The organism is Agathobaculum sp., assembly GCF_034098985.1.
Taxonomy (GTDB): Bacteria; Bacillota; Clostridia; order Oscillospirales; family Butyricicoccaceae; genus Agathobaculum.
In genome coordinates this window covers 1-218,287 of the sequence record NZ_JAXEOA010000025.1, presented here as the reverse complement: position 1 = coordinate 218,287, position 218,287 = coordinate 1, and the positions used below count along the sequence as shown (strand labels likewise).

Annotated in this window: 225 protein-coding genes, 4 tRNA genes, 1 other RNA gene, 3 pseudogenes and 2 riboswitches; of the genes and pseudogenes, 151 read left to right on the top strand and 82 right to left on the bottom strand. The window is 57.6% G+C overall.

What is annotated here, in order from left to right:
* From SO058_RS09395 to SO058_RS09360, 8 genes are all read left to right on the top strand, one after another.
* Positions 1 to 185: hypothetical protein (locus SO058_RS09395; protein WP_320842737.1), on the top strand; the 185-nt coding region annotated here is incomplete at its 5' end.
* Positions 151 to 1,059 carry a protein translocase subunit SecF gene (gene secF, locus SO058_RS09390; RefSeq protein WP_320842736.1) on the top strand — a complete coding sequence of 303 codons (909 nt, stop codon included), beginning with the start codon at positions 151 to 153 and terminating at the stop codon, positions 1,057 to 1,059. The genes SO058_RS09395 and secF, both read left to right, overlap by 35 nt.
* 114 nt (positions 1,060 to 1,173) lie before the next feature.
* The gene (locus SO058_RS09385; RefSeq protein WP_320842735.1) at positions 1,174 to 1,965 is read left to right on the top strand and encodes a sugar phosphate isomerase/epimerase family protein; all 792 of its coding nucleotides are present in this window, start codon (positions 1,174 to 1,176) and stop codon (positions 1,963 to 1,965) included.
* Between the two features lie 83 nt (positions 1,966 to 2,048).
* The gene (gene nrdR / locus SO058_RS09380; RefSeq protein WP_320842734.1) at positions 2,049 to 2,504 is read left to right on the top strand and encodes a transcriptional regulator NrdR; all 456 of its coding nucleotides are present in this window, start codon (positions 2,049 to 2,051) and stop codon (positions 2,502 to 2,504) included.
* Between the two features lie 272 nt (positions 2,505 to 2,776).
* Complete coding sequence (locus SO058_RS09375) at positions 2,777 to 3,796, top strand: methionine ABC transporter ATP-binding protein (protein ID WP_320842733.1); 1,020 nt, start codon at positions 2,777 to 2,779, stop codon at positions 3,794 to 3,796.
* Positions 3,783 to 4,445 (top strand): methionine ABC transporter permease, encoded by a 663-nt coding sequence (locus SO058_RS09370; RefSeq protein WP_320842732.1) that lies wholly within the window; start codon positions 3,783 to 3,785, stop codon positions 4,443 to 4,445. Before SO058_RS09375 ends, SO058_RS09370 begins: the two co-directional genes overlap by 14 nt.
* Before the next feature lie 31 nt (positions 4,446 to 4,476).
* Complete coding sequence (locus SO058_RS09365; protein WP_320842731.1) at positions 4,477 to 5,304, top strand: MetQ/NlpA family ABC transporter substrate-binding protein; 828 nt, start codon at positions 4,477 to 4,479, stop codon at positions 5,302 to 5,304.
* Between the two features lie 62 nt (positions 5,305 to 5,366).
* On the top strand, positions 5,367 to 7,121 hold the full coding sequence (locus tag SO058_RS09360; protein WP_320842730.1) for a WG repeat-containing protein: 1,755 nt from the start codon (positions 5,367 to 5,369) through the stop codon (positions 7,119 to 7,121).
* A 77-nt stretch (positions 7,122 to 7,198) separates the two neighbouring features.
* On the opposite strand, the gene SO058_RS09355 is transcribed toward SO058_RS09360, so the two are convergent.
* Positions 7,199 to 7,354 (bottom strand): hypothetical protein, encoded by a 156-nt coding sequence (locus SO058_RS09355; RefSeq protein WP_320842729.1) that lies wholly within the window; start codon positions 7,352 to 7,354, stop codon positions 7,199 to 7,201.
* Between the two features lie 91 nt (positions 7,355 to 7,445).
* Here SO058_RS09355 and SO058_RS09350 point away from each other — a divergent pair, with 91 nt between their 5' ends.
* Positions 7,446 to 7,679: a helix-turn-helix domain-containing protein gene (locus tag SO058_RS09350; protein ID WP_320842728.1), complete on the top strand. Its 234-nt coding sequence runs from the start codon at positions 7,446 to 7,448 to the stop codon at positions 7,677 to 7,679.
* 36 nt (positions 7,680 to 7,715) lie between these two features.
* Here the strand turns inward: SO058_RS09350 and fabD are convergent, their stop codons facing one another.
* Positions 7,716 to 8,633, bottom strand: coding sequence for an ACP S-malonyltransferase (gene fabD, locus SO058_RS09345; RefSeq protein WP_320842727.1), 918 nt, complete (start codon positions 8,631 to 8,633; stop codon positions 7,716 to 7,718).
* A gap of 146 nt (positions 8,634 to 8,779) precedes the next feature.
* Here fabD and SO058_RS09340 point away from each other — a divergent pair, with 146 nt between their 5' ends.
* The 10 genes and pseudogenes from SO058_RS09340 to acpP all read left to right on the top strand — a co-directional run bounded on the left by SO058_RS09340 (position 8,780) and on the right by acpP (position 16,909).
* Positions 8,780 to 9,769 (top strand): beta-ketoacyl-ACP synthase III, encoded by a 990-nt coding sequence (locus SO058_RS09340; protein WP_320842726.1) that lies wholly within the window; start codon positions 8,780 to 8,782, stop codon positions 9,767 to 9,769.
* A 15-nt stretch (positions 9,770 to 9,784) separates the two neighbouring features.
* Positions 9,785 to 10,732, top strand: a complete 948-nt coding sequence (locus SO058_RS09335; RefSeq protein WP_320842725.1) for a nitronate monooxygenase — start codon at positions 9,785 to 9,787, stop codon at positions 10,730 to 10,732.
* A 13-nt stretch (positions 10,733 to 10,745) separates the two neighbouring features.
* Entirely contained in the window at positions 10,746 to 11,474 is a 729-nt protein-coding gene (gene fabG, locus SO058_RS09330; protein WP_320842724.1) for a 3-oxoacyl-[acyl-carrier-protein] reductase, read from the top strand.
* Positions 11,475 to 11,494: 20 nt separating this feature from the next.
* The gene (gene fabF / locus SO058_RS09325; RefSeq protein WP_320842723.1) at positions 11,495 to 12,724 is read left to right on the top strand and encodes a beta-ketoacyl-ACP synthase II; all 1,230 of its coding nucleotides are present in this window, start codon (positions 11,495 to 11,497) and stop codon (positions 12,722 to 12,724) included.
* Between the two features lies 1 nt (position 12,725).
* Positions 12,726 to 13,187, top strand: a complete 462-nt coding sequence (accB, locus tag SO058_RS09320; protein ID WP_320842722.1) for an acetyl-CoA carboxylase biotin carboxyl carrier protein — start codon at positions 12,726 to 12,728, stop codon at positions 13,185 to 13,187.
* Positions 13,188 to 13,199: 12 nt separating this feature from the next.
* Positions 13,200 to 13,625 (top strand): 3-hydroxyacyl-ACP dehydratase FabZ, encoded by a 426-nt coding sequence (gene fabZ / locus SO058_RS09315; RefSeq protein WP_320842721.1) that lies wholly within the window; start codon positions 13,200 to 13,202, stop codon positions 13,623 to 13,625.
* A 13-nt stretch (positions 13,626 to 13,638) separates the two neighbouring features.
* Positions 13,639 to 14,984: pseudogene (accC, locus tag SO058_RS09310) on the top strand (acetyl-CoA carboxylase biotin carboxylase subunit).
* Between the two features lie 17 nt (positions 14,985 to 15,001).
* Positions 15,002 to 15,874 (top strand): acetyl-CoA carboxylase, carboxyltransferase subunit beta, encoded by an 873-nt coding sequence (gene accD / locus SO058_RS09305; RefSeq protein ID WP_320842720.1) that lies wholly within the window; start codon positions 15,002 to 15,004, stop codon positions 15,872 to 15,874.
* A complete protein-coding gene (accA, locus tag SO058_RS09300; protein ID WP_320842719.1) occupies positions 15,871 to 16,680 on the top strand; it encodes an acetyl-CoA carboxylase carboxyl transferase subunit alpha in 810 nt (269 codons plus the stop codon). Before accD ends, accA begins: the two co-directional genes overlap by 4 nt.
* Before the next feature lie 4 nt (positions 16,681 to 16,684).
* Entirely contained in the window at positions 16,685 to 16,909 is a 225-nt protein-coding gene (gene acpP / locus SO058_RS09295) for an acyl carrier protein (protein WP_320842718.1), read from the top strand.
* A 45-nt stretch (positions 16,910 to 16,954) separates the two neighbouring features.
* Here acpP and SO058_RS09290 read toward each other — a convergent pair whose 3' ends face one another.
* The 10 genes from SO058_RS09290 to SO058_RS09245 all read right to left on the bottom strand — a co-directional run bounded on the left by SO058_RS09290 (position 16,955) and on the right by SO058_RS09245 (position 25,057).
* Positions 16,955 to 17,428 carry an immunoglobulin-like domain-containing protein gene (locus SO058_RS09290; protein WP_320842717.1) on the bottom strand — a complete coding sequence of 158 codons (474 nt, stop codon included), beginning with the start codon at positions 17,426 to 17,428 and terminating at the stop codon, positions 16,955 to 16,957.
* A gap of 92 nt (positions 17,429 to 17,520) precedes the next feature.
* Positions 17,521 to 18,552 (bottom strand): DUF4179 domain-containing protein, encoded by a 1,032-nt coding sequence (locus SO058_RS09285; RefSeq protein WP_320842716.1) that lies wholly within the window; start codon positions 18,550 to 18,552, stop codon positions 17,521 to 17,523.
* Positions 18,521 to 19,015 carry an RNA polymerase sigma factor gene (locus SO058_RS09280; RefSeq protein WP_320842715.1) on the bottom strand — a complete coding sequence of 165 codons (495 nt, stop codon included), beginning with the start codon at positions 19,013 to 19,015 and terminating at the stop codon, positions 18,521 to 18,523. Before SO058_RS09280 ends, SO058_RS09285 begins: the two co-directional genes overlap by 32 nt.
* A gap of 99 nt (positions 19,016 to 19,114) precedes the next feature.
* A complete protein-coding gene (locus SO058_RS09275) occupies positions 19,115 to 19,330 on the bottom strand; it encodes a DUF1653 domain-containing protein (protein ID WP_320842714.1) in 216 nt (71 codons plus the stop codon).
* Positions 19,330 to 19,716: a RidA family protein gene (locus SO058_RS09270; RefSeq protein ID WP_320842713.1), complete on the bottom strand. Its 387-nt coding sequence runs from the start codon at positions 19,714 to 19,716 to the stop codon at positions 19,330 to 19,332. Before SO058_RS09270 ends, SO058_RS09275 begins: the two co-directional genes overlap by 1 nt.
* 33 nt (positions 19,717 to 19,749) lie before the next feature.
* Entirely contained in the window at positions 19,750 to 21,576 is a 1,827-nt protein-coding gene (typA, locus tag SO058_RS09265; RefSeq protein WP_320842712.1) for a translational GTPase TypA, read from the bottom strand.
* A 144-nt stretch (positions 21,577 to 21,720) separates the two neighbouring features.
* Positions 21,721 to 22,260, bottom strand: coding sequence for a manganese efflux pump MntP (locus SO058_RS09260; protein ID WP_320842711.1), 540 nt, complete (start codon positions 22,258 to 22,260; stop codon positions 21,721 to 21,723).
* A gap of 173 nt (positions 22,261 to 22,433) precedes the next feature.
* Positions 22,434 to 23,126 carry a class II aldolase/adducin family protein gene (locus SO058_RS09255; protein ID WP_320842710.1) on the bottom strand — a complete coding sequence of 231 codons (693 nt, stop codon included), beginning with the start codon at positions 23,124 to 23,126 and terminating at the stop codon, positions 22,434 to 22,436.
* A gap of 22 nt (positions 23,127 to 23,148) precedes the next feature.
* Positions 23,149 to 24,135, bottom strand: coding sequence for a transketolase family protein (locus SO058_RS09250; protein ID WP_320842709.1), 987 nt, complete (start codon positions 24,133 to 24,135; stop codon positions 23,149 to 23,151).
* Positions 24,136 to 24,151: 16 nt separating this feature from the next.
* Positions 24,152 to 25,057: a 1-deoxy-D-xylulose-5-phosphate synthase N-terminal domain-containing protein gene (locus tag SO058_RS09245; protein ID WP_320842708.1), complete on the bottom strand. Its 906-nt coding sequence runs from the start codon at positions 25,055 to 25,057 to the stop codon at positions 24,152 to 24,154.
* A gap of 300 nt (positions 25,058 to 25,357) precedes the next feature.
* On the opposite strand from SO058_RS09245, the gene SO058_RS09240 reads away from it, so the two are divergent.
* Complete coding sequence (locus SO058_RS09240) at positions 25,358 to 26,404, top strand: zinc-binding dehydrogenase (protein ID WP_320842707.1); 1,047 nt, start codon at positions 25,358 to 25,360, stop codon at positions 26,402 to 26,404.
* Between the two features lie 43 nt (positions 26,405 to 26,447).
* Here SO058_RS09240 and SO058_RS09235 read toward each other — a convergent pair whose 3' ends face one another.
* Positions 26,448 to 27,404 (bottom strand): sugar-binding transcriptional regulator, encoded by a 957-nt coding sequence (locus tag SO058_RS09235; protein ID WP_320842706.1) that lies wholly within the window; start codon positions 27,402 to 27,404, stop codon positions 26,448 to 26,450.
* Between the two features lie 143 nt (positions 27,405 to 27,547).
* Here SO058_RS09235 and SO058_RS09230 point away from each other — a divergent pair, with 143 nt between their 5' ends.
* The 7 genes from SO058_RS09230 to SO058_RS09200 all read left to right on the top strand — a co-directional run bounded on the left by SO058_RS09230 (position 27,548) and on the right by SO058_RS09200 (position 32,401).
* Positions 27,548 to 27,808, top strand: a complete 261-nt coding sequence (locus SO058_RS09230) for an HPr family phosphocarrier protein (protein ID WP_320842705.1) — start codon at positions 27,548 to 27,550, stop codon at positions 27,806 to 27,808.
* A 15-nt stretch (positions 27,809 to 27,823) separates the two neighbouring features.
* A complete protein-coding gene (locus tag SO058_RS09225) occupies positions 27,824 to 28,282 on the top strand; it encodes a PTS sugar transporter subunit IIA (RefSeq protein ID WP_320842704.1) in 459 nt (152 codons plus the stop codon).
* 37 nt (positions 28,283 to 28,319) lie between these two features.
* Positions 28,320 to 28,616, top strand: coding sequence for a PTS sugar transporter subunit IIB (locus SO058_RS09220; protein WP_320842703.1), 297 nt, complete (start codon positions 28,320 to 28,322; stop codon positions 28,614 to 28,616).
* Between the two features lie 110 nt (positions 28,617 to 28,726).
* Complete coding sequence (locus tag SO058_RS09215) at positions 28,727 to 30,139, top strand: PTS galactitol transporter subunit IIC (RefSeq protein ID WP_320842702.1); 1,413 nt, start codon at positions 28,727 to 28,729, stop codon at positions 30,137 to 30,139.
* 97 nt (positions 30,140 to 30,236) lie between these two features.
* Positions 30,237 to 31,325 (top strand): 2-hydroxyacid dehydrogenase, encoded by a 1,089-nt coding sequence (locus tag SO058_RS09210; RefSeq protein ID WP_320842701.1) that lies wholly within the window; start codon positions 30,237 to 30,239, stop codon positions 31,323 to 31,325.
* Between the two features lie 13 nt (positions 31,326 to 31,338).
* Positions 31,339 to 31,980 (top strand): L-fuculose-phosphate aldolase, encoded by a 642-nt coding sequence (locus tag SO058_RS09205; protein WP_320842700.1) that lies wholly within the window; start codon positions 31,339 to 31,341, stop codon positions 31,978 to 31,980.
* A 10-nt stretch (positions 31,981 to 31,990) separates the two neighbouring features.
* Positions 31,991 to 32,401, top strand: a complete 411-nt coding sequence (locus SO058_RS09200; RefSeq protein WP_320842699.1) for a TRASH domain-containing protein — start codon at positions 31,991 to 31,993, stop codon at positions 32,399 to 32,401.
* 116 nt (positions 32,402 to 32,517) lie between these two features.
* Here SO058_RS09200 and SO058_RS09195 read toward each other — a convergent pair.
* From SO058_RS09195 to sigK, 3 genes are all read right to left on the bottom strand, one after another.
* Positions 32,518 to 32,591: transfer RNA gene (locus tag SO058_RS09195), tRNA-Gln, on the bottom strand.
* A gap of 143 nt (positions 32,592 to 32,734) precedes the next feature.
* Positions 32,735 to 33,583, bottom strand: coding sequence for an aldo/keto reductase (locus tag SO058_RS09190; protein WP_320842698.1), 849 nt, complete (start codon positions 33,581 to 33,583; stop codon positions 32,735 to 32,737).
* A 65-nt stretch (positions 33,584 to 33,648) separates the two neighbouring features.
* A complete protein-coding gene (sigK, locus tag SO058_RS09185) occupies positions 33,649 to 34,347 on the bottom strand; it encodes an RNA polymerase sporulation sigma factor SigK (RefSeq protein ID WP_320842697.1) in 699 nt (232 codons plus the stop codon).
* A 147-nt stretch (positions 34,348 to 34,494) separates the two neighbouring features.
* Here sigK and yajC point away from each other — a divergent pair, with 147 nt between their 5' ends.
* From yajC to SO058_RS09155, 6 genes are all read left to right on the top strand, one after another.
* Entirely contained in the window at positions 34,495 to 34,818 is a 324-nt protein-coding gene (gene yajC, locus SO058_RS09180; protein ID WP_320842696.1) for a preprotein translocase subunit YajC, read from the top strand.
* Positions 34,819 to 34,901: 83 nt separating this feature from the next.
* A complete protein-coding gene (locus SO058_RS09175; protein WP_320842695.1) occupies positions 34,902 to 35,315 on the top strand; it encodes a TIGR04086 family membrane protein in 414 nt (137 codons plus the stop codon).
* A 12-nt stretch (positions 35,316 to 35,327) separates the two neighbouring features.
* Entirely contained in the window at positions 35,328 to 35,471 is a 144-nt protein-coding gene (gene scfA / locus SO058_RS09170; RefSeq protein WP_280962623.1) for a six-cysteine ranthipeptide SCIFF, read from the top strand.
* A gap of 71 nt (positions 35,472 to 35,542) precedes the next feature.
* Complete coding sequence (gene scfB, locus SO058_RS09165; RefSeq protein ID WP_320842694.1) at positions 35,543 to 36,913, top strand: thioether cross-link-forming SCIFF peptide maturase; 1,371 nt, start codon at positions 35,543 to 35,545, stop codon at positions 36,911 to 36,913.
* A gap of 112 nt (positions 36,914 to 37,025) precedes the next feature.
* Entirely contained in the window at positions 37,026 to 37,496 is a 471-nt protein-coding gene (locus tag SO058_RS09160; protein ID WP_320842693.1) for an NAD(P)-binding domain-containing protein, read from the top strand.
* Between the two features lie 61 nt (positions 37,497 to 37,557).
* Positions 37,558 to 38,100: a hypothetical protein gene (locus SO058_RS09155; protein ID WP_320842692.1), complete on the top strand. Its 543-nt coding sequence runs from the start codon at positions 37,558 to 37,560 to the stop codon at positions 38,098 to 38,100.
* 41 nt (positions 38,101 to 38,141) lie between these two features.
* Here SO058_RS09155 and thiC read toward each other — a convergent pair whose 3' ends face one another.
* The 3 genes from thiC to SO058_RS09140 are packed head-to-tail and all read right to left on the bottom strand — an operon-like array spanning position 38,142 to position 41,436.
* The gene (gene thiC / locus SO058_RS09150) at positions 38,142 to 39,464 is read right to left on the bottom strand and encodes a phosphomethylpyrimidine synthase ThiC (RefSeq protein ID WP_320842691.1); all 1,323 of its coding nucleotides are present in this window, start codon (positions 39,462 to 39,464) and stop codon (positions 38,142 to 38,144) included.
* A gap of 10 nt (positions 39,465 to 39,474) precedes the next feature.
* Positions 39,475 to 40,656, bottom strand: a complete 1,182-nt coding sequence (thiH, locus tag SO058_RS09145; protein ID WP_320842690.1) for a 2-iminoacetate synthase ThiH — start codon at positions 40,654 to 40,656, stop codon at positions 39,475 to 39,477.
* A 15-nt stretch (positions 40,657 to 40,671) separates the two neighbouring features.
* On the bottom strand, positions 40,672 to 41,436 hold the full coding sequence (locus SO058_RS09140) for a thiazole synthase (protein ID WP_320842689.1): 765 nt from the start codon (positions 41,434 to 41,436) through the stop codon (positions 40,672 to 40,674).
* An 88-nt stretch (positions 41,437 to 41,524) separates the two neighbouring features.
* On the opposite strand from SO058_RS09140, the gene mscL reads away from it, so the two are divergent.
* Positions 41,525 to 41,926, top strand: coding sequence for a large conductance mechanosensitive channel protein MscL (gene mscL, locus SO058_RS09135; RefSeq protein ID WP_320842688.1), 402 nt, complete (start codon positions 41,525 to 41,527; stop codon positions 41,924 to 41,926).
* A 50-nt stretch (positions 41,927 to 41,976) separates the two neighbouring features.
* On the opposite strand, the gene thiF is transcribed toward mscL, so the two are convergent.
* On the bottom strand, positions 41,977 to 42,609 hold the full coding sequence (thiF, locus tag SO058_RS09130; RefSeq protein ID WP_320842687.1) for a sulfur carrier protein ThiS adenylyltransferase ThiF: 633 nt from the start codon (positions 42,607 to 42,609) through the stop codon (positions 41,977 to 41,979).
* Complete coding sequence (gene thiS / locus SO058_RS09125) at positions 42,609 to 42,803, bottom strand: sulfur carrier protein ThiS (RefSeq protein ID WP_320842686.1); 195 nt, start codon at positions 42,801 to 42,803, stop codon at positions 42,609 to 42,611. Before thiS ends, thiF begins: the two co-directional genes overlap by 1 nt.
* 77 nt (positions 42,804 to 42,880) lie before the next feature.
* Positions 42,881 to 42,982: riboswitch (TPP riboswitch) on the bottom strand.
* A gap of 87 nt (positions 42,983 to 43,069) precedes the next feature.
* Here thiS and SO058_RS09120 point away from each other — a divergent pair.
* Positions 43,070 to 44,290, top strand: a complete 1,221-nt coding sequence (locus SO058_RS09120; protein ID WP_320842685.1) for a DNA polymerase Y family protein — start codon at positions 43,070 to 43,072, stop codon at positions 44,288 to 44,290.
* 20 nt (positions 44,291 to 44,310) lie between these two features.
* Here SO058_RS09120 and pdxR read toward each other — a convergent pair whose 3' ends face one another.
* The 6 genes from pdxR to SO058_RS09090 form a co-directional block, all read right to left on the bottom strand.
* Positions 44,311 to 45,705 (bottom strand): MocR-like pyridoxine biosynthesis transcription factor PdxR, encoded by a 1,395-nt coding sequence (pdxR, locus tag SO058_RS09115; protein ID WP_320842684.1) that lies wholly within the window; start codon positions 45,703 to 45,705, stop codon positions 44,311 to 44,313.
* 65 nt (positions 45,706 to 45,770) lie between these two features.
* Positions 45,771 to 46,718 carry an AEC family transporter gene (locus tag SO058_RS09110; RefSeq protein WP_320842683.1) on the bottom strand — a complete coding sequence of 316 codons (948 nt, stop codon included), beginning with the start codon at positions 46,716 to 46,718 and terminating at the stop codon, positions 45,771 to 45,773.
* A 3-nt stretch (positions 46,719 to 46,721) separates the two neighbouring features.
* Positions 46,722 to 47,168 carry a MarR family winged helix-turn-helix transcriptional regulator gene (locus SO058_RS09105; protein ID WP_320842682.1) on the bottom strand — a complete coding sequence of 149 codons (447 nt, stop codon included), beginning with the start codon at positions 47,166 to 47,168 and terminating at the stop codon, positions 46,722 to 46,724.
* A 104-nt stretch (positions 47,169 to 47,272) separates the two neighbouring features.
* Positions 47,273 to 48,838, bottom strand: coding sequence for a response regulator (locus SO058_RS09100; protein ID WP_320842681.1), 1,566 nt, complete (start codon positions 48,836 to 48,838; stop codon positions 47,273 to 47,275).
* Positions 48,839 to 48,848: 10 nt separating this feature from the next.
* The gene (locus tag SO058_RS09095; protein ID WP_320842680.1) at positions 48,849 to 50,276 is read right to left on the bottom strand and encodes a sensor histidine kinase; all 1,428 of its coding nucleotides are present in this window, start codon (positions 50,274 to 50,276) and stop codon (positions 48,849 to 48,851) included.
* Positions 50,273 to 51,238: a substrate-binding domain-containing protein gene (locus SO058_RS09090; protein ID WP_320842679.1), complete on the bottom strand. Its 966-nt coding sequence runs from the start codon at positions 51,236 to 51,238 to the stop codon at positions 50,273 to 50,275. The genes SO058_RS09095 and SO058_RS09090 overlap by 4 nt, the downstream gene beginning before the upstream one ends.
* 359 nt (positions 51,239 to 51,597) lie before the next feature.
* On the opposite strand from SO058_RS09090, the gene SO058_RS09085 reads away from it, so the two are divergent.
* The 6 genes from SO058_RS09085 (at position 51,598) to SO058_RS09060 (ending at position 59,751) form a co-directional block, all read left to right on the top strand.
* Positions 51,598 to 52,719 carry an ABC transporter substrate-binding protein gene (locus tag SO058_RS09085; protein WP_320842678.1) on the top strand — a complete coding sequence of 374 codons (1,122 nt, stop codon included), beginning with the start codon at positions 51,598 to 51,600 and terminating at the stop codon, positions 52,717 to 52,719.
* A gap of 22 nt (positions 52,720 to 52,741) precedes the next feature.
* Positions 52,742 to 54,256, top strand: a complete 1,515-nt coding sequence (locus SO058_RS09080; RefSeq protein ID WP_320842677.1) for a sugar ABC transporter ATP-binding protein — start codon at positions 52,742 to 52,744, stop codon at positions 54,254 to 54,256.
* Positions 54,256 to 55,203, top strand: coding sequence for an ABC transporter permease (locus SO058_RS09075; protein ID WP_320842676.1), 948 nt, complete (start codon positions 54,256 to 54,258; stop codon positions 55,201 to 55,203). Before SO058_RS09080 ends, SO058_RS09075 begins: the two co-directional genes overlap by 1 nt.
* A gap of 7 nt (positions 55,204 to 55,210) precedes the next feature.
* On the top strand, positions 55,211 to 56,158 hold the full coding sequence (locus tag SO058_RS09070; RefSeq protein WP_320842675.1) for an ABC transporter permease: 948 nt from the start codon (positions 55,211 to 55,213) through the stop codon (positions 56,156 to 56,158).
* A gap of 4 nt (positions 56,159 to 56,162) precedes the next feature.
* Positions 56,163 to 56,993, top strand: a complete 831-nt coding sequence (locus tag SO058_RS09065; RefSeq protein ID WP_320842674.1) for an N-acyl homoserine lactonase family protein — start codon at positions 56,163 to 56,165, stop codon at positions 56,991 to 56,993.
* Between the two features lie 130 nt (positions 56,994 to 57,123).
* Positions 57,124 to 59,751 (top strand): calcium-translocating P-type ATPase, PMCA-type, encoded by a 2,628-nt coding sequence (locus tag SO058_RS09060; protein ID WP_320842673.1) that lies wholly within the window; start codon positions 57,124 to 57,126, stop codon positions 59,749 to 59,751.
* A 253-nt stretch (positions 59,752 to 60,004) separates the two neighbouring features.
* Here SO058_RS09060 and SO058_RS09055 read toward each other — a convergent pair whose 3' ends face one another.
* Positions 60,005 to 60,172, bottom strand: a complete 168-nt coding sequence (locus SO058_RS09055) for a hypothetical protein (protein WP_320842672.1) — start codon at positions 60,170 to 60,172, stop codon at positions 60,005 to 60,007.
* Positions 60,173 to 60,402: 230 nt separating this feature from the next.
* Here SO058_RS09055 and SO058_RS09050 point away from each other — a divergent pair, with 230 nt between their 5' ends.
* On the top strand, positions 60,403 to 61,032 hold the full coding sequence (locus tag SO058_RS09050; protein WP_320842671.1) for a GNAT family N-acetyltransferase: 630 nt from the start codon (positions 60,403 to 60,405) through the stop codon (positions 61,030 to 61,032).
* Positions 61,033 to 61,107: 75 nt separating this feature from the next.
* Here SO058_RS09050 and SO058_RS09045 read toward each other — a convergent pair.
* Positions 61,108 to 61,181 (bottom strand) — tRNA-Gly (locus tag SO058_RS09045).
* Between the two features lie 129 nt (positions 61,182 to 61,310).
* Between SO058_RS09045 and SO058_RS09040 the strand changes: the two genes are divergently transcribed.
* The 4 genes from SO058_RS09040 (at position 61,311) to SO058_RS09025 (ending at position 65,716) form a co-directional block, all read left to right on the top strand.
* The gene (locus SO058_RS09040) at positions 61,311 to 61,883 is read left to right on the top strand and encodes a biotin transporter BioY (RefSeq protein ID WP_320842670.1); all 573 of its coding nucleotides are present in this window, start codon (positions 61,311 to 61,313) and stop codon (positions 61,881 to 61,883) included.
* Between the two features lie 83 nt (positions 61,884 to 61,966).
* Positions 61,967 to 62,842 (top strand): hypothetical protein, encoded by an 876-nt coding sequence (locus SO058_RS09035; RefSeq protein ID WP_320842669.1) that lies wholly within the window; start codon positions 61,967 to 61,969, stop codon positions 62,840 to 62,842.
* Positions 62,843 to 62,867: 25 nt separating this feature from the next.
* Entirely contained in the window at positions 62,868 to 64,640 is a 1,773-nt protein-coding gene (locus SO058_RS09030) for an S-layer homology domain-containing protein (protein WP_320842668.1), read from the top strand.
* A 143-nt stretch (positions 64,641 to 64,783) separates the two neighbouring features.
* Positions 64,784 to 65,716 carry a (4Fe-4S)-binding protein gene (locus SO058_RS09025; RefSeq protein ID WP_320842667.1) on the top strand — a complete coding sequence of 311 codons (933 nt, stop codon included), beginning with the start codon at positions 64,784 to 64,786 and terminating at the stop codon, positions 65,714 to 65,716.
* A gap of 148 nt (positions 65,717 to 65,864) precedes the next feature.
* On the opposite strand, the pseudogene SO058_RS09020 reads toward SO058_RS09025, so the two are convergent.
* From SO058_RS09020 to SO058_RS09005, 4 genes and pseudogenes are all read right to left on the bottom strand, one after another.
* A pseudogene (locus tag SO058_RS09020) lies at positions 65,865 to 66,455 on the bottom strand (manganese catalase family protein); the annotation flags it as partial.
* Between the two features lie 97 nt (positions 66,456 to 66,552).
* On the bottom strand, positions 66,553 to 67,458 hold the full coding sequence (locus SO058_RS09015; protein ID WP_320842665.1) for an AEC family transporter: 906 nt from the start codon (positions 67,456 to 67,458) through the stop codon (positions 66,553 to 66,555).
* Positions 67,459 to 67,518: 60 nt separating this feature from the next.
* Positions 67,519 to 68,517 (bottom strand): ABC transporter permease subunit, encoded by a 999-nt coding sequence (locus SO058_RS09010; RefSeq protein ID WP_320842664.1) that lies wholly within the window; start codon positions 68,515 to 68,517, stop codon positions 67,519 to 67,521.
* A 27-nt stretch (positions 68,518 to 68,544) separates the two neighbouring features.
* Positions 68,545 to 70,035: a sugar ABC transporter ATP-binding protein gene (locus tag SO058_RS09005; RefSeq protein WP_320842663.1), complete on the bottom strand. Its 1,491-nt coding sequence runs from the start codon at positions 70,033 to 70,035 to the stop codon at positions 68,545 to 68,547.
* A gap of 583 nt (positions 70,036 to 70,618) precedes the next feature.
* On the opposite strand from SO058_RS09005, the gene SO058_RS09000 reads away from it, so the two are divergent.
* Entirely contained in the window at positions 70,619 to 71,629 is a 1,011-nt protein-coding gene (locus SO058_RS09000; RefSeq protein ID WP_320842662.1) for a sugar ABC transporter substrate-binding protein, read from the top strand.
* Between the two features lie 216 nt (positions 71,630 to 71,845).
* On the opposite strand, the gene SO058_RS08995 is transcribed toward SO058_RS09000, so the two are convergent.
* The gene (locus tag SO058_RS08995) at positions 71,846 to 72,706 is read right to left on the bottom strand and encodes a helix-turn-helix domain-containing protein (protein WP_320842661.1); all 861 of its coding nucleotides are present in this window, start codon (positions 72,704 to 72,706) and stop codon (positions 71,846 to 71,848) included.
* A 252-nt stretch (positions 72,707 to 72,958) separates the two neighbouring features.
* Here SO058_RS08995 and SO058_RS08990 point away from each other — a divergent pair, with 252 nt between their 5' ends.
* From SO058_RS08990 to SO058_RS08970, 5 genes are all read left to right on the top strand, one after another.
* Positions 72,959 to 73,891, top strand: coding sequence for a sugar phosphate isomerase/epimerase family protein (locus tag SO058_RS08990; RefSeq protein WP_320842660.1), 933 nt, complete (start codon positions 72,959 to 72,961; stop codon positions 73,889 to 73,891).
* Positions 73,892 to 73,942: 51 nt separating this feature from the next.
* Complete coding sequence (locus SO058_RS08985) at positions 73,943 to 75,100, top strand: Gfo/Idh/MocA family protein (RefSeq protein ID WP_320842659.1); 1,158 nt, start codon at positions 73,943 to 73,945, stop codon at positions 75,098 to 75,100.
* Between the two features lie 31 nt (positions 75,101 to 75,131).
* Positions 75,132 to 75,665 (top strand): sodium:solute symporter family transporter, encoded by a 534-nt coding sequence (locus SO058_RS08980; RefSeq protein ID WP_320842658.1) that lies wholly within the window; start codon positions 75,132 to 75,134, stop codon positions 75,663 to 75,665.
* Between the two features lie 65 nt (positions 75,666 to 75,730).
* The gene (locus tag SO058_RS08975) at positions 75,731 to 76,621 is read left to right on the top strand and encodes a helix-turn-helix domain-containing protein (protein ID WP_320842657.1); all 891 of its coding nucleotides are present in this window, start codon (positions 75,731 to 75,733) and stop codon (positions 76,619 to 76,621) included.
* A gap of 459 nt (positions 76,622 to 77,080) precedes the next feature.
* The gene (locus tag SO058_RS08970) at positions 77,081 to 78,574 is read left to right on the top strand and encodes a recombinase family protein (RefSeq protein ID WP_320842656.1); all 1,494 of its coding nucleotides are present in this window, start codon (positions 77,081 to 77,083) and stop codon (positions 78,572 to 78,574) included.
* A gap of 4 nt (positions 78,575 to 78,578) precedes the next feature.
* On the opposite strand, the gene SO058_RS08965 is transcribed toward SO058_RS08970, so the two are convergent.
* Together SO058_RS08965 and SO058_RS08960 are read right to left on the bottom strand one after the other, a co-directional pair.
* A complete protein-coding gene (locus tag SO058_RS08965; protein ID WP_320842655.1) occupies positions 78,579 to 78,830 on the bottom strand; it encodes a spore coat protein CotJB in 252 nt (83 codons plus the stop codon).
* Complete coding sequence (locus tag SO058_RS08960) at positions 78,827 to 79,024, bottom strand: spore coat associated protein CotJA (protein WP_320842654.1); 198 nt, start codon at positions 79,022 to 79,024, stop codon at positions 78,827 to 78,829. Before SO058_RS08960 ends, SO058_RS08965 begins: the two co-directional genes overlap by 4 nt.
* Before the next feature lie 136 nt (positions 79,025 to 79,160).
* On the opposite strand from SO058_RS08960, the gene SO058_RS08955 reads away from it, so the two are divergent.
* The 3 genes from SO058_RS08955 to SO058_RS08945 are packed head-to-tail and all read left to right on the top strand — an operon-like array spanning position 79,161 to position 80,708.
* Positions 79,161 to 79,721 (top strand): TIGR01440 family protein, encoded by a 561-nt coding sequence (locus tag SO058_RS08955; RefSeq protein ID WP_320842653.1) that lies wholly within the window; start codon positions 79,161 to 79,163, stop codon positions 79,719 to 79,721.
* 8 nt (positions 79,722 to 79,729) lie between these two features.
* Complete coding sequence (locus SO058_RS08950; protein WP_320842652.1) at positions 79,730 to 80,437, top strand: HAD family hydrolase; 708 nt, start codon at positions 79,730 to 79,732, stop codon at positions 80,435 to 80,437.
* Positions 80,438 to 80,450: 13 nt separating this feature from the next.
* Positions 80,451 to 80,708, top strand: a complete 258-nt coding sequence (locus SO058_RS08945) for a TIGR03905 family TSCPD domain-containing protein (RefSeq protein ID WP_320842651.1) — start codon at positions 80,451 to 80,453, stop codon at positions 80,706 to 80,708.
* A 36-nt stretch (positions 80,709 to 80,744) separates the two neighbouring features.
* On the opposite strand, the gene SO058_RS08940 is transcribed toward SO058_RS08945, so the two are convergent.
* On the bottom strand, positions 80,745 to 81,404 hold the full coding sequence (locus SO058_RS08940) for a 4'-phosphopantetheinyl transferase family protein (protein ID WP_320842650.1): 660 nt from the start codon (positions 81,402 to 81,404) through the stop codon (positions 80,745 to 80,747).
* 148 nt (positions 81,405 to 81,552) lie between these two features.
* Positions 81,553 to 81,629 (bottom strand) — tRNA-Arg (locus SO058_RS08935).
* Positions 81,630 to 81,850: 221 nt separating this feature from the next.
* Between SO058_RS08935 and SO058_RS08930 the strand changes: the two genes are divergently transcribed.
* From SO058_RS08930 to SO058_RS08905, 6 genes are all read left to right on the top strand, one after another.
* On the top strand, positions 81,851 to 83,233 hold the full coding sequence (locus SO058_RS08930) for a pyruvate carboxylase subunit B (RefSeq protein ID WP_320842649.1): 1,383 nt from the start codon (positions 81,851 to 81,853) through the stop codon (positions 83,231 to 83,233).
* Positions 83,234 to 83,235: 2 nt separating this feature from the next.
* Entirely contained in the window at positions 83,236 to 83,547 is a 312-nt protein-coding gene (locus SO058_RS08925; RefSeq protein WP_320842648.1) for an OadG family protein, read from the top strand.
* Positions 83,548 to 83,562: 15 nt separating this feature from the next.
* Positions 83,563 to 83,940 carry a biotin/lipoyl-containing protein gene (locus SO058_RS08920; RefSeq protein WP_320842647.1) on the top strand — a complete coding sequence of 126 codons (378 nt, stop codon included), beginning with the start codon at positions 83,563 to 83,565 and terminating at the stop codon, positions 83,938 to 83,940.
* Between the two features lie 15 nt (positions 83,941 to 83,955).
* Positions 83,956 to 85,110 carry a sodium ion-translocating decarboxylase subunit beta gene (locus SO058_RS08915; RefSeq protein ID WP_320842646.1) on the top strand — a complete coding sequence of 385 codons (1,155 nt, stop codon included), beginning with the start codon at positions 83,956 to 83,958 and terminating at the stop codon, positions 85,108 to 85,110.
* 128 nt (positions 85,111 to 85,238) lie between these two features.
* Positions 85,239 to 85,814 carry a TetR/AcrR family transcriptional regulator gene (locus tag SO058_RS08910; RefSeq protein WP_320842645.1) on the top strand — a complete coding sequence of 192 codons (576 nt, stop codon included), beginning with the start codon at positions 85,239 to 85,241 and terminating at the stop codon, positions 85,812 to 85,814.
* Between the two features lie 151 nt (positions 85,815 to 85,965).
* Positions 85,966 to 86,235: a sporulation transcriptional regulator SpoIIID gene (locus SO058_RS08905; protein ID WP_320842644.1), complete on the top strand. Its 270-nt coding sequence runs from the start codon at positions 85,966 to 85,968 to the stop codon at positions 86,233 to 86,235.
* Between the two features lie 65 nt (positions 86,236 to 86,300).
* Here SO058_RS08905 and SO058_RS08900 read toward each other — a convergent pair whose 3' ends face one another.
* On the bottom strand, positions 86,301 to 86,543 hold the full coding sequence (locus SO058_RS08900) for an AbrB/MazE/SpoVT family DNA-binding domain-containing protein (RefSeq protein WP_320842643.1): 243 nt from the start codon (positions 86,541 to 86,543) through the stop codon (positions 86,301 to 86,303).
* A 91-nt stretch (positions 86,544 to 86,634) separates the two neighbouring features.
* On the opposite strand from SO058_RS08900, the gene SO058_RS08895 reads away from it, so the two are divergent.
* Both SO058_RS08895 and SO058_RS08890 read left to right on the top strand, forming a co-directional pair.
* Positions 86,635 to 87,219: a nucleoside recognition domain-containing protein gene (locus SO058_RS08895; RefSeq protein ID WP_320842642.1), complete on the top strand. Its 585-nt coding sequence runs from the start codon at positions 86,635 to 86,637 to the stop codon at positions 87,217 to 87,219.
* A 133-nt stretch (positions 87,220 to 87,352) separates the two neighbouring features.
* Positions 87,353 to 87,871 carry a nucleoside recognition domain-containing protein gene (locus tag SO058_RS08890; RefSeq protein WP_320842641.1) on the top strand — a complete coding sequence of 173 codons (519 nt, stop codon included), beginning with the start codon at positions 87,353 to 87,355 and terminating at the stop codon, positions 87,869 to 87,871.
* 150 nt (positions 87,872 to 88,021) lie between these two features.
* On the opposite strand, the gene SO058_RS08885 is transcribed toward SO058_RS08890, so the two are convergent.
* The 10 genes and pseudogenes from SO058_RS08885 to SO058_RS08840 all read right to left on the bottom strand — a co-directional run bounded on the left by SO058_RS08885 (position 88,022) and on the right by SO058_RS08840 (position 98,553).
* On the bottom strand, positions 88,022 to 88,903 hold the full coding sequence (locus tag SO058_RS08885; protein ID WP_320842640.1) for a 3-hydroxyacyl-CoA dehydrogenase family protein: 882 nt from the start codon (positions 88,901 to 88,903) through the stop codon (positions 88,022 to 88,024).
* 70 nt (positions 88,904 to 88,973) lie between these two features.
* Positions 88,974 to 89,789 carry an enoyl-CoA hydratase-related protein gene (locus SO058_RS08880; RefSeq protein WP_320842639.1) on the bottom strand — a complete coding sequence of 272 codons (816 nt, stop codon included), beginning with the start codon at positions 89,787 to 89,789 and terminating at the stop codon, positions 88,974 to 88,976.
* Between the two features lie 42 nt (positions 89,790 to 89,831).
* Positions 89,832 to 91,022, bottom strand: coding sequence for an acetyl-CoA C-acetyltransferase (locus SO058_RS08875; RefSeq protein ID WP_320842638.1), 1,191 nt, complete (start codon positions 91,020 to 91,022; stop codon positions 89,832 to 89,834).
* Between the two features lie 197 nt (positions 91,023 to 91,219).
* Positions 91,220 to 92,782, bottom strand: a complete 1,563-nt coding sequence (locus SO058_RS08870) for an acyl CoA:acetate/3-ketoacid CoA transferase (protein WP_320842637.1) — start codon at positions 92,780 to 92,782, stop codon at positions 91,220 to 91,222.
* Positions 92,783 to 92,787: 5 nt separating this feature from the next.
* Positions 92,788 to 93,072, bottom strand: a complete 285-nt coding sequence (locus SO058_RS08865) for a hypothetical protein (RefSeq protein WP_320842636.1) — start codon at positions 93,070 to 93,072, stop codon at positions 92,788 to 92,790.
* Positions 93,073 to 93,159: 87 nt separating this feature from the next.
* Positions 93,160 to 94,605, bottom strand: coding sequence for a 4-hydroxyphenylacetate 3-hydroxylase family protein (locus SO058_RS08860; RefSeq protein WP_442872240.1), 1,446 nt, complete (start codon positions 94,603 to 94,605; stop codon positions 93,160 to 93,162).
* A 99-nt stretch (positions 94,606 to 94,704) separates the two neighbouring features.
* Positions 94,705 to 95,886 (bottom strand): 4-hydroxybutyrate dehydrogenase, encoded by a 1,182-nt coding sequence (locus SO058_RS08855; protein WP_320842635.1) that lies wholly within the window; start codon positions 95,884 to 95,886, stop codon positions 94,705 to 94,707.
* 282 nt (positions 95,887 to 96,168) lie between these two features.
* Positions 96,169 to 96,918: pseudogene (locus SO058_RS08850) on the bottom strand (amino acid ABC transporter ATP-binding protein); the annotation flags it as partial.
* A gap of 52 nt (positions 96,919 to 96,970) precedes the next feature.
* Positions 96,971 to 97,633, bottom strand: coding sequence for an amino acid ABC transporter permease (locus SO058_RS08845; RefSeq protein ID WP_320842633.1), 663 nt, complete (start codon positions 97,631 to 97,633; stop codon positions 96,971 to 96,973).
* Between the two features lie 77 nt (positions 97,634 to 97,710).
* A complete protein-coding gene (locus SO058_RS08840) occupies positions 97,711 to 98,553 on the bottom strand; it encodes a transporter substrate-binding domain-containing protein (RefSeq protein WP_320842632.1) in 843 nt (280 codons plus the stop codon).
* Between the two features lie 151 nt (positions 98,554 to 98,704).
* On the opposite strand from SO058_RS08840, the gene SO058_RS08835 reads away from it, so the two are divergent.
* The gene (locus SO058_RS08835; protein ID WP_320842631.1) at positions 98,705 to 100,048 is read left to right on the top strand and encodes a butyryl-CoA:acetate CoA-transferase; all 1,344 of its coding nucleotides are present in this window, start codon (positions 98,705 to 98,707) and stop codon (positions 100,046 to 100,048) included.
* A gap of 91 nt (positions 100,049 to 100,139) precedes the next feature.
* Here the strand turns inward: SO058_RS08835 and SO058_RS08830 are convergent, their stop codons facing one another.
* Together SO058_RS08830 and SO058_RS08825 are read right to left on the bottom strand one after the other, a co-directional pair.
* Positions 100,140 to 101,447 carry a M23 family metallopeptidase gene (locus SO058_RS08830; protein ID WP_320842630.1) on the bottom strand — a complete coding sequence of 436 codons (1,308 nt, stop codon included), beginning with the start codon at positions 101,445 to 101,447 and terminating at the stop codon, positions 100,140 to 100,142.
* Positions 101,448 to 101,570: 123 nt separating this feature from the next.
* Positions 101,571 to 102,473 (bottom strand): zinc dependent phospholipase C family protein, encoded by a 903-nt coding sequence (locus SO058_RS08825; protein WP_320842629.1) that lies wholly within the window; start codon positions 102,471 to 102,473, stop codon positions 101,571 to 101,573.
* A gap of 132 nt (positions 102,474 to 102,605) precedes the next feature.
* Here SO058_RS08825 and ychF point away from each other — a divergent pair, with 132 nt between their 5' ends.
* The 6 genes from ychF (at position 102,606) to SO058_RS08795 (ending at position 109,791) form a co-directional block, all read left to right on the top strand.
* Entirely contained in the window at positions 102,606 to 103,709 is a 1,104-nt protein-coding gene (ychF, locus tag SO058_RS08820; RefSeq protein ID WP_320842628.1) for a redox-regulated ATPase YchF, read from the top strand.
* Between the two features lie 213 nt (positions 103,710 to 103,922).
* A complete protein-coding gene (locus tag SO058_RS08815) occupies positions 103,923 to 105,614 on the top strand; it encodes a VanW family protein (RefSeq protein ID WP_320842627.1) in 1,692 nt (563 codons plus the stop codon).
* 20 nt (positions 105,615 to 105,634) lie between these two features.
* A complete protein-coding gene (locus SO058_RS08810; RefSeq protein ID WP_320842626.1) occupies positions 105,635 to 106,765 on the top strand; it encodes a DUF975 family protein in 1,131 nt (376 codons plus the stop codon).
* Positions 106,766 to 106,878: 113 nt separating this feature from the next.
* Positions 106,879 to 108,804 carry a methionine--tRNA ligase gene (gene metG / locus SO058_RS08805; RefSeq protein WP_320842625.1) on the top strand — a complete coding sequence of 642 codons (1,926 nt, stop codon included), beginning with the start codon at positions 106,879 to 106,881 and terminating at the stop codon, positions 108,802 to 108,804.
* A gap of 58 nt (positions 108,805 to 108,862) precedes the next feature.
* Positions 108,863 to 109,633, top strand: a complete 771-nt coding sequence (locus SO058_RS08800) for a TatD family hydrolase (RefSeq protein WP_320842624.1) — start codon at positions 108,863 to 108,865, stop codon at positions 109,631 to 109,633.
* Between the two features lie 82 nt (positions 109,634 to 109,715).
* Positions 109,716 to 109,791, top strand: a tRNA-Ala gene (locus SO058_RS08795).
* 136 nt (positions 109,792 to 109,927) lie between these two features.
* On the opposite strand, the gene SO058_RS08790 is transcribed toward SO058_RS08795, so the two are convergent.
* The 3 genes from SO058_RS08790 to eda are packed head-to-tail and all read right to left on the bottom strand — an operon-like array spanning position 109,928 to position 111,956.
* Positions 109,928 to 110,953 (bottom strand): sugar kinase, encoded by a 1,026-nt coding sequence (locus SO058_RS08790; RefSeq protein WP_320842623.1) that lies wholly within the window; start codon positions 110,951 to 110,953, stop codon positions 109,928 to 109,930.
* A 12-nt stretch (positions 110,954 to 110,965) separates the two neighbouring features.
* The gene (locus SO058_RS08785; protein WP_320842622.1) at positions 110,966 to 111,319 is read right to left on the bottom strand and encodes a VOC family protein; all 354 of its coding nucleotides are present in this window, start codon (positions 111,317 to 111,319) and stop codon (positions 110,966 to 110,968) included.
* Positions 111,312 to 111,956, bottom strand: a complete 645-nt coding sequence (gene eda, locus SO058_RS08780) for a bifunctional 4-hydroxy-2-oxoglutarate aldolase/2-dehydro-3-deoxy-phosphogluconate aldolase (RefSeq protein ID WP_320842621.1) — start codon at positions 111,954 to 111,956, stop codon at positions 111,312 to 111,314. Before eda ends, SO058_RS08785 begins: the two co-directional genes overlap by 8 nt.
* A gap of 194 nt (positions 111,957 to 112,150) precedes the next feature.
* On the opposite strand from eda, the gene SO058_RS08775 reads away from it, so the two are divergent.
* From SO058_RS08775 to SO058_RS08760, 4 genes are all read left to right on the top strand, one after another.
* A complete protein-coding gene (locus SO058_RS08775; protein WP_320842620.1) occupies positions 112,151 to 112,915 on the top strand; it encodes an IclR family transcriptional regulator in 765 nt (254 codons plus the stop codon).
* A 62-nt stretch (positions 112,916 to 112,977) separates the two neighbouring features.
* A complete protein-coding gene (locus SO058_RS08770) occupies positions 112,978 to 114,003 on the top strand; it encodes a LacI family DNA-binding transcriptional regulator (RefSeq protein ID WP_320842619.1) in 1,026 nt (341 codons plus the stop codon).
* A gap of 34 nt (positions 114,004 to 114,037) precedes the next feature.
* Positions 114,038 to 114,793: an alpha/beta hydrolase gene (locus SO058_RS08765; protein WP_320842618.1), complete on the top strand. Its 756-nt coding sequence runs from the start codon at positions 114,038 to 114,040 to the stop codon at positions 114,791 to 114,793.
* Positions 114,790 to 115,275 carry a GNAT family N-acetyltransferase gene (locus tag SO058_RS08760; RefSeq protein ID WP_320842617.1) on the top strand — a complete coding sequence of 162 codons (486 nt, stop codon included), beginning with the start codon at positions 114,790 to 114,792 and terminating at the stop codon, positions 115,273 to 115,275. The genes SO058_RS08765 and SO058_RS08760 overlap by 4 nt, the downstream gene beginning before the upstream one ends.
* Positions 115,276 to 115,312: 37 nt before the next feature.
* Here the strand turns inward: SO058_RS08760 and SO058_RS08755 are convergent, their stop codons facing one another.
* Positions 115,313 to 115,561, bottom strand: coding sequence for a hypothetical protein (locus SO058_RS08755; protein WP_320842616.1), 249 nt, complete (start codon positions 115,559 to 115,561; stop codon positions 115,313 to 115,315).
* 108 nt (positions 115,562 to 115,669) lie between these two features.
* Here SO058_RS08755 and SO058_RS08750 point away from each other — a divergent pair, with 108 nt between their 5' ends.
* Positions 115,670 to 115,882, top strand: coding sequence for a helix-turn-helix domain-containing protein (locus SO058_RS08750; protein ID WP_320842739.1), 213 nt, complete (start codon positions 115,670 to 115,672; stop codon positions 115,880 to 115,882).
* Positions 115,883 to 115,920: 38 nt separating this feature from the next.
* Here the strand turns inward: SO058_RS08750 and SO058_RS08745 are convergent, their stop codons facing one another.
* From SO058_RS08745 to SO058_RS08730, 4 genes are all read right to left on the bottom strand, one after another.
* A complete protein-coding gene (locus SO058_RS08745) occupies positions 115,921 to 116,445 on the bottom strand; it encodes an HD domain-containing protein (RefSeq protein ID WP_320842615.1) in 525 nt (174 codons plus the stop codon).
* Positions 116,446 to 116,501: 56 nt separating this feature from the next.
* On the bottom strand, positions 116,502 to 117,887 hold the full coding sequence (locus tag SO058_RS08740; protein ID WP_320842614.1) for an MATE family efflux transporter: 1,386 nt from the start codon (positions 117,885 to 117,887) through the stop codon (positions 116,502 to 116,504).
* 94 nt (positions 117,888 to 117,981) lie between these two features.
* Positions 117,982 to 118,437 (bottom strand): GNAT family N-acetyltransferase, encoded by a 456-nt coding sequence (locus SO058_RS08735; protein ID WP_320842613.1) that lies wholly within the window; start codon positions 118,435 to 118,437, stop codon positions 117,982 to 117,984.
* 19 nt (positions 118,438 to 118,456) lie between these two features.
* Positions 118,457 to 119,722, bottom strand: a complete 1,266-nt coding sequence (locus SO058_RS08730) for an O-acetylhomoserine aminocarboxypropyltransferase/cysteine synthase family protein (protein WP_320842612.1) — start codon at positions 119,720 to 119,722, stop codon at positions 118,457 to 118,459.
* Between the two features lie 134 nt (positions 119,723 to 119,856).
* Here SO058_RS08730 and SO058_RS08725 point away from each other — a divergent pair, with 134 nt between their 5' ends.
* The 11 genes from SO058_RS08725 (at position 119,857) to SO058_RS08675 (ending at position 128,089) form a co-directional block, all read left to right on the top strand.
* The gene (locus SO058_RS08725; protein ID WP_320842611.1) at positions 119,857 to 120,063 is read left to right on the top strand and encodes a DUF896 domain-containing protein; all 207 of its coding nucleotides are present in this window, start codon (positions 119,857 to 119,859) and stop codon (positions 120,061 to 120,063) included.
* Entirely contained in the window at positions 120,063 to 121,391 is a 1,329-nt protein-coding gene (locus SO058_RS08720; protein ID WP_320842610.1) for a CCA tRNA nucleotidyltransferase, read from the top strand. Before SO058_RS08725 ends, SO058_RS08720 begins: the two co-directional genes overlap by 1 nt.
* Entirely contained in the window at positions 121,388 to 121,963 is a 576-nt protein-coding gene (locus SO058_RS08715) for a hydrolase (RefSeq protein ID WP_320842609.1), read from the top strand. The genes SO058_RS08720 and SO058_RS08715 overlap by 4 nt, the downstream gene beginning before the upstream one ends.
* 167 nt (positions 121,964 to 122,130) lie before the next feature.
* Positions 122,131 to 122,673, top strand: a complete 543-nt coding sequence (locus tag SO058_RS08710; protein ID WP_320842608.1) for a nitroreductase family protein — start codon at positions 122,131 to 122,133, stop codon at positions 122,671 to 122,673.
* 115 nt (positions 122,674 to 122,788) lie between these two features.
* Positions 122,789 to 123,349: a DUF3793 family protein gene (locus SO058_RS08705; protein WP_320842607.1), complete on the top strand. Its 561-nt coding sequence runs from the start codon at positions 122,789 to 122,791 to the stop codon at positions 123,347 to 123,349.
* 205 nt (positions 123,350 to 123,554) lie between these two features.
* Positions 123,555 to 123,764 (top strand): FeoA family protein, encoded by a 210-nt coding sequence (locus tag SO058_RS08700; protein ID WP_320842606.1) that lies wholly within the window; start codon positions 123,555 to 123,557, stop codon positions 123,762 to 123,764.
* 15 nt (positions 123,765 to 123,779) lie between these two features.
* Positions 123,780 to 124,001 carry a FeoA family protein gene (locus SO058_RS08695; protein ID WP_320842605.1) on the top strand — a complete coding sequence of 74 codons (222 nt, stop codon included), beginning with the start codon at positions 123,780 to 123,782 and terminating at the stop codon, positions 123,999 to 124,001.
* A 49-nt stretch (positions 124,002 to 124,050) separates the two neighbouring features.
* Positions 124,051 to 126,210 (top strand): ferrous iron transport protein B, encoded by a 2,160-nt coding sequence (gene feoB / locus SO058_RS08690; RefSeq protein ID WP_320842604.1) that lies wholly within the window; start codon positions 124,051 to 124,053, stop codon positions 126,208 to 126,210.
* Positions 126,211 to 126,230: 20 nt separating this feature from the next.
* The gene (locus SO058_RS08685; protein WP_320842603.1) at positions 126,231 to 126,371 is read left to right on the top strand and encodes a FeoB-associated Cys-rich membrane protein; all 141 of its coding nucleotides are present in this window, start codon (positions 126,231 to 126,233) and stop codon (positions 126,369 to 126,371) included.
* 135 nt (positions 126,372 to 126,506) lie between these two features.
* Entirely contained in the window at positions 126,507 to 127,178 is a 672-nt protein-coding gene (locus SO058_RS08680) for a GDSL-type esterase/lipase family protein (protein WP_320842602.1), read from the top strand.
* Positions 127,175 to 128,089 carry a putative PEP-binding protein gene (locus tag SO058_RS08675; RefSeq protein WP_320842601.1) on the top strand — a complete coding sequence of 305 codons (915 nt, stop codon included), beginning with the start codon at positions 127,175 to 127,177 and terminating at the stop codon, positions 128,087 to 128,089. The genes SO058_RS08680 and SO058_RS08675 overlap by 4 nt, the downstream gene beginning before the upstream one ends.
* A gap of 112 nt (positions 128,090 to 128,201) precedes the next feature.
* Here SO058_RS08675 and SO058_RS08670 read toward each other — a convergent pair whose 3' ends face one another.
* The 14 genes from SO058_RS08670 to SO058_RS08605 form a co-directional block, all read right to left on the bottom strand.
* Complete coding sequence (locus SO058_RS08670; protein WP_320842600.1) at positions 128,202 to 129,413, bottom strand: sugar ABC transporter permease; 1,212 nt, start codon at positions 129,411 to 129,413, stop codon at positions 128,202 to 128,204.
* Between the two features lie 59 nt (positions 129,414 to 129,472).
* A complete protein-coding gene (locus SO058_RS08665; RefSeq protein WP_320842599.1) occupies positions 129,473 to 130,627 on the bottom strand; it encodes a substrate-binding domain-containing protein in 1,155 nt (384 codons plus the stop codon).
* A 17-nt stretch (positions 130,628 to 130,644) separates the two neighbouring features.
* Positions 130,645 to 131,388, bottom strand: coding sequence for an ATP-binding cassette domain-containing protein (locus SO058_RS08660; protein WP_320842598.1), 744 nt, complete (start codon positions 131,386 to 131,388; stop codon positions 130,645 to 130,647).
* A 10-nt stretch (positions 131,389 to 131,398) separates the two neighbouring features.
* Entirely contained in the window at positions 131,399 to 132,178 is a 780-nt protein-coding gene (locus tag SO058_RS08655; protein WP_320842597.1) for an ATP-binding cassette domain-containing protein, read from the bottom strand.
* 35 nt (positions 132,179 to 132,213) lie between these two features.
* Positions 132,214 to 132,705 (bottom strand): RbsD/FucU domain-containing protein, encoded by a 492-nt coding sequence (locus SO058_RS08650; RefSeq protein WP_320842596.1) that lies wholly within the window; start codon positions 132,703 to 132,705, stop codon positions 132,214 to 132,216.
* 234 nt (positions 132,706 to 132,939) lie between these two features.
* Entirely contained in the window at positions 132,940 to 134,793 is a 1,854-nt protein-coding gene (locus SO058_RS08645; protein WP_320842595.1) for an ATP-binding protein, read from the bottom strand.
* An 8-nt stretch (positions 134,794 to 134,801) separates the two neighbouring features.
* The gene (locus SO058_RS08640; RefSeq protein ID WP_320842594.1) at positions 134,802 to 135,374 is read right to left on the bottom strand and encodes an ANTAR domain-containing response regulator; all 573 of its coding nucleotides are present in this window, start codon (positions 135,372 to 135,374) and stop codon (positions 134,802 to 134,804) included.
* A 26-nt stretch (positions 135,375 to 135,400) separates the two neighbouring features.
* Complete coding sequence (locus SO058_RS08635) at positions 135,401 to 137,695, bottom strand: excinuclease ABC subunit UvrA (protein ID WP_320842593.1); 2,295 nt, start codon at positions 137,693 to 137,695, stop codon at positions 135,401 to 135,403.
* 373 nt (positions 137,696 to 138,068) lie between these two features.
* Positions 138,069 to 139,154, bottom strand: coding sequence for a hypothetical protein (locus tag SO058_RS08630; protein ID WP_320842592.1), 1,086 nt, complete (start codon positions 139,152 to 139,154; stop codon positions 138,069 to 138,071).
* A gap of 50 nt (positions 139,155 to 139,204) precedes the next feature.
* Positions 139,205 to 140,047, bottom strand: a complete 843-nt coding sequence (locus SO058_RS08625) for an alpha/beta fold hydrolase (protein ID WP_320842591.1) — start codon at positions 140,045 to 140,047, stop codon at positions 139,205 to 139,207.
* 31 nt (positions 140,048 to 140,078) lie between these two features.
* Positions 140,079 to 141,836, bottom strand: a complete 1,758-nt coding sequence (locus SO058_RS08620; RefSeq protein ID WP_320842590.1) for a cobalamin B12-binding domain-containing protein — start codon at positions 141,834 to 141,836, stop codon at positions 140,079 to 140,081.
* A 94-nt stretch (positions 141,837 to 141,930) separates the two neighbouring features.
* Complete coding sequence (locus tag SO058_RS08615; RefSeq protein ID WP_320842589.1) at positions 141,931 to 143,190, bottom strand: Glu/Leu/Phe/Val family dehydrogenase; 1,260 nt, start codon at positions 143,188 to 143,190, stop codon at positions 141,931 to 141,933.
* Positions 143,191 to 143,370: 180 nt separating this feature from the next.
* The gene (locus tag SO058_RS08610) at positions 143,371 to 145,323 is read right to left on the bottom strand and encodes a hydantoinase/oxoprolinase family protein (RefSeq protein WP_320842588.1); all 1,953 of its coding nucleotides are present in this window, start codon (positions 145,321 to 145,323) and stop codon (positions 143,371 to 143,373) included.
* Positions 145,324 to 145,416: 93 nt separating this feature from the next.
* Positions 145,417 to 146,433 carry an ROK family protein gene (locus tag SO058_RS08605; RefSeq protein ID WP_320842587.1) on the bottom strand — a complete coding sequence of 339 codons (1,017 nt, stop codon included), beginning with the start codon at positions 146,431 to 146,433 and terminating at the stop codon, positions 145,417 to 145,419.
* Positions 146,434 to 146,696: 263 nt separating this feature from the next.
* Here SO058_RS08605 and SO058_RS08600 point away from each other — a divergent pair, with 263 nt between their 5' ends.
* Positions 146,697 to 148,061 (top strand): MATE family efflux transporter, encoded by a 1,365-nt coding sequence (locus tag SO058_RS08600; RefSeq protein WP_320842586.1) that lies wholly within the window; start codon positions 146,697 to 146,699, stop codon positions 148,059 to 148,061.
* A gap of 120 nt (positions 148,062 to 148,181) precedes the next feature.
* Complete coding sequence (locus SO058_RS08595) at positions 148,182 to 148,727, top strand: flavodoxin family protein (RefSeq protein ID WP_320842585.1); 546 nt, start codon at positions 148,182 to 148,184, stop codon at positions 148,725 to 148,727.
* An 89-nt stretch (positions 148,728 to 148,816) separates the two neighbouring features.
* On the opposite strand, the gene SO058_RS08590 is transcribed toward SO058_RS08595, so the two are convergent.
* Entirely contained in the window at positions 148,817 to 150,313 is a 1,497-nt protein-coding gene (locus SO058_RS08590; RefSeq protein ID WP_320842584.1) for an aldehyde dehydrogenase family protein, read from the bottom strand.
* Between the two features lie 387 nt (positions 150,314 to 150,700).
* Here SO058_RS08590 and SO058_RS08585 point away from each other — a divergent pair, with 387 nt between their 5' ends.
* On the top strand, positions 150,701 to 152,017 hold the full coding sequence (locus tag SO058_RS08585) for an aspartate aminotransferase family protein (protein ID WP_320842583.1): 1,317 nt from the start codon (positions 150,701 to 150,703) through the stop codon (positions 152,015 to 152,017).
* A 57-nt stretch (positions 152,018 to 152,074) separates the two neighbouring features.
* On the opposite strand, the gene SO058_RS08580 is transcribed toward SO058_RS08585, so the two are convergent.
* The gene (locus SO058_RS08580) at positions 152,075 to 152,371 is read right to left on the bottom strand and encodes a cysteine-rich small domain-containing protein (RefSeq protein ID WP_320842582.1); all 297 of its coding nucleotides are present in this window, start codon (positions 152,369 to 152,371) and stop codon (positions 152,075 to 152,077) included.
* A 112-nt stretch (positions 152,372 to 152,483) separates the two neighbouring features.
* Positions 152,484 to 152,671, top strand: a riboswitch (cobalamin riboswitch).
* A gap of 136 nt (positions 152,672 to 152,807) precedes the next feature.
* On the opposite strand from SO058_RS08580, the gene SO058_RS08575 reads away from it, so the two are divergent.
* The 26 genes from SO058_RS08575 to SO058_RS08450 are packed head-to-tail and all read left to right on the top strand — an operon-like array spanning position 152,808 to position 176,908.
* The gene (locus SO058_RS08575) at positions 152,808 to 153,533 is read left to right on the top strand and encodes an energy-coupling factor ABC transporter permease (protein ID WP_442872239.1); all 726 of its coding nucleotides are present in this window, start codon (positions 152,808 to 152,810) and stop codon (positions 153,531 to 153,533) included.
* 15 nt (positions 153,534 to 153,548) lie between these two features.
* Positions 153,549 to 153,845: an energy-coupling factor ABC transporter substrate-binding protein gene (locus tag SO058_RS08570; RefSeq protein WP_320842581.1), complete on the top strand. Its 297-nt coding sequence runs from the start codon at positions 153,549 to 153,551 to the stop codon at positions 153,843 to 153,845.
* Positions 153,832 to 154,617 carry a cobalt ECF transporter T component CbiQ gene (gene cbiQ, locus SO058_RS08565; RefSeq protein ID WP_320842580.1) on the top strand — a complete coding sequence of 262 codons (786 nt, stop codon included), beginning with the start codon at positions 153,832 to 153,834 and terminating at the stop codon, positions 154,615 to 154,617. The genes SO058_RS08570 and cbiQ overlap by 14 nt, the downstream gene beginning before the upstream one ends.
* Entirely contained in the window at positions 154,614 to 155,456 is an 843-nt protein-coding gene (locus tag SO058_RS08560; RefSeq protein WP_320842579.1) for an ATP-binding cassette domain-containing protein, read from the top strand. The genes cbiQ and SO058_RS08560 overlap by 4 nt, the downstream gene beginning before the upstream one ends.
* Before the next feature lies 1 nt (position 155,457).
* Positions 155,458 to 156,591 (top strand): cobalt-precorrin-5B (C(1))-methyltransferase CbiD, encoded by a 1,134-nt coding sequence (cbiD, locus tag SO058_RS08555; protein ID WP_320842578.1) that lies wholly within the window; start codon positions 155,458 to 155,460, stop codon positions 156,589 to 156,591.
* Entirely contained in the window at positions 156,588 to 157,277 is a 690-nt protein-coding gene (gene cobI, locus SO058_RS08550) for a precorrin-2 C(20)-methyltransferase (RefSeq protein WP_320842577.1), read from the top strand. Before cbiD ends, cobI begins: the two co-directional genes overlap by 4 nt.
* Positions 157,278 to 158,033: a precorrin-4 C(11)-methyltransferase gene (gene cobM, locus SO058_RS08545; RefSeq protein WP_320842576.1), complete on the top strand. Its 756-nt coding sequence runs from the start codon at positions 157,278 to 157,280 to the stop codon at positions 158,031 to 158,033.
* The gene (locus SO058_RS08540; protein WP_320842575.1) at positions 158,030 to 159,043 is read left to right on the top strand and encodes a cobalt-precorrin 5A hydrolase; all 1,014 of its coding nucleotides are present in this window, start codon (positions 158,030 to 158,032) and stop codon (positions 159,041 to 159,043) included. Before cobM ends, SO058_RS08540 begins: the two co-directional genes overlap by 4 nt.
* Complete coding sequence (hemA, locus tag SO058_RS08535; protein WP_320842574.1) at positions 159,040 to 160,200, top strand: glutamyl-tRNA reductase; 1,161 nt, start codon at positions 159,040 to 159,042, stop codon at positions 160,198 to 160,200. Before SO058_RS08540 ends, hemA begins: the two co-directional genes overlap by 4 nt.
* The gene (gene cobJ / locus SO058_RS08530; protein WP_320842573.1) at positions 160,197 to 160,922 is read left to right on the top strand and encodes a precorrin-3B C(17)-methyltransferase; all 726 of its coding nucleotides are present in this window, start codon (positions 160,197 to 160,199) and stop codon (positions 160,920 to 160,922) included. Before hemA ends, cobJ begins: the two co-directional genes overlap by 4 nt.
* Complete coding sequence (gene cobK / locus SO058_RS08525; protein WP_320842572.1) at positions 160,919 to 162,115, top strand: precorrin-6A reductase; 1,197 nt, start codon at positions 160,919 to 160,921, stop codon at positions 162,113 to 162,115. The genes cobJ and cobK overlap by 4 nt, the downstream gene beginning before the upstream one ends.
* A complete protein-coding gene (gene hemC / locus SO058_RS08520) occupies positions 162,112 to 162,990 on the top strand; it encodes a hydroxymethylbilane synthase (protein ID WP_320842571.1) in 879 nt (292 codons plus the stop codon). Before cobK ends, hemC begins: the two co-directional genes overlap by 4 nt.
* A complete protein-coding gene (gene cobA / locus SO058_RS08515; RefSeq protein WP_320842570.1) occupies positions 162,987 to 164,468 on the top strand; it encodes a uroporphyrinogen-III C-methyltransferase in 1,482 nt (493 codons plus the stop codon). Before hemC ends, cobA begins: the two co-directional genes overlap by 4 nt.
* Before the next feature lie 3 nt (positions 164,469 to 164,471).
* Entirely contained in the window at positions 164,472 to 165,455 is a 984-nt protein-coding gene (gene hemB, locus SO058_RS08510; protein ID WP_320842569.1) for a porphobilinogen synthase, read from the top strand.
* Positions 165,455 to 166,738 (top strand): glutamate-1-semialdehyde 2,1-aminomutase, encoded by a 1,284-nt coding sequence (hemL, locus tag SO058_RS08505; RefSeq protein WP_320842568.1) that lies wholly within the window; start codon positions 165,455 to 165,457, stop codon positions 166,736 to 166,738. The genes hemB and hemL overlap by 1 nt, the downstream gene beginning before the upstream one ends.
* Positions 166,739 to 166,751: 13 nt before the next feature.
* Complete coding sequence (gene cbiT, locus SO058_RS08500) at positions 166,752 to 167,942, top strand: precorrin-6Y C5,15-methyltransferase (decarboxylating) subunit CbiT (RefSeq protein ID WP_320842567.1); 1,191 nt, start codon at positions 166,752 to 166,754, stop codon at positions 167,940 to 167,942.
* The gene (locus SO058_RS08495; RefSeq protein WP_320842566.1) at positions 167,932 to 169,293 is read left to right on the top strand and encodes a cobyrinate a,c-diamide synthase; all 1,362 of its coding nucleotides are present in this window, start codon (positions 167,932 to 167,934) and stop codon (positions 169,291 to 169,293) included. Before cbiT ends, SO058_RS08495 begins: the two co-directional genes overlap by 11 nt.
* Positions 169,290 to 170,348, top strand: coding sequence for a nicotinate-nucleotide--dimethylbenzimidazole phosphoribosyltransferase (gene cobT, locus SO058_RS08490; protein WP_320842565.1), 1,059 nt, complete (start codon positions 169,290 to 169,292; stop codon positions 170,346 to 170,348). The genes SO058_RS08495 and cobT overlap by 4 nt, the downstream gene beginning before the upstream one ends.
* 11 nt (positions 170,349 to 170,359) lie before the next feature.
* Entirely contained in the window at positions 170,360 to 170,890 is a 531-nt protein-coding gene (locus tag SO058_RS08485) for a bifunctional adenosylcobinamide kinase/adenosylcobinamide-phosphate guanylyltransferase (protein ID WP_320842564.1), read from the top strand.
* Positions 170,887 to 171,660: an adenosylcobinamide-GDP ribazoletransferase gene (locus tag SO058_RS08480; RefSeq protein ID WP_320842563.1), complete on the top strand. Its 774-nt coding sequence runs from the start codon at positions 170,887 to 170,889 to the stop codon at positions 171,658 to 171,660. The genes SO058_RS08485 and SO058_RS08480 overlap by 4 nt, the downstream gene beginning before the upstream one ends.
* Before the next feature lie 4 nt (positions 171,661 to 171,664).
* On the top strand, positions 171,665 to 172,006 hold the full coding sequence (locus tag SO058_RS08475) for a bifunctional adenosylcobinamide kinase/adenosylcobinamide-phosphate guanylyltransferase (RefSeq protein ID WP_320842562.1): 342 nt from the start codon (positions 171,665 to 171,667) through the stop codon (positions 172,004 to 172,006).
* Positions 171,994 to 172,962, top strand: a complete 969-nt coding sequence (gene cbiB, locus SO058_RS08470) for an adenosylcobinamide-phosphate synthase CbiB (RefSeq protein WP_320842561.1) — start codon at positions 171,994 to 171,996, stop codon at positions 172,960 to 172,962. Before SO058_RS08475 ends, cbiB begins: the two co-directional genes overlap by 13 nt.
* Positions 172,953 to 174,005 (top strand): pyridoxal phosphate-dependent aminotransferase, encoded by a 1,053-nt coding sequence (locus tag SO058_RS08465; RefSeq protein ID WP_320842560.1) that lies wholly within the window; start codon positions 172,953 to 172,955, stop codon positions 174,003 to 174,005. Before cbiB ends, SO058_RS08465 begins: the two co-directional genes overlap by 10 nt.
* Before the next feature lie 2 nt (positions 174,006 to 174,007).
* On the top strand, positions 174,008 to 175,516 hold the full coding sequence (locus SO058_RS08460; RefSeq protein WP_320842559.1) for a cobyric acid synthase: 1,509 nt from the start codon (positions 174,008 to 174,010) through the stop codon (positions 175,514 to 175,516).
* Positions 175,504 to 176,136, top strand: coding sequence for a precorrin-8X methylmutase (locus tag SO058_RS08455; RefSeq protein ID WP_320842558.1), 633 nt, complete (start codon positions 175,504 to 175,506; stop codon positions 176,134 to 176,136). Before SO058_RS08460 ends, SO058_RS08455 begins: the two co-directional genes overlap by 13 nt.
* A 4-nt stretch (positions 176,137 to 176,140) precedes the next feature.
* The gene (locus SO058_RS08450; protein ID WP_320842557.1) at positions 176,141 to 176,908 is read left to right on the top strand and encodes a sirohydrochlorin cobaltochelatase; all 768 of its coding nucleotides are present in this window, start codon (positions 176,141 to 176,143) and stop codon (positions 176,906 to 176,908) included.
* Between the two features lie 44 nt (positions 176,909 to 176,952).
* Here the strand turns inward: SO058_RS08450 and SO058_RS08445 are convergent, their stop codons facing one another.
* Positions 176,953 to 177,747 (bottom strand): ZIP family metal transporter, encoded by a 795-nt coding sequence (locus SO058_RS08445; protein ID WP_320842556.1) that lies wholly within the window; start codon positions 177,745 to 177,747, stop codon positions 176,953 to 176,955.
* A 113-nt stretch (positions 177,748 to 177,860) separates the two neighbouring features.
* Here SO058_RS08445 and SO058_RS08440 point away from each other — a divergent pair, with 113 nt between their 5' ends.
* The 6 genes from SO058_RS08440 (at position 177,861) to SO058_RS08415 (ending at position 182,848) form a co-directional block, all read left to right on the top strand.
* A complete protein-coding gene (locus SO058_RS08440) occupies positions 177,861 to 178,937 on the top strand; it encodes a tetratricopeptide repeat-containing glycosyltransferase family 2 protein (protein WP_320842555.1) in 1,077 nt (358 codons plus the stop codon).
* 58 nt (positions 178,938 to 178,995) lie between these two features.
* Positions 178,996 to 180,531: a collagen-like protein gene (locus SO058_RS08435; protein ID WP_320842554.1), complete on the top strand. Its 1,536-nt coding sequence runs from the start codon at positions 178,996 to 178,998 to the stop codon at positions 180,529 to 180,531.
* A gap of 153 nt (positions 180,532 to 180,684) precedes the next feature.
* On the top strand, positions 180,685 to 181,062 hold the full coding sequence (locus SO058_RS08430; protein WP_320842553.1) for a DUF3783 domain-containing protein: 378 nt from the start codon (positions 180,685 to 180,687) through the stop codon (positions 181,060 to 181,062).
* Complete coding sequence (locus tag SO058_RS08425) at positions 181,059 to 181,865, top strand: DNA-3-methyladenine glycosylase family protein (protein WP_320842552.1); 807 nt, start codon at positions 181,059 to 181,061, stop codon at positions 181,863 to 181,865. The genes SO058_RS08430 and SO058_RS08425 overlap by 4 nt, the downstream gene beginning before the upstream one ends.
* Positions 181,866 to 181,910: 45 nt before the next feature.
* Entirely contained in the window at positions 181,911 to 182,216 is a 306-nt protein-coding gene (gene trxA, locus SO058_RS08420) for a thioredoxin (RefSeq protein ID WP_320842551.1), read from the top strand.
* 134 nt (positions 182,217 to 182,350) lie between these two features.
* The gene (locus SO058_RS08415) at positions 182,351 to 182,848 is read left to right on the top strand and encodes a DUF6530 family protein (RefSeq protein ID WP_320842550.1); all 498 of its coding nucleotides are present in this window, start codon (positions 182,351 to 182,353) and stop codon (positions 182,846 to 182,848) included.
* Between the two features lie 50 nt (positions 182,849 to 182,898).
* Here SO058_RS08415 and SO058_RS08410 read toward each other — a convergent pair whose 3' ends face one another.
* Both SO058_RS08410 and SO058_RS08405 read right to left on the bottom strand, forming a co-directional pair.
* The gene (locus SO058_RS08410; protein ID WP_320842549.1) at positions 182,899 to 183,480 is read right to left on the bottom strand and encodes a sugar O-acetyltransferase; all 582 of its coding nucleotides are present in this window, start codon (positions 183,478 to 183,480) and stop codon (positions 182,899 to 182,901) included.
* A 24-nt stretch (positions 183,481 to 183,504) separates the two neighbouring features.
* Positions 183,505 to 183,681, bottom strand: a complete 177-nt coding sequence (locus SO058_RS08405; protein ID WP_320842548.1) for a DUF6472 family protein — start codon at positions 183,679 to 183,681, stop codon at positions 183,505 to 183,507.
* A 78-nt stretch (positions 183,682 to 183,759) separates the two neighbouring features.
* Between SO058_RS08405 and SO058_RS08400 the strand changes: the two genes are divergently transcribed.
* The 10 genes from SO058_RS08400 (at position 183,760) to SO058_RS08360 (ending at position 194,344) form a co-directional block, all read left to right on the top strand.
* On the top strand, positions 183,760 to 183,975 hold the full coding sequence (locus tag SO058_RS08400; RefSeq protein ID WP_320842547.1) for a hypothetical protein: 216 nt from the start codon (positions 183,760 to 183,762) through the stop codon (positions 183,973 to 183,975).
* Between the two features lie 85 nt (positions 183,976 to 184,060).
* Positions 184,061 to 184,948, top strand: a complete 888-nt coding sequence (locus SO058_RS08395) for a fumarylacetoacetate hydrolase family protein (RefSeq protein WP_320842546.1) — start codon at positions 184,061 to 184,063, stop codon at positions 184,946 to 184,948.
* 124 nt (positions 184,949 to 185,072) lie between these two features.
* Entirely contained in the window at positions 185,073 to 185,540 is a 468-nt protein-coding gene (smpB, locus tag SO058_RS08390; RefSeq protein ID WP_320842545.1) for an SsrA-binding protein SmpB, read from the top strand.
* Positions 185,541 to 185,570: 30 nt separating this feature from the next.
* Positions 185,571 to 185,926: a transfer-messenger RNA gene (gene ssrA, locus SO058_RS08385) on the top strand.
* Between the two features lie 176 nt (positions 185,927 to 186,102).
* A complete protein-coding gene (locus SO058_RS08380; RefSeq protein WP_320842544.1) occupies positions 186,103 to 186,741 on the top strand; it encodes a recombinase family protein in 639 nt (212 codons plus the stop codon).
* 64 nt (positions 186,742 to 186,805) lie between these two features.
* On the top strand, positions 186,806 to 191,014 hold the full coding sequence (locus SO058_RS08375) for a hypothetical protein (protein WP_320842543.1): 4,209 nt from the start codon (positions 186,806 to 186,808) through the stop codon (positions 191,012 to 191,014).
* Positions 191,015 to 191,231: 217 nt separating this feature from the next.
* Positions 191,232 to 191,870, top strand: a complete 639-nt coding sequence (locus SO058_RS08370; RefSeq protein ID WP_320842542.1) for a recombinase family protein — start codon at positions 191,232 to 191,234, stop codon at positions 191,868 to 191,870.
* Positions 191,871 to 191,934: 64 nt separating this feature from the next.
* Positions 191,935 to 192,570, top strand: coding sequence for a KilA-N domain-containing protein (locus tag SO058_RS08365; RefSeq protein WP_320842541.1), 636 nt, complete (start codon positions 191,935 to 191,937; stop codon positions 192,568 to 192,570).
* A 23-nt stretch (positions 192,571 to 192,593) separates the two neighbouring features.
* Positions 192,594 to 192,827, top strand: a complete 234-nt coding sequence (locus SO058_RS11125) for an AAA family ATPase (RefSeq protein WP_442872238.1) — start codon at positions 192,594 to 192,596, stop codon at positions 192,825 to 192,827.
* A complete protein-coding gene (locus SO058_RS08360) occupies positions 192,746 to 194,344 on the top strand; it encodes a UvrD-helicase domain-containing protein (protein WP_320842540.1) in 1,599 nt (532 codons plus the stop codon). Before SO058_RS11125 ends, SO058_RS08360 begins: the two co-directional genes overlap by 82 nt.
* 314 nt (positions 194,345 to 194,658) lie before the next feature.
* Here SO058_RS08360 and SO058_RS08355 read toward each other — a convergent pair whose 3' ends face one another.
* Positions 194,659 to 196,470: an S-layer homology domain-containing protein gene (locus SO058_RS08355; protein ID WP_320842539.1), complete on the bottom strand. Its 1,812-nt coding sequence runs from the start codon at positions 196,468 to 196,470 to the stop codon at positions 194,659 to 194,661.
* A gap of 162 nt (positions 196,471 to 196,632) precedes the next feature.
* Between SO058_RS08355 and SO058_RS08350 the strand changes: the two genes are divergently transcribed.
* Entirely contained in the window at positions 196,633 to 196,812 is a 180-nt protein-coding gene (locus SO058_RS08350; RefSeq protein ID WP_320842538.1) for a ribbon-helix-helix protein, CopG family, read from the top strand.
* Between the two features lie 35 nt (positions 196,813 to 196,847).
* On the opposite strand, the gene SO058_RS08345 is transcribed toward SO058_RS08350, so the two are convergent.
* Entirely contained in the window at positions 196,848 to 197,141 is a 294-nt protein-coding gene (locus SO058_RS08345; RefSeq protein WP_320842537.1) for a hypothetical protein, read from the bottom strand.
* A gap of 612 nt (positions 197,142 to 197,753) precedes the next feature.
* Here SO058_RS08345 and SO058_RS08340 point away from each other — a divergent pair.
* From SO058_RS08340 to SO058_RS08325, 4 genes are all read left to right on the top strand, one after another.
* Positions 197,754 to 198,788 carry a LacI family DNA-binding transcriptional regulator gene (locus tag SO058_RS08340; protein ID WP_320842536.1) on the top strand — a complete coding sequence of 345 codons (1,035 nt, stop codon included), beginning with the start codon at positions 197,754 to 197,756 and terminating at the stop codon, positions 198,786 to 198,788.
* 124 nt (positions 198,789 to 198,912) lie between these two features.
* Positions 198,913 to 199,038 carry a hypothetical protein gene (locus tag SO058_RS08335; RefSeq protein ID WP_320842535.1) on the top strand — a complete coding sequence of 42 codons (126 nt, stop codon included), beginning with the start codon at positions 198,913 to 198,915 and terminating at the stop codon, positions 199,036 to 199,038.
* Positions 199,039 to 199,165: 127 nt separating this feature from the next.
* Positions 199,166 to 200,179 carry a Gfo/Idh/MocA family protein gene (locus SO058_RS08330; RefSeq protein ID WP_320842534.1) on the top strand — a complete coding sequence of 338 codons (1,014 nt, stop codon included), beginning with the start codon at positions 199,166 to 199,168 and terminating at the stop codon, positions 200,177 to 200,179.
* Between the two features lie 15 nt (positions 200,180 to 200,194).
* The gene (locus tag SO058_RS08325) at positions 200,195 to 201,133 is read left to right on the top strand and encodes a sugar phosphate isomerase/epimerase family protein (RefSeq protein WP_320842533.1); all 939 of its coding nucleotides are present in this window, start codon (positions 200,195 to 200,197) and stop codon (positions 201,131 to 201,133) included.
* 65 nt (positions 201,134 to 201,198) lie between these two features.
* On the opposite strand, the gene SO058_RS08320 is transcribed toward SO058_RS08325, so the two are convergent.
* Positions 201,199 to 201,924, bottom strand: coding sequence for a response regulator transcription factor (locus tag SO058_RS08320; RefSeq protein ID WP_320842532.1), 726 nt, complete (start codon positions 201,922 to 201,924; stop codon positions 201,199 to 201,201).
* Positions 201,921 to 202,997, bottom strand: coding sequence for a sensor histidine kinase (locus SO058_RS08315; protein WP_320842531.1), 1,077 nt, complete (start codon positions 202,995 to 202,997; stop codon positions 201,921 to 201,923). The genes SO058_RS08320 and SO058_RS08315 overlap by 4 nt, the downstream gene beginning before the upstream one ends.
* Before the next feature lie 238 nt (positions 202,998 to 203,235).
* On the opposite strand from SO058_RS08315, the gene SO058_RS08310 reads away from it, so the two are divergent.
* The 15 genes from SO058_RS08310 (at position 203,236) to acrB (ending at position 218,173) form a co-directional block, all read left to right on the top strand.
* Positions 203,236 to 203,811 carry a hypothetical protein gene (locus SO058_RS08310; protein ID WP_320842530.1) on the top strand — a complete coding sequence of 192 codons (576 nt, stop codon included), beginning with the start codon at positions 203,236 to 203,238 and terminating at the stop codon, positions 203,809 to 203,811.
* Positions 203,812 to 203,926: 115 nt separating this feature from the next.
* On the top strand, positions 203,927 to 204,070 hold the full coding sequence (locus SO058_RS08305) for a hypothetical protein (RefSeq protein ID WP_320842529.1): 144 nt from the start codon (positions 203,927 to 203,929) through the stop codon (positions 204,068 to 204,070).
* A gap of 195 nt (positions 204,071 to 204,265) precedes the next feature.
* Positions 204,266 to 205,123: an AraC family transcriptional regulator gene (locus tag SO058_RS08300; RefSeq protein WP_320842528.1), complete on the top strand. Its 858-nt coding sequence runs from the start codon at positions 204,266 to 204,268 to the stop codon at positions 205,121 to 205,123.
* A gap of 392 nt (positions 205,124 to 205,515) precedes the next feature.
* On the top strand, positions 205,516 to 207,045 hold the full coding sequence (locus tag SO058_RS08295) for a sugar ABC transporter ATP-binding protein (RefSeq protein WP_320842527.1): 1,530 nt from the start codon (positions 205,516 to 205,518) through the stop codon (positions 207,043 to 207,045).
* The gene (locus tag SO058_RS08290) at positions 207,032 to 208,030 is read left to right on the top strand and encodes an ABC transporter permease (RefSeq protein WP_320842526.1); all 999 of its coding nucleotides are present in this window, start codon (positions 207,032 to 207,034) and stop codon (positions 208,028 to 208,030) included. The genes SO058_RS08295 and SO058_RS08290 overlap by 14 nt, the downstream gene beginning before the upstream one ends.
* Positions 208,031 to 208,099: 69 nt before the next feature.
* Entirely contained in the window at positions 208,100 to 209,095 is a 996-nt protein-coding gene (locus SO058_RS08285; protein ID WP_320842525.1) for a sugar ABC transporter substrate-binding protein, read from the top strand.
* A 25-nt stretch (positions 209,096 to 209,120) separates the two neighbouring features.
* Complete coding sequence (locus tag SO058_RS08280) at positions 209,121 to 209,996, top strand: sugar phosphate isomerase/epimerase family protein (RefSeq protein WP_320842524.1); 876 nt, start codon at positions 209,121 to 209,123, stop codon at positions 209,994 to 209,996.
* A 36-nt stretch (positions 209,997 to 210,032) separates the two neighbouring features.
* A complete protein-coding gene (locus tag SO058_RS08275; RefSeq protein WP_320842523.1) occupies positions 210,033 to 211,049 on the top strand; it encodes a Gfo/Idh/MocA family oxidoreductase in 1,017 nt (338 codons plus the stop codon).
* 49 nt (positions 211,050 to 211,098) lie between these two features.
* Complete coding sequence (locus SO058_RS08270) at positions 211,099 to 211,881, top strand: DeoR/GlpR family DNA-binding transcription regulator (protein WP_320842522.1); 783 nt, start codon at positions 211,099 to 211,101, stop codon at positions 211,879 to 211,881.
* A gap of 171 nt (positions 211,882 to 212,052) precedes the next feature.
* Positions 212,053 to 212,706 (top strand): response regulator transcription factor, encoded by a 654-nt coding sequence (locus SO058_RS08265; protein ID WP_320842521.1) that lies wholly within the window; start codon positions 212,053 to 212,055, stop codon positions 212,704 to 212,706.
* Between the two features lies 1 nt (position 212,707).
* A complete protein-coding gene (locus SO058_RS08260; protein ID WP_320842520.1) occupies positions 212,708 to 214,105 on the top strand; it encodes a sensor histidine kinase in 1,398 nt (465 codons plus the stop codon).
* Positions 214,102 to 214,833 carry a hypothetical protein gene (locus SO058_RS08255; protein ID WP_320842519.1) on the top strand — a complete coding sequence of 244 codons (732 nt, stop codon included), beginning with the start codon at positions 214,102 to 214,104 and terminating at the stop codon, positions 214,831 to 214,833. Before SO058_RS08260 ends, SO058_RS08255 begins: the two co-directional genes overlap by 4 nt.
* 84 nt (positions 214,834 to 214,917) lie before the next feature.
* Complete coding sequence (locus tag SO058_RS08250; RefSeq protein ID WP_320842518.1) at positions 214,918 to 215,694, top strand: M15 family metallopeptidase; 777 nt, start codon at positions 214,918 to 214,920, stop codon at positions 215,692 to 215,694.
* Between the two features lie 515 nt (positions 215,695 to 216,209).
* Positions 216,210 to 217,352 (top strand): acyl-CoA dehydrogenase, encoded by a 1,143-nt coding sequence (locus SO058_RS08245; RefSeq protein ID WP_320842517.1) that lies wholly within the window; start codon positions 216,210 to 216,212, stop codon positions 217,350 to 217,352.
* 20 nt (positions 217,353 to 217,372) lie between these two features.
* Positions 217,373 to 218,173: an acryloyl-CoA reductase electron transfer subunit gamma gene (acrB, locus tag SO058_RS08240; RefSeq protein ID WP_320842516.1), complete on the top strand. Its 801-nt coding sequence runs from the start codon at positions 217,373 to 217,375 to the stop codon at positions 218,171 to 218,173.
* Positions 218,174 to 218,287 lie beyond the last annotated feature (114 nt).

Sequence of the window (218,287 nt, the reverse complement as noted above, 5' to 3'; positions counted from 1 at the left end):
CAAAACTGCAAAGGGCTGTGGTTGGAACCTTTCTTGAACCATCTTGTGGTAGGAGGGTGCAACCAATCCACAGCATCCCTTACAGTGTAGCACAGCCCTTGGAGAGGGGCTTTAATAACTACTACTCTATAATACAAGGAGGAGATATTCATGAAAGCCAAGTTTCCCATTTTGAAAAACTTTAAGATTTTCGGCATCATCTCCATCCTGCTGTGCGCGACCGGTCTGGTCGGCCTGCTGGCACTGCCGTTCGGACAGCAGCTGTTCAATCTGGACATCGACTTTGCCGGCGGCACCGAGATGGAATTTAATATGAAGCAGCAGGTCACGCAGGATCTGACCAACGAGATCGACACGCTGTTTAAGGACACCACGGGCGTCGACCCCTCTTCGGTCACGTCCTCGGGCGACAAGAACGAGCAGGTGATCATCCGCTCGACATCGATCGATTCGGAGACCCGCGCCAAGGTCATCAAGGCCATGCAGGACAAGTACAGCCTGACTGACGACGACCTTTACAACAGCGAGGACGTTTCGGCTTCGGTCGGCAACGACCTGAAGACCGCCGCGTTTGTCTGTGCGATCGTTGCGATTATCCTGATGCTCATTTATATCACGATCCGCTTTGAGCTGACCTCTGGCCTCGCGGCTGTCTGCTGCCTGGTGCACGATCTGCTCATCATGCTGAGCGTGTATGTGATTTTCCAGCTTCCGCTCAACCAAAACTTTATCGCGGCCGCGCTGACCATTCTCGGTTATTCGATCAACGCGTCGATCATCGTGTTTGACCGTATCCGCGAAAACCTGCGCACCGCGCGCAAAGAGCCGTTTGAGGAAGTGGCCGAGCGCAGCGTCTGGCAGACGATGGGCCGTACTATCAACACCACGCTGACCACACTGTTCACCGTAGGCATGATTTTCATTCTGGGCGTTTCGTCGCTCAAGGAGTTCACGCTGCCGCTGATCATTGGCATTTTGGCGGGCGCGTATTCCTCGATCTTCCTGTCGGCGTCCCTGTGGGCGTTCTTCCGCAAGAAGTTCCGCAAAAAGCGCGTATAATTTATGAAAAACGGCGGGTAACCGCCGTTTTTCTGTTCCATGCGCGGGAAACCGTGGTATAATAAACGAGGATGCTGTGGCATCCTCGTTTTTTTGGATTGGAGGGACGTTTTGATGCGTCTTGGAATTTCGACCGCCTGCTTTTACCCGCAGCCGCTGGAGGAGATCCTGCCCGTGCTGGCCGGATTGGGCGTACATGCGGTAGAGGTGTTTTTTAATACGGAAAGCGAGTTTTCGTCCACATTTACCGCGGATCTTGCCGCGGAAGCGCGCCGGTGCGGGCTGGACATTGTTTCAGTGCATCCCTATACCTCGCTGATGGAAGGGATGATGCTGTTTTCCGACTACCAGCGCCGCACCGAGGACGGTATGCAGCAGTACCGGCGATATTTTGAGGCTGCGGCCGAGTTGGGCGCGCGCTTTCTGACCTTTCATGGAGAGCGCGACATGGGGCGCGCGGACGATGAAGCGCGCTTTCAACGTAAATGCGAGCAGTATCATAAGCTGTGCGCGCTGGCCGCTGCCTGTGGGGTCACGCTCGCGCAGGAAAACGTGGCGTGGTGCCGCTCGAACGACCCGGCGTTTGTGCGCGCCCTATACGAGAACGTCCCCGAGCTGCGCTATACGCTTGATATCAAGCAGGCGTTCCGCGCGCGACGGGATTGGCGCGAGTTTGTAGACGTGATGGGCGACCGCCTTGTGAACGTCCACATCAACGACTTCGGCCATGGCCAGAGCTGTCTGCTGCCCGGCGCGGGCGAAATGGATTATGCGGACTTTTTCCACCGTCTGCGCAGCCTTGGCTATAATGGCCATACGCTTATTGAGGTCTACCGCTCCAATTTCACAACGGTGGACGAGATGGCGCGGGCGGTTGCCCATTTGCGGCATTTCGTACCCGTGTGACGGATGGTTGACTTTATGTGACAACATGTGGTATACTTAACAAAGTTAAACACAATATTATAGGATTGCAAGGGAGAACCTCTATGAAATGTCCGTTTTGCGGCTACGGAGACAGCAAGGTCGTCGACTCCCGTCCGACCGATGAGGGAACAAGCATCCGTCGCCGGCGCGAATGCCTCAAGTGCCTCAAGCGATTCACCACGTATGAAACCGTCGAGCGTATCCCGCTCATGCTCATCAAGCGGGACGGCACCCGCCAGGCTTACGATCGCCAGAAGCTTTTGAACGGCCTGATGAAAGCCTGTGAAAAGCGTCCCGTGTCCCTGATGCAGCTGGAGCAGATCGTGGACGCGGTCGAACAGCAGGTGTTCGGCACGCTCGAAAGCGAAGTTTCGTCCAAAAAGATCGGTGAGCTTGTCATGGATCAGCTCCGCGAGGTGGATGAAGTGGCCTATGTGCGCTTTGCTTCGGTCTACCGCCAGTTTAAGGATATTAACACCTTTATGGAAGAGCTTAATACGCTGATCAAGGAAAAATAAAAAAGCGCTTGACAAATTTGCGTGAGTGGTCTAAACTAAAAACCACATAAGCGATATACTATCGAAATCGTAGGAAAAGGAGGAAAACCATCATGACCAAGCTGATGCGAATGTACCATGGTTTTGCTCGTTTTGCTGCCGCAACGGGACGAATGTGTCCCTTGTGAGCCGACGGGCCGCTTTCCATGCGGTTTTTCGGGATTTTGCAAATAAGACGAGCGGAAAGCGAACATACGCTTTCCGCTTTTATTTTGAACAAAGGGGGAAGCGATTTGGAACAGGACGTGATCGTTCGTATCCGGGGCCTGAACAAAACGTTCCGCGGCAAAGCGGGCACGGTGGTCGCGCTGGACGGCATCGATCTGGACATCCGCCGGGGCGAGGTGTTCGGCATCATCGGGCTTTCGGGCGCGGGCAAATCGACACTCGTTCGCTGCATCAATTTTCTGGAGGAGCCGACCGAGGGCACGGTCGAGGTGGATGGGCAAGAGCTTGGAAAGCTGTCCAAACGGGAACTGCTGGCCGCGCGCCGCAAAATGGGCATGATATTCCAGCAGTTCAACCTGTTGCAGCAGCGCACCGCGCTGCAAAACATCTGCTTTCCGCTCGAGATCGCGGGAACGCCCAAAGCGGAGGCGGAAAAGCGCGCAAGGGAGCTGCTCGAGATCGTCGGGCTGACCGAACGGGCGAACGCATACCCATCGCAGATGTCGGGCGGACAGCAGCAGCGCGTGGCGATCGCCCGCGCGCTCGCAACCAATCCGGGCATCCTGCTGTGCGACGAGGCGACCTCGGCGCTCGACCCGACAACCACGCGGTCGATCCTCTCGCTTTTAAAGGAGATCAACAAAACGCTGGGCATCACGGTTGTCATCATCACGCACGAAATGGCGGTCATTGAGGAAATATGCCAGCGTGTGGCCATCATTGACGCGAGCCATATCGCAGAGGTCGGCACGGTCGATCAGGTGTTCACCCGGCCGCAGTCCGCGATGGCAAAGCAGCTCATCTATCCGGACGGCGAGCGGAACCGTCTTGCCACAGGCAAGCGCTACTGCCGCATCGTGTTCGACGGCAATTCGTCGTTTGAGCCGGTCGTCTCCAATATGGTGCTCGAGTGCAAGGCGCCGGTCAACATCATGTTTGCCGACACTAAGGATATCGACGGCAAGGCCTATGGCCAGATGATTCTCCAGCTGCCGGACGACGAGCGCGCCGCCAAACGCGCGCTGGCCTATCTCGAGACGCAGAACGTGCATGTAGAGGAGGGGGACGCGCATGATTTCACCTGAACTTTGGGGCCTGATTGGGCAGGGCATTCTGGAAACGCTGTATATGGTCCTGGTTTCGACCATCGCCTCCTATGTGATCGGCCTGCCGCTCGGCCTGCTGCTCGTTGTGACGGATAAAGGCGGCGTGCGTCCGATGCCCGCGCTGAACACGGTCGTGGGTACGGTCGTCAACATCCTGCGGTCGATCCCGTTTTTAATTTTAGCCGTGCTGTTCATGCCGGTCACGCGGGCCATCATCGGTACGACGATCGGCACGGGCGCAACCATCGTCCCGCTGACCATCGCGGCCGCGCCCTATATCGCGCGCATGGTGGAAAGTTCGATCAAGGAGGTCGGCTTCGGCGTGATCGAGGCTGCGCAGTCCATGGGGGCGAGCCCGTGGCAGATTGTCACCAAGGTGCTCGTGCCCGAGGCTAAGCCCTCGCTGTTGGTCGGCGCGGCGATCTCCATCGTCACCATTTTAGGCTATTCGGCCATGGCCGGGTTTATCGGCGGCGGCGGCCTCGGCGCGATTGCGCAAAACTACGGCTATAACCGCAACCAGACCCCGCCGATGATCGTCACGGTTATCTTGCTTGTCATCATCGTGCAGGTTTTCCAGACCATCGGCCTGTGGCTGTCCAAAAAGCTGGACAAACGAAACCGTTAATACTTTTGAGAAGATAAAGGAGAGAAGACACATGAAGAAGAAACTCGCACTTGTTTTGGCAGGCGCTTTATGCCTGTCCGCGCTCGCCGCCTGCGGCAGCGGAAACGATCAGGCCGCCGGCAAGGATCTTGAGACCATCAAGGTGGGCGCGTCGCCCACGCCGCATGCCGAAATTTTAAACGCCGCGAAGGATATCCTCGCGGAAAAGGGCTATGATTTGCAGGTCATTGAGTTTACCGATTATATCCAGCCTAACGTCGCGCTGAACGACGGCGAACTGGACGCAAACTACTTCCAGCACGAGCCGTATCTAAAGAAAAAATGCGAGGAAGAGGGCTATAAGCTGGCGAGCGCCGCTGATATGCACTACGAGCCGTACGGCCTATATCCCGGAAAGACCAAGACGCTTGACGCGATTCCGGACGGCGGCACGATCGCCGTACCGAACGACGATACCAACGAGACCCGCGCGCTTCTGCTATTGCAGGACCAGGGGCTGATCAAGCTCAAGGACGGCATCGACGCGACCAAGTCCGCGACCGTGCTGGACATTGTGGAGAACCCGAAAAACCTGACCATCAACGAGCTGGCCGCCGAGCAGATCCCGCGCTCGCTGCAGGATGTCGATATGGCGGTCATCAACGGCAACTACGCGCTGCAGTTTGACCTGAACGTAAACGATGATGCGGTCGCGGCCGAGTCCGAGCAGTACGGCGCGGTGTACGTCAACGTCATCGCGTGCCGCGAGGGCGAAGAAGGTTCGGATAAAATTAAGGCGCTGGTGGACGCGCTGCATTCGGATACGGTCAAGCAGTTCATTGATGAGACGTATCAGGGCGCGGTCGTGCCGGTGTTTTAAGAATTGGGACAAACAGCAAAAAGGAAGCCTTTGGGCTTCCTTTTTGTATATAACGCACAAGTTTGGGTGAGGTTGACAGCAACGGATTATATGATTGGGCGGGCCAGTTCAGCGAGGGGGTCGCGGTCGTCGGTTTGCTCAAGACGGTGACTTATGACGAGGGCACGGAATTTGAAAGCACGGCGGACTATTATGAATTGTACCTGCTCAGCGAAAACGGCACGGCCAAGACGCTGGTGCGGGACGATCCGTGGTCGGGCGCGTCGCCGATGGAGTATGAGGCTGAGCCTATCGTAGGTACGACGATCGAGTCGGCGGGCTATACATGGTTCTGCCAGAACGGGGTGCTCAATGTCAACGGCACGCCTTTTGACACGGACGGAAACGAGATCAAAGTCAAGGGCGCGCTGGACGATCAGGATATCGATTATTACGAGATGACCGGCCCGTGTGTCGGCGGCGTGATCCCGATGTATGGCGGCAGCGCGGTGGAAGACGGCGGACAGGCGTTCTATATGGATAAAAACGGCAACATCACCCGCAAGTTCCCGCGTTACAGCGAAAGCCATATCACAAGGGTCTATGCGCCGGAGCAGGACCGCATTGTCGCCTGCAAGGGCGGCTACGATGATAACTGGGAATGGGTCGGCGGCTTTGGTGCGATGGACATGAGCGGTAACTGGGTCATCCAGCCTGTTTACGACAACTTCCGCTATATGATGAGCGGCAGATTTTTCTGCGACGGCCTGTGGACGGTGCAGGACAGCACTGGCAGATGGGGCGCTGTCGATAAAAACGGCAATGTCGTCATTCCGCTGCAGTATGAGGCGATGAACAGCTTTTCCGAGGGCATGAGCGCAGTGAAAAAGGACGGCGCGTTTTTCTATATCGACCTGACAGGCAAGCGGTATTCAATCGGCGCGGTCGCGGGCGGCGCGGTCTCCAAGGCGGACGCGGCCTCGATGATGAGCGACGGCGTGGCCCCGGTCTATGTTGCGGCGGACGGGAAAGCCTACTGCGTGCAGAACGTGCCCAAGAACGGCGTGCTGCCCGCAATCGAGGGAACGCAAAACCTGGCGCGCGAGGTCTATTTCCCGGACTACGAAGAGGGTTCGGACGAGATTGGTACGCTGATCGCGGTCGGCGACATTATTGCGGTCAAAGAAAGCGGGAAATGGGGCTTTTCCAAGCTGACATTCCACCTCGATTTGCCCGATGAGAGCGCGATGGATAAATGGGCATACGACGAGGTGTGCAAAGCCATCGAAGCCGGACTGGTTCCCAACAGCCTGCAAAACCAGTACCGTTCAAACATCACGCGCGCGGATTTCGCGCTGCTGCTGACCGAGGTCGCGACCACAATCACAGAAAAGGATCTGGAAACATTGGTCAAGGATGCGACGGGCAAGGATCTGGACACGCTCGAAAAAGCGGCGCCGTTTACCGATACCAGAAGCACTGCCGTGATCGCGGCGAACGCGCTGGGCATCCTGAAAGGCACCGGCAACGGCAAGTTTGAGCCATATGCGACTATCAGCCGCCAAGACGCGGCGACCATGCTGCTTCGCGCGGCGACCGCCATTAAGGCGGACGCGATGGAGGGCTGGGGCGATAAAATCGCCGCGGCGAACGTACAGTTTGACGACGGCGCGGCTTTCTCAGGCTACGCCAAGGAAGCCATTCAGGTCATGGCGGCGCTCGACGTGATGAAGGGCACGGGCGCAAACAAGTTTTCGCCCAAGGAAACCTACACGCGCCAGCAGTCGTTTATGACGGTCTACCGCCTGATGACGCAAATCCTCGATAAGGCGGCGTGAGCAATAGATAAATAAAAAACGCTCCGGGTTTGCCCCCGGAGCGTTTTTGGCTGAAAGGACGTTTCGCTGGCGCCCTTTTACTGTTTTGTCTGCTTTTCTTCATCGCTCTCCATCAGCATACGGGAATAGCGCAGTTCATTTCGGGAAAGCACGCCGTCGATTTGACGCTGCACGTCTTTTTCCAGCCGGTCCACGTCGGCCAGCAGTTGTTTGTAGAGGTTTTCATAATCCATGGCGCTTTCTCCTTGTTGTTCTGTGTATGGTACAAGTATAACATGGCGATACTCCTATAATCAAGTTAAAGTTCTATATATGGAGCAACGCATGAAGAGAGTAACACCGAATACCCGTCACATCGGGGAAAAAATTGCGGAGTACCGTTTAAAAAATAATTGGTCACAGGCAGACTTAGCTGCACAGCTTCAGCTGTATGGCTGTGACCTGACCCGGGAGGCGGTCGCTAAGATGGAGATTGGCTACCGGACGGTTTCGGTTTTTGAACTGGACTGCTTGGTCGAGGTGTTCGGCATCACGTATAATGATTTGTTCGCAAAATAGCAAAGCGCCGTGCAAACGCACGGCGCTTTCTCTTTGTTATTCCGCGGCAGCCTCGACGCCCGCCATGTCTGAAACCGGCTTGCAGACCAGTTCCTTGCTGATCTTGCCGGCAAAGCCGGTGAGCGTTTTTCCGGGGCCAACCTCGCACGCGGTCGCGAGTCCGGCCGCCATGCCATGCGCCACGAGCGCTTTCCAGCGCACGGGGGAGACCATGTGTTTTTCCAGATGCGCGGGCATGTCGTCCGTGCGAAGCACCTGACCGTCCAGATTGGAGTAAATATCCATTGTGGGCGCGGAGAACGTGAAATCGGATACGAACGCGCGAAGCTCGGCCGCGGCCTTTGCCATCAGCGGCGTGTGGAACGCGCCGGACACCGCGAGCGGGACCGCGCGGCGCGCGCCCGCGGCTTTGCAGTTTTCAATGGCCTGCTCAAGCGCCCCCCGCTCGCCCGCGATGACGAGCTGGCCGGGGCAGTTGTAGTTGACCGGAAGCACGATGCCGTCCGTCACCTTGGCGCACGCCTGCTCGACCAGCGCGTCGTCCAGCCCGAGCACGGCGGCCATACCGCCGTCGATGGAATCGGCGGCCTGCTGCATCAGCTTGCCGCGCATGGAGACGATCTTCACGCCGTCCGCAAGCGAAACCACGCCAGCCGCCGCAAGAGCCGTGTATTCGCCGAGCGAAAAGCCCGCGCAGGCCTTGAACGTCACGCCTGCCTCGCGCAGCGCGGCGAGTGCGGCCATCGAGTGCGTGAAAATGGCGATCTGGCTGTTTTCCGTGCGGGAGAGCGTGTCCTTATCGCTCTCGAAGCAGAGCCCCGCAACGTCCATCCCCGCGCCCTCGCTGGCTTCTTCAAACACTGCTTTCGCCGCCGCGCTGTTTTCAAAAAGCTCCTTGCCCATGCCCGGCGACTGCGCACCTTGGCCGGGGAAAAATGCAAAGCCGTATTCCATCGTTTTCGCGCCTCCAAACGCGCCAACCTTTGGGAAAAGGTTGACAATTTCATTTCCTTTTATTATAATAGATAAGGATTACTTTGTCAATCAAACTATTGTCGCTTTTCCACGGATTTGGGAGAGCGATTTCAATTTTGAGGAGCGTGGCTATCATCAACAGTAAACTGATTGGAATCGGCTCATATGTGCCGGATTTTGTGCTGACCAACGATATGCTGGAGCAGCTTGTCGACACGAACGACGAGTGGATCGTCAAGCGCACGGGTATCCGGGAGCGGCATATCGCCAAGGGCATGCGCACATGGGAACTTGGCTTCAAGGCCGCAGAGCGCGCGCTTCAAAACGCGGGCATTACGGCGGACAAGCTCGATATGATCATCGTCACCACCTGCTCGCCGGATTTCTATTCGCCGATCGAGGCGAGCGTCATCCAGGAAAAACTGGGCGCGAAGTGTGCGGCGATGGATCTCAACACCTGCTGCTCGGGCTTTGTATATGCGTCCGACGTGGCGGACAGCTTTATCAAATGCGGCAAGGCGAAGACCGTGCTCGTCATTTCGGCGGAAACGCTTTCCCGCGTGACCGACTATACTGACCGCGGCACTTGCGTGCTGTTGGGTGACGGTGCGGGCGCGGTTGTCTATGCCGCGACCGAGGAAACGGATAAAGGCATCCTGTCCTCGTATACCTCGTCGGACGGTTCGGGCGCGGAATACTTGTATATGGAAGCGCTGCCGCTCGAGGAAGACCCGCTAAAGGCCGACCGATCCTACGACCAGTCCAAGCGGTTCCTCAAAATGGCGGGCGCACCGGTCGTGCGGTTCACGGCGTGGGCCGTGCCGCAGGCGATCGACGAGGCGCTGCATCGTGCGGGGCTGGAAGCGTCGGACATCGATTGGGTGGTGCCGCATCAGGCCAACCTGCGCATCCTCGATGTGATCGCCAAGAAATACAATCTGCCCATGGAAAAGATCTATGTCAACCTCGACCGCTTCGGCAACACCTCGTCGGCCAGCATCCCGCTGGCGCTTGACGAAATGCGGCAAAAGGGTATGCTGCACGAGGGGCAGACCATCGTGTGCACCGGCTTTGGCGGCGGACTGACGTTCGGCGCGTTTGTCATAAAACTATAAGGGGGAGCTTTCTTTATGAATACCAAAATCACCAAGCTGCTCGGCATTGAATACCCGGTCGTTCAGGGCGCAATGGCCTGGATTGCGGACGGCGTGCTGGCATCGTCGGTCTCGGCCGCGGGCGGCCTCGGCATTATCGCGGGCGGCGCGGCACCGGTCGACTATATCCGTGAACAGATCCGCTATGCGCGCTCAAAAACGGACAAGCCGCTCGGCATGAACATCATGCTGCTTTCCCCGAATGCGGACGATCTCGCGCAGCTTGCCATCGATGAAAAGATCGAGGTGCTGACCACGGGCGCGGGCAACCCGGGCAAGTACATGGAAATGTGGAAGAACGCGGGCATCAAGGTGATGCCGGTCGTCGCTTCCGTGGCGCTGGCCAAGCGCATGGCGCGCGCGGGCGCGGACGCGGTCATCGCGGAAGGCATGGAGGGCGGCGGCCACATCGGCGAAGCCACCACCATGAGCTTGCTGCCGCAGGTGGTAGACGCGGTCGATGTCCCGGTCATCGGCGCGGGCGGCATCGCGGACGGACGCGGCATGGCGGCGGCGCTGCTGCTGGGCGCTGAGGGCGTGCAGTGCGGCACCGTGTTTTTGGCGACGCCCGAATGCCAGATTTCCGATAAATATAAGGAGCTTGTCCTCAAGGCGAGCGATATTTCGACCGTCGTCACCGGCCGGCCGTCCGGGCATCCGGTGCGCGCGCTCAAGACCCCGCTGACGCGCAAATGCCTGGAGCTGGAAAAGGAAGTGAGCGAGCAGTCGCTTGAGGAGATCGAGGCGGCGACCGCCGGCTCGCTGCGCAAGGCCGTGCAGGATGGCAATTATGAGGAAGGCACGTTTATGTCCGGCCAGATCGCGGGCATGCTGGGTGAACTTCGCCCCTGCGCGCAGGTGCTGCGTGAAATGACCGCGGGAGCCGAGGAACTGCTGAAAAACGCTTATAAGCGCTTTGAATAAGGAGAAACAGTCGATGGGACTTGCAATTGTAACCGGCGGCTCGCGCGGCATCGGCGCGGCCATTGCCGAAAAGCTGGCCGCGCGCGGCCATGATATCGTCATCAGCTGCGCGTCGAGCGTGGACAAGGCGGCGGCGGTCGCGGAAAAGTGCCGCGCGCATGGCGTCAAGGTCGTCGCCAAGCAGTGGGATGTGGCCGATTACGCCGCGTGCGAAGCGGCGATGAAAGAGATTAAGGAAGAGCTGGGTGTGCCGTCCATCCTGGTGAACAACGCGGGCATCACGCGCGACGGCCTGCTCGTCCGCATGAAGCCGGACCAGTTCGAAGCGGTCATCTCTACCAACCTCAAGGGCACGTTCAACATGCTGCAGCTCGTAGGCGCGATGATGATGCGCGCCAAGGCGGGAAGTATTGTAAACCTCTCAAGCGTGGTCGGCATTTCCGGCAACGCGGGGCAGGCAAACTATTCGGCCTCCAAAGCGGGCGTGATCGGCCTGACCAAGTCGGCCGCCAAGGAATTGGGCGCGAGAGGCGTGCGCGTAAACGCGGTCGCCCCGGGCTTTATCGAGAGCGATATGACCGATGTGCTGCCTGAAGAGGTCAAAAACGGGATGCTCAGCCAGATTGCAATGAAACGCTGCGGCCGTCCGGAGGAGATTGCGAACATCGTCGCGTTCCTCGCGTCGGACGAGGCCTCCTACATCACGGGTCAGGTTATTGTCGCCGACGGCGGCATGATTTGACGGAAAGGGGACAGGGATATATGGAACGAGTAGTCATCACCGGCATGGGGGCCGTTACCCCGGTCGGCAACGATGTAAAAACCTTTTGGGAATCGCTCAAGGCCGGCAAGTGCGGCATCGGGCCGATCACCAAGTTTGACGCAAGCGAATTCAAGGTCAAGCTTGCCGCCGAGGTCAAGGATTTTGACGTGGAGCAGTATATTGAAAAGCGCGAGGCGCGCCGCATGGATGAAAACTGCCAGTTCGCGCTCGCGGCGGCGCAGCAGGCGGTCGATCAGGCCGGGCTGAAAGAGGGCAATTTTGACCCATTCCGTACCGGCGTGATTTTCGGTTCGGGCGTGGGCGGCCTGCACGTGACTGAGATCGAAATTCCCAAGCTCAATGAAAAAGGCCCGGGGCGGGTGTCCCCGCTGTGCATCCCAGAGATGATCGCCAACATGGCGGCGGCCTATATTTCGATGCGCTTTGGCTTCAAGGGCGAGAATTTCGCCCCCGTTTCCGCCTGCGCAACCGCCAACCACGCTATTGGCGAGGCCATGCGCGCCATCCGTCACGGCTATCAGGACATCGTCGTCTGCGGCGGCACGGAAAACGGCATCATCCCGATCTCGATGGCGGGTTTCCAGAATATGAAAGCCGTGCATACGGGCGACGATCCGGCGTGCGCGTCCGTCCCGTTCGACGCGCGCAGAAGCGGGTTCGTCATGGGTGAGGGCGCGGGCTGTCTCGTGCTTGAAAGCCTGAGCCATGCCAAGGCGCGCGGCGCGGAGATCCTGGCCGAGGTCGCGGGCTACGGTGCGTCGGGCGACGCATACCATATCACCAGCCCGGATCCGTCGGGCGAGGCGGCGAGCCGCGCCATCCTGGGCGCGATCACAGACGCGGGGCTGACTCCGTCGGACGTTGACTATGTCAACGCGCATGGCACCTCGACGCCGCTCAATGAGAAATATGAGACCACCGCGCTCAAAAAGGCGTTTGGAGACGCGGCGTACAAGGTGAAAGTATCCTCGACCAAGTCGATGACCGGCCACCTGCTGGGCGGCGCGGCCGCGGTGGAAGCGGTCGCGTGCGTCATGGCCATCCGCGACGGCGTCGTACCGCCCACGATCGGCTATAAAGAGCCCGACCCGGACTGCGATCTGGATATTACGCCCAACGAGGCGGTCAAAATGCCGGTGAACGTGGCAATTTCCAACTCGCTTGGCTTTGGCGGGCACAACGCGACAGTCCTGTTTAAGAAGGTGTAACATGGAAATCAACGAACTGGGGCAGCTTGCCATCGAGCTGATGGACGCCCTAAAGGATAAAAAGCTCGGCGAGGTCGAGATCAAGCTGGGCGACGCGCGCATCACGGTCAAGGCGGCAAAGCCGGCTCCGGTGATCGCGTCCACGCAGCAGGCTGCCGCGTCGGCAGCGCCGGCGGCACAGGCCGTCGCGGCAGAAACGGCCGCCCCGGCGGAGGAACTGCCCGCGGGCACGCCGGTCGAGGCGCCGCTGGTCGGCGTGTTCTACTCTTCACCCGCGCCGGACGCGCCACCGTTCGTGCTGGTTGGCCAAAAGGTGAAAAAGGGCGATACGCTGTTCATCATCGAGGCCATGAAGACGATGAACGAGATCAAGTCGCCGTGCGACGGCACGGTCGTGCGCATTCTGGCGCAGCCGGGCGATATGGTCGAATACCATCAGACGGTCGTCGTCATCGAAGAATAAGGGGGCGTCAATATGCTGAATAAAGAGCAGATCATGGAGATCCTCCCGCACCGTCCGCCGATGCTGCTGGTCGACGAGATCCTTGAAATGGACGAGACGCACGCGGTCGGCACGCTGCATCTGACCGGCGACGAGTTTTTCTTCCAGGGGCACTTTCCGGGAAACCCCATCATGCCCGCGGTGTTCCGGCTGGAGGCGCTCGCGCAGGTGGGCGGCGTGGCGCTGCTGTCCATTCCGGAGTTCAAGGGCAAAACGGCGGTCTACACCGGCATCGACAAGGCCAAATTCCGCGCCATGGCAAAGCCGGGCGACACGCTGCGGCTCGAGGTGAAATTCGTCAAGCGCCGCGGCCCGATGGCGGTCGCCGAGGCGGTCGCTTACGTGGATGGGCAGAAGGCCGCCGAAGCCGAGATCAAATGCATGGTCATCACGGACTGAGGCGGGAGAAAACATGTTTCAAAAGGTACTCATAGCGAACCGCGGCGAGATCGCGGTCCGTATTATTCAAGCGCTGCGCGATCTGGGCGTCGTGTCGGTGGCGGTCTATTCCGAGGCCGACCGCGAGGCGCTGCACGCGCAGATCGCGGACGAGGCGGTATGCATTGGCCCCGCCCGCGCGGCCGACAGCTATCTCAATATGGACAATATTATATCGGCCGCGCTCGCGTCCGGCTGCCAAGCGATCCATCCGGGCTTCGGCTTTCTATCCGAAAACCCCGTGTTTGCCGAGCTGACGACCGAGGCTGGGCTGGCTTTCATCGGGCCGACCGCCGAGACCATCCGCCTGATGGGCGATAAGGCCGAGGCCAAACGCAACGCGATCGCAGCGGACGTGCCCGTCGCGTTGGGGACGGACGGCGCGGTCGCGGACTTTGACGAGGCGGCGCGCGAAGCCGAACGCATCGGCTATCCGGTCATGCTCAAAGCGGCTTCGGGCGGCGGCGGCAAGGGCATCCGTGTGGCGGAGACGCCGGACGAATTGCGCGCGGCATACGATAACGCCGCGTCCGAGGCAGAGGCTAACTTTGGCGACGGGCGGCTGTACATGGAGCGCTATATCCACAACCCGCGGCACATCGAAGTGCAGATACTGGGCGACCAGTTCGGCAACGTCGTGCATCTGTTCGAGCGCGAATGTTCGGTGCAGCGCAGGCATCAAAAGCTGATCGAGGAAGCGCCGTCGGCATTTGTGGACGAAGCGCTCCGCGCGCGCATGACCCGCGCCGCGGTCGATCTGGCAAAGCGCGTCGGCTACCGGAACGCGGGCACGATCGAGTTTCTGTCGACAGCCAAAAGAATTTCTATTTCTGTGAGATGAACACGCGCATCCAGGTCGAGCATCCGGTCACTGAGCAGGTCACCGGCGTTGATCTTGTGTGCGAGCAGATTAGGGTCGCGGCGGGCGAGCCGCTTTCGTTCACACAGGACGAGCTTACGCTTCGCGGACACGCGATCGAATGCCGCATCAACGCCGAGGACCCGTCGCGCGGCTTCGCGCCATGCCCGGGGACGCTGTTGTCCATGCACCTGCCGGGCGGCCCGGGCGTGCGGATGGACACCGCCGCCTATCAGGGCTACACGATTCCGCCGTTTTATGATTCGATGATCGGCAAGCTGATCGCTTACGGCGCCGACCGGAAGCAGGCGATCGCCCGCATGCGGCGCGCGCTTGCCGAAACGCTTTTCGAGGGCGTGACGACCGGAACCGACTTCCAAATGCAGATTCTTCGCTCCAAAGCGTTCGAGGACGCGGATTTCCACGTTAACTCGATCGCGGACGGCGATTTTGACCACTAAGAAAGGGGGGAGCCCGTATGGGACTGCTCGACCTGTTTCAAAAGACCCGCGAGACCTCTATGGATATGAAGCCGCAGGACACGGACGGCGTTAAGGTCGTCACCTGCAAAGGCTGCGGGGCGGAGATCAAGGCCTATGCTTATGGGAAAAACCTATATGTCTGCCCGCACTGCGGACGCTACGGCCGTCTGCTCGCGCGCACGCGCATCCGGCAGATCGCGGATAAGGACACGTTCCGGCCGCTGTTTGAAAACCTTGCGCCCGCCGACCCGATCGGTTTTCCGGGCTATGCTGAAAAAACAGCGCAGCTTTCGGAAAAGGTCGGCATGAACGACGCGGTGGCGACCGGCGTGTGCAAAATCGGCGGCACTGAAACTTGCCTCGGCGTGATGGACAGCCATTTTCTAATGGCGTCTATGGGCTCGGTCGTCGGCGAAAAGCTGACGCGCCTGTTTGAATATGCGACTGAAAAGGGGCTTCCCGTCGTGCTGTTCACCGCATCCGGCGGCGCGCGGATGCAGGAGGGTATGTTTTCGCTTCTGCAAATGGCTAAGGTTTCCGCGGCCGCCAGACGGCATTCGGACGCGGGGCTTTTATACGTCACCGTGCTGACCGACCCGACGACAGGCGGCGTGACCGCATCGTTCGCCATGCTGGGCGATATCATCCTCGCAGAACCGCGCACGACCATCGGTTTTGCCGGGCGGCGCGTCATCGAGGGCACGATCGGCGAAACGCTGCCCGAAGATTTTCAGTCGTCCGAGTTCTTGCTTTCGCATGGCTTCTGTGATAAAATAGTTCCGCGCAATCAGCTGAGGAGCACGCTGGACAAACTGCTGAAACTGCACCGCCAGCCCAAACCCGGCAAAAGGCAGGTGTGGAACCAATGACGACGGCTTCTGAAAAAATGCGTATCATCCACGACCCCAAGCGCCCCGTGGCTGATGAATATATCGCCGAGCTGTTCGACGATTTTATTGAGCTACACGGCGACCGCTTCTATGCGGAAGACCATGCGGTCTGTGCGGGCATCGCCACGTTCTGCGGCACGCCGGTGACCGTCATCGCGCTGCGCAAGGGCAAGACGACAGAGGAAAACCTTGCCGCCAACTTCGGTATGGCGCATCCTGAGGGATACCGCAAGGCGCTCCGGCTGGCGCATCAAGCTGAAAAATTCGGCCGTCCGGTGATCTGCTTTGTCGATACGCCGGGCGCGTTCTGCGGCGTGGGCGCCGAGGAGCGCGGACAGGGCGAGGCCATCGCCCGGTGCCTATATGAATTTATCGAGCTTCGCACGCCGGTCATTTCTATTGTGACGGGCGAGGGCGGCTCGGGCGGCGCGCTTGCGCTGGCCGTGGCCGACCGGGTGCTGATGCTGGAAAACGCGCTGTATTCGGTGATTTCGCCGCGCGGCTGTGCTTCCATCCTGTGGAAAGACCCGACGCGCGAGGCCGAAGCGGCCGACACGCTCAAGATCACGGCGGACGACCTCTATGCGTTCGGCATGATCGAGGGTATCGTGCCTGAGGGCGCTTCCAACACCCATATCTACCGCAACCTGAAGCGCGCCATCGGCGAAATGCTCACCGAGTTGGGCGCCGAGCCGGATATGGACACGATGTTGCAAAAACGGTATGAAAAGTTCCGTAAAATCGGAGTTTTCAGAAATATGAATCAAGAAACTGAAGGAGTGTAACCCCATGTTTGAAAAAATCTGCGAGCTGCTGGCCGATAAGTTTGACGCCGACGCTTCCACCATGACCATGGACACCAAAATTAAGGAAGACCTGAACGCCGACTCGCTCGACGTGGTCGAGCTGATGATGGATCTCGAAGAGAACTTCGGCATCACGATCTCGGACGAGGAAGCCACCCAGATGAGCACGATCGGCGATATCGTCAAGTATATCGAAGCGCACCAGTAATCTGTGTATCACATAAAAAATCCGGGACATTTGTCCCGGATTTTTTTATTCCGTCAGTGAAAATTCCGCGCTGATCTGCGCGGGCGGTGTATCATCGGTGCTCTGCGCCTCATAGATGCTGCGCACGATACGGTAGCTGCCGGGAGGTAGGGGATCGAACCAGTCAAGCTCCAGCACGTCGTCTTGGGACACCTCGAGAAGATCGTGCGTGCCGCAAAAGCCGACATCCGCAAACTCGACTTTTTGCCAGCCGTCCTCCGTTTTAGCCTCCAGCCGGGGAACAGGGGAGATTTCAAGCGCCTCGCCGCTGTCGTTTACGACGGTGTATGCGATGCGCTCATCCGAAGCCGAAAAGCTGTCTGCTGGCAGCTCGATGCGGAGCGGTTCGGGCTCATCGGTAGAACTGAGCATCGCAGGATCGGTATCCGCGGGATCGATCGTATTAGTGTCCGCTTGCGTACCGCAGGCGGCAAGCGCGAACGGGAGCAGCAGGCAGGCAAAAGCAAGAAAACGTTTCATCAGGCACCACCCTTTCCATGTTCTGCCTATTAGACGCAGGTGGAGGGCGGAGGTTCCATGCCGCAGAAACTCTCGTCCTCACAAGGAAAGGGTTACTGTGCCGCGTCCAAACGAAACGTCACGCGCCAGTTGCCCTCGATCAGGGTGTCTGAGGTGGCCAGATCGCCGGTTGCCATACAGCCCGCGAGATCCTCATACGCCATGTCATATACGAATTCGTCATAGGATAAGCCAGCCTCGTGGTCTAGGTGCGAAATGGTGTAGGCCGGTTCGATCTCCTCTCCGTCTGGCGCAAAGAGCTGGAACCAAGCGTGATTGTCATACACCTTGTGGGTGCGGTACTGCAGGTGAAGCTGACCGTCCCGATATCCGGCGGCAACAAGGGAAAACACGCCGTCCTCGCTCTCCCAAAGCGTGCCCTGCGGGACAAGGAAGGGGTAGTTTGAAGACATATCGAACCCGGGCTCGCTCAGATAGCTGCCGCCGCTGGGCGAATGCTCCTCTGTCGGCGGGTCGAGCGGCACATCTGGCAGTCCGGCGGCGACCAGAATACCGTCCATATCCTGCCGTCCGGTCAGAAGCTGGCGCACGGAAAAGGTGTATTTGCCGCTTTGGAAACGCTCCCCGTCCATGTTGGAGATCTCAATCAAAAAAGTTGCGGTGCGCGTTTCGGTATCATATTCGATCGCCGTGCAGCCGCCCGACTGCCCGCTGCGCACCGGATAATGCAAGGAATAGCTGTCAAACAAATCGAGTGTGCCGTCAAAGCGGTCGCCGGCGATATCCTGCATGGTAAGGTAGACGCCTGCGGTGTCATCCTTGACGAAAGCGGACACCACCTCCATTTTCACGCCGTTGTCCTCACAGGATTTGTTGACCGGCATAAAAAACTGCGCGGTGGCGGGAGACAACGTATAGAGTACCTCGTAGATCCCCGGCACGTTTGCGGCGAGCGCGGGCGTGCCGCAGCCGATTAGCAGCGCGGCCGCCGCGCAAATGGCCACGGTACGGTGCAGCCTGCGCTTGGGACGCCTGTGCTGCGCCATTTGGGCGAGCGTATCCTCAAGCAACGCATCCCCGGGCGCGATCTGTTCATTCAGTTTGCGGTAGCGTGTCTCGAACATCGTCGAACTCTCCTTTCAGCATTTCGCGAAGCTGCTGTCGAGCGCGGGTCAACCGCGTGCGCACGGTGGACGGCTTTTCTCCGGCAATCCGCGAGATTTCTTCAGCAGAATAGCCCTCGAAATAAAATAGGTGTACTGCCGCGCGGTATTTGGGCGGCAGGCGGCGCAGCGCCTCGTCGAGCGCGCTGTCCTCAGGCGCAGGGAACGGGATGCGGTCGTCAAGCGGGACGTTACGCCGCCAGCTGGCGCGCCAGTGGCTTTTGAGGCAGTTGAGCGTGACCCGGAGCAGCCACGCTTTTTCGTGGCGCTCGGTCTCAAACGCCGGCCTTGCCCGCACAACGCGCAGGAAGACCTCCTGGAAGATATCGTCCGCGTCGCTGCGGCTGCGGGTCTGCGCGTAAGCCAGCCGGTATACCATCTCGCCGTATACCCGCACGAGCTGCTCGGGTGTTTTATTTTCCAACCGCTTCGCCTCCTTTCTATAGGGAATACGCGCGGGAAATACCAAATGCTACAAAGGAAAAAAGAAAAGCTGCCGCAATATTTCATGCAGCAGCTTGGTTCATTTGCCGAGATAGGCAAAGCGCGGGCCGTGGTAGCCATCCCGCTCCACCAACTCGTCCCACATCGCAGCCGGACGCACCCAGAGTCCGCGCTCGCCGTACAGCGCGCGGTATACGATCAGCTCTTCCAGCGTTTCCGAGTGACGGGCAATGCCGACGACCTCGTACTCACCGCCCTTGAAGTGCCGGTACCGGCCGGGCTTGACGGTTGCCATCAGCCTTGTACCGCGATGACCTCGACCTCTACCTTGGCGCCGAGCGGCAGCGCGGCGACCTGCACGCACGACCTGGCAGGCGGGTTTTCGGGGAAGTATTTCGCATAAACGCCGTTGAATGCGGCGAAGTCGTTCATATCGGACAGGAAGCAGGTGGTCTTGATGACGCGGTCAAAGCCGACGCCGGCCTGCGCCAGCACCATTTTCAGATTGTGCATGACCTGCTCGGTCTGCTCCTCGATGGTGGAGGCGACGATCTTGCCCGCTTTCGGGTCGATCGGTACCTGGCCGGAGGTATATACGGTGCCGCCCGAAACGACAGCCTGGGAATACGGGCCGACCGCCGCGGGGGCGAGTTCGGTGTACAATACTTGCTTGAGTGCCATGAGAAAAAACTCCTTTTTCCGATTAAAATTAACTTATTTCTTGCCGCCCTTGACCTTTTTCAGGCGTTCGGTATTCGACAGGATCTTCTTGCGGATGCGCACGCTCTCGGGCGTGATCTCGAGCAGTTCATCGTCGCCGAGGAACTCGAGCGCGGCTTCAATAGACATCTGGCGCGGCGGGATGAGACGCAGCGCGTCATCCGAACCAGAGGCGCGGGTGTTGGTCAGCTGCTTTTTTTTGCAGATGTTGACCGCCATATCCTCGCCGCGGGGGTTTTCGCCGATGACCATACCCTCATAGACCGGCGTGCCCGCTCCAATGAACAGCGTGCCGCGCTCCTGCGCGTTATAGAGGCCGTAGGTGATGGACTCGCCCGACTCGAACGCGATCAGCGAGCCGGTCTGGCGCTTGGAGATTTCGCCGCGGTACGGCTGATAGCTGTGGAAGACCGAAGACAGGACGCCTTCGCCCTTGGTGTCGGTTAAAAACTCGGTGCGGTAGCCGAACAGGCCGCGCGCCGGAATCAAAAATTCCATACGCATGCGGTCGGCGCCCTTGGGGTTCATCGAGACTAGTTCGCCCTTGCGGCTGCCCATCTTTTCCATTACCGCGCCGACCGCTTCCTGCGGCACATCGGCGATCATGCGCTCGACCGGCTCGCATTTCTGCCCATCGATCTCACGGAACAACGCTTTGGGCGCGCCAACCTGGAATTCATAGCCCTCGCGGCGCAGGTTTTCGATCAGGATGGACAGGTGCATTTCGCCGCGGCCGCACACGCGGAACGCATCGGTCGTGTCGGTCTCGTTGACGCGCAGCGAAACGTCCTTCAAAAGCTCGCGGAACAGGCGCTCGCGCAGGTGGCGCGAGGTGACGAACTTGCCCTCGCGTCCGGCGAACGGCGAGTCGTTGACCGAAAAGGTCATCTCGACAGTCGGCTCGGAGATCTTGACGAACGGCAGCGCTTCGACATGATCGGGGTCGCACAGGGTCTCGCCGATGGTGACGTTCTCGATGCCCGAGAAGCAGACGATCTCGCCCGCTCTGGCCTCGTCCGCCGGCTGGCGGTCCAGCTCCTCAATGGTGTAGAGCGTGACGATCTTGGCGTTATATGGGTCGATGTTGCCGTGGTAATCGCACACGGTGACGGGCTGGCCGACCTTAAGCGAGCCGCGCTCGATGCGGCCGATGCCGATGCGGCCGACGTATTCGTTATAGTCGATCGAGGAGACCAGCATCTGCGCCGGGCCGTCCGTGTCGACCTGCGGAGCGGGGATGTGCTCCAAAATCTGCTCGAAGAGCGGAGTCAGGTCGGTGCCGTCGATGTTCGGACTCATCGAAGCTGTGCCCGCGCGGCCGGAACAGTAAACGATCGGGCTGTCAAGCTGTTCGTCGGTCGCGTCGAGGTTGAGCAGGAGCTCGAGCACCTCGTCGCCGATCTCGTTGAGGCGCGCGTCCGGGCGGTCGATCTTGTTGACCGCGATGATGATTTTATGGCCGAACTCCAGCGCCTTTTGCAGCACGAAGCGGGTCTGGGGCATCGGGCCCTCGGCCGCGTCGACCAGCAAGACAACGCCGTCAACCATCTTGAGGATACGCTCGACCTCGCCGGAAAAATCGGCGTGTCCCGGTGTATCGACAATATTGATCTTCACGTCCTTGTAGTGCACGGACGTGTTTTTGGCGAGGATAGTGATGCCGCGCTCGCGCTCGATGTCGCCCGAGTCCATGACGCGCTCCTCAACCACCTGGTTCTCGCGGAACGAACCGGCCTGCTTGAGCATCTGGTCGACCAATGTGGTCTTGCCATGGTCGACGTGGGCAATGATCGCGATATTGCGTAAATCGTTACGTACCATATTTTAACCTCCAAAAATGGGCATTTTCACACGAATACTATTATACTGTGTTTTCCCCCGCATTTCCAGCCATGATATACTCAAAAATGAGGTTTTTATATCGGCAAAAACTGTGGGAATTTGCGGCATTCTACAGAAACGGGGTCAAAAGAACAGTTCGCCTGCGCCGAGCACGATCATAATAATGCCCGAGATCCGCTCGAGCCGCCTGCCGCTGACGACCACGCCCGCGCGCAGCCCCATGCGGTTGCCAAGACCGACTGTCACGACGCTGGCCAGCCCAACCGCGACCGCAGCGGGCAGAGGGGAAACGCCGGTCAGCCCAGCGCCGAACGACAGAGCGAGGCAGTTGACCGCGAGCGCGAGTCCGAGCACGAAGCCCTCGCGAAGCGGCAGTGCACCGGATTCGGGGGAGGCATCGGGCGCGTCCCCGTCGTGCGCGGAAAGCGCGCGCACGCCGAGCGCGATGATGAGCAGGCCGCCTACGACCCCGGCTGCGCGGACGTAGTGGGTAAACAGTGAGGCAAACGCACAGCAGACAAAAGTCGCCGCCGCGCTTAGAAGCCCAATCAGCACATTGCAGAAAGCGGTGACGCGGCGGTTTTGCAGGCCATATGCCATGCCGAGGAACAGGTTGTCAAGATTTGCCGAAACGCTGAGGAGCAGCGCGGACAAGATATGCATAAGTATTCCCTCCTGGATTTCTCTTAAGTCAGACTATGGAAAAGAACGCCGGAGGGTGCGGCGAAACAGAAAACCCCGAAGCCAGAAGGCTTCGGGGTTTTTATGCAAAAGGGGTGCGGCGCACAGCATGCGCCGTGCGCCGCGGAGGGGATAGGGGTGAAAAACGCCGGAGGTCAGTCCAGCCGTTTTACCAGGTCTTCGGGGATCGTCGCAGTGCCCTGCCCATAATAGCTGAACACATCGACCATCTGCTGGATCTGCGCGTCGCTCATCTGCTTGGTCTCGCCGTTCGGCGATGCGGCGCGCGCGGCCAGATAGCATTTGGCGGCTTCTTCCAGATAGACGGCGGCGTACAGCGCTTGGTTCAGATCCTTGCCGCAGGTCATCACGCCGTGCTGTGACAGAATGACCGCGTGGCCGTTGCCGATATACTTGACGGTATCGACGCCCATGTCGATTGAGCCGGCCGCCGAATACGGCGTGATCGGCACGTTGCCTCCCGCCGCATTGGCGAGCGCTGTGATGCACACACGGAACTCGGTCAGTCCGGGGATGAGCGAGATCGCGGTCGCATAGGGCTGGTGGGTGTGGATAACGGCATTGATATCCGGCCGCTCGCGCAGGATGTGCAGGATGGCGGGGGTATCGGAGGAGGGCTTGCGCGTGCCCTCGATGACCTTGCCGTCCAGATCCATGACGATCATATCGTCCTCGACCATTTTTTCATACATCATGCCCGAGGGCGTGACGAGGATCTCGCCCGACGGCATGCGGACGCTTAGGTTGCCGCAGGTCAGCGAGACCAATTCATAACGGTCCAGCATCATGCCGGCTTCGATGATCTCTTTTTTCATTTCGGAAAACATGGCGTTCCCTCCTTAAACAGCGTTATACCTCGAGGAAATCCACGAAACGGACTTCGTCCAGATCCTTTTCCTCGATACCGAGCGTTTTGCCGGTCAGCTCTTCGACAGCGCCGACCAGATGCATCGCGTCGATGCCGTATTTTTTCATCAGGTACATTTTGGACGCGCCGTGTGGATAACCGGGCAGGCCGATCTTCACCAAGCGTTTTCCAAGGCCGTTTTCGGCGATCACGTCCGCCACCGCGGTGCCCAGGCCGCCGATGTCCAGATGGTTTTCGATGGTGACCACGCCGTATTTGCTCTTTCGGATGGCCTCGACGATAGTCGGGTCGGTGAACGGCTTAAGTGTGGAGACGTGCATGTGCTGCACAGATACGCCCTTATCCTTGAGCACGGCGGTGGCGCGCATGGCTTCTTCGGTGCAGATGGAGGAGGAGAGCAGCACGATATCGTTGCCCTCGGAGAGCACGCGGGCACGGTTAAACTGCATGGGCTCATTCGCCGGGAACAGGCGCGGTACCTCCTTGCGGAGCATGCGGATGTAGACCGGGCCGTTCTGGGCATAGGCCAGGTCGAGCACGCCCTCGATCTCGGTTGCGTCGCCGATATCGAAAATGGTCATGTTGGGCACGGTGCGCAGAACGCCCACGTCGTTGACCGACTGGTGGGTGACGCCGCCCGGCGTGGTGATGCCAGGCACAAAGCCGACGAATACGACCGGCAGGTTGGGATAGGCCACGCTCATTTCTAGCTGGTCGAGGATACGGCGGTATAGGAACACCGCGAACGTGTGCAAGAACGGGCGGTAGCCCTCGCGCGCCATGCCGGCGGCCCAGGAACACATGTTCTGCTCGGCGATGCCCATGGTCAGGTAGCGGTCGGGATAGACTGCGCGGAACTTTTTCACCTCGCACGAGGAACCCAGATCGGCCGACATAACGACGACTTCGGGATGCTCCGCGGCGAAGCGGATCATATTTTTCTCATGCGTATTGACTTCGATTTTCATTCGGAACACCTCTTTCTCACATCGCGTCGTAAATGGCCTGGAACTCAGCGCGCTCCGCATCCGGGATGCGCACGAAGTGCAGGAACGGCCAGCGCTTTTCGAGCGGCGGGACGCCGGTCGTGCCGCGCGTCCGGGCGAGGACGACGAGCGGGCGGCCCTCGTGCGGCGTTTCAAACGCCTTGGAGAACTCATCGATATCGTGCCCGTTGCAGGTGACGCAGGCCGCGCCGAACGACTCGAAACGCTTGACAAGCGGCTCGATGGTCATTTGGTCCTCAATCTTACCCTCGACCTGCTGGTCGTTCGCGTCGACCACGACAATAAAGTTATCAAGCTGATAGTGCGCAGCGGTCTGGATGCATTCCCAAGTCTGGCCTTCCTGCAATTCGCCGTCGCCCAGCAGGACGAAGCACTTGCCGGTGTCGCCGCGGCGTTTGCGCGCATGGGCGGTGCCGCCCGCGATCGAGATCGTCTGCCCGAGCGAGCCAGCAGTGTTTTCAAAGCCGGGCGAATGCTCCGCGCCGATCATTTCCATGTTCCAGCCGTCGACGTTGAATTTGTCCATGCAGTCCGGGCTGATGCGGCCGGTCGCGGCGAGCGCGCAGTAGATTACTGACGCGTAGTGGCAGCAAGAGACAAAGAAGCGGTCCTTGTCTGCTGCGGGCGCGCCGTTGTAAGCGGAACCGCGCTGGTAATCCATATTGTCGGGGCCGGGCACGCCGGGGAACGGGATGGGCTCCCAGTTGCCGACCGAGGGGCCGAGGTTCATCACGCGGGTGTACAGCGCCGCGATAATGTCTGCGGACGAACAGGCCTGCGCTAGATAGCAGCCGCCCGTTTTGAGCGCCACGCCGAGGATCTGTTTGCGGATACTGGTCGCTACCTCCTGGATTTCCGCGGTGGAATAGGTCTTTTCCGCCATTATACATGCTCCTTTCCTGTCAAACCGTCAGGTTTTTGCAGATCAAATGGTACTGTTGTTCGTTGTTATGAATATTATTTCACATTAATGAACAAGTGTCAACCGAGAAAACTAGTGAAAAATTGCCAAAATTCCGAGTGTGTTCTTATGGAAATAGTGAAAATAAACAATCATACAGAAAAAATGCCTTGACCTATTGGCAAAACATGCAATATAATGAGGCGAACAAATGAGAACAAGTGTGTTTAAAGTTTAACAAAATTTCAAATGAAGCACAGCTGTTCAGAAGGAGGCCCAAATATGAAAGCTGTTGTCAAAACGGCGTCCGGCATGGATCAGATGGAATATAAGGAAATTCCACTGCCAGAGGCCACGGGTGATTTGGTGCAGATCAAGATCGCCTATTCCGGCATTTGCGGCACCGACCTGCATGCGTTTAAAGGTACATATCCGAGCACCAAGCCGCCGGTCGTGCTGGGCCACGAGTTTTCCGGCGTGGTGACGGCGGTCGGGCCTGAAGTCAAGCACGTCAAAGTAGGCGACCGGGTGACGAGTGAGACCACCTTTAAGACCTGCGGTGTCTGCCCGATGTGCAGATCAAAGGATTATAACCTCTGCGGCAACCGGCAGGGCATCGGCACCCAGATTAACGGTTCGATGGCCGAATACTTAGTCAGCCGTGAGGAGAGCGTCCATGTGCTGCCGGCGGGTGTCAGTCTGCTGTCGGCAGCGCTGACCGAGCCGCTCGCGTGCGGTGTGCACGCAACGATGGAAAAGGGAAACGTGCAGCCCGGCGACATCTGCGTTGTTTTCGGCGCAGGGGCGATTGGCCAGATGGTTGCGCAGGTCGCCAAAAGCCAGGGCGCGACAGTCGTCATGGCCGGACTGACGCACGATGCGGAACGCTTCGAGATCGCAAAAAGCTGCGGCGTGGATCGCTGCGTCGACCAGATGACCGAGGATCTGAAAGCGGTCGTCATGGAGATGACGGATAACGTCGGCGCGGACAAGTGCTTTGAATGCTCGGGCGCGGTGCCTGCGGCGAACAAGGCGCTCGAGATCGTCCGCCGCAAGGGGACGGTCGTGCAGATGGGCGTATTCCCGGAGTCGCATGAAAGCATTTGGACCGATCTGATCCTGCATAAGGAAATCGTTTATGTCGGTTCGCGCAGCCAGAAGCCGAGTTCGTGGGTCACCTCGCTCGAACTGATGGCGGCGGGCACGGTGGTGCCGGAAAAAATCGTCACTTCGCTCGACCCGCTCGAAAAGTGGCGGGACGGATTCGATAAGATGATCCGCGGCGAGGGAGCCAAAGGCGTCATCGTCTGCGACGGCAGCCTCAAATAAAAAAGAGGCCTCGAAGGCCCCTTTCAAAGGATGCAGGTTTTATTTAGTCCGGCACGGGCCGACCGGCCAGGCGGAGCATTTCGCGGGCGAGCGGCTCGTCGACGATCAGGGTGTTGAGATAGCGTCCGCGCACAGCGGCGAGCGTACATGCCGCCTTTTCCCGGCTGGCGTTGATGCCGATGGACCAAGAAGGATACCGCATCGCCTCGAGCGGCGCGGAGATCACATAGCGGTTATCGAGCGTGACCTCGTTGCCTTCGGCATCGAACATGCGGCCGAGCAGGCTGGATACCGCGCCGCGGCGCATCAGTTCGGTGCGGTCTTCAGGCGTGTAGCAGCCGGCTTGGTAAAGCGAGCCGTTGGGGTCGTCCAGCGAGCCAATGCCGGACAGGACAACATCCACCGACAGCGCTTTTTTGAGCGTCATCTCGATCTGCGGTTCGCTGACGAGATAGGTATAGACCAGTTCGCTGTCCACATAAACGGGCGCGTAGATATTGGAATAGGTGCCGCCCAGCTTTTTGGAGATGCGAAGCGCCAGTTCAAGCCCGTCGACACGGGGGTTTCCCGTACCCAGACAGCCGACCATCTGCACAACGTTTACATTATAGTATTCCGCGGGCTTGATAGCGTCGCACAGCGCCTCGAGCGCGCGTCCCCACGAAATGCCGATCGACTGATTGTTGTCGAGCACGGTGTTCAGAAAACGGGCGGCCTCCTCAGCGCAGCGGTTCAGGGATTTTGCATATTCGTAATCGCCCGCAAGCACGACCGCGTCGCGCAGGCCAAACTCGGTGCGCAGCGCATAGGAAAGCTGGGCGTGCTTGAGGATCGGGCTGTGCACGATGATCTCGACCACGCCGGTCTCCTTGGCTTCGTCAAGCAGGCGGGAAATGGTCGGGCGCGACATATCCATGATCTTGCTGATCTCCTGCTGGCTCAGCCCTTGCTGATAGTAAAGCTCGGAGACATGCACGAGCAGCTCGGTCCGGTTATCCATGAAAAACACTCCTTTGAAAAGCAGTGAACATATGTTCATCACATGAACATAGTATAGCCCGGTTTTTTGCGGTTGTCAAACCGCGCCGGATTTGATACGCTGGAAAAGTCTACACAATTACAGAGAAAAATGGAGGATCCAACATGTTCAGCCAGCAGTTTACCATTCAAAACCCCACCGGTCTGCACGCGCGTCCGGCGAGCCAACTCGTCGCGCTGTGCAAAGCCATTCCGGATGAGATCCGGCTCGTGACGGCCAAAGGCCCGGTCAACCCCAAGAATATCCTCGGAATTTTGACCGCGGGGCTGAAAAACGGATCAGATATCACCATCGAGGTGGAGGGAGACAGCGAACAGCAGTCCGGTGAGAAGATCATCGAGTTTCTCAGCGGGCTGACCGAATAAAGGAGGGCGGAGGAAATGGAACAGGCGACATTCCGCGAGCTGATTGTGCGGAACGTAGACGCGAAAGACGCGGAGGACGCGATCCGGCAGGTCGGCCAGCGGTTTCTGGATGCAGGCTTTGTCAAGGATACGTATATTGATGCTGTGGCAGCGCGCGAGGCGGTCTATCCAACCGGGCTGCAGCTGGCCGAGATTGCGGTCGCCATGCCGCATACCGACCCGCAGCACGTTAACCGGCCGGGCGTTTGCATCGCCCAGCTCGCCCATCCGGTCACATTCGCGCACATGGGCGAACCCGAGGTCAAAGTTGAGGCGGAAATGCTGTTTATGATGGCGATCCAAAACCCGGATGAGCAGGTCGAACTGCTGCAAAAGGTGCTCAGCGTGTTCCAGCAGCCCGAGGTAGTCGCGGCTTTCCGCGCGGCGGACAGTGAGGAAAAGCTGTTCGAGGCCGCGCAGAAATATATAGGGTAAGCAATAACGGTTATAAGTTGCAAGGAGGAAAAGGGTCATGAAAACGTGTAACATTTTGTGTGTCTGCGGTTCGGGCACGGTCAGCTCGGCAATGGTGGCGGGCAAGCTCAAGGAAAAGCTTCAGGAAAAGGGTTGGGACGCTCACATGGTAGAGGCCAGCCCGAACAGCATTGAGTCCGAGGTGACGGGTAAAAAGTTCGACCTGATCGCGTGCGTCAGCCCGGTCTATGAGGAGTTCGGCATTCCCAAGGTCAAGGCGGTCGGTATGCTGACCGGCATGGCCGAGGACAAAGTCGTGGCCGACTGCCTGGCGATTCTGGAAGCCAAGGAATAAACGTTTATCAAGCGAAACACTGTCGTCAGCAAGAGTTCAAAATCCCGCCGTGAAACGCGGGGAAGCAGAAAAGAAGAAAAGAGTGAATGGCGTAAGGGGGTAAAATTTTAATGGCTAGTTTTTTTGAGACTTTAAGCAATGTCTTCTCAGCGTTCGGCGCGGCGGTATTCGTACCGGTCATGCTGTTCATCATCGCGAAATGTATGGGCGTTTCGGGCAAAAAGGCGTTCAATACGGCGCTGCTCTGCGCGGTCGGCCTGACGGGCTTCACGCTCGTTATCAACAGCTATTCCGGCATTATCGCGCCGGTCGTCAACCAAATGGTCACCAACGCGGGCGTCAACCTTCCGGTGCTCGATACCGGCTGGCAGTCGACCTCGGTTATCGCGTATTCCACGCAGGTCGGTCTGATTTTCATCGGCGTTGCGATCATTTTGCAGCTGGTGCTGTTCTTCCTCAAATGGACCAACGTATTCATGGCGTCCGACCTGTGGAACAACTATTCGTTCATGGTCTGGGGGTCGATGCTGTACGCGCTGACCGGCAGCATGATGCTGGCGATGGCGCTGATGGTCACCCAGCTTCTGTACATCCTGCTGTTTTCCGAAGCGTGCGCCAAGCGCTGGTCGACGTTCTATGAATACGACAATTGCTGTATGACCGCGCCGCACCACTTGGAAAGCCTGCCGTTTGCTGTTCTGATGAACTGGCTGCTCGGCAAGATCGGGTTTAACAAGATCAAGCTCAATGCGCAGACCCTGCAAAAGAAGCTCGGCCTGCTGGGCGAGCCTATGTTCATCGGCTTGGTCATCGGCGCGCTGATCGGTATTATCGGCAACTTCAACGCACTGTTCGGCGCGGGCGCGCTGACCGCGTGGGGCACGGTCACCTCGGCGGCGGTCTCGACCGCGGCGATCATGGCGGTGTTCCCCAAGGTAGCGGGCATTTTCGCGAGCGCGTTCACAACGCTTACCGACGCTTACAAGTCCAAGGCCAGCAAATCGGGCGAGGGCCGTGAGTGGTACCTTTCGGTCAACGACGCTTGCGGTTACGGCGAGCCTAATACCCTGGTTACCGGCATCATCCTGATCCCGATTATGCTCGGCCTCGCGTTCATCCTGCCGGGCAACACCATCCTGCCGATGGCCGACCTGGTCGCGCTGCCGTACATGGTGGAAGTATTCGTGTGTGTTTCGAACGGCAATATTGCAAAGAGCGTCGTCTCGGGCGCGATCTGGTTCTCGCTCGGCATGGTCGTCTGCTCGCAGCTTGCACCGACGTTCACGCAGGTCGCGGTCGACGCGGGCTTCCAGCTTTCGCAGGCAGGCGTTTACGTCATCAGCTTCGGCATCATGTGCCATCCGCTGATCGCCGGACTGTTCTATGCGTTCTGGTCCCAGAATCCGATCATTATCGGCGCGGTTGTAATTGCATACTTTGTGCTGTATTTCCTGTTCAAGAAGAACCGCGAGCGCTTCATCGGCTACTTGGAGCGCAGCGCGGCCGAATACGTCGCAGGCTGATTTGCGGCGAACTCTCTGACGACAAAACAGATACCCGCAAGGCCGCTGCTGCGTTCCGCCGCAGCGGCCCTGTTTTTTGGAAAAGGATGAAAGCGCTATGAAAGATATTTTGCAGACCCCGCAGAAGATCGTCGTGGTGGGCGACGCGTTCGTGTCGCCCGATACGATGGTGGAGGCACTGCGCGAAAGCGCGGTGTGCTGCGGCGAGATCATAAAGTGCTTCTGGGGCACACCGGACAAGCAGGAATTTACCGTGCGCCAGCTCAAAGTCGAGCGGAACGGCCCTGAGGCTGTGCCTTATGCGGAGGGGCTGGATGCCGCGATCGAGGACGCCGATATCCTGCTGACACATTTTAACCCGGTGCCGCGCGCGCTGATCGAAAAAGCCGGCAGTCTTCGCCTGATCCTGACCTGCCGCGGCGGCATGGAGCATATCGACCTCAAAGCGGCGAGTGAACGGAACATCCCGGTTCTGAACGTCATCCGCAACGCGGAGCCGGTGGCCGATTTCGCGCTCGGCATGATGCTCTGCCTGACGCGTGACATCGCGCTGTCGCACGCGCGCCTGAAGCAGGGCGAGTGGAGCAAGAGTTTTTACAATTCGGATTTTCTGATGACGCTGAACAGCCATCTGGTTGGTTTGGCGGGGCTGGGCAACGTCGGCATCGCGCTTGCGCGCAGGCTGAAAGCACTCGGCGTGCCGATGATCGCGTTTGACGCGTATACCTCGCGCGAACGGCTGCAAAAGGCCGGGCTGGGGGAGATCGAACTCACCGGCACGCTTGAAGAGCTGTTTGAACGGGCGGACATCGTCTCGCTCCATCTGCGGCTGACGCCTGAGACCGAGCACATGATCGGCGAGACCTATTTTTCCCGCATGAAAAAGACCGCGTATTTTATCAATACCGCGCGCGGCGGGCTGGTCGACCAGAGCGCGCTCGCAAAGGCGCTTTCGCGGGGCGATCTCGCGGGCGCGGCGCTCGATGTGTTTGACGCCGAGCCGCTCAGCCCGGACAGCCCGCTTCTGCAGATGGACAACGTGCTGCTCACGCCGCACATTGCGGGCACGACAGTGGACGCGATCCCCAAATCGCCGTTCATGCTGATGCGCGAGGCCGACCGCTTCCTGCGGGACGGCGTACTGGACCGCGTGGTCAACCACGGGCAGATCACGCTGCCCGAATAAAGGAGGAATTGCTATGCTGCTGCAAGCGGAACGCGAACAGGTGGTCGAATACGGCAAAGCGATGATCGAGCGCGGCCTGACGGTCGGCACTTTCGGCAACCTGAGCGTTTACAATGAAAAAGAGAACCTGTTTGCCATCAGCCCGAGCGGGATGGATTATTTCAAAACAGAGCCTGCCGACGTGGTCGTCATGACGCCGGACGGGGAAAAGGTGGATGGCGACCGCAAGCCCTCGAGCGAGGTCGATATGCACCGCATTTTCTATCAGAAGCGGCCCGGCATCCGGTCGGTCGTGCACACGCATTCGCGTTTTGCGACCACGCTGGCCTGCCTCGGCCTCGGTATCCCGCCGTTGCACTACCTGATCGCCTATTCAGGCCGTGAGGTACCCTGCACGCCGTATGTGCAGTTCGGCACCTATGAGCTGGCGCAGTGTGCGCTCGATACGATGGGCGCAGACTATGCCTGCCTGCTTGGCAACCACGGCTTGCTCGCCTGCGGCGGCAATATCAGCTATACGATGGACGTGGCCGAGCAGATTGAGTTCTGCGCCGAGTTGTATTACCGTGCCCGCGCGGTGGGCGAGCCCAAGCTGCTGAAAGATGATGAGATTGGCGTGGTACTGGAGTCGTTCAAGAGCTATCGGCAGAAATAAGGAGAACATCATGGAAAAATGCGTTTACTGCGGCAGGGAGCTGCCGGAAAAGCCGCTGAAAGCAAAGGTGCGCACGCGCTCGTTCGATGTTTGCTGCGAGGATTGCCGCGCACGGACCGAGGCGTATGTGCAAAAGGATAAACGGTTTAAAACCGCGATGTATCTGCTGATTTTTCTGGGCGGTCTGGGCTTTCTCGGCAGCGCGTTTTTCGGCGGGAGCGGGCCGCTGTACATGCTTGCCGCTTATATTGGACAGCTTATCGCGGGGCTTGCATTTTTACTGCTGCCCTATCCGGTCATCTCGTTTGAGTCGTTCCATGCGGTGAGCATCCGCGGCGTGACAAGGCTGTCACGGATTATTGGGGCGTTACTGTCGGTTTCGGCGGTTGTGCTCATGGCGCTGACCCTGCGCGGCGCCTGATGGGAAAAGATGAGGAGAATGTGAGAAAAATGCCCGGAAGCCATTGGCTTCCGGGCGTTTTTTACGTTATGATCATAAAAATGACAAAACCGCTCGAAAACGAGCGGTTTTATCGGTGGCAGCCGAAGAAGGATTCGAACCCTCACAAACAGAGTCAGAGTCTGTCGTGCTACCATTACACAATTCGGCTGTATTTGGTTTTTCTGTCAAACTGACGAATTATATTATACAAATACTTTAGCCCAAAGTCAAGGGGTTTATGCACAGAAAATCAAAAATATTCCGGTGCGGACAGGCCGGTAAAAAACCGGCCTGCCTCCGGTGCAATTTTAATTAGTATACCAGATCGTCTGGATCAAGCCCTGACCAACCGCACGCAGTCAAACCGTCCAGCAGGGACATATCGCTTGCATCGAGCGAAAAATCAAATATTTCAGCATTCTGCCGGATGCGGGAGGGGGTAACGCTCTTGGGCAGCGGTACGACGCCGTGCTGCACCGCCCAACGCAGGCAGATCTGCGCAATGGATTTGCCGTATTTTTCAGCGAGCGTTTGCATTTCGGGCACATCGAAGATACGGCCTGAACCGAGCGGGCTCCAACCCTCAATCACCATATCGCAGGCGCGGCAAAACGCGACGGTTTCTTCCTGCGGCATGCCGGGGTGGAATTCGATCTGATCGACCATCGGCATGATGTCGCAGTTTTGCCGAATGTTTTCGATATGGCGCGGACGGAAATTGGAAAGCCCGATTGCGCGCACCTTGCCGGCTTTGTACAGTTCCTCAAACGCCCGCCAGGTCTCCAGGTTTTTCTGCTGCCAGTCGTCAAAATATTTTCGGTCGTGCGGCCAGTGGATGAGGTATAAGTCGATATAATCGGTCTGCAACGCGGACAGGGATTTATCGCATGCAGACAGCGTTGTCTCATAGCCTTGATCCGGGTTCCAAAGCTTAGTAGTTAGAAAAATATCTTCGCGTGAGACTTTTGACTGGCGAAGTGCCTCGCCCACCGCCTGCTCGTTGCCATAGGCAGTCGCGGTATCGATATGGCGGTAGCCGGCTTCCAACGCGGCCAGCACAGCGCTTGTAGCCTCGGCGGCCGGAGTTTTCCAGGTGCCAAAACCAACGCAGGGGATCGAAGTCCCGTTTGAGAGCGGTATGCGGTCCTGTATTGTATTCATACGCAATTCCTCTTTTCAGATGAAGTGTTTGCATTATACCATAAAGGATACGCATTTGTACAGCGTCAAGCGTCCTCATCCAGACGGCCGCGCAGCTTTTCCAGCGCCTTTTTCTCGATGCGCGATACATAGGATCGCGAAATGCCAAGCTGTTTGGCAATCTCGCGCTGGGGCAGCGGGACGGGGATGCCCAATCCATACCGCAGGCGGATGATCTGTCGTTCGCGCGGCGTCAGGCTGTGGGCAAGCGCCTGATACATCGCGTCGTAGCGGTCATGGTCGTCGACCGCGTGGAGGTTTTCATCCTCGCAGCAGATGACGTCCTGCAGCGAGAGCGCGCCGCCGTCGCCGTCGGTCTCCAGCGCGTCGGAGAGCGACAGCTCACCCGCGGATTTCCGCTTTTGCCGGAAGTGCATCAGCAGTTCGTTCTGGATGCACTTGGACGCATAGGTCGCGAGCTTGATGTTTTTATCCGGACGAAACGTGCCCACCGCCTTGATCAGCCCGATGGTGCCAATCGAGATCAGGTCATCCTGCTCGGCAGAGCCCGCGTAATACTTTTTGACGATATGCGCCACCAGGCGCAGATTGTGCTCGATCAGCTGTTCCCGGGCTTCTTCGTCGCCATCCTCCTGCATTTTCTGCAAAAGTTCATGTTCTTTTTCCGGGGACAATGGTTTGGGGAACGATCCGTCGACGCCCTGCACGCGCAGGACAAAAAAGAAAAACGCGCCCGAAAGCGCGAGGAGGGCAGGAAACAGCATGCATGCGCACCTCTTTCGTTCAGATTGTTCAAGCCTATGCGCGCATCGGCCCGTCCTATGACGGGGAGGAAAAATAGGGCTTGTATTTTGCGGGCTTATCCATTATAATAACAGTATTAACGGCAAAATGAACAGGAGGTGTAAAAAATGCCGAATGCACAGTCTTATCTCAATGCGATCATGCAGTTTGCGCCGCTTGTTATTTTGATCGTACTGTTTTATTTCATGCTGATCCGTCCGCAGCGCAAGCGTGACAAGGCGGAGCGTGAAATGCGCAGCTCAATCGCTGTGGGTGATGAAATCTCTACCATCGGCGGTTTCATCGGTAAAGTCGTCAACATCAAGGACGACGTGCTGATCATCGAAACTTCCAACGACCGCACCAAGCTCAAGATCTATCGTTGGGCGATCCGCGGCAAGGAAGCCGAACCGGTGGAAACGGTGGAAGCGCCGAAAGAAGCAAATAAGTAATACCCCGGTTCCTTGCCGAATAGAATGAGAGCACAAGCCCTCACGGGCAAACTGTGAACAGATTCGGCGGGAGGTAGCGCGAAATGAGAAAAACCAACGAGGGCTTGTCGCCCGTCGGCATTTTATTGCCATCGGCGGCTGTGGGCCTGGTTCTGACACTGCTTTTCATGCTGACCGGCGCGGTGCTTGTGCAGCGCGGCTTGGTCGGCGAGGGGATGATCGCCCCGTTAGCGTTGTTGTTTCTGGCGATCGGCAGCGCGGTCGCGGCTCTGCTTTCTGCAAAGCGCGCGCCGGGCGGCAAATTCCTTTGGGCAGTCGGCGCGGGCGCGCTGGTGTTTCTCGTGCTGCTCGTCGTGGGCGCATTGCTCCTGCGGCAGCCGGTACATATCCCGCGCACAGCGGTCAGCGCGCTTTGCATGCTGCTCGCTTCGGCGCTCGGCGGTTTTGCCGGCGTCAATATGCGGAAGAAAAAGCGCTATAAGCATATGAAGAAGTAGGAGGGAAACACCATGAAGCATGTCACCACACTGACTTCGGCGACCCTGAAGCAGACCGCGGCCAAGGGCGGCTGCGGCGAGTGCCAGACCTCGTGCCAGTCGGCCTGCAAGACCTCTTGCACCGTGGCAAACCAGAAGTGCGAGCATTCGAAGTAAGCTTTTTACGAAGTCAAATGCAAGGCGCGCCGAGCTGGCGCGCCTTGTTTTCTGTATATCGGAGGAATAAAATGATTCATCGCTATGAGAAAAACGGGCTGAACTTCGTGCTCGACGTCAACTCGGGCGCGGTGCACGTGCTGGACGACGTGAGCTACGCGGTATCCGGGCTGATTGACGAGGATATGGAGGAAACCTGCCCGCAGCAAATCGCCGCGGCGCTGCCGCAGTACGACGCGCAGGCCGTGCGCGAGGCGTACGACGAGCTGTACAGCCTCAAGCAAAACGGGCAGCTGTTTGCCAAGGACGATTATATTGACGTGAGCCGTTATATCCCGGTCGGTGCGCCGGTAAAGGCATTGTGCCTGCATGTGGCGCATGACTGCAACCTGCGCTGCAAATACTGTTTTGCATCGACGGGCGATTTTGGCCAAGGCCGCAAGATCATGCCGCCGGAGGTGGCGAAAAAGGCCATCGATTTTGTCGTCGCGCGTTCGGGTGCGCGCAAAAATATCGAGATCGACTTTTTCGGCGGCGAACCGCTGATGGCTTGGGACACGGTGACGCAGGCGGTCGATTACGCGCGTTCGCTCGAAAAGGAGCACGGCAAGCACTTCCGCTTCACCATTACGACCAACGGCCTGCTGCTCGACGCGGACAAGCAGCGGTATATCAATGAGAATATGGACAACGTCGTGCTGTCGCTTGACGGACGTCCGGCTGTCAACGACGGGATGCGCAAAACCGTGTCGGGCGCGGGCAGCTATGAGGTGATCGTGCCCAAATTCAAGGAGCTGGTCGCCTCGCGCGATCCGGCTAAGGACTATTATGTGCGCGGCACATTCACCTCGAAAAACATGGATTTTGCCGAGGATGTCGTGCATATCGCGGACGAGGGCTTTGACCGCCTGTCGGTCGAGCCGGTGACGGCCGACCCAGGCTGCGGCTACGACCTGACCGAAAACGACCTTGCCAAGATCGAAGCCGAATACGACCGCCTGACCGGCATCATGCTGGAGCGGCGCAAGGCAGGCAAGCCGTTTTCATTCTTCCACTTCATGGTCGATCTGGACCAAGGGCCGTGCGTGGTTAAGCGTCTGCGCGGCTGCGGCGCGGGCTATGAATACGTGGCGGTCACGCCGGACGGCGACATCTATCCCTGCCACCAGTTCGTCGGCAAGGAGGAATTTAAGCAGGGCAGCGTGCTGGACGGTTCGTTCGACATGGATATCGCGCGGCAGTTTGCCGGCATGAATATCTATTCGCGTCCCAAATGCCAGACGTGCTGGGCCAAGTTCTATTGCTCGGGCGGCTGCTCGGCGGCGAACTACAATATGAATCACGATATGAACAATTCCTATGATTTGGGCTGTGAGATGGAGCGAAAGCGTCTGGAGTGTGCAATCTACCTGAAAGCGGCAGAGCGGATTTGTGCAGATTAGTCAATGCGACAAAAGAGCAAAATCTGTGTAAAATGGATTGCAAACAGGGCTTTTGCTGCTTTATAATGAATACTGTATCTTTGTGAGCAATCCATGAAGGAGTTGATAATATATGCCGCAGAATGTCATGGTAGCGGTTTTAGGCGAAGGGGAGTATCTGCCGCGGCTGATCCGCGCGATTCTCGAACAAGAGGTGATCCCCGCGCGCAATATGTTTCTTTCATCCAAAAACAAAGCGGCCTGCGCGGCGGCCGAGGGCTACGGCGTGACCATTTGTGAGGATGAGGCCGCGGCGGTCCTTAAGGCTGAGATCGTGCTGGTGTGCGCATCCCGCCGTGAGATGGGCACCGAGCTTGCGAATATCTCGCAGATTACGATTAAGCGCGTGCTGGTATCGGTGTGCGACGATGCGCGCGTCAATGTCGATTATGTGCGCGAACGCGTTGTATACGGCACCGAGGTGATCGCCGCGGCGCTTGAGAAAGACGGGGACGGCAAGCTTTCCGCCTCGTATGAGATCGGGCCTAACGTGCGCCTGTTCCTGCACCAGCCGTGCCGCGATCTGGTAAACGCGATGTGCTGAGGTTCTAAAACGGCTCAGCCGGGAATATGCTGTATCAGTAGCTTCCGCAAGGGGGAGACCGATGAGAAAACGGCATATTCTCGGCTTTTTTGATGAGCTGACGCGCGCGCCGGCGTTTGTGTTCCTGTGCGCGATGTTTTTATGCGGCGCGGTCGCCGGGGGACTAACCGGGCTGATCGCGGGCGAGGAGGACAGCGCGGTGCATCTCGCGGCGCTGCTCGGCACACTGCCGCAGCAGGTGGGGAGGAGCGTTCTGGCCGCGGTTCTATGGCTGGCGCTGCCGCTGCTGTGCGCGCTGCTGCGCCCGGCGGCGCTGTTCCTGTCCGGGCTTTGCGCGGCGCGCGGCTTTGTGCTCGCGCTAACCGTCGCGGTCGGCATTGGGCAAAAGGAAAATTTATTTCTCAGCATTTGTGCGACCGGGCTTCCCGCTGTACTGTCCGTGCCCGCGCTGCTCGCCGCGTGCACGATGGTGTGGTGTGCGTCCGAACGCAGGGGGAGCGGGAAAGCGCTTTTGCAGGACGGCAGGGGGCCGTATGCCGTCTGCATCGGGCTGGCGGCGCTGTCCGCGCTCGTACGTGTCATGTTTGCGGTGTTGCTGGCATGAGAAAGACCGTTGTGATTCATTCACAACGGTCTTTTCCTGTTTTAGCAGACGTCCTTTTCCGAGCAGAACTCCACTTTTTTACCTTCGAGGATGAGGTTGGTCGTGCGCACGGCGCACATCTTGCCGCACATCGAGCACTGGTGCCGGTCAGACGGAGGCACCTGGTTAAAAAACCGTTCGGCCTTTTCCGGATCGAGGGCGAGTGCAAACTGATTACCCCAATCGAGCTGATGCCGCGCTTCCGCCATAGCGTTGTCACGGTCGCGCGCGCCGGGCAGCCCCAGCGCGATATCGGCCGCGTGCGCCGCGATCTTGGAGGCGGCGATGCCCTCACGCACATCATCCAGATCGGGCAGGCGCAGGTGCTCTGCCGGTGTGACATAGCACAGAAAATTCGCGCCCGCCTGCGCGGCGATCGCGCCGCCGATGGCCGAGGTGATGTGATCGTACCCGGGGGCGATGTCGGTCACAAGCGGGCCGAGTACGTAAAACGGCGCGCCGTGGCAGATACGCTTTTCCAGAACCATATTCGCCGCGATCTCGTTCATCGCCATGTGCCCCGGACCCTCAACCATGACCTGCACATCGCGTTCCCACGCGCGTTTGGTCAGGCTGCCCAGCTCAATCAGCTCGGCGATCTGGCCGGCGTCGGACGCGTCGGCGATGCAGCCGGGGCGCAGCGCGTCGCCGAGTGAGATGGTCACGTCGTATTGGCGCAGAATGTCGAGCACGTCGTCGTAGAACTCGAAAAAGGGGTTTTCATTGCCGGTCATCTGCATCCACGCAAACAAAAGCGAGCCGCCGCGGGACACAATGTTCATTTTGCGCCCCTCGCGCATGAACGCTTCGACCGCGCGGCGGTTTATGCCGGCGTGGATGGTCATAAAGTCCACCCCCTCTTTGGCGTGCGCCTCGACAACTTTCAGGAAATCCTGTGCCGAGATCTCAAGCAGGTCCTTTTCCAGATAGCCGATCGCGTCGTACATCGGCACCGTGCCAATCATCGCGGGGGAATATTCGATGAGTTTATTACGAAATGTATTTGTTTTTCCATAGTTAGACAGATCCATAATGGCCTCCGCCCCCATGTCGACGGCCATTTTCACCTTGCGCATTTCCAGCTCGTAGTCCTTGGCATCGCCCGAAATGCCGAGATTGACGTTGATTTTTACGCGCGTACCGTCGCCGACCGCTTCGGCGGACAGGCTCTTATGGTTGATATTTGCCGGAATAGCGACAGTGCCCTTGGCGACGCGCTCTAAAATATATTCGATCGGACGGTTCTCCTTGCGGGCGACCGTCTCCATTTCCGGTGTGACGATGCCGCGCTTCGCGGCATCCATCTGGGTGGCATAGTTACTCATGTCAGTCTCCTTATACGTAAATGTAGTCCGTCATAACCGGTTGTAAGCCACGCGCTTCGATGGCGCGGAACACGTCTTCCACCGAGCGGCTGTCTGAGATTTCAAACTGCTCGTCGCCTTTTTCCTCGCCCGAATGGCCGCCGATTCCAACGTCCACACCTGCGGAGATTTTTGTGGCGGCGATGCCGATGATATGATCGCGGAAGCCGGCGCGCTCACGCGTCGAGATTGTGATGGACGCGAACGGCATGAAAATGCGGTACGCGCAGACGACCTGCAAAAGCTGTGGCTCGTGTACATCCTGAGGGTTTATCTGGTCATTATTGATGATGGGCCGCAGGCGGGGGCAGGAAAACGCGATCTCCGCATGCGGATACCTGCGCTGAAGGAGCCAGGCATGCAGCCCGGTCGCAAACGCGTCGCGGCGGAAGTCGGACAGCCCTAAGAGCGCCCCGAAACCCACGCCGCGCATCCCGCCCCGGAGCGCTCGCTCCTGTGCATTCAGCCGGTAGGGAAAGATGCGCTTGTGGCCGCCGAGGTGCAGGGTCTCGTATTTGCCTGCGTCGTAGGTCTCCTGAAACACGGTCACATAATCGACGCCGCAGGCATGCAGATATGCATACTCATCGACATTCAGCGGGTAGATCTCCACACCGATGACACGAAAGTACTGCCGCGCGAGCTTAACGGCATCCCCGATATAGGAGACCGGCGACATGGAGCGGCTCTCGCCGGTCAGCAGCAGGATCTCCTGCAAGCCGGTTTTTGCGATGGCGCGGAGCTCCCGCTCGATCTCGTCCATATTGAGCTTTGCGCGGCGGATTTTATTATGGCAGTTGAAGCCGCAGTAAACGCAGTAATTTTCACAATAGTTCGCGATGTAAAGCGGGGTGAACATCTGCACCGCGTTGCCGAAGTGCTTGCGGGTCTCGGTCTGCGCGCGCGCCGCCATCTGCTCCAAAAAGGGAAGCGCGGCGGGAGAGAGCAAAGCGGCGAAGTCCGCGGGGAGCAGCACGTCCTTGGCAAGAGCGCGCTGCACATCGTTGGCGGTGTAGAGGTCAAACGCCTCGGCCTCCATACGGGAGAGCAGCGCATCCTGCACTTCGCTGCCGATGTTTTCCATCCCCGGCTGATATTGCATGCAGTCGGTCTCGCGGGTGATATAGTTTGCTGAAATAACCTCTTGTTCCATGCGTTTTCGTCCCCCTTAATCCTGCAAAAAGCCGGTGAGCGGGGAGGAGGCGGAAGCGGTATCCTGCACGCGGCCGGGACCGGACAGATAAGCCGTTCGTCCCGCTTTAACGGCTTTTTGAAAGGCTTCGGCCATTTGCGGTATGTTGCCTGCTGTGGCGATAGCGGTGTTCGCCATGACCGCCGCAGCACCCAGTTCCATTGCTTCGCACGCCTGCGAGGGGCGCCCAATGCCCGCGTCCACAATGATGGGCAGATCGATCTCATCGATCAGGATCTTGATAAATTCACGCGTCGCCAGCCCCTTGTTGGTGCCGATCGGCGCCGCGAGCGGCATGACCGAGGCCGCGCCCGCGTTTACGAGGTCGCGCGCGACGTTCAGGTCGGGGTACATATACGGCATGACGACAAAGCCTTCGTTCGCCAGAATATCGGTCGCACGGATGGTCTCCTGATTGTCCGGCAGCAGGTATTTGGAGTCGCGCATGATCTCGATCTTGACAAAATCGCCGCACCCGCATTCGCGAGAAAGCCGGGCGATACGCACGGCCTCATCCGCAGTGCGCGCGCCCGAGGTGTTGGGCAGCAGCGTCACGCCCTCGGGGATATAGTCAAGGATGTTGGCCGCGCCGCCCTCATTTGCCCGGCGCAGCGCGAGCGTAATGATCTGCGCGCCCGCGTTTTGCACGGCGGCGTTGATGAGGTCAAGCGAATACTTACCTGAACCAAGAATAAAGCGGGACGTGAATGCGTGCCCGCCCAGAATAAGCTTGTCTTCCATGTGTAAAAATGCTCCTTTTGTCGAAATTCGCCTTGACCGGAAAGGGAAAGGCAGATATAGTGAAAGAAAGAATATAAGGGGTGTTGAAATGAAAAAATTTATTGAAGAATTTAAAGCCTTTGCACTGCGCGGCAATGTGATGGATATGGCGGTCGGCGTGATCATCGGCGGCGCGTTTTCCGGCATCGTTACATCGCTGACCGATAACTTTATCACGCCAGTCATCAGCCTGATCGGCGGCACGCGCTATACGATGGAACAGGTGACCGGGTTTGTCAGCAATTTTCTCGGCACAGTCGTCAATTTCCTCATTATGGCGTTTATCCTGTTCTGCATTTTAAAAGCGGTCAATAAGCTGACGCATCTCGGCCAAAAGCCCGAGGAACCGGCCGCACCGACGACCAAGGTGTGCCCGTTTTGCTGCAGCGAGATTCCAGTCGCTGCAACAAAATGTGCGCATTGTGCCTCTGAAATGCCAAAAGAAGAATGAATTCCAAACTGGTTTAAGAAAAAAGACCGAAAGGTCTTTTTTCTTTTGCCTTATGGCTCGTTTTCTCCCAGCAGCAGACGCAGCACGACCGTGGCCTGCTGGGCGGCGCACAGCGCGACGCGCGGCGCCATCAGGTCAAGGCCGTCTTCGAGGCTGCTCGTACTGTCCCCGCAGAGATAGAGCCGGGGGAAGGGACGGCGGACGGTCATGCGGTTGGGCGAGTCCCAGCCTGCCATCCCACTGCCTGATACGACGCGTATTTCGGGTAGTCCGGCGAGCAGCGCTTCCGTAAGCATGGCTTTCTGGTCGGCACGGTCAAATGCCTCACAGACAATATCGCAGTCCGCAAACAGTCGGACGGCGTTGGCGGGTATGATGCGTTCAGTATACGTTTCGTAATTTAAGTAGGGATTGATTGCTTCTAGTTGTTCCAGCAGTGCGAGCGTCTTGGGAATGCCGATATCTTTCATCGTATAGTGCTGGCGGTTGAGGTTGGAGACCTCGATCACATCGCAGTCAGCCAGCACAAGCGTACCCACGCCGAGCCGCGCCAGATGCACCGCTATGTTGGAACCCAGCCCGCCCAGCCCGGCCACACCGACCCGCGCGCGGTCAAGCTTGTCTTGTATATCCGCGCCATGCCGCTCGATGAGCGCGGCGTGTAGTTCATCGCATGTCAACATCAGCCGCCCCCTACAAATTGTACGATCTCCAGCGCGTCGTTTTCAGCCAGCGGCTCGTCTGCAAAGCTGGCGCGCGGTATGATTTTTCCGTTTTTCTCGACCGCGACGCGCTGTGGGTCGTGTCCCAGCTCCTTCAGCAGTCCGGCGACGGTTTGAACGCCGGAAAACGCTATGGTTTTTCCATTGATCTTCATAAAACGCCTCTTTCCCGCAAGAAAAATGCTCCGGTTTCACCATGCGGTAAAACCGGAGCATTCAAAATCCCAAAAACTTTTCGATGCGACAGCTTCCCTACGATGGTGCTAACCAACAGGTTCAAAGGGTTAGGCTCTCGCCCTCTCAGCCGTTCATCGCGGCACCCCTGCTTGCGAACTCAGTATATACCGCGGCAAACCCACTTGTCAAGCGGCAGTTTTTTTGCTATGATGAAAGAAACAAATGTTCGACTGGAGGGCGGCGGATGGACCGGACGATTTTACATTGCGACTGCAACGCGTTTTACGCTTCGGTCGAAACACTGCTGCGCCCCGAGCTGGCGGATGGGCCAATGGCGGTATGCGGCGACCCGGAGAGCCGCCACGGCATCATTCTGGCCAAAAACGAGCAGGCCAAAAAGTGCGGCGTGCAGACGGCCGAAACCATCTGGCAGGCAAAGCGCAAGTGTCCGGCGCTGCGGTTGGTACCGCCGCACCGCGAGGCCTACGTGGAGTTTTCGCGCAAGTGCAACGAACTTTATTTACAGTATACCGATCTGGTCGACCCGTTCGGCATCGATGAATCCTTTCTCGATGTGACAGGCTCGCTGCACCTGTTTGGAGCGGGTGAGAAGATCGCGGATGAGCTGCGCCGGCGGATGCAGGAGGAGATTGGGCTGACGATCTCGGTCGGCGTCTCCTTTAACCGGGCGTTTGCCAAATTGGGCAGCGACTACCGGAAGCCTAACGCGACCACGGTGTTTTCACGCGAGAACTACAAGGAGTTGGTCTGGCCGATGCCGGTGAACACGCTGCTGTTCGTTGGCCCGCGCGTCGCCAAGCGGCTGGATGGGCTGGGCGTGCGTACCATTGGCGAGCTTGCCGCCTGTGATCCGGCGTTTATTCACAGTCTGCTGGGCAAAGCGGGCGATACGCTCCTGCGCTATGCCCGCGGTGAGGACGACGAGCGCGTCCGCTCTTTTTATGAGGAACACGCGCCAAAGTCGGTCGGCAACGGTATGACGTTTCCGCACAACCTTGTGGGTGAGGATGAGCTCAAAATGGGCGTGACCGCGCTGTGCGACCATGTGGGGCGGCGGCTGCGCGGACATCAGATGAAATGCCAGACCGTTCAGCTGCTGATCCGTGATCCGGAATTTAAAAACCGCTCGCGGCAGGTGACGCTCGAACGCCCGACGGATTCGACGCGCGTGCTGATCGATACCTGCATGGAAATTCTGCACGCAAACTGGCGGCTCGACCAGCCTGTGCGTATGCTGACGGTCACCGCGGCCGGGCTTCTGCCGGCCGGGGAGGCGGGCGAGCAGCTTTCACTGTTTGACGGCGGCCTGCAGGAAATGCAGAAGCTGCAAAAGCTCGACCGCGCTATGGATGCACTGCGGCAGCGGTTTGGAGAAGACGCGGTGCGGTACGGCCATGCGGTCAAGCCGCCGGCAAAGGATGAGAAAAACGAGGGGGACGGCTAAAAGCCGTCCCCCTTCCGGTGTTAGGGCTGCCAAGCCTGACAAAGCAGCGATACCGCTTCGCGGATCGCGGGTTCGGTCAAACCCGCGTAGCCGAGCACCAGCGTGGCGCGCGGCGGGCGCACGGGCGGCATATAGTAGCCGGACAGGCCGTAGACCCGCACGCCTTTCTCCCGCGCGCGAGCGATGAGCGTCTGCTCGTTCATGCCGTTTCGCACCTGCAGCAGGATGTGCAGCCCGGCCTCCGCGCCCGAGACCACATGGGGAATAGGCATGGTTTTAAGCGCGCCGAGCAGCGCGTCGCGCCGGGATTGGTACACCTTGCGGCTGCGGCTGATATGGCGCTCAAAGCCGCCCGTGCGCATGAAGTCGGCCAGGGTATACTGCTCAAAGCTGGGCACGGTGGAAGAATACAGCGAGCATTTCTCGCGGTAGCGCGCCATGAGATGCGCCGGCAGCACCAGATAACCGATGCGCAGCGAGGGCGCGAGGCTTTTGGCAAAGGTGTTGACATAGATGACGCGGCCCGTGTGGTCGAGCTCGCCGAGCGCCGGGATCGGACGCGACGAATACCGGAATTCACTGTCATAATCATCCTCGATAATATAGCGGCCGGGCGCGGCGTTTGCCCACGCGAGCAGCTCGGTGCGCCGGCCGGCCGGCATGACGAGGCCGAGCGGGAAGTGGTGCGACGGGGTCAGGTAAACGGCGGAGGCGTCGCTTGCTTCGAGCGCGTCAATGCGCAGGCCGCCGCCGTCGAGCGGCAGCGGGCGGACAGGCACGCCACCGACCTCGAAAATCTGGTACAGCTTGCGGTAGCCCGGGTTTTCGAGCGCATAGGCGCGGTCGCGCCCCAGCAGTTCGATCACCAGATGGATGAGATATTCCGAGCCAGCGCCGACCAGGATGCGGTCGGGTGAAACGTCAAGCCCGCGAAAATCATGCAGGTAGCGCGCGATCTGTTCGCGCAGCTCGGGCGCGCCGCCGGGGGCGGCGGCGCGGAGCAGACGGTCGGAATATCCGCTTAAAACCGCGCGGCTCAGGCGCGCCCAGGTGGAAAATGGAAAGCAGCCGGTATCGACGATGTTGGTGCGGAAATCAAAGGCGCAATTGTCAGCCGGGGCGGCTTCAGGCGGCGCGGCGGCGCTTTTGGGGGCGGGCTTGCGCACAGGCGCGGTCAGCTTCTGTACATAATAGCCGCGGCGCGGCGCGCTTTCGAGGTAGCCCTCGGCGAGGAGCTGCCCATAGGCGGTCTCAACCGTGAGCTGGCTGACGCGCAGATGCTGGGCGAATTGCCGCTTGCTCGGCAGCCGGTCACCCGCCTGAAGCACACCTGACATGATGTCCGCCCGCACGGCGCGGTACAGCTGCTCATAGAGCGGTGTTTTGCTTCGATGGTCAAGATGATAGGTCAGCATGAAAGAGCCCCCTTTACGTCTGGCATTGTTACTTTAACAATATCAGCGCAAAGGGGGAATGTCAATCAAATCAGTCCGGCGGACCGCAGGATAAACAAAATGATAGTCAGTGTAACCGCGGAAAGTGCGGTCGATAGCACGATGATGGAGGAAGAAAGCACATGGTCGCCGCCCATGTTTTTGGCCATCACATAGCCGGTGACCGTGCTGGGCGCACCGTATAGGATGACGAGCGCGACCATGGCCTGCCCGTGAAACCCCATGTGCGCCGCGACCGGCAGAAAGATGAGCGGCAGCGCGGCGAGCTTGATCGCGACCGCAGCACATGTCGGCCCCAGCTTTTTGACGGCTTTGGCGCCCTCAAAGCCCGCGCCGATGCTTAAAAGCGCCAGCGGGGTCGCGCACAGCGCGAGCAGGTCGAGCGTTTTGGATACCATCGGCGGGAAATCGATCTGCAAAAGCGAAAAGGGCAGTCCGGCGAGGATGCCCAAAATGATCGGATTGGTCACGATACCGCCCAGCGTGCGTGCGATAACGCCGTGCCGCTGTTCAGTTTTGGGGGCGGTCACGGTCAACACGAGCACCGAGTAGATGTTGTAGAGCGGCACGGTGGCGACGATCATCAGCGGCACCAGCCCGGCGCTGCCGTACAGGTTCTGCACGAACGCCACGCCCAAAACCGCCTGCGAGCCGCGAAACGCGCCCTGCGTGAACGCGCCGACCATGCTCTTATCGGGCAGGCATTTGGCCGCCAGCAGCCAGATGGCGAAAAAGTAAAGCGTGGTCGTGCCCGCGCAGAACAGGAAGAATTTCAGATCAAACTGTTCGGTGATGCGTCCGGTCGCAATATCGCGGAACAGCAGCACGGGCAGCAGCACCTTGAACACCAGCCGGTCGATCTCGGTGAGCGTCTGCGGGGTGAACATGCCGCGCGTGCGCAGCACACGGCCGAGCAGGATGACCGCGAAGATCGGCACGGTCGCGTTTAGGCAGAAAAGGAGATTTTCCAGCATGGCCTATCCTTTCTGCTCCTGCTCCAAAAAGAAATCCTGCAGCTTTTGCAGGCTTTGGCCCAGCACCGCGGCCTGCTCGGGCGACAGCGTGTCCATGACCGCGCCGATCATGCGTTCATGGAAATCCTTATGGTAGGCATAGGCGGCCTGCCCCTTATCGGTGAGCGTGACGTTGACGACGCGGCGGTCGTGCTTGTCACGCGTGCGGCGGACAAGCTCCTTGGTTTCGAGCTTGTCGCAAGCGACAGTCAGCGTTGCGAGCGTGACGCCGATGGATTTGGCGACCTCGCTCATGCGCACAGGCTCCAGGTCGCCGATCTTTTCGATGATGTGGATCTCGGTGATCGAGATCGAACTGCCAAGGCCGTCCGCCATGGCGCGCTCCTCGATTTTATTAACGCGGCCGAACACGTCGACCAGAAAAGAGTTGATCTGCTCGGGACCGGCCATCGGGCGCACCACCTTACAATTACTTAATCTAACTAAATATTAGCACACCGCCTCAAAAAAGACAAGGGAAAAAGGGAACGGCTTTCAAAGCCGTTCCCTTTTTTCTAGCTTTCGCCGCGCGCCTGCTTGCGGTAGGTGCTGGGCGATACGCCGGCGTATTTCTTGAAGATATAGCTGAAGTAATGCGGTTCGCTGTAGCCGATGGCATATGCGATGTCGGCAAGCCGCGTGTCGGTCTCACGCAGCAGGCGTTTGCTCTCCTCGACGCGGAAGCGCGTCAGGTATTCCACGAAAGTTTGCCCCATCTGCTGGGAAAACACGGTGGAAAAGTGATTGGGGCTGAAACCGACCTCGGCGGCGACTGTGTTGAGCGACAGGGCGTTGTCGCCATAGTGCTCGCGGATGTATTCCTTGGCACGGCGCAGTTCCTGTCCGTAACGCACGCCCTGCTTGCGGTCGCGCGCTTCGATGAACGCCTCCAGCAAGCTGTGCGCGAGGCCGAGCGTGCCCTCATAGGTGGCGACTGCCTCCATCAGATGCGCATTATCGCCCGCGTCGCGCAGAACGGTTGGCAGTTCCGCATCCAGACCCCGCAGCAGCCGCATGGACGACACCACAAGGTCGGCCAGCAGGTAATAGCGGTAAAGCAGGCTGGACTGGTCGGTGTCGCGCACCGTGCCGAAGTGGTTTTCGAGCAGATTGTCAAGATCTTCGGCGGACACATGCCGCAGGCGTTCGGCGAGCGGGATGGCGGCGGAAAAATCAAAGCGGGGGACAAAGCCGTTGTCCAGGTCGGACGCGCTCAGGATAGAGCCACCGGGCAAGCTGCTGAGCGAGCGCTTGGCCTGCCGGTAGGATTCGGGCAGCTCGCCGATGCGTGAGACGACCGTGCCGATGCCCACCGAGCAGGCCGTTTGCAGCAGACGTTCGGTTTCATGGCGCAGGATCTGTGCGGCTTCATAGGCGGCTTCCAAAGCGGCCTCGGTTTCCTGCGCCTTGATGAGCAGCACAAAGCGTTCGCCGCGCGCACTCCAGAGGATATCGGCGCGCTGTTCAAGCAGCGAGCCGAGCAGTACGCGGAGCTGCTGGTGTGAAGCGCCGCTTGCATGGAATTGCACGCAGCATACAACGTATTTTCGTGCGCTAAGGGACAGGCCGAGCTGCTCGGCTCGCGGATAAGCGTCGGCGGCGGACAGGCTGGTATCGAGCAGCGAGTTGAGAAAATGCTCGACAAGGATCATCCGGTCCTGCGAGGGAAGGCCGCCCGCGTGCGCGGAAAAATAGGCTGCGCGCTCCTCCTCGATCTTCTGCACGGTCTTGCCCAAGCTGCCAAGCAGCTGCGGCAGCGTGACCGGCTTTAAGATATACTCATCGATGCCGAGCGAGACCGCTTTGCGCGCGTACTCAAACTCGTCGTGCCCGCTCAGGATCAGGATATGCACCCAAGGCATTTTCTTGCGGATGATCTCGCACAGTTCAAGCCCATCGATAAACGGCATGCGGATATCGGTGAGCAGGATGTCGGGCTTGAGCTCCTGGATCATGGGCAGAGCCAGTTCGCCGTCGGGCGCTTCGCCGCAGATGGCATATTGGCTGTCCGCGTTTTCCAGCAGCTCGCGGATGCCTTTGCGGACGATCTCTTCATCATCCACGATAAACAGATTATACATGGTTCCCCCTCTATTCCTCGCGGCGGCAGGGCAACGTGAAAGAAATTTCCGTGCCGCGCCCCGCCTCGCTTTGAATGGCAAGGCCGGCGCTGTAATACAGCCGCAGCCGCTGACTGATGTTGTAAAGGCCGAAGCCCTCGTGCCCGCCGCTGTCGGGCGCGAGCGCGGCACGCACCTCGCGCAGGCGTTCGGGATTCATGCCCGCGCCCGTATCCGCGACCGAAAAGGTCATGGTGCCGTCTGGATGGTGCACGCCGCGCACGGCGATTTGTCCGCGTCCGCGCTTATTTTTCAGGCCGTGGTAGATCGCGTTTTCCACAAGCGGCTGCAAAAGCAGCTTGAGGATGCGGCAGTCAAGCAGCGCCGGGTCAATGTCGATCTCATACCGCATGATGCTCTCATACCGCACGGACTGGATCTGCAGATAGCTGCGCACATGCGCGACCTCCTCGGCGACCGTGATATAATCGCGTCCGCGGCTGAGCGAAATGCGGAAAAACTGCGTGAGCGCCATCGTCATCTCGACGACGGCCTCGTGTTCCTGCTGCTGCGCGAGCCAGACGATGGTGTCGAGCGTGTTATAGATAAAATGGGGCGTGATCTGCGCCTGCAGCGTGCGCATTTCGGCTTTTTGCAGGCTGCGCTGGTCGGCCACGCGGTGCTCGATGAGCTCGCCGAGTTGGTCGGCCATGGCGTTGAGGCTGTGTGTCAGCGTGCTGAGCTCGCTGACCGCCGGCTGTTCGGCGCGCGCCTCCAGGTTGCCCGAGGCGAGCTGGACCGACATGGCTTCCAGTGTCTCAATTGGCTGCTGGATGGCTTTTTGCACCGCGCGGCAGGACAAGATGGCATATCGCAGCAACAACAGCAGCAGCACGGCGGCAAGCGCCGTGATCGCAATCGTCGCGCGGCGGATCTGGCCGTTTGTCTCCGCGATCACGCCGATCTCAACATAAATGAACTCCTGCAAAACGCTTCGCATCAGTCCGGTCACACTGCGCACCTCGCGCAGCATCTGTTCATTGGAATAGAGCGCGGAATGGTTGTGCACCGGATGGCCGAACTGTTCCACATACGTGGCGAGCGTGTCGTTCAGGCGGGTCGCGGCCTGGATATATTGGCGGCTTTCATAGTGGTCGGAGGAGCTTAGCAGCAGGGAGAGCTTGTGCGTTATGCTGTCCATTAACTCCTGCTGTCGGCTCGCGGCAAAGGTCTGTTGTCCGGCGACGATCTCCCAAAGCTCGCTTTGCAGCTCCTGATCCGCGACTTCGATGATGTCCCGCGCGTCCGCGATCGCGCTGATGTGCTGATGGTAGCGAGAGGTCATGGGAAACAGGAACAGCATGAGCAGCATGGCCGGGATGGACAACAGCAAAATGATGGCCACATAAGAGGAATGCAGATGGTCGGCAATGCTGGCGACAGGATGTTTCTTGCTCATGACAGACTGCCTCCGCCCACCAGAAGCTGGCCGCGCAGCAGCGTTTCCCGCTGGACGACGCCCGTGTTCCGCGCGAGCGCGCGTACCGTTTCGACCGCGCGCCCGGCGAGCGCCTCCGGGTCGCACCGTCCGAGATAATCAAGATATCCGGCGGAAAACGCCTCCATGGCCTCTCCGCCGCCGCCCACGGCGAGCAGCGAAACATCCTTTCCAGGCTCAAGGCCGTATTCGGTGAGTGCGTCGATCGCACCGAGCGTCATCGCATCGCTGCAGGACAGGATGGTATTAAACTCATATTCGTTTTTGAGCAGACCTGAGATAAGCTGATAGGCGCGCGAACGCATGAAATCGCTGTTGATGCTGTATCCCAGCCGGGCGTTTCCGCCGGCGTCCAGTTTGTCACGGAAGCCGCCGGACACCTGCGCCGATACCCACGAAGCGACTGTGCCGCCGAGCTGCACCAGCCGGAAGTCATCGCCCCGCGCTTGTAGAAACGCACTGGCAAGCTCACTGGTGAGCGTATAGTAATCATAGCCTACATGGTAGACCGGACGGCCCTCTGTCTCGGCGTCGCTCAGCTTTTCGCTGAGGGTGACAAGCGGGATATCGGCATCCGCCGCTTCAGAGAGAATATATTCCCACCCGCTCTCCATGACGGGGGAAAACAGGATCGCGCTGACGCGGTACACCAAAAAGGTGCGGATCGCGTCGATCTGGTCGGACTGGGTGCGCGTGGAGGAAATCGTCATCACCTGAATGCCCTGTGCACGCGCGTCGCGCGCAATGGATTCATAGAGCGCAGTTTTCCAGTCGTCCTCCGAGTCGGTCAGTACCAGGCCGATGACCAGCTCGGGCGGCTGCTCGACCGGTCCGGGCCGCTCGAAAAGCGCGGTCGCGCCGATAAACAGCATGGCAGCGATCACGAGAACGATCGGGGGGAGAAAGGCTTTTCTTGAAAACATGGAAAATTCTCCTTTCCAGCATGTTTACCGGCTGTTTTTTGCTCTGATTCCAAGATACAATAAATTTTTTGCCTTGACAAGCCACGCGCGGCAAGGGGCAATATTTACCGCGGGGAAATCTGTTAGCTTCCTTGGCGGAAATCGGGAAAAACGGCGATTCGCCCGTACCATTTGCGGCGGGAAAGCGAAATATTACAAATTATTATGATATTTTTGTGTTAGTGCGCGCGGCGTACCGGGATTTCCCATAAATTACGGTCTTTTAAGCTGCAAAAAGCCTTGTTATACTGAAACCACGTTCTGAGAAGGGAACGATGGGAACGGAGCACAAACGGGACAATAAAGGAGGAAGACTTATTATGAAAAAGAAGCTGTTATCTCTGCTCAGCCTGCTGCTGATGGGTTCCATGCTGTTGACTGCCTGCGGTACGCCCGCAGCGGAGCCAGATGCGCCGGGCGGTGAGCCCAGCGCTTCCGGTGAGGGTGCGGGAGACGCGCCGCAGGTCGGTGAAGGACAGGTAGACACCACAGCGTTTAAAAAGGACGGGCCGTATACGATCGGCTTTTCCAACATTTCGGTCGTCAACACATTCCGCATGCAGATGGTGCGCGAGCTGGAAGCCGCGGCCGATGAGGCGGGCGTGACGCTCTATACGACCGATGCGGGCGGCGATACCTCCAAGCAGGTATCCGACATTCAGGATTTGATGGCGCGCGGCATCGACGCGCTGCTGGTCGCCCCGGGTTCGACCACCGCCACCAACGCGGTCACCAAGAAAGCGTTGTCGCAGAACATTCCGGTCATTATCTTCAATTCCGAGGTCGAGGACGAATCGGCGTTCACCAGCTATGTCGGCACGGACGCGGTCGAGTTCGGCTATGTCATGGGAAAGTGGCTGTTAAATGAACTGGGCGGCAAGGGCAATATCATTGTGCTGGACGGCATGGCGGGCGCAGGCGTTGGTGAAATGCGCTCGAGCGGCCTGCAAAAGGCGCTGGACGAACTGCCGGACGGCGGCAAGAACATCAATATTTTAGCTACCTATTATGCCGACTGGGCGTATGACAAGGGCAAGCAGGCAACCGAGCAGGCGCTCGCGGCCTATCCCGAGATTGACGGCGTATGGTCGCAGGGCGGCGCGATGACGCAGGGCGCGCTCGAAGCGTTCCAAGCGGCCGGACGTCCCCTCGTGCCGATGACAGGTGAGGACAGCAACGGCTTCCTCAAAGCATGGAAAAACGCACAGGCGGACGGCTTTAAGGCAATCGCTGCAAGCGACGCCTGCTGGGTCGGCCGGGTCGCGCTGGACAGCGCGCTGCAAGCGCTCGCCGGTGAACCGCTGGATAAGTACAATTACATCCCGGTGCCGACGATCACCGACGCGGATATCGATCAGTATGTCCGTCCCGAGTATTCGGATTCCTACTGGTGCAACACCAAGCTGCCCAAGGACGTGGCCGACGAATATTATCTGGAGTGACCGATGAAAAGAGGCGTGGAGTATGGAAAAAGGGCAGACCGTTTTGGAGACCCGCGGCATCACCAAATCGTTTTACGGCAATCAGGTGCTGACCGACATCAATTTTAGCTGCGCCGCCGGGGAGATCCACACGCTGGTGGGCGAAAACGGCGCGGGCAAGTCCACGCTGATGCGCATTCTTTCAGGCGTATACCAGCCGACGGCGGGCGAAGTCCTGCTGTTTGGCAAGCCGGCGGCGTTTTCCGATACCCTGCAGGCGCAGAAGGCAGGAATCAGTATCATCCATCAGGAGTTTAACCTGGTGCCGTACTTAAGTGTTGCGGAGAATATTTTTCTTGGGCGGCAGAAGCGGAAGAAGCATGGCGGCATGGATTATGCCGCCATGCGGGAACGCACGCGGGAGCTGTCCCACATGATGAACATGGAGCTGGACCCCGAAGGGAAAGTGGCTGACCTGACGGTCGCGCAGCAGCAGATGGTCGAGATCATGAAAGCCATCGAGCTTGACACGCAGATCATCATCATGGACGAACCGACGGCGGCGCTCACGCCGGTAGAAGTGGGGTCCCTGTTTCAGACCATGCGGCGGCTGCGAGACGCGGGACGCACGATCATCTACATTTCGCACCGTCTGAACGAGGTTTTTGAGATCTCCGACCGCATCACCGTCTTAAAGGACGGTGTGATCACGGCGACCCGCCGCACGGAGGAGACGACCAAGGACGAAGTGGTAAGCCTGATGGTCGGCCGCAAGCTTGACCACATCTTTCCGCCGCGGGACGAGCCAAAACCCGGCGAAACCGTGCTGGAGGCCGATGGGCTTCAGATCGCGCCGGGGAAAGCCGCGGCGTCTTTCCGGGTGCGGGCAGGCGAGATTTTGGGCATCACCGGGCTGGAGGGACAGGGACAGCGCGAAATTTTGCGTGCGCTGTTTGGGCTGCACCGTTTGTACGCGGGCGAAATCCGCATGGGCGGCGAAGCCGTGCGTTTTCAGACGACGCGCGACGCTATGCGGCGCGGCGTCACGTTTCTGACGGACGACCGCAAAAACGAGGGCCTGTGCCTCGATCAGCCGATTTACCGCAATATCGCGCTGCCGGTGATCCGCAGGCTGAAAAAAGGCGGCTGTATCACGGTTTCGCGGGAAAAACGCGAGGCGCAGCAGTATGTCGAACTGATGAACATCAAGGCGGAAAGCGCGGACCAACTCGTGCGGCGGCTGTCGGGCGGCAACCAGCAGAAAGTACTGCTGGGCAAATGCCTGTCGCCCGCGCCGCGGGTGTTGCTGGTGCATGAGCCTACGCGCGGCATCGATGTGGCGGCCAAGGTGGAAATCTATACGCTGCTCAAAAAGCTCGCGCGGGAGGACGGCGTGGCCGTCGTCATGGTATCGAGCGATTTGATGGAGGTCATCCACGTCAGCGACCGCATTCTGGTCGTGTACGACGGCGGCGTGACCGGGGAGCTTGATGCCCGGGACGCGACCGAAGAGGGCGTTATGCGCATGGCGACCGGTGTGGGAAAGGAGGGCGGCTGATGCGGGTCAAAGCGTTTCTGAAGAAAAACGACACAGTCGCCATCGTTTATGGTCTGTTGGTCGTGGTCGTGCTGGCGGGCGCTATGTCTTCGCCAAGGTTTTTGACCGGGCTTAACATTGGCAATATTTTTGAGCAGGCTGTCGGCCTCGGCATCGTCTCGCTCGGGCAGGTGCTTGCCATCCTGCTCGCGGGCATCGATCTGTCGGTCGGCGCGGTCGTCAGCATGTCGACGACGATCATGTCGCTCCCGCTTGTTCCCGGGCCGGCCGGGATCGCGGTGAATATCGTGATCTGCCTGGCTGCGGGTGCGCTTGTCGGCCTGTTCAACGGCATTGGTATTGTCAAACTGAAATTGCCGCCGTTTATCATGACACTGTCGACCATGTGTATCGTAAACGGCGTGGCGCTCAAAATCCGCCCGGTGCCGGGCGGCGAGATCCCATTCGATTTTATGGATCTGCTGTTCGGACGCTGGGGCGTGATCCCGCATGCGGCGCTGCTGTGGCTCGCGCTGCTCGCGCTTATCGCATGGATGCTGCACGATAGGCAGTTTGGACGGAATCTGTACGCGGTCGGCGGCAGTGCGGCGACCGCGGCGCTCTCCGGTATCCGCACCGGCCGCGTGACGCTTCTGGCGCATGTGCTGTGTTCTGTAATCGCGGCAGTCGGCGGCGTCTGCGTCGCGGCGCGTATGGGTTCGGGCGATGCGACGCTCGGCGACCTTTACGGCATGGATTCGGTGACGGTCTGTGTGCTGGGCGGGTTCAGCCTGTTCGGCGGGCGCGGCAATGTGATAGGCCTTCTGGCCTCTACGCTCATTTTGAGCGGTATCAGCAATATCCTCAATATGGCGGGCATGAGCTCGTATTACCAGTATGTTGTAAAAGGGCTGATCCTGCTGGTGACCGTGCTGGTATTCTCGCTCAAGGGGCGGAGAAAGGAGTGAACGCGGCATGGATAACAAACTGAAAACGCGGCGCATGCCCGACGTTCCCATCATTCTGTGGGGGCTCATCCTGCTGGTCGTGCTGCTCGGCATCGTGTCGCCCAACTCAGTGAAACCCACGCACCTGCTCGATTTTACGCGGCAGGCCGCGCCGATGATTCTGGTATCCATCGGGCAGACCATCGTCATGCTAATCGGCGGGCTTGACCTGTCGGTCGCGGCGGTTATGGTGCTGACCGACGTCATTGCGGCGCAGATGATGATGAACGATCCCTCGAAAGCGCTGCCGGTCGCGCTGTTCTGCGTGCTGGTCGGCGCGGTGATCGGCCTCATAAACGGGCTTTTATGCGCGGTGCTGCACATGCCGTCTTTCGTGGTTACGCTCGGCATGAGTACGCTGCTGCTCGGCGTGACGCTTTTATACAGCGGCGGATCACCTAAGGGCTCGATCCCACAAAACTTCCGCTTCCTGGGCACGGGCTTTCTCGGAAAGATTCCAATGGCGGCGATTGTCTGGGCCATCGTGGCGGCCATCGTTATTTTGGTGATGAAATACCTGCCGATCGGGCGTTATATCGTGTCGACAGGCGTCAATCCCATGGCGGTCTACCAATCGGGCATCAGCCATGTGCGCATCCAGCTTTTATGCTATGTGCTGTGCGGCGTGTTCGCGGCGTTGGCGGGGCTGCAGATTTCGGCCTACATCGGCACCGCCAGCCTGCAGCTTGGCGAGGATTATCAAACGCGGTCGATCGCGGTCGCGCTGCTCGGCGGCGCGGCGTTCACAGGCGGCAAGGGCAGCGTCCCGGGCACGATTTTGGCCAGCCTGTTCATCGTTGTCATGTCGAGCCTGATCGCGGTGCTCAACATGGACGCGGGCGACCAGAGCATCATTCAGGGCGCGATCATTCTGGTCGGCCTGCTGCTCAGCGGCGCGTGCAAAAAGGAGGCGTAATTTGGTGAAAGGTTTGGAATTTGCGATCGTGCGCTATGGCTCGATCTGGAACGACCCGGCGTGGAATCTGGCGGTGCCCAATCCGGCTTCGGCTTCCCGCACCAAAGTGGAAAGTACGCTTGCGGAATATCCGGCTTCGTTTATATTGATTAAACATCCGCAAATTGGGTATATTCTGTATGACGTGGGGGATTATCCCTCAGGCGAGGACGGCGTGCCGCGCTCGACTTTTTGGAAAGAATACTTTCCCGTCCAGATGGTGCGCGAGGACTATGTCGACCAGGCTCTGCCGCGAAACGGCGTTCCGCTTTCCGATATTGCGTGCATCATCCTGTCCCACATGCATTACGACCACGCGGGCGGCATCAAGTTTTTCCCTGGCACCCGTGCGGCGGAAAACGTTTATGTGCCGAAAGCCGATTTTGAGGCAGCGTGCCTCGCGACGCTCGCCGAGGACGGCGAGCGGGATACCGATTCGCCATATTGGCGCAGCGTTGTGACCACAAAAGGAATTACGTACCGTTTTCTGGAGCAGGATGTCGAGCTGTTTCCGGGCGTGCATGTGTTCCTGCTTGCCGGCCATACGCCTGCGGTAGGCGCGCTGCTGCTCGAATGCGAAAGCGGGAACTACCTGTTCCCGAACGATGCGTGCAGTTCGCGTCAAAACTACGGTCCGCCCGCCAAGCCGACCGCTATTATGCATGACAGCCTGGCCTATCAGAAGAGCGCGGCAAAGCTGCGGCAGATCGAGCAGCAGTATCACGCCCGGCTGATCTTTTCTCACGACCTTGACGAGGACAGGTCTTACCAACACCTGCCCGTTTTTTACCGCTAATCTCTTTTCTCTCTCCTCTCTCTTTTTTTCAAACAGAAAGGGCCGGTCATAAGGACCGGTCCTTTCTGTTTCCTTTTGTGCATAAAACCGTTTGCCGTCTCATAGGTTTGTCCTACGAGGAGGGAATGGCATGCAAATGGAACAGGCATCGGGTCTCAGCGATGCGGAAGTGGAACAGTCCCGGCAGAAAAACGGCGCGAACGAACTGACGGCGGGCGAACGGCAGACCTTTCTGCGGCAGTTTTTGGCAAGCTTTGGCGACCCGATCATCAAGATCCTGCTGGCGGCGCTGGCGGTCAATGTGATCCTGCTGTTTCGAGAGGCGAACTGGTTTGAATCCGTGGGGATCGCGCTGGCGATATTTTTGGCGACCTTTGTGTCCACCCTGTCCGAATACGGCAGCGAATCGGCATTTCTCAAATTGCAGGCGGAAGCCGCGGCGGCAAAATGCCGCGTGCGGCGAAATGGGAAACTGTGCGAGCTGCCGGTGAGCGAACTGGTGGTGGGGGATATCGTGCTGCTGCAGGCGGGCGAGGCAGTGCCGGCGGACGGCGTGCTGCTGTCGGGCAGGCTGTCGGCCGACCAGTCGGCGCTCAATGGCGAAAGCACGGAGCAGCGGAAAACACCGGGCGGCGCGAGCGGCGATTTTTTATCGCCGAGCGGCCTGTTCCGCGGCGCGGTCGTCACATCGGGCGAGGGCGTTATGCGCGTGTCCGCAGTTGGCGACAAGACGTTTTACGGCAGCATGGCGCGCGAAATGCAGGAGGGCACGCGCGAAAGCCCGCTCAAGCTGCGGCTGGAGAAGCTGGCGGGCGTACTGAGTAAGATCGGGCTTGCGGCGGGCCTGTTTGTGGCGGGAGCAGACCTGTTCAATTCGTTTGTTCTGAGCTGCGGTATGGATCCCACGCTGATCGCACAGCAATTCCAGAACCCGGCGGCGGTTTTTGGACATGTCCTGCATGCAGCGACGCTTGCAATCACCGTGGTCGTCGTGGCGGTGCCCGAGGGGCTGCCCATGATGATCACCGTCGTGCTGTCCTCCAACATGCAGCGCATGCTGCGCGACCATGTGCTGGTGCGCAAGCTGGTCGGCATCGAGACGTCGGGCAGCCTCAATATCCTGTTTACGGACAAGACGGGCACGCTGACGCAGGGCAGGCTCAAGGCGGTCAGCTTTGCGTGCGGCAGCGGCCTGCGGTTCCGGAGCCTCGACCAGCTCAAGCGGCGGCGCGCCCTGTGGGAGCGCTTCCAGCTTTGCAGCGTGTACAACAACGCGAGCGAATTATCGGGCGGCCGCGCGATCGGCGGCAACGCGACCGACCGCGCGCTGCTCGAAGCGGCCTGCCCCGCGCCGGGCACAGCAGGCGGGCAGAAAACCGTGACTGTGCCGTTTGACAGCGCGCGCAAATTCGCCGCTGTCCGCGCGGGCGGCATGACCTTTGTCAAAGGCGCGCCGGAAAAAATCCTTCGTGCGTGCACGCACTATCTGGATGAGCAGGGCGAGCGCCGTCCGCTGTACGCGCAGACGCCGGTCACGGCCGAATGGGAGGACATGGCGCGCCATGCGATGCGCGTGCTCGCGCTCGCGCAGACCGAAGAGCCGGTAAACAGCGAGGGCGGCCTGCGCGGCCTGACGCTGATTGGGCTCGTCGGTATCCGGGACGACCTGCGGCGCGAGGTGCCGGCGGCTGTCCGCACGGCGCAGCAGGCGGGGGTGCAAATCGTCATGATCACGGGGGATAACAAGGAGACCGCGGCGGCGATCGCGGGTGACGCGGGCCTGCTTGACCGTGCGGACAGCCTGATTCTGACCAGCGCGGAGCTTCAGAAAATGAGCGACAGCGAGCTGATAGAACGCCTGCCCGCGCTGCGCGTGGTGGCCCGGGCGCTGCCGACCGACAAGAGCCGCTTGGTGCGCGCGGCGCAGCAGCGTGGATTGGTGGCGGGCATGACGGGGGACGGCATCAACGACGCGCCCGCACTCAAAAAGGCCGACGTGGGCTTTGCGATGGGCAGCGGCACCGAGGTCGCCAAGGAAGCGGGCGACATCGTCATTCTGGACGACAACTTTTCCTCCATCACGCGCGCTATATTGTATGGGCGGACGATTTTTAAAAGCATCCGCAAATTTGTGATCTTCCAGCTCACGATGAACCTGTGCGCGGTGGGCGTTTCAATCATCGGGCCGTTCTTGCAGATCGACACGCCGGTGACGGTCATTCAGATGCTGTGGATCAACATTATCATGGACACGCTGGCGGGACTGGCGTTCGCCGGGGAAGCGCCGCTGCCCGAATATATGCTGGAGCGGCCCAAACGGCGCGACGAGCCGGTGCTCAATCGCTATATGCTGCACCAGATCGCCTGCATGGGCGTGTATACGATCGTGCTGTGCCTGGCATTTTTGAAGCTGCCGTTCTTTCAGGGGCTGTATCACCAGAGCGAGAACCCCATTTATCTGCAAACCGGCTTTTTCACCCTGTTTATCCTGTGCGGTGTGTGCAACAGCTTCAATACGCGCACCTACCGCGTCAACCTGCTGGCCAACCTGCGGAAAAACCCGCTGTTTGCAGGGATCATGGCTGCAGTCGTGCTTATCCAGATCGGCATGGTTTACTGGGGCGGTACGATGTTCCGCACCGCGCCGCTGACGCTGGGCGAACTGGGGGCCGTGGCGCTGCTGTCTGTGACCGTCATCCCGGCCGATCTGCTGCGCAAGCTCGCTTTGCGGCGGAAAGGCATCCGCGGGTCGATTTAGCGCAATCGAAAAGGGGCGGGCTCGAAAGCCCGCCCCTTTATTGATTTATGATTGTCTGCACCGGCGGCGCCGGCAGCAATACCGGCCATTGCAGAACCAGCAGCTGCAGCAGTCTTCGCAGCATAAAAAGCTTGGACAGCGTACGCAACAGCAATACATAGGATCACCTCTCTTTCTGAAAGATGATACTACAGTATATGAAAGCGCGGTACGGATTGCGAACGGGTGAAAAGTCCACTCATACACATTTCGGTCACTGATGCTTGGCTTTGGCTTCTATAAAATCGGCGGCCTCCTCTGCGAGCCTCTCGGCCTCAGCTTCGGAATAGTCCTGCTCGGGCAGCTTGCCGAGCTGCGGGCTGACGATGCCGGCTCTGGCCAGTTTAACAACGATATGGCGGTAAACTTCATCTGCATTCATGGGTTCTCTCTCCTAGCAAAACAACGATTGATAAATAAATATTATTAAATCTATTATAACATGAAAATATGAAAAATTCAAAGGAATACTATTTGCCGCTTTTCGACAGGATACAATAAAACAAATAGGGAATACGCTTGCAGTCCATATACATCTTGCATGCAGATCAATATTCGGCTAGAATGGGGGTGTTATAAAATATTCGGCGTCTTAAGGGAAAGGAACATGTAATGATTATCAGGAATGAAGAAAAACGAGATTATAAAGAGGTAGAAGCAATTACAAGAAAGGCTTTTTACAATTTATATATGCCGGGATGCGTGGAACACTATTTGGTTCATGTCATGCGGGAGCATGAAGATTTTATACCGGAATTGGATTTTGTGCTGGAACTTGACGGACGTATCATCGGGAACATCATGTATACCAAAGCGAAGCTGGTTGATGAGAATGGGGCGGAAAAAGAAATTCTTACCTTTGGCCCTCTCTGCATCGCACCTGCGTATCAAAGAAAGGGATATGGAAAGCTGCTAATGGAGCATTCCTTTCAACAGGCGGCATCGCTTGGCTATGATGTGATTGTCATCTTTGGAAGCCCTATAAACTATGTGAGCAGTGGTTTCAAAAGCTGTAAGAAATACCATATCAGCATGGAGGGAAAATACCCGGCGGCAATGATGGTGAAGGAATTAACTCCCAATGCGCTGGACGGGAGAAACTGGTTTTACAAAGACAGCCCTGTCATGGCCATTTCCGAAAAGGAAGCGCGGGAATATGATGATACGCTCGAGCATATGGAGAAAAGAATCCAGCCAAGTCAGGAAGAATTTTATATTATAAGCCAATCTTTTTTGGCATGACACCAATATGGATGCGTGAAAAAGCCGGTATATTCAGAAAAAAGAAAAGCACCGCTTAAGCGGTGCTTTTCTTTTTGGAGCGGATGATGGGAGTCGAACCCACCTATGCAGCTTGGGAAGCTGCCGTTCTACCGATGAACTACACCCGCGTGTATTCATATTTTAGTGCGAAATCGGCGATTTGTCAAGAGTTGGATAAAGTAAACCAAAAAATACAAAATGGTTGACAATGGGAGGTGGGCATGGTAAACTGTGTAAACAACAAGGAGGACAGACACATGAGCCAAAGAAAACCCATTCCGACCCGTATGCTGGTGCTGTGTGCGTTATTTACCGCACTGATCGCTGTCGGCGCATTTCTGCGCATTCCGGTCCCGCTGTGGCCGTTTACGTTGCAGTCTCTGTTCGCAACGCTGGCCGCGTTGCTGCTGGGACGGCGGTACGGCACGCTGTCGTGCGCCGCTTATATCGTGCTCGGGCTGGTCGGCCTGCCCATTTTCACCAAGGGCGGCGGGCCGCAGTATATCTTTGAACCCACGTTTGGGTGCCTGCTCGGCTTTGTCGTAGGTGCGTTCGTTGCAGGCACGGTCGTAAAACACGCTTCCAAGCGCGGCTTTAAAACGTATCTGCTGGCGGGGCTTGCCGATATGACAGTGGTTTACGTGCTTGGTATCGCGTGGTTTTACGGGGTCAAGGCGTTTTACCTGCATGATCCAATCGGATTGTGGCCACTGTTCCTGACCTGCTTTGTGCCGACCATCGGCGCCGATATTGTAAAAAGCATCGTGGCGGCAATGCTGGCCGCGCGGCTGGTGCCGGTTATCGGCATTCAGTCCGCGAAAGCGGAATAAGAGGGCGTATGCCCTCTTTTATTTTTGCCCGTCCGGTGATATAATACCTCTATTGGCAAAGGCTTGTGGGAAAGGGAATAATCATGGCAAAAAAACAAAAAAATCAGCACTCACCGGTGGAAAAGGCCGTGGAAGCGCGCAAGCGGGTGCGCCGCCGTCTGACGATCCGAGGCACTCTGTCGTTTTTTATCGTGCTGACGCTCATCCGCTCAGCTTTCATGCATCGTTATGAGAACGTGTTTGTATGCGTCCTGTCGCTTATCCTGTTCTGTGTTCCAATGCTTTTGGAAAAAACGCTGTCGATCGACATCCCGCCGCTGATGGAGGGCATCATCTACTGCTTTATTTTCGCGGCGGAAATTTTAGGCGAAATCAATTCGTTTTACACATTGATCCCTGGCTGGGATACCATGCTGCATACGATTAACGGTTTTTTGGTCGCAGCGGTTGGATTCGCGCTGGTCGATTTATTTAACCGCAGCGAACGGTTTTCCTTTAAGCTGTCGCCTGCGTTTCTGGCGATCGTGGCGTTTTGCTTTTCGATGACTGTCGGCGTGCTGTGGGAGTTCTATGAGTTTGGCATGGATCAGTTTTTTGGCACCGATATGCAAAAAGACTTTCTTGTGACCCAGATCAATTCGGTGCTGCTGAATCCGAGCGGACTTAATACGGTTGTGCATGAGCCGATTACGAGCCTCGTCGTCAACGGCAAGGACTGGATGCAGTTTCCGGGCGGCTATATCGATATCGGCCTGATCGATACGATGAAAGACCTTATGGTCAATTTTATCGGCGCGACGGTGTTTTCAGTCATCGGATTTTTCTATGTGAAAACGCGCGGCAAGGGAAAGCTTGCGGCCTCGCTGATTCCGGTCGTGCTGGAACAGCCGGAAAAAAACGAGGAGAAAACAGACGAAAATACGGAACAAACTTCGCAGGAGCTCCGTCAAAAGGAATAAGAACGCTGAAAAGGGGATTTATCCTATGAAGAAACAGATGATAAGCGCGGCTCTTGCCGCGTTGATCGCGGCCTCCGCGCTGCCGATTTCGGCCTGCGCAGCCACAGCTGCGGATCAGAGCACGCCGAAAGAGCCGGTGCTCAACCGGACAGACCACATGAAGTATATGAACGGTTATGCAGACGGCACATTCCGCCCGGATGCTTCGATCACACGCGCCGAAGCGGTCAAGCTGATTGCGGAGCTGCTCACCGATAAGGATGTGCAGGGCGACTATGTGTTCGCCGATATCAAGCAGGGCGCTTGGTATTATGACGCTGTGAATATACTGACCGGCTATTCGCTTGTTTCAGGCTATGCAGACGGTACATTCCGTCCGGACGCGTCGATTACGCGCGCTGAATTTGTGACCATCCTGTCGCGCTTTCCACACACCGATATCGGCGTGGACCGCGATTTCAGCGATGTGCCCGCGACGCACTGGGCGTACAGCGCTGTGCAGACCGCGCTTGCGCAGAACTGGGTCGGCGGCTATGCAGACGGCACGTTCCGCCCGGACGACCTGATTACGCGCGCGGAAGCGGTGACCATGCTGGGCCGCGTGCTTGGCCGGCAGGCCGACAAGGCGGTGGCGGCAAGCGCAGAGGGCATCCGCATCATGCCCGACGTGCCTGATACGCACTGGGCGTATTATGCGATGCTGGAAGCAACGGTTGCGCACCAGTATGAAAGCAAGGACGGCGTGGAAACATGGACGGACTTTACAAGGGAAACGACTGTGCTTGCACCTGGCTGGCATAATATTGAGGGCGAACTGTACCATGTAAACGCCGACCAGCTGTTCGATCGGAACACTGCGGTGGACGGGCTCGAACTCGACCGCAACGGCCGATATACGACAGGCTCTGAAAAGCTGGACAAGCAGCTGACCGAGGCGGTCCGGCAGGCGCTCAAGGGAGACAGTCAGGATCAGCTCGGCAACCTGCGCGTGGTTTACGAATACGCCAAGAATACGTTTGGCTATCTCGGCGTCGGCGAGGTTGACACTTCAAAGGCAGGCTGGGACATCACACAGGCCGAGAATATGCTGGAAACAAAGAAAGGCAACTGCTATTCATGGGCTTCGGCGTTTACCCATCTGGCGCGCAAGGTCGGCTATCCGGCTAAGGCGATCGTGGGCAAGGGCGTCAGCCCCAAGGGCAACGAGTCTGTGCACGCATGGACTGAGATCACGATCGACGGCGTGCCGTATACGTTCGACCCGCAGATCGAAAGCGTGTACGCCGCGCGCTATGGCGAGAAATACGACCTGTTCATGAAGAAGTACGGCGAAGCCGAGTGGGGCTACAAGGCTGATGAAAACCAGTCCGGCGGCGAGGCGCAGGAGCCGGAGGCCGATAAGGAGCTGGACGCCCTGATGGACAAGATCTACAAGGGCGCGGAATACGGCGGAATGCTCGGACGCACTCCGCTTTACCCGGGCATGGGCGGCGACAACAGCCGTTCGCTTAGCTGGTTCTTGGGAACGGACGATCTGGACATCGAGGCGGGCCTTGCCTCGGAATCCATGATCACCTCGCAGGCACATTCGGTCGTGCTCGCACGTTTTAAGGACGGGACTGACATGGAGCAGGCGAAGAAAACAGTTAAGGAAAAGGCTGACCCGCGTAAATGGATCTGCGTCGGCGTGAGCGAGAAAAACGTGCTGGTCGATGCGGTCGGCAATGTGCTGGTGCTTATCATGGATGAGGAAAATGCACAGACTTACCTGAAAAACTTTAAAGCGGCTTTGAGCTGAGACAACATAAGGAAAGCGGACGGCAGGATGTGCCGTCCGCTTTTTTCCGGCTTGTGCGCTTGTGCAGAGTATGTTATAATCTTAACAAGTGTTCCGGGGCTGCGACAGCGCGCGAGCCGCATGGACTTGAGGAGGAAGAGGATATGGCAATCACACCAAACGACGTTGCCCGTGTCAAGAGCATGGGATTTTTGCGAAATAGGGGCACCGAGTGCTTTTCAGGACGTATTGTGCCCGCGGGCAGTGTGTTTACAGCAGAGGAACTCATCGCGGTATCGGAGATCGCGGCGCGTTTCGGGAATGGGAAGATCGCGTTTACCACGCGGCTGACCGCCGAGATCGTCGGTATCCCATATGATAAAATCGACGACGCGATCGCTTTTGCCCAAGAGCATAGCCTGCGCTTTGGCGGCACGGGGGCGAAGATCCGTCCGGTCGCGGCATGCAAAGGCACTACCTGCATTTATGGCAACTATGATACGCAGGCGCTCGGCCGGGAGCTTCATGAACGGTATTACTTAGGCTGGGACAAAATTTCTCTGCCGCATAAGTTTAAGATCGCGGTAGGCGGCTGCCCAAACAGCTGTATGAAGCCCAGCCTGAACGATTTCGGCATTGAGGGACACCGCGGCCCGGTCTATGATATGGAGAAGTGCCGGGGCTGCAAGGTGTGTCAGATTGAAAAACGCTGCCCGGTGGGCGCTGCCAAGCTGACGGACGGCAAGCTGTGGATCGATAGCGAGGTGTGTAAGACCTGCGGCGTATGCGGCGACAAATGCCCGTTTGAAGCGGTTGCACATGAAGAAGAGGTGCGTTATCAAATCTTTGTCGGCGGCACATGGGGCAAATCAACGCGCGTGGGCACGCCGCTGTCGCGCATGGTAACGCGGGATGAGATCTTTCCGATGCTGGAAAAGACCATGCTTTGGTTCCGCGAAAACGCCTATCAGAAAGAACGCCTCGGCGCGGCAATCGACCGCCTTGGCGTGGACAAACTGGAGCGTGACCTGTGGGGAGACGATTTGCTGAAGCGAAAAGAACAGATATTGGCGGCGGAGATCAAGCCGCGTCCGTGATATGAAAAAGGAAAGCCTCCCGCTTGAGCGGGAGGCTTTTATTTTACTTTTTCATTTCTTTGGGTGGCTGCATCTCCGGAGGGATCATGCTGTCGCCAGAGTCCATGCGGGGCTGTGGCGAGGGCCACGGCCGCTCGGGCGGGCGAATGTCGATCGCGGGGTTGAACGCATAATAGTTCTTTGCATCGAGGTTATCCTGCACAACGCGCAGTGCGTCGCCAAAGCGCTGGAAGTGCACCACTTCGCGTTCGCGGAGGAACTTGAGCGGTTCACGCACATCAGGATCGTCGATCAGGCGCAGCAGGTTGTCGTAGGTCGTGCGTGCTTTTTGTTCCGCACCCATATCCTCGAATAGGTCGGTAATCGGGTCGCCCTTAGACTGGAAAGTCATGGCCGACCACGGTGTGCCCGAAGCAAACTGCGGATAAATGCCCGTGGTATGGTCGACAAAATAAGTGTCAAAGCCCGATTCCTTAATCTGCTCGGGGGTCAGATTACGGGTCAGCTGATATACGATTGCGGAGATCATCTCCATGTGGGCCAGCTCTTCGGTACCAATATCAGTCAGGATGCCCTTGCATTCCTTATACGGCATGGCGTAGCGCTGATTCAGATAGCGCATGGAAGCGCCAAGCTCGCCGTCCGGTCCGCCTAGCTGCGTAATAACAATTTTGGCGGCCTGCGGGTCAGGGTTTTTAATCTTTACCGGGAACTGTAGTCTCTTATCATATGACCACATTAATTGTCAGCTCCTTCCCAAGGCCACGGGTCGACGAGGCAAACAGCATACATATAAAAAATAAAGAGCTGTTAACATGAAAAACAGAGAATAGGGTCTATAAAAACAAAACAACGGCTGGCAGCGTGCATACGGCGAGCAGATTGCTCAGCAGCACCGCGTTACTGGCAAACCCACTGTCCGCGCCGTACTGTTCGGCAAAGGTCGCCGCGGTCAACGCAACCGGCGTAGCAAACATGACGCACGGGATGCCCAGCGTCATGCCGCCGAAGCCCAGCAGCCGCAAAACAGGCAGCAGGATGAGCGGGAAGAGTACCAGCCGCACGAGCGAGACCCACCAGACGGCCGGCGTCCGTATCAGGCCGCGTAGCGGCTGCCGGGCAAACCGGGCGCCCAGCGACAGCAGGCAAAGCGGTATGGTGATCTCGCCTGCCCATGTAAGCGCCTGGTGGACTGCGGCGGGCAGCCGGAAGGGCGACAAGAACAGCACGATTCCAACGCATGTCGCCATCAGGCAGGTGTTGGAGAGCAGGCCGCGCCATTCGATCTTTTTCCCGCGTACAAACAGGCCGACCGCATAGGAAAACGTGACCAGGTTATGCACCAGGTTGAACACCGAGGCATAGAAAACGCCATCGCTGCCATAAACCGCGCGGATGACAGGATAGCCCATAAAAGCCGTGTTGCCAACCAGAATCAGATATTGGTGCAGCCCGAGCGTGCGCGCGGGCTGCCGGGAAAACCGTCGCCAGAGCTCCAGTCCGGCGATTACAGCCGCGAAGGCGGCAGCGGCAATGAAGATCAGGTTGAAACTGTTTCGCGCGGTCTCCGGCGAAAAGTCCTTGTCCATCGCGGCGAGGATCATGGCGGGCAGCGTGACTCGGATCACGAGCGCGTTCGCCCCCTCATAAAACGAATCGGGCAGCCCCAGCCGCCGCTGCATACCCGCGCCGAGTAGCAGCAGGAGCAGCAGGGCCAAAAGCGAGGCGTACAATTCCTGCATAATAAAATCCTCCCTGAAAAAAGGAGCGCCGAAAGGCGCTCCTTTAATATGATATGACAGTTACGCTTTTTTGGCATTCTTGCGCATGTCAAATACAACAGCCAGGATGATGATTGCGCCCTTGCAGACCTGCTGTAAGTACGGCGAGATCTTGAGCAGCATCATGCCGTTTTTCAGGATGCCGAGGATCAGAATACCGGCGATGACGCCCGAAATGCGGCAGACGCCGCCCGAGTGCGAGGTGCCACCGACTGTGGCGGCCGCGATGGCGTCGAGCTCATAGTTGACGCCGACCGAAGCGTTGCCCGCGCCCGAACGCGCGGCCAGCAGCACGCCGCCGACCGAAGCGCAGAACGCACACCAGGTATAGACCTTGATCAGGTTCTTTTCCACGTTGATACCGGCTACGCGCGCGGCCTGATCGTTGCCGCCGATGGCATAGATTGATTTGCCGAAGCGCGTTTGTGTCAGCATGAAGCCGGATATGACGGCAAAAACAATGAATATCACAATGACGACCGTGACCGAAGCGCCGTTAATGCTGAACAGCTCGCGCTGGGCGACGTTTTTTAGGCCGGGCTTGAGTTCGGGGATCGGGTAGGCGTTGGTATACAGCAGCGCTAGCGCGCGGGCAATCAGCTGCGTGCCCAGCGTCGCAATGAACGCGGGAATCTTGGTGTAGGCGATCAGCCAGCCATTGAGCACGCCGAACAGCGTGCCGACAGCTACGCCCGCCAAAATTGCTACGATAACCGGGATATCTGGAAGGTTGGGGAACAGGCGCGACGCGCCGTATTCAAACTTCTGCGCGAGTGAGGCGGTGACAACGCCGGTCAGTGCGACGAGCGCGCCGGGCGATAGGTCGATGCCCTTGGACAAAATACACCACATGACGCCTACCGTCAGGATACCGGTGATGGATTCGGTCGTCAGCACGCTGACGATGTTTTTAGCGGTCAGGAAGGTCGGCGACAGGAACGCCATTAAAATGACCATAAACAAAAAAACGACCCAGATGGAGTTCTGGCTGACGAACTTTTTGACTTTTGTCGAATTCACGGATAAATACCCCTTTCTTTTCTCTCCTTAGTCCTTTTGCCCATGGCAAAGCGCCATGATATGCTCGCTCGACCACTGCGTGCTGTCGCGCTCGACCACACCGGTGACCTCGCCCTCATACATCGCCACGATGCGGTCGGCCATCCCCATGACCTCGGGCAATTCGGAAGAAATCAGCACAATGGCCTTGCCTTCCGCCGCCAGCTTTGAGATCAGCGTGTGGATCTCGGCTTTCGCGCCCACGTCGATGCCGCGGGTCGGCTCGTCGACAATGAGTACGTCCGGGTTGGTCAGCAGCCAGCGGCCGATGAGCACCTTCTGCTGGTTGCCGCCGGAAAGGTACATGATGAGCTGGTCGTTGGACGGTGTTTTCGTGTTCATTGCCTTGACGTATTTATCGGTGTCCTCGTTGATCTTTTTATGGTTGATCGGGAAGCCGTATGCGGGCAGGTTGGCGAGAATGGTGTTATCCTTGACGCTGCGGATGCCGACGATTCCGTTCCCGCGCCTGTCCTCGGTCAGCAGCGCGATGCGCTCGCGGATCGCGTCGTGCGGGCTGCGGATGGTGAGCTCGCGGCCGTCCTTAAAGACCTTGCCGCCGTCCTTGTGCCGCATGCCGAAAATGGTTTCAACGGTTTCGGTCCGCCCCGCGCCGACCAAGCCGGCAAAGCCGAGGATTTCGCCGCGCCGCACGTCGAACGAAACGTCCTTGACCTGCTTGCCCGAGCGCAGCCCCTCGACCTGGAAGACCACTTCGCCGATCTCGCACGGAATCTTGGGGAACATGTTGGATACCTCGCGGCCAACCATTTGGGTGATCAGCGCGTCCACCGTGGTTTCCTTGGCAAGGTCGTGCCCGACGAACTGGCCGTCCCGCAGCGTGGTCATTTCATCGCAGATCTGGAAGATTTCGTCCATCTTATGGGAAATGTAGATCAGCGCGCAGCCCTCGCTCCGCAGCTTGCGGATGATCTGAAACAGGTGCACGACCTCGCCTTCGGTCAGCGAGGAGGTGGGTTCATCCAGAATCATAACGTCGGGCTTGAAGGACACGGCTTTGCAGATTTCGACCATCTGCATCTGTGCGACGGTCAGATTGCCCATCTTTTCATCCGGGTCGATATTCAGATCCATTTCCTTAAACAGTTCGATCGTATCGGCGCGCATCTTCTTGTGGTCAATATGGATGCCCTTATAAGGTTCGCGCCCCAGCCATACGTTTTCGGATACCGGCCTTTCCAACACGGGACTCAGCTCCTGATGAATCATGGAAATACCGTTTTGCAGGGCTTCGAGCGGCCCCTTGAAATCCACTTCCTTGCCCTTAAACCGGATTGTTCCCGAGGTTTTGTGGTAGATACCGATCAGACACTTCATCAATGTGGATTTGCCTGCGCCGTTTTCGCCCATCAGCGCATGCACCGTGCCGGGCCGCAGTTTGAGCTGCACGCCGTCCAGAGCACGCACGCCGGGGAAGTCCTTGATGATATCGGTCATTTCCAATATGTACTCGCTCACTTTGCCACCTCCACTTTTCTTCTCTCCTTTTAATATCAGTTCGCTTTCCGCCGACGGCAGCCGCGCCGGCCCTCCTCGCGATAGCTTTATTTTACCGTAATTCCAGCGGGCTGCCCTTCACTATCCTGTTGCGGACGGCTGGAAAGCGGGGGAATCTTCCACAAAAAACAGGCATCCATTTTTGGATACTCCACAATCCTGTCCTCGCGGAAGCGGACGCGCGTCGCCGCATGGCCGGAAAAGGCGGGCGCATATGTCAGCCTGATTGGACAGAGGGCGGTGGGATTGGTACAAATATATCAAAGCGATGGGCGGGCTGCGATGCGTTTTGTAGAAGCATCCAAAAACAACGTGACTTCCTCCGGTGAAGTCACGGGAGGTGCTCGGAACGGCCAAAGGACAGGAAAGTGGAGTTTCCAAACATCACAGGGCAATATTTATGCAAAATATCCACATAATCAAGGATTCCGCAAACAGCATTGTGAAGGTGCGGCGGCGGGCGGGTCTGTATAATAGAAACCATAGAGCACCGCCCGGAATCCGGAGGCGTGTACATTCCGAAAAGAGAAGGAGAGAACACAACATGAAAAAAAGACTATTAGCTGTATTATTGGTAAGCGCGATGAGCCTAGGGCTTCTGGCCGGCTGTGGAGACGACGGCGCGCAGACCCCTGGGGAGGGCGGCGAGCAGGCCACAAATGAGGGAGGCGCTGCAGAAAAGTATCAGGTCGGCTTTTCAATTGCGATGCGCGACCAGTTCTGGACCTCTATGGAAAATGCGATGAAGCCCTTTGCTGAGGAGAACAACATTGACCTGAGCATTCTGGATGCCAACCAGGACGTCGCCACGCAGCTCGGCCAGGTGCAGACCTGGGCGGCCGACGGCTACGACGCCGCGGTTATCGGCTTGGCTAACAACGATTCGGCCGAGGACGTGCTGGCCGCCGCTGGCGACATGAAGGTTGTCTTCGTCAACCGTCAGCCCAATCTGGACGTGCTCAAGGATGGGCAGGTCGTTTACGTCGGCACCGACGAGACGTTGTACGGCACCGAGCAGGGAAATTATCTGGCCAAGCTGTTTGAAGCGGACGGCAAGACCGAGGTCAACATCGCGATGTTCACCGGCACGCTGGGCCTGGACAATGTGACCAAACGTACCAATTCCGCCAAAGCGGCGCTCGAGGCCAACGGGATTAAGGCGAATTATGTATTTGAGAACACCGCTGAGTGGGATCGCGGCAAGGCAATGGATCAGTTCAGCCAGTTCATGGGCACGGGCGAAACTGTGGACGCGGTCATCTGCAACAACGACGAGATGGCGCTGGGCGTCATCGAGGCGATGAAGACCAACGGCGACAAGACCGTATTCTGCCCGGTGGTTGGTATTGACGCGACAGACGTCGGCTGCGCTGCCGTAAAGGCGGGCGACATGGCCTGCTCGGTTTTCCAGGATCCGGTCGCGCAGGGAGAAGGCACGCTCAAGTGCGCGCTTGGCCTCATTAAGGGCGAAGCAATCGACGGACTGGTTGACAACTACTACAATATCACCCCGCAGCTCGTTACTAAGGACAACGTAGACAATTTCATCAAGTGACCGTGAAGCCCATTTAAGGCGGGTCGCATTCGCGCCGCCGGCGGCAAGGGATATCCTGATATTGCAAGTATCTTTCTCCTTTTTCCAGCGGCGCATCAACCTCTCTCAATGCGCCGGCGTAGGCTGCCAGATGCTTCGTCTGGCGGCCTGCGGCATTTGAGAAAAAAGTGCGCTTCTATCAAGTAGAAGCGCACTTTTTTTTTCCGGCCGAGAGAGCTATTGTCCGCGCCTGCCCTGCATCCGCGCAAGGTATTCGCGGCGGTAGCGGATGGGCGGCAGGCCGACCGTCTTGGTAAAAATGGCGTTAAAATGCCCTGCGCCGTTATAGCCGACCATGGCCGCAATCTGTGCGGCGCTGTAATCGGTCGTGATCAGCAGGTTTTGCGCCTCGCCGATGCGGCAGCGGATCATGTACTGGATGGGGGAGAAACCCGTGATGCGCTTAAACACATGGGCCAGATAATACGGCGAAACATGCAGCAGGCTGCCAAGCCCTGCCAGTGTCAGCGGCTCGGCAAAATGCACGGCGATGTATTGCCGGATGCGGTTGGAAAGGATGAGGTCGGCCTGCTGCTGTCCGCTCCGTTCGTCCGCCGGAAAATCCAGCGAGAGCAATACGAGCGCAGGCAGGAGTCGGTTGGCAATCTCGTGCGCGTGCGCGGTGTTTTGCTCCATGTGCTCGTAAATCAGCTTGCAGAGCGCGTGGATTTCGGCGTGGCGCGCGCCGGCGGGGCGGACGAAGCCGTTTTCCGGCGTGGTCATCTGCCCGGGGGTAAGCCCGTTGAGAGACAATCCGGAAATGCCGAAGCAGAAGGTTCCGATCTCATGCTCCGAGGCGGAGGAGACCTCGTGGAGGTCGCCTTGGTTGTATAATAGCAGGTCTCCCGGGCGGATCGAATAGCTATATCCGTCCACGATATAGGTTCCTTCGCCCTGATACACGAACAGAAGCTCAACGATGCCGTCGTGCCGGTGGATGGAACGGTGCACCTTTTGACTGGAGACAGTCTGCCGGGTGGCGTAGAGCAACGAGGGCGTGAGGCCGTCCTGAAAAGACGGCGGCGGATACAGCGTCATGCGGTTCCCTCCTTTTTTCTGGATATCCGGTTCTTCTAGTATGCAGGATTTTTCTAAAAAGAGCAAGAAACCGCAATCGACAAAAAATAATTGCTAAATTTGTGCAAGATTTCCGGTGTATGGGCAGGAGAAAGCGCAAGAACCGGGAAACTGCATTGATAGGTTTGCGCTATAATAGCGCATGCAAAGAGAAAAAGAACGATGCAGTCACATGTGTAACAGCATTGGAACGATAGAAAGGAGTAAGCGATCATGTCAATTCAAATTTGCGGCGCGCCCTGCTGCTGGGGCGTAGACGACGTCAACAACCCGTATTTGCCGCCATGGAAGCGCGTGCTGGAGGAAGCGGGCAAGGCGGGCTACAGCGCAATTGAGCTCGGGCCTTACGGATATCTGCCGATCGACGTGCCGGCGGTTTCGGCGGAGCTGCGCAAGAACGGCCTTGCCATTGTGGCGGGCACAATCTTTCACGATCTGCTCGACCCGGACAACCAAGAGAGTGTGCTGCGGGCGGTGGATGATATCTGCCGCCTGATCACCGATCCCGCGCTGCCGCGCCTGCCGGTGCACCAGGGGCAAAAGTTCCCGACGCCGTATATGACAGTTATGGACTGGGGGCACGATGAGCGCGATTACGCCGCGGGGCACTCCGACCGTGCGCCGCGCCTTTCGCCGGAAGCGTGGGAACGGTTTATGGGCAATGTGCGCGCCGTTTGCGACCGCGCGAATTCCTACGGCGTTCGCCCGGTCATCCACCCGCACGCGGGCGGCTACATTGAGTTTGCCGACGAGATCGACGCGGTCACGCGGGATATCCCCTATGAGACCGCCGGCCTGTGCCTGGACACCGGCCATCTATATTATTCGGGCATGGATCCAGTGGAGTGGCTGGAAAAGTACGCCGCGCGGCTGGATTACGTCCATTTTAAGGATGTCGACGAGACGGTCTACCGGCAGGTGCTAAGCGAGCATATCCGCTTTTTTGAGGGCTGTGGCAAGGGCGCGATGTGCCCAATTGGTAAGGGCTGTCTGGACTATCCAGCCATTCGCAGCGCGCTGGACGGGATTGGCTACGCGGGCTATATTACGATTGAGCAGGAGCGCGATCCGCGCAACAGCGACACCAGCCTGCGCGACGTGAAGGCCAGCGTGGACTATTTAAAGAGCGTCGGGTACCAGATTTAATGATTCATACATAAAAAGGAGAAACGCATCATGTATAATGGAGAAAAAAGAGTGGGGAACCCAATCCGCTGGTCAATGGTCGGCGGAGGCAAGGGGAGCCAGATCGGGTATATTCATCGTTCGGCCGCCCTGCGCGACAACAACTTCGAACTGGTAGCAGGTGCATTCGATATCGACCCCACGCGCGGCAAGGCGTTTGGCGAAAGTCTGCGCGTCGATCCGGCGCGCTGCTACCCAGATTATAAGACTCTGTTTTCCGAGGAGGCCAAGCGTCCGGACGGCATCCAGGCGGTCTCGATCGCCACGCCCAACGGCATGCATTACGAGGTGTGCAAGGCCGCGCTGAACGCGGGACTGCACGTGGTCTGCGAAAAGCCGCTGTGCTTCACCTCGGCCGAGGCCGAAGAGCTCGTGGAGCTGGCTAACGAAAAGAAGCGCGTGGTCGGCGTGACCTATGGCTATTCCGGCCACCAGCTCATCCAGCAGGCGCGCCAGATGATCCGCCGCGGCGACCTCGGCGAGATCCGCGTTATCAATATGAGCTTTGCGTTCGGCGGCTACAACGTCAAAATTGAGGAGACAAACCCGGCAGCAAAGTGGCGCTTTGACCCGAAAAAGGCAGGCCCGTCCTTCGCACTGGGCGACGTGGGCACGCATCCACTGTTCCTCATCGAAGCGATGATTCCAGATATGCAGATCGACAACCTGATGTGCACCAAGCAGGCGTTTGTCGAGGGGCGCGAGTTGGAGGATAATGCCTTTGTCATCATGAACCTCAAGGGCAGCCAGTCGGTGCAGGCGGGCGCGCAGGTGTACTGCTGGGCAAGTTCGATCAACTGCGGCGCGCGCCATTATCATAAGATCCGCGTAGTGGGCTCCAAGGCTTCGCTCGAATGGGACGACGAGCGCCCGAACCAGATGACCTATGAGATCGAGGGCGAGCCGGTGCGCGTGCTCGAGCGCGGCGCGGGCTATCTGTACGACGAGGCGCGTGTGGAGGATCGCATCGGCGGCGGCCACGCGGAGGGGCTGTTCGAGGCGTGGGCCAACTTGTACGCCCGTTTCGCCGTGGCGATGGCGGACGCGGACAAGGGCGCGTACGGCGATTTCTGGTATCCGAGCGTGGAAGCCGGGGCACAGGGCGTCAAATGGATCGAAAAGTGCGTCGAATCGGCCGACAAGGGTTCTGTCTGGGTAGATTACGACTGATCACAGCCAAGCAAGGTAACAACCTGTTTTATTGGGCGACCAACCAGTCGATCATCCAGCGGTCGCTTGCAGGCAAAACTTGGCCGAAAGCCAGAAGGGCGCGATCTGGGCGGGCTTTTTTAAGATTCTGGACGCAGCCATTCTGGTCATTCCGGGCATCATCGCGTTCCAATTGCTTGCGGGGCGGATGGACACCTCGGTCGGCATGGCGGCAGACGCGGCGTACCCCATGCTCATCCTCGAGATTGTCCCCAAGCCGCTGCTGGGTTTCCTTGCCGCCGTGATGTTCGGCGCGATCCTATCGTCTTTCAATTCGGTGCTCAATTCGTCGGTCACAATCTTCATGCTCGACCTATACCAGCCCATTTTCGCGCCGCAGGCCAAAGCGGCCAAGCTGGTCAAGATGGTTAAAGTGTTTGGAATGGTGATCGCGGTGGCGGCCACTATCGTCGCGCCGTTCGTCATGTTTTTCGGCACCGGCATCATGAATTTCATCAACGAGTGCTGGGGCTTCTTTGCCATGCCGCTGTATCTGCTGTTCTCCCTGCTTGGCGTCGCCGCCTGACGACGGAAAGCTGGGGCGCGACCGCGGCTTTCCGCTACCCCACATCAAAGCGAGGTGGTCTGACAATGTCTACAAAATTAGAGACGAATTATCTGAACCATGTGTTTTCACAGGGGATGTCCGGGAACGAACGCATGCCCACGCTGCTGTATATCACAAAGCAGCAGTTCGGCGGCCAGAAGCGAGACCGGCCGCTGCACAGCCACGATTCGCTGTGCGAGATCCTGCTGGTTTACCGCGGCTTTGGGAATTATGTGACCCGTAGCCAGACATATCCCATCCAGGCGGGCGACATTCTATTTTACAATCAAGGGGAAGCCCACGAAGTGCGTAGCATGTCCGATCAGGAGATCGGTACATATTGCTTCGGCGTTTCAAATCTGCGGTTAGAAGGCCTGCCGGAGAACCACATCATCCCGTCGGACGGCTATCCGGTGCGGCCGGCCGGCGCGCTGTTTGACTTCTTAAACGAGCTCTGTGAGCGCGCCTATCAGATTCTGGATACCGGTACATTCGGCAAGGCGGCCGCGCAGTGCCTGACAGCGGCTCTACTGCTGATCGCGCATAAGATCGAGGTGGAACCGCGGCTGACCGACAGTTCTGAGCAGGACACCCGCATGTCTGCCCGGATACGCGATTATCTGGATCAGCATTTCACCGAGCCGCTGACACTCAAAACGCTGGCCGATGCGTTCCAGTGCAGCGAGCCCTACATCTCGCATTTGTTCAAAAAGACCACAGGCTATTCTCCCATCCAGTATGTCATCCGCCGCCGCATCGGGCTGGCGCAGACCTATCTGGTCAGCAGCGATTATACCGCGACTCAGATTGCGACCATTGTCGGCTATGACAACACGAATTATTTCAGCACGATTTTCACGAAAATCGTGGGCGTTTCGCCGATACGCTACAAAAAGCAGTATTTGGAGAGTCTGCGCGGTGCGGCAACACAGTGATGTGTGGCTATAATCATTTAATCGGCAAGAAAGCCCCGGCCATATGGCCGGGGCTTTCTTGCCGATTAAATGTTGAAAGTTTCTCAACTTCCCGATAAGAATTAGAATAGCTATCAGTTAAGAAGAGATCAGATTCAAGTATGATTCTGGTACGGATCTTTACTGATATGGGAAATAAACTTGAATACTCTTTCCATAACGCTCGTAGGATGTGGATGAGGAGGCATGAAAGTTGGACGATCACTCAACACATCCAGCGGCAAAGCTCACCGATTTTGAGTTTACAGTCGTGCATATACAGCCGAAAGGGACTGCTGAGACCATCTATAGGGCAAGGGAGAATGCGGCGAGGGAACTGTTTCATATATTTGTGAAATATGTATAGCTTCTGAAACGCATTGGGCTGTTGGCGTATATCTGGATACGTTAACAGCTCTTTTCGTATGAAAGGGGCCTGATATGGACTTTATTTATGCAAGGCAGTCGATCGACAAGGCTGACAGTATTTCGATAGAGAGCCAGATCGAGTATTGCAAATATGAGACCAGGGGAGGAGAATATCAAACCTTTTTTGATAGAGGTTACAGTGGAAAAAATACAAAGCGACCCGAGTTTCAAGCAATGATGGAGCAATTGCGGCAGGGGAAAGCCGCCCGGGTGATCGTGTATAAATTGGACCGTATCAGCCGTTCTATTCTGGATTTTGCAAATATGATGGAAGAATTTCAGCAGTTTCATGTCGAATTTGTTTCTTGTACGGAGAAGTTTGACACCTCTACACCGATGGGGCGGGCGATGCTGAATATCTGCATCGTTTTTGCCCAGTTGGAACGCGAGACAATCCAGATGCGCGTGACGGATTCGTACGCCGCGCGGATGAAACACGGCTTTTTTATGGGCGGGCATATTCCCTATGGGTTTACGCTCGAGCCTATCGAGGTAGATGGTATTCATACAAAGCGCTATGTGCCGGAGTCTGTGGAAGCGGAGCATATCCGCCTGATCTGCTCACTCTATGCGGATATGCGAAATTCCATTGGCGATGTGGTCAAGCATTTGCAGGGAAGCGGCATCGTGAACCGGCGAGGTAAACCGTGGACGCGCGAGCGTATCCTGGAGACGATCCGCAACCCGATCTATGTGAAGGCGGACCGCAGCGTTTACGACTTTTATAAGCAGGTCGGCGCAGAGGTGCTAAGCGATCAGGAATTGTTTATCGGGCAAAATGGGTGCTTTCTGTTCACCGGAGAAGACGGCAGACGTAAGGAATGCCATCTGGAAGGCACGAGGCTGATCTTGGCACCACATCAGGGCATTGTGGAACCGGATGTTTGGCTTGCGTGCAGGAAGCGCAACATGGGCAATAAACCGCTGTCCATCAGCAATAAAGCCAAATGGACATGGCTTGCCGGCAAAGCAAAATGCGCGGAATGCGGCTATGCTTTGGTCGTTAAACGCGCGCCGCCCAATTGGCGCCGCTATTTGGCGTGTTCCCACCGCTATAATTCTCATGGGTGCAGTTCGACAGGCCTGCTGAAAGCAGAGCAGGTAGAGGCTTGCGTAGCCGAACAGATCAAAGCAAAGCTCGAGAGCTTCGGAGTGCTCTGCCAACAAAAGCCGGAAGAAGACCCTCGGGCCGCTGAGCTGCGTGCAAGGCTTTCTGCGCTTGCCGGTGAAAAGGAAGTGCTGCTCTCGCGCATCCTTGTGGCGAACGACGCGGCGATGAAGCTGATCAACAGCCGCGTTGCCGAAATTGAACGGCAGGAGCAGGCGTGGAGCCAAGAACTGCTGGAACTTGAGCGGTCTCAAGCCGGTGTGGATGCTGCGGCGGTCGCCGATTGCGCAGGCAAGTGGGACAGTCTGGAATTTGAGGATAAACGCACGGTTTTAAACGTTTTGGTGGAAAAAATAGAGATTTCCCGCGAAACGGTACATATCTTCTGGCGCGTGTGAATTGTCATATGCATGGTGTAGGCCACGGGTCGTCAATCCAATGCCATACGCCCGAACGGGTGTCGGTCTCCCGCGCGGTCAGCGGGCCGAAGTGGTCCTCGTATTCTGCGGCGGCCTTGTCAAAGGCTGTGCGCATTTTGCTATAGTACGCAAGTGCGGCGGCGTTTTTTGGATGGCCGTCGAGATACTCGATCACATCGACCAGCGCAAAGTCATACATACGCACACGGTTTAACAGTTTTTCACGTTCGGTCATCTCGGGACGGCCTCCTCTCCGAGGAAAGGCTTATCAAGCGACGGGAAGATCGTGCCGCGCGAAAGCGCGAGAGACGGTTCATATGTCTCTTCAAAGCTCTGCGCCGGAACGAACGCCATCGCAAGCGAAAGCAGACGGGGATCAATGCTGTCCGCCGGCAGCATCTGATCCTGGTTGCCCAGTTGCATATTCATAAGCGGTTGCTCCTTGCTTGTAATCATTTGAGGTCTCGCCTCATGATCAGTTTATGCTGTGGAAAAAAAGCGGTGAAACCCCGTGCCAAACATAGGCGAATGTGGTATACTGTAAGCGCAAGGAGGCTTAAATACCATGGAATTGAAACAAGTCCGGGAAGCCTGCGCCGATGCCGCCGCGCGCGTGTGCGACGGCGCAAAGCTGCGTGCGGGCGATCTGTTTGTGGTCGGCTGTTCATCGAGCGAGATATTAGGCGAAAAGATCGGCACCCATTCGAGCGTGGAAACGGCGGGAGCTGTTTTTGAAGGGATCTGGGAAGTGCTGCGCGGGCGCGATATTTATCTGGCGGCGCAGTGCTGCGAGCATCTGAACCGGGCGTTGGTCGTAGAGCGGGCGGCGTACGAGCGGTTTGGGCTTGAACAGGTAAACGTCGTGCCGCAGCCCAAGGCGGGCGGCTCGTTTGCGACGACGGCCTACGCGCGTTTTGCCGACCCGGTCGCGGTCGAAAGCCTTCGGCAGTCGGCACATGCGGGCATGGATATTGGCGGCACGCTGATCGGTATGCATATTCACCCGGTCGTGGTGCCGCTGCGCATCGGTGTGAGCAGGATCGGCGAAGCGACGCTGATCTGTGCGCGCAGGCGGTGCAAGTTTGTCGGCGGCAGCCGCGCAGTATATGATGAAAACCTGTTGTGAGGGAAAATATGGGACTGAAAGCAGCATTTTTTGATTTGGACGACACGCTGTACGAGAGCTTCCAAGCGGGCGACCGGTATGCCTATGATCGGCTCGCCGCGTTTGCGCAAGCAGAGCTTGGCGTGCCGGGGGATGCCTTTGTCGCGGCGTTTGCGGAAGCCCGCGCCGCGTTGGCGCGCAGCCAGCCGGGCATGCCGCCGCTGCACGACCGCGTGCTGGCCGCGCAGGGGGCGCTGGAGCGGCTGGGGCTCAATGCCGTGCGCCATGCGCGCCGGGTGCATGAGGTATACTGGCAGGCGGTATATGACAAGATGAAGCGCCGCCCCGGCGTTTTGGAGCTTTTGGACGAACTGCGCGCCGCAGGCGTAAAAACCGCAGTGTGCACCGATATGCTGGCCGATGTACAGATGGAAAAGCTTGAGCGGCTCGGCCTTGCGGACAAGGTGGATTTTCTTGTTTCGAGCGAGGAGGCCGGGCAGGATAAGCCCGCGCCGCCGATCTTTGCGCTGGCACTGCGCAAATGTGGCTGCCTGCCGTCGGAGGCGGTCATGGTGGGTGATAATTTCCGGCACGATGTGCAAGGTGCGCTGGACTGCGGCATTGCGGGCGTCTGGCTCAACTGGACCGGCCTGCCGAAACCCGCGGAATTACGCGCGTATACTGAAGTGAAAGACTTTGCAGAGGCGGCGGATTATATCCGCACGCTGCTTTGCTGAGGAGGGAGCGACTATGCAGCATTTTGACTATAAGCCGCGCGGCGTATGCCCAATGAAGATCTCTTTCGACCTCGACGGCGACACGGTACACAACGTTGCCTTTTCCGGCGGCTGCAACGGCAACCTGCAGGCGATCAGCCGCGTTGTCGAAGGCATGACCGTCGATCAGGTGGAGGGGTATTTCAAAGGCATTTCATGCGGCGGCAAGGGCACCTCGTGTTCAGACCAGCTCGCGACTGCGGTTCGCACCGCATACGACAAAGAGCAATAGAAAAGGCGGCGCCCGCAGGCGCCGCCTTTATTATGGTCAATTCAGAATTTCGAGCAGGGGTTCCTCCGCGTCCGCGCCCTCGGTGCATACGGCGAGGCGATAGGCAAGATCGGCCGGAAACGGCACGAGCGCAAGCGAATAAGGACGGTCTACCTCTTCACAAGAAAGGGTAGGCGGGTCTGCGCGCAGGTTGACACAGAAGCTGCGCAGGGGCAGGCTGAGGCCGTGCCCGGTCGCTTTTACAAACGCTTCCTTGAGCACCCAGAGCGAATAGAACGCATCCTCGCGCCGGTAGGGTACCAGACTATTCAGGTAACGCGTTTCCTCCTTGTGGAAAAAGCGTTCGGCGATGTCGCGCCGGCCGGGTTCGCGGCGCTCGATATCGACACCGACCGGTTGGTCGCTCACCGCGCATACGGCCCATGCTCCCGCGTGCGACAGGCTGAAATGCACGCCGGGTTGCGCGACCAGATGCGGCTTGCCGCCCTCGGCGACCGAGATGGCGAGCGGGTGCGGTACGAACGGGAACCGGCGGGCGATGGCGTATTCAAGGAGCAGCGTTGCGGCGACGCTTTGCGCGCGGCCCGGTCCCGCGCGGCGGTCGAGCAGTTCGAGCCGATCGGGCGAAATGAGCGAGCGAACGGTCGGGTCGTCCGGATTGACAGAAGCGACGGGAATAGCGTAGATAACGGTCAAGGCGGATATGCCCTCCTTTTTGGTTCATTAAAAAACACTGCTCTTATTATACAGAGCACGCGAAAATATCAACATTTTTACCAGACAGGAAGTTGGTAAAAAGCCGCATCCTGCTCCACAATGGGAACGCGGATGGCGGCTTTTCGTCTGGCACGCCCGAGAGGAGTCGAACCTCCGACCTACCGCTTAGGAGGCGGTCGCTCTATCCATCTGAGCTACGGGCGCATACCTATTATCCATGATACCGCATGTGCGTGGGATTGTCAATTGCGACGCGGGTGCAAAATCCTTCGTTAAGATACCGTGTATTTTTGGCAAATCTCACAAATAATCGTTGCAAATCGAGCGTGAAACGTGGTATGATACCAATAGAATCAAAATGGGGAAGTAGGGAAGTTTCACAGCTGAAAACCCATTTTTTGTGGTTAAAGGAGGGGCGTAACAACGTGAAATCCATGCACATCACAGAGACCGTGCTGCGTGACGCGCAGCAGTCTCTCATCGCCACCCGCATGCCTTTCGGGGATTTTGAAGCCGTTCTGGACGAAATGGACAAAGCCGGCTATCATTCCATCGAATGCTGGGGCGGCGCGACGTTCGACAGCTGCCTGCGCTATCTGGGCGAGGATCCGTGGGAGCGTCTGCGCAAGATCAAATCGCACATGAAAAACACCAAGCTGCAAATGCTGCTGCGTGGGCAGAATCTGCTTGGCTATCATCATTATTCGGATGATACCGTGCGCCGGTTCGTGCGCAAATCCATTGAAAACGGAATGGATATCATCCGTATTTTCGATGCGCTGAACGACCTGCGCAATATTGAAACGGCGGTAGACGAATGCCTGAAAGCGGGCGGGCACGCGCAGGGCTGCATCTGCTACACGCTCAGCCCGATTCACAGCCTTGAGATGTTTGTATCACTCGGCAAACAGATTGAAAAAATGGGATGCAACAGCCTGTGCATCAAGGATATGGCGGGCATTATGTCTCCGCAGGAGTGCTTCGATTTGGTTTCCGCGCTGCGGGAAAATATCAGCCTGCCGATTTATGTGCACACCCATGCGACGACCGGCCTCGGATATATGACCTATCTGAAAGCCGCCGAGGCGGGCGCGGCCGGCATCGACTGTGCAACCTCGTGCTTCTCGGGAGGCACCAGCCAGCCCGCGACGGAATCGCTCGTTTACGCGCTTGCGCAGATGGGATTTGACTGCGGCGTGGACAAAGACGTACTGAAAAAGGTCAACGACTTTTTCCTGCCGGTCAAAGAGAAGTTCTCTGCAAGCGGCGTGTTTGACCCATATGTGCTGTCTACCAAGACCGACGCGCTGACCTACCAGATCCCGGGCGGCATGCTGTCCAATCTGGTCGCGCAGCTCAAGGCGCAGAACGCGATCGACAAGCTCGAGGCCGTTCTCGAGGAAACGCCCAAGGTGCGAAAGGATCTTGGCTACCCGCCGTTGGTCACACCGCTTTCCCAGATGGTGGGCGTGCAGGCGACGGTCAATGTGCTACTTGGCGGGCGCTATAAATCGATCGGCAAAGAGATCAAGAGCTATATCAAGGGCGAATATGGAAAAGCTCCCGGGGAAATTAATCCGGAACTTGCCAGACAGGTGCTTGGCGAAGAACAACCGCTGACCGGCCGCTATGCCGACACACTCGCGCCTGAATTTGAAGAGGCCAAGGCTTTGCTGGGCGAGCGCGCACACAGCGAGGAGGACGTCCTCAGCTATATCGCGTTCCCGCAGCAGGCAGAGCAGTATTTTGATAAGCGCGACAGTGAAAAGCCGCTCGTCGTGCAGTTTAGCATTAAGGAGGTCGGCTGAATATGCCCGGCAATTTAACTGGCGAATCCTTTCTGATTGCGCTGTCCGGCATCGTGATTGTATTTCTGATGCTGGCCGTGCTTTCCGGCATGATCGTTGTTATTTCAAAAGCGGTTGGTGCGGTCACCGGGCGGCAGCCTGTGCCGTCTATCCAGACAGCGCCAGTTCCCACTCCGGCGGTTACGGCAGCGCCCGCACCCGTGCGGCTGGACGGCGTCAACGATCTGACAGCGGCCTGCATCATGGCGATTGTCAGCGACGAGCTCGGCGTTACGCCGGACCAACTCGTATTCCGCTCGATCAAAGCACTTTAAGGGGGAAATGGACCAATGAAATATGTTGTAACGCTCAATGGCAAGCAATATGAAGTCGAGGTCGAGAAGGGCCAGGCGACTGCTGTATTAAAAGGAAACGCGCCTGCGGCTGCACCTGCACCAACTCCGTCGCCCGCACCTGCTGCTGCCCCGGCTGCTCCCGCAGCTGCACCCGCGGCGGGCGGTGAAACCGTCGCCGCGCCCATGCCGGGCACCATTTTGGATGTACGCTGCTCTGCCGGCCAGCAGGTCAAGGCAGGTGACGTACTGTTCATTCTGGAAGCGATGAAAATGGAAAACGAGATCAGTGCGCCGCACGACGGCGTGGTGTCTTCGGTCAGTGTACAGAAAGGCGCGGCTGTCGATACCGGCTCCGTGCTTTGCACGCTGTAACAGGGGGCGTGAGAGATGGCTGAATTTTCTTTCACCGGCGTGCTGCAAAAGATCCTGACCGAATCGGGTTTTGCGGCCATGCTGGCCGATCCCAAACCGCTTATCATGATTTTGATTGCGTGCGTGCTGCTCTATCTCGGCATCGGCAAAAAGTTTGAGCCGCTGCTGCTCGTGCCGATCGCATTTGGCATCCTGCTTTCTAACTTCCCGTTGACAGGCCTGCTCAATGCGCCGACCGACACGGCCAGCCCCGGTATGCTGTGGGTCTTCTATCAAGGCGTGCAGCATGCGATTTACCCTTCGATTATTTTCTTGGGCATCGGCGCGATGACCGATTTTGGGCCGCTGATCGCCCGGCCGTCGTCCATGCTGCTCGGCGCGGCCGCGCAGTTCGGTATCTTCACGGCGTTCCTGCTCGCGCTCGCGCTGGGGTTTGACCCGTCGGCTGCGGCTGCGATCGGCGTGATCGGTGGTGCGGACGGTCCGACCGCGATTCTGACTGCTTCCAAGCTGGCGGCACGGTATCTGCCGGCAATTGCAATTGCGGCCTACTCCTATATGGCGCTGATCCCCATGATACAGCCGCCGCTGATGCGCATGATGACGACCAAAAAGGAACGCGAAATCAAAATGGTGCAGCTTCGCCCGGTATCCAAGGCGGAGAAAATTGTCTTTCCGATCGCTGTCGCGATCATCGTGATTGGCCTGATCCCGGAGACCGCGCCGCTGATTGGTATGCTGATGCTGGGCAACTTGTTCCGCGAGTGCGGCGTGGTTGACCGTTTGTCGGACACCGCGCAGAATGCGCTGGTCAACATCGTGACCATCTTCTTAGGGCTTTCGGTCGGCTGCAAGGCCGTTGCGGAGACGTTCCTGACCTGGGAGACCATCAAGATCATTGTGCTCGGCCTGCTGGCGTTCATGCTGTCTACATTGGGCGGCCTGCTGTTTGGCAAGATCATGTGCAAGCTGTCCGGCGGCAAGATCAATCCGCTTATCGGCTCCGCAGGCGTGTCGGCTGTTCCAATGGCCGCGCGCGTCGCGCAGGTGGAGGGCCAAAAAGCCAATCCGGCCAACTTCCTGCTCATGCACGCCATGGGCCCGAACGTGGCGGGCGTCATCGGTTCTGCGGTTGCCGCAGGCTTTATGATTAAAGTGTTTGGCGGCTGATCCTTATAAAAAAGCAGTGTCCTGGCGTTTTTCGCCGGGACACTTTTTTTGTTTCTGAATATACGGTCAATTGACAAAATATGAAAAAATGATATAATATATGCAGAAATGAATGGGTGGTCTTTATTATGCAGGTATTAAAGGACGAGCTGCGCCATCGGATTATGGTAGAAGCGCAGCATTTGTTTTTGCAGCGGGGGTACGACCGGACGTCGCTTCAAATGATTGCGGACAAGGTCAACATCAGCAAAAGCAACTTGTATCATTATTTTAAAAGCAAGGAAGACCTGTTTTATGAGCTGACGGACAGTGCAGCGGAGGGGCTGAAAAAGCTGCTTATGCGCTTCCGGGATAAACGGTTTGACCCGCGCACGGGCGCGCGGGAATACCAGGTGCTGTTGACCGAGGAGGTAACCTCGCTCCTGCTCAACGAGAAATACGGCCTGCTGCTCATCATGGAGCAAGCGTCTGGCACGCGCTATGAAGGGCTGCGCGCCAGCCTCATTGAAATCTTTGCAGCAAAGACTGCGCCGCTTATCGCGGATGAGGACAACCGGGATCTCCTTTCGCGCATCATGGCACAGAACTTGATCCACGGTGTTATCCAGATTATGAAAAGCCGGATGCGGCCGCGCGAGGTGCGGCAGAGCATCACGCTGCTGGTACAATATCATACGGACGGCATCAACGCGCTGATCGGGTGACCGAGCAGCGCGCTCTTTTTTTATATTAGGGAATATACCGTCATTTTTTGTCGATTGGTTGCAGAAAATACGGGATACACCACGGTCTACCGCTCTTTCACCCTGCATAGATTGTTAGTAACGACAGTGCGAAATGGCAGGGGGGACGACGGTGAAAGGCTTACCCGAGGAGCGGGCGGTGCAGCTCGCACAGTATATGATCGACCATGAGGCAACCGTGCGGCAGACTGCGGCGCGGTTTGGCATTTCCAAATCCACCGTACATAAGGACATCACAACACGGCTGCAAAAGCTCAACCGTGAGCTGTATGACCAGGTGCAGGGCGTGCTGCGGAAAAATAAGAAAGAGCGCCATATTCGGGGCGGCATGGCAACGCGCGAAAAATACCGTACAAAGGCTGCCGCGGGCACGCGGCGGTAAGGGGAAAAACACAGCGGCCGCCCTTCCCGGTTTGGGAAGAGCGGCCGCTATGCGGATGTAAAACATTATAGGCTGCGCATTTCCTGAATGCAGTTTTTGCATATGTTTTTGTTCTTGTAATGCACAACGTCCTTGGCGTTTCCACAGAAAACGCAGGCGGGTTCGTATTTTTTTAGCAGGATCTGGTTACCGTCGACATAGATTTCCAGCGCGTCCTTTACCTCAATATCCAATGTACGGCGCAGTTCGATAGGCAGCACGATGCGTCCGAGTTCGTCAACCTTTCTTACAATACCAGTAGATTTCATTAGAAATACACTCCTTCATCTCCGATTCATTCTTCGTTTCTATCTATCAGCAAATCCCACTGGGGATTTGTGAGCAAAAGGGGGAAAAGCTATGCTATCCGTGGTTTGGGTCTGCTTTTTGGTACTCGCGCTGGTATGCGGCGCGGTGACCGGCCGGATGGACGCGGTAACGGCGGCTGTCAGCACCGGCGCATCTGAGGCAGTGACGCTGGCGATCAGCATTGCCGGCCTGATGTGCTTCTGGAGCGGCATGATGGAACTAATCAGTGCGTCCGGCCTAGCGGAAAAGCTGGCACGGCTGTTGCAGCCCGTGCTTCGGCCATTGTTTGGTGAAGCCTCACATGACCGAGAGGCCATGGAAGCGGTGAGCGCCAATGTAACGGCCAATCTGCTGGGCTTGTCCAACGCGGCAACGCCGCTTGGCCTGAAAGCCGTCGATCGGCTGTACACGCTTGCGGGGAGGCACGGTTCGCCAGATACCGTGCTCACGCTCATCACCCTCAACACCGCTTCGATCCAGATCATCCCGTCGACGGTTGCCGCGGTGCGGGGGGCATGCGGCGCCGCAGCGCCGTTCGACATTATGCCGGCCGTCTGGGTCGCCTCGATCACTTCGGTGGCGGTCGTGCTTCTCAGCGGCAGGCTCCTGCGTCCATTCTTTCCCGCGGAAAAATAACGGGAAATGCCGGACCGGATTACAATTTGTATTATTGCATATGGAAAGCGAGAAATTTGTCGAAATGTAAGAGTTTTACAAAAAAATCCGAAAATTTCTAATTTGCCCTTGCGGCATAAGGAGGAACCGCCCAATGCATATGCTGCAGAGCGCGTTGGTACCAGCTATGCTGGCAGCCATAGGAATATACGCACTGTACAAAGGCGTCGATGTATTCCCGGTTTTTTTGCGCGGTGCGAAAAATGGGTTAAAAACAGCGGTCGGAATTTTACCGACCATGGTCGGGATGCTGACCGTGGTTTATATGCTGCGTGCTTCCGGGGCGATCGATCTGGCTGCTGCTGCGCTGGCTCCCGTGCTCAGCCTGTTTGGCATTCCGCAGGAGTGTGCGGCGCTGACGCTGCTAAAGCCGATCAGCGGGGGAGGTGGTTTGGCACTGGGGAGCGAGATCATGCAGCGCTGCGGACCGGACAGTTATGCGGGACGGGTGGCGGCGGTCATGCTGGGGTCGTCTGAGACCAGCTTATACACCATCAGCGTATACAGCGGCTCGCTGGGGTTATCCAAAATGCGCTACATGGTAGCCGCGGCCTTGTGCGCCGATCTAACTGCGTTTGCTGTGTCGGCGGCTATGGTGCGGCTGTTTTTTTAAGTACAATTCGTATTATATCGCGTTTCTTCGACAAAATCCATACTTTTACAAAACTTTGTTGAAAATTCCAAAGCACTTGGAAACATATTGTGCAAATAACAGTAGAAAAAGGGGCTGTGTTGTAACACAGCCCCTTTTTTGGGAGATAAATTATTCTTTTTCCTTAATGATTTCCTTGCCGAACGGACCGTCGTAGTCAAAAAAGCCCTTGCCGGTCTTGACGCCCAGCCAGCCTGCGCGCACCATCTTGCGAAGCAGCGGATGCGGGCGGTATTTGGTGTCGCCGGTCTCGTGATACAAGTTTTCCATGATCGCGAGGTTGACATCGTGGCCGACCAAGTCGGCAGTATGTAACGGACCGGTCTTCATGCTGGTACCGTTCTGCATGGCGATATCGATATCAGAGGGGGAGGCGATGCCGTCCGCATAGATGCCGATGGCCTCGTTCATCATCGGAATCAGCATACGGTTGACAACGAATCCGGGACCCTCGTTAACCGCGACGGCGGTCTTGCCCAGCGAAACCATTAGGTCATAAGCGAACTGGAATGTTTCATTCGAGGTCTGGATGGCACAAACGACTTCGACCAGCTTCATGATCTGGGCAGGGTTGAAGAAGTGGCAGCCAATAAACTTGTCGGCGCGGTGCGGAACGCACGCGGCCATCTCAGTGATGGACAGGCCGGAGGTATTGGAAGCGAAGATCGTGTTGGGCGGGCAGATGCCGTCGAGCTCCTGCAGCAGGTCCTTTTTCAGATCCATGCGCTCGAGGATGACTTCCATGACGAACTCGGCGTCCTTGGCGTCCTTGCGGTCGATCGAGGAGGACAGGCGGGACATACGCTCAGCCTTATCCGCTTCGGTCAGCTTGCCCTTGGAGACCAGGAACGACAGGTCGCCGTCGATGATGGAAACGCCGCGGTCCAGGAAGTCCTGCTTGATGTCAAAGAGCTTTACGTCGTGGCCGCCATTGAGGAAGACTTCCGCGATACGCGCGCCCATGTTGCCCGCGCCGAATACACATACTTTCATGTTAATAAAACCTCTCTTCTCACAGTTCGCTGATGAATAACTCTACTCACTCTCCGGATGCTGGGATGGCTTACTTGTTTTTGAATTCCTTGGCCGGCTTGTCACGGTTCTTGTCGAGGAACCAAGCCATGCCGTATTTCTGGTCTTCGGTCGCAAAGCACTGGCCGAATACGTTGCCCTCGAACTTCAGGGCGGAGTTGAGATCGGTCTGCATGCCGACGTTGACCGCTTCCTTGACGAGCGACACCGCGATCGGCGCCTGCGCGGCGATCTCTTCGGCCAGCTTGAGCGCTTCATCCATCAGCTGGTCGAGCGGATAGACGTAGTTGACTAAGCCCATGTCGAGCGCGTCCTGTGCGGAATAGTTGCCGCGCGCGGTGTACAGCATCTCCTTAGCCTTGCCAAGGCCGACGATGCGCGCCAGACGCTGCGTGCCGCCGCAGCCCGGGGTGATACCCAGGCCGACTTCGGGCTGGCCGAACACGGCGTTGTCGGACGCGAGGCGGATGTCGCACGCCATGGCGAGCTCGCAGCCGCCGCCCAGGCAGAAGCCATTGATCGCGGCGATGACCGGACGCTTGAAGTTCTCGATCATCCAGCAGACGCGGTTGGAATCGTTGCCGAAGAACTTGCCTTCCTCGACCGTCATGGTCGACATCTGCGCGATGTCGGCGCCCGCGACGAACGAATTGACCGTCTTGCCCTTTTTGTTGACGGTGGACGATCCGGTCAGCACGACACAGTACGCGTCGTCCATCTTGGCGACCTCGTTAAAGGCCTCCTCAAGCTGCGCGTACATATCGGTGGACAGTGCGTTCATCGCCTGCATGTGCTCGATCTTGACAATGGCTACATGGCCCTTCTTTTCAACTACTACATCAGTCATTTCAAAGACTTCCCTTCAAAAGTTGTCGGTATAAAAATAGGATTACTTGCAGAGCTCGTCGCGTTCAACGATGATCGCTTCGCCCATGCCGCCGCCGATGCACATGGTGGCGAGGCCGATGGTCAGGTCGCGCTTGATCATTTCGTGGATCAGCGTGGTCGTGATGCGGCAGCCCGCGGCGCCGATCGGATGGCCGAGCGCAATCGCGCCGCCGTTGACGTTAACCTTTTCCATATCAAAGCCAAGCTCACGGTTGACAGCCGCCGCCTGCGCGGCAAACGCTTCGTTGGACTCGATCAGGTCGAGGTCGGCAACGGTCAAACCGCCGCGCTTCAGCGCCTGGCGGGTGGACTCGATCGGGCCGATGCCCATGATAGACGGGTCGCAGCCGACAGAGCCGAACGAACGGACCTTGGCGAGGGGCTTAAGGCCGTGCGCCTTGACAAAATCCTCGCTCGCGATGATCATGGCCGCGCCGGCGTCGTTGATACCCGAGGCGTTGCCCGCGGTGACCGTGCCGCCGTCCTTCTTGAAAGCGGGGCGCAGCTTGGCGAGGCCTTCCAGCGTGGTCTGCGGACGGCAGTGCTCGTCGGTGTCGAAAACGACCTCGGTCTTCTTCTGCTTGACCGTAATCGGTACGATCTCATCCTTAAAGCGGCCGGAGGCAATCGCCTTGGCAGCCTTCATCTGCGAATCATAGCCGATCTGGTCCTGCATCTCGCGGGTAATGCCGTATTTCTCAGCGACATTTTCCGCGGTGATGCCCATGTGGTACTGGTTGAACACATCAAACACGCCGTCATACACCATCATGTCGACAAACTTAACGTCGTTCATGCGGGCGCCCCAGCGCATGTTGCGGGAGATGTACGGTGCGCCGGACATGCTTTCGCAGCCGCCGACCAGCATCATCTGGTTCTCACCCGAACGGATGACCTGCGAGCCCAGCGAGATCGCGCGCATCGAGGAAGCGCAGACCTTGTTGAGGGTCATTGCGGGGGTCGTGATGGGCAGGCCGGCCTTTACGAGCACCTGGCGCGCAACGTTCTGGCCTACGCCGCCTTGCAGCACCTGGCCGAAGATGACCTCGTCGATCGCGGCCTTGTCAACGCCTGCGCGCTCGATCGCGGCGACAGCGGCGGCAGTGCCGAGGTCGGAGGAGTGAACGTCGCGGAGGGCGCCGCCGTATGTGCCGATCGCGGTACGGGCAGCAGAGCAGATGTAAACATTCATTTGGCTGTGTCTCCTTTTCGTCTTCTCTCATTTGAAAGCCGGGAAACCCGGCAGGGTGAACTTGCCATTTCGTTAATATTTTATCAAACTGTGCGGGAAATGCAAGGGGTTTCAAAAAAGTTTGTTAAATAATAAACAAATTACTCAACATCTGCACAGCACAGAGGCAAAACAAAACCGAAAAGCAACCGTTTGACTTATTCGTCCGCCAGACCCATCAGCTCGTCGCGGAAGATGCGGGCATCCATCAGCTTGAGGTCGTCCGCGATCTGCGGCTTGAACTCCATCTGGTCGAGGATCTGGGTCTGCAGGTCGATGCCGGGGGCGATCTCGATCAGCGTCACGCCTTCGGGGCGCAGCTCGAATACGCAGCGCTCGGTAATGTACAGCACGGGCTGGCCGACCTTGTTGGCGTAGACGCCCGAGAAGGTGATATGTTCGACTTCCTTGACAAATTTCTTCTTTTCGCCTTCCTGCAGGATCTTAATCTGCCCGTCAGCCACCTCGACCTTCAGGCCCTTGGCGGTGAAAGTGCCGCAGTAGCAGACCTTCTTGGCATTCTGGGTGATATCGACAAAGCCGCCCGAGCCGGCAAGGCGGGTGCCAAACTTGGAAACGTTCAGGTCGCCGTTGGGCGCGGTCTCGGCAAGGCCGAGGAATGCGATATCCAGGCCGCCGCCCTGGTAAAAGTCGAACTGCACGTTGTGCTCTAGGATTGCCTCCGCGTTGGCGGATGCGCCAAACTGCGGGCCTGCCAGGGGGATGCCGCCGATCGGGCCGGCCTCGACGGTCAGGGTCATTTTGTCCGCAATGCCTTCCTCCGCGGCTACGTTGGCGATTTGCTCGGGCATACCGGTGCCCAGGTTGACGATCGCGTCGTTGGGCAGCTCCATGGCAGCGCGGCGGGCGACGACCTTGCGTTGGTTGAGCGGGATGGACGGGATCGCGTCGAGCGGAATGGTGTATTCGCCCGCGGCCGCGCCGTCATACGGCACGCCGATGCACTGCATATTGTCCTCTTCGGTGCCGACGACAACAGCGTCTACATAGATGCCGGGAATCTTGACCAGCTTGGGGTCAAGTGAGCCAGCCGCGACAATTTTTTCGACTTGTACGATGACTTTGCCGCCCGAGTTTTTACACGCCTGCGCCATAGCGGTCACGTCCAGCGGGCCGACCTCGCGGTGCACGGTGCAGTTGCCGCGCTCGTCGCAGTAGGAGGCGCGCAGGAAGACGACGTTGATGGGGAAGCCCTTGTAAAGCAGACGCTCCTCGCCCTCGATGTTCACGATTTTGACCAGGTCTTCTTTGGTCACGTCGTTGAGCTTGCCGCCGCCGTTGCGCGGGTCGGCGAAGGTATAGAGGCCGACATGGGTGATCGTGCCGATGTTGTGCGCCGCAATATCGCGGTACATGTGGGTAATGACGCCCTGGGGCAGATTGTATGCCTCGATCTTGTTTTCCAGCGCAAGCTTGCCCAGCCCGGGCGCACGGTCCCAGTGGCCGCCGACCACGCGTTTGACCATGCCTTCGTGCGCAAAATGGTCACCGCCAGAGCCGGGCGTACCGCGGAAGCCTTGGCCCGCAGCGTAAAACAGGGTCAGGTTTTTCGGATGCCCGGTCTCGACAAAGCGCTTTTCCAGCGCCTTGGACAGGGTCTCCGGGCAGGCGCACGATACAAAGCCGCCGGTGGCGATGGTGTCGCCGTCCTGGACCCGGAGCGCGGCCTCCTCCGCGGTGATAATGTTTACTTTCTTCATGATGATCATCCTCCTCTTTTGTCAGACGAAATCTGCTTTATCTGTTGTATGACCGTCGGCATCTGTCCGGCCTCGTCAATCACCATGCGGTGATCGGCGTTTATCTCCTCATAGAGGTAGGGGCAGCCGGTGCAGCCCCGCACGATCAGCAGTACGTCGTAATGCGCGTCCGGCTCGGGATATCCGAACTGGGCATCGCCGGATAGGGAGGCGCGCACGGTCTCATACACCGCCCCGCGGTCGTACCGCGGATTGCAGCCGCCGCAAAATTTTACTGTGCAGCGCAGCATAGCGCCGATATCCCCCTTTTTTCGTCATATCGCAAACATAGGCACTCACAGAGGGTGCTCCATGAGTGCCTATGATGATGCTCAAGATTACTTGATGCGAGCGATCTTCTTGGCCAGATCCTTTTTCATTTCCATATTGGACTGACGGGCAATCATGATGCGCTGTGCCTGCGGAGAGCCCGCGCCGTGCATGGACTCGGGCAGGTAGCCGACGGCGGCGGTGCCCATCGTCAGGTTCTCGATCAGACGGAGCACGCGCATGCGGTCCTCGGTCGGAACCGAAGCCACACCCTTGAGGTATTTCTCGATGTAGGGCTGGAGCTTGGGATTGCGGTAGTCCGCCTCGGAGGGCTGGGTTACCATCAGGCCGCCCGCCAGATCCTGCGCGAGGCGCGCGATCTCATACGGGAAGCGGGTGACGTTCTGCTTGCAGACGTTCGCCAGCAGCAGGTCGATCAAATAGTTGCCCGCCTTGGTTTTGCTGCCCTGCGACGAGCACGCGATGCCGCAGCAGTACAGCGTTTCATTCAGGTGGGTCATCTCGATCAGCTTATCCTTGACGTGGCTCGCCTTGGCCGAGCCCGCCATGTCGCCCGCGAGCGCGGTCGCGCCGATGAGCACGTCGCCCACGCCGACCTTACAGCCGCCGTAGGACTGGCGATGGTAGCCCGCGAAGCGCTCAACGATCATGCCGGCAAACTTGACTTCGCCGTTTAAGAAGATGCGGTCGTTCGGAACGAAGACGCGGTCGAAAATGACCAGCACTTCGTGGCCGCCGTACATCTTGTTGCCCACGTCGATGTCGTTATATTCTTCGGTCTTGCGCGTGTCGCACGACTGGCGGCCGTAGATCAGCGTGATGCCGTCGGCGTCGGTCGGGACAGCGAACGAAATCGCGTAGTCCTCGTCGCCCTCGCGCATCGAGATGGTCGGCATAACCAGCACTTCGTGCGAGTTGACAAAGCCTGTCTGGTGCGCCTTGGCGCCGGTGACGTAAACGCCGTCCGCCGTGCGCTCGACCACGTGCACGAACAGGTCGGGGTCGGCCTGCTGCGAGGGGGCCAGGCTGCGGTCGCCCTTGACGTCGGTCATTGCGCCGTCGACAGCGAGATCCTCGTCCTGCACGCGGGTGAGGAAGTTGAGGAAGTTCTTGTGGTAGGAGGTGCCGCAGGCCTCGTCGATCTCATAGGTCGAGGAGAACACGGCGTTCATCGCGTCCATACCCACGCAGCGCTGGAAGCACGCGGCCGTCTTCTGGCCGAGCAGGCGCTGCATCTTGACCTTTTTGATCAGGTCGTCAGTAGACTGGTGCATATGGGTGAAGCGGTTGATCTGCTTGCCCGAGATGTGGCTTTTAGCAGTCATCAGATCCTGATACTGCGGATCCTCCGCCAGCTCATAGGTAGCGGCAAAGGAGTTCAGCGACGGGCGGATGATCGGATGATCGACCGGGTTCTCCACTTTTTCACCGAACATATAAAGGTTCAGCTTGAGTCCCCGGAGCGATTCGATATATTGGTCTTTGGTCATCATAATGATCAAATATCCTTTCTCTTTTAGGCTTGGGAATTTGAAAAAGAGCGGGGAACGCGGGGTTCCCCGCCCTTTCTGTCAGGCGTATCGAATGTCAGATTAGAAGCACTCGCGGTAAACGCGCTCCATAAGCTCCTTGGTCATCGGAACATAGGAGTTGGTGATCAGGCGCTGCTGGTTGATCATAACGGATTCCGGGAAGCCGGTGATATCCTCTTCCTTGAAGCCGTACTCATGCAGCGGCTTGAGCGGCAGAACCTTCTCGAGCAGCGCGTTGAGGGTGGCAATGGCGTCCTCGGGCTTGCCGCCGAGGATGCTGGCGACCAGCTTCTTGAAGTTCATCAGCTCGCCATCGGGCTTGATTTCGTCGTAGATCTCAAGGATCTTGCCGAACAGGGCGTAGTTGGATTCGCCGTGCGGTACATGGTAGGTGCCGCCGAGCGGGAACGACATGCCGTGCACGGTCGCGCAGCCTGCCTTCAGGAACGCGACGCCGGCATACAGCGAAGCGGTAACGTACTCGTCGAGGTAGTCCAGACGGGCGTCAGGGCCCTTCTCGCCGATCATGACGAAGCCCTTGAGGATCATCTCCATGGCCTTGACCGAGAACAGCTCGCTCGTCATGGTCTTGCGCGAGGGAGACAGGTAGGACTCGGTGGCGTGGATGAGCGCGTCGATCGCGGAAGAAGCGAACGGCTTGTAGGGCAGGGTCTTGAGCAGGTCGGGAATCAGGCAGACCTTGTTCGGGATGATATCATCCGAAACCAGACCGAGCTTGGTCTCGCCGCCGGTCAGCTGGCCGTCCTTTTCGTCCTTGACGATGGCGACCGAAATGTTGGTCACTTCGGAACCCGTGCCGCAGGTGGTCGGGATCGCGATGACTTCCTTCTCATGCTCTACCGGGAAACGCTTGAAGTACAGATTATGTACCGTATCGGGACGCTTGCAGCCGAGCAGCTTGCAAAGGTCCATGATCGCGCCGCCGCCGATGGCGATAACGCGATCGTAGGAGTCGTACGGGATGGTCTCGTACATGGTCTCGATCATAGCCTCGGAGGGCTCGCCAACACCGAACTTCTCCTGGAATACAAACTGGCAGGCCAGATTGTACTGCTCCATGAAGGGCTTGTAGATGAACTCATTGGTCAGAACCACGTCGCGCTCGCCGAGGGAAAACTCCTGAGCAAACTCGCCGAAGTTCGCAAACTTGTAGATGGTGGGGGCAATAATGATCTCTCTCTTGTCCTTCATCAGGGAGGCGCTGAAAGAATCCATAGCCATAATTGAACATCTCCGTTTCTAAAATTTTTATAAAAGGCCCTGCGGCTTTTTATTCCTGTTACAAGGCGGGATTGCCTGTGCCTCTATTGTAGCAAACGCACGCCACAACTTCAACACAAACGCACAAAAAATTCACCAAAATTTAACCACCGTTTGCTGTATAAAAAGACGAGATAAACAACCTGTCCGGGTGCTGCGTGACTATTTTATCGTATTTTATTCGATTTGTAAACGGGGATTTGGGCAAATTCGCTGAAAAGTTTTTAGGAAGATTTCCGTTCTTTAGCTGTTTTGTGAAAAACGGTGCAGAAATGCCTTTGTCCGCTCATTTTGGGTATGTCCAAAAATCTCTTCGGGCCGGCCCTCCTCGACGACCACGCCCCCATCCATAAACACAACATGGTCGGCCACATCGCGCGCAAAATCCATTTCATGGGTGACGATGATCATTGTGGTATGCTTGTCAGCCAGTTCACGGATCACGCGCAGCACCTCGCCCGTCAGCTCGGGGTCGAGCGCTGAGGTGGGCTCGTCAAAGCAGAGGATATCAGGGTTCAAGGCGAGAGCGCGGGCAATGGCGACGCGCTGCTGCTGACCGCCGGACAACTGGTGCGGGTAGTGTTCGGCACGGTCGGACAGGCTCATCTGCGCGAGCAGATCACGGGCGTTTTGCTCAATTTCGGAAAAAATTTCCTTTTTATTCTGCTGGAAATCCGGGCGTTCTTTTGCGAGCAGCTGGCCAGCCAGCATGACGTTTTGCAGCGCCGTATACTGCGGAAACAGGTTAAACGACTGGAACACCATGCCGAAATGCAGGCGCTTCTTGCGGATCTGCGCGTCGGTATAAGAGATCTGGTCGGCCGCGTCAAACAGCGTTTCGCCGTCCACGCGGATGCGCCCGCCGTCGGGTGTTTCCAAAAAATTGAGGCAGCGCAGCAGGGTGGTCTTGCCGGAACCAGAAGAACCGATGATGGCAAGTGCCTGTCCTCGTTCGAGCGAAAAGCTGATGTCGCTCAAAACTTTGGTCTGCCCAAAGCTTTTATTAATGTGCTGTACTTCCAAAATAGGCATGCTTTTCCCTCCTTTACACGCGGAAATAATCGAGTTTCTTTTCCAGCCAGCCGAACAGCAGCGTCAGTATGCCGCAGAAGACCAGGAAAAAGACCGCGGTGGAAAACAACGGCCAAATCAGGCCCTTGTTGATGAACTCCTTACTCATCATGATAATTTCTTTGCTCGCGATGATGTTGGCGAGCGCGGTATCCTTAATGAGCGTCATAAATTCGTTGCCCATCGGCGGGATGACCCGCTTAACGACCTGCAGCAGCGTTACTTTAAAGAAGATCTGCGGCTTAGTCATGCCGAGCACCTGCCCGGCCTCATACTGCCCGCGCGGGATGGATTGGATGCCGCCGCGCAGAATCTCGGAAAAATAGCACGCGTAGTTAATAACAAACGCTACGCACGCGGCGACCACGCGGCCCGTGTTACCGAGTTCGCGCCAGGGCTGCCCCCACTGGAGCAGGCCTGGGCCATAATAGATAAAAATGATCTGTAGCATCAGCGGCGTACCGCGGATGATCCACACAAAGGTCTTGATCAGCCAGGCGAGCGGTTTGAACCTGCTCATCGCGCCGAACGCGATCAGCAGGCCGAAAGGCAGCGCACAGAGCAGCGTCACAAAGAAAATTGTGCAGTTGATACCAAAACTTTCAAGAAGTTTGGATAAAATGACGGAACTGGACATACCGGTTCATACTCCTCCAAACAAAGCCAAGCGGGGCAGCAAAAAAATGCTGTCCCGTTTGGAAAATTTAATTTTGTTTATGCAAGCGTCAGGCCGTATTTCTCCGCAAGCGCGGGGAGCGTGCCGTCTTCCTTAAGCTCGGCCATGATCTTGTTGACTTCGGTGCACAGGTCGCTGTCCTTGCGGAACGCGATACCGTACTCTTCCTTATGGAAGATGCCGCATACGGTCAGGTCGGCAAAGTCGGTGCCCTCGCCCAGCATGGTGTCCGCCATGGTCTGGTCGAAGATGGCGGCGTCTGCCGTGCCCGATTTGACCTCGAGCAGCGCGTCGGTCTGCTTGGTCACGGTGACGATGTTCGCGTTTTTCAGGTGCTCATCCTCTTCCGCAACGCTCTGCGCGGCCGAGCCGGCCTCGACGACAACCGTCTTTCCCTCGAGATTGGCGTAATCCGCATATGTATCCTTGTTCTCCGCCTTGGTGATGACCACCTGCGTGTTCTGCGCGTAAGGGTCGGAGATGGCGAACGCGGCCTTGAGGTCGTCGGTAATGGTCATGCCGTTCCAGATGCAGTCGATATTGCCGCTTTCCAGCTCGACGTTCTTGGTGTCCCAGACGATTTCGATAAAGTCTGCTTCCACGCCAAGCTTTTCGCTTACAGCTTTGGCAAACTCGGTGTCAAAGCCGGTCAGCTCGCCGGTGGCCTCATCCGTGAAGTTGATCGGGGGATATTCCGTATAGCCGATCTTGATTTTGCCCGCGTCCTTGATGGCTTGTAGTTCGCTGACAGCGGCCGTGTCATCCGGCTTGCCAGCGTCCGGTGCACCGGCGGCATCCTCTTTGCCGGCGCCGCAGCCTGCCAGCAGGGAAGCGCACATCGCGCCCGCCAACAGCAGGGACAGATACTTTTTGGTCTTCATACATTTCCTCCTAGATTTCCATGCTAAAGTCATTTACCATTGTACCACTTTATTCGAGAAAATCAAGAGTTTTATTTGGTTGACCTCGTTAGGCAAACAGAGTATAATGGACACATGATTGTTAAATAAAAAACAATAGGAGGTCATGGCAATGGATTATACAGCGCTTTATCAGAAGAAGCTGACTTCGGCGGACGAGGCGGTCAGGGCGGTCAAATCAGGCGATTGGGTGGATTACGGCTGGTGCACGGGCACGCCGGTCGCGCTGGACGCGGCGCTGGCGGGGCGCCTGCCGGAACTGCACGATGTTCATTTCCGCGGCGGCATTTTAATGTGGGTTCCGGAGATCTATAAAATTGACGACCCCGCCGCACATATGACCTGGAATTCGTGGCACATGTCAGGCGTGGAGCGCAAGGCCTGCACGGCGGGCTTCGGCTATTACGGCGCGCTGCGCTATTCCGAGCTGCCGCGCTATTACCGCGAGCATATCGGCCATTTGGACGTGGCGATGTTCCAAGTAGCGCCGATGGACGAGCACGGCTTTTTCAGCTTTGGCCCCAACGCCTCGCACATGAAAGCGGTTTGCGACGTGGCGGACGTGGTCATTGTCGAGGTAAACCGCAACATGCCGCGCTGCCTGGGCGGCATGGAGGAAGCTGTCCATATTTCGGAGGTGAGCATGATCGTCGAGGGCAATAACCCGCCGATCGCCGAAATGGGCGCGGGCGGCGCGCCGACCGACGTTGACCGCGCGGTGGCAAAGCTGATCGTGGAGGAAATCCCGAACGGCGCGTGCCTGCAGCTTGGCATCGGCGGCATGCCCAATACGGTCGGTTCGATGATCGCCGAGTCCGATTTAAAGGATCTGGGCGTACATACGGAAATGTATGTCGACGCATTTGTGGACATTGCGCGCGCGGGTAAGATCACCGGACTGCAAAAGACGATTGACAAGGGCAGGGAAGTGTTCGCGTTCGGCGCGGGCACAAAGAAGCTCTACGACTATGTGGACAATAACCCGGCGGTCATGGCTGCGCCCGTGTCTTATACGAACGACGCGCGCACGATCGCGCAGATCGACAATTTCATCTCCATCAATAACGCGGTCGATATTGACCTGTTCGGGCAGGTGAACGCCGAGACCGCGGGCGTTAAGCAGATCTCGGGCGCGGGCGGCCAGCTCGATTTTGTCCTCGGCGCGTATCTTTCCAAGGGCGGCAAGAGCTTCATCTGCTGCTCGTCGACGTTTCAGCAGAAAGACGGCACGCTCGCCAGCCGTATCCGTCCAACGCTTCAAGACGGCTCTGTCGTGACGGACGCACGGCCCAATGTGCACTGGTTCGTCACCGAGTACGGCAAGGTGTGCCTCAAGGGTCTGTCCTCGTGGCAGCGCGCGGAGGCGCTCATTTCGGTCGCACACCCGGACTTCCGCGAAAGCCTGATCGCGGACGCGGAAAAGATGCATATTTGGAAACGGTCGAACAAGCGATAAAAGAAAAAGCTCCCCAAATGGGGAGCTTTTTTGTCGGGTGTCCGGCACGGAGGAGATACGCGGCCTGCGCACCGCGACGTTCCCTTTACAGTTAAGAGAAAGCCAAATACCCCTGCGGATCGACCTTCTCGTCGTCGATCATCACCTCAAAATGCAGGTGCGGGCCGGTCGAGTTGCCCGTGTTGCCCGAAAGAGCGATTTTGTCGCCCTTGGCGACCACGTCGCCCGTTTGCACCAAAAGCTGCGAGTTGTGCCCATAGAGCGTCTTCATGCCGTTCTGGTGATCGAGAATGACATAGTTGCCATATCCGCCGCCGTCCCCGGCAAAAATGACCTTGCCGTTGTCCGCCGCGTATACCGGCGTGCCTTCTTCAACCGCCAGATCAACGCCGCCGTGCAGCCGTCCCCAGCGCCATTTGAACGCCGAAGTAAACGTATAGCTTGTGAGCGGATAATCGAGCGTGCCCGTGCCAATGCCGACGTTTTTGGTGCCGACCTCGACAACCTCGTTCTGCGCCGGGCTGAGCACCTTGCGTTCGAGCACTGTGCGGTCATGCTCCGAGCCGTCCACGGTCGTGATTTCGGCGGTGACGACCGCCTCGCCCTTGCGGCCCTCTTGCAGCGTGGCCTTATAGGTCTGGTCGAGCGTATCGTTTTCTTTGGTGACCGTCTCAAAGGGGATGTCCTCCGTGTAGGTCACCGAGCGCGTCGCGGTCACGTCGAGTCGGGGCGACAGGTCGTCGTACAGCGCACCGAAATCGCTCACGAGCTCGGTCGGTGCGATGACGCTCTGCACGCGCACGGCCTGAATAAACTCGGCGCTCTGGTCAGTCGCGGTGGTGTACTTGGATTTGATGCGGTCGAGCAGCGTTTGCGCGTCGTCCACCGAGCGGCACACGCCGGCTTTCTGTCCATCGACCGAGATAACGGCCAGCGTGTCCAGTCCCGGAGCGGCTTCGACCAGCGTGTCGCGCAGCTCGCCATATGTCAGGAACTGGTCGGCGGTGCCGCGCGTCACCTTGTAGTCGATCGAGAGCGGCAGTGCATAGTCGCCGCCGGCAAGGCTCTGCGCGCCGGATTCGATCTCGCTGACCGCCGCGGAGAGCATGTCCGGGTTTTCGATCATACCCAGCGGGCTGCCGCCGACCGAGACCAGCGTGCCCGTCTGGGTCAGCGCCGCGCCCGGCAGGACAAAGCAGGGCAGAAAGACGGCGAGCGCGCACATAGCGCGGTTGTGCCCGACGCGGTAGACGCCGCGCCCAATCACACGCCAGATTGGCAGATCGTATACCGCGCAGATGAACGCGTCGAGCAGCAGCACGCCGCGCACCACCGCGTAAAGCAGGCCGGAAAGCAGGCCTTCCAAAAAATGAAACAGGTTTCGCATAACAGTTCGCATGGAGGATGGGGTCCTCCACGATCCCTCCTTTCAAGATCCGAGGTTACAGTTTGGTAACAACGGATAGCATACGAGGGATGCGCGGCGAAGTCATACGAAACCTGTCGACAAGTTCGCGTTTTTTTAAATTTTCGGTTTGCTGCCCCGGAAATCCGTGGGGAAAAATCGCGGATCAAGGGGTTTTTGCTGATAATAGCGTTCAAGCACGGCGCGTTGGAGCGAAACCGCGAGCGGCACGGCAGCGTCGAACAAATCAAAGAATGAATCGGTGCGTTCCTGCCCATCGGCCGACCACGGGCGGTGCGCGGTGTTGGCGCAGTCGGCCGCGAGCGGCTCGGCAGGCCGGATGAGCGCCGAGGCCAGCCCGGCCTTGCCGACCATACGCTCCACCCGCTGGACGTGAGGAAGCGCGTGGCTGCCTGTATGCGCAAGGTGCAGCGCGCGGCGCATATCGTGCAGCGCGCGGTAGACCGTGGCGGGCGGCAGACGCATACCATAGGCGGTCTTGGCCGCCGCAGACAGGGTTTTGGCGAACACGGTGCATTCGGCGGCATGCGGGTCAAGCAGGCGGTAGGCCTCGAAGTGCTGGGCGTCGCCGGAAATATATTCGGCGATCAGGATGCCATCCAGATCCGAGCCGACGAGCTGGCGGCGTGCCTCGGCCGAAAAGCCGGGCAGGAAAAGCGCGAGGCGGTCGGCCTGCGCCGCGATCAGCGCGTGAGTGACGCGGTCGAGCGCGTAATGCGTGCAGAAGCCGAATGTGTAGGCGAGCGCAGCAGTGTCCCGCTGCGCCTGCGCAGCGGCGCACAGCCCTTCAAACAGCTTTTCGGGCGGCGTTTCATGCATCCGGTGGGCAAGCTTGCCCACCGGCCCCGCAAACGGGGCATGATAATAATATAGCGGATCCGGACCCTGTGCGCCCCAACGGTAAGCCGCGGGATATAGGGCCGCAGTGTGGGCGACTGCGTCACTCGTGACGCGCTGCACGGTGGCGGCGAAGATGTGATGCGTGGCGAAGCTTGGCATGGACGGGCACCTCCTTGGCGTTATGAACAGTATAACGCAAAACATTGCAAAATTCCAGCGAAAGCGGTATACTGAATTTATTGTAAAATCAGGGCGTATACGGCCCGGACAAAATAACGGGAGGAATCCTCTATGAAACTCGGAATCGTAGGCCTGCCCAACGTGGGCAAGTCCACGCTGTTCAACGCGATTACGCAGGCGGGCGCGGAGAGCGCGAATTATCCGTTCTGCACGATCGACCCTAACGTCGGCATGGTGGCCGTGCCGGACGAGCGCCTCGCGCCGCTGACCGAGCTGTACCACGCCAAAAAGACCACGCCGGCGGTCGTCGAGTTTGTCGACATCGCGGGGCTGGTGCGCGGCGCGTCCAAGGGCGAAGGGCTTGGAAATAAATTTTTGTCCCACATCCGTGAAGTCGACGCGATCGTGCATGTTGTGCGCTGTTTTGAGAATGATAACATCGTACACGTCGAAGGCTCGGTCGATCCGGCGCGCGATATTGAAACGATCAACCTGGAACTGATTCTTGCGGACATCGAGCATCTGGAGCGCCGCCTCGACCGTACGCGCAAAGCGGCCAAGGCAGATAAAAAGCTTGCGAAAGACGTAGAGGTTCTGGAAGCGCTCAAGAGCCATCTGGAAGAGGGCAAGACCGCACGCACTTTCCCAGACTTCGGCGAGGACGAGGATGTGGATCGCGTGGTCGGCGAGAGCGATCTGCTTTCCGCCAAGCGGGTGATCTACGCCGCCAATATGGACGAAGCGGGCTTCACGGGCGACGCGCAGGAGAACGCGCGCCTCGCCGCCGTGCAGCAGATCGCGGCGGACGAGGGCGCGATGGTGCTTCCCATCTGCGCCAAACTCGAGGAGGACATCGCCGCGATGGACGACGAGGAAAAGGACATGTTTCTGTCCGAACTCGGCCTGCATGAGTCCGGTCTCGACCGCCTGATCAAAGTATGCTACGACCTGCTCGGCCTGATGAGCTATCTGACTGCGGGCGAGCAGGAAGTGCGCGCATGGACGATCGAAAAGGGCACCAAGGCGCCGCAGGCCGCCGGCAAGATCCATACGGACTTTGAACGGGGCTTTATCCGCGCCGAGGTCATTAATTATAAGGATCTGATCGAGCTTGGCTCGCTCGCGGCCGCCCGGGAGAAGGGGCTTGTGCGTTCGGAGGGCAAGGAATACGTGATGCAGGACGGCGACGTCGTGCTGTTCCGGTTCAACGTTTAACCGCCGCGCGGCACGGATTTAACCGAATTGTTGTTGAATGTGCTACTGCCGCGGTCTATAATAAACGGGAGGCATTTTGTCGAATTACGGCGGGCGCTTTGTTCGCCGTTTTCTTTTGTGTATTGCGGCAGGCATCCCGCGCATATATAGACAGCGAAAAGGAGAACGCGCATGTTTGGCAATCAGAGGGAACCGAAGAAAGGAGCGCATACGGTGCAAAAACAGCAATCCGCGCCAAAGCCCGAAAAGGGAAAGAACCGCGCGCCGCTGGTCTGTGCGATTGTGGGCGGCGTAATTGCGCTGCTGTTTGTGCTGCTTTGCGGCTTCACCTATTTATATCCCAATGTGTTTCCCGGCGTGACGGCGGGTTCGATCCCGGTGGGCGGCATGTCGCTTTCCGCGGCCGAGCGGGCCATTGAGGAAAAAAGCGCGCCGCTCTATGAGGACGCCGACGTTTCCGTGAAAATTTACGAAACGACCTACGATATCCCGGTGGCCTCGGTGCTGAAAGGTGTGGACGCTGCGCAGTCGGCGCAGAACGCGCGCGCCATCGGACGGACGGGCAACCCGTTTTCGCGCATTTGGCAGATGGTCAAGGCGCTTGCCGGACAGGGCGACGCGCAGCTCGCCGCGACCGTGGATGCGGACGGCCTGAACAAAGCCCTCACGGACATCGCAAAAGAAGCGCTGACTGATCCGGTCGAACCGACGTGGGATATCGGCGAGGACACCATGACCATCCACGCGGGCAAGCCGGGCGTCAAGTTTGACGGCGCGGCCGTCGAGCAGGCGCTGGCGGATAAGATCTGTTTGATGGATTTTGCGCCCTACGAGGTCGATACCGAACTGACTGAGACTCCGCAGATCGACATGGATAAAATCGGGGAAGCCGTCATCGGCGGGCCGGTCAATGCAACAGTCGACAAAGCGGATGGCAAGACCATTATCCCGGAAAAGCCGGGCGTTGAATTTGATCAGGAGGAAGCAAAAAAGATCGTAGGGGACGGGACGGCCGAAAGCTATTCGATCCCGATTAAAAAGACCGCGGCCGCGGTCACGGCGGCCGACCTCAAGGAAAAGCTGTTTCGCGACACGCTTGCGCGCACTGCCACCGAACTCAACGAGGGCAATGTGCCGCGCACCAATAATATCCGGCTGGCCGCAAAGGCCATTAACGGGACTATTTTGAACCCGGGCGACGAATTTTCCTACAACGGCGTGGTCGGCGAACGTTCCGAGGCGCGGGGCTACAAGCCTGCCGGCGCGTATGCTAACGGCAAGATTATTGAGGAGTTCGGCGGCGGCGTCTGCCAGCCGTCCTCGACACTGTATATGGCGGTGCTGCGCGCCGATTTGGAGGTGACAGAGCGCACCAACCATTCGTTCACTGTTGCTTACACGCCTCTGGGCGAGGATGCGACGGTTGATTATGGATCGCTCGATTTCCGCTTTAAAAACAACACGGCGTATCCGGTCAAGATTTTGGCCGAGCAGTCGAACGGGCAAATGATCATGACGATCGTCGGCACGAAAACGTCAGACAAGTCGGTCAAGACGCGCACAGAGGTCTTGCAGACCTATGGCTTTAAAACCGTGGAGAAAAAAGACAATTCGATGAAGGTCGGACAGACGCGCGTCGACCAGAGCGGCATCACGGGCTATTCCACCCGCACCTATAAGCAGATCACCGAAAACGGCAAGACGACCGAGGTGCTGGCCAACAACTCGCGCTATGATTCGCGCGACAAGATCGTTTACGTGGGCACGATAGAGCCGGAGAAGCCGAAGCCCGAGGCACCCAAACCGGAAACGCCCGCGAAAGACCCGGAGCAGTCCGGGGAGCAAACGCCTGAAACGTCCGGCGGCGGAGAAGCGCCGCCGGCTGAACAGGATATTGACACCTGACAATAGGGGGAGGACAAATCATGAATTATACCGCACAGGTCCGCAAGGACATCAAAAGGGAGTGCAAGGCACGGGTCAAGGAACGGCTGGGCAGCTGCGTGGGTATCCAGTTTCTGTTTGCGCTGCCGTTCGTACTGCTGACCGTCATTATGGTGGTCGCGATTTATGGCGGGCTGTTTTCCGCGTTGGTATCGGCGGCCTCGGCGGGCGTGATGCTGACGGATGAGATGCTGACGAATGTGATCGTCAATAACATGATGCATGGTGCGATGAATACGATCTGGGTGGCTACGCTGGTTTCTGTCATCATCAGCGGGCCGCTTACATACGGCCTGATGAAGTTTTATATCGGCCTGCGCCACGGTGAGGAGCCGCACGCCGGCATTCTGTTTAAGCCCTTTACTTCGGGGCGCTCGCTGTGGACTGGCATGAAAATGTCGTTCTGCCTGACGTTCCGCGCGTTGCTGTGGGTCATCGTGCCGGTCCTCCTTTGGGTGATCGTGTTCATAGCCGTCATTATCAGCTCGGCAGTCGGAGGCTCTGTGGAGCCACCGATGGGCTTTATCTTCGCAAGCTATTTTGTGCTGCTGATCGCGATGATCCCGATCGAAATCAAGGTCATGACCTATCAGGCAGGCTGGCTGATCGTCAACAATGATGAGGAGACCGGCGTATGGGCCGCCACCCGCGAGGCGAGCCATGTGTTCAAGGGACATTATGGAAAGCTGGTCGTCTTCGCGCTTAGCTTTATCCTATGGTACCTGCTGATGTTCGGCGTTGTTTACGGCTGCTTCGCGCTCGGCGCCGTCGGCATCGCGCTGCTCGGGCCGGGCAGCGGCGCTGCGGTGCTTATCGTTTCGGTGATCGCGGGGCTTTGCCTCGACGTGGTGCTGTCCGCGTTTGTCAATACATATGTGAACACCTCGTTTATCGGCCTATATGAATACTTCAAGGGGCCGTCCGTGAACGCGGCCGCGCCGGAGTACGCACAGCCGTTCTATTCGGCTCCCGCCTCGGCACCGATTTCTGAAGTGCCGCAGGCGCCCGCCCCGCAGCCTAAACCCGAACAGACGGAAGAAGCGCCCGCATCCCCCGAGGACGACGGAAGCGCGGACAATGCTTCGGATGACGCTGGCCGGACAGGCGAATAATCCCCGGCACCCCAAAAGCGGCAGGACAGCGTCCTGCCGCTTTTTTCTCTTGTGTTTTCTGGCTTTTCTGGCTATAATAAGAGGGAACGGGAAATAAAAGGAGCGGAAATGTTATGGAAAAGAAACCGTATTATATATCGACGGCGATCGCCTATACCTCGGCCAAGCCGCATATCGGAAACACGTATGAAATCGTGCTGGCCGACGCGATCGCACGTTATAAGCGTCTGACCGGATACGACGTATATTTCCAGACCGGCACCGATGAGCACGGTCAGAAGATCCAGGAAAAGGCCGAAGCCGCCGGCATCTCGCCGCAGCAGCACGTCGACAATGTGGCTTCCGAGGTCAAACGCATCTGGGATCTGATGAACACGACCTACGACGCGTTCGTGCGCACGACCGACCCGGTGCACGAAAAGAAAGTGCAAAAGATATTTAAAAAGTTGTACGATCAGGGGGATATTTATAAGGGCAGCTACAAAGGCAAATACTGCAAGCCCTGTGAATCGTTTTGGACCGAGAGCCAGCTGAAAGACGGCTGCTGTCCGGACTGCGGCCGCCCGGTCGTGGACGCAGAGGAGGAAGCATACTTCTTCAAAATGAGCAAGTATGCCGACCGCCTGATGGAGCACATTGAAACGCATCCCGAGTTCATTCAGCCCGAGAGCCGCAAAAACGAGATGGTCAACAATTTCCTAAAACCCGGGCTTCAGGATCTGTGCGTGTCGCGCACGTCGTTTTCCTGGGGCATCCCGGTCGATTTTGACCCCGGCCATGTGGTCTATGTCTGGCTGGATGCGCTGACCAACTATATCACCTTTTGTGGTTACGACCCCGATGGCAACCACGACGGGCACTACAAAAAATTCTGGCCTGCCGATGTGCATTTGATCGGCAAGGACATTATCCGGTTCCACACAATCTACTGGCCCATCTTCCTGATGGCGCTTGGCGAACCGCTGCCGAAGCAGGTGTTCGGCCACCCGTGGCTGCTCGTGGGCGACGGCAAGATGTCCAAATCGCTCGGCAATGTCATTTACGCGGACGATCTGGTGCGGCTGTTCGGCGTGGACGCGGTGCGCTACTACGTGCTTCACGAAATGCCGTTTGGAAACGACGGCGTCATTTCCTACGAACTGATTTGTGAACGCATCAATTCCGATTTGGCGAACGTGCTCGGCAACCTGGTAAACCGCACGATCGCAATGACCAAAAAGTATTTCGGCGGCGTTATTCCCGCGCCGTCCGCGCCCGAGCCTCTTGACGAGGAGCTGAAAGCCCTCGCGCTCGCGCTGCCCGCAGCGGTTGAAAAGCGCATGAGCGACCTGCACGTGGCGGACGCGATGGATGAGATCTTTGCGCTGCTGCGCCGCTCGAATAAGTATATCGATGAAACGATGCCGTGGGCGCTTGCCAAGGACGAGGAGAAGAAATCGCGCCTCGGTACGGTGCTGTATAACTTGCTCGAATCCATCCGCTTCGCAGCAGCTATGCTGAAGCCCTATCTGCCCGAAACCGCAGACAGGATCTTCGCGCAGCTCGGCGTCCCGAATCAGGGCGTGGAAAGCCTTGCGGCCTTTGGCGGAACGCTTGTTGGCGGCGCGGTGGGCGAGGCGGCCATCCTGTTCGAGCGCATTGACATCCCGAAAAAACTTGCCGAGATCGAGGAGGAGAATGCGGCCAAAAACCCGCCCGCCGTCACCTTCCTGCCCGATATCACGTTTGACGAGTTCTGCAAGGTCGATATGACGGTGTGCAAGGTGCTTAAGTGCGAGAACGTGAAAAAGAGCGAAAAGCTGCTCAAATTCCAGCTTGACGACGGCTCAGGCAAGCCGCGCCAGATTCTATCCGGCATCGCCAAGTTTTACAAGGCTGAAGAACTGGTCGGAAAGACGGTAGTCGCCGTGACCAATCTGCCGCCTCGCAAGATGATGGGGCAAGAAAGCTGCGGCATGCTGCTGTCTGCGGAAAAGGACGGCGTGCTCAATCTGGTCATGCTCGATGATAAGATCGAGGCAGGTTCAAAATTCTGTTAAACGAGAAGCGGCGGGCTGCCATCCGGCGGCCTGCCGCTTGCTTTTGGAGGACAACACCATGCTGTTTGATACCCATGCTCATTATGACGATAACCGCTTTGACAGCGACCGTGACGAACTGCTCTCATCCATGCCGGCGAACAATGTCGGCCTGATCCTCAATCCCGCGGTGGACTTGGAGTCCAGTCGCACGGTAGTGAGCTATGCACAAAAATACCCGTTTTTATATGCTGCAGTTGGGATCCATCCAGAAGATTGGAACAAAAATTGGAAAAATGACTTATTGGTCATTAAAGAACTGGCGCAGAATGAGCACAAAGTGCGGGCGATCGGTGAGATCGGCCTCGACTATTATTGGGAAAAGGATCCGGAGGGCCGCGCGGTGCAGCAAGAGGTTTTTCGCGCGCAGATGGCGCTGGCGGAAGAACTTTTGCTGCCCGTCATCGTGCATGACCGGGACGCGCACGCAGACTGCCTGACGATCACGAAAGAGTTTTCCCATGTGCGCGGCGTATACCACTGCTTCGCGGGCAGCGTGGAGATGGCGCGGGAGTTGCTGGAACTGGGATACTATCTCTCGTTCACAGGTGTCATTACGTTCAAGAACGCGAAACGGGCGTTGGATGTGATTCGCGAAGCACCGCTCGAACGACTGATGGTAGAAACGGACGCGCCCTATATGGCGCCCGAACCGTACCGCGGTCGCCGCAATTCTTCTCTGTATGTATACCGTATGGCGGAGGCGATCGCCGAGGTGAAAGGAGTGGCAGTATCCGAGGTAGAACGGATCACAACTGAGAACGGCAAGCGCCTATTTCAAATTGCGTGAAGAATTTTCGGAAAATCCTTGACAACGCAGGTGTAGCCTAGTATAATAATTTCTGTCGTCAGGATTGGCGGCAGAACCCAACGGGGGATTAGCTCAGCTGGGAGAGCGCCTGCATGGCATGCAGGAGGTCAGCGGTTCGATCCCGCTATTCTCCACCAAATGAAAAAGCCGAACCTGATTTTCAGGTTTGGCTTTTTTTGTACGGAACCGTTATTCCATATAAAAACAGACCGCTCTGGTGTAGAGCGGTCTGCTTTTATCAATTTGGGAGGTTTTTCAAATTCTAAGCAGGATTCAGCGCTGGATACGGCCTGAGCCGTCGCCGCCGGCCAGCTTTTCGACCTCGGCTACGGTGACCATGTTATAGTCGCCCTCGATCGTGTGCTTAAGCGCGGAAGCGGCTACCGCGAACTCAACAGCCTGCTGCGTGGATTTTCCGGTGAGCAGCGAGTAGATCAGGCCGCCGCCGAACGAATCGCCGCCGCCGACGCGGTCGATAATGCGCAGCTCGTATTTCTTGGAGAAGCAGTATTCGCCCGAAGCGGCGTCATACAGCATGGCGCTCCAGCCGTTATCCGAAGCCGAGTGGGATTCGCGCAGCGTGATGGCGACCTTCTCAAAGCCAAACTTATCGGCGAGCTGCTTGGCGACCGACTTGTAGCCCTCGCGGTTGATTTCGCCCGCGTAAATGTCGGTGGCCTCGGCTTCGATGCCAAACACGTCCTTGGCGTCCTCCTCGTTGGAGATGCACACGTCTACGTACTGGCACAGGTCGGTCATCGCCGCGCGCGCCTCGTCGCGGGTCCAGAGCTTGCCGCGGTAGTTCAAATCGCACGAAATTTTGACGCCGCGCGCTTTGGCTGCCTTGCACGCTTCACGGCAGATATCCACTACGTTCGCGCCGAGCGCCGGGGTGATGCCGGTGAAGTGGAACCAGTCCACGCCCTCAAAAATCTTATTCCAGTCGAAGTCCGCAGCCGAAGCCAGCTGGATCGCGGAATTTGCGCGGTCATAAATGCAGACCGAGCCGCGCTGGGAGGCGCCCTTTTCGTTATAGTAAATGCCGACACGGTCGCCGCCGCGCACGATCATCGAGGTGTCCACACCGTAGCGGCGCAGCGAGTTGACAGCCGCCTGGCCGATGGCGTGCGCCGGCAGTTTGGTGACAAACGCGGCGTCCAGACCGTAGTTCGCGAGCGAAACGGCCACGTTGGCCTCTCCGCCGCCAAAAGAAAACTCCAGATGGTCGGCCTGTAAAAACCGCTCATAGTTATAGGGCTGCAGGCGAACCATTAATTCGCCAAAGGTTACGACTTTCATTCCGTTCTCCTCCTAAATATCTTTCTTGCCGACCAGATGGACGGCAAAACCACAGATTTCCTCCGTCAGATAAATGGCGTTCAGCGTACTGTCCGCCTTGTACTTGGCGGTGGATTCGTCAAACGCGAAGCCACGCGATTCAAGCTCGGCCTTGGCCTCGGCAACGTCGGGCGTGCCGATGGCGATATGGCCGTTTTTTCCTTTATACGGCGTTTTCATGACCTCAATGCCCGCGCCTGCGAAAATGGAAGAGTTGCCGGGCTTCACCTCGAAGCCGAACAGCAGGCCAAACAACTCGGCGGCTTTGCGAGCCTCCGCTTCGTTCGCGGCATTGATGCCGACATGGGCAAGCGCGAATTTAGGCATTGCGCGCCTCTTTCACGATCGCGACCGACTGCTTGCACAGGTCGGTGATCTCGTCCCACTTCTGGTTGTCGATCAGATCGGCGGTGACCATGTAGGATCCGCCGCAGGCCGCGATGATCGGGGTTTTGGCGTACTCCGCCAGATTTTTCAGCGAGATGCCGCCGGTCGGCATGACCTTGAACATCGGGAACGGCGCGCTCATCGCCTTGATCTTGGCTAGGCCGCCGGACTGTTCGGCGGGGAAGAACTTGAGCACCTCGAGGCCGAATTTATAGGCGGTGTGGTAATCGGTCGGCGTGGTGCAGCCGGGGAAGATGGCGATGTCCTTTTTCTGGCAATAGGCCACCAGATCGGGGTCCATACCGGGTGTGACGATGAACTGTGCGCCTGCGGCGATCGCCTCATCCACCTGGGAGATGGTAAGCACCGTGCCGGCGCCGACCAGCATATCGGGATAGGCTTCGCGCATGGCCTTGATTGCTTTTTCTGCGCCCGCCGCGCGGAATGTGACCTCTGCCACCGGAACGCCGCCCTCGACCAGCGCCTTAGCCAGGGGAGCCGCGTCGCGCTCGGGGTTATTCAGCTTGATGACCGGTACTACACCGATCGACTGGATGCGTTTTTCGATTTCGTTCATGACAAGCCATCCTCTCAATGTTTCATATTATGGAATAACGTTTCACAAATTTGCTATCTGCTTTCATTATAAAACTCCCCCGTCAAAATGCAAGAGTTTTCTGAAAGCAATCTGTGCAAAGTTTCTCTTGTTTTTTTGGGCAAAATCTATTAAAATGAAACAAAGTTCCACAATGCGAAACGGAAGTGAGAATCATGGCGGAAACAACGACAGTACAGTCGCTCGACCGAGCGTTTGATCTGCTCGAGCTATTGTGCAAGAGCCGGAACGGCTTGACAATCGGCGCGATGAGCGCGCATACCGGCCTGCATAAATCGACCGTGCACCGGCTGCTGGCTTCAATGTGTGCGCGCGGCTATGTGGTGCGTGACGGCGAGACCAGCGTGTACCATGCAGGCATGCGCATCTGCGAGCTGAGCGGCTGCATCATGGACAATATCGACGTGATCGAGCGCGCCCGCGCACCGATGGAACGGCTTAGCCGGGAGACCGGGGAAACCGTGCATCTGGTGATGCAGGATGAGCGCGATATCGTGTATATCCACAAAGTCGAGAGCGTTTCAGGGGGCATCCGCATGTTCTCGCGCATCGGCATGCGCCGCCCGCTTTACTGCACGGGCGTAGGCAAGGCCATTTTGGCGACTTGGCCGGAGGACGAGGCGCGCGCGGCCTGGCGAGCGAGCGATATCGAAGCCTGCACCGAGCACACCATCACGACCGAGGACGGCTTTTTGCGCGAGCTGACGCGCGTGCGCCGCCTGGGTTATGCGCTGGATAACGAGGAAAATGAGCTGGGCGTGCGCTGCATCGCGGCGGCGGTGCTCGATTTCCGGGGACGGGCGAGCTATGCGCTGTCTATCTCCGCGCCGCTCAGCCGCATGACGGACGAACGTATCGCAGAGCTTCGCATCCCGCTGCTCGCGGTGCGCGATGAGATCGCCGCCGCACTGGGCGGCTGAGCGTGCCGTCCGCTACTGCGTGATTGAATGAAAAGACATTTGATGAGTGGAGGAAAGGCGAAATGGCGGTGACACTGGCACAAATCGCGGCGCTCGCAGGCGTGTCGCGCGGCACGGTAGACCGCGCGCTCAACGGCCGCGGGCGCATCGACCCCAAGGTCGCCGCGCGCATCCGGCGCATCGCGGGAGAACTGGGCTACCAGCCCAACCGGGCGGGCAAGCTGCTTGCGCGCGCGAAAAACCCAATGAAGATCGGCGTGATCATCCAGTCGGTCAAAACCGCGTTTATGAGCATGGTGCTGCGGGAAACCGAGCAGGCCATGGCGCATTTTGCTTCGGACGGCGCGGAAGTGCTGCTCCGCACGACGGACACTATCGACGCGTCCCTCCAGCTTGCACAGATCGACGAACTGGTCGAAGCAGGTATCAGCGGACTGGCGATCACGCCCGCCGAGGATACGCGCATCCAGGCCCGGCTCGATAAACTGGCGGGCCGCATCCCAGTGGTCACGTTCAACACCGACCTGCCCGAGGGGGCGAAACGGCTGTGCTATGTCGGGCAGGACAATTATGCGGTCGGCCGCGCGTGCGCCGGGCTGATGGGGCTTGCGCTGCATGGGCAGGGCGAAGTGCTCGTGGTCGCGGGCTCGGCGAAGAACTGGTCGCACCAGCAGCGCGTGGAGGGCTTTTGCGACGAGGCGCGCGCCGAATTTCCCGGTCTGCGCCTGTTGCCGCCGCAGACCTGCGAGGACGACCAGAAGCAGGCGCACGATATCGTGTGCGGCGCCGTGCGGGAGCATCCGGGACTGGCCGGGGTGTATGTGTCGGTCAACGGGCAGGCGGGCGCGTGCGACGCGATCCGTGAGCTTGGGCTGCGCGGCAGGCTGCACTTGGTCTGCCACGATCTGACGCCGGTGAACGCGCAAAACGTGCGCGACGGCTTGATCGACTTTTTGATCGACCAGGACGCACATGAGCAGGGAGTGCGCCCGGTCGAACTGCTGCTCGATTACCTGCTCGTCGGCGAGAGGCCGCCCGCCGGGCGGCTGCTGACGCGCATCGATATCCGCAACCGGTATAATGTTTGACGGGGAGCAGTTTTTATTGGAGGAGGAACGGCTGATGGAGAGTATCCCGCTGCCGCAGGGGGGCAGGCTGACGCGGTTTGCCGCACAGGAAACGCGCAGCGTTTGGAAGATCGTGCTCTGCCCGGGCGGCGGCTATGAATTTTGCTCGATCCGAGAGGGCGCGCCGGTCGCACGGGCGTTCGCGCGTGCGGGGATCGAGGCGTTCGTATTGGAATATGCCTGCGAACCCGTGCCGCTCGGCAGGCGGCCGCTCGCGCAGCTGTCCGAAGCGGCGGCGTATGTGCGAAAGGATGATCCGGCGGCGCGGCTTGCTGTCGGCGGTTTTTCGGCGGGTGGGCATTTGGCCGCGCTGTTTGGGACGGCCTGGCATAGGCAAGATTGGTTTGCGCCGGGCACAGATGTGCGGGCGTACCGCCCGGACGCGCTGATTTTGGGCTATCCGGTCGTCACAGCGGGCGAATACGCGCACCGCGGCAGCTTGGACAGGCTCGCGGCGCGTGAGGAGCAGGCCGGCTATTCGGCGGAACTGCTGGTTGACAAACACACCCCGCCCGCTTTTTTATGGCATACGCTGGAAGACGCGACGGTGCCTGTGGAAAACACCTTGCTGTTTGAAAGGGCGCTGCGCGCGGCTGGCGTGCCGCACGAGCTGCACCTGTTCCCGAACGGCGTTCACGGCCTAGCGCTGGCCGATCTGGAGACCGCCGACCCGGTGCGCGGCCGCCTGCCCGACCGCCATGTGGCGCGGTGGCTGGGCCTGTGCATAGAGTGGCTGAAGGAGCTGGAATGAACATACGCAAAACCACGCGAAACGATCTGCCCGCGCTGCTGGCGCTGTACGCCGGGGCGCGGCGTTTTATGCGGGAGCAGGGAAACCCAAACCAGTGGGGCGATGCACGGCCCTCCGAAGCCATACTGCGCGCCGATATCGGCGCGGGCGTGAGCTACGTCTGCGAGCAGGGGGACGCGCTTTTGGCCGCATTCAGCTTTTGGGTGGGCGGTGAACCGACTTATGCGCGCATTGAAAACGGCGCATGGCTGAACGACGCGCCGTATGGCGTGGTGCACCGGCTTGCTTCCGCCCGGCAAATGCGCGGGGCGGGGCAGTTTTGTTTGGAATGGTGCTTTGCACAGTGCGGCAACCTGCGCATCGATACCCATACGGACAACCAGCCGATGCAGAATTTGCTGCGCAAGCTGGGATTTGCATATTGCGGCGTGATCTATCTGGAGGATGGCGCGCCGCGGCTGGCCTTTCAGAAAAACGTATAGAAAAACCCCGCCGGGCTATCCGGCGGGGTTTACTAATTTAAAAGCCGTGTCGGTGCTCGATCCGGCTGCCCATGCGCTCGAAAACACAGATGATTTTCTCAATGCGCACGAAACAGTCCGCATCGGACAGCGTATCGTTTTCCAAAATCTCTTTAATTTGCCGGAGCGCCGTATAGCTGGCCGACTCGATCAATTTTTCCGGGGCGACGCCTTGGAGATCGGGGAAAGATATTTCTATTCGCTGGCGGGCAAGGATCTCCCGCAAAATATCCTGATAAAGCTCCATACACATCACCTCACATCTCATATTCTAAGGGAAATACCCTTGAAAGTCAATAAGGGATATGCCCTTAACGCATACTGTTGATGAGGTGAGGAATGCGTGTATGAGCATATGCGTGGACTGCGTGAGGACCGGGATTTATCCCAGAAAGAGTTGGCGGTATTGCTGAAAGTTCATCAGACGACTTATTCGGATTACGAGCTGGGCAATATCAATATCCCGACAGCGATCCTGATGAGGCTCGCGGAGTTTTACGGGACCAGCATCGACTATCTGCTGGATTTCACCGATCAACGAATCCCCTATCCACGCAGGGGACGATAAAAAAGCCGCCCGGACAGACGCATCCGGGCGGCTCTTTTTTATGCCGAAACGGCAAACAATTTTTGATAAAACGCAGTCATATAACCGCCGAGCGCGACAGTCATTTCCCTCGAGGCCACGGCCTTGTCGGCCAGCGTCACGATCCAAGCGATCCGCGTGCGCGGCATGGCGGCGAGCGGGAACATATGGCGGGCAATCGCTTCGCATTCCCGGTCGGTCAGGCCGAACATGGTTTTGGCGCGGTCCGCCGCGATGTGGCCATGCACAAAGGCATGCATGCGGGCGAGGCGCTGGACGCCGGAAAAATGGCGCAGATACCGGCGAAAGCGTTCGCCGTGCCAGTCATAGCCAAAGAAATCGTGCAGCAGCGCCGCACGGACGACAGACGCCGTCTCGTCCTCCGACAGACGCATCTTACGGGCGAGCCGGTAAGCCATCTCCGCGACGGAAACCGAATGGTCGTACACCGAGTTTTGCTCTCCGTGGTGGACAAACTCGCGCAGCTGTAAAAACCGCGGGTGCTCCAAGATGTCGCGCGTGATCTGCTGAAATTCGCTGTCCATCGGAATCACCCTCTTTCTTTTTATTACAACCTCATTGTATGCCACTTCGCGCAGGATTACAAGTCCCCCGTGTGAACGGACTGTAAACTTTGGGCGGATGGAAAAATTTTGCGTGTGACGCGGCGGTACATCCACAGCGCGCCGACAAAGCCGGCCAGCTCTGCCACCGGAAACGCATACCAAACCGCGTGCAGGCCGAGCGCCCGGGCAAGCAGCGCGGCCGCAGGCAGCACGATAACGAGCTGACGCAGCAGCGCGATGATAAGCGAATCCATGCCGCGCCCCAGCCCCTGCAGCGCGCCGCAGAGCACGAGCGAAACGGCGGAGAAGCAAAACGATACGGCAATGACGCGGATCGCGGGCACGCCGATGGCGAGCATGTCCGGCGACGCATCGAACAGCCGCAGCAGCGGCGCCGGGATGGCTTCGAACAGCACGGTGCCGAAAGCCATGATGCCGGCTCCGAGCAGCAGCGCATATCGGACGATGTTGTGGATGCGGTCGGGCCGCTTTGCGCCATAGTTGTAGCCAATCATTGGGATGAGCGCGTTATTCATGCCGAAGATCGGCATGTAGAGGAAGTTTTGCAGCTTGTAATATACGCCGTAAAAGCCGACCGCAGTCATCGAGAACGGCATCAGGATACGGTTCATGCCGATGGTGAGCGCGCTCATCAGCGACTGCATGACAGCCGCCGGCAGGCCGATGCGAAGCACACCGCCGAGGATCTTTGCATCGGGACGGAAGCCGCGCAGACGGAGATGGACGTCCTTGTTGAACCGCACATTAATGAAAAAGCCGATCATCATGGCGATGATCTGTGCGGCGACGGTCGCAAGCGCCGCGCCCGTTGTGCCGAGGCGGGGGAACGGGCCGATACCGAAGATCAGCAGCGGGTCGAGGATGCAGTTGAGCACCGCGCCGATGAGCTGGGTGATCATGTGATAAACTGTGTTGCCGGTCGCCTGCATCAGCCGTTCGGCGACAAACAGCAAAAACACGCCGCAGGATGCGACCGTGCACACGGTCACATAGTTCGTGCCCATTTGGAGGATCTCGGCGTCCGCCGTAAAGCACGAGATGAACCAGCGTCCGAAGAGCAGGCCGAGCGCGGCGAAGATCAGCCAGCAGACGACGGCGAGAAAAACACCGTTCGCGGCGACGGAATCGGCCTCCTCCTGCTTTTTTTGGCCGAGCTTGCGCGACAGAAGCGCGTTTACGCCGACGCCCGTGCCGGTAGCCACCGCGATCATCAAAAGCTGAACGGGAAACGCGAGTGACACCGCGGTGAGCGCGGACTCGCTGATGCGCGCGACGAACGCGCTGTCTACAATATTATAAAGCGCCTGGATGAGCATGGACAGCATGATGGGAAACGACATCGTGATGAGCAGCCTGCCCTCGGGCATCACGCCCATTTTGTTTTCCGTCTGTTCGTTCATTCTTTTTAAACCCCTTTACTGCTATCCAGTATAGCAGAAAAAGGGGGAAAAAGAAAGCGGCAGGCCGCGCAAAAGAGCGCGGCCTGCCGGTGTTTTACAGCGCGTTTGGCGTGTCTAAAATCATCTGACGGTAGGGCAGATCCTCGAAGCCGCGGATGCGGTACAGCGCGGCGGCACGGGGATTGTCGTCGGTCACCTCGAGGCGGTACCGGGCGGCGGTGTTGTATTTTTCATGTACGTAAGCGATAAAGCGGCTGCCCACGCCTTTCCCGCGCATACGCTCTTCGACCATGATCTCATCCAGCCAGACGCACAGCCCGCCCGCCTCGTTCGACCAGGTGAGCGCAAGCAGGCAGTAGCCGCAGCGGATGCCCTCGCCGTCCTCAGCGATCAGGCAGTCGGCATAGGGGGAACCGTGCATCAATAGCTCAAACGTGCGTTCGGCGTTTTGCGCGGGGATCTCATGGCATACGGCGGGGGAATGGTAAAATTCATGCACCATATCCAGAAAATAATCGCGGTCATCCGCGCGGATGGGACGAATGTTCATGGGAAAGATGCTCCTTTGTTTAAATCTTGTCGAGCGCCTGTTCGACGTCCGCGAGGATGTCCTCGACATTTTCCAGGCCGACCGACAGGCGGACAAGGCCGGGCTCGATGCCGGCGGCGGCGAGCTGTTCGTCGGTAAGCTGGCGGTGGGTCTCGCTCGCCGGATGCAGCACGCAGGTGCGGATATCGGCGACATGCACCTCGTTGCAGGCGAGCGTTAAGCTGTCCATAAACCGCATTGCGCTTTCGCGGCCGCCCTTAATATCGATGCTCATTACGCCCGAGGTGCCAAGCGGCAGGTACTTCTGCGCGCGTTCAAAGTGCTCGTTTCCGGGCAGGGCGGGATAGCGGACGGACGCAATCTTATCCGAGGCTTGCAGGCGCTTTGCAACCGTGAGCGCGTTTTCGCAGTACCGCTGCATACGCACGGGCAGGGTCTCCAGCCCGAGGTTCAGCAGGAAAGCCGAATGCGCGGCCGGGTAGCAGCCGAAATCGCGCATGAGCTGCATACGTGCCTTGATAATATAGGCAACCGCGCCGAAATCGCGTGTGTAGACAACGCCGTGGTAGCTTTCATCCGGCTCGGTGAAGTCGGGGAACTTGCCCGAGGCGGCCCAGTCGAATTTGCCGGAATCGACGATCACGCCGCCGCCCTGCACGGCATGGCCGTCCATATATTTTGTGGTGGAATGGATGACAATATCCGCGCCCCACTCGATCGGGCGGCAGAGGATGGGCGTTGCAAAAGTGTTGTCGATGATGAGCGGCACGCCGTTTTGGTGCGCGATGGCCGACCACTTTTCGATATCGAACACGGTCAGCGCCGGGTTGGCGAGCGTTTCACCGAACACGGCCTTGGTGTTTGGCTTGAACAGCTTCTGCACCTCTTCGGCGGGCGCTTCCGCATCCGCCCAAATGCATTCGATGCCCAGCTTTTTGAGCGTCACGCCAAACAGGTTGATGGTGCCGCCGTAGATCGTGGAAGCGGCGATAAAGCTGTCGCCCGCCGAACAAAGGTTCAGGATGGAAAGGAGCGAGGCCGCCTGCCCGGAGCTGGTCAGCATCGCGGCGGCACCGCCCTCAAGCGCGGCGATCTTTTTTTCCACCGCGTCGCAGGTCGGGTTGGCGAAGCGGGAATACATAAACTCCGTCGGCATGTCGAACAGGCCGGCGATGTGCTCGGTCGAGTCGAAGCGGTAGGTGGTGGACTGGATGATCGGCAGCGCGCCGGGGCCGCCGTTTTCGGGCTTGTAGCCCTCGTGCAGGCATTGGGTCTCGATTTTCATGTATCGTTCATCCTTTCGGGGATTTTTTACAGCAAAGCCATTGTATCACGCGCGCGCGCATACGGTCAAGAATGGCTCTCGACTTTGCGCCGGCGCTTTGTTATAATAAGAAAAAAACCTAGGGAGGATACCGCATGGAACAGCGAAAGATCGACCGGATCAACGCGCTTGCGAAAAAGGCGCGCGAGACCGGCCTGACAGACGCCGAACAGGCCGAGCAGAAAGCGCTCCGCGAGGAATATATCGCGGGTTTTCGCAGCAGCCTGAAAGCCCAGCTTGATAACACGGTGGTTTTAAACCCGGACGGCACGGCCCACAAGCTGCGCCAGAAAAAAGATTGATGCGCCTGCCGCGGTATGCCCGCAGCGCGGTCGAAGCGCTTGAGGCGGCGGGATATGAGACTTGGGCGGTCGGCGGCTGTGTGCGCGATTTTCTGCGCGGCGTGCCGCCGCACGATTACGATTTATGCACCGCCGCCACGCCGGACGAGATGAAAGCCGTGTTTCAAGGGGAACGCGTGCTGGAAACCGGGCTGAAGCACGGCACGCTGACGCTTCTGACCGCCAGCGGCCCGCTTGAGATTACGACGTTTCGCGCGGACGGCGCGTATTCGGATGGGCGGCACCCGGACGCGGTGCGGTTTGTCCGCAGCATCCGGGAGGATCTTGCCCGGCGCGATTTCACGGTGGGCGCGATGGCCTGGCATCCGGCACGCGGGCTGTTTGACCCGTTCGGTGGGAAAACCGATCTGGAAAACGGGGTTCTGCGCGCGGTCGGCGACCCGGACACGCGCTTTCAGGAGGACGCGCTGCGGATCCTTCGCGCGGTGCGGCAGTCTTCCGAGATCGGGCTTGCCGTCGAAGCGCGAACCGCAGCCGCCATGCGGCGGCAGGCAGCGCGGCTCAAAGCTATCGCCGCCGAGCGCGTGTGCGACGAGCTTTTCCGCCTGCTTTGCGGACGCTGGGCCGAGCGGGCGCTCCGGGAATTTCCGGACGTACTCGCGCAGGTTTTGCCCGAGATCGGCCCCATGCTGGGCTGCGCGCAGCAAAACCCGCACCACTTATACGACGTGTACGAACACAGCATCCGCGCGGTCGGACAGGTGCCGGGCGCGCCCGTGCTGCGCCTTGCCATGCTGCTGCACGACTGCGGCAAGCCCGCCTGCAAGACGGTGGATGAAAACGGCATCGGCCATTTTTACGGGCATCCCAGAAAAAGCCGGGAGCTGGCGGAAGCCGCGCTTGCACGTCTGCGGCTTTCCCGCGAGGACGCGGAGACGGTGCTGCTGCTCGTCGAGCAGCACGACCGCCCGCTGGGAGACAGCGAAAAATTGATCCGCCGCCGCCTGTCCCAGATCGGGGAAACCCGGTTTCGACAGCTGCTCGCTATGAAAAAAGGCGATGCGGTCGGGCAGGGGACGCATCCGGAGGATGTGGCCGCGCTGCTTGAAACCGAACGCGGCCTGAACAGTGTGCTTGCGCAGGACGCCTGTTTTTCGCTTCGCCAGCTTGCCGTGAACGGCGGGGATCTGCTGGCGCTCGGGCTGTCTGGCCCGGCGGTCGGCGTCATGCTGCGCGCGCTGCTCGACGAGGTGATCGACGGCCTGCTGCCAAACGACCATACAGCGCTCATCAGCTGGGCGCGCGCCCGAATGGAGGAACGGGAATGACAGAGAACAAAGAACGCTTTTTGGAGATCTACCATAAGAATATCAAGCGTCCGGGAGCGGATAAGCTGCTGGCCTGGATGGAGAGCACCGACTTTTTCACCGCGCCCGCGTCCACGCGCTTTCACGCGGCATATGAGGGCGGGCTGCTTGAACACTCGCTCAACGTCTACAACGTGCTGATTTCCAAGCACTACGACCCGGCGGCCGACGATCTGGAGAGCTACACGCTGGTTTCCCTGCTGCACGACCTGTGTAAAGCCGGGTTTTATTCGATCGAGATGCGCAACCGCAAAAATGAGCGCGGCGAGTGGGAAAAGGTGCCGTTTTACACGGTCGATGATAAATTTCCCTATGGTCACGGCGAAAAATCGGTCTTTCTGATCGAACGTTTTTTGCGGCTCAAAAACGAGGAGGCGGTCGCTATCCGCTGGCATATGGGCGGGTTTGACGACGCGGCCAAGGCGGGCTCGTTCGCCATCGCGCACGCGTATGAGAAATACCCGCTTGCGGTCAAGCTGCACTTGGCCGACCTGGAGGCTACTTACCTATGTGAACAGAGAGGGGAAGAATAAAGGCCTGTGAATTACACGGACTGCGGACAGCTGCTTTCAGGTCAAGGTGCTGGAAGATACGGCGGATTGGCGAGCATGTTTTGGTAATGTTTTTGTGAAATTTCGTTGCGGATCGCGCCGCGCTTTGCTACAATAAAGCCATCCCCAAAAGTGAAGGAGCGGATTTCATGGAAGCCTTAAAATGTATCAGAACGCGCCGCAGTGTGCGTAAATTTGACGGCCGCCCGGTGGAGCGGGCGCTCATCGAGCAGGTTGTTGCCGCAGCGGCATACGCGCCGAGCTGGAAAAACACGCAGATCGCGCGCTATATCGTGGTGACCGACGCGGAGAAAAAACAAAAGCTGGCCGACGAATGCATGCTCGGCTTTGCGTTCAACCAGAAAACAGCGTCCTGCGCGCCCGCACTGGTCGTGGTCACAATGGTTACTGGACGGTCGGGCTTCGAGCGCGACGGCTCGTTCTCGACAACACAGGGAACGCATTGGCAGTCTTTCGACGCAGGTATTGCGACGCAGACATTTTGCCTTGCCGCGCATGATTTGGGCCTTGGAACGGTCATCATGGGTATTTTTGACGAAAACAAAGTGGCTGAGTTGACGGACGTGCCTGAGGGACAGCAGGTTGCGGCGATTCTGGCGCTGGGCTATCCGGCGGAAGAGCCGATGTGTCCCAAGCGGAAAGACGTCGAAGCACTGGTCTCCTTTCAATAAGCCAAAAAAGCGGAGCGTGAGCTTCGCTTTTTTAATTTTCGGCGGCTGTATCTTTCTGCTGTGCATGTGGCTTTGTTTTTTGCAAACACTACGGCTGGGAGGTGCATTGAAACGGATGGATATACAATTGGATCGATTACTGGCGGCTTACTGTGCGCCCGCGCTGATCGGCATAAAACCGGCGAATCTGGTCGCGTGTGATCGCGCGCTGGTTCCCGACCTGCCGCGGAAGCTGCGAATTTACCGCGAAGCGTTTACGGCGCGCGGGGTACGGTTCGAGATCGTATGCGCCTGTGAAACACGTTATTTGCTGCTGGTCTACCACGTGCAGAGCCTTACACGGCAGATGTGCGATCCGCGTGTGCGGCGGCTGCTTTCGCGGTTTGGCTATCCGGATACGGATGGATTGGACGCGTCGCTCTATCATTTAAAGCGCCGTATGGCGCAAAACGACGGCTTTCCGCACGAGATCGGGCTGTTTCTCGGCTATCCTGTTGAGGATGTTGAGGGTTTTATCGAAAAAGGCGGACGCGGCTGTAAATTGACCGGCCATTGGAAAGTATACGGCGACGCGGAAGCCGCGTCCAAACAATTTGAGCGTTTGTCACGTGTCAGCCGCGCGGTGACACGGCGGGTCGAGCGCGGCGAGAGCCTGCTTGAAGTATTTGCTGCGTGATCGGTTTTTCCTCATGTCCCAAAAATCGGATGGGGGATATAGGGGCGGTTAGCAATAAGTAACAAAATTGCGAATCGCTGCTTGACAAAACGAGTTAGCAATGGTAAACTTAAAACACAACAGGGGTTAGAGAAATCTAACCCTAATGTTTAGCATGGAAGTTAGCGATGTCTAATTAGGAAGAAATAAGGAGAGGATCAATATTATGCCGCTTACGATGCTGGATACCGGAATGGAGACGACGATCAAGTCCATTCGCGGCAAGGATGAAACACGCCAGTTTTTACAAAGCCTTGGCTTTACCGAAGGAAGCAGTGTGCGGGTCGTTTCGTCAATGGCGGGAAACCTGATTGTGCAGGTACTCGATGCGCGCGTTGCGATCTCTCAGTCAATGGCTTCGCGGATCATGGTATAAAGGGGGGCAGGAAATATGGGAAATTTGCGTGAAACCAAGTGCGGTTCAACCGTGACCGTGCGTAAGATCGAGGGCGAAGGCGCGGTGCGCCGCCGTATTATGGATATGGGGCTGACGCGCGGCGCGGAAGTCTTTGTGCGCAAGGTCGCGCCGCTGGGCGACCCGATCGAAGTCACAGTCCGCGGCTATGAGCTTTCACTGCGCAAGGCGGATGCGGAAAAGATTCTGGTAGATTAAAAAATTTACATAGAGGTTAGCGAATGCTAATCGTGAAAGGGGAACCACTATGTCAATCCGATTGGCGCTTGCCGGCAATCCGAACTGCGGCAAGACCACGATGTTCAACGACCTGACCGGCGCGACGCAGTATGTCGGCAACTGGCCGGGGGTTACGGTTGAAAAGAAAGAGGGACGGTATAAGGCAGATAAGGAGATCGTAATCACCGATCTGCCCGGCATTTATTCGCTGTCCCCTTACACGCTGGAGGAGGTCGTCACGCGCGACTATCTGGTAGAGGAACGTCCCGATGCGATTATGGATTTGGTTGACGCATCCAACATCGAACGCAATCTGTATCTGACCACACAGCTTGTAGAAATGGGCGTGCCGGTCGTCGTCGCGCTAAACATGATGGACATTGTCAAGAAGAACGGCGATCGGATCGACACCGGCAGGCTGTCCGCCATGCTTGGCGTGCCGGTCGTGGAGACTGCCGCGGTCAAGGGCGAGGGCACGGAAGCGCTGGTGGCGGCGGCGAAAAAAGCGGCTGCCAAAGGAGAATACGGGTATAAGCACCGATTCGCCCCCGTGATCGAGCAGGCGCTTGCCAAAATCGAAGCGATGATCGCGGATGTGACCGAACCTGCCGTCCGACGCTGGTTTTCCGTAAAACTATTTGAACGCGATGAAAAAGTGCGCGCCCGTTTTCAGTTTGGCAGGGAACTGTCGGATCAAATGGAAGCGGTCATCGCGGCGGTTGAGGACGAACTGGACGACGACGCGGAATCGATCATCACGGACGCGCGCTACCGGTATATCACAGAGGTCGTCCGGGCCTGCGTGAAGAAGAAGCATGTGGGCTCGACCGCGTCAGATCAAATTGACCGCGTTATCACCAACCGTATTTTGGCGCTGCCGATCTTTGCAATTGTTATGGCGTTGGTGTATTATGTATCTGTATCCACGGTCGGTGCGCTCGTGACCGACTGGACGAACGATACCCTGTTTGGCGAGTGGATCATTCCCGGAGCGCAGGCCGCGCTGGAGGGGCTTGGAGTTGCCGGCTGGCTGACCGGCCTGCTGGTCGACGGCATCATTTGGGGCGTTGGCGCCGTGCTGGGCTTTGTGCCACAGATGCTCGTGCTGTTCTTTTTCCTCGCGGTATTAGAGGACTGCGGCTATATGGCGCGCGTTGCGTTTATTATGGATCGCATTTTCCGGAAATTCGGACTGTCAGGCAAGTCGTTTATCCCCATGCTGATCGGCTCGGGGTGCGGCGTACCGGCGGTTATGGCCTCGCGCACCATCGAACAGGACCGCGACCGCCGTATGACCATCATGACCACCTGCTTTGTGCCCTGCGGCGCTAAGCTGCCGATCATCGCCCTGTTTGCGGGCGCGATCTTTGGCAATGCCGGTTGGGTGGCGTGGTCGGCCTATATCATCGGCATTCTTGCGATTATCATTTCGGGCATTATCCTGAAAAAAATGAAGATGTTCGCGGGAGATCCCGCTCCGTTTGTCATGGAGCTTCCGGCCTACCATATCCCGACAGCGGGGAATGTGCTGCGATCGATGTGGGAGCGCGGCTGGTCGTTTATCCGCAAGGCGGGCACGATCATCTTGCTGTCGACCATCGTGATCTGGTTTTTACAGACCTTTGGCGTGGAAAACGGCGGCTTCGGCATGGTAGAAGACGTGGATCATTCGGCGCTTGCCGCGCTGGGCGGCCTGCTCGCGCCGCTGTTCGCCCCGCTCGGCTGGGGTGATTGGCAGTCTTCCGTGGCGACAGTTTCCGGCCTTGTGGCAAAGGAAAATGTGGTGGCGACGTTTGCGCAGATTTTCCACTTTGCGGGCGAGCTGTCCGAGGACGGCGCGGAGATCTGGGGCACGCTTGCAACCTCGTTCACCGCGATCTCGGCGTACTCATTCATGGTATTCAATTTGCTGTGCGCGCCATGCTTTGCGGCGATCGGCGCGATCAAGCGCGAAATGAACTCTGCCAAGTGGACCTGGTTCGCGATCGGCTACATGACGGTCTTTGCCTACACCGTATCGCTGATGATTTATCAATTCGGCGGCCTGTTTGCAGGCGAGCTGGCGTTCGGCGCCGGTACAGTTGCGGCGGTTGTCGTTCTGATCGGTTATCTTTATCTGCTGTTCCGCCGCCCGGCAAAATCGGATGGTACGGCTCACCTGAACAAGATGAGCGTACAAGCGGGCTGACGAAGTAAGGAGGAGTTGCAATGCTTGCAACCATTATCATTTGTGTGCTGCTGGCCATTGCGGTCGTGTTCGCGTTCCGCAAGGTGCGCCGTCAGGTGAAAAACGGCGAGTGTCCGGGCGGCTGTGCGGGATGCAGCTGCAATTGCTCGCATAAAAAGTGAAGAAACCGGCTGCCGCTTTATTCGGCAGCCGGTTTTTTTGGTTTTGGAAAAAGAAAGAACAGAAATCTGTTGATTTATTATTTATATTAATTTAATATATAAATATAATATAAATCAAAAGAAGGTGCGAAATCCATGAAATATATCCTGTGCTACGGCGACTCCAACACCTGGGGCGCGTCCCCGGACCAGCTGCCGCGTTTTGGGTTTGAAACCCGCTGGCCGGGCGTGCTGCAAAATGCGCTGGGCGGTCAGGCGCATATCTATGAAAACGGCCTCTGCGGACGGACAAGCGGCTTTACCGACGACGTGGAACCCGGGCGAAACGGGCGGATGGGATTTTCCAATGTGCTCGAGACCAGCGCGCCGCTTGATCTGGTCATCATCATGCTGGGCGCGAACGACTGCAAAAGGCGGTTTTCCAATCATCCGGCATGGGATTCGGCGCTAAACGTTCAGAATCTCGCAAGAGCTGCACAAAGCCCGCTGTATGGGCCGGACGGGATCGCTCCACCGCAGGTATTGCTGATCTCGCCCGCCGGTATGGGAACCGACTGGGGGCATTCCTGGGTAGGGGAGGAGTTTGATTTGAACTCGAACCGGAAAGTTGCTTCCATGCCGGGTCTGTTTGAAAAAATCGCATGTCAGGAAAAGGTCGGCTTTCTGCGCGCTTCGGATCATGCAGGCCCGGGGGCGGACTGCGTGCATCTGACCGCTGCCTCCCACATGGCGCTGGGCGAAGCGGTGGCTGAAAAAGTGCGTGAAATGCTGGAATTGACAGGATCGGGAAAGGAGCCAAGACCATGAAACAGTATGGATATTGCAAGGACGCCGCCGCGCTCGCGGCGGTATCGGGCGGCGTGATGCTGCGCAGTGATGACCGCCTGAAAGACAGCGTGGTATCCCGTGCGAGCCTGCAAAAGCTGCTGCTGTCGCCCGAGGCCGATATCGGGCTGGAAAAGCAGTTTGAAAACACGCAGACACAGCTGTGGATCAATCTGTTCAGACAGTGCGCGGAGCATGAGGTGGTCGTCCGTCTGCCCGATATGCTGTTTGACTGCCTGCTGCCGCAGAACGACGCGGAGTTCGCTTGTATCGCGGAGATGTTCCAATGTCCGGAGGAGGCGCTCCGCGGCGAAGCCGAACGGCTGACGATGTGCCATCAGCTCTGCTGCTGTCAGGAATACCATTTCCCGCCGCAATACCTGCGGCTGTTCGAATTGCAGATCCGGTCGATCATGCAGGGCGCGGAGCGGGGAGGGCTGCATAAGATAGCGCTTCTGCTGCCGTACAGCGGCAATGTAGACGAGGTGCGTATGCTGTGCGGTTTGACGGACGGCATCGCCGCGGAGTTCCTCATCACCTGCCAGCTCGGCATCGAGGTGTCCACGCCGCGCGCGGCGTGCGAAACACGGGAATATGCGGGCCTGATGGATTTTCTGGTGTTCAATACAGAGGCGCTGACACAGAAGATGTACGGCATTCCGGCGGACGGTGCGGAAGACGCGGTTGAATATTATATGCAGCGGGGCGTGTTTGAGCAAAGCCCGTTCTGCTCGTTTGACGAAACGGGCCTCGGTACGCTGCTGCTGCTTGCGATCGAACGCGCGCGGGCGATCCCGGCGCGCATCCGAATCGGCATGATGGGAAAACCCGTGTGCGAACCGGTAGGACAGGCGTTTTGCAGGGAAAACAAGGTCGATATGCTGTTTACATAAGCGGAAAAGGGAAAAAGCACCGCCCGGCTGGGCGGTGCTTTTCGCTTTGGAAATACAAACGGACGCCCGGTGGGCGCCCGTTTGCACAAAGTGAGAGAAGAGAGTGTGGAAATCAGCGTTTTGTAGTCGAAGCGTGCACGATAAACGAATCGAGCACAACCGCGGCGACCAGGATCGCGCCCTGCACGATCAAGCGGGTCGAAGTTTCCGCGCCGATGAGGTACATGCCGTTCGCCAGACTGCCCATGACGAGCGAGCCAAGCAGCACGCCCCAAATATTGCCCTTGCCGCCCGTCAGGCTTGCGCCGCCGAGCACACAGGCCGCGATCGAGTTCATCATGATGCTGTCGTCGATCGAGGAGATGGAAACGCTCTGTACACGAGAGGATGCGATCAGGCCTGCGAACGCGAATACCGCGCCCGAGATGATGAAAGCCGCCCATTTGGTGTTTTTCACGCTGATGCCCGCGCGGCGCACGGCTTCCGGGTTGCTGCCGAGCGCATATAGGTGTACGCCGAAACGGGTTTGCGTCAGGATGTAAGAGAATGCCGCGAGCAGCACGATGAGCAGCAGGACCGATAGGTTGAGGCCCTTGTAGCGGCGCATGATTTCCAGCACGATCACGCCGCCGACCAGCACCGACGCGGTCGGGATGACGACCTTGTTCATCAGCTTGACAGGCAGGTTATTCTTTTTCGCCTGTGCGAACGATTGGTAGGAAAGGATAAACAGCACCGCCGTACCCGCTGCCAGGAGCAGGTAGGAAAGCCAGGTGGGAAGATATGTAGTCGTAAACACGGCGAGAGAGCTGTTCATCAGGGAAATCTGGTTGTGTTCGCGCAGAATCACGAGCAGCAGGCCTTCCAGCGCCATCTGCGAGCCCAGTGTGATGATGAACGCGGGCGCGCTGAATTTGGTGACGATCCAGCCTTGAATGAAACCGACGATCACGCCGGTGAGCAGGCAGGCGCCGAAGCCGAGGATGAACGGCATTTCAAAAATAATACAGATCATCGCGCCGACCGAGGCGCTGACCGCGCTTGCCGCCGCACAGGAAAGGTCAAGTTCGCCGTGCAGCAGCACGAGGAACAGGCCGATGGACATGACGCCCATGTTGACGATCTGCACGGATAACGTGGTCAGGTTGCGGGGGCTGAGAAACGAGGGGTTGAGCACTGTAAAAATGACCCAGATGACAACCAGTGCGAAAATGACCGGCAGCATGCGAAGCGGACCGTTCAGAGCTTCCATGATGCGCAGTTTTTTGCTCGGTTTGAGCTCGGTCGTACGGCTCAGAACAACGCTTTCTTTATTTTCCGCCATAAGTAGACCTCCAGCAAAAGCAAAGTTTAAATGCATGCCTGCCGATCAGCATGCGGGGATTATTTCAGCGTCTTGGCAACTTCGTCGATCGATTCCTGCGTGGCGACGCCGGCGTCGATGACTTCTTCTTTCAGGTTATCCTGGGTGATCAACAGGGTCGGTACCAGGATCTGGGGCAGGCCGTCAGGCGAATCATTGTCGAACACGCGGTCAGCCTTGTCGGAGGGGCACTTGCCGTCGCGCAGCCAGGTCGCGCAGACCTCTGCGACAGTCTTGGCCTGGGTTTCATAATCGGGAAGCACGTCGGCCGCCTGCCAGCCCTCTTGGACGCGGGCCAGACCCTGCACCGTGGAATCGCAGCCGCCAAGCAGCGTCACGTCGTTCACCATGCCCTGTTCCTCCAGCACCGCGACGACGCCGGTGAGCAGGTCGTCGTTCATGCTGATGATGACGTCGACATCGTTGCCGGTCTGGGTCAGCATCTGCTCGGTGACAGGCTGTGCGCTCGCGGCGGTCCAGTCGTTGGTATCAGCTTCAAAAACGATCTCGACCTTGCCTTCCTCAGCCCATTTGTCGAGGGTTGCATGATAGGTTTCTTTTAGTTCGTTGTAGAACGGGGATCCGGTTGCGCCCCAAATTCCAGCGACCTTGACAACACCGTCCGCGTTCGGCAGGATATTTTCTTCCATGTATTTGAGATACTGCTCCGCAATTGCCGGGAATGGCGCGGTGACCATCATTTCACACTTGCCGCCGTAGGGCGTGTGGGACAGTGCACAGAACGGAACGCCCTCGTCGTTCAAAAGCTGCAGGGCGCCGGCGGCGCTCAACTCTTCAGCGGGCGCATAAACAAGGAAGTCACAGCCCGAGGTGATGGCGCCTTCGATCTGCTGGAGCTGCTTTTGGGCATCGCCTTCCGCGTCAAGCACCTTAAACTCCATGTTCGGGGCATAGACCTTCAGCCATTTCTCGATAAACGGTGCATCGAAGTTCGGCCAGCGGGAGATCGTTCCATCCGGGATGGCAAAGTATACTGTGCCAGAACCGTCGTAGATCGCGTCGCCTGAGGTGCTTTGTCCGCCGGGGGTGCCGGCCGAAGTGTCGGGCTCGCCGGATGCATCCGGAGCCTTGTCGGAAGAACAGCCGGTCAGGAACGGGGCGCAGAGCATGCAGCCTGTAAGAAGCATGGCAAATAATCGCTTGGTCTTTTTCATGAGAAACCTCCCTTTCTTTATGACGCGTGGATACCTGTTATGTGAGCGACAAGGTCGTCGCGGGTGAATGTGCCGCCGTCCAGTATGCTTTCGATTTCGCCGATGCGCAGCACGATGACGCGGTCAGCCGATTTTACGACCTCATCCAAATCCTGCGAGACGACGACGACGGCGTGGCCGGTGTCGCGCAGCGAGCGGGTGAGCTTGGACACCTGCTTGCGCTGGATCACGCCGAGCGCCGCGGTCGGCTCATCCATCAGCACGACCTTGGAGGGCAACAGCAGCGATTTCGCGATCGCAACCGCCTGCCGTTGGCCGCCAGACCGGGTGCCGACCGGCGCCTGCGGATTGGGCACGTTCGAGCCGATCTCTTCAAAGAGGTCGCGCGTGCGGCGCTCCATGGCCTCGTGTCCCAGACGCATGCCGCGGGTCAGCTCGTGGCCGAGAAAGATATTTTGAAAAGCGTTCAAATCGTTGCACAGGGACAGATCCTGAAAAACGGTGAAGATGCCCAGTTCCTGCGCGGCTTTCGGGTTTTTGATATGGACGGGCTTATCTTCAAATACGATCTCGCTGCCCGGATTTGGCTGTACCGCGCCGGACAGGATGTTGACGATGGTCGATTTTCCTGCGCCGTTATCGCCGACGATAAAGAGCAGTTCGCCCTCATGGATATCGAAATCGACGCCGCTCAGCGCGTGTACGCCGCCGTAGTCCTTACTCAGGCCGCGCAGGCGGATGATCGGTTTTTCCTGTTTCATGCGCGGCCTCCTATTCTTCTTCCAAAAATGAGTTGGAACCCGTGATCTCGGCGACCACGCGCTCAGTCGTGATGTCGGCTCGTTCAATCTCGGCTACTTTTTCGCCCAGACGGAACACAACGACCTTATCGCACACCGGGAACACCTCGGCCAGATCGTGCGATACGACGACCACGCCCACGTTCTTTTCCCGCAGCCCCATGATCAGCTTGCATACCTGCTGGCGCTGCTTCAGCCCCAGATTTGCAAGCGGCTCATCGAGCAGCACGATATCGGGCGAGCCGAGCATCGCGCGGGCGATGGCGACAGCCTGCCGCTGCCCGCCCGAGAGGGCGCCCGCTTTGGCACGCACACTCTGGATCTCAATACCCAATTCATTCAGGCATTCCTGCGCGATGTGCTCCATATCGGCCTCGTTTAAGCGGCCGTGTCTGGTGAGCTCGCGCCCAAGGAACAGGTTTTGCACGATATCCAGATTGTCACACAGCGCAAGATCCTGATAGACCGTCTGGATGCCGAGCTCGACCGAATCGAGCGTGTTACTGATGGTTACGGCCTTGCCGTCAAAATAAATTTCGCCCTGTTCGGGGATGTTGACGCCCGAGATAACTTTGAGAAACGTGGATTTGCCCGCGCCGTTATCACCGACCAGTACGATGACTTCGCCGCGGCAGATATCCATGTCCACGCCGTCGAGCGCCTGCACGCCGCCAAAATATTTGGAGATGTGCTTGAGGGACATGATGGGCGTTTTCACGCCGTCGACAACAGTGGTTGTCTGAGTTGCCATTTTTGCTTCACCTCCGGCTTACCGCCGTCCGGGATTCACTTGCGGTCTTTCTTAGGGATCGTGGTAAACTTGGTCTCGCCGAGCAGCACCTTGATATCGATATCCGCGCTCGGATAGCCAGCGATCAGCACGGCTTGCGCGTGGATTCCGATATCACCCGTTTGGATGACGGCCTTGCAGCGGTCGCGCAGCTGGTAGTATTCAGGTGCGTAATTGATCTGCCGCACCTTGTTTTCGCCAAACAGCTCGCACAGCATGCCGTAATCCTTGGGGTTTTGGTCGGGCATGTCCTCCGTGATAATTGCCCCCTCAAAATCGCCGGCCTCGGCTAGCGTGCGCACAACGTCCTCAAACGTGGGCGACCCCGTTACGACTTCGACGTCGAGGTATTCCACGCTGGGGTCGAGCGGATACAGCGCTTTGGAGCAGGTGCCGCTGCCGGAATCCGCGATGAACAGCATCTCGCCGTGGCGGATGGATGCCACGATCGCGGCGAGGCGCTCATTCAAAATTCTTCTTTTTGCCATGTGCCAATCTCCTTTCCAATCCCTATTGGTTTTTTAAAACAATTTCTGCAAAAAAACATGGATGCCCTCATCGTTTGTGATGAAAGCATCCATGGCTTTTCGTTTCTTGCGCTCCGGCGGTCATGACCGGGGCGAAATGCATGTTCAATTGATATGCTAGTATCATAACAGCCGGCAATTGGTCTGTCAATGGTTATTTTCCATAAAAATTTACTATTAATTTTATATAGTTAATTAAGGCTTGAGCGCCACGACAGGGCTGATGCTTTGCCTTTCAAAGCAGATGTGGGCTTCTGTGCCTGCGCCGCTGGCCGGCTTTCGATAGTTGAGTGTGCCTTGCAGTTCACTCACGATGCTTTTGATGATCGACATACCGACGCTCTGCGTCTCGTCCGCCGAAAAACTGGGGGATAACCCCACGCCGTTGTCACATACGGACAGGCGGATGTCGGCGCCTGTGTTGCGCAGCCGGATAGTAATTTTTTTGTCCGGCTGATCCTGCGGGAACGCGTGCTTGATGCAGTTGGCAATCAGCTCGTTGGTCGCAAGTGAAAGGGAGATCGCATCGTTATAGGCGACGCTGGTCTCATCCAGCTCGGGAACCATTTCCACGCCCATCCCCTGATACATGCGCATGATCTCCAAAATGAGCGTTTTCAGGTTGACGACATTGCGGCCAAACCAATCGCGGCAAAGTAGCGCGTGCACCGATGAGATGCATTTGATGCGGTGCATGGCGGTATCAAGGATATCGCATACGTCGACCGTGTCCGCGGTCTGCGCGTCTACCTTTTGCAGGTACAGCAGATTGTGCACCATCTGCAGATTGTTTTTGATGCGGTGGTGGGTCTCCTGCAGCAGCACAGAATTGCCGAGCCGCCGCGAGGTCTCAATCGCCATGACGACTTCGCGCGCGTACATGCGCAGATACACGGGCAGTTTGCCGGTAAACTCGCAGGTGTGCGAAAACATCACCTGGATGAGCGCATTTTTCTTGCCGTCCATGCGCAGCGGATAACAAACGATAGTTTGTACCAGCTCATTTGGCAGAAAGAGGCGGTGAAACGCCTCGTCGCCTGTCTGAAATACGAGCTCCTCACTGTCTTGAAGAAGTGCCATCACATCGGTATGGCGCAGCATGGGCAGAGGGAGTGCGCCGTCGCCGCTCGAGATGACATCGCTCATACGCTCGTCCTCAACGAGATAGATCACGGCGCTGTCCGCGCCCAGCGCCTTGACAAGATCCTTGGCGATATGCTCGATGACGCGGCGCAGCTCAGCGTCCGAGCGCATCAGGTTATCGATGTTGGCCATGGCTTCGAGCACGGCGAGGTCGTCCTCGTCCTGTCCGGCGCCAACCAGCGATTCCCAGCCCGAAAGCAGGTAAGCGATCTCGCCGGGATTGCGGCGCACGTCTTCCACGGGGAACGTGCCCTTGATGGTGCCGCTGTCCAGCACGGAAATGCGGTCGCCCAGCGCGAGCGCCTCCTCAAAGCTGCTCGTCAGATAGACGATGCCGCAGCCGCGCCGCTTGAGATAGCGGATGACCTTGGGGATCAGACCGCGGTTTTCGCTGCCAAGATAGTTGATTGCATCAAAAAATACGACGATACGCGGCTCGTTTGCACAGATGCGGAGCAGTTCGATGGTCTTGAGCTCATCAAACGTCATAGAGCTGACCGGCTTACAGATATTGAGTGCGATCCCGGTGCGCTCCATCAGGCGCATACTGTGTTCGATGGCGTTTAGCCGCACAAACCAGCGCGGTCTGAGGTTGCCGATCATAATGTTTTCCGCCACTGAGAGCGATGGAAAGATCAGCGGTTCGAGACCGATCACCTGCACGTCCTTTTCGAGCCTGCTTTTAGCGGTGAGCGGCTTGCCGAGCAGATCGAAGCGGCCGGTATAGCGCAGGATGCTGCCGGTGAGCAGGTCGCAGAAATTGCGCTGGTTATAGGCGAAGGTACTAAGCAGCACATGCGTTTCGCCGGAATATAGGTCAAAGCCGATATCGTGCAGCCGTTTGCCGCCCTGCGCGACCGAGGAGAGCGCCTCCATCTGGATGAGCTGCTCGTGCAAATCAAACATATAGCCTCCTAACGCAGCAGATCGCTTTTTCGCAGCAGGTCCTGTGCGACAGAGACCAGCTTTTTGTTCTCATTGCGGCTTTTGCGCTGGAGGAACTTCATGGCATCCTCATCGCCAATGCCGAACTGGTCCATCAGCAGGCCCTTGGCGCGCTCGACCAGCTTGCGCTCGGACAGCTTGGTGATCGCCTGGTCACGCTGCTCGACGGCGGCCTTCTGTTCTGCGTGGCGCGCCGCCGCGATCGAGAGCGCCGACCGGATCTCATATTCACCGACCGGCTTCTGTAAAAAGCCGAAGATCCCGGCGGCCGCGATGCGTTCCGCGATACCGGGATCCTGAAAGCCGGTAATGACGATGGCCGGGATTTGAAACAGCTTCTGCACGGTCTCGATTGCGGTGAGGCCGTCGGTTTCGGGCAGGTTGACGTCCATCAGCACGATATCGGGCTGCAGATCGAGTATTTTTTCAATGGCCTCCCGGCCGTTTGCCGCCGTGCCGACCACCTCGTGGCCGATGGCGGTGACCATGCGCTGGAACCCAAGCAGCACCAGCGGTTCGTCATCAGCAATGAAAACGCGCATGCACAAAGCCCCCCTTTGCCTTGCCGTCAGTGGATATCCGTCCGTTCGAGGTCGCGCCGCAGATACTGCGCGGTGATGGAATCCGGGCATGTAAGCAGTTTTTCTGGCGTGCCCTCGAACAGCACCTGCCCGCCGTGCTTGCCGCCGCCGGGGCCCAGATCGATCACCCAGTCGGCCTGCCGGATCACGTCCAGATCGTGCTCGACGACAACGACCGTGTTGCCGCCGTCCACAAGCTGCCGCAGCAGCTTCATGAGCAGGTCGACGTCCGCGCCGTGCAGGCCGGTGGTCGGCTCGTCCATGACGTATACGCCGTTTTTATCGCGCAGGCGGCTGGCCAGCTTGATGCGCTGGCATTCGCCGCCCGAGAGCGTCGTGGTAGGCTGGCCGAGCGTCATGTAGCCCATGCCGACGTGGCACAGGGTGCGCAGCTTGCTTCGGATTTTCGGCTGGTCAAAAAAGGAGACCGCCTCGTCGATGGTCAGGTCCAACACCTCTAGTATATTTTTGCCCCGGTAACGGTAGGCAAGCGCTTCTTCACTGTACCGCGTTCCGTGACACACCTCGCATGGCACGGTCACCGGGTCCATAAATGCCATTTCAGTGCGGATCTCGCCCTTGCCCTTGCATACCGGGCATGCGCCCTTGGAATTAAAGCTGAACAGCGCGGCATCCACGCCGTTTTCCCGCGCGAACACGCGGCGGATTTCGTCCATCACGCCGACATAGGTCGCAGGCGTCGAGCGCGAGGTCGTGCCGATGGGCGACTGGCTGATGTGCACAGCCTCCGGATACTGCCGCAGCAATTCGCCGCACACGAGGGAGGATTTCCCAGAACCCGCAAGCCCGCTGACCGCGGTCAGCGCGTGGAGCGGGATATGGACGCTCACGTTTTTGAGATTATGCAAGCGGGCGTTTTGAAGCGTGAGGAAGCCGGAAGCCGACCGTGGGCTGCGGTTCAGCGGCACGCGTTTTTTCAGGTTGTCCGCCGTCAGGCTGTCCTGCCGGAGAAGCTCTGGAAAGCTGCCTTGAAACAGGACGGTGCCGCCCTGCGCGCCCGCGCGCGGCCCAAGGTCGACCACCTCGTCCGCGATGCGGATGATATCCTTGTTATGTTCGACGACCAGCACGGTGTTTCCTCGGTCGCGCAAGCCCAGAAGCAGACGGGTAAGGCGGTCCACGTCGCCGGGATGCAAGCCGGCCGAGGGCTCGTCGAAAATATAGGTCAGCCCGACAAGGCTGCTGCCCAGATGGCGCACCATCTTCAGCCGCTGCGCCTCGCCGCCCGACAGTGACCGCGCAGGGCGGTTCAGGTTCAGGTAGCCCAGCCCCATGTCCTCGATGCCGCGCAGCACGCGCAGGATCTTGCGCGCCGTGGGCAGGCCGACCGGGTTTTGCACGGTTTCAAGCAGCGGGATCAAATCACTGATTTCTAAATCGCCCAATTCGGCAATGTTTTTTCCACAAAGGCGGCTGCCGCGCGCGGCAGGATTGAGGCGCGTGCCGCCGCACGCGGCACAGTCCTGCTCATGCGTGAACTCGTGAATGATCTTTTGATTGGTTTTGCTCTGCGCATTGAGGTCACGCTTGAGGTACAAGCGCGTGATGCGGTCGAGAAAGCCCTCGTATGTCAGATTGTAGGATTTGTTCCAAACCTTTCCGGTCGTATTCTTGATTTCGACGATGGCCCCCGTGCCGTGCAGCAGATCCTGCCATTCCGCGTCCGTGAACTGATCGAGCGGCTTGTCGGGGTCGAACAGGCCGGAATTTGCGTAAAGCTGCCATTGGTAAGTGCCGATCTGGTGGCCGGGGAACCGGATGGCGCCGTCATTGAGCGATTTGGAGCGGTCGAACAGCTTGTCAAAATCGAACTGCACGGTTTGTCCCAAGCCGCCGCAGGCGGGGCACATGCCCTGCGGGTCGTTTGGGGAATAGGCCGCCGACGGTCCGATCTGCGGCTCGGCGCAGCGCGAAAACAGCAGCCGCAAAAGGGGGGCTACGTCGGTCATCGTGGCGACGGTCGAGCGGAAATCGCCGGTAAACGGGCGCTGATCGATCACGATGGCGGTCGTCAGCTGGTCGATCGACTCGACACGCGGCGGCTCAAAATGCGGCATCCGGTTGCGCAGGTAGAGCGGGAACGTTTCTTGCAGCTGTCGGGTGGCCTCGACCGCGATCGTATCGAAAACCAGTGAGGATTTGCCCGAGCCCGAAATACCGGTAAACACCGTGAGCTTGTTTTTGGGAATGCGCAGGCTGACGTTTTTAAGGTTGTTTTCGTGCGCGCCGGTGATCACGATGCAGTCGCGGCAGTCCTCCATGAATAGCGCCCCTCTCCCGGACAGGAAAAAAATACATAAAATTATTTTTTAATTCTTATATTTAACAGTATAACATGTTGCAGGCCACCCGGCAAGCAAAAGAAAGACCGCGCAATTCAATAAAATAGAAATAATAAAATTATTTAATTTAATGGTTGACAATTTTATCTGCAAGGCCTATCATGAAATGGAAGCAGACGCTTCTCCATAAAGAGCTTTCTGGCTTGGCGCGAGTGTACAGCCTGGCGCGAACTTACATACCGAACCGCAGGTTTCCTCAAATTTGCGTGCGCCGGGAGGAACGCGGCAAGCCGAAGCCATACAAAAGAACACGCAGCCGCGATTGGTGCAGCGGCTGCGTGTTCTTTTGCGTTCAAATGCGTTTCTGCACCAATTCGATAGGGCACGAGAGCTCCTGCAAAGCAATCAGCGTCAGGCCGCGCGAATAGTCGAGATGGCAGTCCGGGCGGAACAGGAAGCGGGGGCGGTGCTCGGTCGGTATTGCGCGGGCGCATAGGTCTTCGATCTCGGCGAGTTTGATACGTGTCACGCCGTTGCCGGTCACAACGATGACCGACGGGTTGATGACCGGGATCATGATGCGGAGCAGCTCGGAAATGACCGTGGCGGGCAGATCGCTGTATGCACCGGGCGGCAGGAACATGCCCATCGAGCCGGCAAAGCCGGTTGAACCGCGGATGATTTTGCGGTCGCCCGCGAAGCCGACGTCGACAATGAGCGGCTTACATACGGCGTTGATGCCGTCCATCGAGGTGTCCGGGCCGAGAATTTCATGAGGGCCGCGGCCGGTGCGCACGGCGGTCGGGATGAAAAAATAGCTGATGATCTCATCGGGACGCGGCTGTTCGGCGATACAGTAGCCATAAGCCGCTGCGCGCGCCGCGCTTTCCAAAATGACTGTGACCGCAGGAAACGCGTTTCTCAGCTTTTTTTCAAGCGGCACGCCGTTGAGCGCCAGCAGGTAGGACGACGTCACCGTGCCGCGGCTGACCGCGCCGGGCAGCCCGACCGCAACGGCGCGGATACGTCCATCCTGCGCGAGCAGATGGCGCACGGCGTCCTCCAGCGTTCCATAGTCAAGCGTATCGAGCGCGCGCACCTCGCTGAACGTGACCTGTCCGGTCAGATCGGAGATCTGGCTGACCAGCTCGAGCTGGCCGCGATCCGACCAGAGGAACAGACAGGCCACGAGTTCGAATGTCGCGTTGAAGCGATAGCTGGTCGCGGGGCGGCCGCAGCCGGTGTTGATCTGCTGCACCTCGAGCACCTCGCCCTTTGCCTGAAGTTCGTTTAAAATTTTGCCGCAGGTGACCACGCTGATGCCGGTCGTCTCTGCGATCTGACCCTTGGTCGATTCCGGGTGCTCCTTGAGCGCCGATTTGATCAGCTCAATATTGATTTTTTTGACCTTGGTGATGTCGTTTCGGATCGTAGGCATGTGGGCCCCCTTTCTGCGGCGTATCAGCGTCTTGCGGGGCTGGCATGTTGTCAGCCGAGGAAGAATTTACGGGCAAGACCGGCCATTTCCAGCGGCGCTTCGTTTGGGATCTCATGCGCGACGCCCGGCAGCGTCACATACCTCGCGCCAGACAGGAAAGCGCGCACTTCGGTTTGATAGTCTTCGGTGAAGATATCGTCCCGGTCGCCCCAAAGGACGAGGACGGGAGCCTTGATAAACTGGAAGAAATTTCGGTTGTCAGTAAGCGACATACCGCGCCAAGCGGCGGCCAGCCCTTTGCCTGTAACGCCCCGCAGCGTTTGTAAATAGCACGCCGGGAACGAGGGATCACCGCAGTTTTCCGGGAACGGCAGAAAAATCTTTTGAAGTTCGTCCTCCGGCATGCCGGCGATATCCATTTTGGTGTAGTTCTCGATCTCCTGCAGATCGGCGGGTGTTTCGTGCATGTGCGTCATAGTGGAACACAGGACGAGTTTTTTCACACGTTCAGGGGCGGAAAAGGCCAGCGTCTGTGCGATCATTGTACCCATCGAATGTGCGAGCACGAAAGCCGAGCCGATTTGCAGCGCATCCATCAGCGCGAGGATATCCTCGGCGTGCTGGGGCATGGAATACACATATTGTTCTGGCTTATCGCTTTGTCCAAAGCCGCGCAGGTCGACGGCAAAGATGTGAAAATCGCGCTGCAGCTGTTCGATGGCCGGCCGCCAAATGCGGCTGGAATCGGTAAAGCCGTGGATGAGCAGCAGCGGCTGTGCTCCCGGCGTGCCCGCTTCCAGATAGGCCATGCGGATGCCGGTGGAGAGTGAGATGGATTTCGTATGGTTGTGCCACGCCTCATGTGTGGGCAGGGGAAGCGGTGCAGCATTCATTGGATAGGTTCCTCCTCATGTTTTTGATCGGTTATATAGGTTCGCCATGTAGCAGATAATCGATCTGCTCGGCGATCTCGTTGCTGGCAAACACGCCGGTTTCGCAGATATAGTCGCGCACGTCGACCGGCAGCTTGTGGCCGGGCAGCAGCGCGGTGAACATGCCGCCCATCATCATATAGTACCGTTTGCCGCGCGCTTTGGCAAGCTGCACGAGCTTCTGCGCATAAGCGAGGCACTGCCCGCAGTGCGTGCTGATGCAGACGCAGTCCACGCCCTCCTCGTCCGCGAGGTCGAGCAGCGCGGCGGGCTCCATATCGACCCCACCGTTGACAACCGACGCCCCAAGCGCCGAATAGACGCTGTCGATGAGCATCAGGCCATAGCTGTGGCCGTCCGCCGAGGCGCAGACGAGCTTGCGGCCCTTGAGGTCGTGTCCCTGCGCGGCGAGATCGGAAACGATCTGTTCCTTGAGCGCCATCGTCTGCCGCCCGAGCTGGCTGGGGCAATACGGCGTGAACGTGCCGGTCTCTTCGATGCTGGGATGGAAGCTCTGCTCGAATTTGACCGGGTTGAAGTGCTTGAGCATCAAAATCATTTGCAGCGGATCTTCAATATCGACGCCGGCCTCGCGGAACGCGTCCAGCACGTTCTGAAAAAACAGCCTGCCCTTTTCCATTAAAAGGTCGGCTAGCCGTTCGACCGGTGTGAAATCCATCATGGGAAGCCATTCCTGCGCTTTGGTTTCGGCGCGGATGCCCGCGGCCGTGATGTCGAGCAGTTCCTCGAGGGACGGCGTGCGCAGCCGTTCGGTCACCGCGACCGGGCTGATGATGGTGGGGGTCTGGTATTTCAGGTTGAAGAGCACTTCGGCGAACATCTCCTGCACGCCCGTGCCGAAGTTGCAATTTACGTCGTCGGGCAACTGGTCGATCGTGCCGCCGTTATAATACGTGAGCGCGGGGTGCTCGGGTGTGGACAGCAGGCGGTGCATGGCGAGCGCGAAAGCGAGGCGCGGCTGCACCTCGGTGAGCAGGCCGCCGTAGCTGATGCTGAAATTCGCGTGGCACAGATCGTGAACGATATAGCTTTCCACCAGCGTATACCCGACCCAGGAGGCGATATCGAGAAAATAACCGGGCAGGCCGTCCTCCGGATAGGTGACCACGTCGAGATCCAGATCCTTTTTGGTGGACAGGATGCCGATCGACCGCACCATGTCGGAAAACCGGTTTTTCTCCTCGCGGTAGCCCGGGTAATCCCAGATCAGTGTGGAGAAACAGCCGAGCCGGTCCGCGCCCGCCTTAAGCGCGTTGATCGTCGTTTGCAGCGCGGCGGGGGAGGCCAGATGGAAATCCTGCCACGCGACCTGGATAGGAGCCGCGTCGTTGTGCGCTTTCCAATCGGCTGGCTCGCGCATTTCATAGCTGGTTTGCTTGGGCGCGCCCTCCCAGTATTCGTGCGGCAGGCCGGTGATCATGGCAGGGATCGACTGCACGCCCGAAATCTCCATGCCGGTGCGTTCACCGAATTCGTAAATCTTGCGGATGCCGTCCAGCTCGTCCTCCAGCGTGGCAAGGCCGAGCAGGATCTGCCAGGTCTGTTTGCCTTCTTTGAGACGATTTGTGCGGTATTCAAGATAGGTTTTACAGCCGTGCTTTTCGAGAAAACGCGAGCGCGGGACGCTTATCGTTTTGCCCATCTCCACGCCCTCACGCAGCACGTCGCGCCCATCGGGCATGTCCTCGGGTATCAGGCTTTGTATGTAATCTTTCAGCTGTTCATCCATGAGCGTACCTCTTATGTGGGGGGATATGGCATGCGGCCGCGGCCCGGTGACGGACAGCGGCCGCATGCCGTCGTGAGAAGAGAGAGGAGAGATTCTAGAAAATGCCGCGGCCTTTCTGCGCTTCGACGACGCGCTGCACCGCGATTAGATACGCGCCTGTGCGGAGCGTCACATCCTTTTCATGTGCAATGCTCCAAACGGCTTCAAACGCGGTATCCATGATGGTTTTGAGCTCCTCGTTGACACGGTCCTCGCTCCAACAAAGCTCCTGGATATTCTGCACCCATTCAAAGTAGGACACGACCACGCCGCCGGCGTTTGCCAGGATATCGGGCACGAGCATGATGCCGCGCTTTTGCAGGATCTCGTCTGCCTCCAGCGTGGTCGGGCCGTTTGCGGCCTCAACAACGTATCTGGCGCGGATGCGGTCGGCGTTCGATGCGTTGATTTGGTTTTCGAGCGCAGCCGGCACCAGAACGTCGACATCGAGCTCCAATAGCTCGCTGTTGGAAATATGGGATACGCCGTCCTCATGATAATCGGCGAGCAGGTTTTTGGGGTTTTCGTTTAAGTATGCGAGCACGGCGGCAACGTCGATGCCGTCCTCACGGTAAATGCCGCCGGAAACATCGCTGACCGCGGCGACTTTGAAGCCCTCCTTGTGGAGAAGCTTGGCGGTCACGCTGCCGACGTTGCCCATGCCCTGCACGGCGACCGTCGACTCCGAGGCCTTGCGGCCCTGCTTGGAAAGCAGGTTTTTGACCGTGAACATCACGCCGCGGCCGGTCGCCTCACTGCGGCCCAAAATGCCGCCCAGCCCGATCGGCTTGCCGGTGACGCAGCTTAAAACGCTATGCCCTTTGAGCATGCTGTACTGGTCCATCATCCATGCCATAACGCGCGCGTTCGTGCCTACATCGGGCGCGGGCACATCCTGCTCGGGACCGATCAGCGGGGCGATCTGCGCGGTGTACTTGGCGGTTAGGCTGTGCTTTTCGCGTTCGGAAAGCTCGCCCGGGTTGCAGATGACGCCGCCCTTGCCGCCGCCGTAGGGAATGTTGACGACCGCGCACTTGAACGTCATCCAGGCGGCGAGCGCTTTGACCTCGTCGTGGTTGACCGCGGGATGGAAACGCACGCCGCCCTTGGCCGGGCCGCGCACGGTCGAGTGCTGCACGCGGAAGCCCTCGAATACTTTGAGCGAGCCGTCGTCCATGACGACCGGCATGGATACTTTGAGCTCGCGTTCGGGGTATCGGAGCGTGGCATAATCATTTTCTTCATATCCGAGGATAGAAGCGGCATTGTCGACAACTTTGAGCACGTTGTCGTACGGATTGTAGAGATCCTGCATAACGGTTCTTCCTTTCTGTCAATCAGTGCGTCGGATAAGTGGGGAAACGTCCCGGATATTTGGTGTAAAACACTTTTTATATACTCTATTTTAACCCTTGAAATAAATTTGTCAAGGGTAATTTCAATTATTTTTATAACTACAAAATAAAATGAAGAGCAAAAAGAAAATCGCTTTGTTTTATGCGGGAGACCGCGCGATGGCTGTCACGAAAACGTGCCGTTCCACGAAGTCGTCAGATGGGTCAAGCGGCGTGGGTGTGCGAACGTCCTCGATGCGCACAGAAATTCCGAGCGATGAACCGGACAGGCGAGCTGCTGTCTGCTTGTGCCCGGCTTCGCGCGCAAACGCGGTCGCCTCGTCGAGCGTGTCAAAAGCGCTTCTGCATGCCTCGGCAAACACGATATAGCGGTGGGTGACGGGGTCTGGGCGGATGAGCAGGTCGGCCTGCTCAAGTAGTGGGCTGACCGCGGCGCCGACCGCATTCGCAACCTCAGCATAGCCGGGTACGATAACTTTTGTGTGCAGTGTTTCGCCCAGTCCCTTTGTCCAGAACGCGGCGGGCGCGCCGACAGCGACCAGTGGCTTTTTCAGGCTGCCCTTCACACCGAGCAATGGGCTGTCGTCGTCAAGCAGCAAGCGGTCGATGAAATAGCGTGCGGAAGCGCTGTCGCGGCGGTTGAACATCTGCCCGTCAAAGTATAGGCTGCTTTCCAGACAGGCGGAGGTAAGCTGGCGGCGCACCAGCGCGCAAAGCGTATCGAGACAGGCCTGCGTATCCAGCCCCAGCTGTGCGGCCAGCATGTGAACGATCAGCCGGGAGGCTTCCGCATCCCACTCGGCATAGCCGCCGCAGGCGTGCGCGATGTCGGTCGGCGTGAGCGCGATGCGGGCAAGCACGCCTTCGTCCACCCACGCGTCGAGCAGCGAGGAAAGATGGCCGATCTGCAATTGTTCGCGCAGGCAAAACAGTGTGTGCGGGGCATCCCGCAGCGCATCCAGCACGCGGCGCTGCTCGGGCGAGGGCGTTTGCGGCTCCCGGATCAGCAGGTATGCCTCATTTTCGCGGTGCCAAAAATGCAGGAACGGCCGCTCCGCGCTTTGGGCGAGGCCGCGCAGTTCCTGGGTCAGCGCGGGCGCGTCATGCGCGGCCACGCAGAATGGGATCGCGCGCTGCGGGCCGACGGTCCAGCTTTTGTTACTGCGCAGGCAGATGCGGCTGTCGCCGCCCAGCCCGACGGTGTACACCTCGGCGGCACGGATACGCGTAAACCAGCCGCCGACGCTTGCGCCGTCCGGCCGCAGCTTCATCCGTCCGTTTGTGACGCTGGCAAGGTCGGTTGTCGTGCCGCCCATGTCGAGGATGAGCGCGTCCTGCTCGCCGGATAGAAACAGCCCGCCCGCAATGCTGGCGGCGGGGCCGGACAGGATGGTTTCGATCGGCCGGTCGCGCGCGCTGTCCGCTGTCATCAGCGTGCCGTCGCCCCGGACGATCATCAGGGGCGCCTCGATGCCGCAAGCCGCAAGCGTGTCCTGCACCGCGTCGATCAGCGCGCAGAGAAGCGGGATCAGGCGCGCGTTGAGCGAAACGGTGACAGTGCGGTCATAAAAGCCAAGGGATTCGGTCAGCTCGTGCGCACACGCGACCGGCACGCCGAGCAACTCCTGCACACGTTTTTTGACTATGATCTCATGCTGCGGATTGCGCACGCTGGCGTAGCCCGAAATGGCGACCGCCTCGGCCTCGCCGCGCAGCGCTTCGATTGCTTCGTCGACCTGTTGCGGGTCGAGCGGCTGGCGCAGGCGCCCCATAATATCGGGCTTGCCGCGAAGGATTTGACAGCGTTCGGTGGGCAGCCGTCCATCCGGCTTGCCGCCAATCAGGATAAGTCCCTCCTTACATCCGCGCCCCTCGACGAGCGCATTGGTCGCAAGTGTGGTGGATAGGCATACCAGCGCAAGATTTTGCGTGCCCGAAGCATCCAATTGTCGCAGGCAGTGCCTGATGCAGCTTCGCAGATCAGCGGGCGTGGTGCGTGTTTTGGCTGTACGCAGGATGCGGCGCTCTCCGGTTTCCACGATCACGCCGTCCGTATAGGTACCGCCGGTATCAATCGCAAGGATTCTAGGCATGGCAGTTCCCTCCGCCCAATAAACTATGGTGGTTATTATAAATTATTTATTAAATCGGTAAAAGACATGCCCGCCAAGCGGGCAGTGTCCTTGTTATACAATAAAGGGGAAGAGCAGCGAATCCAGCGTCAGCCGGATCAGGCCCTTTGCATAGTTTTCAAAAATATCGTTGCGGATTTCAATGTCAGGCAGATGGCGGGGAGAAATGACCTCTGTGCAGTGCGCGCGGATGGCGGCCAAGTCCTGCTCATCAATCTCGTTTCCCATGATGACCACATTGGAGGGGTTGATTGTGCAGCAAATGGTCAGCAATATCTGGGAAGCGAGCTTCTGGAACGCTTTGCGGTCTTGCAGCGCGTACGCCTGCTCATCGGGCGAAACGCCGAACACCTCAGCCACATGCCAGAGTGCGCCGGACAGCATCGTCCGCCCGCGCAGCACATGCCCATCTACAATAAAACCGCTGCCGACATAGCCATTGCTGGTGCCGGGAAAATAGATCGCGGCAAAATCGCCCGGGCAGTGCGCCTGCTGGTGGTATAGGTAGTGGGTGATCGTGTGCATATCGTTCTGTACAATGACGTTGACGTCAAATTTCTCCCGGAACAGCTTGGCAAAATCGACCTTTTGAAGCGCCTTAATATCGCAGGATTCGATCGTGCTGTCTACGACCACACCGGGCACACCGAGACCGACGGTTTTGATGAGCGGGTCTTCCGCAATGTGGTCCGCCACAAGTGCTTCGACCGTTTCGACCGACAGCGTGTCATAGAAAAACTGCTGCTGGGCGATAATGCCGCCCAGCGCGTCCGCCACGGCAAGGTCGACCGTGTTGGTGCCTTCCTGCGCGTATAGGCAGATGCAAAGGACATGCAGATAGTCACGATTATAGGCGAACAGGTCGGAAGGGCGGCCGATGCCCGCGCCCACTTGGTCGACCTTGAGAATTTCATTGCTTTCCAGCATTTCGTTGAGCGCGGTCGAGCAGGTGGCCATGCTCAGATCGGTCTGCTTGACAATATCCGCTTTGGTGCAAGTCTCCTGTTTTTGTATCGCCTCGCGGATGCGCTCCTTATTCATCTGGCGGATTTCTATGGCGCTGGTGATCATGCGTTCCTAACCTCATTTCCGATAGGCAAGATTTCCCAATGGAACATTCCAGTGTGTATGGGATTTTCTGGACTTCTTGCTGGTCTTGTACTAAAATATATTTAAATACATTTATTTATTGCTAATATCATATCCCAAATACGTGTAAATGTAAAGGGTTTTATCAATAAATACCATTTATACAAATTGGGACTTGTATTATTTTAGGTGTTAATATAAAATATTTAGAAATAGAAGTTTTGATGAATGCGGGAGGTACAGACATGAGGGTTCGAACAAAGGACATGACGAGCGGGTCTCCGCTCCGCCTGATATTTTTCTTTTCGCTCCCGCTTATGCTGGGCAGCGTGTTCCAACAGGGCTATATGATCGTCGATTCAATCATTGTCGGGCGCGGGGTGGGTGTGGAAGCGCTCGCTTCCCTCGGCGCGGCTGATTGGATCAACTGGATGATGCTTTGGGCGGTGCATGGCTTCACACACGGCTTTTCCGTGCGCATCGCGCAGGAGTTCGGCGCGGGGGACGGGAAGCGCATCCGCAAGGCCGCGGCCATGATCACGCTGCTGAGCGTTATCCTAGGGCTGGCGCTGACCGTGGTCGGACTGGTTGCGGTCGATCCGCTTCTCCGCCTGCTGCAGACAGAGGAGACGATCATCGGCGGTTCGCGCGTGTATCTGTATGTGATGTTTGCGGGCACGCTGGCGGTATTCGCATATAATATGGCCGCCGCCGTGCTGCGTTGCATGGGGGACAGCCGCTCGCCGCTCGCGGCCATGATCGTGGCCGCGGTGGTCAATATCGGACTCGACCTGCTGTTCGTACTCGTATTCCATTGGGGTATCTTCGGCGCGGCGATCGCGACCGTGATCGCGCAGGCATGCGCGTTTGCATACTGTCTGCTGGTCATGCGCCGGCTGCCCATGCTGCAGCTCGACCCCGAGGACTGGAAGATCGACCGGGAAGTGCTGCGTGACCTGCTGCGCTTGGGTACGCCGCCCGCGCTGCAAAACGCAATTATCGCAGTGGGGGGCATGGTAGTACAGTTTGTGCTCAATGGGTTTGGCTTTGTCTTTGTCGCGGGCTTTACGGCGACCAATAAGCTGTATGGCGTGCTGGAGAGTACGGCAATCGCGTTCGGCTATGCGATGACAGCCTATATGGGACAAAACCGCGGTGCCCGCCGCCCCGAGCGCATCGACGCGGGCATGCGCGGCGTGATCGTGCTGTCGGTCTGCTTTTCGCTTGCGATCTCGGTTTCCATGATCCTGTTCGGGCGGTCGATATTGGGCCTGTTCGTTTCGTCCGACGCGGCGAACGCGGCGCAGGTGATTGAGATCGCGTACCGTTATCTGTTTATCATGAGCTGCCCGCTGATCTTCCTGTTCTTCATCCATGCCTACCGCTCATCCCTGCAAGGGCTAGGGAACATGGCGGTGCCGATGTGGTCGGGCGTGGTCGAGTTGGTGGTGCGGATCGGCGTGGCGCTGCTGCTGCCGCGCCTGATGGGGCAGAACGGCATTTTCTTTGCCGAGATTGCGGCGTGGATCGGTGCATCCAGCTTTATGATGGTGTATTACTATGCGAATATCGGCCGGATCAAGCGGGAGATCAATGCAGAAAGCCGTTAATATAGGACATAAAAAAACTGGTGAAAAACCATTGACGCGGAATTAATCCGGTGTTATGATGCAATCAAACATAGGAAAGGAGCGGCGGGGCGGTTGCTGACGTTCCCGCCGGACATACGGATGGGAAAGAATGTTTTAATTTTGACCGCAAGCGCGCGGGCAGGTGGCAACAGCGATTTAATGGCGCAGGCGTTTGAAGAAGGCGCGCGCCAGGCGGGGCATACCGTTCGGGTATTCCGCGCAGCACAGAGCGGGATCCGACCGTGCCTTGCGTGCGACGCGTGCTTTTCCAATGGGAAAGCATGCGCGGTGGACGACAATTTCAATGAACTGGCGCCGCTTTTGGAGCAGGCTGATCTGCTGGTGCTGGCTATGCCGCTATACTGGTATTCGTTCCCGGCGTCGATCAAGGCTGCGATCGACAAGCTGTATGCCTTTGTGGTCGGAGGCAAAGAACTAAAGATCAAAGAAGCAGTCTTGCTGATTTGCGGCGAGATCGCGGAGGAGCGCGTATTTGAAGGCGCGGTGCGCTCCTATGAATTGATTCTTGAGGACCGCGGATGGACAGACCGCGGACAGGTCGTGGTTCCGGGCGTCAATAAAAAGGGCGACATTTTGCAGACAGATGCGCTCGACCGGATCCGCGCGCTGGGTTCATCCCTATAAAAAGCAAGCCCCCGCCGTTTGGCGGGGGCATTTTACTGCGAAAACGGAAAAACCAGCCGTCCCTTGGGACGGCTGGTTTTGTAATGCTATTACATATCCTTCATCTGCTCCGCGACCTGTGCGCGGAAGTTGGACAGGAAATCGCCCATGCCGTCCTCGTGCTGGTAAAGGCGTTCCTTGGGGGAAACATCGCAGAAGCCATAGGTCTTCAGGCGGGTGAACTCCGCGCAGGAATAGCCCGCGCCCTCGTTGCCGATGCCGGTGCCCTTGCAGCCGCCGAACGGCTGGTCGTTGTGGCGCAGCGCGCTCGAACCGTTGACCCATACCGCGGAGGATTCAACATTCTCGGTATAGAAGAAAGACTTCTTGAGATCCTTGGTGATGACACATGCGCTCAGGCCGTACTTCGACTGGTTTGCGATCTCAACCGCTTCTTCATCGGTCTCAAAGGTGATGATCGGAACGACAGGGCCGAAGACCTCCATATCGCACGCAATATCCATGTCCTTGGTGACATTGTCCAGAATGGTGACGTCCATCTCAGGGCCGTTATTCTTGCCGCCGTACAGCAGGGTAGCGCCCTGGTCGATCGTATGATGGATCTGATCGACAACACGCTCGGCCGCCTTGGTGGATACCAGACGGGTCAGCTGCGCTTCGGGATCGGTCGCGTGGCCGCGCTTCAGGGTCTTGACAAACCCGAGCAGGCACTTGACGAACGCGTCGTGCGCGTCCTTATGTACGATCGTGCGCTTGGGAGACGCGCAAACCTGGCCGTTGTTCTCGTTGATACGGCCCCAGCACAGGCACTCGATCGCCTTGGCGATCAGCTCGGGATCGTTCGCAGCTTCCTTGGTGATGATGAGCGGATCGTTGCCGCCCAGCTCCAGGATGACCTTTTTGATGGTGGGCGCGGCGTCGTGCATCATTTCCGAACCGGCCTCGGTCGAGCCGGTCATCGCGATGCAGGCGACCTTTTTGTTTTGCAGCAGGTTCTTGGTGCAGTCCTCGCGGCTGCCGGTCACATAATGCAGCACGTCTTTCGGAACGCCGGCTTCATGCGCAAGATCGATCAGCTTCTTGACACAGCAGGGAGCAGTGGTTGATGCCTTGACGATCATGGTGTTGCCCATGAGCAGCGCGGGCACCAGCTTTTGCAGCGTCAGCTCGACCGGATAGTTAAACGGGATGACCGCGGCGACAACGCCCAGCGCCTCGTGGCGAACCATAACGACATGCTCTTCATAGCCCTCGGAGCTGTCGCACAGCACTTCGCCGTACATGTGCTTGCCGACCTCGATGTTGGCGCGGCCGATCTCGGCGGCGTAGGTGGTTTCCGCGCGGGACTGAAGAATGGGCTTGCCCATTTCGCACGACATATAGTTGGCGATCTCCTCGCGGTTCTGATCGATCAGGTCGCAGAACTTATAAAGGATCTGGCCTCTTTCAAAAAGCGGGACTCTTTCCCAGCGGGGCTGTGCCGCAAACGCAGCATCGACCATGCCCGCGATCTCTTCGCCGGTATAGTTCGGAACGCTGCCCACTACCTTGCCGGTGGATTCGTCGATTACGTCCATCATTCTCATGACAATGTCCTCCTGAAATTCAGTTTTGGTTGGATAAAAGCTGGCATACGGAACCAAACAGCCTCAAAGGCCAAAGGGGGAAAACCGGATGTGTGGGGGACGGCTTTCTGTTGCTGCGTAAGCCTACGCAATGCCCCGGGAACCGCCTGATTCTTTCTGTAGCTTTTTATTAACTTTAATTTAACATATAAAATAAATGGTGTCAATATGTTTTTATCGCTTTCGGCATAATTATTTTAAGCCTTTAAGATGGATGGAAGATGTTTTATAAATCATTTAAAATAACCATTGACAAAATAATTCTCTGGTGGTATAAAATTATTAAGACTTAATTTAATACACATAATAATAAACGAGAGACCGGTATTGTAAAAGGAGTGGACAGTTATGAGTCGCATTCAGGAAATCTACAATGAGGCGCAGAAATACTTTGTCGCGGGCGCTTCGGCGGGACAGCGGTACAACGCTGTTTTGAAGCAGCCGCTTTACATTGACCATGCGGACGGCAGCCATGTGTGGGATGCCGACGGCAAGGAGTACATCGATTACCATACCTGCGCAGGAGCCGCGCTGTATGGCCACAATCACCCGCGCATCCGCGCAGCAATCGAAAAAGCGATGAGCAAGGGCTTTTTCATCAATTTCGACACCGAATATCACGTGGAACTGGCCAAGCTTTTGCAGCAGGTGTTCCCGAGCTGCGAGCGTATCCGCCTGGCCAACACCGGCTCGGAAGCGACGCAGGCGGCGATCCGCGTGGCGCGCAGCTTCACCGGCCGCGATAAGATCATCAAGTTTGAGGGCCATTTCCACGGTATGCACGAAAATATCTGGTTCAACCACAACAACGTCTATCAGGCAGATGAGTACGGAGAGGTCGAAACCGTGCCGGATTCGCAGGGCTTCCCGAAAAACGCCAAGGATACGGTCGTCAATGTCGTTTTCAACGATATCGCGGCGCTCGAGCACGCGGTGGAAAAGTATCAGGGCGAGATCGCGTGCGTCATTCTGGAGCCGATCAGCTATAACTGCGGCTGCTATGAGGCGCGCCGCGAGTACTTAAAGAAAGTGCGCGAACTATGCACGCGCGAAAATATCGTGCTGATCTTTGACGAGGTCGTTTGCGGCCTACGTATGCGTCCGGGCAGCGCGCAGAAATACTACGACGTCATCCCGGATATGACGACTATGGCCAAAGCCATCGGCGGCGGTCTGCCGATCGCGGCGTTTGGCGGACGCGAAGATCTGATGAACTGCCTCAACCCGATCGGAAAGACCACGGTAAGCGGCACCTATACGGGCGCGCTGATGCCGGTCATGGCCTCGATCGAGTGCCTCAAGATGGCCATGGAACCCGGCTTCTATGACCAGATTGATAAAATCGGCGAAAAGCTCTACCGTGGTATCGACGACCTGTTCGTCAAGCATGGCAAAAAGGGACACTGCCGCGGCGTAGGCGCGCGTTTCGCAATCTATTTCGGCGTGGAAAACACCGAGGACGACTTTGATTTCCGCAAGGTCGCGGTCGAGCAGGATCGCGGCATGTATAAAAAATTCGTGACCGAATGTCTGCCGCGCGGCTTATGGTTCCATGATACGGCGGGTGCGGTTTCGCCCGCGCACTATGGCATCACGATTGCGCATACTGAAAAGGATATCGACGAGACGCTCGCGCGCATGGACGATATCTTCAAAACTTTCTAAAACCTCTTATTCTTCTTCTCTTATGGGAAACGCCGCGGTACAAACCGCGGCGTTTTCTTATTCCTTTGTGTCCTCCTGCCGCTGCATTGCGGCGGCGATATCCCCAAAGCGTTTTGTAATATAGCCGTAGCTTTCTCGGCGGTGGGGCAGCAGGCAGTTTGAGCAGTCCTTGATTCCATTTTCAAGATAACGGAAATTGCCGCCGCATTCCCGGCCCAGCGTATAAAGCGGGCAATAGCAAAACAGACAGTTAAAATCTTCGGTGCGTTCGGTCTTGTGGCAGGGGAAAAACTCGCATGCCCGGTTTTGGAAAAACGAATAGCTTTTGCCCTCCCAGCTTTCCTTTTGTGCCATATTCATGCCCTCCATTTTTGCTTTTTTCAATTATATCACGGGTTAAAAAAACATACAAGAATTCGTTCCGGTCTATTTACAGACGCGCTGATTAAAGATATAATGTCCTTATCAATAGGAAAACGCGACCGGGAAGCTCCTTATCATGAGGAGAGGAAGACGGGTGTGAATCCCGCGCAGTCCCGCTGCCGTATTAGGGGAATCCCCGCACAGGATGCCACTGGAGATTGCTTCTCTGGGAAGGCGTGCGGACGGTGATGATCCTTAAGCCGGAATACGATCTGGCCGCGTGTCTTTTCACAGCTCTACGGAAGATAGGGAGGTGTCATTTTTTATGACCAAATTTATCTGGCGGGACGGCTGAAGCCGCGCGCCGCAGTGCGGCGGATTCGGAAAGAAAAGCGTCACCGTGATTGCAGAAAAGAGGTCAAAAACTTTGAGTAAAAAAGTGAAAATGCTGTCGCTTACGGCGGCGGTGCTGTGTGCGCTGACGCTCAGTGCGTCCGCCATGCACATTGCCGAAGGGTATCTGCCGGGGGGCTGGTGCATCGCTTGGTATGCGGTGTGCGCCCCGTTTATCGCGGCAGGCTTCTTCGCGATCAAAAAGCGTGTCAAACAGTCGCCTAAATCGCTGACGCTGCTAGCCATGTGCGGCGCGTTCGCGTTTGTGCTGTCCGCCATGAAGATCCCATCCGCCGTGACCGGATCGTGCTCGCACCCGACCGGCGTCGGTCTGGGCGCGGTGTTGTTCGGCCCCACGGCGACCGGCGTGCTCGGCCTGATCGTCCTGCTGTTCCAGGCGCTGCTGCTCGCGCACGGCGGTTTGACGACGCTTGGCGCAAACGTGTTTTCCATGGCTGTCGTCGGTCCGTTTGTCGCTTACGGCGTGTACCGGTTGTGTAAAAAATGCGGCGTCAACGCCGCGGTCGGCGTGTTTCTGGCCGCGTGTCTGGGCGATTTGCTGACCTATGTGACCACCTCGTTCCAGCTTGCCGCAGCCTTTGCGGACGCCGGCTTCCTGACGCTGCTGACGCGCTTTCTCGGCATCTTCGCGCTCACCCAGCTGCCGCTGGCGGTGGCGGAAGGGCTGCTCACCGTGGTTGTGTTCAATGTGCTTCAGAAATATTCGGGCCGCGAGCTGCGCGACCTGCGCGTACTGTAAGGAGGCTGAGACGGCATGAATCAACCGATATGGAAAAAGAACCTTCTGCTTGTGGCGTTGGTCATCGTCATCGCGGCGGTGCCGCTGTATTTTTTGAAAGACGCGGAATTTAGCGGAGCGGACGGCGAAGCCATGGGCATTATAGAAGAGGCGGTCCCCGGTTATAAGGTTTGGGCCGAGCCGTTTTTGGAGCCGGCGAGCGGCGAGATTGAATCCATGCTGTTCGCGCTGCAGGCGGCCGTCGGCGCGGGCATTGTGGGCTTCGTACTGGGCCGCGTGACCGCGCGGGGCAAAACCGATGATCGGGACTGACCGCTGGTCCTATGAATCCCGCCTGAAGTCGGTCGATCCAATGGCAAAACTATGCGTTACGCTGCCCAGCCTTGTGCTGTGCCTGTGCTTTGACAGCCTGCTTGCCGGTGTGGGCACGGCCGTGCTGTTCTGCGCGCTGTCCGCGGGGCTGGGCGGCACGCCGCCGCGTGTGTTTCTCCGGCTGATGCGCGCGCCGTTCCTCTTCGTGCTGCTCGGCGCGCTGACTATTTTCATCGCGCGGTTCGACAGTTTTTCGGAGGTTCTGCTCGGCGTTCGGTTAGGCGGCGCGGTATACGGCGTTTCCGCTGTTTCCGCCCTGCGCGGCGCGCGGCTCGTCGCGCGCGCGATGGGATGCGTGGCAAGCGTGTATTTCACCGTGCTGTCCACCCCGGTCACCGACCTGCTGCCCGCGCTGCGCCGCCTGCATGTGCCGCGGCTTCTGCTGTCGCTCGCCGAACTGATCTACCGCTTTGTGTTTGTGCTGTATGACGCGGCTCGCCGTATCCGCATCGCCCAGCACGCGCGGCTGGGATACCAGGGGCTGCGGCGCAGCTTTTCTTCGCTGGGCGCGCTGCTGGCGGCGGTATTTCTCAAAGCTTACCGCAAGTCCGACCGGATCTATGACGCGCTTGAATCGCGCGGCTATGCGGGCGACCTGTGCATGCTCGCGCCGCGGTATGAGAGCCGCCGCGCGCTATACGGCTGGTGCGCGGCGGCAAGTGCGATGCAGCTTGGCCTTTGGCTGCTGGAGAGGGGGACACTGCCATTTTGAATGCGATCGAGACACAGGGGCTTCGGTATGTGTATGAGGATGGTACGGTCGCGCTGGAATCGTTGGATTTCGCCGCGAAGCGGGGGTGCGTCACAGGCGTGCTCGGCGCGAACGGCGCGGGCAAATCGACGCTGTTCCTGTGCCTCAACGGCGTGCTGGCGCCGATGGGCGGCACGGTGCGCCTTTCCGGGCAGGCGGTGGCGTTTGACCGGAAAGGCGTAAAAAGCCTGCGCAAAAAGGTCGGCATCGTCTTTCAGGATCCGGATGACCAGCTTTTTTCCTCCGATGTGTACCGCGATATTTCGTTCGGCGCGGTAAACCTCGGCCTGCCTGAAGACGAGGTGCGCCGCCGGGTGGAAGACGCGATGGAGCAGGTAGGCATTTCCCATCTACGGGACAAGCCGGTGCACGCACTGTCCTATGGTCAGAAAAAGCGTGCCGCCATTGCGGGCGTGCTCGTCATGCGGCCGGAAATTCTGATTTTAGACGAGCCGACAGCCGGGCTTGACCCACAGGCGGCGGCCAACATGGTGTGCCTGTGCCGGACGCTGCAACACACATACGGTATGACGATCCTGCTCGCCACGCACGACATCGACCTGGTGCCGCTGTTGTGCGATGATGTGTATTTGCTCAGTGAGGGCAGCATCGCGGCGCATGGCGCGCCGGACGAGCTGCTTCGCGATCCTGCGCTGTTTCGCGCGCATCATCTGCGGCTGCCGCGCATCGCGCATCTGATGGAGATCCTCAGGGAGAAAGACGGCTTTCCGGTCGACCCGGGTGCGGCCACGATCGGAAAGGCGCGGCGGGAGATCAAACGGCTGATGGAGGATGGCTGACATGGAACAATACACGGTGCGCGGACAAAAGGCGCTTCGCCGGGGCTTTACGACAGGCTCATGCGCGGCCGCCGCGGCGGCCGCTGCCGTGCGGTTGCTGCTGACGGGGCAAGCCCCTGCCGCCGTGTGCCTGCAAACGCCGGGCGGCGCGCTGTTGTCGCTGGACGTGGAGGATGCGCATATGGAAGCGGGAGCGGCTGTCTGCGCTGTGCGCAAGGACGCGGGCGACGACCCCGATGTGACCAATGGCATCCGCATCTTCGCATCGGTGCGCCGCGGGACGGACGGTATTCAGATCGACGGGGGAGCGGGCGTCGGCCGGGTCACACGGCCGGGGCTGGCGTGCGCGCCGGGACAGGCCGCCATTAATCCCGCGCCCAGAGAACAGATCGAAAGGGCGGTCCGCAGGGCGGCGGCGGAGTGCGGGGATACGGGCGGCTTTTCGGTGGTCATTTCCGCGGAGCGCGGCGAAGAGACCGCCAAACAGACATTCAATGAGCGCCTCGGTATCGTCGGCGGCATTTCGATTTTGGGGACGACCGGCATCGTCGAGCCGATGAGCGAGCGGGCGCTGGTCGATACCATCCACATCGAGCTGGACAGCCGCTTCGCGGCGGGCGAGCGCGATCTGCTCGCCTGTCCGGGCGCATACGGGCGGACATTTGTCCGGCAGACGCTGGGCGTTGATCTGGCGCACGCGGTCACCATCTCAAATTTTATCGGGGAAACGCTCGATTATGCGGTATTTAAAGGCTTTGCCAGCCTGCTGCTGATCGGCCACGCGGGAAAGCTGATTAAGCTTGCAGCGGGCGTGATGCAGACGCACTCGGCCTATGCGGACGCGCGGCAGGAGATACTGGCGGCGCACGCCGCGCTGTGCGGCGCGCCGCAGCAAACGGTGCAGGCGCTGATGGAAGCCGTGAGCGTGGACGCGTGCCTAGACTGTCTGGACGAGGTGGGACTGACGCGCGCCGTGCTCGAAAGCGCGGGAGAAAAAATCATGCGGCACATCGGCGCGCGCGTGCATGGCGCGCTGCGTGTGGAAACTGTTTTGTTTACCAATACGCGCGGTGAACTGTGGCGCTCGCCGGAGGCGGGCGCGCTGCTCGCGCCTTTTCAGGAGAAGACAATATGAACAAGGGAATTTTATATGGGGTCGGCGTTGGCCCGGGCGACCCCGAGCTGCTGACGCTCAAGGCTGCGCGCATCCTGCGCGAGGCCGACGTGATCGCCGTGCCGGCTACCGGCGAGGGGCGGCGCGTGGCACTGGACATTGCGGCGGCGCACGTGCAGGGAAAGCCGCTTCTGGAATGCCCGGCCCCGATGCTGCGCGATAAGCAAAAGCTCGCGGAAAATTATGACAGTGTTGCGGCCATGCTGATGTCGCTGCTGGATGAGGGGAAAACCGTTGCGTTTTTGACGCTGGGCGACCCCTCGGTCTATTCGACCTATGCCTACCTCCACCGCCGCGTGCTCGCAGGGGGATACGGCGCGTGTCTGGTGCCCGGCGTGCCGTCGTTCTGTGCGGTGGCGGCGGCGCTGGGTCGCCCGCTGTGTGAGGGGAACGAACTGCTGCATATCGTCCCGGCGTCACACGGCTTAACCGATCTGGGGCTTTCGCTGCCTGGCAATAAGGTGTTGATGAAAGCGGGCCGCGCGGCAGGCGAGGTATGCGCCAAACTTCGGCAGGCGGGCAAGCTTCAAAAAGCCGCCCTTGTGGAAAACTGCGGCATGGCAACCGAAAAGGTATATCCTGATTTAGAGCAATTCGGCGGCGAGGCGGGTTATTTCTCAGTCATCGTCGTAAAGGAGGACGGATAGATGGTACACTTTGTCGGAGCGGGGCCGGGCGCGCCCGATCTGATCACGGTGCGCGGCGCAAAGCTGCTGCGGGAGGCGGATGTGATCGTCTACGCGGGCTCGCTCGTCAACACCGCGCTGCTGCGGGACGTAAAACCGGGCTGCGAGCTGTACGACAGCGCGGAAATGACGCTCGAAGAGGTGCTGTCCGTCATGATCCCGGCGGCGCGCGCGGGAAAGGCCGTCGTGCGGCTTCATACGGGCGACCCGTGCGTGTTCGGCGCGCACCGCGAGCAAATGGACGCGCTCGATGCGGCGGGCGTTGCGTTTGAGGTCTGTCCGGGCGTGTCGTCGTTCTGCGGCGCGGCGGCGGCGCTTCACGCGGAATACACGCTGCCCGGCGTAAGCCAGACGGTCATCCTGACCCGCATGGAGGGACGCACGCCCGTGCCGGAGGCGGAACGCATAGAAGCCCTCGCCGCGCACGGCGCGAGCATGGCGGTCTTCCTGTCCGCCGGCATGCTGGACGAGCTTTCGCAGCGGCTTCTCGCGGGCGGGTACGCTCCGGATACCCCGGCGGCCATCGTGTATAAGGCGACGTGGGACGATGAGCGGGTCGTGCGGACGACCGTGTCCGACCTGGCGGAGGCCGCCCGCGCACACGGCATTTCCAAGACCGCCCTTATCACGGTCGGCGGTTTTTTGGCAGACCGGTATGAGCGTTCCAAGCTGTACGACCCGTCGTTTTCAACCGGGTTTCGCGAGGCTAGACCATGAACCACCTGAAGATCGTTTCATTCACCGAAGTGGGCCGCCGGCTCGGCGAACAGCTTGCGCGCGCCCTGTCCGATGTGCGCGCCGAGCGGTATGCGCGCGGCGCGGATGAATCCCTGCGCGGCACCTCTTTAGCGCGCTTTGCCCAGCAGGCCATGTTTGACTGCGACGGCGTGGTGTTCATCGGCGCGGCGGGCATCGCGGTGCGCACGGTCGCGCCGTATCTGCGCGGCAAAGCGGAGGACCCGGCGGTTTTGGTGATGGATGAGGCGGGCGGGTTTGTCATCCCGCTGCTTTCCGGACATCTGGGCGGCGGAAACGAGCTTGCGAAACGCATTGCGGCGGCAGTCGGCGCGATACCGGTACTGACCACGGCGACCGACGTGCGCGGCGTGTTCGCCGCAGACAGCTGGGCAAAAACGCAGGGACTGCGGGTCGCTGACCCTGCGCAGATCCAATTTGTTTCGGCGGCGCTGCTGCGCGGCGCGGCAGTCGGCCTCCAGTCTGATATCGTGGTTTTAGGCGCGCCGCCCGCGGGCGTTGTGCTGGACGGAAAAGCGGAAACCGGTATCTGGATCACCGCAAAAACCGGGCCTGCGCCGTTCGTGCATACGCTGCGGCTGCTCCCGCGCGTGATCATCGCGGGGATGGGCTGCCGCCGGGGAAAAACGCAGGCCACGCTGGAAGCCGCGCTTCAAAATGCATGCGCCGCCGCGGGCATCGACCCGCGGGCGCTTGCAGCGGTCGCGTCGGTCGATCGGAAAGCGGACGAGCCCGGACTCATAACGCTTGCCGCTTCACGCGGTGTGCCGTTTTTGACCTTTTCCGCCGAGACGCTCCGCGCGGTGCCGGGCATATTTTCATCTTCCGGGTTTGCGCGGGAGACCGTCGGCGTGGACAACGTCTGCGAGCGGGCGGCAGTGGCCGCGGGCGGAAAGCTGATCTGCCGCAAGACCGTGTGGGACGGGGTGACCGTCGCGCTCGCGGAGCGGCCAATGGAGGTATCGTTTTGAACATCTGCATGAGCGGCGTCGATTATGTCTGCGCCGATATCGCGCGGCGGGAAAAGCTGAGCTTTGTCCCCTCGCAGACTGCCGCGGTGCTTGGGCGCGTGCGGCGTGCGCCCGGCGTGATAGGGGCGGTGCTGCTGTCAACCTGCAACCGCACGGAGCTGTATCTCAGTCTGGCGGATGGTGCGACTGCCGATCCGGCGGCGCTCCTGTGCGATGCGGCGGATGTACCGCTTCCCGCAATGGAGGACGTGCTGCAAACGCGGACGGGAGATGAGGCCGCAAGGCATTTGGCCGAGGTCGCCTGCGGCCTCCGGTCGCAGATATTGGGCGAGGATCAAATTGTCACGCAGGTCGGGCGCGCCGCAGCGATCGCGCGGGAGACGGGCGCGATTGACTCGACGCTTGAGACACTGTTTCGAGGTGCAGTCACGGCGGGGAAACGCGTGCGCACCGAAACCACATGGGCGGCGGTGCCGCGCTCGGCGGCGGCGCGCGCGGTCGCACTGGCGGAACAAACGCTGGGACCGCTTAACAAAACGCGGTGCGTGGTGATCGGCAACGGCGAAATGGGCAGGCTGGCGAGCGACCTGCTGGTTTCACGCGGCGCGGACGTGACCGTGACACTGCGCTCCTACCGCCACGGCGAAACGCTTGTGCCGCGCGGCTGCAAGACCGTCCCGTATGATGACCGGCTGTCTCTGCTCAGCGGGTGCGGCCTGGTCATCAGCGCGACAGCCAGCCCGCATTATACGCTGACGCGGCAGCAGCTTGCCGCGCTTGCGGAAGCGCCCCAGCTGGTGATCGACCTCGCGCTGCCACGCGACGTCGAGCCTGCGGCGTCCAAGGTGACTGACGTGCGCAATATGGACGACTTGGGCGCGTTTTCAGATGAAAACGAAGAGGCCCGTGCCCGCGCCGCACAGATCGTGGAGGAACAGCTCGCGCGGTTCGCGCAGTGGGCGGGCTACCGCGAGGCGCTTCCGCTCATCGAGCAGCTCAAGGAGGCGGTCTGCGCCCGCCTGCCCGGAAACGAGGAAGAGACGCGCGAGACCGTGGAAAGGACGGTCGACCTTGTGCTGGGCGGCCTCAAAGGGGCGGTGACGCCGGAAACGCTCAAAGCGTGTGTGGACAAAATCAGGGAAAGGAGCCGCGTATGAAGCTATATGTGGTCGGCATCGGACCGGGCGGCCCGGAGCAGATGACCGGGCGCGCTTTGCGCGCAATAGAAACGTGCGACTGCGTGGCGGGCTATCCGCTTTACCTTTCGCTGATCGAGCCGCTGCTGGAGGGAAAGGCACGCATCGAAACCGCGATGAAGCAAGAGGTTTTGCGGTGCGAAGCCGCGCGTGACGCGGCGCTTTCCGGCAAAACGGTCGCCATGGTGTCCTCGGGCGACGCGGGGGTATACGGCATGGCCGGGCTGATGCACGAGGTCTGCGGCGCGTATCCGGAAATTGAGATCGAAGTCGTGCCCGGCGTGACCGCCGCGACCGCGGGAGCGGCCGTGCTCGGCGCGCCGCTGACGCATGATTTCGCGGTGATCTCGCTTTCCGATCTGCTCACTCCGTGGGAGGTCATCGAAAAACGCCTACGGTGTGCGGCGGAGGCTGATTTCGTCCTATGCCTATATAATCCGGCGAGCAAAAAGCGCGCGGACTATCTCCGCCGCGCGTGCGGAATCGTGCGCGCGTTCCGCGCGGACGAGACCCCCTGCGGCCTTGTGCGGAACATCGGCCGCGCGGGGGAGACGGGTGAGATCCTGACGCTCGTTGATTTGCAGGATACCCCCGCCGATATGACGACGACCGTGTTCATCGGCTCGAGCCGGACCCGCGTGGTGAACGGGCGGCTGGTTACACCGCGGGGGTATGCGGTATGAACGTGATCCTGTTTGCGGGAACGAGCGAGGGGCGTGCGCTGGCAGAATTTTTGGCGGAACACGGACAAAAGGCGACTGTGTGCGTCGCCACGGAATACGGCGAGGCCGTACTGCCCACATTGCCGGGCGTAGGCGTGCGCCGTGGACGGCTTTCCGAAGCGCAGATGGAGGAATTATTCTCGGCGGGCGATCTGGTGATCGACGCGACCCATCCCTATGCCGCGGAGGTGACGGAAAATGTGCGCGCGGCGTGTGCACGGACGGACGCGCAGTATATTCGGCTGTGCCGCCCGCGCGCCGCATACGGCGCGGACGTGATCGAGGTGCCGGATGCGCAGGCCGCCGCTGCATATCTGGATGGCACGACCGGTGCGGCGCTGTTGACGACCGGCAGTAAGGACCTCGCGGCATTCACCCATGTGCGCCGGTTTGCCGAGCGGCTGTGGCCGCGGGTGCTGCCGAGCGGAGAGGCGATCGGCAAATGCGTTTCGCTGGGCTTTCCGGCGGCGCATATCATCGCGATGCAGGGGCCGTTTTCACGCGGGCTGAACGCCGCGCTGCTGCGGCAAACGCAGGCGAAATTTCTGGTGACCAAGGATTCCGGCGCGCCGGGCGGCCTTGAGGAAAAGCTGCTTGCCGCGCGTGACGCGGGCGCAGCCGTGGTGCTGATTGCGCGCCCGCAGGAGGAAGCCGGCATGACGCTGCCGCAGGTCAAAGCGTGGCTGGTGGAGCGGCTCGGATTACAAGAGCCGCCGCAAAACGCACGGTTCCCGCTGTTCGTTTCGCTTTTGGGCAAAAAATGCGTCGTATTCGGCGCGGGACAGGTCGCCGCGCGCCGCGCCTCGGTACTGCGGCGGTTCGGCGCGGAGGTGACTGTGACCGCGCCCGCATCGCGGGAAATACCGGCCGATATTTTGCGCGGCTACGAGAAAAGCGATCTTTCGGGCGTTTTTCTGGCAGTCGCGGCGACGGACGACCGCGCGGTCAACGCGCGTATCGCGGCTGACTGTACGGCGGCGGGCATCCTGTGCAGCGTGTGCGACAGCCCGGAGGAGTCGACGTTCTTTTTTCCCGCAGTCTGTGAGGGCGGAGGGCTTGTCGCGGGCGTGGTGTCGGACGGCGGCCGGCATGCGGCAGTGGCTCGCGCGGCGGAGCGCATCCGCGCGTTACTGAGAGAGGAGGGCGACGTATGAGCCGGACCATAAAAATTGGCAGCCGGGACAGCCGGCTCGCCGTCATCCAGGCGGAAAGCGTGATGGACGCGCTGCGGCAGACGGGGATAACGCCTGAACTTGTCCCCATGAAAACCACGGGCGACAAAATACTCGACCGCACGCTCGACCAGATCGGCGGCAAGGGGCTGTTCGTCAAGGAACTGGACGCCGCGCTGCGGGACGGCCGCGCGGATTTCACCGTGCACAGCCTGAAGGACATGCCGATGGAAACGCCGGACGATCTGCCGCTTGTCGCGGTGTCGCGCCGCGCGGACGCGCGGGACGTGCTCGTACTGCCCACGGGTGTAGATTCGCTCGATCTTCAAAAGCCGATCGGCTGTTCGAGCGCGCGGCGGCGCATCCAGCTTGCGTGGCTGTACCCGCAGGCGCGGATCGAGTCTGTGCGCGGCAATGTGCAGACCCGCCTGCGCAAGCTGGATGAGGGACAGTACGGCGCGCTGGTGCTCGCGGCTGCGGGGCTTTCACGGCTGGGGCTGACGCAACGCATCAGCCGCTATTTTACGGTGGAGGAAATGCTGCCCGCAGCGGGGCAGGCGATCATCGCGGTGCAGGCACGGAAAGGCACGGACACAACCTGCCTTGCGGGCTATCACGATGAGGAAGCCTGGGTCTGCATGCTGGCCGAGCGCGCGTTTGTGCGCGCGCTGGACGGCGGCTGTTCGTCGCCCGTGGCGGCTTATGCCGAACTGTGGGGCGGGACGCTGCGTCTGCGCGGCATGTATGTGAGCGCGGATGAGGCTGTCGTCCGCTTCGGTGAGGCCGAGGGCGCGGCGATGGAGGCGGAAACGCTGGGGAAAACGCTGGCCACACGTCTGAAAGAGGGAACGGAATGAACGGAAAAGTCATATTGGTCGGCGCGGGGCCGGGCGGGCGCGGGCTGCTCACGCTGCGCGGCGCGCAGGCACTACAAAGCGCCGGCGTGGTTGTCTATGACCGGCTGGTCGGCACGGACATCCTGTCGCTCATTCCGGACGGCGCCGAGCGGATTGACGTAGGCAAGCAGGCGAGCCGCCATCCGGTGCCGCAGGACGAGATCAACCGGATTCTGGCGAGCAAAGCGCGAGAGGGAAAAACGGTCGTGCGGCTCAAGGGAGGCGACTGCTTCCTGTTTGGCCGCGGCGGTGAGGAATGCGAATACCTGCGGGAAAACGGCGTTTCGTTCGAGGTCGTGCCCGGTGTCACATCGGCGCTCGCCGCGCCCGCGTTCGCGGGCATCCCGGTGACGCATAGGGAGTATGCCTCGTCGGTGCATATTGTGACCGCGCACGCCAAAATGGGTGGGGAGCTGCACATTGACTTCGAAAGCCTCGTTCGGCTTGGCGGCACCATTGTTTTCCTGATGGGCGTGTCCGCGCTCGGTTTGCTGATGGACGGCCTGCTTTCCGCGGGGGTGCCGCCGGAAACGCCTGCCGCGGTCATTGAAAACGGCGCGCGGCCAAACCAGCGTAAGCTGACGGCGACGGTTGGGACGCTCACGCAGCGGGCAGGGGAAATGGGGCTGCAAAGTCCGGCGGTCATCGTAGTGGGCGCGGTCTGCGCCCTGTCCGAAACGCTCGACTGGTTTTCCGCGCTGCCGCTCGCAGGCCGCCGTATCGTCGTCACGCGGCCAAAAACCCGCGCAGGCACATTATCCGCGCGGCTTTCCGCGCTGGGCGCGGAGGTGATCGAGTATCCCTGCATCGAAACGGTGGAAACGCCCGTTTCATCGCTGCCGGACGACCTTTCAGCCTATTCCTGGGCGGTATTCACCAGCCCGGCGGGCGTGCCCGCCGCCCTGCATGCGCTCGAAGCGCGGGACAAGGATTTTCGCGCGCTATACGGCTGCCGCTTTGCCTGCATCGGCGCGGGTACGGCAAAAGAGCTTGCGAAATACGGCATCCGCGCCGATTTTGTCCCGGAGCAATACGACGCGGCGCATCTCGCCGCGGGTCTTTGCGAACGGGCAGCGCCGGAAGATCGTGTGCTGCTTCTGCGTGCGAGAGACGCTTCGCCCGAACTGCCGGACGCACTTCGCCGCCGGAATATTGCGTTTACTGACGCGGCGGTGTACCGCACCGCGTACCGCAGCGGGCAAAGCGAAACGCTCTCGGCGCAGATCAACAGGGGGCGGGTCGATATGGCCGCTTTTACCAGCGCTTCCACCGTGCGCGGGTTCACCGCTTCGCTGCGAAATGCGGATATGACGCGCTTCACCGCCGTCTGCATCGGGGAAGCGACCGCCCGCGAGGCCCGAAAGCATCATATGAGGGTGAAAACGGCGAAAAACGCCACGATAGACGAGATGATCGCTTGTATGTTAGAGGAGATGTAGACAATGGAACAATCCATCCGCCCGCGCCGTCTGCGCAGGACAGCCAGCCTGCGCAAAATGGTGCGCGAAACGCGCCTGTCCCCCGAAAGCCTGATCTGGCCGGTTTTCGTGCGCGAAGGCACGCATATTTACGAAGAGATCCTGTCGCTGCCGGGGCAGTACCATTACAGCCCGGACGAGCTGCACCGCGCGGTGCGGCGCGCCAAAGAGAGCGGCGTGTCCAAAATGATTTTGTTCGGCCTGCCCGCGCGCAAGGATGAAGTGGGTACGGGTGCATGGGCCGAGGACGGCGTCGTGCAGCAGGGCATCCGGGCGATCAAAGCGGCCGACCCTGATTTTTATGTCGTTACCGACGTGTGCATGTGCGAATATACGTCGCACGGACATTGCGGGATTTTGTGCGGCCACGAGGTCGACAACGACAAAACGCTCGAGGTGCTTGCCAAGACCGCGCTGAGTCATGCGCGCGCGGGGGCGGACATGGTCGCGCCGAGCGACATGATGGACGGCCGTGTGGAAGCCATCCGCGAAGCGCTGGATGAAGCGGGCTTTACGAATGTCCCGATCATGTCCTACGCCGCCAAATACGCTTCGTTTTTCTATGGCCCGTTCCGCGATGCGGCTGGCTCCGCGCCGTCGTTCGGCGACCGGAGATCCTACCAGATGGACTGGCACAACGGCCGGGAGGCCATGCGCGAGTGCGCGCTCGACGTGCTGGAGGGCGCGGATATCCTGATGGTCAAGCCCGCCATGAGCTATCTCGACCTGATCTATCAGGCGCGGCAGCGGTTCGACCTGCCGGTCGCAGCCTACTCGGTGTCGGGCGAATACGCGATGATCAAAGCCGCGGCGCAGGCCGGGCTGATCGATGAATATGGCGTGATGTGTGAAAGCGCGGTGGGCGTGTTCCGCGCGGGCGCGGACATCCTCATCACCTATTTCGCGCCCGAGCTCGCGCAGGCTATTCAAAAGGGGGATATCGGCTGATGACGCATTCGGAAATGCTGTTCGAGCGCGCAAAAAAGGTGCTGCCCGGCGGGGTCAATTCGCCGGTGCGCGCGTTTCGCGCGGTCGGCGGCCAGCCGCGATTCATCCAGAAAGGCCTCGGCAGTCACATTCTCGACGCGGACGGGCTGGAATACATCGATTATGTCGGCTCATGGGGGCCGATGGTGCTCGGACACAGCCACCCGGATATCCTGAAAGCGGTGTACGACCGCATGGTAAACGGCCTGTCGTTCGGCGCGCCGACCGCTCTGGAGGTCGAGATGGCGGAAAAGATGGTTTCCATGGTGCCGCATATCGAAATGGTGCGCATGGTAAATTCGGGCACTGAGGCGGTCATGAGCGCGGTGCGCCTGGCGCGCGGCGCGACCGGACGGGATAAGCTCATCAAATTTGAGGGCTGCTATCATGGACATTCGGATGCGATGCTGGTCGGTGCGGGCAGCGGTGCGCTGACGCAGGGCACCCCCGATTCCAGAGGCGTGACTGCGGGCGCGGCGCAGGATACGCTGATCGCGCAGTATAACGACCTCTCGTCGGTCGAGCGGCTGTTCGACGCAAATCCGGGGCAGGTCGCGGCGGTGATCGTCGAGCCGGTTGCGGCGAATATGGGCGTGGTGCAGCCGAGGGACGACTTTCTGCAGGGGCTCCGTACCTTGTGCGACAAACACGGCGCCCTGCTGATCTTTGACGAGGTCATCACCGGCTTTCGCCTTGCGGCAGGCGGCGCGCAGGAATATTTCGGTGTGCGCGCTGATCTCGTGACGTTTGGCAAGATCATCGGCGGCGGGATGCCGGTCGGCGCATATGCGGGAGGACGCGCGCTGATGGAGCAGGTAGCGCCGTGCGGTCCGGTCTATCAGGCGGGCACGCTGTCGGGCAACCCGGTCGCGATGGCGGCGGGACTGGCGCAATTACAGATCCTCACCGACCATTCCGAATGCTATGAGGTGATGGAACGCTCGGCGGGGCTTCTTGCGGACGGCCTGCGCCAAAGCGCACAGAAGCACGGTATATCCCTGCAGGTGAACCAAGTGGGTTCCCTGCTTTGCCCGTATTTTACGGAAGCGCCGGTGGACTGCTTTGCTGCGGCAAAAACCGCGGATACGAAACAATACGCAAAGTATTTTAATGGAATGTTATCGCGAGGCGTATATCTTGCGCCCTCGCAGTTTGAGGCGATGTTCGTGTCGAGCGCGCACACAGGGCAGGATCTGGCGTTCACCATGCAGGCAGTGGAGGAAACGCTGCAAACGATGGCGTAAAAGGAGGCGGAACATGAACCGGCGGTTTTTTATCATCGGTGCAGGGCTGGGCACGGCGGACACGCTGACCGCCGAAGCCGCGCGCGAAGTCGCGCGCGCGGATACCGTGATCGCGACCGAAAGGCTTTCCGGCCTGCGGGCGGATACGGTGGTCTCGCCCGCCGGGGAACTGGCGGAGCGGGCGCTCGCTTCCACGGGTACGGCCGCCGTTTTGGTTTCGGGCGACGTGGGCTTTTTCAGCGCCGCGCCCGCACTTCGCGAACGGCTTGCGCCGTATGGCGAGGTGGTCTGTCTGCCCGGCGTCAGCAGTATGCAGGCATTTTGCGCGGCGCTCGGCGTTTCATATGATGATGCGTTCCTGTGCAGTCTGCATGGCCGTGCGGGCAGTCTGCTGGGCCCGGTCAGCTACCATAAAAAGGTGTTTGCGCTGACCGGCGGCAGCCGGCGGGCGAACGATCTGTGCAGGGAGCTGGCGGACGCGGGTTTGGGCGGCGTTACGGTCCATTTGGGAGAGAATCTAGGCACGGCGGATGCGCGGATCGAAACGGGCACGGCTGCGTCGCTTGCGGCAAAGCCGTGCGGACAGCTGGCTGTGCTGCTCGTAGAGCATCCGCAGGCGCGGAACGCAGACGAGCCGGTGCGCGACAGCATGCTGACGCGCGGCAAAACGCCGATGACCAAGGAGGAGGTGCGCTGGGTATCGTGCGCCAAGCTCGCCGTGCGCCCAGACGACACGGTCTGGGACGTGGGCGCGGGCACGGGCTCGGTCTCGCTCGAATTGGCACGCAGAGCGCGCTGCGGCATGGTTTACGCGGTTGAGCGCGGCGAGGAGGCGCTTGCCTTGCTCGCGGAAAACCGCAAATTGCTCGGCGGCTATAATGTGTGTCTGGTGCCCGGCAGCGCACCCGAGACGCTCCACTCGCTGCCCGCGCCCGACCGGGTGTTTATCGGCGGCAGCGGCGGGCAGGTGCGCGATATCCTGCGCATTGCCAAAGAAAAAAATCCGGGCGTGCGGGTCGTCGTGAACGCGGTCACGCTTGAGACCGTGCAGCAGACGATGGACGCACTTCGCGGACTTCTCTTTTCCAAGATAGAGGTAGTGCAGCTCGCCGCTTCACGCGGCCGGGAGACCGGCGCGTATACGATGCTGACGGCGCAGAATCCGGTGTTCATTATGAGCGGAGGCGGCGGGGATGACATGTAAACTGCCCCGCCTGATGATCGCGGGCACGCATTCGGGCTGCGGCAAGACTACGGTGACAAGCGCGGTCTTACAGGAACTGGTCGAGCGGGGGACGGTGCCCGCCGCGTTCAAGTGCGGGCCGGATTTCATCGACCCAATGTTTCATACCGAGGTGATCGGCGCGCCCTCTCGAAACCTCGACCTGTTCCTGTGCGATGGGGATACGGTCCGGTATCTGCTGGCAAAGCACGCAGAAAACGCGCCGCTCGCCGTGATGGAAGGCGTGATGGGCTATTATGACGGCGTGGCGGGCACGACCGCCCGCGCCTCCTCGTGCGATCTTGCCGTGGAGACAGGAACGCCCACTGTGCTGGTATTGCAGGTCAAGGGAATGTCGCTTTCCGCCGCCGCCGCTTTGCGCGGATTTCTCGATTTCGCGCCGAACACCATGCAGGGCGTCATTTTAAACGGCGTTTCGGGCGGTATGTATGGATTTTACCGAGAGATCATCGAACAAAATACCGGGCTGCGCGTTTATGGCTATTTGCCGCAGGACGACGCGGCAGCGATCAGCAGCCGCCATCTCGGGCTCATCACCGCGGCAGAGGTTCGGGATCTGCGCGGACGGCTACGCCGGCTGGCGGAGCTGGCCGCGCAGTGCATCGATCTGGAGGGTCTTCAGTCGCTCGCGCAAAGCGCGCCGCCGCTTTGCTGGAAGCCGGCCAAGCGAACGCAGGCTTCGGGCGAGCCTGCCCGCATCGGCGTTGCGCGCGACCGGGCGTTTTGCTTTTATTATGAGGATAATTTTGACCTGCTGCGCAGTCTGGGCGCGGAGCTTGTGCCATTTTCGCCGCTCAAAGACACGACGCTTCCCGATGGGCTTGACGGCCTATATCTCGGCGGCGGCTATCCGGAGCTGTACGCCGGGGAGCTTGAGGCTAACCGGACGATGCGCGAAAGCATCCGCGCCGCCGTGCAGGGCGGAATGCCGACGCTTGCCGAATGCGGCGGGTTCCTATATCTGCATGAACGGCTGGAGGGGCACGAAATGGCGGGCGCGCTGCCGCTTTCCGCGAAAATGGAGAAGAAGCTGCACCATTTTGGCTATGTCACATTGACTGCCGCACGCGATTCGCTGCTTTGCCCCAAGGGCGAGAGCATCCGTGCGCACGAGTTCCACTATGCCGCATCATCGGACGCGGGATGCGCCTGCATGGCGCAAAAGCCGCTTCAAAACCGCGCATGGCCCTGCGTGCACGCGTCTGACGCGCTGTTCGCGGGCTTCCCGCACCTGCATTTTTACGCCGATCCGGCAGTTGCTGCGCGGTTTGTCTCGCGGTGCGCGCACTATCGAAAGGAGAATGCCAAATGACCATCGAGCAGGCGATTGCCGCCATCCGTCCGGCGGACAGCCGGGCCATGCACGAGGCACAGCGGCGGCTGGACGGCATGGCCAAGCCGCTCGGCAGCCTAGGGCTGCTGGAAAAGGCGATTATCCGTCTCGCGGGCGCGCAGCGAACGGCTGATGTGCACATCGAGCGGCGTGCCGTCGCCGTGTTTTGCGCAGACAACGGCGTGGTCGCGCAGGGTGTAACGCAGACCGGGCAGGAGGTCACCGCGATCGTGACGGAAAATCTGTCGAAAGGCGATACCACGGTCTGCCGCATGGCGCGGCGGGCGGACGTGGATGTGATCCCGGTCGATATCGGGGTGGCGCGTCCGGTCGCGGGGGAAAATATTGTGCAGCGGAACGTGCGGCGCGGCACGGCGGATTTTACCGTGGAACCAGCGATGACACGTGAGGAATGTGTGCGTGCAGTAGAGGTTGGGATCGCGCTGGCGGAGGAGTGCAAAGCCTGGGGCTATGAATTGCTGGCCGCCGGCGAAATGGGCATTGGCAACACGACAACGAGCGCGGCGGTCGCCGCGGTTTTGCTGGAAAAAACGCCGGAGGAGGTCGCGGGACGCGGCGCAGGACTTTCGACAAAAGGACTGCAAAACAAAGTGGATTCCATTAAAAAGGCGATTTTTTTGCACCGACCGAGTAAAAATGACCCGCTGGACGTGATTGAAAAGGTCGGCGGGCTGGACATCGCGGGCATGGTCGGTCTGCATCTGGGCGGCGCGGCCTGCGGTCTGCCCGTGATGCTGGATGGATTTATTTCGGCGGTCGCCGCGCTTGCGGCGGTGCGGCTTTGCCCGGGCGTGCAGCCCTATCTGCTCGCGTCGCACGTGTCGGCCGAGCCCGCCGCAAGACTGGTGCTGGACACGCTTGGCGAAAAGCCGCTCATTTGCGCGGGGCTGCGGCTGGGCGAGGGCACGGGCGCGGTCGCGGGCATTACGCTTTTGGATTTGGCGCTCGCGGCTTACCGGGAAATGGTCTCATTTGCCGATACCGGCATTGAAGCCTATACACCGCAGACCTGAGGAGGAAAGCTATGCTGATCGTATTGTCGGGCGGCGCAGCGTCAGGCAAGTCGGCGCATGCGGAACGCATTTTGTGCAGCCATGTCCGGGAAGCGCGTCTTTATCTCGCCACGATGGAGCCTTACGGGGCGGATGCCGCCGCGCGTATCGCGCGGCACCGGGCGTTTCGCGCGGGCAAAGGCTTTGAAACGGAAGAATGTTTTCGCGGTCTGGCGGGGCTTGCTTTGCCGAAGCGCTATGATGGTATTTTGCTGGAGGACTTGGGCAATCTGCTCGCAAACGAGCTGTTTGCGCCGTATGCCGCGGCAGAGCGGGCGTTTGACAGCATCCTTGCAGGGATTACGCATCTGCAAACATGCTGTGAAACGCTGGTTGTCGTGACGAACGAGGTGTTTTCGGACGGTTTGCCCTATGACGCGGAGACGGTAGGCTATATCCGAACGCTTGCGCGCCTGAACGCGGCGCTTGCCATGCGTGCGGACGCCGCTGCGGAGTCGGTATGCGGCATTCTTGTGCCGGCGAAAGGAGGGGAACTGCTTTGAAAACCTTATGGTCCGGGCTTTGCGTGGCGGTTTCGCTCTATTCCAAGCTGCCCGCGCCCAAAACCGAATGGGACGACCGCACCATGCGCTATGCGCTCGGGTTCCTGCCGCTGATCGGCGCGGCCATCGGTGCGCTATCGTGGGGCTGGCTCGTGCTGGCGCGGCGGCTCACGCTCGTTCCCGCGCTTTATGGCGCGGTTGCCGTGCTGCTGCCCATCCTTGTCAGCGGCGGGATCCATCTGGACGGTTTTCTCGATACCTGCGACGCGAGGTGCTCGTATGCAGACCGGGAAAAGCGCCTGAAAATACTGGAAGACCCACATGTGGGCGCGTTCGCCGTGGTGCATCTTGTGGGGCTGCTGGTGCTGTGCTTTGGCCTATTCTGCCAGCTTTATCAAGCGCCGCGGGCGGTTTTGCCCTTGGCGCTTGGTTATCCGCTCGCGCGCACGATAGGCGGGCTTGCGATCGTGACCATTCCCTGTGCGAAAGAATCCGGCCTTGCTCGGACATTCGCCGACGCGAGCGACCGGCGCGGCGTTGCGGCGGTGCTGCTGATGCAGGCCGCGCTCTGTCTGCTGCTGATCTTGTGGTGGGATTGGCGATTTGGCATGGTATCTGCAATACTCGGCGGTGGGCTGCTATGGTGGCACCGGCGGCTGTGTCTGCGAGATTTCGGCGGCGTGACCGGCGATCTGGCCGGCTATGTGATCACATTGGGCGAAACGCTGATGCTGGCGCTTTGCGTGCTGTATGGACTAATTGTGAGGTGAAAAGATGACAGCTTTGTATATTGGCGGCGCGCACCAGGGTAAAACGGCGTTGGCGCGGCGGCTGCACGGCGGTCAAACGGACTACGTGGAGGAACTGCACGCGCTGGTGCGCCGGACACTTACGCAGGGAGGCGATGCGCAGGCTCTGCTTCCCGCGCTTCGCGGCAAGGTGGTTATCTGCGATGAGGTTGGCTGCGGCATCGTGCCGCTCGATCCGCAGGAGCGCGCGTGGCGCGAGACTGTGGGGCGGCTGTGCTGTGCGCTTGCGGAAGAGGCTGATCTGGTGGTTCGCGTGTGGGCGGGGCTGCCGCAGGTACTCAAGGGGAGCTTGCCATGCACGTGCTAGCGGTTTGTCTGGGCTTCGCGATCGACGCGGCGTTCGGCGACCCGCCGGGTTTGTGGCATCCTGTCTGCGCGATCGGAAAGCTGATTGCAAACGGGGAGCGGGCGCTTCGCGGGCTGTTTTCTAAAACACCGCGCGGGGAATATGCGGCGGGCGTGATGCTCTGGATTTTGGTGTGTGCGCTGTCATGCGGCGTGCCGGCAGCGCTTTTATTGCTCGCATGGCAACTGCATCCGGTGGCGGGGGTTGCGTTGGAAACACTGATGTGCGGTCAAATTTTCGCGCGGCGTTCGCTGTGTGATGAAAGCCGTAAGGTGTATGACTGTCTGGCGGAAAACGATCTTCCCGGCGCGCGGATGGCGGTTTCTTATATCGTCGGCCGGGATACGGCAGCGCTGGATGCAGCGGGCGTGACGCGCGCGGCGGTCGAAACAGTCGCGGAAAACGCGTCGGACGGCGTGGTCGCCCCCATGCTGTTTCTGATTCTGGGCGGCGCGCCGCTAGGGTTTCTGTATAAGGCGGTGAATACAATGGATTCCATAATCGGATATAAAAATGAGAAATACCTGCATTTCGGACGCTTTGCCGCTAAAATGGACGATTTGTTCAACTGGCTTCCCGCGCGATTCACCGCGCTTTGCATGATTTTGAGCGCACGGTTTGCCGGGCTGGACGGAAAAAACGCTTTCCGCATTTGGCGGCGCGACCGGAAAAACCACGCGAGTCCGAACGCGGCGCAGGGCGAAGCGGCCTGCGCGGGCGCGCTGCATGTGCAGCTTGCGGGCAATGCGTATTACTTTGGGAAATTACATGAAAAACCGACCATCGGCGATGCGGACCGACCGGTCGAGCCTGCCGATATCGTTCGGGCGGGACGTTTCATGACGGCGGCAAGCGTGTTTGCGCTGATTGTGTTGGCGTGTGCGGCGTGCCTGATAAGGAGCATTTTATGGAACTGACCCACGGCGGCGATATTTACAGCTATGCTGAAGCGCACGGCGGCGCGCTGCCGCTCGACCTTTCGGCCAATATAAACCCGTTTGGCGCGCCCGCGTCCGTGCTGCGGGCAATGCACGAAGCCGTGGAACACTGCGGACACTATCCCGATCCATTGTGCCGTGCGGCGCGGCGGGCGATTGGACTGGCGGAAAACGTCAGTCCGGATTGGCTGTACTGCGGCAATGGCGCGGCCGATGTGCTCGACCGGCTGGCGCGCGTGCTGCGGCCTCGCTGCGCATTGCTCACTGCGCCGACCTTTTCGGAATATGAACGCACGCTAACGGGCGCGGAGCTTCGCTTCCATCAGCTTGATCGGGAGCAGGACTTTGCCGTTACGGAGCGCATTCTCGCGGATATCACGCCTGAAATCGATGCGGTATATTTGTGCAATCCGAATAACCCGACCGGATGCGTGATCGAACCTGCTTTGCTGCGGGAGATTGCAAAACAGTGCGCCGGGCTGGGGATTTGGCTGGTCGTGGACGAGTGCTTTCTCGATTTTTTGCCCGAGGCGGAGACGCACACGGTAAAGCCGCTTCTTGGAGAGTGCCCGCAGCTGGTGGTGCTGCGCGCCTATACCAAGATGTTCGCCGTGCCGGGCGTGCGGTTCGGCTGGTGCATGACCGCGAATCGGGAACTAACCGGGGCGCTCTATCAAGCAGGACAGCCGTGGAACGTATCGGTCATTGCGCAGGCCTGCGCGGAGGCGGCGGCCGGAGAGCGGGCGTTTGCGCGGCACACGGCGGCTGCAATAAAAACCGAGCGGTCATTTATAGTAAATTCGTTGCGAAAAAGAGGTTATTCTGTCGTATCCAGCCAAACGAACTTCGTTTTGTTTCATTCGACGAATACCATGCTGCATGAAAAACTCGCGCAAAAAGGCGTGCTGATCCGAAACTGCGCGAACTACCGGGGTCTCGAATCGGGGGATTACCGGATTGCGGTGCGTACGCGCGCGGACAGCGAGCGGCTGCTTGCGGCAATGGATGTGGAAAGGGGATAACCATGGCAAAAGCGATCATGGTGCAGGGCACCGCATCAAACGTGGGCAAAAGCCTTCTTGCCGCCGCGCTCTGCCGCATCTTCCGGCAGGACGGGTATCGCGTCGCGCCGTTTAAGGCGCAGAACATGGCGCTCAATTCCTTTATCACGGCGGACGGGCTGGAAATGGGCCGCGCGCAGGTTGTGCAGGCCGAAGCCGCGGGAATCGCGCCCGACGCGCGTATGAATCCGATTCTGCTCAAGCCGACGAGCGACAGCGGCTCGCAGGTGATCTTAAACGGCAAGGCGGTTGGCAACCGCTCCGCGCGGGAATACTATGCGGAAAAGGCCGCGTTGCGTCCAGCCGTGCAGGCGGCTTACGACAGCCTCGCGGCAGATTACGATATTATTGTGATTGAGGGGGCGGGCAGCCCGGCGGAGATTAATCTCAAGAAAGACGATTTTGTTAACATGGGCATGGCAGAAATGGCAAACGCCCCGGTGCTGCTGGTCGGCGATATCAACCGCGGCGGCGTGTTTGCCTCGCTGTACGGCACGGTCGCGCTGCTGGAAGAGGCGGAGCAGGCACGGATTGCCGGGCTGGTCATCAATAAATTTCGGGGAGACCTGGATATCCTGAAGCCCGGGCTTGCCATGCTGGAAAAGTTGACCCGCAAGCCCGTCCTCGGGGTGGTGCCGTACCGCCCGTTCGATATTGACGATGAGGATAGCCTATCCGAACGCCTTTCGCGCGACGGGGAGCCTGCGCTAATCACGGTCGCAGTGCCGCGCCTGCCGCGCCTATCGAATTTTACCGATCTGGACGCGCTGGACCGGATCGAGGGCGTGTGTGTCCGTTATGTGACGCGGCCGGACGAATTGGCTTCGCCCGATTTGATCGTACTGCCCGGAAGCAAAAACACCATAGCCGATCTGCTCTGGCTGCGTCAAAGCGGGTTGGAAGCCCGGATCCAACGGCTCGCGGCTTCAGGCGTTCCGATATTTGGCGTCTGCGGCGGCTATCAGATGATGGGCCAAACGGTTTCCGATCGGGAACGGGCAGAAAATGGCGGGGAAATAGCAGGAATGGGGCTTTTACCGGTCGAAACGGTGTTTTCCGCAGAAAAGCGCACCGCGCAGGTGGAGGGCGTGTTTGAAACGGCCGGCGGACTGCTTGCCGCGTTGTCGGGCAGGCCTTTTTCGGGCTATGAGATCCATATGGGCCGCACGGTGCGGACGGGCGGCGCGCCGTTGGCACGCCTTTCGAGAAATGGCATGACGGTGGAGGACGGCTGCCAGCATGAAAATTGCTACGGCACCTATGTTCACGGGATTTTCGACCGCGCGGAGACAGCGCAGGCCGTTGTGGGCGCACTGTTTGCGCGCCGCGGGCTTGACCCCGGCACGGTGCGCGCGTTTGACGCGGCGGCCTACCGCCAGCAGCAGTACGACGCGCTGGCGGGGCACGTTCGCGCGTCGCTCGACATGAAGCAGATCTACCGGATATTGGAGGACGGCATATGCAGGAAATGAAACCGCAGGAGATCGAAAAACGCTCGTTTGCCATCATTGCGCAGGAGCTTGAGGGACGGGTGTTCCCGGCGGGACAGGATGCGATCGTCCGGCGCGTCATCCATACGACGGCGGATTTCGATTATGCCGACAACCTGCTGTTTTCGGAAAGCGCCGTCACGCAGGCGCATGAGGCGCTTCGTGCGGGCGCGGTCATCGTGACTGACACCAACATGGCACTGGCGGGCGTCAACAAGCGCGCGCTGTCCCAGCTTGGCTGCACGGCGCGGTGTTTTATGGCCGAGCCAGACGTTGCGGACGAGGCCAAGGCACGCGGCGTGACGCGGGCGGCTGTGTCGGCGGAACGGGCGGCAAGGCTTCCCGGCCCGCTGATCTTTGCATGCGGCAACGCGCCCACCGCGCTTCTGCGCCTGCATGAGCTGATTGAAGCAGGCAAGGCTTCACCCGCGTTAGTGATCGGCGTGCCGGTCGGCTTTGTCAACGTGGTCGAGGCAAAGGAGCTGTTTTTGCGCGGGGAGACCCCATATATCATTGCGCGTGGGCGAAAAGGCGGCTCCAATGTGGCGGCGGCTATCGTCAACGCACTGCTGTATCAACTGGTTGAACGGGAGGGGTTCTGAAAACATGGGAAAGAAAGCGCTGATGGTCGTCAGCTTTGGCACGAGCGTGCCCGAAGCGCGCGGGGCGATCGAACATATCGAAAAAACACTGGCCGCCGCACGATCAGGTTATGACTTTTACCGCGCGTTTACCTCCGGGATCATCCGTAAAAAAATCGCGCTTGAGCAGGGGGAGGAAATCATGGAGCCGGGCAGGCTGGCACAGAAGCTGGCTGACGAGGGCTATGAGGAGCTGATTTGCCAGAGCCTGCACGTCATTCCGGGGCATGAGTACGAAAAGCTGTGCCGGGCGTTGGAGCCCTACCGTGCGCGCTTTGCACGTTTGGAAATCGGGAAGCCGCTGCTCTGGCAGAACACCGATTATCTGCGTCTGACGCGCGGACTGCTTGCGCACATGCCCAAGCTGGAGAAAAACGAGGCGTTTGTCTGGATGGGGCACGGCACCGACCATCCGGCAGACGCGGCCTATGCGCTGGTGGAAAATACTTTCCGCTTTTCCGGCGCCGAGCGGGTGTATGTATCCACCGTGGAGGGGTTCCCCAATTTTGATTACGTCCTCCGCCGTCTGCACGCGCGGCAGATCGAGCGGGTCTGGCTTTCGCCGCTGATGGTCGTCGCGGGCGACCATGCACGAAACGACCTTGCGGGCGCGGGCGAGGATAGCTGGAAATCGGTGCTGGAAAGCGAGGGCTACGATGTGCAGCTCCTGAACAAGGGGCTGGGCGAATATGACGAGGTCGCTGCGCTCTTTGCCTCGCATCTGCCGGAATAAAAAAGACGCTCTCCAATTTGGAGAGCGTCTTTTCGCGTTTGTCCTCAGCCTAGCGCCACATCGAGTATCATCATCACGACAAACCCGGCGATCACCCCGAGCGTGCCGAGGTTGGAATGTTCTCCGAGGTGCGCCTCGGGGATCAGTTCTTCGACGACAACATAGATCATCGCGCCCGCCGCGGCCGACAATAGCCAGGGCATAAGCGGCGCGATATCCTTGGCGAGCAGCACGACCAGAATACCAAAAAACGGTTCGACAATGCCTGACAGGCTGCCGTATATAAATGACCGTGTACGGCTGAGCCCCTCCTGCCGGAGCGGCAGCGCGACCGCCGCACCCTCGGGAAAGTTTTGGATGCCGATGCCGACCGCGAGCGCCATGGCGCCCGCATACAGCGCGGGGTCTCCGCCGTGTTGCGCGGCGAGCGCAAACGACAGGCCGACCGCCATGCCCTCAGGGATATTATGGAGCGTGACGGCGAGCACAAGCAGCGTCGTGCGCCGAAACGAGGAGGGCAGACCTTCCGTGGCCCCGGCGTCCGGATGCAGGTGGGGCAGCAATGCGTCAAGTGCAAAAAGCAAGCCGACGCCAAGCAGGAACCCGCCGGCTGCCGGAACCCAGCCGATCATCCCAGCGGCTTCGGCTTCCTCGATGGCAGGGATCAGCAGACTCCAGACGGACGCTGCGATCATCACCCCCGCCGCAAAACCCAGACATAGCCGCTGCATGGTTTTTCCCGCGCCGCGGCGCACAAATAAAACGAGCGCCGCGCCCAGTGCCGTCATCAAGAAGGTAAAACCCGTTCCGGCTGCCGCCCAGTAGATTGCACGATTCATAAAAACACCTCCATTCGGTGGTTAGCTTAAACTAACTTATATTATACACCTTTAAAGTATATTGTCAAGCATACGCACCGCCGCATAGGATGCACAGAAAGGGGCGTGTGCAAATGGTCACGATCAGCCTGTGTATGATCGTCAAAAATGAAGAATCTGTGCTGGCGCGCTGTTTGGACAGCGTAAAAGATTTGGTGGATGAGGTGATCGTTGCCGACACCGGATCAAGCGACCGGACGCGGGAGATCGCCGCAGCGTATGGACAGGTATATGATTTCCCATGGTGCGATGATTTTTCCGCTGCGCGCAATTTTTCTTTTTCCAAAGCGTCGATGGACTATTGTATGTGGCTGGACGCGGACGATGTGATAGCCCCCGGGGATCACGAGAAATTCCGCAGCATGAAAAAAACGCTCGACCCATCGGTCGACGTGGTGATGCTGCCGTATCAGACCGTGTTTGATGAAGCGGGAAAGCCGACTTTCACCTACTTCCGTGAACGCTTGCTCAAAAATGGCCGCGGCTTTCAGTGGCAGGGCGCGGTGCACGAGTGTATCGCGCCCTGCGGACACATTGAATACGGCGAAGCTGCCGTGCAGCACCGGAAACAGGGGGCGGGCGACCCGAACCGCAATCTGCGGCTGTATGAAAAACAGCTGCGGGACGGAAAGTCGCTGGACGCGCGCGGCCTGTTTTATTATGCGCGCGAACTTCTGACCCACAAGCGTTATGCAGACGCCGAACAGGTGTTCTCCGCGTTTCTGGCGCGGCCAGATGGCTGGCTGGAAAACCGCATTGAGGCCTGCCGGCAGTTGGCAGAGTGCCGGCTGGCGCTGGGTAAAACGGAAAACGCATTGCAGGCGCTGCTGAGCAGCTTCGCTATTGACATACCGCGCGCTGAGACCTGCTGCGCGCTTGGCGCGCTGCTGATGGGACAGGAACAGTACCGGCAGGCGGCGTTCTGGTATGAAACCGCGCTGCGTTCGCCGCGCAATACCCGGACGGGCGGTTTTATTCTTGAAGACTGCTATGGCTATCTGCCTTGCATCCAGCTTTGCGTGTGCTATGACAGGCTGGGTGATTATGAAACGGCAGAGGCGATGAATGAACGCGCGGCGGGATTCCGCCCGGATTCTGCCGCCGTTGCGTACAACCGGGCGTACTTTGCGGACCGCAAAGTACGGGTCTGAATAGAATGAGATAGCCGTACGGCCTAAACACTGTGCGGTGGGAAAGGATGATATTTGCATGAATGATCGTTATGGCTTTGGCGGACGCGGCTGCCCGACCGACGGATGGTTTGAGGATCCGTGCGGCGAGTGCGGCGCGCGGCCGCCCAAGTGCTGCGGGCCGACAGGGCCGACAGGGCCGGAGGGTCCCCGCGGATACCGCGGCGAGGCTGGCCCAATGGGTCCGCGCGGTTATGCGGGTCCTCCGGGAATGCCAGGGCCGCAGGGCCGACAGGGAGATCCCGGACCAATGGGGCCGACCGGACCGACCGGACCGCAAGGTATTCAGGGCGTGCCCGGCGCAACAGGCGCAACCGGTGCGACGGGTGCCACAGGTTCTAGCGGAGCGACCGGTGCGACCGGCGCGACTGGCGCGCCCGGTTCCGCAAGCATGACCGGAGCGACCGGACCGACTGGTCCGACCGGCCCAACCGGTCCAACCGGACCGACTGGCCCTAAAGGTACAACTGGGGCGACAGGCTCCACGGGTCCCACCGGAGCCACCGGCCCCACTGGTCCCAGAGGAACGACCGGCACAACTGGTGCAACCGGAGCGACCGGTGCAACCGGACCGACCGGCCCCAGAGGTACGACCGGCGCAACGGGTCGGGCAGAAACATTGACGATCCGCACAACGACGACCGGTGATCCAGGTTCGGCCGCGGCAGTCGTGGATGTCAGTGGATCGCCTGACCATGTGCTGGACTTTTTCATTCCGGCAGGCGCTACCGGCGCCCAAGGAGAGCGTGGACCGCAAGGTGAACAGGGTCCGCAGGGACCGGAAGGCCCCCAGGGTCAGCCTGGCCCGCTTGGCGCAACTGGCGCAACCGGTGTGACAGGGGCAACCGGCCCTACGGGTCCAACAGGTCCTACCGGCGCAACCGGCCCGACCGGCCCCACTGGCCTGATGGGTGCTGTTGGTCCGACCGGTGCAACGGGTGAAACGGGCGCCACCGGTGCAACCGGCGAAACGGGTGCAACAGGCGAAACAGGTGCGACTGGCGAGGCCGACCGCATCACGATCGGTTCGACCACAACTGTCGGCCCGGATGAACCAGCGGAGGTCATCGACACCACAGGCGGCCCTGATCATGTGCTGGAGTTCCGCATTCCACAGGGCCAGCCGGGCGGAGGCGGCACGCTTGAAGTGCTCGCGACGACCGATTCTTCCGGCCAGCAGCCGGCGGCAGGCACCGCTTTGATATTTAGCGAAGTACCGTTGGTATCAGGCAGTGCGATCACGCATCAGCCGGGCAGCACGGACATTGAGATCAACCAGCCCGGTATTTACCAGGCCACACTGTACAGTACCGTCACCGCCGCGCCTGGTACGCCGATCCCGGCCACCGCGCAGATTCGGCTGTACAGCAACGGAACACCGGTCACAGGCGCCATCGCCCAGCGCACGTATACGGCCTCGGATGAAACGGGTACGCTGGCATTCAGCATCCCGTTCCGGGTCGACACCGTGCCAACCAGTCTGATTGTGGTTTCTGAAAACGACGGCTTCAGATTCGATGATCTTGCGCTGACGGTTGTGCGGCTGGGGGACTGAAAACCGGCTCTTGTTTTGTCAAACCGACCGCATTAACAGCATCAGAAACGCCCGCGCGGAAATTCCGCGCGGGCGTTTCACATCCGGCGGTTTTGATAGTTGACAGATATGGTATACTGTATTTGTAATACCAGAGGCAAGGAGGAATCCAATATGGCGGTATCCCGCGAAACAGTGCTGTATTACGACCCCGTGGGCGGCGAACGCGCCGCAAAACTGAAATCGATTCTGGTGCGTATGGGCGTGCGTATTAAAAACGTCCCGGCGGATGCGGTCGGCCAGACGGTTGGCTGTCTGCTTGGCCGCAAGGGGTTTGGCACGCGTGCTGAAGCTGAAGCGCCCGCGCTTGCCGAACCCCTGCTCGTGCTTGACGGATTCACAGACAAACGGCTGGAGATTCTGCTGCGTGAAATCAAACAGCAAGCAGTGCGCGTACCCTATAAAGCAGTGGTAACGGAAACGAACCTCGGTTGGCTGCTGCATCAGCTCTATGAGGAGCTCGCGGCTGAACATGAGGCGATGAACCCATGATTACGCGGCGCATTCCGGACTTCAACCTTGGACAGATCGCACGGTCGGGTCAATGCTTTCGTTTTGACCCGGCGGAGGACGGCGCATATACGCTGACCGCCCGGGGGCGACAGCTGACGCTGGGGCAGGACGGCGATACCGTCTGGTTCGACTGTGGGGAAGAGGAGTTTTCCAGCGTCTGGCGTCCCTATTTCGATCTGGATACCGACTACGGCGCGTTTAAACGCGCCGTGTCCAAACAGGACAAGTACTTACAAGCGGCTATCGCAGCCGGCGGTGGAATCCGCATTCTGCGGCAGGAACTTTGGGAGACGATCGTCTGCTTCATCATTTCACAGCAGAACCATATCGCGCGCATCAAAAAATGCGTCGAAAATTTGTGTTTGCTTTTGGGCGAACCGTGCTATAATAAACACGGAGAACGGTATTTTTGCTTTCCAAAACCCGAGGCGCTCGCCCTTTGTGAACCCAGCGATCTGGCGTGCTGCCGGCTGGGCTACCGCGCGAAATATTTAACGCAAAGCGCGCGGCAGGTCGTTTCCGGCGAAGTTGATTTACAGCGGATTGCCGCTCTGCCGTATGAAGAAGCGCGGCAGGAGCTGATGCGGCTGACCGGCGTGGGCGTTAAGGTGGCGGAATGCATCTGCTTGTACGCACTGCACCACATCGACGCATTCCCGGTCGATACCCATATCCGCGCCATGCTGGACAAGCATTATCCCAAGGGGTTTCCGATGAAACGCTACCGGGGCTTTGCGGGCGTGATGCAGCAATATGGATTTTATTACGAGCTCGGCGTGTAACGCGCCGCCAGCCGGACACACTAGACAAAAAAGGAGAGGACACAAATGGCAGTTTTAACGATTACCAAGGATAATTTCCAAAGCGAGGTTTTGCAGTCGGACAAGCCGGTGCTGCTCGATTTTTGGGCGACTTGGTGCGGTCCGTGCCGCATGGTTTCGCCGATCGTGGACGAGATCGCGGGCGAGCGCGGCGATATCAAGGTCGGCAAGGTCAACATCGATGATCAGATGGAATTGGCGCAGCAGTTCGGCGTCATGAGCATCCCGACACTGGTTGTCATCAAAAACGGAGAGATCGCCAATAAGGCGGTCGGCGCGATGCCAAAGGACAACATCCTCGCACTGCTGTAAGGAAAGAAAAGGACCCGGAAACGTTTTGCGTTTCCGGGTCCTTGTCCGTTTGGGGGTTGACAGCCTAGGAAAAAAGCAGTATGATAGCACTAGTTAATTACTAAATTACTAATTTAATGAAAGGAGAATGGACAATGAAAATTCCGACGACGCTCAAGCATAAGCCTGTCATCACTGTCGAGAACTATGAAAACGTCGACGGTCGGCTGGCCTATGAAAGCGACGCGAAAGGGCTGTCGCTCGGCCTTGCGCAGTGGAACGACCGCGGCCGGGTGGATATATCCGCGAAGGTCTGGCGGTATACCGGGGAAAAGTGGTCGCGACAGTCTGAAGAACTGCCGCTGCACCGCGCGCTCGACCTGGCGATCCTGATCTGCCGCGCGCGGCAGTATTTCATGGATGCGTACCGCTTTCCCAAGTTGTATGACGAATCAAACCCGCAGGTCGACCGCATCGGACTTCAAGGCGATGCAATGACGGTCGAGGTCTGCACGGACAACCCGATGATCGACGAGGACATCAAGCTGTTTTCTGATGTTTTGGGACGGGATGACGAAATGCTCGCCGAGCGTCTGCATCTGCTCAGCAACCTGCTGCAGGACATGGGCTACGGCAGAAGCAAAAGAGATTAAAAAATGCGCGCTGTGCTTGACACAGCGCGCATTTTTATGATATCGGGCGGTTAAAGGATCACGCGGCGGGGCTTTTCCTCGATCTCGCGCACCACACGGCAAGGGTTGCCCGCGGCAAGCACGCCCGCCGGCACGTCGCGGGTGACAATGCTGCCTGCGGCGATCACTGCATTGTCTCCAATAGTTACGCCGGGCAGCACGCATACATGCGCGCCGATCCAGACGTTGTTGCCCACGCGGATAGGCTTGGCGTATTCCAGCCCAGCGTTGCGCTGGGCGACATCGAGCGGGTGGCCGGCGGTATAGAAGCCGCAGTGCGGCGAAACGAACACATGGTCGCCAAAGGTGACGGGCGCGCCGTCCAGAATGGTCAGGCCATAGTTAGCGTAAAAGCTCTTGCCGACGCGGGTGTTATACCCATAGTCGATAGAAAGCGGCGGCTCGATAATAATATCGTCATCACACGCGGCGAGCAGCCCTTTGAGCAGCGCCAGCCGCTTTTCGGGAAACGCGGTGCGTGTCTGGTTGTATTCGATGCAAATATCCTGCGCACGGGCACGGTCTGCCAAAATGGCGGGATCGTAGTTTGCATCATACAGCAGGCCTTTGGATGCTTTTTCCTTTTCGGTCATTCTTTCACCTCTGCAAATCCCAATTTAGTTCTGTTTTCGGACGAGCGCATAATCGTCGTCCGAGCGGTAATACGGGCAGGGTCTGCCCGGGTTCGTCTGCAGGCGGCAGAGTTCGTCTTCATCTAGATAGGCCTCGCAGAAATACATATCCGCCTCATCGTCATATACGTTATAGGCGCAGGTATCACAATTTGCGCTCATGGCTCATCACCTCTTCCCATATTGTAGCATATCGCGCTGGCGCGAGCAACCGCATAGACTGAATTGGAGGTGATCCCCATGGATTTAAGAAACAACCGGATCACGGTCGGCGAGATCCTGCAAAACCCGCGCGCGCGGGCACTTCTGTTCCGCGAGTTTCCCATGCTGCGCGACACGGGCGTGCGGCGGCAGATATGGAATATGCCGCTTTGGCGCGTGCTGCAGCTGGGAGGCAGGTTTGTTTCGCAAAACCGGGTCGACAGCCTGCTGCGCCAGCTTCGCAGTCTGGACTGAAAGGATGGCGCCCCGCGTGCGATTGCACTGCGGGGCCTTTTTGTGGTATGATACTGCTATAAGACAAAAGGGAGGAAACGCAATCATGAAGCTTTATACCTATCAAGCGCCGGGCGGCGTGGACAGGCTTGGTGTGGGCTATTTGGACGCGCCGGGTTTTCTCTGGCCTGTCGAAGCGTTCGGCTTGCCGTTCGCCGATATGAACGATCTGATCTGCCACGCGGACAAAGCGGCGCTTGACCGCTTGCGCGACCGCGGTAACGCGTCCGAAGGGCCGTTGGCGCTGGATTCCGTGCGCCTGCGCGCGCCGATCCCGCGCCCGCTGCAGGATCTGATGTGCCTTGGCATTAATTATGCCGATCACGCGGTCGAATCGGCGCGGTTCCATCAGGACGCGTTTCTGGTCGACCGCAAAAAAGCGACCTACTTTGGCAAGCGCGTGTTTGAAGCGACGGGCGACGGTGACGCGATTCCCAGTTATACGGGGCTGGTGGACGGGCTGGATTATGAGGTCGAGCTGGGCGTCGTCTTGGGAAAGGATGCAAAAAACGTTCCCGAGGACAAGGTTTATGAGTATATTTTCGGCTATACGGTGATAAACGACGTATCGGCCCGTAATCTGCAAACCGAGCATAATCAGTGGTATTTTGGAAAATCGCTTGACGGCTTTACGCCGATGGGGCCCTGCTTCCTGACGGCTGACGAGGTCGCGTTTCCGCCGGTACTGCGTGTTTCATCCATGGTCAACGGCGAAACGCGGCAGGATTCGCGCACCGACCACTTGATTCACGGCGTGGCCGAGATCATTGCAGAACTATCGCGCGGCATGACGCTGCGCGCGGGCACGGTCATTGCAACCGGTACGCCGTCGGGCGTCGGCATGGGTTTTACGCCGCCGAATTTCCTCAAGCCGGGCGACGTGGTCACCTGTGCGGTCGAGGGGATCGGGGAGATCACGAACACGGTGGAATGACCGCGCGCTCCGCCGGAAACGGCGGGGCGGAGTCGGTTTTGCGCGAACGGTGTAACACGCCTGACACTTTACTTTCTGCCCCCGCCGTGCTATGATAAACTGTACCACGAAAAAGGAGGACGCCATGGCTGGAAAGCAGGGCACAAAGCAAGTCACCGCCAATAAAAAAGCCTGGCACGACTACTTTGTCGAGGAAAAATACGAAGCGGGCATCGAGCTGTTTGGGACCGAGGTCAAATCCATCCGGCAGGGGCAGGTCAATTTAAAGGATTCCTATTGCTCCTTTAAAGACGGCGAGTTGTTTGTACGCGCTATGCATATTTCGCCGTATGAAAAGGGCAATATTTTCAACAAGGATCCTCTGCGCGTGCGCAGGCTGCTGATGCACAAAAAAGAGATCGCGGTTCTTTTCGGCCGCACCAAGCAGGACGGTTATTCACTCATTCCGCTCGCGGTGTATTTCAAAAACTCGCGCGTGAAGCTTGAGCTCGGCCTTTGCCGCGGCAAAAAGCAGCACGACAAACGCGACTCCATCGCTGCGCGGGACGCCAAACGCGAGATCGACCGCGCGATGAAAATTTGGAATCGTTGAGAAAAAGCATTCTGAGAATGCACCCGACCCGGGGACGTAACGGGTTCGACGGGGGTGCTGAAGCTGGAATAGCGGGCCGCAGTGGGGCGCTGCGAAAAAAGCTCCAACTTGTTTATAAATTAAACAACAACGATTCTAAGTTACTGGCTGCCTAATTAAGGCTTAGCCCGTCAGCCCCGGGGGGACCACGGCCCGGGTGTCTGGCGTCGATTAGTGGTGAACGTGTACGGATTAAGAGTTGCGTCCGTCATGTAAGATGACTCTACCGAGGCGGCGAGCCTGTTTGCCGGCGCGCCGCGGGGGGAATCCTAAACGACAAACTGCGCCCGGAGAAGTTCCTGTGGATGTGCTTTCGGACGCGGGTTCAACTCCCGCCGTCTCCACCATAAAGACAGACCTGTTTTTTCGCAGATGGGTCTGTCTTTTTCTATGCCAAAAAGTGACTTTTTACGGTGGAGTTTAGTTCGCCGCTGAAAGCAAACCCATATATGCACAGGTTTTGTGTTCGGCGGTTTTTATAAACCTAACTATAAATGAGTTTAAGGAAAGGATGAGAGACTGTATGGCAATACCTTATGGCTTTGAAAAGATGGCTAGTGGAAATGTTCGAATGGTAGCTCCAGAGATTGGAGTAGTGCAGAGAATTTATCAACGTTATGTTGATGGTGCCAGCTTGGGTGGCATCGCTGCCCAGTTGGAAGCGGATAAAGTTGTTGCTCCCTCTAGCAAAGATAAGTGGTCACGCTCCGTCATTGATAAAATTCTAAGCAACGGCAAGTATGTACCGTATGCCATTCCAATGGAATTATTTGTGGCAGTTCAGTTTGAGAAAGAATCCCGTTCCAATATACAGACAAATAATGATGGTTCCATGCAGAGAAAGACCACCCGGTACAGTTCACAGAATGTACTGAGTGGTCTTTTAGTTTGCGCAGAATGCGGCAGCAACTACCGCCGAATCACAAAGCCAAGCAGCGAAGTGGTCTGGCGCTGCTCCGACCGGGTGGAAAATGGTAAGCGATCAGTGTGTAAACATTCGCCGACTATTACCGATATAAATATTAAAGCTTTAATTAGTGAGAAATTAGCATTGACAGTATTTGATGAAGAAACTGTGCGGAGAAAGCTGTCGCATATCTTAGTTAAAAGTAACAGACAAATTGATATTGCGTACTCTCGTGGTTTAGCATTGCATCTATAAGCTGTCCATTCCAGAAGTTTAATGTTATAATGTGTATAATGATTACACAGTAGGGAGTGTGCATATGGAGACATTGGTAGGTATAATAACAAATGTTTTTTCAAGTTTTCTGTATGATGGAATAGCTGTTTGGAAGGATAAAAAGGCTATACAGGCTTTCAAGGACGATTTAATTCAATGGGCTATTGAATTTGAAAAAACTCATGATGGGACAATTGTAACTCAAGGAATATTTTACAGTTATATAGTTAATCACTGTGTTATTCTCAATGTTTTTGAATATGTAGTTAGTATTCATAATCAGAATCAGTCAGAAGCAGTTTATCTCTCTACTCAAAAACAGCAATTATATAAAGCGTTAGAGGTGGAGACCTATAAAATTTCCGTTTTGGACAAACGTATTATTAATGAATTTTTTCAAAGTATTTTGAATAAATGCAAGGTATTTATTCAAAGTAGAATTCAACCACACGATAGAGCTATTTTATATGTGCTTATGCAACAAAATTTTGAAATTTATGCTATTAGCAAAATGATGCAAAGCAATGCCGAAACAGATATAATTCTTCAATCGGAACTATTCAAAATAAAAGATGAGCTTTTAAGCATCCACCGACTGATTCACCAGCAAAAGAAATTGAAAATTTCCGATGTGTGGTTTATAAACCAGAATCGTGAACAAATCCAGAATCTGGGTAATCGTTATATGCCTGAGTTAAATGTGCCTCTTGAAATAAGCAAGGTTTTTGACGGTCTAGCTATAAATGAAGATTTCTTAAACCGATTCAAAAGCATTAGTGATAATTTACTAGTAAAACTTCGCGCATTAAGAATACAGGAAGTAAGTAGTAACATAGATTGCATATCACTGCTCATCAATGACTTTTTGTCTAACAAGCCAAGACACCTAGAAATAGATCAATTATTACAAGTATTAAACATAATATTAGAGTCCTTAAGCAAAGAACTTTCCAAACTGTATGCGCTACTTGACTCGGCAGATAGAAAAACAAAAAATCAAAACCTTCAACACAGTATTTATCTAATCCAAGATAGTTATGGTTTGCTTGAAGAATATATTTCTTATTTAGATTCTGCCGAAATAAAAGCTGTTAATAAGCCGTATATTCTGATTGATGGCAAGGGTGGTATTGGAAAATCACATTTGCTGGCAGATGCTATTCAAAGCAGAACGGCAAACAATAACAAATCATTACTGCTCTTAGGCCAACATTTTTCTGGCCATAAACATCCTCTTCAAGAAATGCTGGATCTTTTATCAATAAACTGTGATATGGATTGTTTTCTAGAGCACTTGAATAGTATGGCCGAAAAGGAAAGTTCTAGAATTATTATTTTTATAGATGCCTTAAACGAGGGAAATGGTAAAGTGATTTGGAGAAACCATCTTTCTGGTATAGTAGAAAAATTAAAAAGATTTTCTTGGGTTGGGCTCGTGATGACAATTAGGTCTGAGTATACCGCCTCTCTTTTTTCGGACAACAGTAACTTAATGGAGGAATTAGTACAGTTAACTCATGTTGGATTTAGCACTGTTGAGTATAAAGCGATTAAAAAATATTTCGATTTCTATAAAGTAGTGTATTCAAGTGTGCCTTTTGCCAACCATGAATTTAGCAATCCACTTTTCTTAAGGCTGTTCTGTGAAGGGCAACGTGATCGCACAGTTAATATAAATCAATTACAAATTTCTGAGGTTTATAACAGCTATATTACAACTGTTAATCGCAGAGTAGCTGCCGCATGTGGGTACAACCAGCGCTACAATGTTGTCAGAAAAGTGATTGATGAAATGGTGCGATTTAAATTTAAAAACAACTTGGGCAATAATTATATTCCACAAGATAGAACTTTAGAAATGATTCTTGAAATACAAAGTAAATATCAGTGCAAAACCGATCTTTTAGAGCAGTTGCTAGCTGAGGGCGTTTTGACGCAGAATATTAGGTTTGACAACTCTGAATATTTATATGTGACATATGAAAAGCTCGAAGATTATTTGTTTGCTGAAATGCTTGTACCGGAAATGCAAGATTTGGGAATTGAGGCTTTTAGAATAGCAAATGAATCTCTTCTATGGAATAAAGATATTCTTGAGTGCCTTGCTATTGTACTTGCCCAAAAGACTGAGTATGAAATTTTTGATATTTTTGAGAAATCAAATGTGAATACACGATATGCGTTCATAGAAAGTCTGAAGTGGAGAACCTCGCAAACGATAACACAAAACTCATTAGAGTACATTAATCAAAACATTTTGCAAAAAGGCCATTCATTAATTCACTTTTTTTCAACACTGATTCTACTATCAACAAAAGAAGAATTCCGACTTAATGCAGATAAAACTGTAGAATATATGTTTAGGTTTCCTATGCCAGATAGAGATGCGTATTTCATTCCCATATTTGATAAAATTTTTGACACTCAGGGATCTTCAATTAACAAGTTGATAGATTGGGCGTTGGCTTCTAATGAAGGGAATTTTCCAGAAGAAAGCATTCGCCTTGCAGCGCAAATGCTTTGTATGTTCCTAATTTCATCAAATCGCTACTTGAGGGATAAATCTACAAAAGCTTTAGTTTCTTTGCTTACGGGACACATTGAGGTGCTTATACAGTTGATGGAACGCTTCTCCACTATAGACGATCCATATGTTGCGGAACGTCTATATGCTGTAGCGTTTGGGTGCGTGGTATCGGAAACAAACGAAAACAGCATAAGAAACCTAGCAGGATTTGTTTATGAAAATATATTTCAACAAGAAATAACATATCCTAATATTTTGCTGCGTGACTATGCAAAAAGCATAATGGATTTTGCCCAATACCGCCTTTCCAATTTCGATTTTGATTTATCCAAAATACAGCCACCATACAACACGACTTTCCCTGATACTCCTACAGACGAAGACATTAAAAAGTTTGAATACGACTATAAAGATAAAGAATTTAAAGATTATTTTTGGGGTCAAAACGCAATTTTAAGTTCAATGCAAGTAGAATACTCTCGTGACGGATCACCGGGTGGATATGGGGATTTTGGTCGATATGTATTTCAACGGTATTTTCACGATTGGAAAGGGTTAGACAGTAATGATCTTAAGAACATAGCAATTAAAAAAATTTTTGACATGGGATATGATGTCGAAAAGCATGGCTGTTATGATATACACCGAGAAACCGGAAGATCAAGAACAAAAAAACACGAGAGAATCGGAAAAAAATATCAATGGATTGCACTATATGAGCTAGCTGCACAGGTCAGCGATAAGTATTTAATGCAAATCAATATTGATGACCGAGGAACAAAAAATCACACTTTTTGCACAGGATCGTTTGAGCCTAATATTAGAAATATAGACCCTACAATATCCTTGCTTTCAATTGTTCAAGATGCCACGCATAAAAAGCCAATACATGAAAAGCTTTACACCTTACCTGCAAAAGATCATTGTGAGTGGTTGGAAAACTTTGATGATCTGCCACCCATAGAAAGTATACTGTATCTGCATCATGCTGAAAAAGTGTTTGTTTTGTTGAGCGGTTGGTACACATGGTCAGGAGAAAAAGCACTTGGTGATAAACAATATCAAAATCCAATCAAAGATATGTGGATGCAAGTAAACAGCTATATTGTTAAAAAGGATCGCAAGGATGAAATTGTTCAAGCATTATTGAATAAGGATTTTATGGGGAGATGGACGTCTGAGGCAGACGAGAATTACATCCTCTACAACAAAGAATATTATTGGTCAGAGGGATATCATTTTTTTCAAAATCCTTACTACTGTGGTGAGGAATGGGTTTCAATTGATCGGTATGGAGATGAGTACAATTCACTAGGTAAGGTCTTATTGCCAGCTTTCAAATATCTTACCGAACGTGAAGGAGATTTATTTGGAGAAGAAAATAATTATTCTTGGTATAAACCAAGCGGAGAATTATTCAATGGGTTGCAAATGAGATATGGCAAGGAGGATACCGTCTTATATGATAGGGATGGCAATATTGTTTGTTTCGATAGTCGCGAACTTCTAAGAGAAGATATCGGCCTGTTCATTGATAGAACCGCTTTCTTCAAATACCTCGAAGAGCATGACTATACAATCTTTTGGACATTGTTAAGTGAAAAGCGTATTATTGTGGAAGAGCGTAGCTCTAAGCAGCAATTTAGTAGGCCTCATGTTTCAGGTTTATTTCACCTAAATGAGCATGGTGAGTTTATTGGAAAGATAAATCAATACACCGATTAATTTCAACCCAAAACCCTGCATCTATTTTGACCTAATGACACAGAAAGACAGACCTGTTTTTTAACAGATGGGTCTGTCTTTTTCTATGCCCAAAAGCGGTTCTTTACCGTAAAATTCAACTTGCGGTCAAGTTCAAACCCATTTATGCACAAGTTTTGTGTGTGGCGATCAATATAAATCTAGCTATAAATAAGTTTAAGAAAGGACGGAACAACGTATGGCAATACCTTATGGCTTTAAAAAGATGGCTGATGGCAATGTGCAAATGGTAGCCTCGGAAATTGAAGTGGTACAGCGAATCTACCGGCGCTATGTTGATGGTGCTAGTTTGGGCGGTATCGCCGCCGAGCTGGAAGCGGATCAGGTTGTTGCCCCCTCCGGTAATGCGAAGTGGTCACGCTCCGTTATTGATAAAATACTGAGCAACGGCAAGTATGTGCCATATGCTGTCTCAATGGAACTGTTCGTAGCCGCTCAGTTTGAAAAGGGCTCTCGAACCAATACACAAATGAATAGCGATGGCTCCACACAGAGAAAGACCACCCGGTACAGTTCACAGAACGTACTGAGTGGTCTTTTAGTTTGTGCTGAATGCGGCAGTAATTATCGCCGTATTACAAGACCAAGCGGCGAGGTAGTCTGGCGCTGCGCTGACCGTGTAGAAAATGGTAAGCAGTCAGTTTGTAAATATTCTCCGACGATTGCCGATATAACTCTTAAGATGTTGATTTGCAAGGAGCTGGATTTATCTGAGTTCGATGAGCAGGCTGTGCAAAAAGCAATTTCTCAAATTTCGATTACAAGCAACGAAGAAATTGATATTACTCGCCATTTTGGGATATATCAACAATTATAAGCTATCCATTCTTAGGTTTTGATGATATAATATAAATTATTATGCACAAAGCTGGGGTATATAGATGGGTGCAAAAGAACTTCTTCAACAAAGAATGCGTTACGAAATGAGTATGAATTTTTTTCGTGGTCTACTTTGTGATGGAAAGCTGAGTAAAGTTGAATTTAAAAAAGCGGCAAAATTTGTTGACGAGAAATATGATATTGAAAATTTGGAGATTGAACTTGGAAAGTTGAAATTCCAAAGCATGCAATCAGATTCAGTAGAAATAGACTATGGTCTAACGTGTCTCCCCGAAACACAGGAAGCTGATATAGAGTACATCTCGCTTACAGATATCGCAAAGAAATTTAACAATACTGCACCAAGCTATGTGATTCAAAGCTGGATGCGTAGTAGCAGTACAATGGAATTTCTTAACCTATGGGAGCAGCGTCACAATGATGAATACAGCACCGAAGGCTATGATGCTTTGGTCGCTAGACTCAAAACAGGAACTTTCACAATGACCCCTAAGCAGTGGATTAAACAGACTGGTGCGGTTGGCATTGTATCGAAAGCAGGGAAAAACGGCGGTACTTATGCTCACCCTCTATTGGTGTGTGAATTTATGATGTGGTTGAGTCCAGAATACAGACTCAACTTGTTGGAGGCATTAGGTTGCTCTCGTATATATCTATTGGTGCACTTTAAAACATAAATGTTGTAGTTATTGCTATAGTTATGCGGAGGGAGATATACATGAGAATCACATCTATTCATATTCAAAATTTTCGCAAGTTACTGCAATGCCACATAGACTTCAGCAAAGAAACCACCTTGTTTGTCGGAGCAAATAACAGTGGAATGCGGCCTGTGACGAGATATCCAGAAGATTGCAATACAAGTCAATCTTTGCGGTCTCCACCATCCATAGCTTTCTTTGGGAACTTATTAAAAGCTATCAGGCCGATATAAAAGATTGGGTTATCAAATCGACTAAAGCAGATATTATCGAACTTGAAGAAAAGCAACGCAATGGACGCGGCGGTAAAGCTGCTGATAAAAGGGCAAAAGAATTAAATCAGAAAAACGAACGTCTTGCTAAAATAACATCAGTCAAACGCTTTTCGTATAATCCGAACGGAGAAAACGTCGGTTATGACTCTTTGAACCATAGTGAAGTGATAAAAATGGGTTCGGAGTTTATTGCCACAGAAAGAACAATGCAAGAAATTCTGATTGCAAAATACCCAATACTTCTGATTGATGAAAGTCAGGATACAAAGAAAGAACTAGTTGACGCCTTGTTTATTGTTTGTGAGCAGCATGCCGACAAATTTCTTGTCGGTATGTTCGGAGATACTATGCAGAAAATCTACTTAGATGGCAAGGATAACTTGGCAAACTGTATCCCCGCTAATTGGGCGCGTCCGGAAAAGGTTATGAACCATCGAAGTGCCACACGCATAGTAAAGCTTGCTAATACTATACGAAAGACGGTTGATGGGCAGCAACAGCGAGCCCGATCCGATGCGGAAGAAGGCACAGTGCGCCTATTCATAACTACATCATTTGCGAACAAAGAGGAAATAGAGCAAAGGGTCGCCACAATTATGGCTAAAGAAGCAAGGGATTTTGAGTGGGAGAACGAATCCGAATACAAGAGCCTAATATTGGAACATCATATGGCAGCCAGTCGCTTTGGTTTCTATGGCTTGTATGCTCCATTAAATGAGTCGGGCGTTTTTGATACATCGTTACGTGAAGGATCAATTTCAGAATTGTCCTTCCTTTCCAATATAATATCCCCCTTAAGAAAGGCCTACCGGGCTGGAGATGATTTTCAGGTTTCAAGGATTGTTCGCAAACATTCTCCATTGCTTAACAAACAAGCTTTTGCAGAAAAGGGCGATAATCAGTCTGATTTGATCCAACATACTGAAAAAGCTGTTGAATCCTTGATGGAACTGTGGAAAAACGATAGCCCCCCTTGCTGCTTGGACATATTAAAATCCGTAGAGAAATCCAACCTGTTCAAGTTGGATAGTCGCGTAACAGATATTCTTTCTGAGTTCGTAGAGGGCGAAAATGCCAAGACAACTGCCTTGAGGAAAGCTTTATCAGTAACCTTTGATGAATTAGAGCGATATTCGGCATATGTTTCCGATAACACTCGGTTTGCTACTCATCAGGGAATTAAGGGGCTTGAATTTCCGCGAGTTATGGTCATTATGGATGATACCGAAGCTCGTGTCTTTCTTTTCAGTTACGAAAAGCTGTTTGGGGCAACTCCCAAGAGCGATACCGACATAAAAAATGAGCAAGAAGGCAAGGATACAGGAATTATGCGAACCACCCGGCTTTTCTACGTTGCTTGTACACGCGCTCAAAAAAGCTTAGCAGTTTTAGCCTACACAGAGAATACTGAGGCCGTGAAAAGAACCGCGATATCAAATGGCTGGTTTGCAGAAGAAGAGGTTTATATTCTGTAATTTCAACTGTAGTGAGTGCTCTTAATATTCCAAATGGCAGAGTAGGCGATAGTCAAATTTCAACCTTAAAGGAAAAAGATATACAGATGTGAGTAAGGAATTTAACATGAAAGAAAAATCTGACGGTTTTTTTAAACTCTACTTTAGACTGGTTTTCTCCCTAAAGCAGATATCCTCTGCATCTATTTTGACCTAATGACACACAAGGATATTACACGAACACCTATTATTTTAACGGCGGGTTCGCCGTAACGGTGTGGCTGTGATACCAACAAGAAAGAGCGGTCAAGGTTTTAAGCCTTGGCCGCTCTTTGTTACTGCAGTTTCTGGAATGTGCGGTAGACCAGTAGCACCGACTGCTCCACCGTGCAGGAAGAAGCGGGGGAGAGTGTCGTGCCGCTCGTGCCCTTCATGATGCCGTTTTGTGCAAGGGCGGAAACCGCGTCCTTAGCCCACGCGGAGACCTTGCCCGCGTCCGTGTAGCCGGAGAGTGAGCCGCCGGCTGCGAGCGCGGTTTTGCCGGTTTCGGTCTGCACATAGGAGATCGCGCGCCAGAGCATGGTGGCGAGTTCCTGACGGGTCAGCGGGTCATAGGGGCTGAATGCCGTATCCGACGTACCGTTTACGATGCCCGCCGCGTGGGCTTTCAAAACGGCTTCGGAATTGGTGTCCGAGAACGTGCCGGACGGCGCGGCGGTGAGGGTTTTGCCGGTCGCCTGCTCGACGAACTGCACGATCAGCTCAGCGAACTGCAGGCGCGTGGCGCTGTCCTGCCAGCCGGGGGCTCCGGTTAATTCCGGCACGAGGTTCGCGGCCTGCGCTTTTTCGACCTCGGCCTTAGCCCAGCTGCTCGGCTGGACGAACGTGGCTAGCTCGGCGGCGGTGGGGGTGTAGTACGCGGGGTAGATGCGGACCAAACGATAGGAGTTATCGGCATTTTTCTTGATAACAAAGCTGAAGTTATCAATATGGTCTACGCCGGTGTCATCATAGAGCCATTTTTCAGTATAGACGGCATAATAAAATTGATTTCCCAAGTTATAAAAGTGCTCAGGAATTACTTTAATATAGCCCGGGAAGCTACCCATGCCAAAGTATGCATGAAAGCAAAGAGCATTTTGGTAGGAATAACAAAAATTGTTTGTATCATCCGTGGAGGGCAGCGTTTTTCTCGCTAATTTATCAAGATTTAAGGTTCTGCCAAATAGGGAATTTGTAAGAGGGTCCAGAAGATCTTTTGGAATACCCACATCATAATTGGGTAAATCTAAGGTGAACTTTGTTTCCCATCCAGAATAATATTTATTGTGGTCATACCACACAGCGTTCATCACCTGTGCAATCTGCTGATCGGTAGCGGTGCGGTAATCAATATCATAACCGGCGAATGGAAACAGCAGATCCTCAAACAGCGCTTTTTTCTCGCTTTCCGACAGGCTGGAAAGCACGTCCTCATAGCCGAAAACCGAGGTGTCGACGGCGTTTGCGAGCTGTTCTTTGACGCTGTGCGGTTTAAAATTGTTGTTACTGGTGCGGTCTGTCAGTTCTTGCTTGCTTTGATATGCGGCATAGGCGTTTTGAAAGGTGGCTTGATCGACATCCTGTCCGTTTATGCTGCTGGAATCGATTCCGGCAAACGCCCACATGGCGTCGTACATGGTATCCACGAGGATCCATTGGCCATTTCGTACGGTATAGGTTTTAGTACGGGTTCCACAATCCATTTCTCCAATGTCTTCAACGAAATACAGCCGATTTTCCTTTTCCGCGATAAAACAACTCGTTATGCCGAGCCCGTTGCGGACCTTCTCGGATTGGCCTTGCCAGTACTGTTGGGTCATATCGTCGACTTGGACAAGCTTTTTGCTGCCCTGCCAAACAGCATATCCGCCGGTAAACGATTGATACGAAGCGCCCTCCGGATAGCTGCGCCATACAAGCAGCAGCTCGTCAGAGCCGTCCCCATCGAAATCGACCAAATAAGAATTTGCGCCCGGGTTAGAGTCAATTGCCTTTAAGTAGCTTTTTGCATTGTCACTTGTCACCGCCGCGCCCGCCGCAGGCAGCGTCCCCACAACCAGCGCCGCCGCCAGCAGCCATGCCCCCGCACGTTTCCATTTACTCAAATTTACCCACTCCTTTTTGGCCTTGCGGTCCGTTTCGAACAGTATAGCATATTTTCCCATACTGTGCAATGTCAGAGTGACATCTTATAGCATCTATTAGACTGCATACAAGCATAATTAGAAATGTTATGCTTATTAAAAGCATGGAAAAGAGGGCGTTGCATGGCAACTTATAAGCGTGTTTTTACCCTGCGCATCGGCGACGAAGTGTTCGACAAGGTGAACGCTTTGGCGCAGAAAGAGCACCGCAGCATGACGAACTTTATCGAGCATGTACTGTTGTCGTATCTGGAAGCGTACGAGCGGGACAACGGCGCAATTATTGTGCCGGAGGATGCATGATAAAAGCCGCCGAGTGATCGGCGGCTTTGCTGTTGCTAAAATAGGCATTGTATGTCCGTATCATTCAATTCGATAAAATTGCGGTCGTCAGGCGCGCCGAGGTATTCCACGCGGTGGATGCGCCGCGTGAACGCTTGCCATGTTGCGGGCTCATTCCACTGGATGTTGCGGTACTGGCTTTCCGGTGAGATGTTGGAAATCAAGTAGACCTTGGTATAGCAAGCCTGTTTATCGGCATATCGGTACGGCAACATGATCGGGTAGCCGTCGAGATAGTTGAGCATATCCGATATGCGAAACTGCGAGCGGAATTCGTCGAATATCAGCACATCCTTGCCCGCATATCGCTCGAAAACGTGCCGCCCAAAAGCAGAACCTTGAAAAACAAATTGCCTTCGAACAGCAAGGCCAAATCCCTCTATTCGAGCAGGATATTCTATTCTTCCTTACCGCCTTGAAGAAAGGCGACGCCAACGATGAAAAATATCGGCGCATGCTGGTCAATATCTTCATCGTGGCCGTGTACCTCTTTGACGATAAGATCACTTATAGACTCACCGTGGGCGACAAGAGTGTGATAGTTTGCTTGTCGACATTGACCAGAGTAACGCCGACTACATGGGTGCGTGTATAAGCAGTTCTACTTCACAAAAGTAGACATTACACGAACATAGTTGTAATGCAAATCAAGAAACGAGGGTCAGGACTTTTGAGTCTTGGCCCTCGTTTTTTTAAGCGCTTTCAACAAACCGGATGGATTTGAGCATGACAGCTTATACAAAGTTTGGAAGCTGGCGGAAAATAACGTTGACAAACTGCCGCATCCAGAACATAATAAAGCCATAAATAAGAAACGAGCACGTGCTCGTGGATTGTCGAATTGAGATTAAACGGGCAAGCTGCTATAATAGAACCACATAGAAAACCGGGGGTGTGGCAGCATGAAAGTAACGATTAAAGAAATCGCAGAAATGGCGGGCGTGCATCGGGCGACCGTGGACAAGGTGCTCCACAACCGCGAAGGTGTCAGCGCCGATGTTCGCCAGCGAATCCAGCAGATTATCAGGGAAGTTGGATATACGCCCAATCCGGCGGGCCGGGTCTTGCAGAAACAGGGCAAGCAGTATAAGATCGCCGCGGTGCTTGTTGATGTAGACGCGCTTCCTTTTCTAAAAGAGGGAATTGAACAGGGCGTGAAAAACCAGGTCGGATTCAATATCGATGTGGAATACCATGTCACTACCTTTCAGGAGGCGCAGGGGCAAAAAGAGATTTTGGAACGTATGGTGGAAGAAAAAGTGGATGCGATCGTGCTCAGCCCGATCAACTCCAACCGCGTGCGCGCGGCGATCGACCATGCGGTCGACGCCGGCATACCGGTAGTCACCATGAATTCCGATATCGACGGCACGAAACGAAGCTGCTTTGTCGGCATGGACAGCGTCCGCGCCAGCCGGGTGGCCGGCCGGCTGATGGGCCAGTTCGTAGGCGGTAAAGGAAAGGTGGCTGTGATCTCCAGCACAATCGATTCGGAGAACAACAACTATTATGTCAGTGTACGGGAACAGGGCTTCAGCGGGTTTTTAAAAAAGATGTATCCTGAAATCCAGATCGTCGAATATATCGAAAGCTTTGAGGATCCCCGTATCACATATGAAAGAACCGTAGAAGTCTTGCGAAAATACCCCGATCTGCAGGGAATCTACATCACCTGCGGCGGCGCATATGAAGTGGGCCGCGCGCTTAAGGAAAGCGGCCGGTGGCAGCACGTCAAGGTGATTTCCTTTGAAGATTATCCGCAGATTCTAAACCTGATTTCGGAAGATGTGATCGATTGTACGTTAGCAAGCGAGCTGCAGCGGCAGGGGGAACTGCCGATCCAGATCATCATGGATTATCTGGTGTTTGGAAAAAAGGCGGAGCGCGAGCGGACTTTTACCGAGATTAAGATATTAGTGAAAGAAAGCCTGTTTTAGGAAAAGAAATATTTGCAAATCCGTTTGCAAATATTTTTTTACAGCACTACGAGCACGTGCTCGTAGTGAGCTTGAGGAGAGAAAAGGAGGAGAAGCTAAGACAAATCCAGAGCATGTGCTGGAAATGCGGGACGTCGTCAAGGTGTTTCCGCGCGAAATGGTGCAGACCATCCTGCAGGACGCGCCCGGCCAGGCAGAAGCGGCTTACGGCGTAATACAGAAGCTGATGGCGGGTGAGGACGTGGAGTAGGAAGTCCTTGTTCCGTTCCAGTCGGTCATCGAGGACAACGCCGCGGACTACGCGGGCTGAGCCGGTAAATCCGTAGGCGAAGGGGCGGGGCTTTCGCCCCGCCCCAATATAAAAGGAGGAACTCAAAATGGGAAATGAACTAAAAATCGGCATTGTGGGCACGGGCGCGATTGGCCGGACGCATATCGAGCGCATCAACAGCAAGCTGTCCGGTGCAAAGGTGATTGCCTGCGCTGACGCAAACCTCGATTTCTGCAAGTCGGTCGCGGAAAAATACGGCATCAAGCCCTACGCAACGGGCGAAGAAATGATCGCCGCGCCCGACGTGGACGCGGTCATCGTCACCACGCTCGACCCGTTCCACGCGCAGTACGTGCTGGCCGCCATCGCGGCGGGCAAGCCGGTGTTCTGCGAAAAGCCGCTCGCTCCTGAGGCGGAAACTTGTAAAAAGATCGTCGAGGCGGAAATGGCTTCGGGCAGGCATCTTGTGCAGGTCGGCTTCATGCGCCGTTATGACACGGGCTACCGCCAGCTGAAGGAGGCCATCGCGTCCAAAAAGTACGGTGAACCGCTGCTGCTACACTGTGCGCACCGCAACCCCTCCGTGCCGCTCGACTATGACACGCCCATGGAGGTTGAAAACTCCATGATCCATGAGATAGACGTGCTACGCTGGCTGCTCGGCGAGGACTATGCGACCGCCGAGGTACGCTACGGAAAGAAATGCCGCCGCGCGGGCGAAAACCTGCAGGATCCGCAGGTCATGATCCTGACAACCAAGTCCGGCGTACGCATCGACGTCGAGGCGTTTGTGACAACCGGCCACTGCTATCAGATCAAGTGCGAGGTCGTCTGTGAGGACGGTATCCTCAATCTGCCCGAATCGCCGACCATCAATGTCTGCGCGTGCGCAAATATCGGCCATGAGATCGATTCGGACTGGTCGACCCGCTTTGCCGAGGCGTACGACACGGAGTTCCAGGAATGGATTGACGCAACCAAGGCCGGCCGCGTGGACGGCCCGACCGCGTGGGATGGATACGCGGGGCAGGTGGCTGCGGCCGCGGCTTCCAAAGCGCGCGACACGCAGACTATCGTGCCGGTCAAATACGATCCGATGCCGGCTTTTTATCAGAAATAAAGGAGGTAAAGCACTATGCAACTGGCAATCTGCACCGACGTATTTGCCGACCTATCCTACACGGATATGCTCGATAAGGTCAAGTCCTACGGCATTGACGCGGTGGAAATGACGGCGGGCGGCTGGGGGGCGCGCAAGCACTGCCCGACAGCCGAACTGCTGGCCGATGAAAACAAACTGGCCGCTTACAAGGCCGAGCTGGAGAAGCGCTCCATGCGTATCGCGGCGCTCAACACCTCGTGCAACCCGCTCTGGCCGAACGAGACCGGAAAAACGTACTCAGAATCCATGTATGACTGCGCGACGCTCGCGGGCAAGCTGGGCGTTAAAAAGCTGGTAGCAATGTCCGGGCTGCCGGCGGGCAATGAACATGACACGACGCCCAACTGGATCGTATCGACTGTTTCATGGCCCGATTATATGGCTCCGGCGGTAGAATACCAATGGAAGACGACCATCGCGTGGTGGAAAGATTTTGCCGCACACTGCGAAAAGTGCGGCGTGGAGCAAGTCGCCATTGAGGAATTCCCCTGCATGATGGTCTACAACGTGGAGTCCCTGCTGCGGCTGCGCGAGGCAGTCGGCCCGATGATCGGCATGAACCTGGACCCGTCGCACCTGATCGTCATGGGCGCCGACCCGATCGCGGCGGCGCGGGCGCTCCGGGGCTGCATCTACCATGTGCACGGCAAGGACGCGCGCGTCGAGCGCGGCGTGGCCGATATCAACACGCTGCTCGAGCCAAAACCCGTTACAGAGTGCGCCGCGCGTTCGTGGAACTATGTCGCGGTCGGCTGCGGGCAGGATCTTAAGTGGTGGAAAGAGTTTTTCTCTGTCCTCAGCATGATGGGCTATCACGGCGACGTATCGCTTGAAATGGAGGATCTGACCATGTCCGTCGAGGCTGGCGTCGCAACCTCGGTTGACGCGCTGCGGCAGACCATCAGCCAATAACCCCCTTTTTCTCTCTCTTTGCTTGACAAAGCGCCTTTCCAAAAGGAAAGGCGCTTTGCGTTTTACTATCGCTTTGCCCCAGCCTCGTCACTTTCGGCGAGTCGGTAGCCGACGCCGACTTCGGTGAACAGGTATTCCGGTTCGGCGGGGTTCTGTTCGATTTTTCTCCGAATATTGGCCATGTTGACACGGAGGATCTGGTTGTCACCGCCCGCACGAGGGCCCCACAACTCCTTGATGAGAAAATCATAGGTGAGCACCTTGCCGGCGTATTTGCCCAACAGCGCGACGATGCGGAACTCGCTTTGCGTCAAATGGACGTTTTCACCCCGCATCAGCACCTGATGCTTGTTATAGTCGATAGTCAGGTCGCCCACGGTATAGGTGCCGCGCTGGGCGATCTCGTCGTTGCCCGACGCGGTGCGTGTGTGGCGGATGGCTGTGCGCACGCGCGCGAGTAGCTCGGCGGTGCCGAACGGCTTGGTGAGATAGTCGTCCGCACCCAGATCGAGCGCGCCGACCTTGTCGTGCTCATACGAGCGGGCGGACACCACCACGACCGGCAGGCTGGACCATCCGCGCAGGCTGTTCAGCACCTCGAGGCCGTCCATATCGGGCAGGCCGAGGTCGAGGATGACAAGGTCGGGGCAGTGGGAAGAGATCATGCTCAGGGCTTCAGCGCCGGTATGTGCTTGCAGGGTCTCATAACCGTTGGAATTTAAGATCGTGGAAATGAAATGGGAGATACTTTTTTCATCCTCTACGATCAGGACCTTTTCACGGATGTTCATGCGGATGCCTCCTCGGAGAATGGTAGATAAAAAATGAATTCAGCGCCGTTTTCCAAATTTTTGGCCTCCATGGTGCCATCGTGCGCGCGCACGATGGCTTGACAGACCGAAAGCCCCAGCCCCATGTTGCGTTTTCCGTCGCCGGATGACGTTTCGCTGCGCCGCAGCGTGCCGCTGAACAGATTAGGCAGCTCCTTGGAGGGAATGCCCCTGCCGTCGTCCTGAACGGAGAATTTTGCAAACGCCCCGTGTTTTTTCACGGAAAGCAGGATGTGCGTGGTGGTTTCACCGTGTAATACAGCATTTTCCAAAAGGTTTGACAGCACCTGTTCGATCAGCGTGGCATCCATTGGCACAAGCAGCAATTCATCGGGCGCCTCGACAGAGACCGCCACGCGCGGGAAGCGCTTGCGGAATTTACGCACGGCTTCCCCCAAGATCTCCTCTGCGGCTTCGGATTGTTTGGAGATCTGTGCGCGCGCGTCGCCGATGCGGGTGATGGACAGCAAATTCTCCACGACCCGGATTAGCCACTGTGCCTCGTCCCGTGTGTCCTCAAGCAGTTCCCGCTGTGTTTCGGGAGGGAGGTCGGGGGTTTCCAAGATGGCCGAGGTCGCGCCGATGATTGAGGTCAGCGGCGTACGGATGTCGTGAGAGACCGAGCGCAGCAGGTTTGCACGCATTTTCTCCTTTTCGGTCTCCGCGCGCAGGCGTTCCTGCTGTTTGAGCTTGGTGGTCATCGCACAGGTGATGAGGGACACGCCAAGCATGGTCAGAAAGGTCAACGGATAACCGGAAATGGTGAAGTTGAACTCAAAGTACGGATAGGTAAAGATATAATTGATGCCGATGACGCTGAAGACCGCCGCGATAAACCCGAAAAGATAACCGTTGGTCAAGCGGGAGATCAGCAGCACGGCCAGTACGAAGATCGGAGAGGCAAAGCCGTCTGTGCTGTCAGCCATACGCAGCAGCACGCAGACTTCAACCGCGCAGAACAGGATACCAACCGTGATCAGCAGGTCGCGGGTGGAAAAGGGAAACAACTTTTCATGAGGCTTTTTTGTTTGCAAAGGGGCAACCTCCTTGTCATAGAACATTTGGCTGCATCCATTATAGCAGAAAACACGCGGAAAGGCGTGCTAAGAGCGCGTTAAAATGTTTAGCAAAATCTGAACGGCGTATTTTGGGTTCTTGTCAGGCGTTTAACGCGTGCAGCCGGGTCTTTAACAGCGGCCTAACGGGGATTTGACGTATAATGAGTACATCAGAAAGAGATTCTGTGACAAACCAAATAGGGAGTGTGTATTTATGGAGAAAGCATTAAAAGAATACTTGCGGGAAGACGAAAGCATCCTGTGGCAAAGCCAACCGGTTGCGTTTCCGCTTATGGAAAACGGGTTTAAGTTCCGCATCCTGCGAAACTGGCTCATCACGATTGCGCTGCTTGGCGCGCTTCTGGTGACCTATTGCAGCCGCAACGATGAATGGAGCATGGGCTTTGTCGGCGCGGTAGTGATTCTCGGTGCGATGATTATCATTTCTCCCCTGTGGGAGCGTCGTGCGATCATGAAGCAAAAATATTTCATCACCGACCAGCGCGCAATCCTCATGATGAAAGACAAATCGCTGTTTTCCATGGAGCTGTCCGCTATCGATGATTACCGCCTCGTCAGCGACATGGCCAGTCAGGATTGTCTGGTGCTCGGCAGCAGCCTGTTTGAAGATATCCGCAAGCAGATGCGCTGGCGCACCTGCCATCCGAATAACGACCGCCAGAGCACGAACAATCAGGATCGTGTGGACGGCGTGATATTTTATGGCATCAGCAATGCGCAGGCCGCAATCGAACTACTCAGCGTAAACAGCAGCAAAATCGCCGCATAAGAGAGAGCACTTTATTAAGAGAGAATATAGAGTAGAAAGCCGCAGGCAGTTTGCCTGCGGCTTTCTTTCGCATTTTGTGAAAACAGAAGAAAACGGCAACATGGGAAATGAATAAATGGAATATCTTGCGATTTGTTTGAAAAAAACGAAAAATGTCGAAAAAAAGAAACTCATATTTGGCTTGGCAATGAAAAAAGAAATCCTGATTAGGAAGAGGAAGGGAGAAACGGGGTTTTCTGTAAAAAAACGCGATTTTTGAGGCGTTATGAAAAACATAAACACATAAAACACAACAAGGATTTCCTTGCGCGACATCTAGGCTTTTTTTACTATAATAGAAAATGCAATAGCTATCCCGCACAGCGTGTTTGCCCCTCTTTTCTATGGATTGTTGGATGTACGTGTTCAAATCGGACGGAAGCGGTTGATAATCTAAGCTGAAGGAGGTGTAGCAATGGATTTTCCGACTGCAAGCAATAAGAGACGGACCCCGACCCTGCTGTATGTTGATCACAACGCACACGATCAGGAAACGCATTTTCTGCATATGCACAAAAGCATTCTGGAGATTTATCTAATTTATCAGGGCGCGGTACGCTTTTTTCTAAATACATTGTCCTACCATACGCAGCCGGGCGACGTGCTGATCGGGAACAGCGGCTGGATACACGAAGAAACTTTCGACCGTGGGATTCCTTATCAGTCGTACTGCATCGGTATCACAGGACTGGAAACCGGCGATCTGCCGGAAAACTGGATTATTCCTTCGGATGCCGACCCACTGTTTCGCGGTGCGGAGGAATTCCATCAGCTTTATGCGCTGGCCGATATGATATACACCTGCCAGACCAGAAAAAGCTTGTATTCCGAGAACGCCTGCCAATCGATGGCAAGCGCACTGCTCGACTTGGTCTTTCAAATGCGCGAACACGCACAGCCAGCGCAGAAGCACCATTCGCTGGTGCATGAAGTGCTGGTCTACCTGGATCAAAACTATTCGGACGATATTTCACTGGCACGGCTGGCTGGATTATTCCATATCAGCGAGTACCATCTTTCTCATCTATTCAAGCGGGAAACCGGATATTCGCTCATCCAGTATGTCATTCGCCGCCGGATTGGGGAAGCGCAATCAATGCTGACCTATACCCGCAAAAGCATCACCGATATCGCCATTGATACGGGCTTTACGGACTCCTGCCATTTGAATAAGCTCTTTTATAAATACGCAGGAATGAGCCCAACGCAGTACCGTGTGCTGTCTCAGCAGTGCCTATACCAGTCCCAGTACCGCTTGCTTTCCAATATTTAAAGGGGTTTTACGCCGCGGCGCCTATGCCGCGGCGCTTTTTTTGCGCCTTCTTGCGGTCTGCTACGGACAAACCGCAAGATTAGCCTGCTGAACCAGCCCGCTTGAAAATATATAGGACAAAGACGATACAACCGCGCAATCCACTCCGCTTTTTTAGGCAACATTCGTAAAATAAGCGCGCCTCGCTTGGCGCTTTTGCACGGAAAGCGGTTTGCGTTTCTTGGCAGAGGAGAAGGGATATCCGGCAAACACAGAAAACTCCGCAATGTTTTACTGTCGCCCGGGCGGGGATTTCTGTATGCTCGAAGCAACAAAAGGGAAAGACCGGCAGAGACCGGCAGACCCCCGAACCCTAAAGGCGCATGAATGAACGGACAGGAGGGAAGCGGCATATGGCATCACCGAAGGAGTATCTGTTGGAAATGCGCGGAATCGGAAAGTCTTTTCCGGGCGTGCGCGCCCTGGACGGCGTTTCCCTGCAGATCGAGGCGGGCAAGGTGCACGTGATTTGCGGGGAAAACGGCGCGGGGAAATCCACACTAATGAAGATCATCAACAGCACGTATACCGCGGATGCTGGTGAAATCCTTTTTCGAGGAAAGCCGGTGGGCCGGCACACCGTTTTCGATACGATACGGATGGGCATTGCGATGATTTACCAGGAATTAAACCCGGTGATGGAAATGACGATCGCTGAGAACATTTATCTTGGCAGGGAGCCGAAAAAGAGGGGCTTTGTCAACTTCAATAAGCTGTATCGGGATACGCAGGTGTTGCTTAAACGGCTCGATATGCCATATGACGCGCACCAGAAGATGAAAGAGTTGTCCATCGCCGGGCACCAGCAAATCGAGATTGCACACGCGATCTCGATGAACGCGTCGCTCATCATTATGGACGAGCCCACCTCTGCCATCTCCGAGGCCGAAATCGAGGTGCTGTTTCGTCAGATCTGCTCGCTGCGGGAGCAGGGTGTTGCCATCATCTATATCACACATAAGATGGACGAGCTGTTCCGCATCGCGGATGAGATTACCATTCTGCGGGACGGCAGGCTGGTTGAATCCGGGCCGGTCGAGAACTACGATGTAACCCGCGTCATCAGCCGCATGGTGGGGCGTGAGATCACCGATATATTCCCGAAGGAGGCTGACATCCCGGCCGGGGAGGTGCGGCTCGAGGTACGCCATCTGACACAGCACAAACGGGACGGCGGGCGTTTCCGGGATGTGAGCTTCCAGATCCGCGCGGGGGAGATCGTGGGGTTTTCGGGATTGGTCGGCGCAGGCCGCAGCGAGGTCATGCGGGCGATCTTCGGTTTGGATCCGTTGAGCGAGGGCGAAATCCTGCTGGACGGGCAACCCGTCCACATCCGGCATACGGCGGACGCGGTCCGGGTCGGGATCGCGATGGTGAGCGAGGACAGGAAAGGCTATGGCCTGGTGCTCGGCCGCAGCGTGCGCGATAACATATCGCTCGCAAACCTCGGCATGTTTTCACGCCGCGGCTTTGTAGACGACAAGCAGATCGACCGGGCGACCGGGGAGATGATTGACTTGCTGAAAATCAAGGTGGCCGGACAGCGGGCGCCGGTGGCGACATTGTCGGGCGGTAACCAGCAAAAGGTCGTGCTGGCGAAATGGCTGGTTGGCAGCGTCAAGGTGATGATTTTGGACGAGCCGACGCGCGGCATCGACGTTGGCGCAAAAAGCGAGATTCATAAACTGATGTGCCAGTTTGTGCGGCAGGGCATGGCAATTATTATGATCTCCTCCGAGCTACCCGAGATCCTTGGTATGAGCGACCGCATCATTGTCATGCGGGAGGGAGAGATTAGCGGAGAACTGGACCGGAGTGAGGCAACGCAGGAAAAAATCATGACGCTGGCGATGAAAGGGGCGGAACGCGATGCGCAGGGGTAATGCGGCAAGAAAAGGGACGTTCAACTTCGGCACGTTTTACGGCAAATACGGCATGTTCTTTTTGCTGGCGATCATCTTTGTAGTGGTTAGTCTGTTTGTCCCGGGCTTTTTCGCGCGGCAGAACCTGACCAATATCCTGCGGCAGATCGCCGTTGTCACCATTTTAGGCTTCGGTGTGGAATTTGTCATCATTTTGGGGCATATCAACGTCGCGCTGGGTTCGGAGATCGCGCTGATTGGCTGTGTGTCTTGTATGGTGATGGTCGCGGCGCAGGACTCGATAGGCGTGGGGCTCGCGCTTGTGCTGTCTATTCTGGCGGCGCTCGCACTGGGCGCGGCGATCGGTGCGGTGAACGGCTATATTATCACCAAATTTGATATCCCGGCGTTCATCATGACACTGGCAGTGACGACTGTTGCGCGCGGCACGGCGCTGCTGGTGACCGGCGGTAAGCCGGTTTCTGGCATGGCGGAGCCGTATAAGGTGATCGGGCAGGGCTACGTCGGCCTGGTGCCGATCTCGGTCATCATTCTGGCGGTGCTGTTCGCTGTTTGCTGGGTCATTTTAAACAAGACCACCTTTGGCAGGCACCTATTCGCCGTCGGCGGCAATAGCAGCGCGGCGGAGGCTTCGGGCATCAAGTCCAAAAACGTGGTGCGGAAGGCCTTTCTGCTTGACGGCATGATGGCCGCCATCGCGGGCGTGCTGTTTATGTCCCGCATGGGCACGGCGCAGCCTTCGGCGGGCGTAGCTTACGAGTTCGACGCGATCACGGCCTGCGTGGTTGGCGGCACGTCGCTCGCGGGCGGCTCGGGCACGGTCACGGGCACGCTCATTGGCGCAATCATCGTCGGCATCATCAACAACTCACAGAACCTGTTGGGCATCAGCGCCTACTGGCAGCAGATCGTCAAGGGCCTAATCATTCTGATCGCGGTTATTGTCGACGTGGTCACAAAACGGGCCGCCGCCAAGGCGAGATGAACCTTACCGTATGCTGGGCGTTCTGCGCTTTGCAATAAAAGAACGGAAACCATGAAGGAGGAGAACATTATGGCAACAAGCAAACGTTTCGGAGCGACAACATTGGCGGGTATGCTGCTGCTGTGCATACTGGCCGGCTGCGGCGGAGATCCCGCTGCGCCCGGGGTGAGCACGGAAGAACCGGGTGGCGCGCAGGAACCCGCGGCCGCGGAAAAGCACGTGGTGGCCTACTGCAACGCGAACGACGCGGACACGTTCTGTGCCATCCGCAAGGACGCGCTGGAAGAAAAGGTCAAGAACGAAGGCGCGTCGTTTGAGCTTCAATGCGCGGACGCGATGGGCGACTCGACCAAGCAGCTCGGCGACGCCGACACCTTTATCGCCGCGGGCGTGGACGTGCTGATCATCAACCCGATCGATTCGGACGCGGTCGTTCCGGCGGTTAAATCGGCCAATGAGGCGGGTATCCCGGTCGTGCTCGCGGGCGTTAAAGCCAATGACGGAGATTACATCTACGTAGGCTCGCGCGATTATGAGGCCGGGCACATGCAGGGCGAATTCATGGCCGAAAGCCTACCGCAAAACGCCAAGGTGCTGTATCTGGCGGGCACATCGGGCGCGCAGCATTCGGTCGAGCGGCACGATGGTTTCCTGGACGCGCTCAACGAAGCAGGGCGCAGCGACATTGAAATTTTGGCAGAACTCGACGGCAACTATGAAATGGCAAAGGGCATGCAGTATACCGAAGACTGGATTCAGAAATACCCGCAGTTTGACGCGATCGTCGCCGCAAACGATTCGATGGCGCTGGGCGCGGTCGAGGCGCTCAAGGGCGCGAACCGGCTGGATGGCGTGCAGGTGACCGGCATTGACGGTCTGAAAGAAGCTTATGCGGCCATCCAGGCGGGCGAAATGGTGCAGACCATCCTGCAGAACGCGCCCGGGCAGGCTGAGGCCGCCTATGAGGTCGCAACCAAGCTGCTGAACGGGGAAAACGTGGGCAAGGAAGTGCTGGTGCCGTTTGAGTCTGTCACGGTGGACAACGTGGATCAGTATGCCTCATGATATGCCGAAGAAAGGAGATAACCGTATGCGGAAGACCCGTGTGGGCGTTGCGCCCGATTCCTGGGGCGTGATTTTCGTGCAGGATGAAAAGCAGATGCACTGGGCAAAGGTGCTGGACGAAATGGCGGAAGCCGGCTTTGAGGGCATCGAGCTGGGGCCGTGGGGCTTTTTCCCCAACGCCATTGAAACGTTGCATCCCGAACTGGAAAAGCGCGGCCTTGATTTAGCCTCGGCTACGCTGCCGGTCGAGCCGGTGAACGCGGAAAAGCTGTCCGCCTCGCTCAAGACCGTGGACGATATGTGTAGGCTGCTGCTCAGCTTTCAGGACGCGCGGCATATCGTGCTGTTGCCCGAAGTTATCGCGAAAGCGGACTGGGCCGCCTACTGCGACGGTTGCCAGAAGATCTATGAATACGCCAAAGAGAGTTACGGCGTGACCTGCGTGATGCACCCGCACCTGACTGACAAGACCTATCTGCAAGACCCAGAAAACTGGCTGACGATCGAGACCGAAGAACAGATCGAACGGTTTCTGAACGACACCGGCGTGCCGCTCTGCCTAGACACCGGCCACCATGTCTGCTGCGGCGGAGACCCGGTCGCGTTTTACCGGAAGTGGCGGGATCGCATCCCGTTCCTGCATATCAAAGACTGCAACCCGGTTGTCCGCGAAAAGATGCTCCGGGAAAACATAACGCCGGTGCAGGCGTCGGGCGAGGGCATCTTCTGTGGCCCGGGCGAAGGCATGATCAACTTTGAGGCGTTCCGGAAGGAGCTGGAGGACGCGCAGTACAGCGGATGGCTGATTATTGAGCACGACTGCTATCCCGCAAAGCCCGGCTGTCCGCTGCCCGCGGCAAAAAGGGATCGCGCGGCGATGCGGGAGTTGGGGCTTGGCTAAACGGTCGGAAGAAACGCTGAAAAGGATGGATTGCATATGAAAAAACTGAAGATCGGTACAGCAGGCTTGGGTCGGCTGGGCTATGAGCATGCGTGCAATATGGCGCGTGAGGTGACAAACGTCGAGCTGCGCGCCATTTGCGATGTGGATGAGACGCTGCTGGGCAAGGTTTCGGAAGAGCTGGGCGTTTCTAAAACCTATACGAATTTTGAATCCATGTGCCGGGATCCAGAGCTGGATGCAGTTGCGGTCATCACGCCGTCCGCGCTGCATGCGGAGCAGATCAGCGCCGCTATGCGCTATGGTAAGCATGTGTTTTGCGAAAAACCGCTGGGTACCACGGTCGAACAGTGTAAAGAAGCGGAAAAGACTGTTGAGGCGCATCCTGAACTGATTTTCCAGCTGGGGTTCAACCGCCGGTTTGATAAAAATTATGTTGAGGCCAAACGGCGCATTGACGCGGGTGAAATCGGGAAGATCATTCTGGTGCGTTCCTATACGCACGACTGTGTTTCAATGATCGCGCAGGCGCTCAAATTCGCGCCGCATTCGGGCAGCAATTTCCTCGATATGACCGTGCATGATATCGACCTGATCCGGTGGTTTACTGGCTCGGAGATCAAAAACCTGTGGGGCGTGGGCGGTGTGTTCGAATACGACCTATACCGTGAACTGCACGACGGCGACAATATCGCGGCGCTCGTGCAATGCGAAAGCGAGGCAATGGGGTTCATGTTTGCCGGCCGCGCGGCCGCGCAGGGCTTCCACTTTGAAACCGAGGTCATCGGCACCAAGGGGACACTGCGGATCGGCTCGGTCTCAACGGACACGCAGCTCGAGGTGCTCAATGAACATGGTTACTGCCGTCCCGGCTATCAGGATTTTGTCAGCCGATGGCATGAGTCGTACGTAGCCGAGATGATTGGCTTTGCGGACTGTGTACTGCGAAATAGAAAACCTGAGATCACCGTGTACGATGGCACGGCCGTATCTGAAGCCGCGTACCGCTGCCTGGAATCGTTCCGTAAGGGTCAGATGCTGCCACTGCGCTAAAAAAGTGAACCGGACGTGCGCCTGCGTGTTGTTTTAGGAGGTGGGGAGTGTGATTTTGCCGGCCGACCGCTTGCAGCATGTGCTGGAGCTGCTGAAAGAGCGGCGCAGTGTTAGCTGCAGCGAGCTGTGCGAGTATTTTCAGGTTTCCGCGGGCACTGTGCGGAAGGACTTGCGTATGCTCGAAGATCTGGGGCACGCCAAGCGAACCTATGGCGGCGCGGTGCTTTCCATTGCCGCACCGGATGCGCCGGCGGTCGTCGCCGAACGGGAAGTGCAGAACGCCGCCGTGAAGGACCGGATCGCGCGCCGCGCGGCAGAAATGGTGCGCCCTGGGGAGACCGTTTTTATAGACGGAAGCACGACCTCGCTCTTTGTCGCGCGGCACCTCAGGCAATGCCCAAACCTGACTGTCATCACGAATGCGGAGCGTGTGGTGATGGAGCTTTGCGAATGTGAGCAAATCCGCACGATCTGCACCGGCGGAGCGCTGCGCCGCAGCAATTTATCCTATGTGGGGGAAAATGCAGAACGGCTGATCCGCGACACGTTTTACGCGGATCGCATGTTTTTCTCTTGTTTTGGCATTTCAAGACAGTTCGGTGTGTTTGATGCGGTGGAATCGGAAAGCAACGTCAAAAAAGCGATGTTTGGATCGGCGCAGGAGATCGTATTGCTGTGCGACAGCTCCAAATTCGGCAAGCTCGGCTTTCCCAAGCTGGCGGACTTGTCTCAGCTGGACTGTCTAGTAAGCGATTTTTGCCCGGACGAGGAATGGGAATCGGTTTTAAAGCAGCACCGGGTAGAACTGGTTCGAGTGCCTGAAGAAGCATAACAGAAAAATGATAAAAAACCGCCTGCCCAAGGGGACAGGCGGTTTTTTTGCGGGTTTCCAGTCATTGCCTTTCTGGACATCTTGTACCGCGCGTCAATACAAGGTACAATGAATAAGAAGTATGCCGTTTTGATGCCGTTATGAGGTAAATTGAGATTGGGAGGGATCGCATTGATTAAAATTTTGATCGTAGAGGACGAACAGCCGATCTCCAACCTGATCCGGCTCAGTCTGACCAGGGCGGGGTATTCCTGCACGTGCGCGTTCGACGGCATGGAGGCGGCCGACCTGTTGGAAAACAACCGGTACGACCTTGTGCTGCTCGACGTGATGCTGCCGCGCGTGGATGGTTTTGAGCTGATGGAGTATATTCGGCCGCTTGAAATTCCGGTTATTTTCATCACGGCGAAAAACTCGGTGGACGACCGCGTGCGGGGCCTGCGCATGGGCGCGGAGGACTATATCAGCAAGCCGTTCGAGGTGATCGAGTTGCTTGCGCGCGTCGATGTGGTGCTGCGGCGGTATCAGAAGACGGACGAAACGCTCACGGTCGGCGGGCTGACGATCGATACGCGCTCGATGCGCGTGCGGCGCGGAAACGACGATATCCCGCTGACGCATAAGGAATACGAGCTGCTTTTGCTGTTCGCGCGAAACCCGAACACCGCGCTGTACCGTGAGACCATTTACGAGCGCGTCTGGGGCGGCGAATATACCTATGGCAGCAAGACGGTCGATCTGCACGTGCAGCGCCTGCGCAAAAAGGTCGGCTGGGAGGGACAGCTTCGTGCGGTGAATAAAGTGGGGTACCGGCTAGAGGTGTGATATGAAATTTCGGGTCAAAATGACGCTGTGTATGCTGTGCCTGATGTCGTTGGTGTTCGGCGTGGGCGGCAGTCTGCTGCTTTCGCTGTCGTTTCGCGGCTCGCTCGAGCGGGAGACGGAAAGCGCATACCGCACCTACCAGACTGTGCTGAGCACCCTGCAGGTCGTAAACCAGACGCAGGCGGGCTACGGTGATATTGCGGAAACGCTCGGCCAGCTCGCCGCGCAGCGCTCGTCGGTATGGGCGGCGCTGCGCCTGACAGACGGGAGCAAAATGCTGTACCAGTCGGGCGCGGTGGCGGACCGGTTTCAGGATATGTCCGGCCGTATTGAGCCGTCCTATTGCCTAGTCGCCCATATGCAGGATGGGGACGGCGGACGGTATTTGCAGCTCTCTGGTTCGTTTGCGGCGGACGATAAGACGATGGTTCTCGATCTGGCGCACGATATTTCTTCGGTTTATGCGGCGCGGGACTTGCAGCAGACCGCTTATCAAAAGGTGTTTTTCGTCATGCTCGTGCTGTGCGCGCTTCTGTCCTACAGTATTTCATGGATTTTGACGCAGCCGCTGTCACGCCTGTCGAACGCGTCGCGCGAGATCGCGTCAGGAAACCTCGCCTACCGCGCGCGGGTGCGGTCGCATGACGAGGTCGGTGCGCTCGCCTCGGACTTCAACCACATGGCGCGCACGCTGGAGGCCAACGTTTCCGAGCTGACCGCCGCGGTGGAGCGGCAGGAGCGGTTTATGGGCAGCTTTGCCCACGAGATGAAAACGCCGATGACCTCGATCATTGGCTATGCCGACCTGATCCGCAGCCAGTCGCTTGCGCCTGAAGAGCAGGCCGACGCGGCAAATTATGTGTTTTCCGAGGGCAAACGGCTGGAAAGCCTCTCGCGCAAGCTACTGGATATTCTTGTGCTGGGGCGGACTGAGGTTGCTCTGGCGCCGGCGAGCCCGCGGCAGATCATTGTGAATTTGATCGAGCATCTGCAGCCGGTATATCTGGAGCGGGGCATCCGTTTGCAGCATCGGTGCGAAGAGGGTTCGTGTTTGCTCGAACCCGATCTGTTCAAGTCTCTTTTGGTGAACCTGCTGGACAATGCCCGGAAAGCGCTCGATCGGGGCGGCAATATTGTGGTGGTCTCCGAGATGCTGCCGGATGGCTGCCGCATCCGTGTGCTGGACAATGGGCGCGGCATCCCGCCTGAAGCGCTTGAACACCTGACAGAGGCGTTTTACCGCGTGGATAAATCACGCGCCCGCGCGCAGGGCGGCGCGGGGCTGGGGCTGACGCTGTGCAGTGAGATTGCCGCACTGCACAGCGGTTCGATCAGCGTGGACAGCCGGGTTGGAAATGGTACCTGCGTGACCGTGGAGCTCCGGGGAGGACGGGTATGAAAATAAAAAGCACAATCATTGCGTTCGCGCTGACCGCCCTGCTCGTCACAACCGGTTTTTTCATGCCGGGGCTGACAGGCGCGGTCGAAGACCGCCGGCAGGCGGAAAGGATCGACCGGCACGAGGCGGACAGCGTCCGTTTGGATTCTCAAGGAAAAACAAACCTGATGGATAAGCTGCGGCTGGCCTCGGACAGTTATACGAAAGTGCCGCTGCAGACCGGCGTGCGTCTCAAAGAGGAAAATGTGGAGGAGTACGCCGAGAAATTTGCCGCGCTTTTAGAAGAGAACGGTCTGATCTCGGCTATTAAGGATTGGAAACTGGGGACTGACAGTTTTCTGGTGATTTCGGGTGACGATCCATCGCTTTCGGGCATTATATGGAACTGTGTGCTGGGGAACGATACGGCAGAACTGATGATGGCGATCGACGATGAAACCGGCATGGTGCTTGCGTTTCGATATATGGAATATGAGGATGGAGCGGCGGCGGTCGATATGGATGGCGGCAAGACGATGGTGGTATCTGAACGACTTACAAAGCGCTCTTTCGACGTGGCTGAAATGCTTGCGGAGTATTATGGTTTTTCATGGACATTTTCGGATGAACAGGTCATGGAGGGGAGCGAGATGTTCCGCTTTGCGCTGGTGCTGACGGACGAGCAGAGCCGTATTTCTCTGCCGCTTACTCTGACATTGGCGGACAATCATATATTATTTAACGGATGATGCCGTTTTGATGCCGAAAGCTGGCTGTTTGGCGGAATCCCTTTCCTATAATGGGGTCAGAACTTAGGAAAGGGGTCCTGACCCATGTCGGATTATCATGTTTCTCATCTGCGCGCGGCGCGTGTACGCCGCCGTCGCCATAGACGGTTTGCCGTGTGTGCTTTGTGCGCATCGCTTGCCGCGCTGGCGCTTGTTTTTGGAGGGCGGTTTTTGGGACAGCCCGGCGGCTTCACCGTGTCGCACGATCCCAATGCGGTGGCGGACGGCGCTGCGGTATCCGCACCGGATACCGCAGATAAACCGGAAATCATCCTGGTCAATCCGTGGAACCCGCTTCCGGAGGATTACGAGGCCGACCTGGTGGAGCTGAAAAACGGACAAGCCGTGGACAAAAGCTGCTATCCGGATTTGCAGCAGATGATGGACGATTGCCGTGCGGCCGGATTAGAACCGCTGATCTGCTCGTCCTACCGCTCACAGCAAAAGCAGGAAGAGCTGTTTCAAAACAAAATTGGCAGATTGCTCGCCGAAGGCTATACACAGGAGCAAGCCGAAACGGAAGCCGCCAAGGCGGTTGCTGTGCCCGGCACGAGCGAGCACCAATTGGGGCTCGCGGTCGATATTGTGGACGTTGCTTACCAATTGCTCGATGAGGCGCAGGAGCGCACGCACGTACAGCAATGGCTGATCGAGCACAGCTGGGAATACGGATTTATCCTGCGCTACCCGACCGATAAAAGCGATGTGACCGGCATTATTTATGAGCCGTGGCATTACCGCTTCGTTGGCAAAGAAGCGGCGCGGGAGATTCGGGAACAGGGCTTGTGTCTGGAAGAATATCTGGGTGTGCGGAACGCTTGAACAGTGTAGCGCTATCGAGGGCCGTCGGAAAGATTCCGGCGGTCTTTTTCACTGTCAGGAATGAGGGCGTTCGGGCAATTTGACCAGAATTGTCCGCGCCGTTTGGGCATTATTGCAACGGTATCGGTGCTGCACGGCAAAACCACCAAAAAAGGTTTGAGAAATTTCCTATTTCTTATTGCTTTCCGGTCATTCTGACGGTTGACGAACGGGTGCCGTGTGTGGTATATTGAAGTACGAAAAAAACAAAACTTAACTAAAATGTGCGCAAAACATAACTTTAACAAAACCACAGAAATACCCAGCCGATCTGGTGTACCGATCCGGGCTGGCTTTCGGAGTGGCAGGCACAGGAGACAAGCTCCTCCGGCGGCCCACCAAGGCCGTTGGCGGACTTTCTTTATGTATGTGCGCGTGCACGCGGACGCGGAAGCGCCCCTCTCAACAGTGGCAGGAAGCCGGTTTTCGGGCTGGCATCGGCAAGATATACATTTAAATCAAAAGGAGACTTGAACATGGATTTCCATCTGACCCGTGAGCAGGAATTGGTTCGCCAGATGATGCGCGACTTCACCGAAAACGAAGTCAAGCCCATCGCTGCCGAGACTGATAAGACCTGCGAGTATCCCCGTGAGAACATCGAGAAGCTGTTTGATCTCGGCGTCATGGGCATGATCGTTCCCGAGCAGTACGGCGGAGCTGGTGCGGACGATCTGTCCGGCGCGATCGCGATCGAGGAGCTGTCCAAGCAGTGCGCTTCAACGGGTGACATCGTGGCCACCCACAACGGCCTGTGCTGCGGCCCGATCATTCAGCACGGCACGGAGGAGCAGAAAGCCAAGTATCTGCGCATGCTGACCGAGGGACATAAGGTGGGTGCGTTTGCGCTGACCGAGCCGGACGCCGGTTCCGACGCGGCCAAGGGCACCTGCGTTGCCGAGCTTGACGGCGACCACTATGTGCTCAACGGCTCCAAGATCTTTATTACCAACGGCTATGTGGCCGACGTGTTCGTTGTCTTCGCGATGACCGACAAGTCCAAGGGCACCAAGGGCATTTCCGCGTTCATCGTAGAGAGCTCGTTCCCGGGCTTCTCGGTGGGCAAGCATGAGGAAAAGCTCGGCCTGCACGGTTCGCCCACGGCGGAGATCGTGTTCACCGACTGCATCGTTCCCAAGGAGAACCTGCTGGGCAAGGAAGGCCGCGGTTTCCCGATCGCCATGCAGACGCTCGACGGCGGCCGTATCGGTATCGCCGCGCAGGCGCTCGGCATTGCCGAGGGCGCGATGGAAGAGGCCATGAACTTCACCAAGACCCGTGAGCAGTTCGGCCGCCCGATCTCCAAGTTCCAGAATACCCAGTTTGTATTTGCCGATATGCACGTTGCCATCGAGGCTGCCCGCCTGCTGACCTATAAGGCCGCGATGCTGAAGACCGAGGGCGCGCGCTTTACGCTGGATGCTGCGACTGCCAAGCTGTTCGCGTCCGAGACCTGCATGAAGATCACCACGCAGGCGGTCCAGCTGCACGGCGGCTACGGCTACACCAAGGATTACCCGGTTGAGCGCATGATGCGCGATGCCAAGATCACCGAGATCTACGAGGGAACGAGCGAGATCCAGCGCGTCGTTATCTCCGGCAACATTCTCGGAAAGTAAGAATAGGAGGAAAACAGAACATGAAAGCAATTGTTTGTGTAAAGCAGGTTCCGGACACCTCCGGTAAGGTCGCAGTTAAGCCGGACGGCACGCTCGATCGTGCTTCTATGGCTACGATCATCAACCCTGACGATAAGAACGCTGTAGAAGCGGCTCTGGCCCTCAAGGATGCGACCGGCTGCAAGGTCGTCGTCGTCACCATGGGCCCCCCGCCGGCGCAGGGGATGCTGCGCGAACTGTGCGCGATGGGCGCCGATGAAGGCGTGCTGGTTTCCGCCCGCGAGTTTGGCGGTTCCGATACCTTTGCTACGTCCCAGATCCTTGCCGCGGCCATCAAGAAAATCGGCCTTGAAGACGACGATATCGTATTCTGCGGCCGTCAGGCGATCGACGGCGATACCGCCCAGGTCGGCTCGCAGATCGCGGAGAAGCTCGGCCTGCCCCAGATCTCCTATGCTGCCGATATCAAGAAAGAAGGCGACACCGTCACCGTTAAGCGTATGCTCGAGGACGGCTACATGACCATCCAGGCCAAGACTCCCTGCCTGCTCACCTGCATCAAGGAGCTCAACGCGCCCCGTTATATGTCCATCAAGGGCATCATGGGCTGCTATGACAAGCCGGTCAATGTTTTCGATTATGAAGCGCTCAAGAACGATCCGCTGATCGATCCCGCGACGATCGGACTCAAGGGTTCTCCGACCAACATCTTCAAGTCTTTCACGCCTCCCCAGAAAGGCCAGGGCAAAATGCTTGAGGGTGCTGACAAGGCGACCTGTGAAGAGCTGGTCAGCGAGCTTCTGAAGAAGCACATCATTTAATCGAAAGGAGAAACAAAAATGGCTGATTTCAATAACACCAACCTCGCCGATTTTTCCGGCGTTTGGGTATTCTGCGAGCAGCGCCAGGGCAAACTGCAGCCGACCGTGCTGGAG

Excerpts from the sequence above, each read along its gene's own strand:
- fabG (WP_320842724.1), top strand. The coding sequence starts at position 10,746 with ATGGGACTTGCAATTGTAACCGGCGGCTCGCGCGGCATCGGCGCGGCC.
- SO058_RS08275 (WP_320842523.1), top strand. The coding sequence starts at position 210,033 with ATGAAAAAACTGAAGATCGGTACAGCAGGCTTGGGTCGGCTGGGCTAT.
- SO058_RS09015 (WP_320842665.1), bottom strand. The coding sequence starts at position 67,458 with ATGCAGGAATTGTACGCCTCGCTTTTGGCCCTGCTGCTCCTGCTGCTA.
- cobM (WP_320842576.1), top strand. The coding sequence starts at position 157,278 with ATGGTACACTTTGTCGGAGCGGGGCCGGGCGCGCCCGATCTGATCACG.
- SO058_RS09215 (WP_320842702.1), top strand. The coding sequence starts at position 28,727 with ATGGCTAGTTTTTTTGAGACTTTAAGCAATGTCTTCTCAGCGTTCGGC.
- SO058_RS08460 (WP_320842559.1), top strand. The coding sequence starts at position 174,008 with ATGGCAAAAGCGATCATGGTGCAGGGCACCGCATCAAACGTGGGCAAA.
- SO058_RS09235 (WP_320842706.1), bottom strand. The coding sequence starts at position 27,404 with ATGGATAACCGGACCGAGCTGCTCGTGCATGTCTCCGAGCTTTACTAT.
- scfB (WP_320842694.1), top strand. The coding sequence starts at position 35,543 with ATGATTCATCGCTATGAGAAAAACGGGCTGAACTTCGTGCTCGACGTC.
- SO058_RS08455 (WP_320842558.1), top strand. The coding sequence starts at position 175,504 with ATGCAGGAAATGAAACCGCAGGAGATCGAAAAACGCTCGTTTGCCATC.
- SO058_RS08865 (WP_320842636.1), bottom strand. The coding sequence starts at position 93,072 with ATGCTGCGCTGCACAGTAAAATTTTGCGGCGGCTGCAATCCGCGGTAC.
- SO058_RS08305 (WP_320842529.1), top strand. The coding sequence starts at position 203,927 with ATGGAATATCTTGCGATTTGTTTGAAAAAAACGAAAAATGTCGAAAAA.
- SO058_RS09030 (WP_320842668.1), top strand. The coding sequence starts at position 62,868 with ATGAAGAAACAGATGATAAGCGCGGCTCTTGCCGCGTTGATCGCGGCC.
- SO058_RS08430 (WP_320842553.1), top strand. The coding sequence starts at position 180,685 with ATGGCGGTATCCCGCGAAACAGTGCTGTATTACGACCCCGTGGGCGGC.
- SO058_RS08285 (WP_320842525.1), top strand. The coding sequence starts at position 208,100 with ATGGCAACAAGCAAACGTTTCGGAGCGACAACATTGGCGGGTATGCTG.
- SO058_RS08830 (WP_320842630.1), bottom strand. The coding sequence starts at position 101,447 with ATGCGAACTGTTATGCGAAACCTGTTTCATTTTTTGGAAGGCCTGCTT.
- SO058_RS08800 (WP_320842624.1), top strand. The coding sequence starts at position 108,863 with ATGCTGTTTGATACCCATGCTCATTATGACGATAACCGCTTTGACAGC.
- eda (WP_320842621.1), bottom strand. The coding sequence starts at position 111,956 with ATGAACGAAATCGAAAAACGCATCCAGTCGATCGGTGTAGTACCGGTC.
- SO058_RS08380 (WP_320842544.1), top strand. The coding sequence starts at position 186,103 with ATGGCAATACCTTATGGCTTTGAAAAGATGGCTAGTGGAAATGTTCGA.
- acrB (WP_320842516.1), top strand. The coding sequence starts at position 217,373 with ATGAAAGCAATTGTTTGTGTAAAGCAGGTTCCGGACACCTCCGGTAAG.
- SO058_RS08280 (WP_320842524.1), top strand. The coding sequence starts at position 209,121 with ATGCGGAAGACCCGTGTGGGCGTTGCGCCCGATTCCTGGGGCGTGATT.
- SO058_RS09060 (WP_320842673.1), top strand. The coding sequence starts at position 57,124 with ATGCAAATGGAACAGGCATCGGGTCTCAGCGATGCGGAAGTGGAACAG.
- SO058_RS08650 (WP_320842596.1), bottom strand. The coding sequence starts at position 132,705 with ATGGCAAAAAGAAGAATTTTGAATGAGCGCCTCGCCGCGATCGTGGCA.
- SO058_RS08365 (WP_320842541.1), top strand. The coding sequence starts at position 191,935 with ATGGGTGCAAAAGAACTTCTTCAACAAAGAATGCGTTACGAAATGAGT.
- SO058_RS08810 (WP_320842626.1), top strand. The coding sequence starts at position 105,635 with ATGAATTATACCGCACAGGTCCGCAAGGACATCAAAAGGGAGTGCAAG.
- cbiD (WP_320842578.1), top strand. The coding sequence starts at position 155,458 with ATGGAACAATACACGGTGCGCGGACAAAAGGCGCTTCGCCGGGGCTTT.
- SO058_RS08880 (WP_320842639.1), bottom strand. The coding sequence starts at position 89,789 with ATGACTGATGTAGTAGTTGAAAAGAAGGGCCATGTAGCCATTGTCAAG.
- SO058_RS08720 (WP_320842610.1), top strand. The coding sequence starts at position 120,063 with ATGCGCCTGCCGCGGTATGCCCGCAGCGCGGTCGAAGCGCTTGAGGCG.
- SO058_RS08915 (WP_320842646.1), top strand. The coding sequence starts at position 83,956 with ATGGCTGAATTTTCTTTCACCGGCGTGCTGCAAAAGATCCTGACCGAA.
- SO058_RS09160 (WP_320842693.1), top strand. The coding sequence starts at position 37,026 with ATGCCGCAGAATGTCATGGTAGCGGTTTTAGGCGAAGGGGAGTATCTG.
- SO058_RS08870 (WP_320842637.1), bottom strand. The coding sequence starts at position 92,782 with ATGAAGAAAGTAAACATTATCACCGCGGAGGAGGCCGCGCTCCGGGTC.
- SO058_RS09040 (WP_320842670.1), top strand. The coding sequence starts at position 61,311 with ATGAGCCAAAGAAAACCCATTCCGACCCGTATGCTGGTGCTGTGTGCG.
- SO058_RS09155 (WP_320842692.1), top strand. The coding sequence starts at position 37,558 with ATGAGAAAACGGCATATTCTCGGCTTTTTTGATGAGCTGACGCGCGCG.
- SO058_RS09290 (WP_320842717.1), bottom strand. The coding sequence starts at position 17,428 with ATGAAACGTTTTCTTGCTTTTGCCTGCCTGCTGCTCCCGTTCGCGCTT.
- hemB (WP_320842569.1), top strand. The coding sequence starts at position 164,472 with ATGGAACAATCCATCCGCCCGCGCCGTCTGCGCAGGACAGCCAGCCTG.
- SO058_RS08435 (WP_320842554.1), top strand. The coding sequence starts at position 178,996 with ATGAATGATCGTTATGGCTTTGGCGGACGCGGCTGCCCGACCGACGGA.
- mscL (WP_320842688.1), top strand. The coding sequence starts at position 41,525 with ATGAAAAAATTTATTGAAGAATTTAAAGCCTTTGCACTGCGCGGCAAT.
- fabZ (WP_320842721.1), top strand. The coding sequence starts at position 13,200 with ATGCTGAATAAAGAGCAGATCATGGAGATCCTCCCGCACCGTCCGCCG.
- SO058_RS08400 (WP_320842547.1), top strand. The coding sequence starts at position 183,760 with ATGGATTTAAGAAACAACCGGATCACGGTCGGCGAGATCCTGCAAAAC.
- SO058_RS08625 (WP_320842591.1), bottom strand. The coding sequence starts at position 140,047 with ATGAATGCTGCACCGCTTCCCCTGCCCACACATGAGGCGTGGCACAAC.
- SO058_RS08890 (WP_320842641.1), top strand. The coding sequence starts at position 87,353 with ATGCATATGCTGCAGAGCGCGTTGGTACCAGCTATGCTGGCAGCCATA.
- SO058_RS09140 (WP_320842689.1), bottom strand. The coding sequence starts at position 41,436 with ATGGAAGACAAGCTTATTCTGGGCGGGCACGCATTCACGTCCCGCTTT.
- SO058_RS09050 (WP_320842671.1), top strand. The coding sequence starts at position 60,403 with ATGATTATCAGGAATGAAGAAAAACGAGATTATAAAGAGGTAGAAGCA.
- nrdR (WP_320842734.1), top strand. The coding sequence starts at position 2,049 with ATGAAATGTCCGTTTTGCGGCTACGGAGACAGCAAGGTCGTCGACTCC.
- metG (WP_320842625.1), top strand. The coding sequence starts at position 106,879 with ATGGAAAAGAAACCGTATTATATATCGACGGCGATCGCCTATACCTCG.
- accB (WP_320842722.1), top strand. The coding sequence starts at position 12,726 with ATGGAAATCAACGAACTGGGGCAGCTTGCCATCGAGCTGATGGACGCC.
- thiF (WP_320842687.1), bottom strand. The coding sequence starts at position 42,609 with ATGTTGACATGCGATGAACTACACGCCGCGCTCATCGAGCGGCATGGC.
- SO058_RS09105 (WP_320842682.1), bottom strand. The coding sequence starts at position 47,168 with ATGGCCGGTCCCGAGCAGATCAACTCTTTTCTGGTCGACGTGTTCGGC.
- SO058_RS08975 (WP_320842657.1), top strand. The coding sequence starts at position 75,731 with ATGTCTACAAAATTAGAGACGAATTATCTGAACCATGTGTTTTCACAG.
- smpB (WP_320842545.1), top strand. The coding sequence starts at position 185,073 with ATGGCTGGAAAGCAGGGCACAAAGCAAGTCACCGCCAATAAAAAAGCC.
- SO058_RS08680 (WP_320842602.1), top strand. The coding sequence starts at position 126,507 with ATGAAATATATCCTGTGCTACGGCGACTCCAACACCTGGGGCGCGTCC.
- SO058_RS08475 (WP_320842562.1), top strand. The coding sequence starts at position 171,665 with ATGACAGCTTTGTATATTGGCGGCGCGCACCAGGGTAAAACGGCGTTG.
- SO058_RS08885 (WP_320842640.1), bottom strand. The coding sequence starts at position 88,903 with ATGAAAGTATGTGTATTCGGCGCGGGCAACATGGGCGCGCGTATCGCG.
- ychF (WP_320842628.1), top strand. The coding sequence starts at position 102,606 with ATGAAACTCGGAATCGTAGGCCTGCCCAACGTGGGCAAGTCCACGCTG.
- SO058_RS08670 (WP_320842600.1), bottom strand. The coding sequence starts at position 129,413 with ATGGCGGAAAATAAAGAAAGCGTTGTTCTGAGCCGTACGACCGAGCTC.
- secF (WP_320842736.1), top strand. The coding sequence starts at position 151 with ATGAAAGCCAAGTTTCCCATTTTGAAAAACTTTAAGATTTTCGGCATC.
- SO058_RS08925 (WP_320842648.1), top strand. The coding sequence starts at position 83,236 with ATGCCCGGCAATTTAACTGGCGAATCCTTTCTGATTGCGCTGTCCGGC.
- SO058_RS08585 (WP_320842583.1), top strand. The coding sequence starts at position 150,701 with ATGAGTCGCATTCAGGAAATCTACAATGAGGCGCAGAAATACTTTGTC.
- SO058_RS08675 (WP_320842601.1), top strand. The coding sequence starts at position 127,175 with ATGAAACAGTATGGATATTGCAAGGACGCCGCCGCGCTCGCGGCGGTA.
- cobI (WP_320842577.1), top strand. The coding sequence starts at position 156,588 with ATGAACAAGGGAATTTTATATGGGGTCGGCGTTGGCCCGGGCGACCCC.
- SO058_RS08700 (WP_320842606.1), top strand. The coding sequence starts at position 123,555 with ATGCCGCTTACGATGCTGGATACCGGAATGGAGACGACGATCAAGTCC.
- SO058_RS09260 (WP_320842711.1), bottom strand. The coding sequence starts at position 22,260 with ATGCATATCTTGTCCGCGCTGCTCCTCAGCGTTTCGGCAAATCTTGAC.
- SO058_RS08770 (WP_320842619.1), top strand. The coding sequence starts at position 112,978 with ATGGCGGTGACACTGGCACAAATCGCGGCGCTCGCAGGCGTGTCGCGC.
- SO058_RS09190 (WP_320842698.1), bottom strand. The coding sequence starts at position 33,583 with ATGAATACAATACAGGACCGCATACCGCTCTCAAACGGGACTTCGATC.
- SO058_RS08415 (WP_320842550.1), top strand. The coding sequence starts at position 182,351 with ATGAAAATTCCGACGACGCTCAAGCATAAGCCTGTCATCACTGTCGAG.
- trxA (WP_320842551.1), top strand. The coding sequence starts at position 181,911 with ATGGCAGTTTTAACGATTACCAAGGATAATTTCCAAAGCGAGGTTTTG.
- SO058_RS09200 (WP_320842699.1), top strand. The coding sequence starts at position 31,991 with ATGGAAAAATGCGTTTACTGCGGCAGGGAGCTGCCGGAAAAGCCGCTG.
- SO058_RS09385 (WP_320842735.1), top strand. The coding sequence starts at position 1,174 with ATGCGTCTTGGAATTTCGACCGCCTGCTTTTACCCGCAGCCGCTGGAG.
- typA (WP_320842712.1), bottom strand. The coding sequence starts at position 21,576 with ATGGTACGTAACGATTTACGCAATATCGCGATCATTGCCCACGTCGAC.
- SO058_RS08775 (WP_320842620.1), top strand. The coding sequence starts at position 112,151 with ATGGCGGAAACAACGACAGTACAGTCGCTCGACCGAGCGTTTGATCTG.
- SO058_RS09120 (WP_320842685.1), top strand. The coding sequence starts at position 43,070 with ATGGACCGGACGATTTTACATTGCGACTGCAACGCGTTTTACGCTTCG.
- SO058_RS08615 (WP_320842589.1), bottom strand. The coding sequence starts at position 143,190 with ATGCAGGATCTCTACAATCCGTACGACAACGTGCTCAAAGTTGTCGAC.
- SO058_RS09350 (WP_320842728.1), top strand. The coding sequence starts at position 7,446 with ATGAAGAGAGTAACACCGAATACCCGTCACATCGGGGAAAAAATTGCG.
- SO058_RS08540 (WP_320842575.1), top strand. The coding sequence starts at position 158,030 with ATGAACCACCTGAAGATCGTTTCATTCACCGAAGTGGGCCGCCGGCTC.
- SO058_RS09275 (WP_320842714.1), bottom strand. The coding sequence starts at position 19,330 with ATGGCAACCGTCAAGCCCGGCCGGTACCGGCACTTCAAGGGCGGTGAG.
- SO058_RS08425 (WP_320842552.1), top strand. The coding sequence starts at position 181,059 with ATGATTACGCGGCGCATTCCGGACTTCAACCTTGGACAGATCGCACGG.
- SO058_RS08895 (WP_320842642.1), top strand. The coding sequence starts at position 86,635 with ATGCTATCCGTGGTTTGGGTCTGCTTTTTGGTACTCGCGCTGGTATGC.
- SO058_RS08785 (WP_320842622.1), bottom strand. The coding sequence starts at position 111,319 with ATGCCTAAATTCGCGCTTGCCCATGTCGGCATCAATGCCGCGAACGAA.
- SO058_RS08920 (WP_320842647.1), top strand. The coding sequence starts at position 83,563 with ATGAAATATGTTGTAACGCTCAATGGCAAGCAATATGAAGTCGAGGTC.
- SO058_RS08445 (WP_320842556.1), bottom strand. The coding sequence starts at position 177,747 with ATGAATCGTGCAATCTACTGGGCGGCAGCCGGAACGGGTTTTACCTTC.
- SO058_RS08580 (WP_320842582.1), bottom strand. The coding sequence starts at position 152,371 with ATGGCACAAAAGGAAAGCTGGGAGGGCAAAAGCTATTCGTTTTTCCAA.
- SO058_RS09090 (WP_320842679.1), bottom strand. The coding sequence starts at position 51,238 with ATGTTTTCAAGAAAAGCCTTTCTCCCCCCGATCGTTCTCGTGATCGCT.
- SO058_RS09255 (WP_320842710.1), bottom strand. The coding sequence starts at position 23,126 with ATGTTTTCCGAAATGAAAAAAGAGATCATCGAAGCCGGCATGATGCTG.
- SO058_RS08340 (WP_320842536.1), top strand. The coding sequence starts at position 197,754 with ATGAAAGTAACGATTAAAGAAATCGCAGAAATGGCGGGCGTGCATCGG.
- SO058_RS08370 (WP_320842542.1), top strand. The coding sequence starts at position 191,232 with ATGGCAATACCTTATGGCTTTAAAAAGATGGCTGATGGCAATGTGCAA.
- SO058_RS09095 (WP_320842680.1), bottom strand. The coding sequence starts at position 50,276 with ATGAGCAAGAAACATCCTGTCGCCAGCATTGCCGACCATCTGCATTCC.
- SO058_RS09270 (WP_320842713.1), bottom strand. The coding sequence starts at position 19,716 with ATGGCACTCAAGCAAGTATTGTACACCGAACTCGCCCCCGCGGCGGTC.
- SO058_RS08835 (WP_320842631.1), top strand. The coding sequence starts at position 98,705 with ATGGATTATACAGCGCTTTATCAGAAGAAGCTGACTTCGGCGGACGAG.
- SO058_RS08950 (WP_320842652.1), top strand. The coding sequence starts at position 79,730 with ATGGGACTGAAAGCAGCATTTTTTGATTTGGACGACACGCTGTACGAG.
- SO058_RS09070 (WP_320842675.1), top strand. The coding sequence starts at position 55,211 with ATGGATAACAAACTGAAAACGCGGCGCATGCCCGACGTTCCCATCATT.
- SO058_RS08250 (WP_320842518.1), top strand. The coding sequence starts at position 214,918 with ATGTCGGATTATCATGTTTCTCATCTGCGCGCGGCGCGTGTACGCCGC.
- hemC (WP_320842571.1), top strand. The coding sequence starts at position 162,112 with ATGAGCCGGACCATAAAAATTGGCAGCCGGGACAGCCGGCTCGCCGTC.
- SO058_RS09230 (WP_320842705.1), top strand. The coding sequence starts at position 27,548 with ATGTTCAGCCAGCAGTTTACCATTCAAAACCCCACCGGTCTGCACGCG.
- SO058_RS09055 (WP_320842672.1), bottom strand. The coding sequence starts at position 60,172 with ATGAATGCAGATGAAGTTTACCGCCATATCGTTGTTAAACTGGCCAGA.
- cobT (WP_320842565.1), top strand. The coding sequence starts at position 169,290 with ATGACCATCGAGCAGGCGATTGCCGCCATCCGTCCGGCGGACAGCCGG.
- pdxR (WP_320842684.1), bottom strand. The coding sequence starts at position 45,705 with ATGCTGACCTATCATCTTGACCATCGAAGCAAAACACCGCTCTATGAG.
- SO058_RS08685 (WP_320842603.1), top strand. The coding sequence starts at position 126,231 with ATGCTTGCAACCATTATCATTTGTGTGCTGCTGGCCATTGCGGTCGTG.
- cbiQ (WP_320842580.1), top strand. The coding sequence starts at position 153,832 with ATGATCGGGACTGACCGCTGGTCCTATGAATCCCGCCTGAAGTCGGTC.
- SO058_RS08695 (WP_320842605.1), top strand. The coding sequence starts at position 123,780 with ATGGGAAATTTGCGTGAAACCAAGTGCGGTTCAACCGTGACCGTGCGT.
- SO058_RS08755 (WP_320842616.1), bottom strand. The coding sequence starts at position 115,561 with ATGGAGCTTTATCAGGATATTTTGCGGGAGATCCTTGCCCGCCAGCGA.
- SO058_RS08595 (WP_320842585.1), top strand. The coding sequence starts at position 148,182 with ATGGGAAAGAATGTTTTAATTTTGACCGCAAGCGCGCGGGCAGGTGGC.
- SO058_RS08335 (WP_320842535.1), top strand. The coding sequence starts at position 198,913 with ATGCGGGACGTCGTCAAGGTGTTTCCGCGCGAAATGGTGCAGACCATC.
- thiC (WP_320842691.1), bottom strand. The coding sequence starts at position 39,464 with ATGAGTAACTATGCCACCCAGATGGATGCCGCGAAGCGCGGCATCGTC.
- SO058_RS08910 (WP_320842645.1), top strand. The coding sequence starts at position 85,239 with ATGCAGGTATTAAAGGACGAGCTGCGCCATCGGATTATGGTAGAAGCG.
- SO058_RS09100 (WP_320842681.1), bottom strand. The coding sequence starts at position 48,838 with ATGTATAATCTGTTTATCGTGGATGATGAAGAGATCGTCCGCAAAGGC.
- SO058_RS08970 (WP_320842656.1), top strand. The coding sequence starts at position 77,081 with ATGGACTTTATTTATGCAAGGCAGTCGATCGACAAGGCTGACAGTATT.
- cobJ (WP_320842573.1), top strand. The coding sequence starts at position 160,197 with ATGAAGCTATATGTGGTCGGCATCGGACCGGGCGGCCCGGAGCAGATG.
- SO058_RS08965 (WP_320842655.1), bottom strand. The coding sequence starts at position 78,830 with ATGACCGAACGTGAAAAACTGTTAAACCGTGTGCGTATGTATGACTTT.
- SO058_RS08845 (WP_320842633.1), bottom strand. The coding sequence starts at position 97,633 with ATGTCCAGTTCCGTCATTTTATCCAAACTTCTTGAAAGTTTTGGTATC.
- SO058_RS08750 (WP_320842739.1), top strand. The coding sequence starts at position 115,670 with ATGCGTGGACTGCGTGAGGACCGGGATTTATCCCAGAAAGAGTTGGCG.
- SO058_RS09365 (WP_320842731.1), top strand. The coding sequence starts at position 4,477 with ATGAAGAAGAAACTCGCACTTGTTTTGGCAGGCGCTTTATGCCTGTCC.
- SO058_RS08290 (WP_320842526.1), top strand. The coding sequence starts at position 207,032 with ATGCGCAGGGGTAATGCGGCAAGAAAAGGGACGTTCAACTTCGGCACG.
- yajC (WP_320842696.1), top strand. The coding sequence starts at position 34,495 with ATGCCGAATGCACAGTCTTATCTCAATGCGATCATGCAGTTTGCGCCG.
- SO058_RS09220 (WP_320842703.1), top strand. The coding sequence starts at position 28,320 with ATGAAAACGTGTAACATTTTGTGTGTCTGCGGTTCGGGCACGGTCAGC.
- SO058_RS08640 (WP_320842594.1), bottom strand. The coding sequence starts at position 135,374 with ATGCGCGTTTTCATTGCTGATGACGAACCGCTGGTGCTGCTTGGGTTC.
- SO058_RS08605 (WP_320842587.1), bottom strand. The coding sequence starts at position 146,433 with ATGATCACCAGCGCCATAGAAATCCGCCAGATGAATAAGGAGCGCATC.
- SO058_RS08450 (WP_320842557.1), top strand. The coding sequence starts at position 176,141 with ATGGGAAAGAAAGCGCTGATGGTCGTCAGCTTTGGCACGAGCGTGCCC.
- cbiB (WP_320842561.1), top strand. The coding sequence starts at position 171,994 with ATGCACGTGCTAGCGGTTTGTCTGGGCTTCGCGATCGACGCGGCGTTC.
- sigK (WP_320842697.1), bottom strand. The coding sequence starts at position 34,347 with ATGCTGTTTCCTGCCCTCCTCGCGCTTTCGGGCGCGTTTTTCTTTTTT.
- SO058_RS08320 (WP_320842532.1), bottom strand. The coding sequence starts at position 201,924 with ATGAACATCCGTGAAAAGGTCCTGATCGTAGAGGATGAAAAAAGTATC.
- SO058_RS08630 (WP_320842592.1), bottom strand. The coding sequence starts at position 139,154 with ATGCCTACGATCCGAAACGACATCACCAAGGTCAAAAAAATCAATATT.
- fabD (WP_320842727.1), bottom strand. The coding sequence starts at position 8,633 with ATGGAATACGGCTTTGCATTTTTCCCCGGCCAAGGTGCGCAGTCGCCG.
- SO058_RS09075 (WP_320842676.1), top strand. The coding sequence starts at position 54,256 with ATGCGGGTCAAAGCGTTTCTGAAGAAAAACGACACAGTCGCCATCGTT.
- SO058_RS09355 (WP_320842729.1), bottom strand. The coding sequence starts at position 7,354 with ATGGATTATGAAAACCTCTACAAACAACTGCTGGCCGACGTGGACCGG.
- SO058_RS09025 (WP_320842667.1), top strand. The coding sequence starts at position 64,784 with ATGGCAATCACACCAAACGACGTTGCCCGTGTCAAGAGCATGGGATTT.
- SO058_RS09245 (WP_320842708.1), bottom strand. The coding sequence starts at position 25,057 with ATGGCGGAAAAGACCTATTCCACCGCGGAAATCCAGGAGGTAGCGACC.
- SO058_RS08960 (WP_320842654.1), bottom strand. The coding sequence starts at position 79,024 with ATGAATATGCAACTGGGCAACCAGGATCAGATGCTGCCGGCGGACAGC.
- SO058_RS08945 (WP_320842651.1), top strand. The coding sequence starts at position 80,451 with ATGCAGCATTTTGACTATAAGCCGCGCGGCGTATGCCCAATGAAGATC.
- SO058_RS08790 (WP_320842623.1), bottom strand. The coding sequence starts at position 110,953 with ATGAAAGTCGTAACCTTTGGCGAATTAATGGTTCGCCTGCAGCCCTAT.
- SO058_RS08620 (WP_320842590.1), bottom strand. The coding sequence starts at position 141,836 with ATGGATGAACAGCTGAAAGATTACATACAAAGCCTGATACCCGAGGAC.
- SO058_RS08310 (WP_320842530.1), top strand. The coding sequence starts at position 203,236 with ATGGAGAAAGCATTAAAAGAATACTTGCGGGAAGACGAAAGCATCCTG.
- SO058_RS08735 (WP_320842613.1), bottom strand. The coding sequence starts at position 118,437 with ATGAACATTCGTCCCATCCGCGCGGATGACCGCGATTATTTTCTGGAT.
- SO058_RS08955 (WP_320842653.1), top strand. The coding sequence starts at position 79,161 with ATGGAATTGAAACAAGTCCGGGAAGCCTGCGCCGATGCCGCCGCGCGC.
- SO058_RS08410 (WP_320842549.1), bottom strand. The coding sequence starts at position 183,480 with ATGACCGAAAAGGAAAAAGCATCCAAAGGCCTGCTGTATGATGCAAAC.
- SO058_RS08725 (WP_320842611.1), top strand. The coding sequence starts at position 119,857 with ATGGAACAGCGAAAGATCGACCGGATCAACGCGCTTGCGAAAAAGGCG.
- SO058_RS09370 (WP_320842732.1), top strand. The coding sequence starts at position 3,783 with ATGATTTCACCTGAACTTTGGGGCCTGATTGGGCAGGGCATTCTGGAA.
- SO058_RS08645 (WP_320842595.1), bottom strand. The coding sequence starts at position 134,793 with ATGTTTGATTTGCACGAGCAGCTCATCCAGATGGAGGCGCTCTCCTCG.
- thiH (WP_320842690.1), bottom strand. The coding sequence starts at position 40,656 with ATGGAACAAGAGGTTATTTCAGCAAACTATATCACCCGCGAGACCGAC.
- SO058_RS08635 (WP_320842593.1), bottom strand. The coding sequence starts at position 137,695 with ATGGAGGACTGCCGCGACTGCATCGTGATCACCGGCGCGCACGAAAAC.
- SO058_RS09080 (WP_320842677.1), top strand. The coding sequence starts at position 52,742 with ATGGAAAAAGGGCAGACCGTTTTGGAGACCCGCGGCATCACCAAATCG.
- SO058_RS08730 (WP_320842612.1), bottom strand. The coding sequence starts at position 119,722 with ATGAAAATCGAGACCCAATGCCTGCACGAGGGCTACAAGCCCGAAAAC.
- SO058_RS09285 (WP_320842716.1), bottom strand. The coding sequence starts at position 18,552 with ATGTTCGAGACACGCTACCGCAAACTGAATGAACAGATCGCGCCCGGG.
- SO058_RS08855 (WP_320842635.1), bottom strand. The coding sequence starts at position 95,886 with ATGGCTATGGATTCTTTCAGCGCCTCCCTGATGAAGGACAAGAGAGAG.
- SO058_RS08665 (WP_320842599.1), bottom strand. The coding sequence starts at position 130,627 with ATGAAAAAGACCAAGCGATTATTTGCCATGCTTCTTACAGGCTGCATG.
- SO058_RS08255 (WP_320842519.1), top strand. The coding sequence starts at position 214,102 with ATGAAAATAAAAAGCACAATCATTGCGTTCGCGCTGACCGCCCTGCTC.
- cobK (WP_320842572.1), top strand. The coding sequence starts at position 160,919 with ATGAACGTGATCCTGTTTGCGGGAACGAGCGAGGGGCGTGCGCTGGCA.
- SO058_RS08295 (WP_320842527.1), top strand. The coding sequence starts at position 205,516 with ATGGCATCACCGAAGGAGTATCTGTTGGAAATGCGCGGAATCGGAAAG.
- scfA (WP_280962623.1), top strand. The coding sequence starts at position 35,328 with ATGAAGCATGTCACCACACTGACTTCGGCGACCCTGAAGCAGACCGCG.
- SO058_RS08705 (WP_320842607.1), top strand. The coding sequence starts at position 122,789 with ATGGATATACAATTGGATCGATTACTGGCGGCTTACTGTGCGCCCGCG.
- SO058_RS09335 (WP_320842725.1), top strand. The coding sequence starts at position 9,785 with ATGAATACCAAAATCACCAAGCTGCTCGGCATTGAATACCCGGTCGTT.
- SO058_RS08245 (WP_320842517.1), top strand. The coding sequence starts at position 216,210 with ATGGATTTCCATCTGACCCGTGAGCAGGAATTGGTTCGCCAGATGATG.
- SO058_RS08610 (WP_320842588.1), bottom strand. The coding sequence starts at position 145,323 with ATGCCTAGAATCCTTGCGATTGATACCGGCGGTACCTATACGGACGGC.
- SO058_RS09000 (WP_320842662.1), top strand. The coding sequence starts at position 70,619 with ATGAAAAAAAGACTATTAGCTGTATTATTGGTAAGCGCGATGAGCCTA.
- SO058_RS08875 (WP_320842638.1), bottom strand. The coding sequence starts at position 91,022 with ATGAATGTTTACATCTGCTCTGCTGCCCGTACCGCGATCGGCACATAC.
- SO058_RS08715 (WP_320842609.1), top strand. The coding sequence starts at position 121,388 with ATGACAGAGAACAAAGAACGCTTTTTGGAGATCTACCATAAGAATATC.
- SO058_RS08745 (WP_320842615.1), bottom strand. The coding sequence starts at position 116,445 with ATGGACAGCGAATTTCAGCAGATCACGCGCGACATCTTGGAGCACCCG.
- SO058_RS08995 (WP_320842661.1), bottom strand. The coding sequence starts at position 72,706 with ATGACGCTGTATCCGCCGCCGTCTTTTCAGGACGGCCTCACGCCCTCG.
- SO058_RS08710 (WP_320842608.1), top strand. The coding sequence starts at position 122,131 with ATGGAAGCCTTAAAATGTATCAGAACGCGCCGCAGTGTGCGTAAATTT.
- SO058_RS08660 (WP_320842598.1), bottom strand. The coding sequence starts at position 131,388 with ATGAAACAGGAAAAACCGATCATCCGCCTGCGCGGCCTGAGTAAGGAC.
- acpP (WP_320842718.1), top strand. The coding sequence starts at position 16,685 with ATGTTTGAAAAAATCTGCGAGCTGCTGGCCGATAAGTTTGACGCCGAC.
- cbiT (WP_320842567.1), top strand. The coding sequence starts at position 166,752 with ATGAACCGGCGGTTTTTTATCATCGGTGCAGGGCTGGGCACGGCGGAC.
- SO058_RS09250 (WP_320842709.1), bottom strand. The coding sequence starts at position 24,135 with ATGAAAATCGAAGTCAATACGCATGAGAAAAATATGATCCGCTTCGCC.
- SO058_RS08440 (WP_320842555.1), top strand. The coding sequence starts at position 177,861 with ATGGTCACGATCAGCCTGTGTATGATCGTCAAAAATGAAGAATCTGTG.
- SO058_RS09175 (WP_320842695.1), top strand. The coding sequence starts at position 34,902 with ATGAGAAAAACCAACGAGGGCTTGTCGCCCGTCGGCATTTTATTGCCA.
- SO058_RS08405 (WP_320842548.1), bottom strand. The coding sequence starts at position 183,681 with ATGAGCGCAAATTGTGATACCTGCGCCTATAACGTATATGACGATGAG.
- SO058_RS08485 (WP_320842564.1), top strand. The coding sequence starts at position 170,360 with ATGCTGATCGTATTGTCGGGCGGCGCAGCGTCAGGCAAGTCGGCGCAT.
- SO058_RS09210 (WP_320842701.1), top strand. The coding sequence starts at position 30,237 with ATGAAAGATATTTTGCAGACCCCGCAGAAGATCGTCGTGGTGGGCGAC.
- SO058_RS08825 (WP_320842629.1), bottom strand. The coding sequence starts at position 102,473 with ATGCCAAGCTTCGCCACGCATCACATCTTCGCCGCCACCGTGCAGCGC.
- SO058_RS08840 (WP_320842632.1), bottom strand. The coding sequence starts at position 98,553 with ATGAAGACCAAAAAGTATCTGTCCCTGCTGTTGGCGGGCGCGATGTGC.
- SO058_RS09205 (WP_320842700.1), top strand. The coding sequence starts at position 31,339 with ATGCTGCTGCAAGCGGAACGCGAACAGGTGGTCGAATACGGCAAAGCG.
- SO058_RS09110 (WP_320842683.1), bottom strand. The coding sequence starts at position 46,718 with ATGCTGGAAAATCTCCTTTTCTGCCTAAACGCGACCGTGCCGATCTTC.
- SO058_RS08590 (WP_320842584.1), bottom strand. The coding sequence starts at position 150,313 with ATGAGAATGATGGACGTAATCGACGAATCCACCGGCAAGGTAGTGGGC.
- SO058_RS08495 (WP_320842566.1), top strand. The coding sequence starts at position 167,932 with ATGACATGTAAACTGCCCCGCCTGATGATCGCGGGCACGCATTCGGGC.
- hemL (WP_320842568.1), top strand. The coding sequence starts at position 165,455 with ATGACGCATTCGGAAATGCTGTTCGAGCGCGCAAAAAAGGTGCTGCCC.
- thiS (WP_320842686.1), bottom strand. The coding sequence starts at position 42,803 with ATGAAGATCAATGGAAAAACCATAGCGTTTTCCGGCGTTCAAACCGTC.
- SO058_RS08260 (WP_320842520.1), top strand. The coding sequence starts at position 212,708 with ATGAAATTTCGGGTCAAAATGACGCTGTGTATGCTGTGCCTGATGTCG.
- accD (WP_320842720.1), top strand. The coding sequence starts at position 15,002 with ATGGGACTGCTCGACCTGTTTCAAAAGACCCGCGAGACCTCTATGGAT.
- SO058_RS08600 (WP_320842586.1), top strand. The coding sequence starts at position 146,697 with ATGAGGGTTCGAACAAAGGACATGACGAGCGGGTCTCCGCTCCGCCTG.
- SO058_RS09035 (WP_320842669.1), top strand. The coding sequence starts at position 61,967 with ATGGCAAAAAAACAAAAAAATCAGCACTCACCGGTGGAAAAGGCCGTG.
- SO058_RS08760 (WP_320842617.1), top strand. The coding sequence starts at position 114,790 with ATGAACATACGCAAAACCACGCGAAACGATCTGCCCGCGCTGCTGGCG.
- SO058_RS08325 (WP_320842533.1), top strand. The coding sequence starts at position 200,195 with ATGCAACTGGCAATCTGCACCGACGTATTTGCCGACCTATCCTACACG.
- fabF (WP_320842723.1), top strand. The coding sequence starts at position 11,495 with ATGGAACGAGTAGTCATCACCGGCATGGGGGCCGTTACCCCGGTCGGC.
- feoB (WP_320842604.1), top strand. The coding sequence starts at position 124,051 with ATGTCAATCCGATTGGCGCTTGCCGGCAATCCGAACTGCGGCAAGACC.
- SO058_RS08570 (WP_320842581.1), top strand. The coding sequence starts at position 153,549 with ATGAATCAACCGATATGGAAAAAGAACCTTCTGCTTGTGGCGTTGGTC.
- SO058_RS08330 (WP_320842534.1), top strand. The coding sequence starts at position 199,166 with ATGGGAAATGAACTAAAAATCGGCATTGTGGGCACGGGCGCGATTGGC.
- SO058_RS08655 (WP_320842597.1), bottom strand. The coding sequence starts at position 132,178 with ATGGCAACTCAGACAACCACTGTTGTCGACGGCGTGAAAACGCCCATC.
- SO058_RS08740 (WP_320842614.1), bottom strand. The coding sequence starts at position 117,887 with ATGAACGAACAGACGGAAAACAAAATGGGCGTGATGCCCGAGGGCAGG.
- SO058_RS08990 (WP_320842660.1), top strand. The coding sequence starts at position 72,959 with ATGTCAATTCAAATTTGCGGCGCGCCCTGCTGCTGGGGCGTAGACGAC.
- SO058_RS09225 (WP_320842704.1), top strand. The coding sequence starts at position 27,824 with ATGGAACAGGCGACATTCCGCGAGCTGATTGTGCGGAACGTAGACGCG.
- SO058_RS08375 (WP_320842543.1), top strand. The coding sequence starts at position 186,806 with ATGGAGACATTGGTAGGTATAATAACAAATGTTTTTTCAAGTTTTCTG.
- SO058_RS08395 (WP_320842546.1), top strand. The coding sequence starts at position 184,061 with ATGAAGCTTTATACCTATCAAGCGCCGGGCGGCGTGGACAGGCTTGGT.
- SO058_RS08350 (WP_320842538.1), top strand. The coding sequence starts at position 196,633 with ATGGCAACTTATAAGCGTGTTTTTACCCTGCGCATCGGCGACGAAGTG.
- cobA (WP_320842570.1), top strand. The coding sequence starts at position 162,987 with ATGAACGGAAAAGTCATATTGGTCGGCGCGGGGCCGGGCGGGCGCGGG.
- SO058_RS09085 (WP_320842678.1), top strand. The coding sequence starts at position 51,598 with ATGAAAAAGAAGCTGTTATCTCTGCTCAGCCTGCTGCTGATGGGTTCC.
- SO058_RS09240 (WP_320842707.1), top strand. The coding sequence starts at position 25,358 with ATGAAAGCTGTTGTCAAAACGGCGTCCGGCATGGATCAGATGGAATAT.
- SO058_RS08300 (WP_320842528.1), top strand. The coding sequence starts at position 204,266 with ATGGATTTTCCGACTGCAAGCAATAAGAGACGGACCCCGACCCTGCTG.
- SO058_RS11125 (WP_442872238.1), top strand. The coding sequence starts at position 192,594 with ATGCGGAGGGAGATATACATGAGAATCACATCTATTCATATTCAAAAT.
- accA (WP_320842719.1), top strand. The coding sequence starts at position 15,871 with ATGACGACGGCTTCTGAAAAAATGCGTATCATCCACGACCCCAAGCGC.
- SO058_RS08900 (WP_320842643.1), bottom strand. The coding sequence starts at position 86,543 with ATGAAATCTACTGGTATTGTAAGAAAGGTTGACGAACTCGGACGCATC.
- SO058_RS08765 (WP_320842618.1), top strand. The coding sequence starts at position 114,038 with ATGGAGAGTATCCCGCTGCCGCAGGGGGGCAGGCTGACGCGGTTTGCC.
- SO058_RS08465 (WP_320842560.1), top strand. The coding sequence starts at position 172,953 with ATGGAACTGACCCACGGCGGCGATATTTACAGCTATGCTGAAGCGCAC.
- SO058_RS08860 (WP_442872240.1), bottom strand. The coding sequence starts at position 94,605 with ATGATGACCAAAGACCAATATATCGAATCGCTCCGGGGACTCAAGCTG.